Origin of the sequence: Roseburia sp. MSJ-14 (genome assembly GCF_018918225.1) — a bacterium.
Classification (GTDB): Bacteria; Bacillota; Clostridia; order Lachnospirales; family Lachnospiraceae; genus Petralouisia.
Map to the genome: position 1 here is coordinate 1 of NZ_JAHLQD010000019.1, position 183,759 is coordinate 183,759.

Here is a 183,759-nt window from a genome sequence, read left to right on the forward strand (position 1 = left end):
CTTTGGTATGAAAACTATATGGTACTGGCATTTCCAGCGAACATGTGATAAACTTTGATTGTCCATTAAGGACCGCCTCCTTTGTTTTGAGATTGGCTTGCGATACCTTTCTCATTGTAGCACAGGAGGCTTTTTATCGTTATCCTACACGCTACTGCTTACTCCATTCACCCCAGCATAGCTGGGGGATTAGGTTTTTCATTTAAAAAATTCCACAAACTCTGTATAGCCTTCTTTGGTAAGCTGCTCTTTTTGGAACTTCTTATTCTTATTCATGCGTACCACTAATACCTGTACACCATTCTTTCTTTCTTCCTGTGCCTGTCCGATTACATCACAAAGCTTCTCTCCCGGATATCCTTTTTCGATTAAGTAAGCCTTCTTCTGTGCCTGTCCCGGAATCTGGAAACCACTTTCTAAAAGTAACAACACAATTCGCTCAAATCCAATGGAAAATCCACAAGCCGGAACGTCTTTTCCGGTAAAGTTTCCAATCATCTTGTCGTAACGTCCACCGCCACCGCAGCTTCCACCAAACTCCGGCATAGCAATTTCAAAAATTGTTCCGGTATAATAAGACATTCCACGAACCAATGTAGGATCAAATACCAGCTCAAAATCAGCGGTTTTCGTAGCAGTTACACTTGTTACTATTTCCTGTAAATTCTGTTCTACTTCTGGTTCTAAGAATCCTTCTAACTCTTTTGCTAAGTATGCAATTCCATCTTCTGCATCTTCTACTCCCTTAAATAAATCAAGGTATTTATCAATAGATTCCTTAGCAAATCCTTCTTTTTCCAACTCTTCTGCCACGCCCTCTATTCCGATTTTATCCATCTTGTCTAAAATAATAAATACGGTATCATAAGATTCTTCTGAAAATCCACTATAAGCTGCCATTGCTTTCAGAATTCTTCTCTCATTGATACGAATTTGAAAATTTTTGAAGCCTAACTTTCCAAGTGTGGTTGTAGTTGCAAGAATCAATTCAATTTCTGCTAAATTACTTGGTTCCCCTAAAATATCGATGTCACACTGCATAAACTGACGATAACGTCCTCTCTGTGGACGATCTGCACGCCATACATTTCCCATCTGTAATGCCTTAAAAGGAGAAGGTAAGTTATTTGCATTGTTAGAATAAAATCTTGACAATGGAAGTGTTAAATCATAACGCATTCCAAAATCTACTACATCTGCTTCTTCCTTCGCAGTCTCTAAATTTAACTTTTCTCCTCTTTTTAATACTTTAAAAATAAGCTTTTCATTTTCTCCACCTTGTTTACTGCTTAAGTTTGAGATATTTTCCATACAAGGTGTCTCAATCTGTGTAAAGCCAAAACTACGATATGTTTCTTTGATTACACTCATTACATAATCTCTTATTTGCATTTCCTCCGGTAAAATATCCTTCATTCCATTTACCGGCTTTTTTGCTAATGCCATAACTTTTCCTCCACTTTCTAATTTCATGTATAGCTTTTTCATCTATGTTATTTCATATATACTATCTTCATTACACTATCTTATTGTAATTTTTCATATACGTTATTTTATACATGCCTTTATTTCATATACAAGGCAAAACTTTCACGTTTTCTTTCAATCATTTCATCAATACGCTCTAAATAATTTTTGATGTCTTTTACGTTTTCTACACGTTCAATCCGTTTTCCATGGTCAAATACATACTTTGTGGATGCACCTGCACCAAGTGCCATTATAGACTGTTTTTCTTCCATAATCAAGATATTATAAATTCCTGCTTTTCCGGGCTTAGCATATCCCACATTTTCAAAATTACCAGCCATATTTTTCTGTCGATAAAGGTAATACGGTTCCATTCCCATTGTTTTCGCATATTGCGCCGTTAAATCTATGGTTTCCCAGCTATTATAAATATGCATATCTGCGTGTTCATCCCGGAACATACGAAGTCTTGCTGCACGTTTAATTGCAAGGGAATGTACTGTCAGGTTATCCGGATCTAACTCTTTTATTTTCTCCATAGTATTTTTTACATCTGAAAGCTGTTCCTCCGGAAGCCCCACAATTAAATCCATATTAATATTGTCAAATCCTAACTTTCTTGCCAACTGAAAGCTCTCAATGGTTTGCTGTACTGTATGATGTCTGCCGATAAAGTCCAATGTTTCCTGCTTCATGGTCTGTGGATTAATGGAAATCCTTGAAATATCATGTTTTCTAAGTACTGCCAGCTTTTCTTCTGTAATGCTGTCCGGTCTCCCTGCTTCTACGGTATATTCCAAAACTCCCGAAAAGTCAAAACTTTCTTCTACCTTTGTCAGCAATCTGTCCAACTGCTGGGCTGTCAGTGTAGTTGGCGTTCCCCCTCCAATATAAATGGTATTTAATACCCTGTCTTTACACGCCTCAGCGGTAAAATCAATTTCCTTTTCTAACGCATCTAAGTATGCATCTGCCTGATTCTTCCATATTCCAATAGGAAAAGAAGAAAAAGAACAATACAAACAGATACTTGGACAAAATGGAATTCCTATATAAAGACTATATCCCTTTTCGTAATCTATTTTCTTTAAAAGTTCTAATTCCCTTTTTGCAATATCAATGCTCAGGCTCGTCTTTTCCTCTGATGCATAATACGTTTCTTTCATATATTGATGTATCTCAGCTTCTGTTTTTCCTTCTTCTAGCATTGCCATGGGAATCTTGGTCGGACGAATTCCGGTTAATGTTCCCCATGGTAACTCTTTTTTAGTATATTTTACAAGCATTTGATACAAGGTCTGTTTTAATTTATTTTTCGTTTCTTTTCGATTAGAAAAGTCAACTAGAACCTCCGCCTGCGCCTGTTGTTTCTTTTCTCCTGCTTCGATTTTCCAAATTTCAAAGTGGATTTTATCTGTAGACTCCTGTGATTGTTCTTTTTCCTGAGCAGGTACAGCTTTTTCATTGCTACCTGCATAAATATAAGAAACCTCCATTTGAAACAGAGGTGTTCTTTCTTCTTCTAATTCTTTTATTTTTTCTGTATCTGCAAATACTTTTACATCCTCTTTATCATAAAATGCTTTTACCAGAGAATGAATATCGTACTCAAAATTTGCTTCACTTAACTGAACGGTTATCATAAAACTTCTCTTTTCCTAAAACTTCTATACAAATGGGTTGTACATCTTTTCTGTTCCTATGGTAGTCTGAGACATATGTCCCGGATATACTCTTACATCCTCTGGTAGACACAAAAGTTTTTCACGAACAGAACGAATTAAGCCGGACGCACTCCCTCCCGGAAAATCTGTTCTTCCAACTGATTCGCAAAACAGCGTATCTCCGCTAAATAAGATCTTCTGTTCTTCAAAATAGTAACAACAGCCTCCCGGTGTATGTCCCGGTGTAAACAATACTTTTATCTTGCATCCGATTAATTCTAATACTTCATCATCCTTCAAAAATACATCTGCGTGAAATACCTTTGGCGTTCCAAATGCCCCTGTCAGATTAATACGGGCATCTGCAAGTGTTTCTTTTTCTGCCTCATGGACATAGATTTTTATGCCATATTTTTTTGCAAGCTCTTCTGCTGCACTGGCATGGTCTAAATGTCCATGTGTTAATAAAATAGCCACCGGCTTTAACTGCTCCTTGTCGATATTGGTAGCAAGCATAGGTGCATTATCGCCCGGATCTACAATTAACATTTCCTTTGTATCTGCATTTGTCACAAAATAGCAATTTGTTCCAAAATCACTTACTACATAACTTTTTACTTTTATTTCTGCCATGCATTAACCTCTTGTTCTTTCTATATCAATGACACTTTCTACCTGACGAATTTTTTCTACCAATGAATTTAATTCTTCTTTTCCCTTGGTTCCAAATGCCAGCGTTATGGTTGCAATTCCCTGTTTACTTGTGGAAGAATGGATTGCATTAATATCAATCTGGCGTTCTGTAAATATCTTTGTAATATCTACCAAAAGTCCGGTACGGTTGTTTCCATATATCTTAATTTCTGCCATGTAACGGCTATTCTGACCTTCCGTTGTCTGCCACTCAGCTTCAATGAGTCGTGCTCTATCCATATCGGAAAGATTAATAATATTAATACAATCTGTTCTGTGAATGGAAATTCCTCGTCCTCTGGTAACAAATCCAACAATTTCGTCTCCCGGCACAGGTGCACAACAACGAGAAAAACGAACTGCCATATCATCAATTCCCTTGACCACAATTCCGCTCTTTGACTTGCCACGTTTTCCCTTTTGATTTCCTTCTGCCGGTCCTGCTACAGCACTTCCACTACCTACATTTTCCAGAATATCTTCATCTGTGACTTCCTTCTTATGGTCTAACTGGTAGTATTCCAACATTTTATTGATAATCTGACCTTCTTTTAATCCTCCGTGTCCTATGGCAGCCAATGCAGATTCCCAATCACGGAATCCATATTTTCGCATAATACGGCTTTGATACTTCGGTTGATTTAATTCCGGCCAATTAATTCCCTTTGATTTACAATACTGGGTAATAACTTCTTTTCCCTTGGAAATATTTTCTTCCTTAAATTCACTGCGGAACCACTGGTTAATCTTATTTTTTGCCTGAGTACTTTTTACAATATTTAACCAGTCTCTGCTTGGTCCCTTGGAGTTCTGGGAAGTTAATATCTCAACTCTGTCACCATTTTGAATTACATAGTCGATATTTACCAACTTACCATTTACCTTGGCACCAATCATTTTATTACCAACTGCGGAATGAATGCTATACGCAAAGTCAATGGGATTAGACCCATTTGGCAGATTCTTTACATCTCCGGATGGAGTAAAGCAAAATACAGTGTCCGAGAACAAGTCCAAATCACTTTTCAAAAGGCTCATAAATTCCTTGTTATCTGACATATCACGCTGCCATTCCAATATCTGACGCAGCCAGCTTAACTTTTCTTCTTCTGACTTTGTGGTAGAAACCACACCACCGTTATTGGCTGCTTCCTTATACTTCCAATGGGCAGCAATACCATATTCCGCGGTACGATGCATCTCTACCGTACGAATCTGTATTTCAAATGGCTGTCCGGTTGGTCCAATCAAAGTAGTATGAAGTGACTGGTACATGTTTGGCTTTGGCATAGCAATATAATCCTTGAAACGCCCCGGAATCGGCTTATACATTTCATGGATCACACCTAATGCCGCATAACAGTCCTTTACAGAATTTACGATAATACGAATCGCAAATAAATCATATATCTGGTCGATGGTCTTATCCTGATTTACCATTTTCTTGTAAATACTGAAAAAGTGTTTTGCACGACCATCTATTTTTGCTTCAATTCCCGCTCTTTCAATATGCTGTTTTACTTCCTCTACTAAACGTTCAATATATTCTTCTCGTACATTTTTACGAATAGCAACTTTTTCCACCAAGTCATAATATGCCTCAGGCTCTAAATATTTTAAAGACAAATCGTCTAATTCAATCTTAATTTTAGAAATACCAAGACGCTGTGCAATCGGCGCATAAATATCCATCGTCTCTCTTGCCTTTTCTTTTTGCTTTTCCGGCTTCATATACTTCAGAGTACGCATATTATGCAGACGGTCTGCCAATTTAATTAAAATAACACGAATATCTTTTGCCATGGCAAGAAACATTTTACGAAGATTTTCTGCCTGTACTTCTACCTTGTCCGCATCATAAGATAACTGTCCTAACTTGGTAACTCCATCTACCAAAAGTGCCACTTCTTCGCCAAATTCTGCTGCTATTTCTTCCTCGGTCATTACAGTATCTTCGACTACATCATGGAGAATACCTGCTACAATTGTCTCCTTATCCAGCTCTAATTCAGCCAGAATAATGGCAACACAAAGAGGATGAATAATATACGCTTCACCTGATTTTCGCACCTGTCCTTTATGGGCATCATCTGCTGTCTTATATGCTTTTTCAATCAAAGAAATATCCGCTGAGGGATGATATTTCTTTACACTTGCAATCAACTCATTATATAAACTCTCAGGACTTACAAACTCCTTTGTTGGTTTAATATGTTCTGTCTGCATTGCAATTTCTTCTTGTTCTTCTAACTGAATCTTATTCTTGTCTTCCATCTGCACTTCTCCATCGCACTTTCTCGTCTTACTCTATGGTTTTTCTTATTAATACTAAATTATAAGTAATTTTGTCTAAAATTGCAATGTTTTCGTGTATCTTTGCATTGTCTTTTCCTGAATCTCTACTTCTTCCTTCCATGTAAAATCCAGCTTTTCTACCACATGCACGGATTTTACATTCTCCTTTTGTATGAGACAATTTATCATTTCAAATTCGGTTGCTTCTGCTGCGTACTGCAAAATCCCATCACACACTTCGGTTGCATAGCCCTGATTTTGGTAGTTTTTTCCTATCATATATCCCATTTCCAAAGCCGGTTCTCCATGTAAGTCTATATTGTTGAGCCCTGCTCTTCCTATTATTTTTCCTGTTTCTTTTTCTATTACAAGCCACATGCCATAACCATAAAAACGATACATATTGTTAATGTAAGCTTTGGTATATTCTTCCTCTTTTTCCCTGTCTTCATACAAACCTTCCATATATTGTGTGATTTCAGGGTCTTGATATAAACGATATAAATCATCTAAATCCTCCAGTGTCATCTCACGAAGAAAGCATCGGTCGGTTTCAATGACTGTCCATGGAATCCCATGTTGTCTTTGATATATTCGTTCCAAAAAGAAAAAATCTACCTCGTCAAATCCTTCTACCAACACTTCTGCCTGAAATAATTCCTGTTTTCCACAAACAGGATTGAGATATCCAATGCTTGCAACGTTCATATTCTGTATGATTCCCAATGTTTTATCTGTGGCTGCTATCATCAAACAATTTTCTTCCTTTAAATTATGTAGTTCTAAAATCACCTTTAGCTTTTCCGGCGTATCTGCCTGAAACATATCTATGTTTATAATTTGTACATTATACCGATATAAACCATCTAACAATTCCGTAAGCCCGTCTTCCATTACAAACCGCTCTATATCCTCTTCTTTTGCAATATTTAGCTCTTGTAAAGAAATAATCAGTCCCGAAAGTTCCATTTTTTCATCCCTTCATTTTCCACTTATATACTATAAAAAGTACCCTTTACGAGTTTCTCAAATTATAACCAGCGGGTTTATTTCTGTCAACATACCCCTATATTTTTTATAAATGCATAAAAAAAATCAATTAGTTTTTATTGATTTTATTACCTATTTATGTATAATATTTTAATAAGGGAAGTAGAGATACTTCAATTTTATTGCATGGATATCGTAAACACCTGTATTTTCAGGTGATTATCATATTTACAATTATAAGGAAAAGAGGTTAAATGTAAGATGGCAAAAATCGATTTAAGCAAGTATGGCATTTCTGGAACTACTGAAGTTGTGTACAACCCTTCTTATGAAATGTTATTCGAAGAAGAAACAAAACCTGAATTAGAAGGCTTTGAAAAAGGACAAGTAAGTGAATTAGGTGCAGTTAATGTAATGACTGGTATCTACACTGGTCGTTCACCTAAAGACAAATTTATCGTTGTAGACGAAAATTCAAAAAATACTGTATGGTGGACTTCTGATGAATACAAAAACGACAACCATCCTGCTACTCAGGAAGCTTGGAAGGCAGTAAAAGACATCGCAATTAAAGAACTTTCTAATAAGAGACTTTTCGTTGTAGATGCTTTCTGCGGTGCAAACAAAGATACTCGTATGGCAATCCGTTTTATCGTTGAAGTAGCATGGCAGGCTCACTTTGTTACAAATATGTTCATCAAACCTACCGAAGAAGAACTTAAAGATTTTGAGCCAGATTTCGTTGTTTACAATGCTTCCAAAGCAAAAGTTGAAAACTACAAAGAATTAGGTTTGAACTCTGAAACTGCTGTAATGTTCAACATTACAAGCAAAGAACAGGTTATCGTTAATACATGGTACGGCGGAGAAATGAAGAAAGGTATGTTCTCTATGATGAACTACTTCTTACCATTAAAGGGTATGGCTTCTATGCACTGCTCTGCAAACACAGATTTAAATGGCGAGAACACAGCTATCTTCTTCGGACTTTCCGGAACAGGTAAAACAACACTTTCTACTGATCCAAAGCGTCTCTTAATCGGTGATGATGAACACGGTTGGGATGACAACGGTGTATTTAACTTTGAAGGTGGATGCTACGCAAAAGTTATCAATCTGGACAAAGATTCTGAACCAGATATCTACAATGCAATCAAACGCAATGCACTTCTTGAAAATGTATCTTTAGATGCAAACGGAAAGATTGATTTTGCTGATAAGAGCGTAACAGAAAATACTCGTGTATCTTATCCAATCGATCACATTAAAAACATTGTTCGTCCAATTTCCTCTGCACCAGCAGCTAAGAACGTAATCTTCTTGTCCGCAGATGCATTCGGTGTATTACCACCTGTATCTATTCTGACACCAGAACAGACACAGTACTACTTCTTATCTGGATTCACAGCAAAACTTGCCGGTACAGAACGTGGTATCACAGAACCTACACCAACTTTCTCTGCATGCTTCGGTCAGGCATTCTTGGAATTACATCCTACAAAATATGCAGAAGAACTTGTTAAGAAAATGCAAAAGAGCGGTGCTAAGGCATACTTAGTAAATACCGGATGGAACGGAACCGGAAAACGTATCTCCATCAAAGATACTCGTGGTATCATCGATGCTATCTTAAATGGTAATATCTTAAACGCACCTACAAAGAAAATTCCATTCTTCAACTTTGAAGTTCCTACTGAACTTACAGGTGTAGATACTAATATCCTTGATCCTAGAGATACATATGCAGATGCTTCTGAATGGGAAACAAAGGCAAAAGACTTAGCTGACAGATTCATCAAGAACTTTGCAAAATATGAAGGAAATGAAGCAGGAAAAGCTTTAGTTTCTGCTGGTCCTCAGAAATAATTCTGATATTGATATTTCAGAAAGTATTTACAAAAAGGAGTTGCAATTATGCAACTCCTTTTTAGTACTCTTTTCCTAATATTCAAGTTCTTATTTGCTATTTTACTAATAATATGTTACACTTTTTCTTGTACTTAAATATTCAGTTATAGAAAGGAGTTAGTTATTATGGAGTATAACAACCAGAACAACTACAATACAACACCGTCATATAACTATGACGCTGACACAAACACACAGCAACAACAAGGATTAAAAGCTATTTTATGTGAAGAGGTAGTTCTTAAATCTTTCCTTTTCATGGTAGGTGCACTGTTAATTACAGCATGTGCTGCATTAACAATTTCACCATATGCTGCACTTCGCTTACTTAGTGGCGGTTCTTTTTATGTTATTGTCGCAGCAGAACTTGGTATTGTAATCGCATCTAACTTTGCATTACGCAAAAATAATGCTATCTTAGCCGGTATATTATTTACCGCCTATTCCTATTTGACAGGTGTAACACTTTCCATTATTTTCATGGTATACACCACAGCTTCTATTGTTACTATTTTCTTAACAACCGCAGCTATTTTTGCTATTATGGCAGTATATGGACTTGTTACAAAAACAGATTTGTCCAGAGTGGGAAATATTTTACTCATGGCATTAATCGGTATTATTATTATCAGCTTTGTAAATATCTTTCTCTTACATAGCAGTATGCTTGATACCGCAATCAGTGCCATCGGCGTTTTAATCTTCGTTGGTTTAACTGCTTACGATACACAGAAAATCAAGCGTATGGTTGCTGTTTCTAACAGCCAGAATGTGAATTCCTTAGCTCTCTTTGGTGCTTTTGAATTATACCTTGACTTTATCAATCTATTCTTAAAATTGTTAAGTCTGCTTGGTAAGAGAAAATAAAAATAAGAATAAGAATAACGAATAAGCCCTCATATGAGAAACGTTTACTTAACCTTTCTCATATGAGGGTTCTTTTTATATAAATGCGATTTCTTCCACACAAAAAACACTTTTGCACCTTTCCCATATGAGGGTTCTTTTTATATCTTTAATCTTCTATGCCAACAGAGAATATTCCTCCATATTCCATATCTGGTCCACCACATCCTGATAAAATTCCGGTTCATGGCACACCAACAAAATAGCTCCCTTATACTCCTTGAGTGCTCGTTTCAACTCCTCTTTTGCATCCACATCCAAGTGGTTCGTTGGCTCGTCTAACAATAACACATTTGTCTCCACATTTAACAGCTTGCATAACCTTACTTTCGCCTGCTCACCTCCGCTTAACACCTTGACTTTACTCTCAATATGCTTTGTAGTAAGTCCGCACTTTGCCAAGGCTGAACGCACTTCATATTGATTATAGGATGGGAAAGTCTCCCAAATCTCTTCAATACAACTATTTTCACTAGCTGGCATTTCCTGTTCAAAATATCCCGGATATAAATAGTCTCCTAATTGTGCCTTTCCCGATAATGCCGGAATAATTCCAAGAACACTCTTTAAAAACGTGGACTTTCCAATTCCATTGGTTCCTACAATCGCAATCTTCTCTCCCCGTTCCATTCGCAGATTCATTGGCTTTGACAATGGTCTGTCCTTTTCATATCCAATCACAAGATCCGTAGTTTCAAAAATAACCTTTCCGGCAGCTCGTGCATTTTTAAAGAAAAACTCCGGTTTTGGACGTTCTGCTGCTAATTCGATTACATCCATTTTATCTAATTTCTTCTGTCTGGACATTGCCATATTTCTGGTTGCTACTCTTGCCTTATTTCGTGCTACGAAATCTTTCAAATCTTCGATTTCTTTCTGCTGTTTTCGATAAGCTGCTTCCATTTGTGCTTTTTTCATGGCATACACTTCCTGGAACTTATCATAGTCTCCTACATAACGAGTCAACTCCTGATTTTCCATATGATAAATAATATTTACCACACTGTTTAAAAATGGAATATCATGAGAAATCAAAATAAACGCATTCTCGTAATCCAGCAAATAACGTTTTAACCACTCAATATGATTTTCATCTAAATAGTTGGTAGGCTCGTCCAATAACAAAATATCCGGCTTTTCTAATAATAATTTTGCCAATAGAACTTTGGTTCTTTGTCCACCACTTAACTCCGTGACATCTGTATCAAGTCCCAAGTCCATTACTCCTAAGGCTCTTGCAACTTCTTCCACCTTGGTATCTATAATATAAAAATCATGTTGCTCTAACAGTTCCTGCATGGTTCCTGTTTCTTCTAATAAACGATTCATCTCCTCCTCGTCTACTTCACCCATTTTCGCAAACATACTGTTCATTTCCGCTTCCATATCATATAAGAAAGAAAAGGCACTGTGCAAAACATCTCCAATGGTCATTCCCTTTTCCAATACCGTATGCTGGTCTAAATATCCCGCACGAACATTTTTTGCCCACTCTACTTTTCCTTCATCCGGTTGCAGCTTTCCTGTTACAATATTCATAAAGGTAGATTTTCCTTCTCCGTTGGCTCCTACTAAGCCAATATGCTCTCCCTTTAACAATCGAAAGGATACATCATTAAAAATCGCTCTGTCTCCAAATCCATGGGTTAAATTTTTAACATCTAAAATCATATTGTTTCCTCATTTTCATCCTTATTGTTATGCTCTTTATTGTACAGGGTATCCGGTTTCTTTTCAACCATTGATTTATTTCCTTCACTATATATAAGTTTTTGAAATTTTTCTTGCATTTTTAATTATTTATGTTTTTTTAATTATTTATATTTTTTCTGCAATAGCTACACTTTGGGACTTTACTGTGAAAAATTATGTTTTTTGTTTGTTTATTATTGAAAAAAGATTTACACAAGTATATAATTGGATAGAGAAAAGAATAAGTTTGGGATTTTGCAATGTAATGTCCTCCTAGCGCATACGCGCTGGGAGCTTCTGATACTAGTCTATTCCATTGCAAAACCCCCACTAAATCAAGGAGCACATTATGGATCAATTAATCATACCAAAGAATTATCATTCAGAATTGGACTTACATGACACACAGATTGCCATTAAGACCGTAAAAGACTTTTTCCAAAACCTGCTTTCTTTACGTTTAAACTTACAGCGTGTATCTGCTCCACTGTTTGTTGACCCGGAATCTGGTTTAAATGACAACTTAAACGGCGTTGAACGCCCAGTTACTTTTGGCATTAAAGAACAAAATGAAAAGCCGGCTGAAATTGTTCATTCTTTAGCCAAATGGAAACGTTATGCATTGAAAAAATATGGTTTTTCCATGGGTGAAGGACTTTACACCGACATGAACGCTATCCGTCGTGATGAAGACACGGATAATACCCATTCTATTTTTGTAGACCAGTGGGATTGGGAAAAAATCATTTCCAAAAAAGATAGAAACTTAGACTACTTAAAAGAAACCGTTCGTACTGTATACAAGGTTTTACGCAAAACGGAAAAGTATATGGCTATCCAATACGACTACATAGAGGAAATTCTTCCACACGATATTTTCTTTGTTACTACACAGGAATTGGAAGATATGTTCCCTGATTATACCCCAAAAGAACGTGAATACTATATTACTCAGGCAAAGGGTGCCGTATGTATTTTACAGATTGGTGACACTTTAGAATCAGGTGAGCCTCACGATGGTCGTGCTCCAGACTATGATGATTGGACTTTAAATGCAGATATTGTTGTATACTATCCACTTCTTGACATAGCTTTGGAACTCTCTTCTATGGGAATCCGTGTAGATAAAAAAGCACTGCTTAGTCAGTTAGATAAGGCTGGTTGCCCGGAACGCGCAGAGCTTCCATTCCAGAAGGCAGTTATCAAAGAAGAGTTGCCTTATACCATCGGTGGTGGAATTGGACAATCCCGTATCTGTATGTTCTTCCTTCGTAAGGCACATATCGGTGAAGTTCAGTCTTCCCTGTGGCCGGAGGACGTTGTAAAAGAAGCTGAGGCAAACGGAATTCAACTATTATAATTATTTTTACATAAGGAACAAAACAGAGAAGCAAATCATTTCTGATTTGCTTCTCTGTTTTTCTTTTATTTACGCAAGTTTCTCATAGTTTTACATGTTCTTTTATGGCACCATTATTCTGAAATCAGCACTCGCGGTTGCACTTTCTTTATTTCCCCCGCTTTCCAATAAGAGAATAAGAAAAACACCACTGTCATCATTCCAATTGGTACAAGTACAGACATCCATACTATTTCTGTCTCTATATGACTGATTCCTACATAAGAAAGTAACCATGCGAAACACTGATTCATTAATAAAAGCGTTAAAATCACTCCTAACCCACTTCCCAGCAAGGATACTATCATAAAGCGCAGTGCAAACTGTAATCGCAAGTTTCTGGCTGTAAAGCCCATTGCCTTATAAATGCCGTAGTCTTGGCGTTCCTTTGCAAATATCTTTCCACATACCAGTGAGATTACCACTAGTGCAAAGATAATTGCTATCATATATACCAGTACAGATAATGCCTTCACTGCCGAAACGATACTAGACATCTCATTAAAGCCTCTTTCTGCCGTTACCATTAATTTTGTGCCATAGACTTCATTTAATTTTTCGGCAATCTCCTTTGCCTTTTCTCCATTTTTCAGGCAATATGCCTCTCCTAAACTTTGGCTTCCAATACGAAGATACCCCGCTTTACTCATAGCAAAATTACTTCCCATATCATTGGCACACTGATAAATACCGGAAATTATATATTCCTCACTTTTGTCATTTGCTGCAATCGTTACTGTATCCCCTATTTGGAGATTTAAATCTTTTGCAACAAACTCTGTTATCAATATTTCATTATCATATCGGCAAGTTCTACCTTGTAAAACACTTCCAATTTCTTCCGGGGCTTCACAAACAAAACACATCATCTGACATCCGTCCATCATAAGATAAACGTTCTGAATCTGATATTTTTTCTCTATCTTAGAATAACTTTGTATGGTATTTTCTACCTCCCCTTGTATTTCCTCATTATAACAGTGCACCCACAGGTCATATTCTGTTGCATCAAATATACGAGAAAATTCACTACCATCTTCTCCCATCCAGTTGTCCATATGTCCCATCATAATCATGAAAAATACCAATAAGCCTGTAATCACTCCTACGCTGATATATTTCTTTCCGTTAGAGGTCAATTGGCGAAATGCCAGCCAGAAGGATATTCCTTTTTTTCTAATAGGTAATTCCACACGGCTGGAAAAATAAATATCCTCTTTTCCACCACAAATTGCCCTTACCGGAGTAATCTCTTTCAATTTTCGCAACTTTAACCAAATAAACAACATAAGAAATACCAAAACTCCTGCCAGTGCCATAACACAAGCGCCAAGTGCCAGGTGATTTGGCGTAAGTATTCCTACTACAGGCGTTGTAATCTGATTTACTATTCTTATTACAGGAATTGCAACAGGTATACCAAGAACTGCTCCTGCCAAGGCTCCCAACAAATATTGCAACATTAATATTATTTTTAATTTTCCTTGTGTAACTCCTACTGCTTTTAAAATACCCAGGTTTGCATATTCCATTTCAATGCTGCTACCAATACTGTGATTCATAATAATTAACGTAATAATCAACAATAGTGCAATAAATACCAAAAGACTTCCACTAAAAATACGAACCAGAATCAGCATATATCCCATTGCCTGACTTGTACCCATACTAATCCATGCATAGCCGCTTACCCCTGTATCTTTATTTAGCTCCTGTTGAAATTTTAAATAACTTAAATTACTGCTTTTTTTCTGAAAAATGTTTAGCACCATTCCTTCACTTATGGAATCTGCGCTTCCCTCCTGAATACTTTTTTGCATACTTTTCATATCATCATCACTGACAAGTACGGTTTTTATCCCCATCATACTGCTTCCCATAAAAGGATCTTCAAAAAATCCTTTTACGGTGTAATTTTCTGTATGCTTCATAAGCTTAACCGTTATAGTATCTCCTACCTTACAGTGATAAGAAGTACTGTAACAAATTGGCACATACAGCTCCCCTGCTTTTAATGCTTTTGGATTCTCGATATATCCGGTTCCGTTTTCATTAAAAATACGAAATTTCAGTTTTTCCGGCTGATATTGTTCTAACATCACACTGTTTCCATTGCTCTTACCATTAATTTCTTTAAAGTTTGCACAAATTGCCGGAATTACCTGTACCTTTTCCACCTGGTTATGTTCCTGTACCTTCTGTATCAACTCTTTTCCTTCTTCTTGCCCCATATTATCCATCATTACCAACATATCCCCAAACCCAACATATTTTAATGCTTCTTCATCACTTTTTTGGGAATTGATGCTTACCGTTAATACTGCTGTCATAGACAAGGATACAATGAACATCAAAATGAAAATTCCAATAAAACTACTTTTCTGGTGACGTATATTTGCCTTTAAAATCGTAATAATATCCATGTTGCCACCTCCTACCATTCCATAGAAGCAAGCCATGCATTAATCTGTGTCTCTCGATTTCTGGCTTCTTCCGGTGTATATGGTGGCAACTTCATTTCTCCTCCTATTTTTCCGTCTTCTAAGTATAGCAGGCGGTCTGCTCGAAGTGCTGCCCGCACATCATGGGTTACCATTAAAATACTCTGCCCTTCTCGATTCATTTCGGTCATTAAATCCAATACATCTTCTGTATTCTTTCGATTTAATGCTCCGGTAGGTTCATCTGCAAACAGTAATCCCGGTTCTGCAATGACTGCTCTTGCAATAGCTGCCCTTTGCGCTTCTCCACCGGACACCTGTGCTGGAAGCCTGTCCTTGGCGTGCAATACATTTACCTTTTCTAATAACTGCAATGCACGTTCCTTCACTTCTCCTGCATTCTTCTTTTTATTCATAAAACCTGGGACTGTTACATTTTCCATTAATGTCAGATTGCTGACTAAATGAATCTGCTGGAATACAAAGCCAAATTCCTCTGTTCGAAAGCGGGACATCTCCTTTTCCCCACATCCGCTGATTCTCTTTCCCTTGTAAAAAATTTCTCCCGCCGTAATACTGTCCATTCCACTAATACTATATAGCAAAGTGGACTTTCCGGCACCGGAAGCTCCCATGATTACGGTAAAGTCTCCCTGATATAAATCAAATGACACATGATTCAATATGTGATTCTGTTCTCCGTTATTTGCAAAGCTCTTGCACACATCCTTTGCGGATAATAAAATTTCACTCATTTTCTTCCTCCATCTTACCTTGATGGTTACAGTGTATCAAAATAAATATTAAGAAGTCTTTAAGAACAAAATCACTTCTAATCCATCACTACCGTTTTTTAACTCTACCTTTCCATCCATTTGTTCCATAATGTAGGACACAATATAAAGTCCCAGTCCTGCCCCCGGCTGATTTTCTATATTTTTTCCACGATAAAATTTTTCAAAAACAAATGGCACATCCTCTGGTGGAATTCCTTTTCCGCCATCTTTTACATGTATCTGGCATTGATTTTCTTCTTGTTCTATCCACAAACGTATTGGAGTTCCCGGTGCATATTTTCGGGCATTTGTGATAAGGTTCTCCAACACCTGTCCCAGACGTTTTCGGTCTGCCCAGATATTAATTTGAGAAATTTCTCCTATCATCTGTATTTTTTCAGTCTCCGATGTGATTTTCTCCTGTTGCCCCATTCCTTCTAACACTTCTTTTAAAAACGGTTTTAATGCTATCTCTTCTGATGTAATTTGTAACTTCTCTAAATCAGATAGGGAATGAAGGAATAAATCGTTGGTAAGTTTTGTTACTTCATCACACTTTTTCATAATAACAGACAGGTAACGATTTCTCCGCTCCGGTGACCTATCCATGTTTGCTTCTAACCCTTCTGCATAAGCACGAATAGACGCAATTGGTGTTTTTATGTCATGAGATAAAGTTGCTATCACCGTCTTATTATTTTCAATTGCCTCCTTCTCACAGGCTCGAGCCTTTATAATTTCTCGGCGCATATGGTCAAATGCCCAGGTAAATGCACCAAACAGATTGGTTCTGTGATAAGGAAGTTCTACCTCCAGATTTCCCTTTGCAATTTCCGTTGCATACTTTTCCAATTCCTCAAATGGGCGTAACATTACTATATAAAGATAAATACATACGCAGGCAATAAAAAGCGCACAAATTCCAAATATCTGAAGAACCATTTTCTGTTCTTCTTCCTTTTGTCCTTCCCCTTCCATCTGTCGCAAGTTTTCCTGCATATTGGAAATTTGTTCTTTTGCCGGACTTTTTCCATCTATTTCCGTCAATTTCTCAATTTCATTAAGTTCTAATATCTGCTCCCGATAAGAATGATTTTCTTCTCTATCCTGGATTTTCACAAAATATAATCCGGTAATACTTGCTAATATAACAAGAAAAACAGCCGCAATACACGCTGTTTTCCTCTTTACGCTCTTTCTCATTCTGCCATACCTCCCACTAGCATGTAACCAATGCCCCAAACAGTCTTTATATATTTGGGATTAGATGGATTCTCTTCTAATTTTTCCCGCAACCATCGAATATGTACTGCTACTGTAGATAATTCCACCTCGCTAAAGGTTCCCCAAACTTCCTGTAATAAGGTCTCTTTTTCCATACTTTCATTCATATGGGCTGCAAGACACACTAATAGATCAAATTCTTTTAAAGAAAGTTGCACCTTGTTCCCATTTCTGGTCACACTCCTGCTTTCTGTTAAAATGCAAATCTCTCTATTTTCTCCCAAATAATAGTTTTTCCCTTCTTCTTGAAATCCATAGGTACGTCGCATAAGGGAATTAATTCTGGACAACATTTCCTTCAGGGAGTATGGCTTTGCCAAATAATCATCTGCCCCTAAGTCAAGTCCTGTCACCTTATCATCTTCACTAGTTCTAGCACTTGCAAAAATAATGGGAATTGTGGAAATCTTACGCAATTCCTGACAAACTTCAAATCCACTGCTTTGGGGCAAATTAATATCCAGCAAAATAAGATGGTAGCTATTTGCTGCCATCTCTTCATATGCCTGTTCTGCTGACAGTGCAAGCGTTGTCTCATAGCCATAGTCCTCTAACATATCCTGCACTATCATAGATAAATCTTTATCATCATCCACGATTAAAATTTTTCTTTTCATTTGTTCTCCGCACTAACGAGCTGCAATCACATCGCTCATTTCGTATCTTCCCGCCGGCTTTCCTGCAAGGAACTTTGCAGCCTCTACAGCACCCTTTGCAAATACTGCCTTAGAGTATGCTGTATGCTTAAATTCAATCACTTCGTCTGTTCCTGCAAAAATTACTTCATGCTCTCCTACAATATTTCCACCTCTGACAGCCTGAATACCGATTTCATACTTGTCACGTTTCTTTCTTTCCTGACTTCTGTCATACTTGTAATTATATGCATTATCAAGAGCTTCATTGATGGAATCTGCAAGGGCAAGCGCTGTTCCACTTGGAGCATCCAACTTCTGATTATGGTGTTTTTCTACGATTTCCATATCAAATCCTGCCGGAGCTAAAATCTTAGCAGCCTTTTGAAGTAAATCCATTAACATATTGATTCCCAATGACATATTTGCAGATTTTAAAACTGCTACTTTCTTACTTGTTTCTTCTACCTTTTGCAACTGTTCTTCTGTAAGTCCTGTGGTACAAAGAACTACCGGAATTTGTTTTTCTATACTATATGCTAACAAATCATCTACTGCCGGTGCTGCTGCAAAATCTACAATTACATCTGCTTCTACATTGCACTCTCCGATTTTTGCAAATACCGGATAATCATTTTTCAATCCGGTATATGGATCGATTCCTGCTACAATTTCAATATTTTCGTCTTCCTTACAAATCCCTGTAATAACTTGTCCCATTTTGCCGTTACATCCGTGCATTATCATTCTTACCATGATGTTTCCTCCTAAATCTCTTATGTACAACTTGAGCTGTCCGGACTCCGAACAGCTCTGTAATAATTATTTTTATGCTAATTTGATACCAAACTCCTGCATTGCCTTAGCAAGTCTCTTTACATTTTCCGGTTCCATTTCAGTTAATGGGGAACGTAAAGGTCCCACTTTCCATCCCATCAGATTCATAGCTGCTTTTACCGGAATTGGGTTTACCTCACAAAACAGTGCCTCTACTAATGGAATTGCCTTAATCTGCATTTCTAATGCCTCTTTATGATTTCCATTTAAGTAGTTCATTACCATATCATGTGTGAACTTTGGTGCAACATTGGATAATACGGAAATTACTCCAATACCACCACAAGAAAGTAATGGAATTACCTGACCGTCTTCTCCGGAATAAAGATCAATATCTCCCTGAGTCAGTTCCATAACTTTAAGACTGTATGCTATATCACCAACTGCATCTTTCATTGCAATAATATTGTCTACATCTTTTACCAGGGTTGCTGCTGTTTCTGCTGCAATTTTACATCCCGTTCTGCTTGGAACATTATATAAAATCATTGGCAAATCTACGCTTTTTGCAATCTGGGTATAATGATTAATTAATCCTTTTTGAGTTGCTTTATTATAATATGGAGTTACCACCAACAATCCATCTGCGCCTGCATCCTGAGCTTCTTTTGATAACTCAATTGCTGTCTTTGTACAGTTGGAACCTGTTCCCGCAATGACAGGAATTCTTTTCTTTGCAAAAGATACTGCTGCACGAATCGCCTCTAAATGTTCTTCTACCGTAAGTGTAGATGCTTCTCCGGTTGTTCCTGTAATAATGATACTGTCTGTACCATTCTGAATCTGGTCCTCAATAATCTCTCCCAGTTTATCAAAATCTACTTCTAAATTTCTCTTCATTGGTGTAATAATAGCAACACCGGCGCCTTTAAAAAGTGCCATTTTTCTTCCTCCTTTTATAAAGAACTCATCCTGCACGGAGTGCTCCTATATCACAGGAATTTCCTATGACATTAAAAAGCCGACTCGCGACAGTCGGCTTAAAGATTTTAATACATGTGGAACTTCTCCACACTTTGTACATAAATCCTCGATAGCGCCCCATCTGCCTCTTCAACACGATGACAGTCATACAATTCTTCATCATATGCCCAAGAATAATTCCAACAGGAAAATCATTCTTTCGGCGTTCTTCCCTTTCCATTATCTTCTTCTGTGCCTGCCACATCCGATAACTTACTTATGAATCACGCAACCTCTATCTTGTATAATATTTTCATTTAAAAGTAATATAGCATTTTCCTTATGCAAAGTCAATACATTTGCCTACTCTTCGCTTTGAATCTTATAGATTTTGCCAACATATTTCCGAAGTGCATCACTCATGACTCTTCCGGTAAACATAATCTCTGTATCTTCAGACCTTGCACTCATCAGGCTTTCCAATTCTTCTTCGGAAATCATCTGATTATCCAACAAGCCTAAAAATTCATCTAAAATCAAAAGATTACATTCTCCTGTCACCAAAACCTTCTTTGCAAAGTTAAATCCATTTCGGATATTCATACTTTCTTCCTGTCTTTCCTCTTCGGACAGTTCTGTAAAGTTTTTTTCGGAACGGGCAAAGCTGAATAACTTTATTTCCGGCTCCAGCCTTCTTAAAAATTCCAGCTCTTCTTCTTTCTTTCCCTTCAGGAACTGAATAATAATTACGTTCTTTCCCTGACTTGCACACTGTATTGCGTATCCTATTGCTGCTGTAGTCTTTCCTTTTCCATCGCCGCAATAAACAGTAACTTTTTCCTCATACATGCCTTTTTCCTCTTTCTTTTTCGAAACTTCTAATTTCAAAAAGCTATCCAGATTTTTTTAAGATACCACACTCCTTTGGAAAATGCAAACTTTTATTAATAAACGCAAGGAAAATTGGTGTAATATTAATCTATTTACTCTATATACTCTACTTTACTTACTGATATTTCATAAGCAATCCGATGCTCTGCTTCTGTTTCTGAAAGCTTTTTTACATACTCTCTGCTCTGAATTCTTCCGTAAACCTGCACATGCCCGCCAACTTCAAAGGTAGACGCAAATCGTGCATTTCTTCCCCAACAGATACATGGTATGTAATCAGACTTTCCATAGGAACGATTGACTGCGATTAACAAGTCTGCGATTTCCCGTCCTAATGGTGTTTTTCGATAAATTGGAGGTTTACAAATATATCCATCTAAGAAAATCTGATTACTTCTTTCTCCTTCTGGAATTTCTGATACAAATTCCAGCTCTCTTGCAAAGACTGACAATACTAAACGATTCTTTTTTTCCTCATGACGGTTATAAGAACGGAACTGTCCATCTACTCTGATACACTGACCTATATAAGATTGCTGTGTATCAATGAGTCGCTCTGAAACCATCACCGGTATCGTATCTGCATAATTACTAAGACGATTTACGGATACTTCTATCATATAGAATCCTTCTCCGTACACTTGATGACTGTACTGAAAGTCTGAAATGATTTCTCCTGTTACTGTTACTTGGTTGTTTTCAAAAATTTTATCTGCCATGAATGATTAATCCCCTTTCGTATATCGATGGCATATCGATGAAGTATAAATTTTTCTAAAGAATACCATCCGGTTCTTAAAAATATTCGCAGTTCGTGTCGATAGTATTTGCACTTTACGAATTAACATTTTTAGGCTAAAATAGGGTACATATAAAATGATAGAAAAGAGGTTCCTATTTATGGCACAAAATCCAATTGTTACATTTGAAATGGAAAATGGCGATATTATGAAAGCCGAATTATATCCAGAAGTTGCACCAAATACCGTAAATAACTTTATCAGCCTGATAAGCAAAGGCTATTATGACGGTTTAATCTTTCACCGCGTAATTCGTGGATTTATGATTCAAGGTGGCTGCCCGGATGGTACTGGTATGGGTGGTCCTGGTTACAGCATTAAGGGCGAATTTTCCAGCAACGGATTTGCAAATGATTTAAAACATACTCCTGGCGTTTTATCTATGGCGCGCACTATGGCTCCAAACTCTGCCGGTTCTCAGTTCTTTATCATGCATCAGAACTCTCCTCATTTAGACGGAGACTATGCTGCTTTCGGACAAATTGTTGAAGGTATGGATGTTGTAAATAAGATTGCTGAAACAGCTACTGACTATTCCGATCGTCCAATGGAACCACAGGTAATAAAAAAAGTTACTGTTGAAACCTTTGGCGAATCTTATCCGGAACCAGAAACCTGTTAATTTTTTAACACTCTAAGAAATTCCGTGTTTCTATTCCTGCCAGTTGCATGATAAGCTGTGTACTTCTTGTAAGTTCTTGCTCAAATTCTAAGCCACACTTACCTTGCAGCTGGCTTTTTACATACCCGGAAGCCCTTCCTTTCATTCCTGCTGCTTGCAGATGCACATTATATGGAATGGCTCCTATATTTTTTTCGTCAACCCGATAGATTCGCTCTAAATTTTCTCTGGTATACACGGACTCTTCAAAATAATTTCCCACCAGGAAAAACACTTCTCCCTGAAATCGCATACGTTTCCGGTAATACTCCCCGATAGTTTCTTCCTCCTGATGCATATTCATTACACAAACATCTGCCTGTTCTAACATTTTTATAGAAAAATCATCTTTTCTACATCCGCAATCAATAAATACCACATCAAAACAGTTTTCCATTTTTTGCTCAATCAGTTCCATTTTTTGAAATACTTCTTCCTTATCCCACCATTTTCCATATTGCTTCTTTCCTGCCGGCAGACAATATAGACGTTTTGGTACCACCTGTTTCATCTGTTGCTTTATATAATCATCTGTAAATTCTTCCGTTTCACTCTTACGAAGCAGTAAATCCAACCCACTTGCAACATAGTAATTACTTTCTTCGGCTACCATACATGGTTGTCTCCATATGTCTTTTGTATTTTCTGAAAATTGAAACTGATTTTCTAAGTCCTGATCCTCATATCCTCCTGCCAATACTGCTATGGAAACAGGATAAAGCATTGCTGCTGCACAGGCTATCGCTGCCATGTTAAAGGTACTTCCAGCCTGTTCCTTTTCACTCCAAAATACAATTTTCATTTACGTTTTTCTCCTCTCGTTTCCTTTCTTACCTATTTTCTGTAATTGTATATAGTTGAGAGGGATTTTCTTATTCCTGGTTTTATCCTGATTTTGGAATTTCTCACTGATTTCGTGAAGATAAATACAAAAAAGATGTTCTCATCATACTTAACTTCCCGCTAAATGTAAATATTATTTTTGCATTTTATAAAAATTTTAGATTCTTACTACTAAAGTTTCATATCCTTGTCGACGTAACTGCGTCTGCAAATTTGTTGCTGCGTCTAATGTTGGCTCTCTTCCTACTACTACCGCAAAATATGGTTCTTCTCTTCTTACAGTTACGGTATACCCCATTTCTTCCAATTCTTCCTGTAAATACTCTGCATTGGAACGATACCGAAACAATCCTACCTGAACGCCATACTGTCTTGCCTGTGGTGCAAGGGGAATGGATTCCTCAATCCCACGCACAATTGCATCTGCCATCTCATTAAACTGCTCATCAAAAATACGATTATCTGCATCATTATTAATAAATCCAAGTTCTAACAACACTGCCGGCATATTGGTTCTTCGAAGCACTACCAATCCGGGACGTTCTACCACACCTAAGTCCTTGAACCCGAGAGCTACCAGCTGTTCCATAATATTCTCTCCGATTTGAGCGGCTCTGGTATTATCTGAATAAACCAGTGCCTGTGCGCCGCTATAAGTATTTGGAACCTCACCGGAATTTCGATGAAAGGAAAAGAAATAATCTGCTCCTGCATTGTTCGCTTTCTGCGCTTTCTGAAATGGGGTATCATATACATCTGTAGTCCTTGTATACAATACATTATATCCTGCATCTTCCAGTCTTTCCCCTACTGCCAATCCAATTTTCAGATTGTCATCCTTTTCCTTTCTTCCCTTATAAGTGGCTCCATTATCCATTCCGCCATGTCCACTATCAATCATAATTGTCGGTGCCATGATTCCTCCATGCTTTTTCTTTTATCATATGAATTCTTAGAAATAAATGTTCCTGTTGTGAGCATTTCCTAAGTTCGGTGTTTGAGGTTTTTCCTTCTTCTGGCATACCCATTCGTTCTTTTATGCTACTGTAAGAAGAACACAAAGTGTTCAACATATGAAATGAGATTTTTGTATTCAGCCTCTACTATACGAAGGGAAAAACCGAGTTTCGAATTAGGAAAATTAATATCATTTATTCAAATGCAATATTTAGCCATGCTAAAAAGTGTGTCCGATTTTGCCCATTCAAGTCTGAATAAAATCAGAAATAAAAATATTCAATTTCCCATAAGCATTTATTTCCAAAGTTTCCATTGACAAATTCGGATTGCTACCTTATAGTATGAATATAATTATTTTGATTATCAAACTATTTTAGGATGGAATTACATATGAGATTAAAAATTATTGGTACTGGAAGCTATCTTCCAGAAAAAATTGCAACAAATGACCATATGGCACAACTGGTAGAAACCAATGATGAATGGATTAGTACTCGTACCGGAATCAAACAACGTCACTTAGTTTCTTCTCTAGAGGAAAACACTACTTATATGGCAATTCAGGCTGCCAAAAAAGCACTTGCAGATTCTGGATTACAGGCGGAAGATATTGATGTTATTTTGGTAGCAACTGTTTCTAGCGACTATGTTACTCCCAGTACTGCATGCATGGTGCAAAAAGAGCTTGGTGCTTCCCATGCCGTTTCTTTCGACATTAACGCTGCCTGCGCCGGCTTTTTGTTTGGTCTTAACACCGTAGATGCCTATTTTCGGTGTGGAGTATATCAGACAGCTCTTATCATCGGTGTGGAAACACTTTCTAAAATTGTAGACTGGTCAGACCGTTCTACCTGCGTACTCTTTGGTGACGGTGCCGGTGCTGTTATAGCAAAAGCAGACGAATCCGGTATGATTGCCTGTCTGCAAGGCTCTGACGGAACTCATGCGGAAGTATTATCCTGTAAGGCTCGTAGTAATAACAATCCTTACATTTCTACCGATAAAAATCTGGACTATGTTTTTATGAATGGACAGGAAGTGTTTAAATTTGCTGTCAGAAAAGTTCCTGAATGTTTAAACCTTTTATTGGAACAAGCAAATTTAACCTTAGAGGATGTGGATTATTATTTGCTTCATCAGGCAAATTACCGTATTTTAACCTCTATTGCCAAAAAGTTACATCTTCCAATGGATAAGTTTCCTTCTAATGTGGATCGTTGCGGAAATACTTCAGCTGCCAGCATTCCGATTTTGTTAGATGAGCTGAATCATGAAGGTGTTTTAAAGGAAGGTTCTATTTTATTCCTTTCCGGCTTTGGTGCCGGACTTACCTGGGGTGCTGCTCTTTTAAAATGGTAATTTAATTTGATTGCTATTTCTCTGTTTAACGTGTATACTATGGGTAATGAGCCTATAGGTTCTGCATACTACACAGGAGGAATAATATGAGTAACTATATCATTTCAACCGATAACACTACCGACCTTCCAAAGGAATATATTGAGGAACATCAGCTTCCTTTGCTATATATGCCATGTATTTTGAATGGAGAAACTTTTGATGCCGAACATGAACTTCCGATAAAGGATTTCTATCAGGCAATCCGTGATGGTGCATTACCTACAACTGCGCAAGTCAACCCGACAGTTGCCAAAAATGCATTTTTAAAACTAATGGAAACCCACGATTGTGATATTTTGCATCTTGCTTTTTCTTCTGGCTTAAGCGGTACTTACAATAGTTGCCGTCTGGCTGCTGAGGAATTAGAAGAAGAAAATGCTCCCCATAAAGTAATCGTCATTGATACTTTATGTGCTTCTATGGGAGAGGGACTTTTGGTACACAAGGCTTTGGAAAATCAAAAGAATGGCATGTCCTTAGAAGATAATGCAAAATGGGTAGAAGAACATAAATTAAATCTGGTACATGTTTTCACCGTTGATGACTTGAATCACCTTTACCGCGGTGGTAGAGTCTCTAAGACAGCTGCCGTTGTAGGAACTATGATAAGCCTAAAACCGATTCTTCATGTAGATGATGAAGGACATTTAATTCCTATTGCAAAGTCTCGCGGTAGAAAGAAATCTTTGCAGGCTTTGTTAGATTACATGGACAGTCATATGGGTAGCTATCGTGATAAAAACGATATTGTCTTTATCAGTCACAGTGATGCTTTAGAAGACGCACAGTTTATTGCATCTGAAGTAGAAAAACGTTTTGGAATTTCTAAGTCTCTCATTAATTATATCGGACCTACCATCGGCGCACACACGGGTGTAGGTACTGTAACATTATTCTTTATGGGTGATGAACGATAAACCAATGAACAATACACAAAATGAGCGATAACAAAACTGTTATCGCTCGTTCTTTATTTACGCAAATAGCAATGACGCCAGTAGCAATGAAAATCCTGCGTTTCTTATCGTTTCCTAATAAATATCTTCTGAATCAAAAATCGATTCAAACACTTCCTCTGTCATCAACTTATGTTTTTCATTCACATATCCCATTTTTTCTAACTGTGCAATGGTGTTCTTACATGCCTTTGTTAAAATAATTCCGGTATATTCCACTGTCCTTCCGTCTGCAATATCCCAGGTTGTAGTTGCATCCATTCCGTACTGCAAAAGATGTGCTCCCTTAGGTGGCGTATAACAAATTGTCAGCGTATTTACATAAGTATTTTTTACACGTTCTTTTTCTCCATATGGATAAATGCAATATGCACCTGACGCTACATCCTGTTTGAAAGCCTCTAACAGTTCTTGTGCATCCTCTGTAGAAATATCTATACTTTGAAAGTTACATTCATCATCTACCCAATCAAAACAACTACCGCTTTGAAGTTCTATATTTCCATACTGCTCGGTAAAATAGTATGTCATATAATCCTCATAATTTGCTTCCTGTTCCTGCAATTCCTTTACCGCAGAGCCTTTTTCCTTTACATAGTAATCGTCTATTGGCAGATTATAACTCCAGGTCTGCTTTTTCCCTTTTTTCGTAATATACGTCATATCTACCATCAGATAGTTGCATTCATTTTTTCCATAGTATTTTCTAAAATACTGCTGATATTCATCCTTCGATGCTATTATGTTTTTTTGCAATTTAATATTTTCTTTTATCTTTTCCGGTTCTGTGATATAACGCTGGTAGCTTCCCTGTACATACACTTCTGCCACATCTTCTGCTTTTGGCAACTGTTTTTCCAACTGAAATACATCCGTTTCTAAACTTCCCAGGAATAAAATCATTAACACTACAAGTATTCCGCTTTGTGCCACCAATCCCTTATTAAAAATCTTAAACTGCTTTTCAATAATCATTTCGATTCCAAAGAATGACAGTACTCCTACTCCAATCCAACACCCCAGTAATACCGGAAATGCCTTTCCCATTAACACCTTTTCGGTAAAAAATGTTGTCTGCACAAGCTCTCCTGTCAATCCTGCGCACAGAATCGCTCCAAACCATCTTACCACCGGTTTTATCCAAGAAATCACTATCATATCTCCTGCACATTCCAGCTGTCTTTTTCGATAAATGATAAGGGCTACTACTGCAAATATTACTCCTGCCAAAACATACCATTTTAAACAGGACATTCCCTCTATGGTTGGCAACTTCAGTCCTGCACCTTCCGGATAGACTACTCCCACTTTTTCTCTAAAATATTCAAATGGAACCAAGCCTAAACCATAGACCTCATTATTTCCGGCAAATCCATAAATCAATGCCTGTCGCACCATATTCCAAATGCTCCAGATTCCCTTGTACATATAATTGATCAATACAAAATACGCCGGTGCTGCCACTATATTTCCTGTGAGCATAACGCAAAAAACGCCCAGACTATATGCAAAAAATGTCTCTCCTGTTACAATTCCAAGCCACTGCAACAAGTACTCCAAATGATTAATTCCGTTTCCAAACCAAATAAATACAGTAATCAGGAAAGAAACTAACTGGGGAACCAACATAAACAAAATACCGGATAAATAGTTTGTCACAAATAACTCTTCCCTACGCACAGGTAATGCATGAATCATATTTACGCTTCTGCTTGTATACAAGTAGGAAAATACAGCAACCGCACTGGAAATGGAAAAAATGAAAATCACCCATGCATTCATGGACAAATCAAATCCTTCTAAGGCATTGATTACCTTCATATAACTTTGTTCCGTAGCCGTTAATCCTGCCCCATTATAATTTCTTAAATTAAAATAGGAATAAATAGGCATACTCCAAATACAAAGTATACTGTACAACACCCAAATAGGCCAAAAATGCGTTATATTTTTCCGAAATATTGTCCGATTAAAAAAGGATATCTTTGACCGCATAATCTGCTCCTCCCATTTCATATATAAAAATTTCCTCCAATGTTAATGGGAGTACATCTATAAATAATGGTTTCATTTTTTCTAATTCTACTTTTGCCTGCTCCGGATTTCCCTTCACAATTAAAGTATATACCCTTCCGGTATTACTCATATGCATAACTTCAAAATTCTCCGGTAACACCGGCATTCCCTGCTCAAACGCTACCTGAACCTTTGATACATTTCCCTGCAATTCACATAAGGAATGTTCCAGAATCACCTGTCCCTGATTCATGATTCCCACATAGTTACAGACATCTTCTAATTCACGCAAATTGTGGGATGAAATGAGAACCGTCATTTCTTTTGCTACTACTTCACTCAAAATCAAACTCCACATTTGTCTGCGCATTACCGGGTCCAGTCCATCTACCGGTTCATCCAATACCAGTAATTCCGGACCGGCACACAAGGCTAACCACAATGCCACTTGTTTTTGCATTCCTTTTGACAATTTTCGAATATGTCGCTTTACATCAATATTGGGAAAAAACTCTCTTAACCGTTCAAACAACTTTTCATTAAAATTTGGATAAATTCCCGCATAGAACCGCTTCATTTCCAAGGTGTCTGCCTGCATAAAATAAAACAATTCATCCGGAATATATGCCATTTTACTCTTTACCGTATTATTTTCATATACAGGTTCTCCTGCCACACAAACTGTTCCCGCATCCGGTCGATATACTCCTGTAATATGGCGTATCAGTGTAGATTTTCCTGCCCCGTTTGGCCCTACCAGACCATAGATAGAACCCTTGGGCACATGCATATTCGTTCCGTTCAAAGCACTGCAATCGTCAAATTTTTTCCATAAATTCTCTATTTGTACCACGCTGTTTTGCTCCTCTTTCTTCTCTTGCAATCATATCATATTTAAATCTATCGGCATTACTTCTAAATTATACAAACTTCCGTATAATTTCTCATAATCCCGCACTCGTTCTTCCATATGGTTTAATACTTCTTTGGTAAATTCCTGTGTTTCCCCGGTAATAAAATCAGCATTTAACCATTTTGCGTTTTTCTGAGCTTCTCGAAGCCCTATAGCACCAATGGTAGAAAAGTGTTGTTGAAAATCTCCAAGATATCGTTTGGTATATGGATATAACCCTTCTTCTAATAACCTTGTAATCACATCACGCTTGATTTTTAATGCCCGTGCCGCTATATCCATCATTTCATCCAGCCGATAATAGAACTCTTCCTCGTCTTGAGAAACATATGCCATTTTAGGTATATTGATATTCACAATGCCTATGGAACCTGTATTTTCATCCGTACCAAAACTTTCTTTCGACTTTTCTCTTACCTGCCGTAAGTTAATGCGCAGTCTGGCACACATGGGCTGCACGTCACCAAACTCCATGTCCTCTTGAATATCCTGCACCTGCTCTTCCATCATTATCTCTAAGAAAGCGCGATTTATCATATCCATTTCTGGTTTACATTCCTGATAGGTGAAGTCCAGTTCCTTGCCCCCTACCATGGCAGGAAGCTGTGCGAAATCCTCCGGTACTGCCCAATCCAAAATTATATTGGAAAATGACAACTGCGTTCCCCAGCCTTTCATTCGATTTGCTTCACGGATAAAGGATTCTATGCAGGTTTTCACCTGTGTATAGGTTAGTTCGTCCTTTTTTACAAAAGGGGCAAGATAGGTATCAAAGGAAAACAGAGCCTGAGGGCCTGACCATTCATTCTGCATAATTTTCAAAAACCTGATTATCTGGCTGAAAAGTGCCGGTAAATGTCTTGTAGGAGCAAACGTATTCTTGGGGTTGTCTCCCACAATTCCCTCCTGCACCAGTTTTCTTAAAGACCATCCGGTACAATAACCGGTCAGCCTAGACAGGTCATGAATATAAATCTCCTTATTGCAATGCGCCTGCACAATCTCATCATCGTAAATTTCCGATAACCAGTAATCTGCTGCAATCTTACCTGCATTGCTTAAAATCAGCCCTCCCACAGAATACATCAAGGCAGACTGTTCACTTTCCCAGCCTTCTGCCAACTTTCCATAACTCATGTTTTCCCACCTCTTTTCCTTGCCACCGCTCACATATCACTAATATTTTTATTATAGCAGACTTTCCTTCTATTTCATACTGTTTTCCAAATTCCGATATAATTCTACCGGTACAAATGCTTTTACATAAATGCCATCATCACGGTATTCTTCTTCCAAAAGCTCGCCATACTTACGAATAATGGTAAGCTGCCCACCCTCACTATAGGGAAAAGTTCCTTCCAAAAGCTTTTTATCTTCTCTTAGGATTTCCTCTAAGGTCTCTTTAAACTTTGGCAGCCCTTCTCCGGTTCTTGCAGAAATCCGCAAAGTCTTATCTGCCTTAAAGTCATGCAAAATCTCCGGTTCTTCCACCTTATCCAATTTATTGAATAAGGTAATCACCTTCTTATCTTTTACACCAAGCATTTCCAATGTTTCGTATACAGTATGCATCTGTTTATCTTTCTGCGGATTGGAGGCATCCACCACATGAATAATCATATCTGCATATTTCGCTTCTTCCAGCGTACTTTTAAATGCTTCTACCAAATGATGTGGTAATTTTCGTATAAATCCAACGGTATCTGTCAGCAATATCTCCTGTCCACTGTCTAACTTCAAACTTCGCGTAGTTGGGTCTAGGGTTGCAAATAATTTATCTTCTTCTAATACCTGGGCATTGGTTAATGTATTAAGTAATGTAGACTTTCCTGCATTGGTATATCCTACAATTGCCGCCACTTTTGTCTGATTACGGCTTCTCTGTCCTCTGGTAACTTCTCTGTGTTTTCGCACCTCTGCCAATTCACGATTTAACTGAGCAATGCGGGTCTTAATAAGACGTCTGTCCATCTCCAGTTTCTTTTCTCCCGGTCCTCTGGTTCCGATTCCACCGCCCAGTCGTGAAAGGGAAATTCCTAAGCCTGTCAATCTGCTAAGTCGGTATTTGAGCTGTGCCAGTTCTACCTGAATCTTACCTTCACTGGTGGATGCCCGTGCCGCAAAAATATCCAAAATAATCAATGTTCGATCCATAACTTTGGTATCTAACACATCTTCGATATTTCGTATCTGCGCCGGTGTCAATTCATCATCGCAGACAATTCCAGTTGCTTCAAATTCCTCTATCATTTGTCGTAATTCCTGTAACTTTCCGGTTCCCACATAAGTTCCCGGATGTATGGACTCTCTGCTTTGAATGGCAGTTCCCACTACCTGAGCACCTGCTGTTTTAACTAATTCTGCCAATTCTAATAAAGAATCTTCTGTGTCATCTCCATCATTTAAACTAACACCTACCAAAATTACTTTTTCTTCTATATCTTCTATTTTAATTGGTTCTTTCATAAATTTACGCCTTTCTTTTCTGTTTATTTATTCTGCTTATTCATTTTACTTACTCACTTTACTTACTCATTTTGCTGTTCATTTTATAAACGCACAATGTTTGTTTTTACTTTTTCCACAAAGGTTTTATCATGTTCCACCAGAATCATTGTGGGGCGATATTTCATTATCAGTTCCCCTAATTGTATTCTGGAAAAAATATCAATAAAATTAAGGGGTTCATCCCAAATATATACATGTGCATGGTCGCATAAGCTTCGTGCCAGCAGTACTTTTTTCTTCTGACCTTCCGAAAAATCTTCCATTCGTTTCTCAAAGTGTCCTCTGGCAAAGTCCATTTTTCGCAAAAATTGCTTAAATAATGTTTCATCCACCTTTTCTGCTACAATATAGTCTTGCAATTTTCCATGTAAATGGGAGGTATCCTGTGAAACATAGGAAATCTTAAGTCCGCTTGCTACTTCCAGCAATCCTGTACTTTTTAGTGGTTCTTTCCCGGTGGAAATTTCTTCTTGTTCTCTCAATTGTTTATCGGCTGCTTCTAATATTGCCTTAAGCACAGTAGACTTTCCACATCCATTTTTTCCTTCTAATACCAGACACTCTCCCTGTCGCAACTGAAAAGATATCTTTGACTGCACTTCTTCTTCCCCATAATATAAGGCAAGATTCTTTGCTTCTATCAGCAAATCCTTATGATGCTTTTCTTGTACCAGTCGAATATTTTCCCTGGTTTCCACATTTTTTAACAGTTTTGATTTTTCTTCCAGCTCCTTTTCTCTTCGGTGTTCCATGTTTTTTCTGCGTCTTTGCATTCGTCTGGACTTTTCACCCACATACGCTCTGGTATCAATGGATTTTTCATACTTCAATGACTTCTTTCCTATTTTGGTGGACTCCACTTCATCTGCCCAATTTTCTGCCTGTCTTGCCGCTACGGTGAGTCTTCGAATGTCTTTCTTTAATCTTTCGTTTTCTGCCAATTCAAAGGCATCCTGACGTTCTTTATTTTCCCACCAACTTGAAAAATTACCAGCCACAATTTCAATATTATTTTTATTGATGGACAGCACATGGTCAATACACCCATCTAAAAACGTCCGGTCATGGGATACTAAAATAAATCCTTTTTTCCGTTTTAAATAAGCGCAGACAATCGCTCTGGCTTCCATATCCAAATGGTTGGTGGGTTCATCAATTAGCAGAAAATGATTTTCCTTTAAAAATAATACCGCTAACAATACCTTTGTCTGTTCTCCATAACTTAAGGTATCAAAAGGACGAAACCACACATCTTCACTTCCTTGCAAATACGACCATTCTCTGCACAGTTCCCAGAACTCATATTGGGGATATATTTCTTCTACCACCTCTATGGTCTGTTTCGTTTTATCTTTTACTTCGTACGGAAAATAATCAAACGCTACACTTTTGGAAATAGTTCCCCGATATTCATATTTTTCCAAAAGCAAGTTCAAAAATGTGGTTTTTCCTCTTCCATTTCTTCCGATAAATCCTAACTTCCAATCTGTGTCAATCTGAAAAGACACATCCTCAAAAATATTTTCATAACTTCCTTCGTAATAAAATGTCAAATGACTTACATCTATTCTAGACATATCCATCACACTCCTTTATGATGGCTGCCCCGTATTTCGACATACGTTCTGTTCTATTTTTATCCTTTTTCATTTTATTGCACAACTTTGCCAAGTGTACTTCCTTAGCAGAGCGTTTTGTATGCACTGAAACGCAATTTCCTATTGCATGCAAAAAGAGATGTAAGAACTTCTTACATCTCTTTATTACTTCGTGATAAAAGATATTAGAATTTCCTGTCAAACGGGGCATACCAATGTACTCCAACAAAGAGGGCATACTACTGCACTCTCCGTCATTGATATGCTTCTTTTATTCGTTTTATTAACAGGAAATAATAATCATCTTTTCACGCACCTTTCTTTACTTAACTAGGTTTATCATATGCTTTTTGGTATCATATGTCAAGATTTTTTATTAGATACACTTTTTACGCATTCAAAGAATCAATAAAACGATCAAATGCTTTCTGACCTTCTTCTGTTCTCTTATAAACGCCTGCATGCTCTAATACCTTGCTAAATACCAGACCGATTTCCTTATGGAGAATCTCCATTACATTTTCTTTTGTCACTTTATCATACTTTGGCAAAAACTCTTCTACCCAGTCTGCATGTTTTTCGATGGTTTCGTCTGCACGAATATCCTTACCGTTTACCATAGCATCTGCTAAGGTTTCCATTTCACCCTTTAATCTTGCCGGAAGTACTGCTAATCCCATAACTTCGATTAGTCCAATGTTTTCCTTTTTGATATGATGAAGTTCTGCATGTGGATGATATACGCCCAGAGGATGTTCCGTGGTAGTAATATTATTACGCAATACCAAATCCAGTTCGTATTTGTCACCACGTTTTCTGGCAATCGGTGTAATGGTATTGTGAGGCTCTCCGTCGGTTTCTGCGAAAATGAACGCTGCCTCATCGGTATAACCACGCCATGCATTTAAAATGACATCCGCTAATGCAATGATGCGTTCTGTATCCTCTCCGGAAAGTCTGATAACTGACATTGGCCATTTTACAATTCCAGCCTGAATATCTTCAAATCCCTTTACGTTAAATTCGCGTTCTACCGGAGTCTTTGCCATGGCAAACTCATAGCTACCTCCCTGAAAATGGTCATGACTTAAAATAGAGCCACCTACGATTGGAAGGTCTGCATTAGAACCTACAATGTAATGCGGGAATTGTTTTACAAAATCAAATAATTTGCAGAATGTACCATGCTCTATTTTCATTGGTATATGCTTTGAATTAAACACAATACAGTGCTCATTATAATATACATATGGAGAATACTGGAATCCCCACTTACTGCCTTGAATTGTCACCGGAATAATACGATGATTCTGTCTTGCAGGATGATTGATTCTTCCTGCATATCCCTCGTTTTCCATGCATAACAGGCATTTTGGATAACCGCTTTGTTTTGCATTTTTTGCCGCTGCAATTGCCTTGGGATCTTTCTCCGGCTTAGATAAGTTAATGGTAATATCAATTTCTCCATATTCTGTCTCAGCCTTCCATTTTACATCTCTTGCAATACGATAACGGCGAATATAATCACTGTCCTGACTTAATTTGTAATACCAGTCAGTAGCTGCTTTTGCACCTTTATTATGATAAATATCCCAAAACTTTTCAATGACTTCGCTTGGTCTTGGCATTAACTGTGCCATTAGTTTTGTATCAAATAAATCTCGATACACAACCCCATTTTCTTCTAATACGCCTGTTTCATAAGCATAATCCAATAACTCTTTTAATACTGGTTCTAATTCTATGTTTTTATATTCTTCTTGTGGTTCTTCGTATTCTTCTAACTTTAATACTTCCAATAAACGATTCGTTGTAAAAATTCTATCTTCCTCTGAAATCAAATGATTTTCCAAGCCATAACATACCAACTTTTTAATTGCTTCATATACCATTTTAATCTCCGTCCCTTCTATACACTATATCACTTTTATTCCACCAACCGGTCTGACTTTTAATACATGGCAAGCCCCTTTGCCAAATACACTGTCTAACATTTCACGATAGTTCTCTACAAAATCATCCGCTACAAATGCCTGAATGGTTCCTGCAAATCCACCACCATGCACACGACTTACGCCATGATTTCCCAAAATAGTCTCACTGACTGCAAGACCAATGGAAACTCCTTGATTTTGTACATCTTTGTTGGTGTACACGTTTTGCAAATAATTAAAGGAAGAATTTCCGGATGCTTTTACTGTTTTTAAAAATTCTGCAAAATCTCCGCGTTTCAATGCATTTACTTCTTGTTCTACCCTCTTATCTTCTTCAAAGAAGTGAAGGGAACGAAGTACTGCACGGTCTCCACATGCCTGTTGCAATTTTGCAATATTTTGATAAAACTCTTTTTCATCTACTTCACGCAAAAACTCTTTTCCAAAGAAATTCGCAACTTTTTTCATTTCTTGCGGAATCAATGCATAATCATCCGTCAAATCTGCATGAGATCCCTTGGTGTCGGTAATACAAAGGCTATGATGATATGCCCCAAAATCTACATCTACTTTTTCTACAATCGGGTTCTTCGGGTCAGCAAAATCAATATGTATCAATCCACCTACAGAACATGCCATCTGATCCATCAGTCCACATGGTTTTCCAAAGAATACATTTTCTGCATATTGTGCCACCTGAGCAATCTCAACCGGACTAATTTTCATGTCGTTGTAAAGCCCTGAAATGATGGTTCCCACTAATGTTTCAAAGGCCGCAGAGCTGGACATTCCTGCACCATTTAGCACATCGCTGGTCACATATGCCTGAAATCCACCGATGTTATGTCCATTTTGTTTTAAACTATATGCCATTCCCCGAATGATTCCAACGGAAGTTCCTTCTTCTTCCTTACGCTCCTCCAAGTCAGATAAGTCTACACTTATCTTCTCATATCCTTCTGACAGCAATTCAATCACTGCTTCAGAAGTTTTTCTTACAACTGCAATTGCATCTAAGTTAATAGATGCTGCCAACACTTCTCCGTGCTGATGGTCCGTATGATTTCCCCCAACTTCGCTTCTGCCCGGTGCACTATAAATTTCTGCTTCACCCGCTCCATATAACTCTTCAAATTTTAAAATTGCCTTCTCATAACGTTCCTTCTGATAGGAAATCACCTTATCGTCTACATATATGTCTGTTAACCTTTTATCCTGCTGTCCCGCAGTGATTTCTCCCAATAACACCTTTGTCTCCTGCATCTTTAGCCCCACCCTTTCCTTTTATTATTTGATGACCTTATTATATCTTACATTTAGTAAACAGTCAATATTTTTAGTAAAATTTTACGTTGTTTTTACTACTTCTTTCTTTTCTCTGTTTTTACTTAAAACATATCTGTTTTCACTTTTTTCTCTCTACAAAAAATTTAGTAAATTTACTAAATTTTTCTTTTCTTTTTTCTTTGTTTTTGCTATACTTTATTTAGATTGAATTTTATGGAGGATACCAAATGGCTACCATTAAGGATATTGCACAAGCCGCCGGTGTTTCTTCTGCTACCGTTTCTCGTATTTTAAATAATGACAGCACTTTGAATGTAGCACCTGAAACACGCCAAAAGGTTTTAGATACGGCAAATGCTTTAAATTATAAGAAAAAATCAAGAGTCTCTAATCGTTCTGCCTATACTCTGGGAATTGTTCAATGGTTTTCCCCACAGCAGGAATTAGAGGATAATTACTATTTACTGATTCGTCAGGGAATTGAAGACTTTTGCATGCAAAACTGCATTCACGTTGTCCGCACTTATAAAGCTGATGTGAACTATATGGATGCTTTAAAATCTGTAGATGCTTTGGTCTGTGTCGGAAAGTTCAGTGCCGGTGAAATCAAGCATTTCCGGGAATTAACAAGCAGTATTATTTTTCTGGACATGCCTGTAAATGATACCTCTGTTTCTACTATCACCCTGGATTTTGAACACGCAGTAACTACCGGTATGGATTATCTTACTTCTCTTGGACATACTAAAATCGGTTTTTTGGGCGGAAAAGAATATCTGGCTGACCGTCAGCTCTTTCCTGACATGCGTAAAAAATTATTTGTAAAATATTGCAAAAATCATGATATTACTTACGAACCTTATGTACTGGAAGATGCTTTCACTACGGAATCCGGTTACCAAATGATGACTCAATTAATAAAAACAGGCGATTTGCCAACTGCAGTTGTGGCATCTAGCGATCCTATTGCAATTGGAGCTTTGCGCGCCCTTAATGATAATGGCATAAAGGTACCGGAAGATATTTCTCTTATGGGATTTGACGACACCAGTCTTTCTTCTTTTACCTCGCCACCTTTAACTACTATTCATGCACCGGCTTATGATATGGGAAACTTTGGTGCTAATATTGTATTTAATATCCTAAAACTACATCCAGCCACTGCCATGAAGATTCAACTTCCTTGCCAGTTGGTAAAACGTCAGTCTTGTAAAGAGCTGGATTTCTAAGTCGAAACTGATAGAAAAAGGTGCACACTGCATCAATCGAGTATCTTGTGATGTTCGATTGGTACAATGCGCACCTTTTCTTTATCTGGTCTGTAAAAATACAAATTCCCGCTGTGCCTGTGCATCCTCCGGATAATCCTGTACATAAGCTGCCATTTTTTCTCTGGCAGATGCAAAATCTTTTAACTGTTCATAGGCAATAATTTCATATTTTTGAAGCTCCTGCTTATTAATCACATTATCGGTTGCAAGTGCCTTCTGGAAGAACTCCAACGCCCGCTGATAATTGCCCATTTCCATTTGCATTTTTCCTAAGGTAGTAAGTGCCTCTGAATCGGAGCCGTTACGAGCAGAATAACTCTCATATAAAGCCTGTGCCTGAGAGGTGTTTCCCTGTGCATCATATACCTCTGCCATATAAAGCAACGCTTTCATATCTTCCTTATTGATTGCCTTATCCAATTCTTTTCTGGCGCTTTCATAATCACCTTTCAACAAATAGATATGTCCACGTTCCCGATAATCTTCGGCATTTTCTCCACCTTGTTTCAACGCTTTGTCTAAAATCTTTCCGGCTTCTTCTGTATCTCCTACGCCATTCAGATTTTCATAAATAGAAACATACAGCTCGTAATCACCGGAATTTAGCTCCAATGCCTTATCAAAATCCTTTTTTGCCTTTGCGGTGTCTCCTTCTTTCAGATAAATACACCCACGCAGATAATAGGGATTTCCATTTTTCTTATCATAATTCATCAATGCCTGATATGTCTCTATGGCACCATCTATATCACCGCTTTTATACTGAGCAGCAGCCTTATAGTAACAGATATCAATCTCTAAATCTCCCACTACTGCAAGGGATTGATCCAGTGCTTTTTGAAATGATTTTACTGCACCTTCATAATCGCCTTCTTCCATTTTAGTGATTCCTGCCTTACGATATTCTTTTTCTTTTTTTAGGGATTCTTCACTCTTACATCCGGCTAATACAGACATTCCAAGTACCAGTAACATTATCCCTAAGACAAATTTTTGTTTTTTTCTATTCTTCCGGTTCTTCATATCCTTGCTCTACTTTCTCTTTTTTCTGTGGCAACTGTGCCAAAATAATTGCACAAAACATCAACACGCAACCTGCCACTTCTCTTTTACTTAACTGTTGATGTAACACAACCAATCCTGCTAATACAGAAATCACAGATTCCATACTTAAGATTAAGGATGCTACCGTCGGATTGATTCCTTTTTGTCCCACAATTTGTAACGTATATGCTACTCCGCAGGACAATACACCACCATACAATATGGGTTGCCATGCCGATAATATCTGTGTCATCTGTGGTTTTTCAACAAGAAACATAGGAATTGCCGATAATATTCCACATACCAAAAACTGTATACAGGACATTTTCACACCATCCACATATTCCGTAAAATAATCAATCACTAAAATATGAATTGCAAATAAAAATGCACATATGAGTACCAGCATGTCACCTTTTCCCACAGAAAACTCTTTTGTTATGCACAAAAAATACAATCCTGCCAACGCCAATCCAACACCAATCCAGACAAACGGTGTACATTTCTTTTTTAAAAACAATCCTAAAACGGGCACAATAATAATATAAAATGCCGTAATAAATCCTGCCTTACCTACCGTAGTATAGGCAATTCCCATCTGTTGAAAATTACTTCCCAGACACAAACAGATTCCACATAAAATTCCGCCTAACAACAACTGTTTTTTATCTTTCGGACTTTCTTTCTTTTTAGAATCAGAAGGAGCAACCCTTCTCAAAAACCAAATGCATGGAATGAGAACAGCTCCTCCTATCAAACTTCTCACACAGTTATAGGTAAATGGCCCTAAATATTCATTTCCTACACTCTGTGCTACAAAGGCAGTACCCCAGATAAATGCTGTCAAGAACAACAGTATGGTATTTCTTATCTGTAACTTACTCATAAAACTACTTTTGTACTCCTGCTACTCCATTTCAACCGTTACTTTATCTAAATGCCAAATATCATCTACATATTCCTGAATGGTTCGGTCAGAAGTAAACTTACCGGAATGAGCCACATTTAACATTGCCATCTTTGCCCAACGTTTTTCATCGCGATATGCTTCTTCTACCCGCTCCTGCGCCTGTGCATAAGAACGGAAATCCTTCAGGATAAAGTATGTATCTGCATACTGTGTTTCCTGTGTATTTAACAGGGAATTGTATAACGGTCTAAACAACTCAGAATCATTACCGGAATAAAATCCGTTAATCAACTGCATTAATACCTGACGAATTTCCTGATCATTGTTAAATATCTGCATTGGGTCATAGTCTCTTTTTGCTTCATGCTCGATAACTTCCTGAGCACTCATACCAAAAATAAACTCATTTTCTTCCCCTGCTTCTTCTACAATCTCAACATTTGCGCCATCCATGGTTCCAAGTGTTACTGCTCCGTTTAACATAAACTTCATGTTTCCGGTTCCGGATGCTTCCTTACTTGCAGTAGAAATCTGTTCTGACACATCTGCGGCTGCAAAAATCCACTCTGCATTAGATACTTTATAATCTTCAATAAATACCACTTTTATTTTTCCATTGATACTTCTGTCGTTGTTGATTACTTCCGCTACATTGTTAATCAGCTTAATGGTAAGTTTTGCATTTCGATAACCGGCTGCTGCTTTTGCACCGAAAATAAATGTTCTTGGATAAAAATCCATATCCGGATGTTCTTTTATCTTGTTATACAAATACATAACATGCAGAATATTTAACAACTGACGTTTGTATTCATGAAGTCTTTTTACCTGTACATCAAAGATAGAACGTGGATTTACTTCGATTCCATTATGCTTCAAAATATAATCTGCCAAACGCAGCTTATTCTGATACTTGATATTCATAAATTCCTGCTGCGCTTTTTCATCCTCTGCATAAATTGCTAATTTTTCGATGTGTGGTAAATTTGTAACCCATTCGTTTCCGATTTTATCATTAATCCAATCTGCCAATAACGGATTACCGTGATATAAGAATCTTCGTTGTGTAATACCATTAGTTTTATTATTGAATTTTTCCGGGAACATCTCATAGAACTCATGCAATTCACGTTCTTTTAAAATTTCTGTATGAAGTCTGGCTACACCATTGACGGAATATCCTGCTGCAATAGCAAGATTTGCCATACGCACCTGTCCATCATAGATAATTGCCATCTTCTGTACCTTTCCGTCATCCCCCGGAAAACGCTTCTGAATGTCTAAAATAAATCTGCGGTTTATTTCTTCTACAATCTGGTAAATTCTCGGTAACAATCGTGAAAAAATTTCAATCGGCCATTTTTCCAAAGCTTCTGACATAATGGTATGGTTGGTATATGCACAGGTCTTTCCTGTAATCTCCCATGCCTCATCCCATTCCATGCCTTCTTCATCCAGCAAAATACGCATCAGTTCTGCTACTGCCACTGTAGGATGTGTATCATTCATCTGAATTGCAACCTTTTCCGGTAATTTACGCAAATCCGGATGATCCTTCTTATATCGTGCTATAGCACGCTGCACACTGGCTGAAACAAAGAAGTACTGCTGTTTTAAACGCAATTCTTTTCCCGCAATGTGATTATCATTTGGATATAATACTTCCACCAGATTCTTGGCAAGATTTTCCTGCTCTACTGCTTTTTTGTAATCTCCTTTATCAAAGGAATTCAGTTCAAAGCACTGTACCGGCTCTGCATCCCAAATCATCAAAGTATTTACCATATTATTGTTATATCCGATGATTGGCATATCGTAAGGAACTGCCTTTACCGACTGGTATCCATCATGGATAAATTTTACTTTTCCCTGTTCATTCATTTCTGAACGCACATATCCGCCGAATTTTACTTCATAGGTATGTTCCGGACGACGCAGTTCAAATGGATATCCATCCTGTAACCAGTTATCCGGTTCCTCAATCTGATATCCATCCTGTATCTTTTGACGGAACATTCCATAGCGGTAACGAATACCACATCCGTATGCAGGATATCCTAATGTAGCTAAGGACTCCATAAAACATGCTGCCAGTCTTCCCAATCCACCATTTCCAAGTGCCGGATCCGGCTCCTCATCTTCAATGGCATTAATATCAAATCCGATTTCTTTTAGTGCCTCACTAACTTCTTTATAAGCGGTCAGATTAATCAGGTTGTTTCCCAATGCTCTTCCCATAAGGAATTCCATAGACATATAATAAAGAATCTTTGGATCTTCTTTTTCAAAAGTCTTCTGTGTTGCAAGCCACTGGTCGATAATAACATCTTTTACCGTATATGCAACTGCCTGATATACTTCCTGTACCGATGCTTCCTCTAATGTCTTTCGATATAGATTCTTTACATTTCCCTTGACTTCTCGTATAAACTGCTCTTTTTCAAACATTCTGTTTTCCATAATACCCTCTCTCCTGTCTTGTGTAATGACACTTTTAGAAAAAGGAGAGTAGTCACCGATAAAAAGTGTTACTCTCCTTTTTAGTTTATTGTATTTTCTCTACGCCAAGTGTTACTTTCTCACCGTTGATATTCCATTCTTTTTCATATCCGGTTACTGCACCTGCGGTAATCTTCTCACCCAGTACCTCTGACTGAATCTGTGCTCCGAACTTTTCAAAGATTTGACTGATTTTATCGCCTGCCTGATAAGAAATGGCAATTTTATCCATTACTTCAAATCCTGCTTCTTTACGCATTGTCTGAATCTTACTAATCAATTCACGCACAAATCCTTCCTCTAATAACTCTTCTGTCAGGTTGGTATCTAATACAACAGTTACTTCATTGTCACCTTCAGTTACATAACCTTCTTGCTGAGTCATGGTAATCAATAAATCCTCTTCACATAATACAACTTCTTCACTCACGCTGTCAAGTGTCAGACTACCCTTTGCCTTCAATTCTGCCATAGCCTTATTTCCGTCAAGCTCTGCTAATGCTTTCTGAATCTGACCTAAGAACTTACCGTATTTTGGTCCTACGGTACGCAACTGTGGCTTAAAGGTATAATCTGTAAAGCTGCTTACGTCATCTGTAAAGGTTACTTTCTTTACATTTAACTCTTCTTCGATAATCTCACAGAAGAACTTGGATAACTGATACGGAGCCTTTACAAACATGTTTCCGATTGGCTGACGGTTTTTGATATTTGCTGCATTTCTGCATGCACGACCCATTACTACAATTTTCAGAACAGCATCCATATTTTTCTCTAATTCTTTATCTACAAATGCTTCGTCTGCCACTGGGAAGTCACATAAATGAATACTTTCCGGTGCATCCTTATCAATGCTGCGAACCAGGTTTTGATAAATTTCCTCAGTTAAAAACGGAACCATTGGTGCTGCTGTTTTGCATACGGTTACTAATGCAGTATACAATGTCATGTATGCGTTGATTTTATCCTGTTCCATTCCCTTTGCCCAGAAACGTTCACGACATCTTCTGACATACCAGTTACTCATATCATCTACGAAATCCTGTAATGCTCTTGCTGCTTCTGGAATCTTATAACTTCCAAGATTGTTATCTACTTCTGTAATTAAGGTGTTTAACTTAGATAACAGCCATTTATCCATTACGGATAATTTATCATATTCCAAAGTATACTTTGTAGCATCAAATTCATCTATATTCGCATACAGTACAAAGAATGCATAAGTGTTCCACAAAGTACCCATGAACTTACGCTGTCCTTCCTGTACTGCCTTGCCATGGAAACGGTTTGGTAACCATGGTGCAGAGTTAATATAGAAGTACCAGCGAATTGCATCTGCGCCATAAGTCTGCAATGCATCAAATGGATCTACTGCATTTCCCTTGGACTTACTCATCTTCTGTCCATTTTCATCCTGAACGTGTCCTAATACAATAACGTTCTGGTAAGGTGCTTTATTAAATAACAAGGTTGACTCTGCCAACAGGGAATAGAACCATCCACGGGTCTGATCCACTGCCTCTGAAATAAACTGTGCAGGGAACTGTTTTTCAAATACTTCCTTATTTTCAAATGGATAATGATGCTGTGCAAATGGCATTGCTCCTGAATCGAACCAGCAGTCAATTACTTCCGGTACACGATGCATCTGCTTTCCACATTTTGGACACTTAATAGTAACTGCATCAATATAAGGACGGTGTAACTCTATTTCATCCGGGCAATTGTCAGACATCTCTTTTAATTCTGCAATACTTCCTACAGAATGCATATGTCCACATTCACATTCCCAGATATTAAGTGGTGTTCCCCAGTAACGGTTACGGGAAATTCCCCAGTCCTGTACATTCTGTAACCAGTCTCCGAAACGTCCTTTTCCGATACTTTCCGGAATCCAGTTAATAGTATTATTATTGCGAATCAAATCCTCTTTTACTTCTGTCATCTTAATAAACCAGGATTCTCTTGCGTAATAGATGAGTGGTGTATCACATCTCCAGCAATGTGGATACTCATGTTCAAACTTAGGTGCATCAAATAACAACTTCTGATCTTCTAAGTCCTGCAATACCATTGGGTCTGCTTTCTTACAAAATACGCCTGCATATGGAGTTTCTTCTGTTAATTCACCTTTTCCATTTACAAACTGAACGAAAGGTAATTCATACTTTCTTCCAACCTTAGAATCGTCTTCACCAAATGCCGGTGCAATGTGTACAATACCAGTACCATCTGTCATGGTTACATAACTGTCACAGGTTACAAAATGTGCTTTTTTATGCTGTTTCGCTGCTGCATCTGCGGCACACTGGAATAATGGTTCATATTCCTTGTATTCCAAATCTGTTCCTTTGAATGTTTCTAATACTTCATATGCCTTTTCACCAGCTTCTTTTTGTTCCTTACTTAATAAAGAACCAAGTACCTTATCCAGTAAAGCTTCTGCCATATAATAAGTATATCCATCGATTGCTTTTACTTTACAGTAAGTCTCATCCGGATTTACACAAAGTGCCAGGTTAGATGGTAAGGTCCATGGTGTTGTGGTCCATGCTAAGAAGTATGCATCTTCACCCTTTACTTTAAAGCGCACGATAGCAGAACGCTCTTTGACTGTCTTATATCCCTGTGCAACTTCCTGTGCAGACAATGGTGTTCCACAACGAGGGCAATATGGTACAATCTTAAATCCTTTGTATAATAACTTTTTATCCCAGATTTCTTTTAATGCCCACCATTCGGACTCGATAAAGTTATTGTCATAAGTAACGTAAGGGTTTTCCATGTCTGCCCAGAATCCAACAGTACCGGAAAAATCTTCCCACATCCCTTTGTATTTCCAAACGCTTTCCTTACATTTTTTGATAAATGGTTCTACACCATATTCTTCAATCTGTTCTTTTCCGTCCAGACCTAACATTTTTTCTACTTCCAATTCTACCGGAAGTCCGTGGGTATCCCATCCTGCTTTACGAGGAACCATTTTGCCCTTCATGGTTTGGTATCTTGGAATCATATCCTTAATAACACGAGTTAATACATGTCCGATATGTGGCTTTCCATTTGCTGTTGGCGGTCCATCATAGAAGGTGTAAGTTTCTCCTTCTTTTCGGTTTTCCATACTTTTCTTAAAAATATCATTCTCTTTCCAAAATTCTTCTACCTGTTTTTCTCTTTCTACAAAGTTTAAATTGGTATCGACTTTGTTATACATACTCTGTATGTGCTCCTTTCCTATTGCATTATATAAAAGAATCCGCTTGTCGGGCTCTTTCGCGCCCGAGCGGTGTCGTTTACGACAATTTCCTATTGCATAAAAAAAACTCTGCCCTGTAAAAGGACAAAGCTTATAAATGCATTGTTACCACCTGTTACATTGTACTTAAGGTCACCCTTGCATACACGATTCCCATAACGGAGGAATTTCCGTCCGTACCTACTTGTGCCATATGGCAGGTTCAGCCGGCAACTTGGAAGTGATGTTCCGATATTCTCTACTAGTACCGGTTTCCACCCTCCCGGCTCTCTGAAACGTTTGATAACAGGAACCTTATCTGTTCCTGAATACCGTACTGTCTTCGTCATCGTCTTTTCAAAAATCTTTTTACATTATAAAACCTGCAATATCTCTTGTCAAGACATTGCAGGCTGTTTTTAAAAGTGTATTTTACACTCCACTATAATACTGATTTAATATTCTATCATAATATCCACTATTAATAGCCCACAATCCGATTAGAATTAAGGCTACAAATATAAGCACTCCTACTGCTCCACACACAATTCCTGCAATAGCCATTCCCTTGCTCTCATTTTTTACAATTTGAACAATTCCAAGTACAATCGCTACGATACCACAAACCGGTGCTGCATATGTCAAAATCGGAAGTCCTACATATGTGCTGCATATCAGTACGATAGATAAAATTCCGCAAACCATAGATGCGATTCCAAGTCCAGTTCCCTGTCCCTTTCCGGAACCATAATTCTGTTCCCAGGACGGCTGATTTCCATTTGCGTAAGAATATTGATTGTTTGGTTGCTGATAGTTTGTCTGCTGATTATTCGGTTGCTGATTTCCATAAGAATAATTTGGGTTCTGCTGCCCCTCATTTATCTGCTGGTCATTGTTATCAAAAGTATTGTTAACATCACTCATGATATATCCTCCTCAATTATAGTATAGTAAAAATTATATCAGACACTTTTTTACTTTACAAGTCAAAATTTAGGATTCCACTTTATTATCTATAAAAATAAATAAAGCAAAATCGCAACATTTTTCCCTATTTTATGCAGAAAAACCTTGCCAAATCACTATTTTGTGGTAAAATACAAAGGTCGGTCACTTCCCTATTATAAAGTGGCTGTAAAAAATTAAGGATACTATTGGTTTTCCCGAATCATTTTACGGGATAGATGGAAGAAAGAAGGATTATTTTATGAAAATGAAACGAGAGGACATTCGTAACATTGCCATTATCGCCCACGTTGACCATGGTAAAACTACTCTGGTAGACGAATTATTGAAGCAAAGTGGTGTGTTCCGTGCCAATCAGGAAGTACAGGAACGTGTTATGGACTCCAATGATATTGAACGTGAAAGAGGTATTACTATCCTTTCCAAAAACACTGCCATTACTTATAAGGATGTAAAAATCAATATTATTGATACTCCCGGACATGCAGACTTCGGTGGTGAAGTAGAGCGTGTACTGAAAATGGTAAACGGTGTTGTTTTGGTAGTAGATGCTTTTGAAGGTGTTATGCCACAGACCAAATTCGTTTTGATGAAGGCTCTCTCTTTAGACTTGCCTGTTATTGTATGTATTAACAAAATCGACCGTCCGGAAGCACGTCCTGACGAAGTAATCGATGAAGTATTAGAGTTATTTATGGATTTGGATGCTTCTGACGAACAGCTTGACTGTCCATTTATTTATGCTTCTGCAAGAGATGGATATGCCATGAAGAGTTTAGATGATGAACCGGACAACATGGTTCCATTATTTGAAACCATTCTTGACTATATTCCTGCACCGGAAGGTGACCCGGATGCCAGCACACAGGTTTTAATCAGTACCATTGACTACAATGAATATGTAGGACGTATCGGTGTTGGTAAAGTAGACAATGGTGTATTGAAGGTAAATCAAGAAGCTATTGTAGTAAACCATCACGAGCCAGACAAACAACAGAAGGTGCGTATCAGCAAGCTTTATGAATATGATGGATTAAACAAGGTTGATGTTACAGAAGCAAAGATTGGTTCTATCGTAGCAATCTCCGGTATTGCAGACATTCACATTGGTGATACTATCTGCTCCCCAGAGAATCCGGTAGCAATTCCTTTCCAAAAGATTTCCGAACCTACCATTTCCATGAACTTCATTGTAAATGATAGCCCGCTTGCCGGACAGGAAGGAAAATTTGTTACTTCCCGTCATTTGCGTGACAGATTATTCCGTGAATTAAATACAGATGTTTCTCTTCGTGTAGAAGAAACCGACAGCCCGGATAGCTATAAAGTTTCCGGTCGTGGAGAACTTCACTTATCTGTATTAATTGAAAATATGCGTCGTGAAGGTTATGAATTTGCAGTAAGTAAAGCTGAAGTTTTATACCATACAGATGAAAATGGCAAAAAATTAGAGCCTATGGAAATTGCTTATGTAGATGTTCCGGATGAATTTACCGGAAGTGTTATTGAAAAGTTAAGCCAGCGAAAAGGAAGCCTTTTAAACATGGGACCTATCGCAGGTGGATACACCAGATTAGAGTTCAACATTCCTTCCCGTGGATTAATCGGTTATCGTAGCGAATTTATGACTGATACCAAGGGAAATGGTATCATCAATACTATTTTCAACGGCTATGAGCCATACAAAGGCGAAATTGCTTACCGTAAGACCGGTTCTCTGATTGCTTTTGAAAGCGGCGAATCTGTAACATACGGTCTGTTCAGTGCTCAGGAACGTGGTACTCTCTTTATCGGACCTGGTGCAAAAGTATATGCCGGTATGGTTATCGGACAAAGCTCCAGAGCAGAAGACATTGAGTTAAATGTATGTAAGAAAAAACATTTAACCAATACCCGTTCTTCCAGTGCAGATGAAGCTCTGACCCTGACTCCACCTAAGATTTTAAGTTTGGAACAGGCATTGGAATTCATCGAAACAGACGAACTCTTAGAGGTTACACCGGAAAGTCTTCGTATCAGAAAGAGAATCTTAGATCCTACCCTTAGAAAAAGAGCCGGATTTAAAAAACAATAAGTTTTGCATTTTAAAAGGCGGTACCTGTTCTTCCCAACAGATACCGCCTTCTTTTATAAATCATTTTTACGATTTTCTTGCTTTTAAACGATTTATCATTAATGTAAATGCAAATATCGTTACTGCAAATGCAAGCATTACCAGCCAATTTCGATAAATATCTCCTGCCTCTGATAAACTTTTTATTTTCCAGATGTTATTATTAGAGTTTACATACCAATATGATGGAACAAACTTCGCAACCTTTTGCATTCCCTGGTTCATTAAGTCTATGGGTACAAATACGCCTCCTAAGAAACTAAATGCCAAACCTATAACATTGGCAACCATGTTAAGTTGGGCATCATCCTTTGCCTGTCTTCCTGCCAAAAATGCAATGCTTAAGCACACCAGCATAAATGCTAATGCATTTCCCATGCTTAAAAAGCCGCGTATACTTTTCATATAACCCGGATAAATTATCCATGCTACCAACATAAATATGCCATACTCCAGTAACATGATTCCCGCACTTCCCAAAATCATTTGGATATTTCGTTTAAAAAAACTCATAGCCGAGCAACGATTTCTGGCATCCAGATTTTTTTCATTAAATACCATTAAAACGCTACTAAGGCTTACTACCATTATACATAGGAAAATATATGGTATATAGTCAAAATAATATGCAGCAGCAGGTTTTTCCTCCCCATCCTCTACATTCAGGAAATTCACCTTGCTTTCTTTACTCATCGTATCTAATGATTTTTTTGCCGCTTCTTCCGCTTCATATCCACTATCAACATACATACCAAGATTTTCTAAAAATTCATCAATTTCCATTTTTGCCAAATATGCAGTATTATTTCCCGGAACCATCGTTCCATCCAATACTCCCTCTCGCTGCCCTGCTAAAAACTTTTCTGTAAAGTCTTCGGGAATAATCAAAACATATTGGATATTTCGATAATACATGGCATCCAGAAGTTTTTCCCGCTCCTTTGGAATCTCTTTTATATCATTTTTCTTTTCCAAATATGATACCAGGGCTTCTCCTAATTCACCTTTATCCCGGTTATCCACTCCAATTTCCATACAAACCTGTGAAAAGTCAGATGTATCATCTTTTTGTCCATTAAAGGAAAACATAAAGGTCAATGCTAAATAAATTATCATATAGACTATCATTGCAGTCTTATTTTTATTTAAAATCTTAAAAAACGCCTTAAATACTTGCATAACGTTCCCTCCTTACCATAAGATAAGAACCAATGCACAATATCACTGTAATTGCTAACAGCCCTAACATACACTGATTATATCTGGTATATGTGTCGTAAATATTTAAACTATACATTGCCTTTACAATCAGCGATGCCGGATTAATACGATTTATTACCGGTGCATAAGTTTCCACTAACTGATACATTCCACTTGCCATAAGTCCTGCCAAAAAGCATTCAATCATGGTAACTCCAATACATAAACCTTCTCTTACACTTTCTTTTATTTTTCCAATACTTCCAACAAATACCCCAGTCATAACACCTATGGCACTTCCAATTAGTATCATCAATAAAATTCTTACAGTTTCATCCCCTAAATTTACCTTTAAGGCATATTTTAAATACATAGCTCCAAATACCGTACAGAAGAATTGCGCTGTAATTTTTGCACAGATATCTGCCAATAAAATCACAAATCGATTGGTACTTGCCACAACTCTTCTTGCTCCAAGAGCGGATAAATTTGCTTTAAATGCTACTGCACAGTTCACACCGGAAAAGCAGCCATAAAGACAGTTCATAGCAATCAATGCATAGAAAAAATCTGACATCATATCCATATTTCGATTTGTAATGCTGTTTTCTTTCAAATAATTCCACTGTTTTGCAATATTGCCAGCTACTATTTGGAGATTTTCCGGATGCTCTGCTGCAATTTCAGAAAATGCTCCTACGGTCTTTTCATATTGTTCCTGAACACTTTTTAAAATACTCTGATCCATTCCTTCTTCTGTTACGGTAAGCGTGATACTGCTTCCATTCCAGAAAATCCCCTTTACTTCTTCCTCACGCAACAACTTCTTTGCTTCTTCTCCAGAAACTTTCTGCACTTTTACTAACTGATTTTCTTCTTCTAATTCCGTCAATAATGTTTCGAATTCCTGTTGTGATTGTTCCTCTTCCACATAAGCCACCGGTATCTGTTGAAACATAAATTCCCGTTCATTCATATCTCCAAAGCTGACTTTAAAAAGAGTTCCCAGTATAATCGGAAATAAAATATTCCAAAACATCAGATATTTTTCTCTTGCACACCGCTTTAACCCATATCCATATGCTCTAAAAAACATTCTGCTGCACCTCCTAGCCTTCTGCCAAATCCCGCAGTTCTTTTCCTGTAATTTCCAAAAATACATCATTTAAGGTTGGAAGTTCTGTGTAAACACGTCCAAAACTGATTTCTTTCTGCTGGAAATAGTCCAAAATACGCACCAGATTATGTTTTCCACCACTGCATCGTATTTCTAACATTCCCTTGTCATATGTTAGCTGATATACATGTTGCAAAGACTGAATCTCTTCTAATTGCTCCGGTGTTAATTCCATCACTTCCATATGAATCTTCTCTCCGGTCTTAATCATTGCCTTTAATTCTTCCTTCGTTCCAGAAGCAACACAGCGACCTTTATCCAAAATAGCAATTCTGCTGCAAATCTGCTCTACCTCTTCCATATAATGGGAAGTATAGATAATTGTTGCTCCTTCCCTGTTTAACTTCTGTATTCCCTCTAAAATACGATTTCGGCTTTGGGGGTCTACTGCTACTGTAGGCTCATCTAAAATAATCAATTTAGGTTTATGTGCGATGCCACAGGCAATGTTCAAACGTCTCAACAATCCTCCGGAAAGTTTTTTAGGTAAAAACTTACGAAAATCCTCTAACCCCGCAAATGTAATTGCCTCTTCCACACATTTTTTACGTTCTGCCTTATCTTTGATATAAAGTCCGCAAAAATAATCAATATTTTCCTGTACAGTCAATTCCTCAAATACTGCTACATTTTGAAGCACTACTCCAATCTGTTGCTTGATGCGGTAACTGTCCGGTTGAATCTCTTCTCCAAATACCTTTACACTACCTTTGTCAAAATTCAACAACGCCAGAATGCAACTAATGGCTGTTGTTTTTCCGCTTCCGTTTGGTCCTAACAGTCCAAAAATTTCTCCTTTTTCTACCGTAAGATTCAAATGATCCAATGCCACCAGTTCTTTATATCTTTTTACCAGATTTTCTATTTCCACAACTTTTTCTGCCATGGTACTCCTCCTTTTTTTCCTTTTGATAGTATCATCTTAGCAAATGAATTTATTTTCTCCTAGTGTGTTCTGTCATTTTTCAATGTGACAAATGTCATATTCTGTATTATACTATAACTAAAAGTTTGAACGGAGGACTTCTATGCGCGTTTTTATGGATAAGTTAGCACTCCTCATCAGTTGCTTTCTTTTTCAACTCTATTATTATAAAAATCTCGGTACCATGCATGTATTGGCATTGCTTGCTGCTCTTACTTTTATTTGTCTTTGTACTTACTGCAATCCGGATTTGTTATCTATACAAGACTTTTCCCCACACTTTCGTTATTTAGAAATCGGACTTTGTCTTTTCTTTTTGGTACCGGCTCTCACCGTGCCACTGTTTACCTGCTTTTTGCCACTATTGTTTTATGAATTGACACTTCCACAGATATGGTGTTTGATTCCTGCGGGAATTGTTGTGTTTCTCCTATCCGATTTTCATACACTTTCCTTTTCTTTACTGCTTTTTCTTTTGATGTTACTTGCCTTTTGGCTCAAGCAAAAAACAGTGAACCTTTTGCAGTTGGAACAGGAATTCAAACGCCTGCGTGATACCTCTACGGAATATAATTTGTTACTGCGTGAAAAAAATCAAGAGCTTTTAAAGCAACAGGATTATGAAATTCATGTGGCAACCTTAAAGGAACGAAACCGTATTGCAAGAGAAATCCACGATAATGTAGGACATATACTTTCTCGCTCTATTTTACAATCCGGTGCTCTTATTGCCATCAATAAAGATCCTGTTCTAAAAGAACCTCTTTCGGCACTAAAGGACACCTTATCTCTTGCTATGAATTCTATCCGGGAATCTGTTCATGATTTGCATGATGACTCGGTAGATTTAAAGTCTACTTTGCAAACTATGCTGAAAGACTTTTCTGACTATGAGATACATTTAGAATATGACATGGGAGCGTTAGTTCCCAAAAACATTAAATACTGCTTTATTGCCATTGCAAAAGAAGCTCTTTCTAATGTTACCAAGCACAGTAATGCTACACGCATTACAATTACTGTTCGTGAACACCCAAGCCTCTATCAATTAATTATACAAGATAATGGTACAGATATTCGGATTTCTGATTCCGGAATCGGGTTGGAAAATATGAAAGAACGTATTGAGCAGCTTCATGGGCGCATAGAATTTACAACGGAACAAGGATTTCGTATCTTTATTTCTGTTCCGAAACACACACACTAATTTGGGAGGTTGTTATGAAAATTGTAATTGTAGATGACGATAATCTCGTTTCTTTATCTTTAAAAACTATCTTAGAAGCATCCGGAAAGGTTACCGTAGCTGAAATAGGCAAAAACGGACAGGAGGCAATTTCTCTATACGAAAAGCATCTTCCGGACGTTTTATTAATGGATATTCGCATGGACACCATGACAGGTCTTGAAGCTGCAGAAGCAATTCTCAGAAAACACCCCGATGCTAAAATCCTATTTCTCACCACCTTTTCGGATGATGAATACATTGTCCGCGCCTTACGTCTGGGTGCCAAGGGATACATACTAAAACAAGACTTTGAAAGTCTCCTGCCTGCACTCACTTCTGTTCTTAATGGGCAAAGTGTATTTGGAAGTGAAGTGGTTGGAAAGCTCCCCGGCTTTTTGGATAAAACCAATCGCTTTGACTATTCTGCCTTTGATATTACTGCAAAGGAAATGGAATTAATTGAATTGATTGCAGATGGGCTTAGCAATAAAGAAATTGCAGAACGATTATTTTTAAGTGAAGGAACTGTGCGTAACTACTTAAGCTCTGTTTTGGAAAAACTGGAATTAAGAGATCGAACACAATTGGCAGTATTCTATTATAAGAACTTGAAGTAAAAACATTTTGGTTTCCTATATATAATCAAAAATCCCTTGTATTGCATCTGTTATGTTAATGATATCTGGCATTGATATTTTACCAATTTTTGAAAATCCTCGCACATTTAGATCTAATAATGCGAGTTTTTCACATTGAACATAACCTTTTATCCATTCTGTTTCAATGATTATATGAAGTGCTCCCGGTTCCCCACCGGCAAAAATAGGACACCCAATAATTTCTCCCGTTTGATTGAAAAAATCCTTACTTACCACAAGTACCAAATGTTTTACTTTTTCTATCTTTATAATATCTCCCGGATGCAATACTTCTTTCACTCCCAAACCTCTCTTCCTACTGCTTCTCCCCAATCATATTCGCCATCCAATTCTAATTTTCCATTAAATTCAGCAGTTCTTTCCTCCAAGGTTTTATGTCTAAACGGCTTCACTAACGTAATCATACCATTTGCCACCTTTACATCAAGCACATCATCAATGGAAATATTTGCTTCCTGCAAAATATCTTTTGAAATACGAATTCCCTGACTATTTCCCCATGCTTTCACTTGTGCCTGCATAAAAATTCCTCCTTCTCTTTGTATATACATAGTATATACTTTTGCATATAAAAAATCAATGTAGTTTTTAAATTCTGCTAAGAACTCTATCTTTGGTTTCATAAAAAGAGACTGTAAACACATATTCTGTGTTACAATCCCTTTTCAGATTCTTATATTTTCTATTTTCTTACAGATTCTTGATTCTTTCAATTGCTGCTACGGTGTTCTCATAAGTACCGAATGCAGTCAGTCTGAAATATCCTTCTCCATGTGGTCCAAATCCGGAACCTGGTGTTCCTACGATATTTGCATTCTCTAATAAGTAATCAAAGAACTCCCAAGATGTCATCTTGTCCGGTGTCTTTAACCAGATATAAGGTGCATTTACACCACCAAATACAGTAAATCCTGCATTCTGAAGTCCTGTTTTAATCGTTGCTGCATTCTTCATATAGTAAGCAACTTGTTCTTTTAACTGTGCTTTTCCTTCTGGAGAATAAGTTGCTTCTCCTGCTCTTTGCACGATATAAGGTGCTCCGTTGAACTTGGTTCCATGACGACGTGCCCACATAGCATTTAAGGAAGCATCTCCGCATTTTAAGTCCTTTGGAACAACGGTATATCCAAGACGTACTCCGGTAAATCCGGCATTCTTAGAATAACTCTTTAACTCGATTGCACAAGTTCTTGCACCTTCACATTCGTAAATAGAATGGGCTACATTACTTTCTGAAATATATGCTTCATATGCTGCATCGTAAAGGATAATTGCTCCTACTTTATTTGCATAATCTACCCATTCCTGTAACTGTGCTTTTGTGATTGTAGTTCCGGTAGGGTTATTTGGCAGACACAGATAAATCAAATCCGGTGTTTCCTTTGGAAATTCCGGTACAAAATTATTTTCCATGGTACATGGCATATAAATTACATTGCTCCATGTCTCTGTGTTGGTATCATATACACCGGTTCTTCCTGCCATTACGTTAGAATCTACATATACAGGGTAAACAGGATCACAAACTGCAATTTTATTGTCTATGGCGAAGATTTCCTGAATATTTGCAGAATCACTCTTTGCTCCATCAGAAACAAAAATTTCATCTGCTGAAATATCACATCCTCTGGACTTATAATCATTTTCTACAATTGCATTTCTTAAGAATTCATATCCTAAGTCCGGTGCATATCCATGGAATGTTTCAGCATGTCCCATTTCATCTACTGCTTTATGCATTGCTTCGATTACTGCCGGTGCGATTGGCTGTGTTACATCACCAATTCCCAAACGAATAATATTCTTATCTGGATTTGCTTCTGTAAAAGCACTTACTTTTTTTGCAATGGTACTAAATAAATAGCTACCTGGCAACTTCTGATAATTGTCGTTAATTTTATACATCTTGCTCCTCTTTCTGCCTCTTGGCTGTTTATTTTACTCTATTCCTTCCGGCAATGTAATAATACCGTCAAATACGGTTGTTGCCGGTCCGGTCATATAAACCGGCGCATCACTGCCATTCCACTGTATTTTCAGGTCACCACCTAACAGTTTTACGGTAACCTCTTTTTGAACCAAACCATTTAAAATGGCTGCTACGGCAGTCGCACAGGCTCCGGTTCCACATGCAAGGGTTTCTCCGCTTCCGCGTTCCCATACACGCATTCTTAATGTGTTTTCATCTAATACATTTACAAACTCTGTGTTAATTCTTTTGGGAAAACGTTTGTGATTTTCAAAATCCGGTCCCATTGATTCTAAGTCCAGTTCCCGTACATCCTCTTCCATAAAAATAACACAGTGTGGATTTCCCATAGATACACCATTCATCTGATAAGTCTTTCCTTTTACTTCTAATGGCACATCAATGGCACGTTCTCCCTCTGCTACTACCGGAATCTTCTCTGGTACCAACTCCGGAGAGCCCATGTTTACCTTTACCAAGGCAACCTTTCCGTTTTCAATAGTTAAGTCCAAATGCTTGATTCCCGCAAGTGTTTCTACGCTGATATTGGTTTTATCCGTAAGTCCGTAATCGTACACATACTTCGCCACACAACGGATTCCATTTCCACACATTTCTCCCTGAGAACCATCTGCATTATACATATCCATTTGAAAATCTGCCACCTTGGATGGCTTTATCAATATCAATCCGTCTGAGCCAACTCCAAAATGTCTGTCACTTACATACTTTGAAACTGCTGATGGATCTTTTATTGTCTCATTAAAACAATTTACATAGACATAATCATTTCCAATTCCATGCATTTTTGTAAACTTCACGCAATCACCTTCCCTTCTTTTTCTGCTCTTCAACTAAGCATACTTAAAATCATTTGCGCTGTATCTGTTAGTCCCGTTCCGCTATCCATACTTGTCTTTTGCATATAACGATGGGCTTCTTCTTCTGTCATATTATTTCTTATCATCAACAATTCTTTGGCTTGTTGAATCAATTGTTTTTCTTCCTGGCTCCGCTCTTTTGGAACTGCTTTGCGCTTCTTACGCTGCCGTTCCATAGCATATACCATCATTTCCATTGTACTTACTAATTCGTGTACCTTAAGCGGCATAGACAGACACATAACATCTTCTATTTCTCTTTCTTCACACAAATTTGGTGATGCCACCATCAGCATTTGAAAATGTGGCGGCAAATATTCATGTAATTCCGTATATATCATGTCCTGCAGGCGATACCCGCATACAACAATACCATCCCCCAGCATATCGGCATTTTGTAAAACCTGAGCACCTGTTACACATACTGAACCAACCTGAAATCCGCTTTTTATCAGAATGTTTTTTATGCTTTTCCCATTTTCGATTTTCGGGAATGCTACTATTACGTTTATCAAGACAATTCCTCCATGGAATTATATTTTGTAAAGATACTCATTGATTTCCCAGTCAGTAATCTGCTGACGGTATGCTGCCCACTCTTCTCGTTTGGCTTCGGCATACTTTTTAGAAACATGATCTCCTAATATTCCCTGAATAAATTCATCTTTTTCCATTTCTTCGATTGCTTCATTCAAATCTGACGGAAGTGCCTCAATATGCAATGCTTCCATCTCTTCTTCTGTCATATCGAAAATATTACCGTTTACTGCTTCCGGAGGCATAATCTTATTTTTGATTCCGTCTAATCCTGCGGAAAGGCATACTGCCAATGCAAGATATGGATTTGCTGCTGAGTCCGGACTACGCAGCTCTACTCGTGTTCCCTCACCTCTTGCTGCCGGAATACGGATTAACGGACTTCTATTGGTACCTGACCATGCAATATGCACCGGTGCTTCAAATCCCGGTATCAAACGTTTATAGGAATTTATCAGTGGATTGGTGATTGCTGTCATACCCTTCATATGTTTCATAATTCCGCCAATGAAGTAATATGCTTCTTTACTTAATCCCAGTTCATCTGATGGGTCTGCAAAAATATTTTTTCCATCCTTAGAAACAGAAATATTGATATGCATCCCGGAACCATTGATTTCCTGTTTTGGCTTTGGCATAAAGCTTGCAAACAATCCAAAACGTTTTGCAATGGTCTTTACTGCCAGCTTAAATGTCATAATATTATCTGCGGTGTGCAGTGCCTCATCATATTTAAAATCTATCTCATGCTGAGCCGGAGCCGCTTCATGATGAGATGCTTCTATTTCAAATCCCATGTCTTCCAGTGTCAATACCATATCACGTCTGGCATTCTCGCCCAAATCCACCGGACCCAAATCAAAATATCCTGCACGTTCATGAGAAATTGTAGTAGGTCTTCCTTCATCATCTGTATGAAACAGGAAAAACTCACATTCCGGACCTACGTTGAACTGGTATCCCAGTTCTGCCGCCTGAGCAACTGTTTTTCTTAAAATATATCTTGGGTCACCCTCGAAAGGTTTTCCGTCCGGACGATAAATGTCACAAATAATTCTTGCAACCTTTCCCTGCTGTGGACGCCATGGAAAAATTACAAAAGTATCTAAATCCGGATATAAATACATATCCGATTCTTCTATTCTTACAAATCCTTCTATGGATGAACCATCAAACATACATTGATTATTTAATGCTTTTTCTAACTGACTCTTTGTGATTGCTACATTTTTCAATGTACCAAACATATCGGTAAATTGAAGTCGAATAAATTCTACATCTTCGTCTTCTACCATCTGTATGATGTCCTGCTTCGTATACTTACTCATGACGTAACACTCCTTTTCTTTCTTCTGTTTCTGATAATAGCAGTGGTTGTATTGTTTGTCAAATTACTTTCCGCAAAGTGATAATACTTTCTCAAATTTCATTTTCCCTCCAAATAAATCAAGGGCACTTCCAACGGTTACATTCAGGTTATTTTTCCCTAACTCCTTCAACTCCCGCAGGTCTTCCATAGATCCTACTCCTCCTGCATAAGTAATGGGAATCTTGCTCCAGCCTCCAAGCAATATCGCCAGTTCTTTTTCAATTCCGGCGGCTTTTCCTTCTACATCTACCGCATGCACCAAAAACTCATCTGCATACTGAGATAATCGCTCTAACAATTCTATTGTAACCTTTTCATCTGTAAACTTCTGCCACCGGTCAGTTACAATGTAATAACCGTCTTCCCGCTTGCGACAGCTTAAATCCAGTACCAAATGCTCTTTTCCTGGCACCTGCACCAGTTTTTCCAGATTCTCATAATTAATATTTCCGTCTTTAAATACATAGGACGTAACAATCACATGGCTGGCACCTGCCTCTAAAAATTCTGCGGCATTCTCTGCTGTGATTCCGCCCCCGATTTGCATGCCCCCCGGATATGCCTGCAAAGCATTCAACGCCTGCTTTCTGGTCTCATTATAATATTCGCTCCCCTTTGGATTTAGAAGTATAATATGTCCTCCCTTTATGCCATGCTTTTGGTATAATTTTGCAAAAAAGGCTGCATCCTGTTCCGATACAAAATTTTCTTCTGCCTGATTTCCTTCATCTTTGAGGCTTCCACCTACAATTTGTTTTACTTTTCCATTATGAATATCTATGCATGGTCGAAATTCCATTTTTTACTCCTTTTTTCCTGATGCCTATTGTTTCCTTATTAAAATACCACATTTGAAAAAAAATGAAAATATAAAATCTCTTTTCTATTTGAATATTTTATCATTATTTGCATATCATAAGTAATTCTTTACTTATTTAGTAGTAAAAACGATAAATATTTTCGTCTCTAAATGCCAATGAGTCATTGACAGTTTGTTTACTTTTTGTTAAAATCGAGGGAATAACAGCATTAACAATTATAAAGAAAGTGAGGAAAAAAAATGGGTAAAATTATCGGCGAAGGAATTACATTTGACGATGTCTTATTAGTTCCTGCATACTCAGAAGTTACACCGAATATGGTAGACCTTTCTACCAATTTAACAAAGAAAATCAAGTTAAATATTCCTATGATGAGTGCCAGCATGGACACAGTTACAGAACACAGAATGGCAATTGCAATGGCACGTCAGGGTGGTATTGGAATTATTCATAAAAATATGTCCATCGAGGCACAGGCTGAGGAAGTTGATAAGGTAAAACGTTCTGAAAATGGCGTTATCACAGATCCATTTTCCCTTTCTCCGGAACATACATTACAGGATGCCGATGATTTAATGGGCAAATTCCGTATCTCCGGTGTGCCAATTACCGAAAACGGAAAATTAGTCGGCATTATTACAAACCGTGACCTGAAGTTTGAGGAAGATTACTCTAAGCAAATTAAGGAATGCATGACTTCCGAAGGACTGGTAACTGCAAAAGAAGGAATTACTTTAGAAGACGCAAAGAGAATTCTTGCAAAAGCAAGAGTTGAAAAATTACCAATCGTAGATGATAACTTTAATTTAAAGGGATTAATTACCATCAAAGATATTGAAAAACAGATTAAATATCCACAGTCCGCAAAGGATGCACAGGGAAGACTTCTCTGTGGTGCCGGTGTTGGTATTACTGCGAACATGATGGAACGTGTAGATGCTTTAGTAAAGGCAAAAGTTGACGTTATCGTTGTTGACTCTGCACATGGACATTCTAAGAACATCTTAGAAGCTGTAAAGAAAATCAAAGCAACTTATCCTGATTTACAGGTAATCGCAGGAAACATTGCTACCGGTGCTGCTACTAAGGCATTAATCGAAGCCGGTGCAGACGCAGTAAAGGTTGGTATCGGACCTGGATCTATCTGTACTACCCGTATCGTTGCAGGTATCGGTGTTCCACAGATTTCTGCAATTATGGATTGTTACTCCGTTGCTCAGGAATACGGTATTCCTATTATCGCTGACGGTGGTATCAAATACTCTGGAGATATGACAAAGGCAATCGCTGCCGGTGCTAACGTATGTATGATGGGAAGCATCTTTGCAGGATGTGACGAAAGCCCGGGAACTTTTGAATTATACCAGGGAAGAAAATACAAAGTATATCGTGGTATGGGATCTCTTGCAGCTATGGAAAATGGTTCTAAAGACCGTTATTTCCAGCAGGATGCAAAGAAATTAGTACCTGAAGGTGTAGAAGGTCGTGTTGCTTACAAGGGAAGCGTAGAAGATACTGTATTCCAGTTAATCGGTGGTCTTCGTTCCGGTATGGGTTACTGTGGTGCTCCTACCATAGAAGCATTAAAGGAAAACGGACAGTTTGTTAAGATTTCCGCTGCTTCTTTAAAGGAAAGTCATCCACATGATATTCATATCACCAAAGAAGCTCCAAACTACAGCATTGACGAATAATTTAAGATTATGATATGCAAAGCATTTTTAATGCAATAGGACGCAATTTCCTATTGCAAAAAAGGGGTTGTCCAAATAGGACAATCCCCTTTTTTGCAAGTAGCAATGAAAATACTGTGCTTGCACAGGCATTTGAAAACCCAGCATTGTTTTCTTTATGGATTTACTCTGTTATTGTTATTCATAGTGTCATTATTTTCATTTCCATTGGTACCGTTTTCTGTACCATTTGTCACATTGTTGTTGCTGTTTCCATTTTCATTGGTAATATCATTCAGCCCATTTTCCACATCGTTTCCAATATCTTCTACGCCATCAATAATATCGTTTCCTACATCATTTACCACGCCGTTATTGTTTTCTCTGTTTCCGTTATTATTGTTTCCGTTTTTACTGTTTCTGTCATTTTCTGTTCCGTTATTATCCGTTGTGTTGGTATCCGTTCCATTTGTATTTGTTCCATTGGAATTGTTATTATCCTCGGTAACATTGTTGTCATCCGCAGTATTATTTCCACATGCAGTTGTGGCTGTCAACACCAACACCATTGTAGATAATGCCAGAAGCTTTTTAAACTGTTTCATAATAAAATCTCCTTTTTTATAATTTTTTCTCTATTAATATGAACTCTTTCACCATTATTTATGCATTATTACATTTTTTTCTTTTATTTTTTCATTTTAGGCTGAAATACAAGACTTGCCAAATATGCAAATACCAATGCGGCTGAAATCCCCACTGCACTGGCTGTAAAACCACCCATGAAAATTCCGATAAATCCATCGGAATCTACTGCCTTTTGCACTCCCTTCCAAAGGACATTACCAAATCCCAAGAGTGGTACGCTTGCACCTGCTCCTGCATATTTCTGAAACGGCTCATATAATTGAATCGCTCCTAATACTGCCCCGGTACACACCAGTAATACCATAATTCTTCCTGGCAACAGCTTTGTTTTTTCCATTAAAATTTGAACCAACGCACATATTAATCCGCCAACCCAAAATGCATTAATATAATCCATATTTTTCCCTCCTAAATACAATGAGACTTCGTTTCATGCGTTTCTCCTAACCTGCATATTCTATAACTACACCATGTGCAATTCCCGGCACACTTTGTCCCTCGTTAAAACTTACCGTAGACAACAATGCTCCCGTAGGTACAAATAACACACGTTTATACGTTCCCTTTTGTAATTTCGGCAAAATAAGCGCACTTAACGTAACTGCCGAGCAACCACATCCGCTACCTCCCGCATTGGTATTTTGCGTTTCACTGTCAAAAATCTCAATTCCACAATCCATATGAACTCCGGATATATCAAATCCTTTTTCTTTTAATAAATCAATGAGTATTTCCTGCCCTACTTTTCCTAAATCTCCGGTAATAATTTTGTCATAATCCTCCGGTGTTCTCTGAAAGTCCACAAAATTCTGATAAATCGTATCACAAGCAGCCGGTGCCATTGCCGCTCCCATATTCATCGAATCCTTGACTCCATAATCTACGATTTTTCCTGTGGTAATTCCGGTAATTCGCATATGACTTCGTTTCGTTCCAAGTACAAAGGCACCACTTCCTGTAACCGTCCAGGTAGCTGATAAGGGTCTTTGATTGGCATATTCCAAGGGAAAGCGAAATTGCTTTTCTGCGCTGGCAAAATGGCTGGATGTGACTGCTATTACCTGTTCTCCGTATCCGGCTGCCACTGCCATAGCAGCTAAAGATAAAGACTCTCCTGCGGTAGAACAAGCTCCATATAAGCCAAATACCGGAATATTTAACTCCATGATTCCGAAGGTGGTGGCAATATTTTGTCCCAGCAAATCTCCGCCAAAAATATAACGAATATCTTCTTTTTTTAAATCTGCCTTACCAAGTGCCAATGTTACTGCTTCTTTTTGCAAAGTACTTTCTGCTTCTTCCCATGTCTCTTCTCCGAACTTGTCATCCTCGCCCACCACATCAAACAGTTTTCCCAACGGTCCCTCTCCTTCTTTGGAACCTACAATACTTGCACTGCTTTGTATATACGGTGCATGGTCAAACTGGATGCTTTGTGTTCCAATCATCTGTGACATAATCATTCCTCCTGATTCTCATATTCTTTCCATAGTCTTTGCAAAAATCAAAATTTTATGTCATTTATAACTAATTTCAGCTCCGCGAGGTACGCTTCCTTAGCGGAGCGTTTTTAATGTAATAGGACGCAATTTCCTCTTACATTAAAAAGCTCACAGAAATGTATGTTTCATTTCTGTGAGCTTCCTGTTTTCTTTTATATTCACTTATCCCAATGGCAATACCGGCGGTCTTTTTGAATCTATAATGTCTGCTGCATTGAACAAATCCGATAAATTATTTTCTTTTCCAATGGCATTCTGATAGAGACGATATCCATCGATATTTCTTCTGGTCTGACGTACATAATTATCTCTAATCTGTACACCATACTCTCTGGAGTCAACATTGCAGAAGAAATTATATCCCTGAGATTTCAAATACTGAAACTTGGGATTATTCTGATCATAATCATTCCAGTCACCTAAGTCTTCTCCATGGGCAAAAATAATTACATCTGTATTTCCTACCAATGGTTCTACATTTTCTTTCCAACGAGTGGTATCTGCCTGTAACTGTTCCAGAGAAATGGATGCTACTTTTAAATGTCCCCAGGTATGGCTGGCAAAAGACCATCCTTCTGCCTTCATGGCATCGGCTACTTTCTTCGCTTCGCTACGTTCCTGATCCAGATTAAATTCCGGATGATTTTCTAACCATTTTACCTTATCCTTGTACAAGTCTGCCGGGCGCGTCTGGTAGCTAATATCTGTACGATATCCTAAGATTCCGTTGTATCCGGTCAGTGCTATGGTTCCTCTTGCTCCATGATATGCTCCATCCGGATGTTCTTCCATAAATTTGTCCAATAATGGAACTACATCATAATCTCCTACAACCGTGGTTCCGTCTGCCTGTATGTATTCACACTTTGGTTTTCCATTTTCATCTAATACAATCTTAGATGCAAATCCGTAGTTCTCATAACAATGATAATAAGACAAATCATCAATAGATAATACATATGCCTTTTTCCCCGGTGGGAGTAAAATTGTTCCCGGCGAAAAATGAACTACTCCATTCTCGTCTACTGTTTCTTGCGCAATATCGTGTAAATTTACCAACACATATCCTTCATCATACATTGCCTGTGTAATCTTATTAAATTCATCTATCGTAGTCATCCATTGGTTGTTTCCCTTTGCCTGATGATCACTGTCTTGATTTGCAAAGGCACGATCCGGATCCACTACCAGAGAATGATAGAATATATGTGTAACTTCTTCTACGTTAATCGGTACACACGCTGCTTTCTGCTCATTATAGCTTGCTATGGCATCTGTCAGCTCTGTATAATTCTCATATCCGTCATAGGATTGCAGCAATGCAACAGCACTATCATAATCATATCCGGCGGCTATTTGATTCGCCTGTGCCAAAAGTTGCTGTCGCTGGTTTTCTTTCTCCTTGGTATTATCCTCTTTTTTCTTTGGATTTGCTGCTGTTTCTACAGTATTGGTATTCTTTGTATTTTCTTTCTTTCCTGTTGTACAACTTTTTATTATTAAGCTCGTTCCAATAACGGCTAAAACTACTAAAATCATACATGCAATTTTTATCTGTCGTTCCCTCTGCTGTCTCTTTCGTCTTCTTTTATAATTCCTTTTTTCTTCCACGATTCCTTCTCCTACTCATTCCTTTTCTCTACTATCATACTATGAACGTTTCAGAAAAGCAATCACTCTTTTGGGAATACTTTCTTAAGAAAACTTAAGAATTTATGCAAATTCTTCCACTTGTTTTTTTCCTAATACCTTTTCTAATTTTCTTATCACATAACAATATGCCGGTATGAGGAATAAGTCTGCAAATATCCATGCCATCGGACTTGCAAAACAAGCTGCCGCATAGCCAAAAACCGGAACAAATCCAAGTGCCACAATACTTCTTGCAAACATTTCTGCCACCCCTGCTAAAATAGCAAGGCGACTAAATCCCAGCCCTTGAATGGTAAATCTTACGATATTTACCAATGCAAGCGGAAAATAAAAAGCACTATTTACAGCAAGGAATAATCCTGCATTTTTCAATATTTCTGTTTCCCCTGCATCCAAAAACAACATAGAAATGTCGCTGCCAAATAACACCAATACCACGCATGCAATAATGGCATAAATCAATCCTAATAGACAACAGGACTTCATTCCTTTCGATACACGATTCAATTTTCCCGCTCCTACATTCTGCCCTGCATAAGTTGCCATTGTAGAGCCCATAGCATCAAATGGACAACAGAAAAACATACTTACCTTACTTCCTGCCGTAACTGCCGCTACGGACATAGAGCCTAACGTATTTACAGCCGTCTGCAAAATTACACTTCCAATGGCAGTAATGGAATATTGTAGTCCCATGGGAATTCCCATATTACACAAAGTTCCTACACAATCTCTTTCAAGTTTCCATTCGTCCCTGGTTATTTTTAAAATCTCAAATCGCTTCATCATATAGAGCAAACATCCCACTCCTGAGATTCCCTGTGAAATTACAGTAGCCCATGCTGCACCTGCAACTCCCATACGAAATACCAGAATCATCACTAAATCCAGTATAATATTTAATACGGAAGAAATAATCAAAAACACCAGTGGACTTTTGCTATCTCCCAGGGAACGAATAATTGCAGAAGTTAAGTTGTACAGATAGATTACCGGTATTCCCAGAAAAATAACAAAAATGTAACTATATGCCCCATCGATAATGTCAGTTGGTGTATTCATCCATTGCAGAATCTGACGGCATAATATACATACTGTTACCGTTGTTACTGCCGCAAATGCAACGGAAAGCCAGACACTATTCGCCACAAACTTTCGTAATGAATGATAATCACCTGCACCAAATTTCTGTGCTACCGGAATTGCAAACCCATTGCAGACACCCATACAAAAACCAATAATCATAAAGTTAATAGAACCTGTGGTTCCTACCGCTGCCAGTGCATGCACTCCCAGAAACTTTCCTACAATCATGGTATCCATCATATTATAAAATTGCTGAAACAGCATTCCGAAAAATAGTGGTATACAAAATTGCAAAATCAGCTTCATAGGAGACCCCACTGTCATGTCCTTTGTTGCACTTTTTGCCATATTGTTCAACCTCTCTCCCTTTCTATTTCTTTTGTATCTTTTGCCACTATATGAAATCTTTTTTCAAAAGTCAAGAGAGAATTTTACATGATTTTGTATTTTTTTCAGGCATAATACTGTGCCTGGGCATTCCACAGTTTTGCATAATTCCCATTTGCTTTTAATAACTGTTCGTGACTTCCCCTTTCCACAATCTGTCCCTGCCAAAATACCATAATATCGTCGCAAAAACGACAACTGCTCATACGATGTGAGATATAAATACTGGTTTTATCTTCTACCATTTCATCAAACCGTTTATAAATCTCATATTCGCTGATGGGGTCTAATGCCGCTGTTGGTTCATCTAAAATTACAAATGGTGCATCCTTATAAAGTGCCCGTGCAATTGCAACTTTTTGTGCCTCCCCTCCACTTAATTCCACACCGTCTTCTTCGTAATGATACAGCGGTGTTTCCAATCCTTTAGGCATCTTTTGTATTACTTCTTTTACTCCTGCCTTTTCCACACAATTCCATGCCTTTTCTTTGGCTACTGCTTCACCAACTGCTACATTTTCTCCGATTGGAAAAGAAAATAAGCTATAATCCTGAAATACCACACCGAAAATACTAAGGTACTCGTCATAATCATACTTTCGAATATCTACACCATTTAACGTAATATAGCCTTCTGTAGGATCATACAAACGACACAGCAATTTAATAAATGTGGTTTTTCCTGCACCGTTTTCCCCTACAACTGCCATCTTTCCTTTTAATTTAAGTTTACAACTCACATGTTTTAGAATCATTTCTTCCGTTCCCGGATAGGAAAAACTTACATCATGGAATTCTAATTCATATTCGTGATCAATTCGCTTTTCTATTGGAATACTTCCTGTCTCCCGTAAGTTAGGCAGCTGTAAAAATTCTAAGATTTCTTTCATATCCAAACTAATCTGCCTGATTTTGGGTTCTAATTCTAAAACTTGTGATACATTCTCCCCAAACTGTACCAATGCTCCTGCATATCGTGCAAAAGCTCCCACACTGATAGCTCCTGCCAGAACTTTTATACTTACCAGCAAATAAGAAAAAATACGAAAAAGACTTCCGGTTCCTCCTTGTAATACCTTTTGTCGCAAATACCAATTCACCATGTTTTCAAAAAAGTTTCGATTTTCTTTGTCTAATGAATCTAGATTTCTTATAATCATAGGTTCCATATCAAACAAACGAATTACTTTTGCTGTTTCGTATTTTGCCAATACTTTTTCCATCACATACATTAATTTTTGTTCTACCCTTGGATGTCCCTCCTGCATATTTTGGAACTCCAGGTTCAGCTTTCCCATGACACTGCTTAAGATTACACCAATCCCCAGAATTACCATTACAAAGAGCAACAAAGACACCGGTACCTGACTAAAGAATCTTAATGTCTGACTTCCCTTATTGGGTGCTGAACAGCACAATATGATAACTAACACCACAGAAGTTGCAACATTTAAAACTGCGGTAAATTCTTCCTGATAATAGGTAACTAACGTTGACAAATCTCCCTGGAATCTGGCACGCAATTCATAATTTGTAAGTTTTCCCATTTTTTTTGCATCTTCCATTGACTCATAATCTAATTTTAGCACTTTTTCTCTTAGCATCTGCTTAAAGGAAAGACTCAGCTTTACATTTCTTTCTTTTTGTGCCATAGCAAGTCTTGCCCTTCCGATGCCCAACAGGAAATTAGTTCCTACCAGGATACCTGCCAATACCATTCCTTTTTGATACTGTTCTCGCAACAATGTATCAATGATTTCAGAAGAAAGAAATAATCCCAAATAAATTTGCAATACCCCAGCAATACTAAGTAACATTCCAATGGGAAGTACCGAACGGTCTAGTCTCCATGCAATTTTTAAACACGCTATCCCATACTCATGATAGGAAAAGGATGTTTTCCATTTTTCTTTGATTTTTCTCATGCCAATACCTCCTCTTCCTGATAATAATGTGCCTGTACCTGAAACATTTCGGCATATGCCCCCTGCTGTTTCATAAGACTTTCGTGGCTTCCTTCTTCCACAATCCGTCCATCCTGCAAAAATAAAATTCTATCGCAAAATCTCGTAGAGCTTAATCGATGGGAAATAAAAATGCTCATTTTATCCTTGGTAAAGGAATAATATTTTTCATACATCCTGCTCTCTGCAATAGGATCCAGTGCTGCTGTAGGCTCGTCTAATATTACAATCGGAGCATTGCGGTAAAGTGCTCTTGCCAACATAAGCTTTTGCATCTCACCGCCGGATAAAAGGACTCCTTTCCGGCTCAATTCTTTTCCCAATACTGTTTCCAGTCCTTTCGGCATTCTTTCTACTCGTTCCATTAACCCTGCCTGTTTCAAACACGTTATCATTCTGTCCTTTTCCTGTTCTTCCGGCACCTGACAAGTCACATTATCTGCCAACGAAAAAGCAAAGGAAAAAACTTCCTGAAATACTACTGAAAATTCTTCAAAATAATGTTCTTTCGGTATGGTAGTAACATCCACACCATCCATATAAATTTTGCCTTTTTGCGGCTGATACAAACCACAGATTAATTTAATCAGCGTACTTTTTCCTGCACCATTCATACCTACCAATGCTATTTTTTCCTGAGGGGATATAGTAAGGCTCACATCATCAATGGAAGGTTCTTCTTTTCCCGGATATGTAAAACTTACATGCTCTAAACGTATCTCATGCTTACTGCCTGATGCAATCTTTCCTGTTTTTCCTGTGGTATCTTCCATTCCAAATTCAATAAAATCTCGGTAATTATCCATAATGGGCTTATTTTCCATCATGGTTCTGATACTTTCAAATATCTGCTCCATCCATCCGGAAAATCCTGCCACCACACCAAGATACAGTAAAAGCTCCGGCAATGTTATATTTCCATGCATCATCTGAAGAATAAAATATCCATATGCCACACCATCTCTTATCCCTGCAAATAATAGCTGGCAGATATCCACACCAAAATATCCAATTCGAGCTTTATGCACAAAATACATGATTTCGCCCTGAAGTTTCTTCATGGAATTTATAAACCAATCAGAAGCATGATACATATGTATGTCTTTTTCGTTTTTCACATTTGTAATTTCTTCGCATAAATAGCTATACTTTTTCCACTTCTTATTTTCCTCTTCTAAGATTCTTGTATGCCGTTTTGCATTTTTTCCTGTCAAAAAGCACATAACCAATGCTGTTACAAAAAGATACACCAAAAGATAGATATTCTGACTTCCGACCAATGTTCCGTACAATACTAAACCAATTACATTTTTTAACAATATGGGAATATTCCGAAGCACCGGTTCCATTCCATCCTCATTTCCGCTCCAGATATTCCTACGGGCTGCCTCCTGTTTCTTTTGCCCCTCTACGCTCTCCATTGCCTGATAATCCATAGTCAGACAATGCTTAGCGAATTCTCTGGAAAAGCTTACACGATATAAGAAAAATTTTCCATATATCTTCTCCATTCCTAAGCTTTCTCCCATTTCCACCACTTGAAGTAAGAGTACATAGCCTAAAATAATCGTCAACGCTTTTCCTGCCTTCTCAATGGTAAGCCATTTTACTGCCGCACTGGCAAACGCCATTCCCAAAAAGGAATTTAGTACACTGCATACAATATACAAAATTGCAACCGGATATATCATATATCCTTCATATTTATGAAAATATCCCATAAAGTATCGGATATGATTCCACAAGGAATAGGTCTTTTTTTCCATTTTTGTTCCTCCTGTTTCCTTCCTGTGTCTCTTTTTTGTTTCTTACCTATATAATAATGCAGGAACTCCCACTTGTGGAAATTCCTGCACGAAATGTCGTTTTTTTACACGGATTGCACTTTTTTTAACGGCAATGTTACTTCTGCGGCAAAAATACCCGGCTCATTTTGTAAATTCAAGTAACCCTGATATTTATCCACCAACAATTTTACACGCCGCATTCCAAATCCATGCTCACCTATTTTATTTGTAATATAACTCTGCTCATTAAAATCTAATTCTTCCTTCGCGGAATTTTGTATGGATAGGTAAAGCTGGCCTCCGTTTACTATGCCATATATACGCAAAAATCGCTCTTCTCTTGGAATTTTATCGCATGCCTCTAGGGCATTTTCTAAAAGATTCCCCAATATTACACATAAATCTACATCTGCTATCTCTAACTGTTCCGGCATCTGTACCTTGCAATTTACTGCAATGCCTTTATGTTCTGCAAGGGTCAGTTTGCTATTTAAAATTGCATCCATCATAAGATTTCCTGACTTTATATAGGTATCTACCCGCTCTAAATCCTGCTCTAATTCATCTAAATATTGCTTTGCCTCTTCCCATTCTTCTAATGCCATCTGCGCCTTTATAACCTGAATATGATTATGATAATCATGCCGCCAGCCACGCATATTCATGTAAATATTTTTTATTTCATCATATTGTTGCAGTAATACGTTTTGCTGAAAATCTACGGTCTGTATTTCATAACTTTTCTGATAACTGACTAATGCCGTCTCTAACATCAAAAAAATCAAAATAGCTACTGCAAAAAATATTCCCTGCATACTTGGCTGTTTCCATATCATCCAGGATATGCAACCGTAAATTCCTGCTGTGAGCACTGCCGATATCCAGTTTAAATATCCACGATATCCTGCCAATAGTAAAAAGCTTATCCACAAGATAATGTTTGCTACTATAAATTCTTCTCCGCTTTTTATCCGAACATTAAAAAATTCTAATATCAATATAAGACCGCCAAACCCCACAGCCCTTTTCCAAATATGCCGAAATGCCTCTTCTCCATAAAACAGTAAATAAAAAAGAAGTATTCCTGTGATGAGTCCCCAGCCGATTTCCGGTAAACGCAGCCACGAAAATATCCCCAGAATACTTCCTGTTATTCCTACTAAAACGATAAATTTTGTTTTTCCTTTTTCAATCGGTTCTAATTGATAACAATAATAAAGATATAATACCAAACATCCGATTTGAAATATCAGGTTACTCATTCAGACTTTGCTCCATTTCTCTCCGATAATATGCCAAATAGGTCTGATTTACCATTGCCCACTTTCCTCTGGCAATCGGCAGCTTTTCATGGTTATATAACTCTACTTCTTTACGGGATATACGAAGAATTTGAGCAGTGGATACCAAATAGGAACGATGAATTTTACAAAAGGCTTCCTCTCTTACCATTTCTAAAATTATCTGCTCCATCTCCTGCATTCCTTTTTTACTGCGAATCGTACCTACTTCTGTTTTTATAAGGGTATCATGCCCTTCGCTTTCTAAATACAGAATCTCTTTTATCGGAACCCGCACTATTCCGCCTGCTTCTTCCACCAGCAGTACCGGAGATTTCTTTCCGCTTCGTTCTACGGCTCTGTCTAATGCAGTCCAAAGCTTTTCTTCCTTAACAGGCTTCATTAAATAGGTTACGGGTTCCACCTCATATCCTTCTAGCGCATACTGTGGATTCCCCGTAACAAAAATAATCTGTATACCATCCTGCCCTTCCCGAAGCTTTTTAGCCATCTCCATTCCATTCATTCCCGGCATTTCAATATCTAACAATAATATATCTATATCACCTTGTTCTTCCCACTGAAACAGAAAATGCTCCGCTCGTTGGTATTGATATACTTCTGCTATTTCATTCTTATTTTTTGCCCATGCTTTCACATAGGACTCCATCAGTTTTAACTGCGATATTTCATCATCACAGATTGCAACCTTCATGAGCAATTCCATCCATTTCTGCCTGTTTTATATGTTTTTCATAAAATACGTCATATGGGCAAGGCTTTCCAAAGAAATATCCTTGAATATAATCCGGTCCCAAATGATTGATTTTATTTAATTCTTCGTCCGTCTCGATTCCTTCTATACATATGCGCAGCTCAATACTATGAATCATCTGTATGATATGCTCCAGTAAACCATGCTCATATTCATTCCGCAATGCTTTCACAGTAAATGAGCGATCTATCTTAATGATATTTGGATTCAGGTCATAGAGATAATGGAAGTTAGAATATCCGGTTCCAAAATCATCTAATGCAAGAGCAATTCCTGCCTCTTTTAACCCTGCACACAGTTTACGGAAATTAGCATCTGACTCTAAAAATCCGCTTTCTGTCAATTCGATAATCAACTTATGCGGGTCTAACTGATATTTTTCCACCATTTTGATAATATCTTTTAAAACATTGCTCTTTTTCACCTGAACATAAGACAGATTGACACTTACGCGAAAATCGGGTATATACTTATGAATTTCACTACACTTGGCACAAGCCTGTTCTAACACCCATTTTCCTACCGGTATAATAAGCCCCGTTTCTTCTAACAGTGGGATAAACTCTGCCGGAGATAAAAATCCTGTCTGTTCCGACTGAAATCGCAGTAATGTTTCTGCACTTGCCAGCTTTCCTGTTTCCGCATTTACGATTGGCTGAAAATATACCTCAAATCCCTGACAATCATTATAAATTGCATATCGTAAGCTACGCAATAATTCTTTTTTTCGCAAGAACTCCTGATAGTCCTTTTCTTCAAACACATATACCTGATTTTTTCCTCTTCGCTTCGCCTCATTTAATGCAAATTCGGATAATTTCATGGCAGATAAAAAGGACTGTTCCTGTATCTGATTACAATTTAATATGCCCCCTGAAATGGTATAAACTGCTTCATAGCGATTTTGTTCAATAAATTCTTCGATTTTTTGACAAATCTTTTTATACTGTTTCTGGGCACTCTTAATGCTGTTTCCCTGAAAATCCACAATTGCAAACTCATCGGCAACTACACGATAAAGTTTCTGCTCCGGTAACATAACTGCTTCTATACATTCTGCCGTCTTTTTTAAGATAATATCACCATATTCGATACCCTTATTTTCATTAATTTCTTTAAAGTTATCAATTCCAAGACGAAGAATATAACCATTTCGTACTTCCATATCTGCCTCATGCAAATACGCTTTCAGACTGGACTCTCCTAACAATCCACTGGTATTATCAGCCTTTTGTTTTGCACCTATCTCATTGATACATCCTACTAAAAACTCCGGTTTTCCTTCGCTGTCTTTAATAACTCTGCCTCGACAATTAATCCATATTGGTTTCCCTTCCGGGTCTTTCCAACGATACTGAAGATTATGAAAATCTTTTTTCCCTGATATTACCTGCTGCAAATCCTCTAATATCAAATCAATATCATCTTCATACACGAACGCCCGATGTCCTTCTACTACATTATGAAATCGATTTGATGATATTTGAAACCGTTCCAAAGCTCCGGGTGATATTTCATAAAAATCCTCTTTTATATCATATATATACAGATAATCATCCATACATGGATTTAATACCTCTATAAATTTGCAAAACTTACTCCAATTTGTAGCATGCGAATTTTCTGCCATCCTTCTCCTCCTTTTGCCTTCTAAAACAACCCACCATTTTCATTATAGATGTTTGTTTTCAGAAATGTCAATAAGAAGGTACTCGCTTTTTGAGGATTCTTGTCACTTTACCTCTTAATGATACCATTTTCCCCCTACTTTTAAATAACCATCTGTCCACACTTCTACTTCAATTGTAGTATCGCCCTCTACAATGTAAGAATTTTGTTTCTCTCCCTCTGTTGGAGCTTCTGCTTCTGTTGCGTTTTTTAAAAGTTCATATAAACTCTGCTGCTGGTCTTGTGATACTTCATTGCCATCTTCATCATGAATCACAGCTCCTTGTTTTATCTGTGCTAAAACATCTCCAAGTTCTGACTCTTCTTGCGTACTATTTCCACGAATTTCGCCCTCTGCTACCGTACTGTTTTCAGAAGTTTCTCCTTTCTGTTCTTCGGATTCCTGCTTTCCTGCCTGAAGTCCTGTCTGGAATTCTACTTTTTCCCCTTTTCCTTCTGAATCTACACTCTGATTACGCCACACTGCACTTCCAAGGCCAACACATAGCACAAAAGATGCTGCTATTGCTACATATTTTATCATCGGGATTGGAGTTTTCTTTTTTTCTTCTTGCACTGCCATCTGTTTTAACTGCTGTACAAAGTGTTCATCCGGCTTAACTTTTTCAGACTCTTCTACATAATCTTCAAAAAATTTCTTTTCATCCCACATTATGCATCTGCCTCCATCATTTCTTTTAATTTTTCACGTCCACGATGTAAATAGGAACGCACTGTTGCCGGCTTGGTCTTCATAACCTGCGCGATTTGTTCTGTTGAAAGTTCTTCATAATAAAACAAATCTATGGCAATTCTATATTTTTCCGGCAAACGACTTACATATTCATATGCATATCCTGTCTCCGTTTCCGGAGTTGCCACCTCTTTGATATTCTCCATACCCTCGGTACGTTTATTCCATGCCAAAGTCAGTATGGATTTTCCTCGATTCACGGCTACTGTTAACAGCCATGCTTTTAAATGTTCTTCATCATTAAAGGTATGCCCCTTTTTTACATAAGTTATTAAGCGAAGGAATGTATCCTGTACTACTTCTTCTGCATTTTCCTTATGCTGCATTCGAGACATTGCCAGGCGAAAAAGCATCTCACTATATTGTTCAATTACTTCTTCTGCCTGGTATCTTCTTGTTCCACATATTATTTCCACTATATTCTCCCATCTGTCAATTCTAATTTATTCTTTCATTCTGACACCTAATAAGGATAATGGAAATTTGTGGTATTTGCAATATAATTTTGCAAATCGAATCACTCTTTTTATTCTGTTGCAATGATAATTCCTACTACTCTACCAAACTGCACATAACTTACTTGTTCTACATCTGCCTCATTTACAACCTGCTGTACTAATTCTTCTAATGCATCGGTACTTAAGCTCTCTTCCATTCGAACTGACGTATTTCCATCTTTTTTCAATCCGTCAATTAAAACTTTCTTAGCTTGTTCTGTATCCTCTGCAGCTAAACCATTGACTGTATAATACTCATATTTCATATCATCTGCTTTATACTCGCCGGCATAATCATCCAATATACATACATCACTTTCTTTTAATATTTCTGTTGCTACTTCATCTGATATGTTAAACAGTGCATTTGCTGCTACTTCTTTATCATTATTGGTTACATCTAATGTATACCATTTTCCATTTAACAAGACCCTGTTCCATTCATGTCCACCACCTTCTAAAGTACCTACTACCATAATAGATTGAAGTCCTGCCTCGTTTGCAACTAAGTGAAAAGCTTCTGCATAAGATTCACATACTCCAAAGTTTTCTACTAAGATTCCATAAGGAGTAAAGGAATTTGGATATTTTTCTACTGCTTCATCACCAATAGAACCATCTTCCGCTTCATAATTCATAACATCATAATTATATTCTGCATTGTCACATAAATATTGATTAATTGCCTGCTCTTTTTCATAATCACTCATGCCATCCTGAATAATTTCACCTGCAACATCTTTTGCCTTTTTCAAACATTCCTGCTGCATATTTTGAGTTTCTTCTTTGGTTTGTGCATATTCTACCACTAATTCATTCTTATCATAGTCATATTCAAGGTTATTTATAATTCCACATAACGGATTTTGTCTATACGCCTCGATAAATGCATCTCCCAATTTTTCGGAATCGGAAGCTTCTTTAAATCCATCCAATGAAATTGTTTCATTTTGGGCAAGAAAGTTCAATGCAAGCCATTCACTTAAGGAACTATTGGCATAAACAGTTTTGGCAACATTTTCAGGTAATTCAACTCCTGCCACATTCACTGTCTCGCCACCCACATCGTCTCCGGACTCGTCCTCTACATCGGTATCATCATTAATGTTTTCTTCGTCCACATCTGCATCATCGTCTCCGTACTCGTCCTCCGGTGTTTCCTGACTATCAGGTACAAATGGAATATCTATATTCTCATTGGCACTTCCTGTTCTTCCTGCCAATTCGTCTCCCCTTTGTATCAGATTTTTTGTCTGTGCCATAAATGTATCATAATCTACTCCTGTCAATCTTACCCGGTACATGGCAATTGGAAGATTTTTAATGCTTGCATCTACTGCAATGGTTCCATCGTCATATAATGTTGCTGTTCCTCCCCGATATTCAATTACATATTTTCCAATAGAACCATCCATCATTTCTATATCTACATATGCCGGTAATGCTAACGCATCTGTTCCTGTATAGTCCGTCTGAAAATCCCAACTCTGTGAAATCGGAATCTGATTTGCAATTTCTTGCGGGTCGCATTCATTACTCATACCGGAATGTTTCCCATCATTTGTTTTGGCTACCACGAAAAAACTATCTCCTGAATCCAGAAAATGATTCATTGTCATCTGAGTATCCACATCAATTTCCGTATCTCTATATTCTTCTTTAAACTCTTCTTCATATTTTTTTACATGTGCAAAGTCTGCATTAGAGCATTCCAAATTTTCTGTTGTTACTGCAAGAGATGCATAATCTAATCCCTTATCATACTCATATACCTCATAGTAATCTGCGCCATCTACCTTAGACCAAGACAATTTATAATAGCCGTCTCCCCCTACGGACTGCTTCATTGTGGGCGTATTTAACTCCTGCGCGATAGAGAATACCGTAACAATTGGTTTATCTAATTCTTTTCCTGTTTTCGTATCCATATACTGAACCAGCCAGAACTTACTTCTACTTCCCCATGTTCCATCTGTTCTACTATCTTCCTCATTTTCATAACTAAATACTAAACTCGGTGAAATTGTAATCTTATCATCATCATAGTTGTCTTCAATCTTAATATTTACCGTATTTTGAAAATTACTGTCGCTGTATACCTTAAATCCCTCATACTCCTCTGACTTAAAAAAAGCCTCTCCTACATCATAGGTAAATACATGATTTTTTTCCAGGTTATACATTGGGTCGGTGTATTCATACTTTTCCTGGTCTTCATACTTTGCCTTTAATTCTATGATAGAATTAAGTTCTGACATATCATCTTCCTGACTATTTCCTGCCAGATTTCCCACCTCTATATTTTTTTTACCGGTACCGGTCTTCGATGTATCTGTACTTGTTCCACATCCTACTAACATGGTTACGCAAAGTCCACATACCATCAATCGTTTCATTACATTTTTCATACTTATGCTTCCTCTTTTTCTTCTTATTTTTATCGTTTCTATTTCAAATACTTCCCTTTTATTTAAAACAACTTTTTAAAACTCAAAGAATCCTCGTATTTCATCAAAATCGGCTTTCTGACCGCTTCTTCCGTCTGTTTCCACCGTTAACATATGATCATCTCCCACTTCACACATTGCTTTTACGGTTTCATAACCTACATGTCCATTATACTCATCATACTCATATGCAATATGTTTATAATAAACGGTGTGTCCGTTGATTTCTTCTGTCATTACCTCTGATTCTGTTCCGGTAGCATAATAAGGAATTGTCAAATCAGAATCGCAAAATTCCTCGTCTACATCCAATAATCTGTCGGAAAACATAACAAACACGGTTTCTTTTCCATCCTCGCGCTCAAAAGCACATCCTCCCTGGTCATCAGCATCCTGTATATACCAATCATATCCTTCCGGAACATTTAATGTGATACTCTTTCCTTCATAACTTGTTACTTCTACCTGACCTAATCTTTTGGTAAATTCCTGTGTTTCCTCAGTATCATTTGTTTCTTCGGCTTCTCCTACCTTTTTCTCACTTACCTGCTTTACATTTTTTTCTATATTTCCCTTTGCTTCTTTCTTTTCTACATGTTCCTGTTTGGTAACTGTATGTTGTCCTGCTTCCTTCTTTTCATTTCCACAAGCTGTTACACTTGTAATTACAGTTAATGCTAACATCATTCCAATTAATTTTCTCTTCATAATTCATTGTCTCCTACTATTTAAACTTATTTTATTTCGTTTACAGTAAAGACTGGCGCCACCCTTATTACTTAACTCTTACATTTATAACACTTTTGGTTTCACACAAATGTTGCAAAAAAATAAAAAAAATTTCCTATTGCATAAAAAAAGCCGGAAACACAAGGCTTCCCGCTCTTTTTATCAAAACCATCCAAAACATTTTCCTATCCAATAAATGAAACCTAATACCCAGCTTGTAAATATTCCATACAGTATTACCGGGCCCGCAATGGTAAAAATCTTGCATCCGATTCCGAATACCTGTCCTTCTTTTTGAAACTCAATTGCCGGTGCCGCTACGGAATTGGCAAATCCGGTAATAGGAACTAATGCGCCTGCGCCACCCCAGTTTGCCAAGGATGGATATATATTGCATCCGGTAAGAATGACACTAAGCAGTATCAGTATCATACTGCACCACCCGCCTGCCACTTCTTGTTCCAGTCCAAACCGATTCATTGCCATATTCAAAATAAACTGTCCTATCACACAAATAATTCCACCCATAACAAATGCTTTTGCCATATTTTTCGGTAAGGAATGGGTAGGGGTTACCTGCTTTACATATTCATTATATTGCTGATTCTTTTTTTCTTTTTGCTTCATGGTTTCCTGTGCCATATGATTTTCTCACTTTCTCTGTCAAAATTTTTGCATATGATTCATATAAAAATATAAAGAACCAAAGGTTTTTCCCATTGCCATAAAAAACAACATCCATCCAAGTCCTTCTTTAATCCGCAGCCTTCGAAACATAATGGGAAATGAGTTTAAAATCTCTGCCAATGCCACTGCCAAACAGCCGGTGAATACTCCTGCTGACACACCAAACAGTACTAAAAGCGGTACTCCCAGCGGCACTTTCCATTGAAACAGCGAGAATAGATTTCCGAAGGTTCCTCCCAGTAAAATAATCGTTTCATAAATAAGTACTTCTTTTACCGTTCTGGTCTTTCCTATCATTCTTGGAATTACCCCTACCGATATGATAAATGCAAACACGCCTGCGGATACCGCAAAGCCGGATGCCAGCCCTACCAATCCCAAAAATAATTCTTTAATCCACATCATTACTTGTTCCTTTTCTTCCACAGTTTTCAATAAAGGTGGTATCAATATCTTTTTCATAAGTGCGCATTTCCACCTGAAGCGGCGTTGGGTCATGGGTAATCTTCTTTCTTCCTATATGGTTAAAAAATATAAGAATACCTAAGGATAATCCAATGGCATAGCTTATTTCCAGAACGGTAAAACCATTGGAAGATTTGCCCATCACCTGCTGATAAAAGTCTAAAAACACTTCTCCCACGCCCACATCGTTATTGAATGTCATAATGGTAAATGCGGAACCAAAAAAGGTAAAAATACATAAAATAGCAACTTTTAAGTACTGTATCCACTTTACTTCCTGTTGTGGCTCGTATTCAATAATGAAATCTTTTTCTCCCATATTTTGAATATCTACATTAGAATATTCTTTTCCGATAAGTTCAATTATCTTTAAAATAGAAAAAACTTGGCTCTGCCTTTTCTTTTTATCCTGATTTGCCGGTGTATGAAATTGATATACTTTTAATGTTTTTAATTTATTTACCAGCTCCCGATTGGTAGAGGTAAGCTTTGCAATGTCCTTTAACACCACAGAGGGTTCTTTTACCAACACATTCTGTTCAATTTTTATATATAATGTATCTGAATTAGATGCCATATTCCAACCACTCCTGCTTCTTTACTAAGGTTCCTTCTGTAACTTCTGTTTCATTTTTTGCATATTCCACATAATAGAAAATGCCTCCTATAATGGTGAGTATCACCACGGATAGAAGGCATAATCGATAAATTTTGGTATGGCTCATTTACTCACTTCCTTTTCCTTCTTTGAAAGTAGTATGCCATGCTTTTTTTCATTTATACATTTATTCTAATGGTTTTATAGTTTTTTTCGCATAGATAATAAAATTTTTTTCTCCATACGACTTACCTGCACCTGACTGATTCCCAGCTTTTCTGCCACTTGCATCTGTGTACATTCTTCAAAATAACGCATCTGAATGAGTTGACGTTCTTCCTCTTTTAATTCCTTTAATAACTGTTCCAGTAACATGTGGTTAATGAGCACTTCATGGCTGTCTTTTTCCTGTGGTAATCGGTCTGCCAGGCAGGTTTCTTTTCCGTTTTCCGGTGCATATGTCTTATAAATAGACTCTACTTCTCCGTTTGCTTCAAGTGCCATAACAATTTCCGTTCTTTCCATTCCTGTCTCGTCCGATAATTCCTGCAATGTAATATCTCGTCCTCGTTCCGCCTGCAAACGCTCTCTCGCCTGTTTTATTTTGGCTCCGTTTTCTTTGATACTCCTGCTTACTTTAATTAACCCGTCATCTCGTAAAAAACGCTTGATTTCTCCGGTTATCATAGGAACTGCATAGGTAGAAAATTTTACTTCAAAGGAAGTATCGAATTTATCAATGGCTTTCATGAGCCCAATACTTCCAATCTGAAATAAATCTTCTAATTCATAACCTCGATTGTTAAATCTCCGAACAATACTCCAGATTAGTCCCATATTTTCTTTTACCATTGTATCTCTTGCCGCTTTATCTCCGTCATGTGCCAGTTCCAGCAGTTTTTTTACTTTTTCATCTTTCGTCCGTACTTGCTCTGGCTTTTCTATCAGCAGCTCCACTCCTTCACCCCTATCCTATGGTTTTTCTCATCGTTACGCAAGTGCCTTCTCCCACTTTCGATACTACCTCCAGCTCATCCATAAATGCCTCCATAAATGCAAATCCCATGCCGGAACGTTCCAACTCCGGCTTGGTGGTAAACAATGGCTCCCTCGCCTGTTCTACATTACGAATTCCCCTTCCACTATCGGTAATGGCGATTTCTACTTGATTTCCTTCTATCTTACATTGAATCCAAATGCTGCCTTCCTGTTGTTCATATCCATGAATAATACAATTAGTTACCGCCTCACTCACTGCGGTCTTAATATCCGCAAGCTCGTCCACCGTTGGATTTAATACCGCAATAAATGCCCCCACTGCTACTCTGGCAAATCCTTCGTTTTCAGATATTGCCTGAAATTCCATCTTCATCTCACTTTTTAAATATTCCATATAATCCTCCTTGTGTTCCCTCTATTAATCGATTTCTATAATTTTCATTAAGCCGGATATCTTAAAAATACGTTGTATCTGCTGATTTAAGTGAATTGCCTTCACATAACCTCCGGAAAACCGAACATTTTTGCATCTTCCAATAATCACACCGATTCCAGAGCTATCCATAAACTGTGTATCCGAAAAATCAAATATTAGATTTCGTACCGGATATTTTACCAGTAATCCATCTGCCTCCTCTTTTAAGAATTCTGCCTGATGATGATCCAATTCCCTTGGCATTTTTAAAATCAAACATCCATATTCTCTTTCATACTTATGTTCCATCTTTTTCTTCCTTTCTTATGATATAAAAAGACGCCATGAATTCTTATTCATGACGTCTTTTGTAAGTTTCTGTTCTTATTGTTATTCTTGTGGTGTCGTGGTATCTCCCATCTCGTCTAAGTAAGACTGTGATGTTCTTGCCCGCTCTGTTTTCGGATGAAGTTCTACCACTCTTTGATAGTACTTCTTGGCATTTTCTGTATCTTCCAGCTTTCGATAGGACTGTGCCAGATAGTAAATGGCATTACCATCATCATAATCTTCATCCATCTGCACAACCTTTTCTAATTCGGTTACTGCTTCTTCATAATTATAACTATTGTAAGCACTGGAACCCTTTTCGTATACACTTGCCAAATACTGTTCGTTTACTTTTCCATTCACTTCATTATAAACAGTCTTGGCACTCTCGGATAATAGCTCCGGATTGATTTCTGCCAGCATATTTCCTGCACTCTCAATATCATTCTGGGTATAAGCGTGATATCCTGCCAACAGCTTATCATACATATCTGTTACCTGTTGTGCTGATTCCTGCTTCTGATTTAAGTCTGTAATCTGATTATTCAAATCATCAATCTGACTTTCTAACTTCTTAATCTCCTGATTCTTAGTGGTCAGGTTGTTGTTTGCCTCTACTTCTGATTTTTTTGCATCTGAGGTTGCGTTCTGTCGTATTCCCGGCATGATTAAGAATAATGCAATTGCTACACCAATTGCCATACCGATGACAATATTAATAATTGTCATAATTCCTGAATTATCTTTGAAGTTTGCCGGCTGAATAATAGTCTCATTCCCACTTTGGTATGCAATCTGTTCCTCTTTTTCTTTGCGGCTGTTTTTCTGAGACGGCTGTTCTCCATGCAACTGCAAATTTACTTCCTTTAAATAACGTAAGGTAAGTGTATTATTTGCATCAATTCTTCCTGCTGCACGAAGTTCCTTCTTCGCCTGTTCATATCTGCCCTCTTGCATATAAAGCAGTGCTAACAACTGATGTCCTTTTATTAAATTAGGATTTAAGGAAAGGACTTTCTTCAACTGTATAATAGCTAAATCCTGACTATCCTGTTTGCAATACAGCAATGCCTGGTTATATTTCTTAATCGTCTGATTAATGGTATTCAGTTTCGCCCGATTGGATTGGATTGACTCTAAATATTGCTCTGCAATATTATCCTCCGGCTGAAGGCTTCTACTAATTACCCACTCGCTTAAGGCATCCACTGTTTCGCCCATCTCAAAATATACTAATCCCAATAAATTTCTTGCCTGTGTATTGGCTTTATAAAAACGCAGACTTTTTCGCAGACACTCTGCTGCTCCTGATAAGTCTCGTACCTTTGCTTTCTCTAGTCCAATGTTATATAACGTATTGGATATACGAATAATTTTATTATAAGAATCCATCTTTACCTTCCTCACCGTCTTGTCTATCTTTGTTCTCTTGCTTCTTTCATAATTTCCTGCATAATATCTGTCATATCGGTAAGGTCTCTATCATATATGGCATCCTCAGCCTCTTCTACTTCAAGGCTTGGTTTAAACTTTTTCAATTCTTCTTCAAAATTAATCATCTTTCATTCCTCCTGCGATCTTTTCTAATTCTCCAACGAGATACAAGGACCCTGCACAGAACAACTTCTGTCCCTTTTTCTTCACTTTCGTTGCTTCTGCGAAAGCCTTTTCTACCTGATCTATTTCTGTTATCTTTATTCTCTGATTCATCGCCTGTGCTTCCTGTTCAAACACCTGCTTTAAAGTTGCTGCCGGAATCCCTCTGGCATCGGAAATCCTAGTTACAAAAATCTGCTCCCACTTTCCGTCTGTTAATAATTCTCTTATAGCTTTCACATAATTCTTTTCCTGAACCATGGAAAAAAGCAATATAGACGGAGTTGTTGCAATTTTATTTACTGCCTGTAAAAAGCACCGAATACCATCTGCATTATGGGCTCCGTCAAAATATATGTCTTCTCGGACTTCCTGCATTCTTCCCTTCCATTGTACCGTACGCATTCCTTCTCGGATTGCTTCCCGGGAAATTTGCTCTGTCTCTCCAAGATAATTTGCTGCCATTAATGCTACTGCTGCATTCTGCGCCTGATATGGAGCACCAAATGGGATTTCCACTTCAGTAACATCATACCGAGATTCATAAGAAAAATCAATCTTTTTCCCGGTGTTTAATAAAATTTTAATTTTCTCTAAATATACCGGAAACATTCTGCAATGCAACTGCTTTCCACGTTCTTCAATCACCTGTGCTGCTTCTATATTAGAGACATCATATACCACCGGAACCTGTTCTTTTAGTATACCTGCTTTTTCCCCTGCAATTTCAGCAATGGTATTTCCTAAAATTTCGGTATGTTCCAGACTGATAGAGGTAATAATAGTAAGTAACGGATGTTCTACCACATTGGTTGCATCCAGTCTTCCACCTAATCCCGTCTCTAACACGGCGTATTTCACATTTCGCTTTTGAAAAATCACCATTCCAACTGCAAACAAATATTCAAAATAGGATGGATGGGAAATTCCCTCTTTTTCCATCTCCTCCACTACTGACTGTACTTGTTCTACTGCCTGCACAAATTCTTCCTGAGTGCATTGTTCTCCATCTATCACAAAACGTTCTTCAATATCTACTAAATGGGGCGATGTAAATAACCCGGTACTTTTACCACTCTTTTTTAAAATATTGGCAAGGCAGGCACAAACGCTCCCCTTCCCATTACTTCCTGCTACATGTATTACTTTAAACTGATTTTGCGGATTTCCCAAGCGTTCCAAAAATGCCTTGGTATGTGACAAAGGATGTTTGGTTGTAAACTTTGGGATTCCTGCTATATAATCTATTATTTCTTCATATGTTTTCATAAAAAAATCACCACTTTCCATTATAATAAAGTGGTGATTTTATGCAAGCACATTTTGTATTGTTTTTTCGACATTTTCTTAAGATTCTAACTGACACATTACTATTTTATCCGGATTCTTTACAAACTCCAATCGTTCCTGCTCTTCTTTTACACTGATTCGTAAGTCATCCATTTCCACCCAGACTCCCGGATATACCTTTCCTTTTACGGAAATACTTCCGCCTTTTGCCCGTTGAATCTGATTTTCCAGTTTTTCAAGTTCTGCCGTATCGTTGGCAAGTAATGCACTGTCCCGAATCTTCACTCGCAACAATTCCGTTCTTCGAGGGTCATTCTTTACATCATTCAGTATTTTTAACCCTTCTTCGATTTTATATAAATTTTCCTGTTCTACCTCTATTTTGCTTCGTAAGATAGTGATACGTCTCATAACATTTGCATCATTTCCGATACGAACCTTTGTCTTTACTTCTCCGTCACTACCGATTGTCTGAACAGAAATGCTTTCAATTGCCCACACTTCTCCGCCTACAATACTTGCCTTTCTGCCATCCAAAATAATACTTCCACCACAAGAAACCTTGCAATTTAAAAATACATCTGCCTGTATGGAACCGTTTGCATGCACCTTGGTATACTCAAAGAACTTTGCTGTAATGTTTCCCCGGCTGGTAACACTTGCCCGGGACGCTCCCATTACACCACTTCTTAATACCACATCTTTACCGGCTTCTATCTGTGCACCCTCCACAATGCCATCAATGGTAATCGTTCCGGTGGCCTTAATGCTTACTCCAGAACATACTCCACCATGAATAATTACATCGCCTCTAAAATCAATATTTCCCACAGATAAATCTACGTCACCGCTTATCTCATATACCGGAAGTATGGTGATTCTTCCGTTCATCATCTCTATTTTTCCGTCAATCACCGCTGTATAAGTACTTCCATCCTCGGAACGTTCAAATCCTCTGCCTCGTAAAGGTACCTGATCTCTACCACGTTTTGCAAGGATTATCTTTCCTTTTACATTCATACCATCCTGCCCCTGATATGCTTTATGGTATTCTGCTATTACCTGACCTTTTTCCACTGTTTCTACCATTTTGATACTCCAGTAATCTACCGTTCCATCTGGTCGTATCTTAGGCTTTTTGCTAAAATCAAGATTAAATTTATAGTCATAATAGCCATCTGTACCATCCTGTGACTGACTTCCTTCGGCAATGAGAATTTCACGATCACATAGTTGTTTTTCCAGAAGCTCTTTCAAATTCTCTTCTATGATTCCAAAATTTACTCCCTTTTGCTTTAAAAACAGTTGTACCGTCTCCATATCTTTATAATTGTCCATTAACTCATACGGTATATATAGAAAGGCCTGCATTTCGTCATCACTAATTCTGACCCGTGGTTCTTTTGATGCTGCCATTTTTTTCCCTCCTATCACGTTTATTTGCAAAATAAGGCTATATATATTTTATATTAACAATTTTAGAACCTTTTTTCAATCTTTTTGTAAGATTTTGGTGTTTTTTGTCGAATATATTTTCTTTTATATGTTTTTTAGAAAAAAAGAGACTGTCTGTGATTTTCACACAACAGCCTCTTCCGTTTTACTTATAAAATTATTTCATCTGCGCCAGACGTTCTTCTACCTGCGCCATCATCTGTTCGTATTTTGCAAGTTTTTCTTTTTCTTCCTGTACTTTTGCTTCCGGTGCTTTGCTTAAGAACTTCTCATTGGAAAGCATTCCCTTAGAACGTGCTAATTCCTTGGTTAATTTATCTTTTTCCTTTAACAGACGTTCTTTTTCTTTTTCAAAGTCTACCAAATCTTCTAATGGTAAGTATACTACTGCACCCGGAATTACAACGGATACTGCGTCTTCTCCAATTCCATTTTTATCTGCCTGTACTTTCACTTCACTGGCACTTGCAAGCATACTGTAAGCACTCTTCATTGTTTCAAAAGTTTCTTGCAGGTTCTTATCTTCTGTTACGATAAAGACCTTTGCCTTTCTGCTTGGTGGAACTTCCATAGCAGTTCTGGTATTACGGATTCCTTTTACCAAATCCTTTACATGTTCTACTGCCACTTCCTCTTCCGGGAAATTCCATTCTTCGGTATACTCCGGCCACTGAGATAACATAATGGTTTCTTCTTCATCCTGAAGTGTACAGAAAATTTCTTCTGTAATAAATGGCATATATGGATGCAACAGCTTTAAGCCCTGAATCAATACCGTCTTTAATGTCCACATTGCAACTTTTGCAGATTCCGGATTTTCTTCTTTTTTGAAGGTTCTGGTCTTTGCAATTTCAATATACCAGTCACAGAATTCGTCCCAGATAAAGTCATATACTTTCTGAACGGCAATTCCAAGTTCAAATTTATCCATGTTTTCGGTTACATCTTTTGCCAATGTATTTACACGAGATAAAATCCACTTATCTTCCGGTGCTAACTTATCAAAGGATGGTTTTGTTAACTTCTCATCTCCAATATTCATCATAATGAATCGGGATGCATTCCATACCTTATTTGCAAAGTTACGAGAAGACTCTACACGCTCCCAGTAGAAACGCATATCATTTCCCGGTGCATTTCCTGTAATCAAGGTAAGTCTTAATGCATCTGCACCATACTTGTCAATTACCTCTAATGGGTCAATTCCATTTCCCAGAGACTTACTCATCTTACGTCCTTCTGAGTCACGCACTAATCCATGGAATAATACGGTATGGAATGGTGCTTCTCCCATCTGCTCGTATCCTGAGAAAATCATACGGATTACCCAGAAGAAAATAATATCATATCCGGTAACTAATACATCGTTTGGATAGAAATAATCTAAGTCTTCTGTTTTATCCGGCCAACCCAAAGTAGAAAATGGCCACAATGCGGAAGAAAACCAGGTATCCAAGGTATCCGGGTCTTGTGTCATATGAGTGCATCCACATTTTGGACACTTACCCGGATTTTCTCTTGCTACTACAAATTCTCCACAGTCATCACAATAATATGCCGGGATTCTGTGTCCCCACCAAAGCTGTCTGGAGATACACCAGTCACGGATATTGTCTGTCCAGTTAAAGTAAGTCTTATCCATACGTTCTGGAAGTAACTTGATTTCTCCGTTTTTTACTGCCTCTACTGCTGGTTTGATTAGCTCATCCATTTTTACAAACCACTGTTGTTTAATCATTGGTTCTACCGTTGTCTTACAACGATCATGAGTTCCTACGTTATGTGTATGTGGTACTACTTTTACTAATAAGCCCTGTTCTTCCAGCTCTTTTACCATAAGTTTTCTTGCTTCATAACGATCCATACCTTCGTATTTTCCACCATTTTTATTGATGGTTGCATCGTCATTTAATACATTGATTTCCGGAAGATTATGACGTTTTCCAACCTCAAAGTCGTTCGGGTCATGTGCCGGTGTAATCTTAACACATCCGGTTCCAAAATCCTTATCTACATAAGCATCAGCTACTACCGGAATTTCTCTTCCTACCAATGGTAAAATCAATGTTTTTCCTACGATATCTTTATATCTTTCATCATCCGGATTTACAGCTACTGCGGTATCACCTAATAAAGTTTCCGGTCTGGTAGTTGCGATTTCTACAAATCTTCCTTCTTCTCCTTTTACCGGATAATTGATGTGCCAGAAAAATCCATCCTGTTCTTCATGTTCTACCTCTGCATCGGAAATGGATGTTTTACATACCGGACACCAGTTAACGATACGAGAACCTTTGTAAATATATCCTTTTTCATATAATTTAATAAATACTTCCTGAACTGCTTTTGAACATCCCTCGTCCATGGTAAAACGTTCTCTGTCCCAGTCTGCTGAGGAACCCATTTTACGAAGCTGTTTTACAATACGTCCGCCGTATTCTTCTTTCCATTCCCATGCTTTTTTCAGGAAACCTTCTCTTCCAAGGTCTGCTTTATCAATTCCCTGTTCTTTTAAGGACTGGATTACTTTTACTTCTGTCGCAATAGAAGCGTGGTCTGTTCCCGGCTGCCACAATGCATTGTAACCCTGCATTCTCTTATAGCGGATTAAAATATCCTGCATGGTATTATCCAGTGCATGTCCCATGTGAAGCTGTCCTGTAATATTTGGTGGAGGCATCACAATGGTAAATGGTTTTTTACTTCTATCTACTTCTGCGTGAAAATATTTATTTTCTTCCCATTTCTGGTAAAGACGATCTTCTATGTCTTTTGGATCATAGGTCTTTGCAAGTTCTTTGCTCATGTTTTTTCTCCTTTTCTTTTACAAATCTTTCCTCAAATACTTCTTTCAATCGAGTGAGCTTGTCGGACTCTTTTGCGCCCGAGCGGTGTCGTTTCCGACTAAATTCTTCTCCGCGAGGTGCGTCTCTTTAGCGGAGCGTTTTTATATCATATGAAAATCATATACTTTCGTATTTTAATGCATCGAGTGTTTCATATGATATAAAAAATGCCCTTTACTGAAAACTCAGTAAAGGGCGAAAATCCGCGGTACCACCTTTATTCACATTACAAATATCATAATGCATCTCTCATATCCTGTAACGGGGATAACTCGTGAAAACCTACTTCGTCAAAAACTTCCACGGTTCAGTCCTCCGGTTCAAAAGCTACCTTCTACAATTCCTTCTTCAAGCGACCTTCCAGCCGATGAATCGCTCTCTCTTTCAAGGGTAATTGTGTACTCCTCTTTCTCACTACCTTTTAAATATATTTTATATATTAAGAGTTAAGTTTGGAATTGTCAAGGTTTTCTTGTGTATATTCATCTATCTTTTATAAATATTTCTTATACGTATTCTTGTATTGTTTCATAATCCCCACTTGCTATTAACCTGCCTTGCTTAATAAATAAAATTTCATCAAATTGTCGTAAATATTCCTCCTCAATATCGTGAGTTACCATTATAACTGTTTTATTAGAATCCATTATCTTACTGGTTATATTTCGAGTCATTTTATAATCAACCCCCGCAAACGGTTCATCTAATATACAAATATCTGCATTTTCAACGTATAATCTTAAAAATCCTATTATCTTTTTTTCGCCGCCGCTTAATAAATTACAATTTTCTATTTTCCTAACGCTACTTCTATTTCTGATATTATCTGGCAGTAAATTGATATCATATGCCCCAAACAAAGAAACATTATTTTCAAAGTTATCACTAAATATTATATCTTTTTGTCCAAAATAACCAACTATATTTGACTTATCATAATTCTTCACATCTAATCCATCGATAAGTATTTGTCCCTTATCAACATTAATTTTTTGCATTATTGCTTTAATTATCGTTGATTTTCCAGATCCACTATGTCCGATAATTGCATATTTTTTTCCTTTTTTAAAAGAAAAACTAAAATCTTTTAAACTAAAATCTTTGTAATTTACAACAATATTATTACAAGTTATTTCTTCCTTAAAGTTATACAACAAGGTTTTCTTATCCTCATTATGTCCTTCTAAATATGCACATACCTTTTCTCTTATATTTTTAGTAGAATTAATAGCATCAATATCATACAAAAAAGATTCTAATGGTCCTACAAAACATTCCACATATGCAAGCGCTGATGTTGCAGTTCCCAATGTTATATTCCCTTTTATAAATAAATATCCTATAATGCCAAATATAATAATATGAACAATATTAATTGCTCCTCCGCTCAAAGAAAGAGAAAGACACTTTCGTCTTCCATAATTCATTCTCATACCACTAGTTTTGTTTAATTCACTATCATGATGTTTAACAACAGCATCTCGCGTCCTTACAGATAAAATAGCATGATTTTCATACAATTCCTTAACTAATTCTACATACTTTCCCATCTGTCTCAAATATTTATTTCTACTATCTGATAACTTACCTGCCATTATCTTAGGAACAAATACAACAACTATTGATTGTATAAGAAGTACAATTCCAATTTTATAATCAATCATAATAAAAATTACTACACTATATATTATAACCATTAAAATAGACTTAACTATATCTAAGGCTGGTGTCAAGTAATCCTGTTCAAGTGTTGTAATATCATTTCCTTGTAATGAAATATATTCTCCCACACTTTTTTTCGAAAATTCATTATTTTCCATTTTTGAAATAACGCTAAAAAAGTCTCTTTTTAATTTATTTTCAAATTCTATTGCTGTTCTCCATACATACCTCTCTGAAATATAACTGGCCACTTCACTAATAGCAATTACAACAATGTATGCTCCAACTAAAAAGAGCACAAATTTTAAACCATACACCTTAGCTTTATCAAATAGTAATTTCTGCAAATATGGTACTATTGCTGTAGTAAGCACATATAAAAAATAAAACACTATTTGCAATATAATATATTTTCTGACGTATTTCATATATTTTTTCATATTTTCACCTTTAATCGTAAATTTCGCTTCTTATATTTGCTAATTCACACTCAATATTCTTTCTATTATTTAAAATAATTCCATTATCATCAAAATTTGTTAACGGACATCTATGACAATATTTTCTATTATTACATTTTTCACATTCATCTAAATCTTTCCATTTAATATTTTGAATACTATTCAATTTACTTGAATTATTCCATATATCAAATATATCACTATCAAATATATTACCAACAACATATTGATATTTTATGCAAGGTTTTACATTGCCTTTACTATCAATAACAATTGAATTTCTGCATTCCGAACAAAGTAGCTCATTTAAATTAGGCAAAACAAATTTTTTTTCTTTTAATCCATCTAATACCTTTAAAACTTGTTTAAATTCATCTTTACCTAATCTACATTCATTTTGCCAAAATTTTCTCTTAACCTGTGGTACAATATCATAATCTATCCTATAGTTATATCCATCCTCAATTGCGAATTTATACACATCTATAAAATTCTTATAATTATCCTTCAAAATACATGTTTTAATTTCAACACTAATGTTCGATTCTTTTAACATATTCAGATTAAATAGAGCCTTTCTTAACGAACCTTTAGTCCTTGTGATTTCATCATGTATTTTTTCTTCCATCGAAAAAATTGTACTAGAAAAAGAATTTATATTATAACCTACTAACTTATTAACAATTGTTTGATTTAGTAACGAAGCATTAGAAAATAAATTTAATTTAAATCCCATACTCCGGGCTTTTTCTATTATATCAAATATATCCTTTCTTGTAAAAATTTCTCCACCAGTTAGCGTTAATTGGTATACTCCTAATTTTCTTAGTTGTATAAAAATATCATATATTTTTTCTGTAGGCAGAATACTTTCTTCTCTTCCTTCTAAATAACAATGTTTACATTTCCAGTTACATTTATTAGTAATTTCTATAATTGCATTTCTCATATATCTTTTTTCTATACTTATATCTTCAATTTTCTTAAACATAATAACTATCCCTCTCAAACAATAAAGGCACAAGATAATTATCTTGTGCCTTTATCATATACACAAACATTTTATGTACATCAAATATCATTATTTTATACAACACTTACTAATTAAAATGGTAAATTAACATGTGTTGAACTACCACTACATCTACATTGTGGTTCTACAACAGTTCCCCCCTTTTTCTCTTTTTTCTTTGTTACAACTGGTTTTTCATACTTCTTCATATAAGCATCCTCCTTTTAATATTTTATATCTAATATCAGCATGTTGACATGCTAATCTAGATTTTCTCATTACATCCCCTTCTTCAAGCTGGGATATTCCTGGACATTTCAAACAAAATCCTTTTTTCTTACACCCTTTGCAAGAACTCATATCACCTAATTTTAAATTTCTTATATATTTTAATTCAGCTGAATCATTCCAAATTTCTTCAACTGTATTTTCATATATGTTCCCACATGATTTTGCAAAGGTATCACATGGATATACATCACCTTTACAATTAATAAATAATGAACTCCTTAATCTATTACAAACATAATCTTCATCAGATAATTGATTTTTCTTTAACAAACCAAGACTCTTATCCTTAAAAACATTTGTTAATTGCCCCCCATTTAGCCTTAATTTTAAATTTGATTTATTGCCATCATTCTTTTGCGTAACAATTGTTGACAATATATAATCGATTTTTCTTTCTTTACAAAATTCCTGTATATTTTTATAACAATTAAAATTTTTTTTCATAAGTACAGTTTTTATCTCTACATTAATCCCATATGCAATTAATAATTCTATATTTTGAATTATTTTTTTTAGGCTTCCTTCTATCCCCATAATTTGATCATTTATACTCTCATCCAAAGAAAAAACTGTACATGATATTTTATTTATGAATAATTCTCTTAATTCTTTAATAGAATTCTCATCAAGTAATGTAATATTAGAAAATAATGTAACATTAAATCCCATTTGTCGTGCCTTTTTTATTATACTGAAAATATCTTTTCTACAAAATATTTCCCCTCCTGTAAAAGATAAATCATACACTCCTATTTTTCTTAATTGATATAGTAAATTAATTATTTTATCATAACTCAATCCTATGTTATCATGATTCGGAATATAACAATGTTCACATCTTAAATTACATGTGGAATTAACCTCAATTCTCACCTCAAATAATTTTTCTCTTTCAGCTAAATAATTTGTAATATATGCTAAACTCATTTTTTCTTTACACATTTACTACTACATCCTCATCTATTAATTCTTTTATAAACTCCTCAGTATCTTCGAATACTACATCATATTCCGTTTCATATTCAATGCTAATTTTCTTTACAGTCTGTTGAAACGAATTTTCATCTAAAACAAGGCTTTCCCAAATTCTTTTGGACACCCCTTCAAAATAGAACCATTTAGAACTTCTATGATTAAATATATATACTAAATCTAAATCTGGTTCAATCTGCCAAGATATACTTTTAGAACATCTAATGTTTCCAAACATTTTTCAACTCTCCTCATACAAAATTTATAAACCTCTATAAATACTATTTACAAATACACACTATCCATTACAATAATGTTACCATTATAAAACTCCGTTATATATTTCTCCTTTTCACCAATATTCACTTTACAAAGCACTATCTGTATCAGCGTTTATTGATTTTTATTTTAAACTCTAACGCATAAAAATAACATGACGTTTTCGGAAAATTATCTTTCCCAAAACGTCATGTTATTTTTTCTTTTCCTCCCTTATAATCAGCTACATTGAAACTTAACACAAATGAACACCGGAAGGAGAACTTACTTATGATGAAAACACTCACAAAAAGACTTTTAACACTTATGTTTACCGGATATTTACTTTTATGTCCAATTATAACTGCTCAAACAGCTAACAATAATCCAGCAGTTTCATCCCCATTAGATAATATGGACGAAACATTTCTTCTTTGTCACTGATACCACTTCTTATTTGTATCAATTTGTATCAAATTTTTTTTCATAATATTCTTTACATATTTTATGATTACTCTTATTTTCAAACAAATCTGTTAAGTAAAAGACTTTGATATATAAATTGTCATAGTCTTTTTTCTTTTCCGGCATCCATCTTTCTAAATTCCACGCAACTAAATTCACACACTCCGCAAGCATCTGTCCATCTTGATTTTTTATAGTTTCTCTAATACACTCTTCTACCAATTGCATACTTTTCTCATATTCTTTAATATCAGAATAAATAACAGCTAATTTTTTTTTCAAAACTCCAATTTCATACCATGATGAAACACTTTTTCTTGCATCATTTTTTAACACTTTTTCAATAACTTCAATTGCACCTGAATAATCTTTGCTATTTTTCAGATAATCCAGAACTATATTTTGAATAATTTCTATTTCCGTTTTTGTATAAAAACGCTCTATTTTTTCGTCACTTGGTATAGTATATTGTAATACTTTTTTTAATTCATCTTTCCCCTGGCTTAACTCTAAAACGCCTTCTGCCTTTTTCACAATAATCTCCATAAAATCAATATACTGCCGATTCTGCACTTCGCTCATATCTAAATGTCCTTCTAATTTCTTTAATAGTACCTTGGCTTCTTCAGTTTTTCCATCAATAATAGCTAATCTTTGTTCCGACATTAAAAGAAAATCACTATAATCATCTGTAACTATCTGACCCCAATAATACCCCACATTTATTTCTAACTTTTCTGCTAATTTTAGATAATTCTTTTTGCTCGCTGCTCTTTTTCCACTTTCAATTCTTGAATACGTCTCAACTGCACAAACTCCTTCACTTAATTCTTCCTGCGTTAATCTTTTTTGTTTTCTTCCTGTTGCCAAATATTCATTCATCAGACATATTCGTTCATTCCCACTATACCAATTTTCCAGTCGAAATTCTGTTGATGCACCGTATTGCTCCATAATACTCACTAATGCTTCTCTTTGTTTTTCATAAATTCTTGCTGTTTCATCCCCTCTTTTCTTCAAATCACAAATTAAAAGTCGTAATACTTCTGGCATATCATAAATTTCCCGTGTACTTTTTAATAACTTTAAGGCTTGTTTTTCTTTCCATATTCGTTCCTCTACTGACATTTCTTCATTCAATAACAATATTTCTGTGCACACAAGGCGAGAATATACCTTTACCTTCTCAAATATATCATCTATTTTTTTCTCTACATATCTTTCTAATTTTTCAAATACCCCTTTTATCTCCTTATTTCTTACTAATTGGGTTTTCTTTTTCCCATACAAATACAGCAAAATTAAATTAAATTCATCTGAACTAATTAAACTTTCTCCATCCCATTCCTCAATTGAAGGAATGGTATATGTAATTGCCTTCGTTATACATTCGTAAAATTTTGAAACATTGTTTTTGCCCTTAAGTGCAATAACTGCATCTAAATATGCATTGTATTGTTCCTGTAATATTTCATTAATTATTACATTTCTTTCTTCACTCTCTTTACGTAGCCTCTTCACTTCTTCCCACTTCTGCTCTCCTATTGCGTCAGATACTTTCTTCTTCCACTCGTAATATTCTGCATCTCGTCTAGAAAGCATAATATTAACTCTGTCTGCTGATTTTCCAAGACGCTGTAACAAAGTATAAAATAATAGGCTATCTACTACATTTTTTCCCGATTCATACTTCGACAATGCCGATACCGAACAAAGCCCATAGCACAACTCTTCCTGTGTAACTCCCAATGTAGTTCTAACATTATATATTATCTGCCCACTTTTTATCCTTTTCATCGGAAACATCTCCTCGCCTTCTATATTGCACCTGTTTTTATCATATCTACATGAAAAAAAATTGTCAATAACACCATATAACCAAAAAGAGACTACTACTCACTCAAAAGTAATAGTCTCTTTCCTCTCTTAAATCTTAATTCAACAACTTTATCATATTTTCATAGGCAACTTCTTTGGCTTTCTCACTATCTACTCTTGCATAGATTCCCTGATAAGTAATATAAGTGGCATACCCCATCACCTGTGATATGATTGCAGTCTGTATTTTATAGTAGTCTGTTTCCTGAATCAGATTTTCTTTTCTTGCCAGCTTTGCAACCTTTTCTACCAGTTGTTTTACAATGCCAAAACACTCTTCATGTTTTTTCATTTCCGTTAACATTTCACCACCATTGGTAGTATCCTCATGCAGTATCTTTATAATGACTGCAAATCCTCGGTACTTTCCAAACACGGAATCCATCAGTGCAAATCCGGTCATGATAATCTCCCGGAAACTACGCTCACTCTCTATCAGTTCTGCAATCATTTTTACATGCTTTTTTCCTTCATATTCCAATGCCCCGGCAATAATCTCTTCTTTGGTAGAAAAATATTCATACGCAGTTCCTTTTCCAATGCCTGCCTTTGCCGTAATTTCTGATACCGTAAGGCTGTTTAATCCTTTTCCGGAAGCAAATAACTCCAACACAGCTTCAAACATTGCCTTTACTTTTGGCGGATATTCCTCTGCCCAAAATTCTTTTTCATAACTTTCCACAAAACTTTCCATTAGATTTCTTCCTCTACCATACTCTTATTACTATAAAACAGGTCATAGATACACGGCACTACAATAAGTGTCATCAGTGTTCCATATATCATACCACCAATTGTTACTACCGCCATTGGTCTTGACATATCAGAACCCATATCATGTCCAAAAGCTGTGGTTGACATAGCAAGGATTGTGGTCATTGCCGTCATAAGTATCGGACGAAGACGTGTTTTTCCTGCGGTAATAATAGCTTCTTTTTTCTCCATTCCGCCTCGGCGAAGCTGGTTGATATAATCTACCATTACGATACCGTTATTTACAATAACACCTACCAGCATAATAAATCCAATCATTGCAATAATACTGATTTCATTATTGGTAAAGAATAATGCCAAAAATCCTCCGGTCAATGCTAGTGGAATGGTAAACAATATGATAAACGGTGCTTTTATGGATTGGAACTGTGCCACCATAATCAAGTAAATAAATGCAATCGCAAGCACTAACATTAACATCAACTGTTCCATTGCTTCATTAATATTTTCATCTTCTCCCTGCATTTCAATAGAATATCCATCCGGGCACTGATATTTAGCTAATGCATCTTTTACATCACTTCCTACCAATCCTACGTTATATCCATCTGCAATAGAAGCCTTTACACTAATATAACGTTCCTGTCCTTCTCTGCTAATGGTACTTAATCCTTCTGTTTCTTCAAAATCTGCCACATCACTCAGCGGTATTTGAGACTCTTCTCCTGTCTCCTTATCTGTATAGGAAAAGGTGAGATTTTTCAGTGTTTCAATACTTGCATTTTTCTGCTCTACCGATTCTAAATAAACATCATAATCTTTGATATCTGTTGATATGGTTGCATCTGCCTTGGTATCTTCCATCTGGGCATACACTAACTGATAAATCTGTGCCACCGTCATTCCATATTTTGCTGCTTTTTCCTTGTCTACGGTAATGCGAAATTCCGGTGTGGTTTCCTCTACCCCATCCGATACTTCTGTGGTTCCTTTTACGCCCTTAACAATTTCCGCTACTTCTTTTGCCGTTTTTTGCAAGGTATCCAGATCTCTACCTTTAATCTGAATCGATAATCCTTCTCCCATTAACGAAGTCATATCCATAGAAGATGCATTGGCAGTAATTTCACCATCCATATCTTTCGTCATATCCATTATCATAGCAGCAATTTCTTCATTACTGTTCTTTTTATCATCCTTTAAAATCAAATACAAGGTAACATCGTTTCCACTACTTCCGCTCAATGACAGGGTGGTTCCTCCACCTGCCATGGCACCAATAGATTCCACATCATCAATGGTCTGTATCTTTTCTGTTACTTTATCTGCTAACTCACAACTTTCTGCAAAGTCTGCATCCTTTGGTGGTGTTACGGTTACTGTCATCTGTGTACTTTCCATATCCGGGAAAAATGCAGTTCCCTTTGACATGGATGCAAATGCGCTCACTACCAATAACACTACCATTGCAAGTAAGACTAATGGTTTTACATGCAATAACTTTTCTAATAATGCACCATATACATTCTGAAACTTCTCAAACCAAGGATGTTTGATATCCTTGGTTTTTGTCAGCATTTTAGAGCCCATCATCGGCACAAAGGTAAGGGCTACGATAAGACTGGCAACTAATGCATAAGTAATGGTAAGTCCCATATCCACAAACAACTGTCTGGTGATTCCTTCTGTAAATACGATTGGTGCAAATACACAAACAGTTGTCAAAGTAGATGCTGCGATTGCCCCACTTACCTGTTTTGCTCCTTCAACTGCGGCCTTTTTCGCCGGTACACCTTCGTTACGCATACGATAAATATTTTCGATTACTACAATGGAGTTATCCACCAGCATACCAATTCCAAGTGCCAATCCCGATAAGGAAATCATATTTAAGGTTACGCCACTAAAATACATGAGTACAATAGCGAAAATAACAGAAATCGGAATAGATACTGCAATTACCAATGTTGGTTTTATATCTTTTAAAAACAGCACCAGTATAATAACTGCCAAAACCGCTCCGTAAATCATATTATTCATTACGGAATCTACAATCATGTCGATATAAATACCCTGATCCATCAACACAGATACATGGAGGTCTTTATTGGTTTTCTGTAAAGATTCTATTTTATCATATACACGGTCTGTTACATCTCCGGTGGAATATCCGGTCTGCTTTTCAATTGAGAGCATAACGCCGGGGTTTCCATCTACTTTTGCATAGGAATCTGCGGAATCATCTACCACTTCAATGTCCGCCACATCAGATAAATGTATGGTATCTACGCCTTCCATTCCTAAATCCATTAATACCATACTTTTCAGTGCATCTACACTATCTACTGCATCTCCTACACGCACCATATACTGAACACCGTCTTCATTGATATATCCTGCCGGCATGGAAAAATTCTGTGCTGTCAGGATTCCGCTTAAGGTATCCATGGTAAGAATCGTATTCAAATCTGCTGCTTCATACGCACTGTCCTTTTTCTCTTCAAATTCCTGCTTTGCCTGTGCTAACTTCTGTTCGCCATTTATCAACTGGGCAGATGCATTCCCCATCTCTAAAATCCCGGATATTTCACTGGAATTAATCGTAGAAAGTGCATCGCTTAATGATACTTTTCCTGCCTGAATATTATTAAGAGCTGTCTGAATCGTTGCAATCCCACCATTTACTTCTATCAGGCTCTGTTGTGCCTGTGCAAGGGTCTGGGTAATATAAGAAAGCATTTCTTCATAGGAATCTCCATTTGTAGTTCCGGTTCCAGTCTCCGGTAACATCCCTTCCGGAAGTTGTCCTAAAAGTCCTTGTATATTCCCCTGCAACTGTGCTAACTGATTTTGTATTTCTGTGGTATCTTGTCCACTCTGTTCTAACTCAGCCAGACTATTTTGAAGCTGATTTCTGGTATTTATCATATCCTGTATCTGTTGCTGAATTGACTGCAATACCGGAATTCCGCTTTCCAAAAGGCTCTTGGTATTTTGTAACTCTGAAAGCTTCGCTTTTAATTCTGCCTCTGTCTGATACAACTCAAGCTGTTTTTGAGTAATCTGTGTCTTTGCATCATTAAGCTGTCCTGTCATAGCATCCTGACCACTTGCAAGCTTATCTTTTCCGCTGTCTATTTCTCCTTGCGCAGAATCCATTTCTTCTTGGGCTTCCGAAAACTTGGCATCTAATGCAGCTGTAATTTTTGCATTAATTGCATCAATCTTTTCCTGATTTAACGTGACCTGAATAGATTCTTCTGCCGTTCCGGTTGCAGATACAGAGGCAACACCTTCTACACTTTTTAATTCCGTAATTAACTCATCATTGGTATAATCACTTAACTCAAGTGTATCCATTCCTTCTACATCCACTGTTGCAATCATAATTGGCATCATATCCGGATTGATTTTCATAATAATCGGATTGCCTACGGTATCCGGCCAATAACCCTTAATCTGATCCAGACTTTCTCGCATTTCCACGGTAATGGAATCCATGTTGGCAGTCTGCTCAAATTCCAAAATCACCATGGACATATTATTTGAAGAACGTGATGTAATATTTTTAATATTGGATGTACTAGCCATAGCACTCTCTACCGGCTCTGTCACCACACTCTCCACTTGTTCCGGACTCGCTCCGGCGTAACTTGTAATTACAATTGCATATGGCATATTCATACTTGGTAACAGATCCGTGCTCATCTTACTTAGTGACACAAATCCCAGAATAATGACTAATACAATTCCCACGATTACGGTATAAGGTTTCTTTACACTGAATCTTGACATCCACTTTCCTCCTTAATTTTCTATAAATTGTTTCCCGACCGACCAGTCAGTTTTCTTTATTATAAACATATTTTTTGTCAAAAATCAAGCTATTGCGCGGAGCGTTTTTAATGTAATAGGACGCAATTTCCAATTGCACAAAAAAGGAGCTGTTTCCAGCTCCTTTTCACGCGCGTATTCATTACTTCTTATATATACGGTACAATGTTTCTTATATTTTTCATTCTCTTCGCAAGTAACAAAATAACAAATGGTGTCAATGTAATTGGTACAACATCGGCAATACCAATCCATAAAATACAATATACATATCCCAATCCTGTGAAATAGGAAAGTGAAATACTGGTAGTAAGAATCATCAATACTCCAAATAAAATACTCCAGAATAAACTTACTCCTATAAACTTTCCTTTTCCTTTCTCAATTAATCCTAAAACATCTTTTTTTCCTGCCTGTAAATGTATCAGTGCCGGAAGTGCTGCTGATAATCCTACTGTAATTCCATCTGTCAATGGGGAATGTAATGGAATAAAGTTTCCAGAAAGTAATGCCCATACAACAGTTCCGATATATCCTGAGAAAAATCCTGTTACTGGTCCAAATAAATATCCAATAGCTACCGGAATAAATGCAAACGTACGGAAATGAACTGCACCCGGAATCAACGGAATCGGACATAGATATGCCCATAAAACACCTGTCAAAACACCAAATACAACAAAAAATACAATATTTACAAATGATAACTTTTTCTTCATAATGTTTCCTCCTCTGTTAAAAAGAAATTTATGTAATTATTTCTGATAAATATAATATATAAGCCCTTTTGTACGCGCATCAAAAAAGCTTTTATAATCTTCTATACTGCAATATAAAATTGCATATGCAAAACTACGGTAATGGCGATTGCTACTGCATTTGCCAAAATAAAATATGCGTCATATTTACTTGCTTTTATTTTCTTATATGCAGTTCTATGTACCGAAAAATTCAACTGGTAATAATGCATTGCCAATGAAATTGATTGTCCCTTACTTATAACTCGAAACAGCAATGGCAGTGAAAATGTAACATAGTTTTTAATTTTTGTTGTCCAGCTACACTCTTCTATCTCCAAGCCTCTTGAACTTTGCGCCTCCATAATTGCCTTAAGCTCTGTAATAATCATTGGAATAATCTGAAATACCAATCCGATTCCAAAAGCAAGTGCATAAGAGATTTTCCATTTCTGTAAGCCCAAAATAATTTCACTGAAATTCGTGGTAAGCAACACGGTATAAAAAGATGCTATCATCAAAAATATTCTGAGAGAATATACCAGACCTTTGTATATGTCATACCAGTCAAAACAAAATAAAATTTTCTGACCTCCTATAAAAGGAATCATGGCTTCATAAAAAACAGGACCATTTCCTGCTTGTGGTCGTTCAAATAATCCTAAAATAAACCATAAAAGGAATATGAAAATTAAAAGTACTTTCAATTTTTGAAATAATATAAAAATGTATTTTTGAATTTTACATACGTTCCACATTCCAACAAAAAACACTAATAAAAATAAAAGTGCTACTCCTGACTTCACCAAACTGGTAAGTATCGCCATCACAATAAAAAAGACGAACTTTGTTCTCGGGTCCAGCTTATGAAGCAGGGAATCTCCATCTACATATTTTAAATAATCCATATTCTTTCCCTCCTTTTACTCATTCCGTTGCTCTAATACTTTTCTCATAAAATCGTCAACCTGAAATACAACTTCATCCAATCCCAACTTTTTGGATAACTGTACCACCGGTGGCAACATAATATTGATTTTCTCAAAAATATCTTCCCGTTCTACCAGTTTTTCCTTGGTTCCCTCAAATAACTTTTCCCCTTTATTTAAAATAACTGCGTAGTCTGATACCCGAAATACTAACGGAATTTCATGACTTATCATAATAATTGTTTTTCCCGCTGCCTTTAAATCTGCAATCATTTTCTCTAAATCTTCTATTAGGAATCCGTCCATTCCCAATGTTGGCTCATCTAATATAATTACGTCTGCACTGGAAAACAAGACTGACAAAATGGTAAGCATATGTTTCTTTCCCATGGACAAGTTCAATGGAAACGTCTCACGTTCTTTTTCCAAATGATAGTGTTCTAAAACTTCTGTAATATGTTCCTCTGAAAATGGCACCTCCTGCATACGCGCACAAAAGGTCAGTTCTTTTTCTACGGTTTCTTCAAACAGCATATGTTCCGGATGTTGAAATACCAGAATAATATTTTTTGAAATCTGTGCTACTGTCTTTCCTAATATAGAAGCTCCTTTATACAGCACTTCTCCGCTCGTTGGTTTATGTAATCCATTCAGATGTCTTACAAACGTGGTCTTACCGGAACCGTTTTGTCCTAAAATAGCAATTACTTTTCCCTTTGGAAGTTGTGCATCTACATGATCTAATGCGGTAAATCCGTCATTAAATTGCTTTACCAATTGTTGCACTGTAATAATTGGCTCCATTTCCTCTTGTAACGCTTCCTTTTGAAGAATTTCTTTTTTCTTCACTTTTCCCTGTAATTGTGCGAATGCCTCATCTACGGTATAGAATAAATCTATATCCTGAAACTGCTTAGATAACCCCCGGTACAACTCTACTTCCTGTGGAAGAATTACGCCTAGTTTTTCCTGAAGTTCAAAGTTTTTGAAAAATTCATCTCTGCTTCCATCAAAAACTACCTCTCCTTCTAAAAGTCCGATAACATGATCGACAATTCCTGCTGACCATACCAGATTATTATCTACGAGAACCGTTGTATTTCCACTGTTGCTAAGTTGCCCTAAAATATCCTGCACCATCTTTTTTCCATTGGGGTCTAAGGAACTTACCGGCTCGTCCATAATCAAAATATCCGGTTTCATAGCCAATACAGATGCAATACATACCGATTGTCGTTGTCCACCGGACAGATTATCTACGCTTCTTTTTCGTAAATACTGTAAATTCAGAAGATCTAAGACATATTCCATCCGCTCTACAATTTCTTCCTGTGGCATCCCTATATTTTCCAGTCCAAATGCAATGGCATCCTCCACGCCATATCCAAATAACTGGTTTTCCGGATTCTGACTGACGACACTGACAAACGTATCTTTTGGAACATCAAAACTTCCTTCTAATTCTCCGTTATTAATAAGCTTTGGTATTACCTGACTAAATATCTGCACTAAAGTTGATTTACCGCAGCCGCTTGGTCCTACAATTGCCGTTACTTTTCCTTTTTCAATGGAAAAACTTACATTTTTGAGAACTTCTTCTCCATCCTTTGTATATTTATAGCTAATATTGTTTACTCTATAATCCATTGGCCTTTCTCCTTCCTATATACAGAGAACAAGGGTGTTTTCTCCATATTCTTTCTTTCAAAACACCCTTGTTTCTCCCATTCCTTCTATAAATATCTTATAGTATTCTATTGCTTCCTCTATCTGTGATATCTCTATCTTTTCGTCAGTTGTATGACATTCCTTAGGATCTCCCGGGCCAAAAATGACAAACGGAACAGAAATATTTTTAAGTACAATGGAGGCATCTGTAAAAAAACGTACTGCACTACATTCAAGTGCTTTTTTCTCCTTTTCAGCCGACTGTAACAGACTTTCTATAAAACTACTTTCTCTTTTCATTTCAATCGCCGGTCGGTCTGTTAATACTTCCACACTTACTGACAATCCCTCTTTTTCAGCCATTTGGTTTTTGCAAATATGTTCTGCCAATTCCAGTAGTTCTCCATGTCTCTGACAATTTTCCTCTAGTCGTGGCACTGTGCGGATATCCAGATAAAATTCTGCCCTTTCCGGTATCATATTGATTTTTACTCCACCGGAAAGTTTCGTCAGGGAACAGCTTTCTTTTCCCAATAGAGGATGACTGTAACTTTTTTTCTCCCATTCCCTTTGAAATTTCTCCACGATTTGGATTCCCTCTTCTAATGCATTTACACCAAGACTACTCATAGACGCATGACACCCTATGCCATTTACGGAAAATTTCAACCACAAAGTTCCCATTTCTCCTAATCCCAGAGTATTCCCTGTAGGCTCACATACAAACAAAGCCTTTATCTGTTTCACCTCAGTTTGTTTGCAAAGCTCTGCTATTCCCTTTCCCTGTGCTTCCTCATCCGCAGTAAACATAAAGAGTATTCCATAAGGAGGTTTTTCGTTTTTTTCCCGATAATATCGGTAAAGTAACAGCATGGCTGCTACTCCGCCTTTCATATCTGTGGCTCCTCTTCCATACACAATGTTGCCTGCTCTTTCGGTTGCAAATGGGTCATGCTGCCATTCTGCTCTGTCACCTGCCGGAACTGTATCTAAATGTCCCGCAAACCCAATATACTCTTCCCGCTGTCCTTCTAACCACACCAACAGACAACTTCTGCCTGTTTCTATCGGCACTTTTTTATACCGCGGTTTCCAAGGCTCTAACCATTCTAATATGTTATCTACAAGAACTTCTTCTCTTCCCGGCGGATTTTCGGTATTGGTTTTTATTAACATTTCTAACAGGCTGTAAATATCCTCTTCCATGTCATTTTTTCCTTTATTAATAGCCAAATTTCAACAATTCTGTTACGATCTCACCCAGTTTTTCCACTGCGTACTGCAACATTTTTTCGCCCTTTTCGCCGGTGGCTTTACTTGGTGTTCCGATTACACCGCTTTCGGTTACATCTCGTGTTTTCCATCCCATATTTACCGGACCATAAAGAGACACATACTCATTATCTTCAAACATCTTATCCGGTGTTTCATCCACTAATCTGGACATATCTACTGTCTGTGGTGCCAATGCAAGCATTAAAGAAGTTTCCAGTTCACAAGCATGAAATACACCATATGGGCTTTCTGATTCTTTTTCTGTCTTTAATAATTCCTGCCAGAAAGAGGTAAACCACCAGTCAAATACATACACATCAATGCCATATTTGATTCTTAAGTCTCTGGAAATCAGGTTTAACAGGTCTGTATTTCCACCATGACTATTCGTCAAAAGCAGACGCTTAAATCCACTTTTTACAATACAATCTGTAAGTTCATCAATCATGTCATACAAGGTTTTGGCTGTATAAGTCATGGTACCTGCAAATCCCATATGCTCATTACTTTTTCCTACAAACAACTGAGGTCCGATAATGACATTCTTTCCCGGGAACTCTTTTTCCTTTGCAAATTTTTCAAGCAATCCCTCCAGAATAATACTGTCTGTTCCTACCGGAAGGTGATGTCCATGCTGCTCTATTGCTGAAATCGGAAGCATTACCAGCGACTCCTCTTTGTTTAATTTCTCCATATCTTCACTAATTATATTTTTCCAAAAAGCAACCATTTTTCTCTCTCCTATCTTCTATTAACTTCTAATCTTCTGCTAACTGTAATTCCAAGGGTGTTACTTTCATTCCATTTACGGGAACAAAATCCTGCGAACAGGTGGTACATGCACATACACAATCCTCTAAGGCAACCAAACGTACATAATCTCCTGGCTTTGAAAGCGGGTCTTTAATAGTGTAATCACCATACTCGTTCATTTCATTATTCATAAACCAGTTAATTGGATCCGGTAAATGTTCTCGGTCTATGGGATAGTCTTTCAATGCCTCTAATAAATTGTCATGGCAGTTTGGATGATTTTCCACTCCAAAGTCTACCTTATAACGATAGTAATCACATGCCGGGAAAAAGAAGTCATGCTTTCCTACGGTATCCTCTGCAAACTGCATCAGACCTCTTCTATAATTGCTATAAAGCATATCTCCGATGCGCAAACGAATACTGGACAAGGAAGATCTCATATGTACCGGTGATACATGCTCACTATAATCGTGCATGTTGTAACAAACGAAATCTCCTACCTGCTTTCCTTCGATATCTACAATATAAAGAGATTCTCCTTTATGAACTTCAATACTTCTCGCCGAATATGGTGGGATTAAAATTTTTTTCTTTATTCTCATATAATGCCTCCATTTTCATATGAAAGAGTTTTACTCCATCAAAATTGCAATTGCTCTGATGGGCGCACCGCTTCCACCACGAATCTTTAATGGCAGTCCCACATACATAAAACGCTTTCCTGCCACTTCTTTTAGATTGCATAGATTCTCTGTATTTAACATCCGATATTTCTGACAGATGAGATGCCCGGAATATTTCATATCATCCGGTCGGTCAATGGAAGGAGTGTCTACACCAATATTTTTTACCCCTTTTCTACCTAGCCATTCTGTACCGGAAATATCTAATCCGGTATAATCTGTCTGCCACTTGTCTGTACCGTAATTTCTATCATAATGTCCTGTGTAAAGTAATACGATATCGTCTTTTTTTACATACTGACCGCTTTTTCTTTCGGCTTCTTCCAACACTCTGTCTGTGATAAACTCTGTTTCTCTCACATGACTAACATCCAGACACACTGCCTGTCCGATAAAATAATCCAGTGGTGTTTTTTCTATGGTAGCTCCATGTGGGTCAGATTCATAAAGGGCATCTGTATGAGTAGGACCATGTTCGTTAATCAACAAATTATTGGTGGCAAACATAAAACCACACTTTTTTAAACTTTCCTCATGAGTGGCATTGGGAAAAATTAAGGTCTGTTGATGCATGGGGAACACCGACATTCCCTGAAAAATTTCCTGGGTTAAATCTACCATTCTGATGTCCATTTGCGTTCGCTCCTTTCCACCGTTTCAAGCACCGTGCCTTTTTCAACATCTATCAGTCCATAATCGGTTAATTTCCATGTCGGACTTGTTACTAAGGTCAGGAAAGATAAATGCATAAATGGGTCATGAATTTTACATCCCATTTCCGTTTCTGCTGCTGTGGAAATCATATCAAGCCGCTCTGCAAGTTCTTCTGCTGTCATTTCATCACTCATTAAGCCTGCCACTTTTAAAGGTAAATCTCCTACTATTTTTTTCTCTTTAATTAAGGCAATTCCGCCTTCCATTGCACATACACGATTTGCCGCCATTTCCATATCTTCATAATTTGTCCCCACCACCAGAAGATTGTGGGTATCATGTCCGATACTTTGCGCAATGGCACCTGCCTTTAATCCGAATCCCCGTACAAAGGTTTTTCCAATTCGCTGACTTTTTCCATGTCTTTCAATCACAATAAATGGTAATAAATCTTTTCCGATATCCGGTTGTAAAATTCCATCTTTGGCTTCTACATTTTCTCTGATACATTCTGTAAGATTCTGATCTTCTATCACCTGAATTCCTCTTACCATCTCACTGTGATTTTCTGTATGAATCTGAAATGCTTCTTTTTTTATCTTGCCGCACTTCATACTATGTTTTACGGAATCCGGATATGGATAGTGGGGAATGTCTATGCACAATTTTCCGCCTTGTGCCACTACTTTTCCTTTTACTAATACCGTTTCTACTTTCATACGATTTAAGTCAGATAAGACACAGATATCTGCTGCTTTTCCGGGTGCTATTACACCAATGTCTTTTCTTCCGTAATGTCTCGCAGGGTTAATGGTTGCCATCTGTATGGCTTCTACCGGGTCGATTCCCTGTGCAATGGTTTTTGCAATCACGCTGTTCATATGACCACTTTCTAATAAATCTCTTGCTGACATATCATCCGTTGCAAGAACTAACTTACCGGAATCTATTCCTTCCTCTTTTACGGTACGAATACATTCTGCCATGTTCTTTTGAGTAGAACCTTCTCGCATAAACACAGTAACTCCGTTTCTTACCTTTTCCAAACATTCTTCTTTGGTCGTTGTTTCATGACAGGAAGTCTCACCACCGCACACCAATATATGTGCCGCTAAATCTTTTCCAAATAATCCCGGTGCATTTCCTTCTATGGTTTTGTGATAACTCTGTGCCATTGCGGAGGATACCAGTAAGTCATCAATCACTTCTTCTGCATGTTCATAAACACTTCTGGTATTACTAAATCCTTGCATTTCTCCCAAACCTGCTACATTATCTTCTTCCAATAGCTTTTTCAAGAAACGGCTGTCTATTTCCTGCCCCGGTGTTTCTAATCCGGGAACATCCGGAACTAACGCCGGAACAGTAAACAAAATTCGATTTGGAAGATATGTTGCCTCTTTCAACATTGCCTCAATTCCTTCCAATCCAGAAACATTGGCTATTTCATGGGGGTCTGCAAATAAAGTTGTTGTTCCTCCCAGTAAAGAAAGTTTGGAAAATTCCGTGCAGGTCAACATAGAACTTTCAAAATGCATATGAGCATCTATAAATCCCGGAGAAATATACTTTCCTCTGACATCAATTACTTTTGTTTTCTCACCTTTTACTTCTTTACAATCACCTACCAAAAGTATATATTCATTTTTTATCGCCACATCTGCCTGATAGATTTCTCTGGTCAATACATTTATCAAAAATCCGCCTTCTAATATTACATCTGCGCATCCTTGTTTTCCCATTAGAATATCTATCATTTTTCGATATTGTATTGGCTTTTTTTCTTGCAGATCATTCATACTATGACTCCTTTTCGCTTATCTCTTACTCTTCGCTTTCATAAGCTACTGCTTTCCATAACAATCGATTCTATCTACGATTGCAACAATTGCTGCATCTACCGGAGCTTCTGAATTTCTCATTGCACGACTGGCAACTGAGCCACAAGCATACAATACTGTTTCACCAACTCCGGCACCTACGGTATCTACTGCTACCAGTTCTTCTCCCATGTTTTTTCCTTTGGCAGAAATTGGCTGCGTAATCATCAGCTTCGTTCCCGTAAGATATTCATCTTTTCTCGTGGCCACAATCTGACCTGTCACAACTCCTAGTTTCATACATTTTCCCTTCTATTGATATTCCACACAGATTTTCTTTTCTCTGATATAATCTGCTGCCAATGGTGTAAAATAAGCACCCTTTGGAATGATTACTCTGCTGTCCCAGGCAACAACATCTTCCATGGTATACATATGATGTTTCTCATTGTTGGCTGCGCTTTCCCAAATTCCCGTATTTTTCCCTGGATTCTCCTGTTCTTTTTCCACACCGCCAAACATTTTTTCTAATTCCTGTTTTCTCAGAAATTGTATCCGATACATGTCACAGATTTTTTTCTTTTTCTCCTGCAATCTCTGCACCGGTTCCGGCAAAAAAGCGGATTCTTTCCACGGATTTTCTTCCCATAAATATACCTGCATCCGATTGGTAAAACACAATGTAAGTAATTTTACTTCTGGTTCTTCCAGTAATCCGTTTTCCAGTGAATCTATTATTTTTGGGGGCATTCCCGCAAGCAAAACAAACTCAATTTCCTCTAATACTCTTTCCGGAAGATTCGTACTCCAGCCTTCCTGTTCTAACATTCCTTGAGAAGTTCCTGCTTCTTCTGGTATCATACAGATTCTCAATGGATACTTTCTTTTTAATTTTTCTAGAAAAAATAACATTCGAACATCTTCTGCCATTTTGGAACAACATAGCACAAGGATTCGGCTACTTTTGTTATCATTTCCTCTTTCTTTCATGCTTTACGCTTCCTCTACAACCGCTGCACTTAAAATGGTACGTTCTACCTCAGTATGTGGTCTTGGAATTACATGAACAGAAACCACTTCGCCTACTCTTCTTGCTGCATTTGCTCCTGCGTCTGTAGCTGCCTTTACCGCACCTACATCTCCTCTGATCATAACAGTTACCAGACCAAAGCCGATTTTTTCATACCCTGTAATTTCTACATTTGCTGCCTTTACCATGGCATCTGCTGCTTCAATTGCTCCAACTAATCCTTTTGTTTCTACTAATCCTAATGCTTCTTTCATCTTAAACTCCTTTCAGAACTTTTTGTTCTTCATCTATTTTTTCTATTACTGTTTTTCTTAAAGCTGTTACTAAATCTTATTGTGATACATTCCCTGTCTCACCTTATTGTCTAAATTCGGAATAACATTGCTTGCAACTACTTTTCCGACCTCCTGTGCTGCCTGTGTTCCTGCTTCGATTGCTGCTTTTACTGCTGCAACCTCTCCTCGTAAAAAGATTGTTACACCAAGGGAGCCACCACTTCCAATTGTGTTTTCAATCCGTAAAATTTCTACTGCGGCTGCCTTTAAAGCTGCATCTGCTGCCATCACGGCAGTTCCGTATCCAAATGTCTCTATAAATCCCATTGCATTTTCCTGCATTTCCTACACCTCCTTTGCATGTAGTCTTATCCAACGCAAATCTTCCTCTAACATATCTGTGCTTTGGGCTGTTCCAAACTTCACCTTACTTTCCGGTTCTGTATCTACACAATAAAAAGCACTTTGTTGCCTGGGCTGTACTCCTACTCCCCTTTTATTTCGTTGATAATTTGGGCGATAAATGGTCTGATTCTGTGTGTTTTGCTGATTCTGTGTCTGAATCGGCTCTGTTTCTCTGCCTGTTCCTATAATATGTTCCACTACAGACTTTACAAATTCATCCATTTCTATTTCCCTCCTTTTTTCCACAAATATGTTTCTAATTCCGGATGAGGATTGGGAATTACAAAGGAACTGATAATGTCACCCCCAACTCTGCCGGCTGCCTCTACTCCAGCCTCTACTGCCGAAGTTACCGCTGCAACTTCCCCGGTAGTTAAAAGGGTTACATGTCCTCCCCCGGGCACCTTTACTTCCTTTACGTCAATTTGTGCATCCTTACACATAGCATCTGCTGCTTCTACCGCAGCTGTATAACCTCTGGTTTCTATAACTCCAAGTGCCATCTGCTATCTCTCCTTTCCTCAATGTATTCCTTTAAGTCTATCTTTTCCTCTCCAATTACATGAGTCCGTTCAAACCGTTTATCTCCTATGGGCTTTGTAGCATCTATTCCCATTTTATCGGTTGTGTTCTTCAGATGATGGGAGGCTTCTAAGGGCGAGCCCAGGGCTGCCGGTATGATAAAAATATCACTGGCTGCCTGCGTTCTTGTTGTGATTGCCCACTCTACTTCCTCTGCATCAAAAATATCTACATCTTCATCCACTACCGTGACATATTTTAAGTCCTTATCTGATGCAAACGCTGAAAGTGCAGCCTGCTTTCCGTCACCTTCCTGCTCCTTCTTTATTTGTACTACTGCATGATAACGACCTGCGCCACCCATAGTCAGATGCACATTTCTCACTCCCGGTACCGTCATTTGAATGGTATTAAAAAGATTCACTTCTCTGCTAATTGCCATAGGCAGTTTTTCTTCACATCCTGATGGAAAAAATGTATGCCACAGAGGATTTTTTTGCATTGTAATACAGGAAAACTCGCAAAGGGGAAGTTCCTTTACTTCGCCATAGTAATATGCCATTTCACCAAAAGGACCTTCTTTTTCCTTTTTCCATGGATAAACCTTTCCTTCCAGTACCACTTGTGCATCACTTAACACTTCTAAGTCTATGGTTTTGCATTTTACTGTCTCTAATGATTTTGACAATAACGCTCCTGAAACTTCTAACTTATCTGCATTGTATAAATGGGTACTTATCTGCGAACCTAAAACAACTGCCGGAACTAATCCAAACATGACTGCTATTTCCATTGGCTCTTTTCTTGCCTCATAATATGCAAACTGCTCCTGCATTTCTCTGGAAGTAATCAAAACGGTCATCTGATTTTTTCCCTTGTACCACATACGGCGAATGGATGTATAATACTTGCTTCCGTCGATGCTTTTTGCCACCATCATTCCTGAAATAATAAACTTTCCATTATCCTTTTCATAATGTCGCAATACCGGGAAATAGTCTTCTAAGGAAAAGGGAGCCATATGTACTTCCTGCTGGCACTTTCCTTCTGTTACATGTGTAACCGGAATTGGATGTGCAATGGCAGCTGCCAAATGTTTTCTTAACTTATCTTCTGTCATTCCCATGGACTGCGCTAACAGCTTACGATTACCACCTAAACCGGTTACTACCTTACATGGGTATTGGTCCACCTGATGGAAAAGTAATGGAATTTGACCCTTTGTTTTTTTCATTACTGCCATCATTTCACTATCGGCTGAGACTTTTCTGGTAATATGTGAAAGTAAGCCCTGTTGTTCATATTGCATTGTCAACTCTTTAAAATCTGATGTTACTTCCATCTTACCGCCTCCTTTGCTTCAATTCCCAGTCGATCCAGGACTCTATAAGTAATGCTTTCCACTAATTCCCATATCTTGGTAGGCTTATGATAAAATCCCGGACTGGCAGGCATAATGATTCCACCTGCTTTTCCTAATTTCAGCATATTTTCCATTGCAATAATGCTATATGGTGTTTCTCTTACCACCATAATCAACTTTTTTCCTTCCTTCAAAGCCACAGATGCACTTCGTGCCAACAGGGTATCTCCCATTCCATTTGCAATCTGTCCAAGAGAGTTCATGGAACATGGAATTACCACCATTGCATCTACCTGATAGGAACCGCTGGCTATGGGAGCAAATAAATCATCATTGTCATATACGGCTCCATATTTTTCTATTTCCTCTCGGGTAATTCCACATTCATAATTCATTACTTTTTCTCCCATCTGTGTCATAACAATTGCAAGTTCTATGCCTTTTTTATGCAACAGACGTATGAGAGAATATCCATAAATACTGCCACTGGCTCCTGTGATTCCAACTACAACTTTCATTTCAAGTCCCCTTTCACGAATTTATGAACTTTTTTCTTCTGTAGCAAGAATTACCACTGTAACCGCGGTACGAATATCCGCATCATAATCTCGTAACATTCCTGCTACATGCAGTCCCATTTTTTCTTCTAATTCCTTATGGAACATTCTTTTAAATTCGGAAAACAGAGCCTGGTCTACGGATTGTTTTAACAATGCATAATTCTCTTCTAAGATTTGCAATGCATGAACTCTGTTATGACGTGTCCGGAAAATAATCATATCTTCCATACAGGATACCTTTAACTCAGTAACACCATATCCGTATATTTCTTTATTTACTGCATTGTACAGTTTGAATAATTCCCGTTTGTATTCCGTATTGTTGTTTTCCATCTTTTACACCATCTGCCTTATAGCTCTTCCTTTAATATTTCTTCACTTGTTACAACTTTTCCTAACACATAACGAATGTGTTCCAGTGCCGCTGCATTTTGCTGTGGAGTAGTTCCTGCCACACAGTCTTTTGGTACATATACAAAGTAACCATATTGCTGTGCATCGGTTGCTGTTATTCTGACACAAACATCCGTGGCAGCCCCTGTAATAATCAAAGTATCTACCTTAAGACTATCTAAAAGCAGTTTCAAATCTGTCTGGAAAAATCCACTGTATCTTCTCTTTTTTATTACATGATCCCGTTCTGTTGGAGTTAATTCTTCAATAATCTTTGCTCCTTCGGAACCCTCCAGGCAATGAACCGGTTCATCTCCATCCAGTTCTCTTCCAAAATCAATCATGGAAGCCCGGTGCTCCTCCTGTGTATAAATAACAGGTATCTGCTTTTCATGACAAAACTGAATCAACTTTTTTACATTTTTTATCATATCCGCATCACATTTACATGGAATGGCTGCATGTTCGCCCACAAAGTCATTTTGTAAATCAATAATAAGCAGTGCCGCATGTTCTAACTTCATATGTTTTCCTCCTTCACGCAAAAAAAGGCATCGTATTCCAGTGAATTACGACGCCTTTGTCTTGATTATTCCATATTCATATAACAAAAAAAGATTATTATAATAGCGTAAATACCTATACCTTAGTACAATATCTGCTATCATAATAATCTTTAAATTAATGTATACACCAATTTAACTATCACTAATTATAAAATATTTTGCTAGAAAACAATATATAAATATATTATTCTCTATCGCGTTTCTATTATAGGCACAGGTTTTTTGTTTTGTCAAGTTAATTTTTTATTTCTTACACTTCCGGTTCTGTGGTAAACAAAGGTAGCTCTCCTAAGAAATATATATCATTCCTTTTTGCTGCATCACCTTCTGCCAAAATTGCCACCTTGCTTTTAATATCTCCTCCGGCTCTCGTTACCAGCTTTTCGATTGCTTTTAACGATTCTCCTGTGGAAATCACATCATCCACGATGCAGATTCTTTTCCCCTTTAATTTCTGTGCATCTGCTTCGTCTAAATAAAGATGCTGACATCCCCTGCTGGTAATAGATTGAACAATTTCACATAATGGATCGTTCATATATGTTTTTACACTCTTACGAATAACTATATATTCGTTCATTCCAATCTGCCTTGATATCTCAAATGCCAAAGGAATTCCTTTAGCTTCTGCTGTAACAATATAATCTATATCTTTTATTTTTTTTACCAACTCCTTTGCAGCAACATGTACCAATTCTACGTCACCTAAAATAACAAAGCTTGCAATTGATGTATCATCATCAATACGAACAATTGGTAACTCTCTTTTCAGTCCACAAAGATTTAATTCGTATGTATTCATTTTTCTTCCTTTCTGTAAAACTTTAACTGCTTTGTTCTATCATAGGAATTTCATGTACTTTCATACATCCTGGTACTTCCTATGATAGAACAAAGAGTCCGCTTGTCGGTCTCTTTCGCGCCCGAGCGGTGTCGTTTACGACTAATTTCTTCTCCGCGAGGAGTGCTTCCTTAGCGGAGCGTTTTTTATACAATAGGACGCAATTTCCTATTGTATAAAAAAAGACATGACAATACTCTCTTTTGACTGCATTGTCACATCTTTTCGCTATTATAATTTACCTTTTCTACGAATATTCGTTGGAATTATAGTATGATTTTTTATTTCTGTCAATATCATCTAAGCACAATCTCTATTATGCATCTATGCATTACAGCTATATACCAGCTCTTTCTGGTAATTTTCTTCATATATTTTTTTCCAAAGTTCAAAGTTCTTTTTCCGCATCTCTTCTACATTGGTTGCTCTTGATTTACTCGGGTCCGGATAAATCGGTTCTCCAATATGAATGGTATATTCCTGTACATAGAATCCGTCTTCTCCAAGAATGTCACTATCCTCCATGGTAATAAAGCAAGGAAGAACCGGTACATTATTTCTTGCGGCAAAGGTATAAGCTCCTTTTTTCAATGGTTTTGGCTTACGGTAATTCCACCACATACTTTGCTCCGGATAAATCAATACGAAATGTCCCTTTTGCAATACTGTGTCCATGGAACGCATGAATTTTTCCATGGTTTTGATATTCGAGCTCAGTGGCATCGTATTGCAGTTTCGCATCAGCATACCGTAAAATCCCGGGAAATTGGTGTAATTACCTTCTCGAATTACACGATAGAACTTTCTGCGTTTATGTCCGGAACTTTCATATGCAATCTGCATTGCAAAGCTGTCAAAAGCATTAAAATGGTTACAAGTAATTACAGCTCCACTATTCAGATTTTGAAAATGCTCTAATCCTTTGATTTCTTTGATAATTAATTGCTTATTATCAATCAAATTATTCATAAACTTTCTTGCCACAGTATAAGTAAGCTTGGTCTTTATCTTGCTTTTTACTTTTTTTCTTAAATAATCAATTTCCTCCGGCTTTAATTCCCGTGTAGGCGGATCTTCTTCCACGTCCTCATCAAATCTTCCTTCACGCTCTAACTTTGCGATTTTCTCTAATACTACCAAACGGTCTTTTGACTTCAACTGACCGCGTTTTAACAAATTCAAATAATTATTTTCTTTGGCGATTTCATCCTTGGCAGTCTGAAGTAATCGGTCACAGGATGCTGCATCTTCCTTGCGCTGTTCCTGGGTATAATTGGCAAGCACCTCCTGAATCTCTTCATATACTGCTGTCTTTTTGGCATATTTCCAAAACTGCTCTGCATATCTGGAATCTTCGTAGTGCCATGGCTTGGAAACCATAATATAGTGAATCATTTTAAATTCACTTTCCGGATAAGCAATGTCACCAAATACTTCTGTATTCCATGGTTGCTCTAACCACAATACTTTATCCTTACAGATAAGATTCAAGTAATCTTCATCCTGTGTTACTACAAAGTTATAGGTATGAAGCAAATCCACAAATTGATCTAACACATGATTCTCACGGAACTGCTCACAATTAATCAATAACAATCCTGCATTAAAATAGTGATATCTGTCAATTCCTAACACTTTCTCTACATACTCACCATATACATTTTCCTGAATCATTACCTGTTCATTGGCTGCGCCAACATAATTGTCCTTTAAATCATGGAAATACAATTCTGAAATGTCTCCCGGTACAACGGTATCGCTATCGATATAAATTGCTTTTTCATATTCCGGGAACATCTCTGCAATAAACATTCTAAAATAAGTTGTTTTAGAATAATAGTCACGAAGAGGCAATTTATCACTAATGGAAGTAAGATAGTCTGTTACGTCTTCAAAACGTATGGTAAAATTATCGTTTTCCATATCTTTCACTGCCTTTTTCATTTCATCACAGATATTGGTATTTAAAATATGTATTACATATTGATAATCCTTGGATGCATTATCCATAATAGAACGCATGGATACCATTGTATATTTTACAAAATTGTCATCGCATGCAAAAAATATTGGTATTATATTATTACGTCTCATTTGTAATCTCCTACATTATTTGTTCGTTTTCAAACTTCTTCTTTAAATAAATATATTCATACAAAATATCATCAAACACATAGTAATGAAAAATTCTATGTATTTCGCTTACCTTCCACTGCTTTACATTGGCTGTATGCGGATATGGAAGATAAAACAAACGCTTTGAGAAATGTCTTACTACTGTGTGCTTATGTAAAAACTTCTGATCATTAAAACGTTGTGGTAACATCTTCTTTTTGGTAGTGCTCCGATATACTGCACTTTGGTCGGCAAATACCAGTTTCTTTTCCTTAATCAAATCCCTCGCCTTTGCCAATAATCCTGTTTTTCGTATTTCTTTCATATTTAACAGCAATACGCCGGCATTAATATAGTTGGGATTGATTAAATATTTTCCATAATGATCTCTTGCTGCTGCATACTCATACCCGGAAATATCTATATTATATAGAAGGGTAATATCTCGATTAAATAAAATATCCACATCTAAATACAGCAACTTATCCGGCATCCCTTCTACAATATCCGCAAATAAACGGAGTAATGTATACGGAGAACAATATGCCTGTTCATTGGGACAACCGCCAAATTCTCTTTCGTACAATTCGGTCACATCTACTGGAATTACTTCATTTTTTGAATCATACTTTTTCGCAATCTCATTTAAAAATGCAATCTGTGCTTCACTCACCGCCTGATATTCCGGTTTTATTCTGGTCACATCCATGGTATATACAAAAAACCGAAACGGCTCCTTGGTCTGTGTTCTTTTAAGGATGGACAACATACAGCTAAGTATTCCGTCAAACACACCTGCATTTCCGGAAAAAAGTATATTAATCATCTCTTGATTCCCTTTTCTCTTCTATTTTTATATATTTTATAATCTCCATATTGTTACGCTTTGCTCGCTCTTTCATACATTGATATACCTGATTGCGCAATTCCTGCTTCTGCTCCTTGGCAGTCTTGTCCGAATCTGCATAAAAAGGTCCATCTATATAGGTAACAATTTGAGGATTTTTAGAAAACCGCCTCTTTTGATAAGTATTCGTCAAGGAAAATACCGGTACTTTATACTGTACCGGATAATGAAACGATGTATCTTTAAAAGGTCTGATATCTGTATAAAACGGCCAGATATGCGCCTCCGGATAAATCATAATCGCCTGTTCTTCCTGCATTAGTTCTTTCATGGCATCCATAAAATTCTTATATGCCTTTCTCTCATCCGGTAGTGGCAATGCCCCAAGATATGGTGTAATCTTTCCCAATACCGGCATAGATACATTATTTGGATGTACAATTACCGAAATCTTTCTTGGAAAACTAACCATGGTTGGTATTAGTGCATCTGCCATAAAATGCGTATGATTACCATATAGATAAAATGCCTTATGGCGTACTTGACGAAGTGCTTTTTTATTTACTATTTTATGATGAAAATGAAGCTTCATGTACAAAAATGCCAATGGCGTAGCTAACACGCGATAAAAGAAAATATGTAGCAATCTGCCTACGATTCCCTTTCGCAAATAACGATAGTTTCCATCAATCTGCTTTGTAACAATATTATCACCTGCAAATTCATCATTTAATTCATCACGATAATAAATTACTTTTTCTTTTCTCTCCATAACATCCCCTTTTTGAAACACTTGTATTCTATCACCATACAAAGTCGGTGTCAACTACGTTATGTAGTTTTCATCTCTACGTCATGTGTTTTATTTTTTCATCATGTAGAAATGCCACTACTATCATACCATAAACTCCCCTTTCTGAAAACAAAAAATTATGGTTGCCCCGGTATTTGAATTCTTTTCAAATACGCAAAGCAACCATTTTCTATTCCATATCTTCTTTTATATTCTTATTCCTAATTTCTGTAATATTTCTGTCTTTATTGCCATTCTTGCAGTTTTTAGCGGATCTACCACCTGACTGATTTCCAGATTTGCATACAATCCACATAAAAATCCCGCATCATAAAAATCAAGACTACTGTGAGCTGCTACAAAATCCACTAATTTTTCCATTGCAAGGGATAATGCTGCATCTGTTTCTTGTGCCGTTGCAACGGATGCAAATTTTCCTTCACATGCTACAAATGGAATATCCATTTTCAAATCCTTTCGCAAGGAAATCTCTATTTCTGCTTCTCCTGCTACCTCTAATCCGGTATAAAAGGATTCTCCATCTCCCTGCACTGCATGAAAATCTCCCATAGACAAAAGTCCACCTTCTACCTGTACCGGAAGATACAATGTGGCACCTTCCTTAATATAGCGCGTATCCATATTTCCTCCATGATTTCCCGGTATCATAGCAAGCGGTTTTCCCTCTTTTGGTGCTACTCCAATTACTCCTATCATGGGTTCAATGGGAAGCTCTACCCCGGGAGCCACCTGTACGCTTTTCTTAGAAATATCATAAATTCTGGTGCGCGGTTCTTCTACCCGATGTCCGATTACTCCTTCATTTGGAATACATAACGCACACCCACTATTTGCACATTCTATCTTCTTAATTTTAATTTCTAATACATCCCCCGGCATTGCTCCCTCAAAGAAAACAGGTCCTGTAATAGGATTCATAATGGAATAATCTAATCCATCCATGACATCTTCTGACTTGGTAATCTGTCCCGAAAATGCATCCTGTGTTTCAAATATCAGGTTTGCGGGAAGTGCACACTTTTCTGCCGGTTGATTATTTTTATCAAAACAATATGTTACCTTTTCTTTTCCGATACGCATTTTTTTCTCCTGTTTTTTCTCTATTTTCTTTATACACGAAGCAAAGGGAAGGTCATACAATGAGGTCCGCCCCCTGCCTTTAAAATCTCTGTAATATCAAGTTCAATTACATTCATTCCCTTTTTTGCTAATTGTTCATTTACCCTCTGATTCTGCTTCAAAGACATAACACGCTTATTGCCTAATGCCTGTAAATTGCAGCCATGTGCAAAAATTGCCTCTTCCGGTACAGAAATGATTTCAATTTCCATTTCTTCGATACGTTTTAAGAATTCCTCCGGCATTCCTTCCTTATATGCAACTGCCAGGTAGTCGTCTACCAAATTAAAACACATATCTAAATGAAGATACTCCCGTTTTAACGGAACCGGAATTATCTCATATCCCAATGGTTCTACCTGCTGTTTCATTTCCAGATATCCCTCTTCATTGGTACGGTCAGCCATTCCAAGGGCAATGGTATGTTCATTTAAGAACATAAAATCTCCACCTTCAAAAAGACCGTTTTTTATTTCTGCCACCATAGGCACACCCAGTTCTTCCATTCTCTTTTTATAGTCATCATGCTCCTGATAGCGCAATGGAAGTTTAAAGTTTCCTAAAATATATCCCTCTTTTATACAACCGCCAAAATCTCTTGCAAATACAGAATTTGGTCTTCCTTCATTGGAATCCAAAAATGCTACCTCTACCCCATTGTTACGATATGCCTCTACAAATGCTTCATGTTCCTTTCGCATTTTTTCTATATCCAATTCATAATCCCACTTTTTCGCAATCTCGTTGATTTTCGCTGCCTTTAAATAATCTGGTTTGGATACCAGCACCTTTTTTAATACCCCTGTTCCATTTTTTACAAACATATCTTTTCCTCACTTTCCAAAAAATGTTCCACTGTTTTTATAATTAACTTGGGCAATGTTTCAAAAGAATAGGGCATATATACCCGTTCTGTCCATTTATGTGCATCTTTTCCATAAACGCCATAATTTACCGCCGGAATATTTAACTTTTTGATTTCCTTTAATGGTACAGGATAAAGCTTATGATATGCCGGAAAATTCGATAATAACAATTCCACGCCTGACATCTTATCATCAATTTTTAAATAACTGCTATCAGAAAGACTTGGGAAAAACTGCAATATCTTATATCCATCCCCCGCTATTTTTCTAATGGTCTCGTAGAGTTTTCGTTCTTCTTCTACTTCCTGTTTCAATGTATTGTGCGGACAATACGGTGCTGCAAAATAAAGTACCATAACCGGTCGCTTTTCTCCTAATGCTTCTAACAAATAGCGAATGATAGCAACTGGAATTTCACGCTTATCCGTTCCTTTTTCTTCCTCTTGCTTCGTCAGTTCTTCGATGTCCTCTATTACCCTGTTTTTCTCTATTTCTGACTTTTTTTCTGTTACAGCCTGATAAAGTTCTTCATAGGTATAAACTTTCTTATGGTAATGAATCTCTTTTCCTGCTGTTTTGGAAATTTTACAATACTTTGTATATTGCTCATTCATATTATTTTCCATCTCTGCAAAAACTTCTTCTCCCGCTTGTTTAAGCTTTGCCACAATGGATTCCATGGAAGCGTTGTGCACAAAATAGTTAAAATACACCAACGCACTAAATGCAGTCTGCACATTATAAAAATCTTTTAAATCTTTTAATTTCAACACACTTGGCGGTAAAGTGGATTCTCCTTCATATACGTCACAAAATTCTGTATTCAAACTAATTCTTTCTGCCAGTTTTGCAGCTGCTACAGAGGCATCGAATCCTTCAAAGCACTGTCCCACATGGGTTTCTTTTCCTTGCACATAAAAACATGGCAACAGTTTTCCCACTGCTCCGGTATACAAATAGTGATTGGTGTCTCCTTCGTATAGCGGACAAGTATAATCATTATTAATTGCCAATATATAATGAAGATTTTCTTTTTCCTGCAATTCCTCCAGCACTTTTCTCCCTTCAATAATGCCAGTATGTAAATTTTCTTCTACCGGATTGACGGATAATAAAATATTGCCGGACAGTTCTTCCACATGTTTGGAAAAATATTTTAACAGCACCATAAAAACTGCTACTCCACTTTTCATGTCGCAGGCTCCTCTGCCGCACATCCAGTCATCACTTTCTAAGTCTCTCCTTACTTCCTCCTGCAACTCCATGGCAAGCATTTTTTCTTTCAACTCTTTGGGATTCCATGCATATGCCTTAAGTCCGCCATAATCCTCTATTCCTACTGTATCCATATGTCCATGAAAAATAATCGTTTCCTCTGTATGATTTTTCTCTCCCTTTATCAAAGCAAACACATTTCTACGATTCAGAGTGTCTTTCTCTAACGGTTGTACGATAACCTGATTTGGATGTTCTTTAAAATACGGAATTTCCCGTAGATATCCTTCAATAAAAAGTGCTACTTCTTTTTCTCCAAAGGTACCATTTACACTACCAACAGATATCAACTGTTCTGTCAGCGTCTTCATTTCTTCCGCCATATGTGTCATTTTTCCATCACCCTTTCTAATACGGTTGGATTTGCCAAAAACTGAATTTTTTCATATTCTCCCTGAAAAAAGAAAATAATATTTTCACAGGTAATTCGCTGTAACTCCTGCATGGAAGTCTCTGAATAAAATGCTGCATGGGGAGTCAGTATTACATTTTCTCTTCCCAGCAATGGATTTCCTTCCAGTTCTGGGGTTTCGCTCTTTAATACATCCAGAGCGGCTCCCCGTATTTTTCCTGTGTCCAGCGCATGAACCAATACCTCCTCAGACACTGCACTTCCCCTTCCTACGTTGAGAAAAAATGGTTTTTGTTTCATTTTTTCAAATTCCGTCCAGGAAAAGTAAAGTTCATTTTCTTTGGTTTGATTCATATGGTTGGTAATTACATCTGCATGGGCAAGGGCATATTCCTTATCTACCAAAGTAATCCCTAACTTTTCTGCTTCTTCCTTTGGAAAATATAAATCTACTCCTATTACTTTCATATCGAATGCCTGCGCCCGCTTTGCCACTGCTCTTCCAATTCTTCCAAGTCCAAAAACCGCAAGGGTCTTTCCTGCCATACGCTGATTTGGACCTGCCGATTGATAAGACCAGATATGCTCCTGTTCCACTTTTTCCATATAGGTCTTTAAATTACGAAACAATGCGCTCATTAAAGCAAGTGTATGCTCCGCCACCTCGTTGGTGCAATATTCCAACACCGGACAGACTGCAATGTTGTACTTTTCCGCTGCTTTCATGTCCACAATTCCATATCCGGTTGCATTAATTCCTATGCATCTGAGCTTTTCACATTTGGAAAGCACAGACTCACCTAACGGTAAAAATGCTGTCAGCAGTGCATCTGCATCCCTTACATGTTCCAAAAATTCTGACTCATTTCTATATGGATATATTTCAATATCACTTTCTTGTATGGGAAGCTGATGGAGGAACAACTCTTTTTCATATGCCAGATTTCGATTTAATTCTTCCGGATAATCGCTAATTAGTATTTTCATCTCTATGCCGCCGCCTTTTGTAAAATATCTCTGGTTGCTGCTACCACTGCCTCCATCTCTTCTCTGGTTCCAATGGTAATTCTAAGATAATTATCGATTCTCTCCTGGGGAAAATATCTTGTAAGAATTCCTGCATTTTTCAATTTTTCCTGATACTCCTTGGCATGCATCACAGAGTGATGTACAAAAATAAAATTGGTATGAGACTCTAATACTTCAAAGCCCAGCTTTCGAAGTTCCTCACTCAAATACGCTCTTTCTTCTATAATCATGGCTGCACATTCTTCATAATAAGCACTATCCTTCATGGCTGCGGTTCCAACGGCAATAGAAAAATCACTTAAACTAAATGGATTAAAGGAATATTTCATTCCATTTAAATCCTTAATGAGTTCTTTATCTGCTATACAATATCCAATGTGTGCACCTGCTAAATTTCTTGATTTTGACATGGTATGCACTACAATGAGATTCTTATATTTTTTTGTCAAAGGAATACAAGTCTCATTTCCATAATCCACATATGCTTCATCGATAATTACCAGTCTGTTTTCATCCGATGCAACCATTCGCTCTATTTCAGAAACAGGCAACACATATCCGGTAGGTGCATTGGGATTTGCAAGGATGATATGTCTGCCACTTGCAATAAAGGCATCTACATCTACCGTAAAATCTTCCTTCAAAGGAATTGCTGTTCCGTCAATTCCAAATGATTTTGCAAATACCTTGTAAAATCCATAACTGATATCCGGATATGCTATCTTAGAATGTTCATCAAAAAAGGCAAGGAAAATCATTCCAAGTACTTCGTCTGAACCATTTCCGGCAAATACTTCATCCGCAGTTACCTCATATTTTTCTGCGATTGCATTACGAAGCTCTAAGGCATCCGGATCCGCATAGAATCCAAGTCGCTTCATTCGTCCACTTCTTAACACTTCATATACCCTTGGTGATGGAAGCATGGATGTTTCATTGGCATTTAATTTTATGTATTCCCTATCTTTTGGCTGTTCCCCCGGCACATAGGGCTCCAGATTCTTATATTTTTCACATAAAAATTTACTCATTGCACTTTCCTTTCTATACAAAAAGGCACCTAGATATACGAATAACCGTATAACTAAGCGCCTTTGCTCTACCATATTTACTTATTGAGTATAATCGCACATCCTTCTCCTTTCAACCGTCTTTTTATTTACTTTTCTACAAAAAAATGCTACTATTTTTTTAGTTTTTACATTTTTTATGTATTTTTTTATAATTATTTGAGAATCATGCATAAAAATACGTTTTTTAGGAGGATACCATGATACCAGTAACCGAACTACTCTCTATGACTCTGTTTGATGATTTCCAATTATTAGCAGGAGAAAGTGGACTTTCCAATCAGGTGGGAAACATCGTTATTTTAGAATACGAAAGCTACAACAAAAACTATGACGTTTTCAGCAAAGGAGACTTTGTTCTTACCTCGCTGTTTTTTGCCAAAGATGATTCCTCTCTAATCGGAGAGGCTTTGTTACCGCTTATGCGCCGTCAAGTTTCTGCAATCGCTATCAAAACTGTCTTTTATCATGAACTGCCTGAAACGATATACCACATGGCGGACAAGTTCCACATTCCGATTTTTTTCTTCCAACATGCTTATATGGAAGATTTGATTGTTGGCACCAATGAATTGTTAAAGTCAAAACTGCAATACCTTATGCTTGAGGAAAAACTAAAGGAAGTAATAGAAACTGCCCCGGCACCACATACCAATAAGGAAACTGCCCACGAAATAAATCCTGCGTTTTCAGACAAACTGACCGCGGCATATCTGATTCCAAACGGTTCTTCTGGTTCCGCAGCTATTTCTTCCTATTTTCATCGTTTATTGTATAAACGTTACCAACCTACCGGAATCTTTCCTTACTCTTATGTAAAATACAAAGACGGTATGTTTTTAATTCTTTCTCCGGAAGAAGATGTGGACATTGCCTCACAAATATTTGGGCTACTAAAAACCATTGACTTAAATCCGGAACAATTTACCATAGGCATTGCGGATACCCCATTGCCACAAGAGCAATTCACCGATTTACTGACCCGTGCCTTGGACACCGGTTTGGTTTGCTGTCACAAAAAGGAACCTCTGATGTGTTACTCCCAGCTTGGCACCTGGCAATTTCTGGCTCCCTTATGTCGTAATAAGGATGTAATGACAAACTGTCTATCACAAATTGAAATTTTAAAGCGTTACGATACCCGCTATACCTCTAACCTTTTTACAACGCTTCAAATCTATATTGACTCCAAAGGCGAGATTGCAAAGACAGCTCAAAAACTGTTTCAGCATCCCAATACCATACGATATCGTCTTCGGAAAATAAGCAGCCTTTTGAACTGTTCTTTTGAAGAATTATATAGTCATGCTTTTGTCCTGATATCACTTTACCAATTGAGCGCGGCAGAGCAGACTTTTAACAAATAGTATATTTTTTTCAATAAAAAAAAATGTTCCAAAAAAAAAACAAAAAAACCCCATCTGTTCTTCTTTTTGTACACGCTATCCGTTGAAAAAATTTTGAAACGTGGTAAATTATAAATAGACTATAAAATACATTTATTTATATTAGGAGGAATTTGTTATGAATATGCAAGGCTTTGGCATGATGATTGATAAACTAAAAAAGAGCCCGAAAAAAATTGTTTTTACAGAAGGATCTGATCCTAGAATCTTAGAAGCAGCTTCTCGTCTTTTAGCAGCAAACTTTTTAACTCCTATCCTGATTGGTAATCCTGAAAAGGTAGACGCTGCTGCTGAAGAATTCGGTTACAATATCCGCGGTGCTCAAATCATTGACCCTGAAAACTATGACAGAATGGAGGAAATGGTAAACTTATTCTGTGAACTTCGTAAGAGCAAAAATGTACAGCCGGATGAAGCTCGTAAAATTTTAAAACAGGGTAACTACTTCGGAACCATGTTAGTAAAAATGGGTGTTGCCGATTCTTTATTAGGTGGTGCTACTTATTCAACCGCTGATACCGTTCGTCCTGCTTTACAGTTAATTAAAACAAAACCGGGTCACAATATTGTATCTTCTTGCTTTATCCTGGTACGTCCTTCCGCTACCGGTGAAAATGAAGTTTTAGCAATGGGGGACTGCGCAATTAACATTAAGCCAAACGAAGACGAACTTGCTGAAATCGCAGTTGGTGCGGCAGAGTGTGGTAAAATCTTTGGCATTGATCCAAAGGTTGCTTTCTTAAGCTATTCTACACTTGGTTCCGGAAAGGGTGAAGATGTTGATAAAATGCGTAATGCTGCTGCAAAAGCAAAAGCATTAAGACCTGACCTTCCAATTGAAGGAGAATTACAGTTTGATGCTGCCGTATCTCCTCGTGTTGCAAAAACAAAGTGTCCTGGTAATGAAGTAGCCGGTCATGCAAATGTATTTATCTTCCCAGATATCAATGCCGGTAACATCGGATACAAAATTGCGCAGCGTCTTGGTAACTTTGATGCATATGGTCCAATCCTTTTAGGATTAAATGCTCCAATCAACGACTTATCTCGTGGATGCAATGCAGAAGAGGTTTACTCTATGGCAATCATTACTGCTGCATTAGTAGAAGACTAATAAATTATTAGTAATGGAAGCATCAGATAGATTCTCTTCTCTAATCTATCTGATGCTTCCACTTTTTCATCCTCTTTACGCTTTCTTATTTTCCATATTCTTCTTTTACAAATCGTTCTAAAGCTTCAAAACTTCTTATTACCTTTTCCGTATCAATACAATAGGACATTCTGAAATATCCCGGTACACCAAAACTGTCACTTGGTACTAAAATCAAATTGTAATCTCTTGCTTTTCTACAAAAGGCATTGGCATCTTCTTCTAATGCTTTTGGGAAAATATAAAATGTTCCGCCCGGTCTTACTACGGTAAATCCCAGTTTTACCAATTCATCGTAAATAAGATTCATGTTTTTCTCATAAACAGACAAATCACTGGTCTTATCTAACACCTCTGCTACTGCAAGCTGAACGCTGGATGCGGGACAGTTATGTCCAATTCCTCGGCTAATCTGTCCACACATAACCGCTATGATATCTGCATCTGTTGCCTTTGGATTTACTGCCACATAACCAATACGTTCTCCCGGAAGACTGAGACTCTTGGAAAAAGAATAACAAGACAATGAATTATCATAATACTTACTTGGATATACACTCTTCTTTCCGTCAAACACGATTTCACGATATGGTTCGTCACTGATAAGGAAAATATCGTGCCCGTATTCCTTCTGCTTTTCTTCCATAATCTTAGCCAATCTTTGAATGGTTTCTTCTGAATAAGCGATACCGGAAGGATTATTCGGGGTATTGATTAACACTGCCTGCACTTTTTCATTCATCATTTCTTCAAATGCTTCAAAGTTAATCTGGAAATCCTCTGTGTTAGCCGGAACTACCTTGAGAATTGCTCCGGTTTTTCCTACATATTCACGATACTCCGGGAAAAATGGTGCGAATGTAATTACCTCATCTCCCGGCTGTGTCACACAACGCAATGCATGTGCAATCGCACCTGCTGCACCACTTGTCATAAAAATGTGTTTGGTTTCATAATCCAGTCCAAATCTTTGCTTCAAACTTGCTGCCACCTTTGTGCGCACAGAAGTATTTCCAAGAGACGGGCTATAACCATGTAAATCAGAAGAGCTTTCTGTTTTCAATAATTGAAGCATTGTCTGGGTATATGCCTCATGTACCGGAACACTTGGATTGCCAAGACTATAATCAAATACATTTTCATACCCTATCTTTTTTCCAAGTTCTGTTGCAAACTCTGATTGTTGTCTGATAATGGATTTTCCATTTAACATTTCCTTATAAATCTGATTAATCATTTCTGTTCTTTCCTCCTGCAATTCTTTCTATATTTTAAACATTCTTTTGAACTATGACTCTTCTCCATTCCAAATGCTTCCTACCTTCGTTAGTGCTCGCGGTAGTGCATCACGTCCATTCTTCCATGGTTCTTCCTTATATCGATAGTCATTTTTCCGAATAAACCACTCCAAATCGTCTCTTACTCGCTTATAATTATTTAAAAAGCTTTGATTCAAGGTAGTTAAAAAAGTTTCTAGATACTTCTTATTCAAATACCGTGGTGCCTGTTGAAACAGCACTTTATAATGATTGATACAAAATCCCTTTGCTTCTGTAAACTGCTTGCGAAAATCTTCTTCTCTTTCATATAAATAAAAAATCGTCATCAGATAACTTTGAAAGGTTTGATTGATATAACCACACACAAAACATTCTTTTTCCATTTTTTCAATATAATCCGTTATTGGATGAGACGGTATTTCTTTCTTTTTAAACATAGAATTAGGTTGTGGAAGAGATGCCTTGGAAACCTGTTCTAGTTCTTTGATTGTTCTGTCCATGTGGGTTTTCAACATCATAGCAAGCCCCAGTTTATTGTTATATTCATACAACATCTTCAGGTGCTTCTGGCAAAAGCCTTCTTTGTCACTTTGTGTTCGAATATCCTCTTCCATATAACTGGCACCAGGACCAATGGTATAGTTAATGGCATTTTCTTCTAACTTACGATACATTTCACAAACCGGACATTCACAATCCTTAGCAAATGCATCCTGAATGGGAATGGTATATAACTTTTCCTTCATCCTTTTTCACCCCTTCCACCGTGTTTAAAACTATTTTATCACAAACTTTTTATTATGAGGATAAAAAGATGGATTTTTACGTTAAAAACTATAAAAAGCCTTGCATTTTTACTGCAAGGCTTTTCTTAAAACTCAAAGATTTTATAGATACATAGTAATAAATCATGTAATTCAATAAACTTTTTTCGTTGAGTCTCTTACTTTTAAAGATGGAATGGTGATATAAGACTGCACATGAAGATTCGGTTTCTTTATTTTCATGAGAATATACTTTCCCGTTTGGAATCCCATATCATACACATCAATATTCACTACCGTCAACATTGGTTTTAAAATTCGTGAAAAGGGATAATCATCAAATGTCAACACCCCCATTTGCTGAGGTATTTGAATATTCTTATCATGCAAAGCATTGACGCATCCGTAAGCAATATAATTATTTGCACAAATAATTGCATCTGGCCGTTGTTGCTGGAACAACACTTCTTCCATCATCGCATAGCCACTATCACATACAGAATCTCCCTGTTGCACATACCCCCCTGGCACTAATACATCATGTTCACTCAACACAGACAATACGCCATTTAAACGGTGCATGGATATCTTGTCCTCTTCTCTTCCTCCAATAAAAGCAAGTGACTGATAACCACATTCCAAAAGATATTTTGCTGCCATCTCTCCTGCCAAACGATTATCAATATCAATCCAGCAAAAATGATTTTGAAAATCCGGCATCCCAATTACAATATGTGGTATCTTATATTCTTCCACCAACATGTCTAATTCTTTTGATATAACGGAAGCATGAATGACCAATCCATCTGCCAGTTTTGTATCTACCACATATTTTACATAATCGATAGCATCTCTTTTGGAAAGACTTTTTATCCCAAGCGCATATTCCTTCTCTGAAAGCGCCGCTTCCAATCCTGCCATAATTTCAAACATATGAGGATTGGAAAAGCCTGCATCTCTTCCTAATGAAGTGACAAAAATCACACTTCTCGTAGACTGCCTTACAAAATTACGAGCTCTCATATTTGGATGATAATTTAATTCTTTCATTGCCCATTCTACCCGCTTTATAGTTTCCTTTGAAATAGAATAGGAACCATTCATTACCTTAGATACCGTTGCTGTAGAGGTCTCTGCAAGTTTTGCCACATCTTTTATTGTTGCAGCCATAACCTTTCTCCCTTCTTTTCACGTTAGTTACTTCCTATCCGTTTCGTTCTATTAAAAATCCTTTTGGCATTAACCACTCTTGTTTTTTCCCTTTTTGCCACAGAATCTCTCCTCCTAAACACCACTGTGAGATATCCTGTTTTTCTTCTTCCATATTTAGGAAAATGCGAATCTTTTCTCCTTCCTGTTCTCGTTCATACACATAAAGCCTGCTTCCTTTCTCTGCAAGAACAGTCCGATAGCTTCCCTGCCGCAACACTTTTTCACTTCTTCTAAGGGAAATTGCAGTTTTGAAAAAGGAAAATAACGCATCTCTCTCTTTCCACTTCATAGGATGTCGATACTCTTCTTCCAAAATTCCTTCTATTCCCTGTTCATCTCCGTAAAATACCGATGGCATTCCCGGAAAAGTCATTTGAAAAAGGACTGCTAATTGATAACGTTCCCTGTCTCCACCACAAAGTGAAAGGAAACGACTCACATCATGACTATCCAATAAATTCAACTGCGCATATACCGTCTGACTTCTGTAACGCATACGCATATTGGTAATTCTTCCATCAAACTGGGCTGCATCAATAGAAGCGTTTCCAAAAAATCTTCTACAGTGTTTCCGAAAATCATAATTCATAGTAGAATCAAATATAGTTCCATCTAGCCAATGAGATGCGGTTTCCCAAACTTCACCTATTAAGATAGCATCTTTTTTCACCGACTTTGCGGTCTGTGCAAAGGCTCTCCAAAAATGGTCATTTACCTCACTTGCCACATCTAAACGCCATCCATCAATGTTAAACTCTTCTAACCAGTATCTGCATACCTTACAAAAATAGTTTTCCACTTCAGGATTCTGCGTATTTAATTTGGGCATCATACGTTCATATCCAAAACACTCATAATTAGGGTACGTTTCCGGGTTCTGTGGACGCACTACCGGATATTCTAAGTGATAAAACCAGTCTTTGTATTTTGAATTTTCTCCTTTTTCTACCACATCTTCAAAGGCTTTAAAATACCATCCACAGTGATTAAATACCCCATCTATAATAACCCGTATTCCATGATTATGAAATACATTTACCATATTTTTAAATTCTTCATTTGTTCCAAAACATGGATCTATATGAAAATAATCCAGCAAATCATATTTGTGATATTCTCCCGCCACAAAAATTGGATTAATATAAATGGCATTGACCCCAAGTTCTTCTAAATATGCTACATTTTCTGTAATGCCCTGAATCGTTCCACCAAGCTTTCCACGAATTTTTCTTCCCTCGAACTCTTTTTCCACACTTTGTTGGCTAATATAATTTTTTCCAGTTGCAAAACTATCCGGAAAAATATTATAAATAATAGTATCTTTTGCCCACTCTGGAGGGCTTACAATATCTGCCCGGTGATTAAACGGCAACTGATAGTACTCTGAACGGTCATCTACATTTTCTGTATGAAATTCATCACCATAATAAAGAATTGTCTCTTTTTCGTCTTCCAATCTAAAATAGTAACATAATCTCTTATACGGTTTTTCCAACTGTACCTCATAATAATCAAACAACTCACTCTGCGCCACTACTTGCATTGCTACTTCTGTAAAAATTACAGGTGTCAATCTGCATGCTCTATCGCCATAATACAATATACAGCGTTTTAAATCATTTTTTCCCACTCTCAAACGAATTGTCACATGTTCCTCGTCCGTTCCAAATGCATCTTGAGACATTGGTATATGTAATACTGCACTTTTATTCATTTTCTCACATCCTCACCTTTCTTTCTCAGCCCTTTACACCACCAGATGTAAGACCCGTCTGCATGTTCTTTTGAAGTGCAAAAAATATTAAAAGAATAGGAATTGATACTACCATAGAGGCTGCTGCAAAAATTGGCCAACTTCCGCTCATTTCTGTTGCCTGTAAGGAATAAAGTCCTGCTGCCAAGGTATAAGTATCGCTTCCGGTCATAAAGTTTATTGCAAAAATGTATTCATTCCACACATAAATCAATACCATCATAGCAGTTACTGCTATTGTTGGTTTTGCAAGAGGCAATACAATTCTCGTTACCAACTGTATATTAGAAGCACCATCAATGCGTGCTGCTTCCTCAATTTCTACCGGAATGGTATCAAAATATCCCTTCATATTCCAAAGTGCAAATACAGCCATTGTTCCAGTATATACGATTACCAGACCTGCTCTGGTATTTAGCAGTCCCATAGGGGTTAGCAAACGATACAATGCCGTCATAGACAACAAGGATGGGAATGCATATAACAAAATTAATAACTGCAATATGATTTTTCTTCCAGGAAAATTTTTTCTGGAAAAAACATACGCTGCCGGTATACCAGTTCCAAGAGAAATAAACACCGTTATAATAGCAAGAATCAAACTATTTTTCAGCCAATGAAGTACCGGTTCATCCATAAACACTGCACGATAATTATCCAATGTAAATTTTTTCGGAATAAAAGAAAAGTCTGAACTCAAAAGGCTATTTTCAGCATTTAAAGAAACTGATACTGCATACAAAATCGGAACTAATACAATAAAACAAAGCACTATCAGACCTACATTTGCTGTCAAAAGCCCTATTTTTTCTCTTCTCTTTTTCTTTGATGCCCTTCTCATTGTCGTTCCTCCTTTGGCTTTATATTGGTTATCACAGAAAAAGCAATCAATATTACAAAAATAATAATTGAAATTGCAGAGCTATATCCATAATTATTGGTAATAAATGCTTTTTCATAGGCATAGGTCAGAATTGTATGGATATCTGCACCGGTCTTAGCTCCTACCTGCTGTGTCAACAAATAAATAACATCAAACTGCTTAAATGTAGTAAAGGTTGTAATTACTACAGATGGCGCAATAATTGGTTTAATCAATGGTATAGTGATATAGAATGTTCTTTTCAACCAGCTTGCACCATCTAACAATGCACTTTCGTAATAACTTTTGTCTACACTTTGAAGTGCTCCATCTATAATCGTAATCATAAATGGCAGTGCAAGCCAAAGATTTACTACGGTACAGCTTAGAAATGCAGAAACATTTCCTCCTAACCATCTTACCGGTTGGATTCCAAACTTCTCCAGCCATTGATTTAATAATCCAAATTGAGAATTAAACATTCCTGTCTTCCATAACAATATGGATACATATCCTGGCATCGCCCATGGAAAAATCAAAAGTGTTCGATAAATGTTTCGAAGTCTTAAGCCTTTTAAATTTAATAAACTTGCCACTAAAAAGGCAATTACCAGCTGTAATATCATATTAATAATTGTCCACAATACCGTTAAAAGTAGTGCAGTTAAAAATCCATTATCAAATACCAACAATGCATCTTTATAGTTTTCCAATCCAATGATTTCGTAATTATTCCAATGATATACATTCATATTAGTTAAAGAAATATAACCTGTATATAAAATCGGAAAAATAACAATTAATAAAATCAATATCAAGGATGGCGCTGACCAGAGGTAGGAAAATACTACCTCTGACCATTTCTTTTTTCTGTTATTCAAAGTTCCGTCACCTTCCAGTCTATTTCATATTTTCAATAAGCTGTTCCGCTTCCTTTTGCGCCTTTTTGGCACTTTCGTTAATATCCTTACCACTCATATTTACATCCGTTAAAAGATTTCCCGTTACTGTCCACATTACATCCATCTCTGGTATATTTGGCATAGGTACTGCATTTTCTGCGGTTTCTTTCATTGCCATTACTACGTCATCACTGGTGACCTCTTCCATCTCATAGCATTTCTCATTTGCCGGTGCACATCCACTTGCCTGGGCCAGTTTCACTCCAATATCCGGTTCCATTAATTGTCGCAGCACTTTTTCTACTGCCTCACTCTTATTCTCTGCTGCATATTTTAATACCTGAATTCCCTGAACTCCTGTATATGGTGAAATTGGATTACCTGTTTCATCAATTATCGGCATTGCTGCTACTCCCACATCCATACCACTTTCTTTTACAGTAGGAATCAGCCACGGTCCTGCAATAGTTGCATGTGCCTTCCCTTCATTGAATAAGGTATTCACTGTAGCATACTCTGTCTCTCCCGGCATCAGGTCAACAAACTTCTTATGATATTTCAATGCCTGTATAGTTTCATCACAATCCAGCCCCGGCTCTCCATCTGCATTAATAAGATAACCACCGAATCCGTATATCCATCCCGCTGCATAATATGGGGTGCTATGCTGTTCTACAAATCCATAATGTCCCCCCTGCGTGTTTTCTTTCATATAAGCGTATAGTTCTTCTGTGGTTTTTGGTACCTCTTCATCTGTCATATAAAGACGATTGTACATAAACAACAATGTTTCGTAATAGATTGGAAGTTGATAAATATCTCCCTTATAGGTTGCCGCTTCCAGTGTCATATCCATATAGTCATTCAATTCTTCTTTTGGAATAATGTCTGTAATTGGTGCGAGGATTCCCATTTCCGCATAAACACCAATTTTATCGTGAGCAAAAAAGTACATATCCGGTGCAGCCTTTGGGTCATTTCCAACTACCTTTAATGCCTCTGTCAAATCACTCTTTTTCTCCAGCACTACATGTACTTCCGGTTCTAATTTTTCCAATTCTTCCTGAAGTGCTTCTGCCACGGCATCTTCTTTATCATGCCAAATAGTAATTGTTGTTACATCATCCTTTTTCTCCTGCTTACCACTTTTTCCGCATCCACTAAGCATCCCCACTGTCATTCCTACACACAGCAATACTGCAAGCATTTTCTTCATCTTTGTTCCTCCTCGCATCTGATTAATTCCCGGTTTTAACTAATTTTCTTTCTTTTTCTTTACGATTACTATGCCTGTAACTACCACGGCTACAGCCGCCACAGCAACAATAATCCAAACTATTGTCATATCATTTTTCTTTTCTGTGGTCTCGTCATTTTTCTTATTTTCAACCTTTGTTTCTGCTTTTTGCTGTTCTACCTGTGGTTCTTCATAATACACTTCTGCCTCTTCCGGACCTTTTACAACTAACCACACATCTTTTCCCGTTTCAATGGAAATATCTGAGGTCTGAACACTTCCATCGTTTCCATTTACAATCAGTGAATTCACCCAACCCGGAATTTCTTTTTTTAGCCAACCGTTTTTGTCCTCTTCTAATGGTTCACCCGGCCATGTACTAAACACATTTGTTCCATCCGGTGCTGACCATGCCCACAGATTTGGTTCCTTCCAATCTGTCGGAGCCATAACTCTTACCTTAATAGTTCCAATTTCTTTTTGTTCTGGATTATCATAGGTAAAATCAAAACTGCCGTTTTCTTCAACAGTAATCCAGATTTCTGCTGCATCCACAGACAAATCTTCCGTCTGAACTTCTCCATTGTTAGCATTTACAATCAAAGAATTCACCCAAGTTGGAACTTCCATGTCATACCAACCGTCTTCTCCCTCTGTCATAGGTTCACCCGGCCATGCATCATATACATTGGTTCCGTCCGGTGCTGACCATGCCCACAGATTTGGTTCTTTCCAACTATCCGCTACTTTTGCATGTACTGTAAAAGTTTCCACATATTCTGGTATCTCGCCTGTGGTCTGCTGCTCATAGGAAATTGCTACTTCTTTTTCTGAGGCAACTGTAATCCATGTATTTTTACCTTCCAATATCTGTTCCTCTGTTTGGATATTTCCCTCATTACCATTAATAATTACATGGTTAGCCCAACTTGGAACCCAAGCATAATACCAACCTTCATTACTACTATCTGCTTTCATTGTTTCACCCGGCCACGCTTCAAAGGCATTATTTCCATCCTCATCCCATGCCCAGATACAAGGTTCTTTCCAATCCTGCGGAACCTGTGTATAAATAATTGTCATATCCTCTGCTGGTGCAGCCTTTACTGGCATTTGAAATACTACCATCATCATCACTATCATTGACAATAGCATTGACATCTTTTGAACTATTTTCCTCATAAATTCCTTCCTCCTTTTTCATTCTGACATCACCAGCAATTGCGCGCTTTTGCTTTTGATAAGATGATTATATGGCATATTACAAACTACGGTCAATTTGAATTTGCGTAAACGTTTTCCCTTATTTTCAATAAAATTCTCATTTTATCTGATTGTATTTTTGTACACTTTTCATATATTTTTTATGCTTTCGCATTGAAAACACAAATTTTTGTGTATTTCTTACGAAACTTTTTCCTTGTTTTTTTCAGTTAGCGAAACTATCTAAACCGTATTTTGGGCTTCTTCCGGCTATTCACAACTATGAGAAACACGCTTTGCAAGTTCCTCAAATTATCGTGGTGTCATCTATGACTAAAAAAATAGCGTAACAGCTCAAAACTGCTACGCTATTAATTCTGATTCTATTTTTATCCCTTTACACTTCCTAAAGCAACACCTTGAACGATATGCTTTGACAAGATTAAGTATACGATGATAACAGGGAAGATTGAGAATGCAATCATTACATATACCTGACCCATGTCAAACTTCAACCAGTCTGCTGCACGCAACTGTGCAATCAGAATTGGAAGTGTTTTCTTCTTATCATCATGTAAAATCAATGCAGGTGTAAAGTAATTGTTCCAGCTACTTACAAATGTAAATATTGCCTGTACTGCAATTGCCGGTTTCATTAACGGCAATACAATGGCATTGAAGGTATGGAACTCTCCTGCTCCGTCAATACGGGCAGCTTCTATCAATGACAGTGGAAGAGAACTTTCCATGTACTGCTTAATATAGAAGAATACTACCGGGGAAGCAATGGTTGGTACAATAAGTGGAATCAAGGAATCTTCTAATCCCATATTAGATACCAACTTAACGAATCCAAGAGCTGTTACCTGTGTTGGAATCATCATAATCATTAAAATAAATGGATAAATGTACTTTTTCAGTTTAAACTCATATGCGTGAATTGCATATGCCGTCATAGTTGAAAAGTATACACACAATACTGCACTACAGGATGACACGATAATACTGTTAAGCATACCGGACCATATTGGCAATGTACCGTTTACTAAGTTCTTCCAGTTTGTCAGCAAATGTGAGCTTGGAATAAGTGTAAATCCTTTTTGTAATTCTCCATTGGATCTGGTGGCATTGATGAATAACACATAAAACCAGAACAAACAGAAGAATGAAACAACAATAAGGACAATATAGGCAATCAGTCTTCTTGCATGAATACTCATGCCTTTTTGTTTCTTTTGATTTTCCATAATAATTACCCCCTTCTCTTATCATTACCAGTTACCTTAAATACTAAGAAACTTAAGATTGCACTGATAATAAACAGAATTACAGATAATGCACCTGCCATACCATAGTTCTTGCTGTACAAATGTTTATTCAGGAACATAATCAGGGTCATAGTAGAACGCATTGGATCACCGGTTCCGTTTGTCAAAATCTGTGGAACATCAAATAACTGTAAGCCACCCAGTAAGGATGTAATCATTACATATACCAGAATTGGGCGAAGTAACGGTAAGGTAATCTTAAAGAATACCTGTGTAGATGTTGCTCCATCCACTTCTGCTGCCTCGAACAGTGATGTATCAATTCCCATCATACCTGCCATTAACAGGATGGTGGTATTACCGAACCACATCAGGCAGTTCATAAGTGCGATTAATCCTCTGGCACTTCCTGCATTAGAAAGGAATTTATACGGGGTATCAATGAATCCAATCTGCATCAACATAGAGTTGATTGGACCATTATCGGAAAACAATGTAAAGAATAACATTGCAAATGCAGATGCCATAATCAGGTTTGGCAAATACATAACTGTTTTAAAGAATCTGGAACCCCTTAATTTTAATTGTACATCCGAAAACCATGCTCCCAATAACAAGGATAAGAAAATCTGTGGAATAAAACACATAATCCACATAATCATGGTATTTTTCGCATATATCCAAACATCTCCGCCTTCAAATAACTTTTTATAATTTTCTAAACCTACAAAATTCGGACCTACCTGAAGCAAGCCTGTCATATAATTTTCAAAAAAACTGTTGTAAATCGTTGTAACCAATGGTATCAACTGAAATACTACAAAGACTACCATAAATGGAATCAAAAAGATATAACCCCACTTATTATATCTGACTGCTTTCGCATTCTTCTTCATATCTTAAACCTCCTTTTCCTTTGGCTTTTGGTACAGTGTTCACAGCATATCTTCACACCAGGTTCGGCAGAGCTGCTGTCAGCACTGTACCCGTTGCTGGAAAAAACTTCCGTTCTCGGAACTCTCCATTGATAGAAAAAGCCATGCCTGCCTCTCTACTTGCCTGACAGGCATGGTTTCTCTTGCATTACTGTTTACTTTATTTTACCTTTTGCCATAAGATTGACTTCAAGCTCTTAGTAAGACAAGTTTGGATACTTCTCTACTACTGCTTTGTAGAACTGATCCAATGCCTCTTCCTTTGTTGCATTTCCTTCGAAGTAATTCTTCATTGCGTTCTGGAATTCTTCGTTACATCCCTGGTCATATGCAGAAAGGTTGCTTAAGTCGAGGGTTTCAACACCTGCACAATAGATGCTAAGTGGGTTCTGTCCACCTAAAACTTTGCTGGAGTAGCTGGTATCAGCTGCCATATTTTCCATTGCAGGTTTGTTGTTTACGAAGTCATCATCGTCTTTTACGATTTCAGTCATAACATCTTCTTTGCATGTCATCTGATACATAATATCTTTTACAAGACTTGCATTATCTGTTCCTTCTGCTGCACAAATCCATGTTCCGCCCCAGAAGAAACCCTGTGGTCCTTCGGTAGCACCCCAGCCGCCTTCATATCCGATACTTCCTTCGGTATCAGCAGCCATACTGAAGTTTACAAGCCAAGCAGGTCCAAAGTAGCAGAATACTTTTCCTTCTGGATAGAAACCTTTCTTCCAGTCATCGCTCCACAGTTCATAAGTTCCTGTTTCACCTGCATCTACTAACTTCTTAGAATCATCTACCCATTTCATGATATTATCATCAATGTTGATTTTGTCATCTTCTACCCATTTAGAAGTTACATTGTTAGAATATACACGATAGCTGTCATTTACAGAAGACATAACGGAATATCCTTTTTCTTTCATTGCTTTTGCTGTTTCATCAAAAGCAGTCCAATCTTTTACATGTTCCTGAACCTGTGCAGGATCATCTGTTCCGAAAACTTCTTTTGCTGCTTCACGGTTATAGAATAATGCACCTGGGCAGCCCTGCCATGAAACACCTTTTAATACTCCGTTAGAATCGGTAACAATATCTTTTGTATACTGATACTGATTTGCCAAATCTGCATCTGTAAGTCCAAGATCTTTTACTGGCATTGTATAATCAGTGTCAACATATTTTAATGCATAGTCAGCTTCTACTAAGAAGATATCAATCTTATCGTCTGCTGCTGCATCTTTTTGTTTTAATAATGTTGCATCCAAATTATTCTGATATGCATTGTCATCGTTTGGTGTAATGTTCCATTTTACAGTAACATCACCGATTTTTCCGGTGGTTGCATCCACTTCTTCATAACTTGGATAATGATCTTTAATACGAGACTTAAATTCTTCGTTCCAGCAGTAAATGTTTAAGACTTTTCCTTCGTCGCTACTACTGGTGTCACCGCCTGTACTCTCCTCCTTCTTTGTATTGTTTGTGTTTGTGTTTTTGCTGTTGTTTGAGCCACAACCTACCAGCATAGTTGCTACCATACTGATACATAATAATGCACTTACCACTTTCTTTTTCATTGTAAATCCTCCTCCTTAAGATAATAATGAAAAATATTATTGTTTGGGTACTTCTCCTACAGATTCTCCTATAAGAAGTTCTCCATCTATAACAACTCTTTCTATAAGAGCCGTTTTCGGTTTTTCAATCTGGGCGATCAGGTGATCCGCAGCTTCTTTTCCAATCTTCGCTGTATTCTGATGAATCGTTGTAAGTCTTGGCCGTAACATCTGCGAAATCTTTGTTCCGTCATACCCTGCTACTGAGATATCCTCCGGTATTCGTAATCCCCTGCTGTTGATTACATTTAATCCGCCAATCAAAGATGTGTCATCCGGATAGATAATACAAGTCGGTCTTTCTTTTAATTCTAATAATTTTTTCGTATGTTCCGCGGTTGCCTTTGTTTCCAAATAATTGGCTTCTCGCACATACGCCTCCGGTACTTCTATTTGAAGTTCTTCCATCATTCGATAGAAACTTGCTAAACGTTCCTTGGTAACAAAGGAATAATCCTGCCCATGAATATAAGCAATTTTCCGATGTCCCTTTCCGTATATATAGCGTACCAGTTCTTCCATCCCATTTACATTATTTGAACTTACTGCTGTGCAATTCTGATGAAGGTAATCAATAGTAACTACCGGTATTCGATTATTATTCATCAATTGCTGCACCCCAGGATTATTAAAATCCACGCATACAATAACCACTCCGTCAAAATTACGATAACGACTATGTTCTAAATACGACATCTGTCGTTTTTCTGAATGAGTATTGATAAAGGTGATGTCATATCCCTGACTCTCTGCTTCCACCATAATTCCATCCAACACTCCGGAAAAATACTCATGTGTCAAACCGCTTCTGGCATCATCCTGAAACAGTACTCCAATATTGTAAGAACGTTTTGTCTTTAAAGCTCTGGCTGCTGAATTAGGTAAATATCCCATTTCTTTTGCCACTTTCTTAATTCTTGCTTTTGTCTCTTCTCCAATATCTTTTTGGTTGTTCAGTGCCTTACTTACTGTTGCTGCTGACACTCCGCATTTCTGAGCTATATCTTTTAACGAAACCATAGCGTACTCTCCTTTATTTCATCCAAACGAATTACTTAATCGTTTTCGTACTTTTACTATATGCTCATTTTGGTAAAAAATCAACTGTTTTTTTACTTTTTCCACACTTTTCACATTTATTTCTATTTGTTTTTGTGCACTTTTACAACTACCATTTTACATCTCTTCCTTATATTAAATACAACCGAAAACTATGCTTCTTTTCCTCCCTTTAAGCATTTTGTATAGATTCTCCCGGCTTTTTTGTTTAAACCGCTGATTTTACCATTTTTCAGCGGTTTCTCATTGATTTTTCATTTTTTATGCCCTATACTCAAACCATAAATCCAATTTGCTTAATCGTTTTCGCAATAATTAGAATTTTTGCAACAATTATGATATTCGGAACATTATTAACAATATATAAAATAATATATGGAGGATTTTATTATGAAATTCGGATACTTTGATGATACCAGAAAAGAATATGTCATCACTTCCCCAAAGACACCATTGCCATGGATTAACTACCTTGGAAGCGAAAGTTTCTTCTCTTTAGTTTCCAATACTTGTGGTGGTTACAGTTTCTATAAGGATGCAAAGCTTCTTCGTTTAACCAGATATCGTTACAACAATGTACCTTATGACAGCAATGGACATTACTACTATATTAAGGATGGCGATACCATTTGGAATCCAGGTTGGATGCCTAGCAAGACAGAACTTGATACATACTGCTGTCGCCATGGCCTTGGATATTCTGTTTTTGAAGCAAGCAAAAACGGACTTTCCGCTGTATTAACAGACTTTGTTCCGGTTGGAGCTTCTTGTGAAGTAAACAAACTGACTCTTACAAATATGTCCAAAGGCTTAAAAGAAATTGATTTATTCTCTTATGTAGAATTTTGCTTATGGAATGCTATGGACGATATGACAAACTTCCAGCGTAACTTTAGTACCGGCGAAGTAGAAGTTCACGGTTCTGAAATCTATCATAAGACAGAATACAGAGAACGTAGAAATCATTACGCTGTTTTTGCGGTAAATGCTCCGATTGACGGATTCGATACCGATCGTGATACCTTCCTTGGTGCTTATGGCGAAAACTCTGCACCTGCCGTAGTTGTAAACGGAAAATCCGGTGACTCTGTTGCAAGTGGCTGGGCTCCTGTTGGTTCTCACCATTTAAAGATTACTTTACAGCCGGGAGAATCCAGAGACTTGATTTTCGTTCTTGGCTATGTAGAAAACAAACCGGAAGAAAAATGGGTGGGATTAAACCAGATTAACCGTGCACCTGCATTAGCATTATTAGAAAAATTCAATACGGTTGAAAAGGCAGATGCTGCTTTAGCGGAATTAGCTTCTTATTGGGAAAATTTACTTTCTCATTTCAGTGTTTCTTCTGAAGAAAAGAAGCTTGACCGCATGGTAAATATCTGGCACCAGTATCAGTGTATGGTTACCTTTAATATGTCCCGTTCTGCTTCTTACTTTGAATCCGGTATTGGCCGTGGTATGGGATTCCGTGATTCCTGTCAGGACTTACTTGGTTTCGTACATCTGATTCCGGACCGTGCAAGAGAAAGAATCCTTGATATTGCTGCAACTCAGTTTGAAGACGGTAGCGCATATCACCAGTATCAGCCATTAACCAAAAAGGGAAATGCTGATATCGGAAGTGGATTTAATGATGACCCACTGTGGCTTATTGCAGCAACTGCTACTTATATCAAGGAAACCGGAGACTACACTATCTTAGATGAACGTACTCCTTATGACAATGATGATTCTAAAGCAACTGACTTTATGGAACATCTGCGCCGTTCCTTCTTATATACCGTTACACATCTTGGGTCACATAAACTTCCATTGATTGGTCGTGCAGACTGGAACGATTGTTTGAACCTGAACTGTTTCTCGGAAGAACCGGGTGAATCCTTCCAGACCTTCGGTCCTTCCGAAGGACCTGTCGCAGAGTCTATTTTCATTGCAGGTATGTTTGTTCGCTATGGTAAAGATTACGTTACAATCTGCCGTCATCGCGGACTGGAAGAAGAAGCTGTGGAAGCCGAAAAAGCAATTGCAGCTATGGAAAAAGCTGTTATTGAAGCCGGCTGGGATGGCGAATGGTTCATGCGTGCTTATGATGCACATGGCGATAAAGTAGGTTCTAAAGACTGTGAAGAAGGTAAAATCTTCATTGAGCCTCAGGGCTTCTGTGTTATGGCTGAAATCGGTAAAGACCAGGGACTTTGCCAGAAGTCTATGGAATCTGTAGAAAAATATCTGGATACAAAATACGGTATCGTATTGTTACAGCCATGCTATACAAAATACCATGTAGAGCTTGGAGAAATCACCTCTTATCCAGGTGGATATAAGGAAAATGCAGGTATCTTCTGCCACAACAATCCATGGATTTCTATTGCTGAAACTGTGATTGGACGTGGTGACCGTGCTTGGCAGGTATACACCAGAACCTGTCCTGCTTATCTGGAAGAAATCAGTGAGGTTCACCGCACTGAGCCTTATGTATACTCTCAGATGATTGCCGGAAAAGATGCACCAAACTTTGGTGAAGCAAAGAATAGCTGGTTAACCGGTACTGCTGCATGGACATTTTTAAATGTTTCTCAGTTTATTTTAGGTATTCGTCCTGACTATGACGGACTGATGATTGACCCTTGTATTCCAAAGAACTTAAAGGGCTTTGAAGTAGCTCGTACTTTCCGCGGAATTGATTATCATATTGAAGTATTAAATCCGGAACATGTAGAAAAAGGCATTGCTAAGCTCATTGTAGATGGCAAAGAAGTTTCCGGAAATACAATTCCATTCGACAGCAACATGGTTGGAAAATCCGTTCATGTAACAGCTGTTATGGGATAATTTAACATAGGCTTTTCATATTTACCCTTTTATAAAGAGGGAGCACTTTTCCTATCTAAGTGCTCCCTCCTTTTTATTCCCTCTCTCTATAACTTGCAAACATTTTCCGGTTTTCCTTCTAAGTAAGCATATACATTATCAAATACAATTTTTGCTCTCCGCTTCATTGATTCTTCGGAGATAAATGCCTGATGCGGGGTCAATAATGTATTTTTTGCATGAAGCAATGGGTATTCACCCGGAAGTGGTGGTTCCATATCAAATACATCCACACAGGCAAATCCTAACCTATCCTCATTTAAGGCTTCTGCAAGTGCCTCATTATCCACAATCGGTCCTCTTGCACAGTTTACAAAAATGGCATCTTTTTTCATCAGTGCCAGTCTGTCCTTTGAAATAAATCCTCTTGTAGCGTCATTTAACGGAAGATTCAGTGAAACAATATCGCTATCAGAAAGCACTTCTTCTAAAGACTTGTATTCTATTCCAAGTGCTTTTGCCTCTTCTGATTCACTTCGGTTATATGCAATTACCTTTGCGCCAAATGCTAAAAACAATTTTGCTGTCATAAGACCAATTCTACCCAGCCCTATAATTCCAACGGTTCTTCCGCATATTTCTTTTCCGCCAATTCCAGCACTGGTTCCGCCACTTCTTACAACACTGTCTGCTTTCACTACGTTTCTCAATGCATCAATGGTCATTCCCAGCACCAGTTCTGCTACGGTCTGGTTGGAATATCCTGCTGCATTGCAAATCATAACTCCTTTTTCCTTACACTTTGCAACACCAATATGGTCAATTCCGGTAAATGCAACTGACAACATCTTTAATGCATCTGCACTTTCCACTACCTCTGCGGGATACGGGTTATTTGCAATCATTACAATATCGCAACCCTCACTTCTTTTTTTCAGCTCTTGAACATCTGTTGTCTTTGTATCGTAGTAAACAAATTCATGTCCTTTTTCTTTAAACCCTTTTGCAAGCTCGTCAATTACTTCCTTTGTAACACCTATTGGCTCCAATAAACTAATTTTCATTTTTTCTTCTCCTTTTCTTATTCTTCATTCATCATGTCACAGATAGTTTCAAACACTATCTGGGTTGCTTTGGCTAAATCTGCATAGCTGCTATATTCCTGCGGGCAATGACTTCTTCCATCCTTGCTTGGCACAAATACCATAACGGTATCCACCTTATCCGCAAATACCATTGCGTCATGTGCTGCCCCACTTGTCATTTCCCTGTATTGATACTGATGCTTTTCACATTTTTCTTTCAGCATATCTATCAATCTTTGGTTCATATAAACCGGTTTCTGTCGAAGTTTTGTATCAAACTTATAACTTGCACCTACCTTATCGGTATGATATTCTAATAAATCTACGGCTTTCTCTTTCATATTTTCTATGGAAATATCCTTGGGAGAACGAATATCCATGGTAAACTCACACTTCGAAGCTATTACATTCATTGCATTGGGATATGCTCTGATAAATCCACAGGTAGCTACCGAGCCATTTTGCTCCTCTAATGCAAATTCATCTAACTTTGAAATGGTTTTAGATGCAATTTCAATGGCATCCTTACGCATATGCATGGGCGTTGTTCCGGCATGATCTGCCCGACCTTCTACGGTAACCATGCAACGAAGCAGTCCCACGATACAGTTTACAATTCCTATTTCCTGCTTTGTGGTATCAAGCACAGGTCCCTGTTCAATATGTATTTCAAAAAACGCTCGAATGTTTTCTAAATTCAGTTTTAATTCTTCTATTTTATCTGGATCAGAGCCCCATTTTATCATCCACTCTCGAATACTGATACCGTTTTCATCCGTCAGATTTGTAATGTAATCCTGGTCAATCTGTCCCGTCAATGCTTTACTTCCAAGACATCCTGACCCAAACATCATCCCTTCTTCATCATTAAAGGCTACAATCTCCAACGCATATTTTCGCTTTTTTCCACTTCGTTTCATGAAATCCGCTACTTGGATAGCACAAACAACACCTGCGATTCCATCATATTCTCCCCCTTCTTTTACCGTGTCATAATGAGAACCCATCATAATCACCTGACTATCCGGCTCTTCTGCCGGAAGAAATCCCCTGACATTTCCCACCATATCAATGTAAGCTTCTAACCCTGCCTGTTCCATTTCTTTTTTTAAATATTCTGCTGCTTTTCTTGCTTCCTCTGAAAACGGCAGTCTGGTTACACCTTTGCCATTCGCTATGGTACATGTCTTTAAATATTCCAATCTTCTTTTTATATCTTCTTTTGCTTTTAACATCATATCCATAGATTCACACTCCATTACTTTGCACGTTTCAAATATGTTCCATATCCTTTTTTGCCTGTAATTTCTCCGTCTTTGTAAACAATATTGCCCCGTACAATGGTCATGGTTGCCCAACCTTTTAATTCTATTCCAAGGTAAGGAGACCATTTACACTTTGATTTTAAATCAGTAGAGGAAAGAGCCTTCTTCAAATTCAAATCTACAATTGTAAAATCTGCATCTGTTCCAATTGCCATACTTCCCTTTTGAGGATATAATCCATATATTTTAGAGGTATGATAGCTGGTCATCTTCACCAACTGATTCAACGTAATTTTTCCTTCGTTGACCGCATTTAAAAATACAGCAAGACTGCTTTCTACGCCTGGAATACCATTTGGTGCTTTAAAGATATCCTCTTCTCCCGCCTTTTTTTCTTCCAATGTATACGGAGAATGGTCACTTCCAATATAATCCACATAGCCCTTTTTTATCAGTTCCCACATTTCCTTTTGGTTGGCTTTATCATGCATAACCGGTGAAAATTTAAGATACGGGCCTTTTTCCACCATATCCTCCACCGTAAACTGAAACAGATGTGGTGCCGATTCTGCCCATACTTTTACCCCGCGCTCTTTTGCTTCATGGATAATTCTAAGCCCTTTGGCTGTACTTACATGCAAAATTACACCCTCTGCTCCTGTGATTTCAAGATAATAAACTGCTCTTTGAATCGCTTCTATCTCAGCCTCGGCAGGATGTGTCATATTATAGGCAACCCCATCTTTTCTTCCTGTTGCTTTTACTTTTTCCTCCATTGCCTTTAACATACCGTCATTCTCAGCATGAATAATGGCAACTGCACCGATTTGTGCAACCTTTTCCAAGACTTTTATCATTGCCTCATCCTGTACAAACGGAAACTCTGCTACGGAAAAGCACATAAACATTTTGATTGCTGTTGCTCCTGTCTTTTTCCATAAATCAGGTAATAACTCTATATTCTCAGAAGTGGCTCCCACATGAATGGCATAATCCACATACGCATTTCCCTCGTAACTGTCTTCTTTTACCTTCAATGCCTCAAAGGTTGTGGTTGGTGGGTTATCCAGCGGATGGGAAATTACAGTTGTCACGCCTCCTGCTGCTGCCGCCATTGTTCCATGCATAAAGTCTTCACGCTCTGTAAATCCCGGATCCTGAAAATGAATATGGGGATCAATTACACCCGGTAAAATATACTTTCCAGCCACATCTACTATCTTTTCAGCCTCCATTCCCAAAGCATCCTGCCCAATAAATGCAATTTTTCCATTTTTTACTCCGATAACACCTGAAAATGTTTCATCCGTTGTGACGATTTTTCCATTCGTCAGTAATAAATCCATTTTTTCCATAGAATGCATCCTTTCAAAATGGGGAGTTATAAAACTCCCCAGCTACTTTAATATTCTTCTTTTGCTGTATAACTATCCGGTGTTACTTTTCTTAAAATACTAAAATCATGATAATCTGCAAATGGAACACTCTGACCTCCCGGAAGGATATTTTCTTCCACCATAAAGTCCTCTAATGCAATGGCTGTATCCACATAGGAATCATCTACCCCATAAGCATACACATTTTCATCCATAATTTTTGCTGTATCTTCTTCTGACATTCCGATATGCTCTGCACAAATCTTAACTGCCTCATCACGATTATTATTAATGAAATCTGTTGCCTTTTGAATTGCTAATAACATATGCGCTGTTGTATTTGGATTCTCTGCTGCCCAATCATCATTTGCGTTAATGGTAGCATACATATTACACCAAAGTACATCTCCCTCTGCTCCCGGAATATAAGACTTTGTACCACTGCAAAGAAGTGTTGCATTACATTCTTCCTGTGCCTTTGTCACCCATGGTTCCGGAACTGCCATAATATCTATTTGTCCCTGTGAAAGTGCTGATAACTGATCCGGAAACTGAAGTGTTGTGATATTAAAACTTTCCGGGTCTAAATCAAGTTCTTTACACATATTGCGAAAAGTTACATACTGTGTAGAACCGGAAACCATTCCCATCGTTAATCCCTCTAGGTCTTTTGCTGATTTAATCTTAATTCCGTCTCTTAAAAGAAGGCACTGTGTTCCACCCATATTACAGGTCGGTGCTATTACCTTACACTTTGCTCCGTTTAACACCCAGGTAGGAGTTGAATAATTATTCGCGCATGCAATCTTTGCTTCTCCATTTGCCATAATTGCTGCAATTTCCGGCACATTCGCCATATAAACACACTCTACATTCAAACCTTCTTCTTTAAAATATCCCTGATTTTCTGCAATCATCATCGCTGCTGAAATCTGAAGGTCATTTACACCATAAAGTGTAACATCCGTTGTTTCCGGCTCTCCTACTTCACCATTTTCTATGGACACTGTGTTTCCCGATGCATTTGCTGTTGTTCCTGTTTTAGAATTCTTACTACCGCTTCCACACCCTGCGAGAAGTGTTACTGCCAATGTCACTGCTACAAATAATCTTGCTTTTTTCATAATGTTTCCTCCTTCATTTTCCTGATTACTTACTAAAAAGTTCTCCCCAGCCTCTTACCAAAGCCGGATTTATGCCTACCATTTTCATTGCGTCCCAAACGACGGTGTTAATGGTGTCATATACTGTAATTCCATACTTTTCTTCCATTGCTGGAACACTCCACATTGCCGGAAGATTTGTACAAACAACACTGATTCCATCTGCCTTATCTTTACATACCTCTTGAAACATTTCCTGTATTTTTTCCTGAGATACAAGAGCAAAGGAACGATTTACAAATTGCCCTAAGCATACGGAATTTATTACCTTAATTCCGCTTTTTTCATACTCTTTTATCAGCAACTCATTGATATCCTCTGTGTAGGGCGTAATCAAATGAATGGTTTTTACGTCATACTGCTGAAAGGCTTTTAACTGTGATAACATACTGGTAGTAGCCGGAATACCTGTTTCTTTTTCAATCTCTGCACACAGCTTTCTGTCTACATCAAATCCTAACCAACCACCGGAAGTACCATTCCACGCAATCACATCTACATCTGCATCTGCAAGAAGTTTTGACGCTTCCAGCATCGGTGCTGTATCAAACTGTGATAATGCATCTTCTTCCAATGAAATTTTAGTCACACGAAATCTCCCGTAGTGCATCGTTACCATTTCTTCCAATCCGCACACCATGCTAGAACAAATGGGTTCTAATGTGGTATTGGACGATGGTGTCAACATCCCGATTTTCTTTTGCTCTTTTTCATCAAATAACACTTTTTTCATAAATATTCCTCCTCTAAAATATATACATCCATTTCTTTTCCAAATCAGGATTGGATTTTAACCATTTCAGTTCTGCAATTCTTCTTGCATCACGCATTACTTCTTTTTCTTCTATGGCTAAAACTTTTCCCTGTTCTACAACAATTTTTCCATCTACAATAACTGTTTCCACATCATTCCCCAGTCCCAGATGAACTAAGTTTCCAACCACATTCGTACATGGTGTCATATGCAAATTGTCATAATCTATTATCACAATATCTGCAAGTTTTCCCTCTTCCAGACTTCCAAGTTTTTCTTCCATGTGCAATGCTTTCGCTCCGTTTAGTGTTGCCATCGTCAGGATTTCCTCCGGTTTTGGTTCTACTACACAGTGGTTTCGAATTCTTCCGGCAACCAATGCCATACGCATATTTTCAATCATATTGGCAGCTCCATTATCTGTTGCAATGGTAACATTTATCCCTTTTTCCTTTATCTTTTTAATATCTGCAATTGCACCGGCTTTGGCATTTCCTTCCGGAATATGTACAATGTTGCCCCCTGCTTTTCCCAGCTCACAAATATCTTTTTCCTGCAAAAACACTCCATGTGCTGCCAGCAAACGATCATTTAAAAGCCCACATTCCTGCATAAGTTTTGTAGAGGAAACTCCATATACCTCCTTGACTCTGTCAAGCTCCTGCTGGCTCTGTGCCAGATGTGTAGTAATAGGTACTTCATGCTTTTGTGCCATGTCTGCAATCCGAAGTAACAGTTCTTTACTGCATGTATCCGGAGCATGGGGACCCAGGCAGGGAGTTATCAGTCCATTCTTGTCCGGGTATTTTTCAAACAATTCCATATTTTTTTCAAATAGTTCATTTCCCAGCGTTTCGTCTTTTTCGTATACTCCTGATGCAAGTTTTCCAAAAACCATATCATGCACACGCTCACTCACTACCGCTCTAATCCCCAAAGTTTCAAAAGCTCTCGCATTTGCTTTACTATGTGCATAATTATCTCCAATCAGTGTAGAACCAAATCGAAGTGCTGTAGCTGCTCCCAACAAACTGAACACATAACTTTCTTCCTCACTTAAATCATCCCCTTGCGGTACAAGCGCTGTATAAGAAGGTGCTCTTCCCAAATCCTCTGCTACTCCTCTTACAATGGATTGTGCGGTATGGATATGGGTATTTACAAATCCCGGAAAAATTGCTTTTCCTTTACAGGATATCTTACTTATCTCGCTATCCTTATACTTTTCTAAAATCGTATTCTTATCACCTATCTGCTTAATTTTATTTTCCTCTATAACAAGTGCTGCATTTTTATAAATATTGCGTTCAGAATCCATCGTTACTATGATTCCATCGTATAATATCATCATTCTTACACCACCCTACTCTATAGCATCCATTCCTGATTTCTTCCATTTCAAAACTTTTTTCTCTATGAAACAAATAATCTGTTTTATAACGGTATAAATCAATGCAATCAATGCTAGAGATAAAAACATATCTGATACCAAAAACCAGTTTCTTGCGTTTACAATAATGTAACCAAGTCCGGTGCTTGCTCCCATCATTTCTGCTACAATCAGGGCTGAAAATGTAAGTCCCAGACAAACTTTCATTCCATTTAAAACAAACGGCATTGCTGATGGTACCAATACTCTGAAAAATACTTGTCCTTCGCTTGCTCCAAGACTTCTTGCAGAACGAATCAAAAGCGGATCCACACTTCTTACGCCCTGAACTACATAGCCAATCATAGGAAGAAGTGTTGTATAGGTTATCAATGTAATCTTAGACATTTCTCCTATACCAAACCAAATAATAAACAATGGACAAAATGCATACGGAGGAATACTTCCAAAAATACCCAGCAGCGGATCTAACACATCATTTAGAACTCGTATCCTTGCCATGAAATATCCAAGTACAACTGCAATGGAAATACCAAGAAAATATCCTTTTAAAATACGAATCATACTTGCTGATATATGTTCTAAAAGTGTTCCGTCTTTTATATATTTCAGCATTGTGTTAAAAACATCGATTGGTCCGGGTAAAAATACGGGATTTATTACCTGAGCCGTTGCATTATAAAAACAAAACAATTGCCATACTATAAGAAATGCTAAAATCGAAATACCTCTTACCAACATACTGTTGTAATTTCTTTTCTTTTTCATCGCAAATACCTCCTACTTGTTATCATCCTGAATAAACTCTTTAAAGAAGTTCACATACTCTAAAAACTTTGGATTTTCCACTGTACGTTCCTCTCGTTTTACGTCAATTCCGGTATCCGTGAGTACATGTCCCTCACCCATAACGATTACACGATCCGCTAATATTACAGCCTCCTCTATGCTATGTGTAATAAATACCACTGTTGATTTATTATTTTTCCAGATACCGAGTAATTCCTTTTGCATATTTGCTCTGGTAAATTCATCCAATGCAGAAAAGGGTTCATCCATCAATAGGATATCTGCCTCATTTGCAAATGCTCTTGCAATTCCTACTCGCTGTTTCATACCTCCTGAAAGTTGATCCGGATAAGATTTCCGAAACTCCTCCAACCCAATCATGGAAATATATTTATCTACAATTTCTTTAATCTCATCCTTATTCTTTCTTGCCACTTTCGGACCAAATCCAATATTCTGTTCCACGGTATACCATGGAAACAATGCGTGCTCCTGAAATACTACTCCTCGCTCTCTGGAAGGTCCTGTGATTTTTGTTTTTCCTTCGTTTACAAGTATCTCTCCTTCATCGGGTTTAATATAACCTGCTATAAGATTTAACAATGTGCTTTTCCCGCAGCCACTATGACCTAATACACATATAAACTCATTTGCGTATATTTTTAAATTTAAATCATCAATTACTTTCTTCTCTACCACATCTTTTTTTCTTTTTCCCTTAGAGGTATCTTCATAATGTTTTGACAGATTTTTTATTTCAATTTTTACATATGCCATATACATTCTCTCCTTTCTGGTTTTCACATGTACTTTCACACTTTCATGTAACATGGTATTTCTTATGGTATAAAAAAAATGCATGACTTTTCTTAGTCATACATCTTTGTATACATACTTTCGCTATTTTGTTTCAGAAGGTGTTGTTTCTTGTTTGCCTTGCTGTTAATGCTATTTTATTGCCTTTCATTTTTTTTGTAAATTGTGCAAATATCTTATTATTTTTATTGTTTTTCCTGCACAATCTACTCTTTTCTCCTTTATTTTTCTTCTGTTTCTTCTGCTTTTTCTTTAAAATAAGGCTTTTTTACAATTGTGCATTTAAACAATTTACACTTTTTTCCCGCTATGACAATATAAAGGCATCGAAAAACACTATCTATATTAAAGGAGGAACACAACGATGTCAAAAGATATACTTATTACAGGTTATGAACCATTTGGAGGCGATACCACCAATCCTTCCTTAGAACTGGCACAGGCATTAAACGGCTGCCGTTATAAAGATTATACCTTTCAATTCGCAAAAATTCCAGTAAATCGTCATGAATGTATTTCAACTATGGAAAAAGCCATTAATTGTTTTGATCCTGAAATTGTAATTTGCACAGGATTAGCCTATGGAAGAGCTTCTATTTCTATTGAACGAGTGGCTATTAATGTGGCAGATTTTCCCTGGCCTGATAGTGCAGGCTACCTTGCATTAAATGAAACCATTGATGCAGAAGGTCCTGCGGCTTATTTTTCTACACTTCCAATCCGAAACATTATGCAGTCTCTCCATGCAGAAGGCGTTCCTGCCTATATTTCCAATTCTGCCGGAACCTATTGCTGCAACCTGCTTATGTACGGAACATTGAATTACATTGCCAAACATCATTTAAATATAAAAGCCGGGATGATGCATGTACCTTATACCCCTGATATGATAGCCGGAAAAGATCCGTTTATGCCTTCGATGTCTTTAGACACTATGATTAAAGCCGTCAAAACTGCCGCTGTTACAGCCATCGAAAGCCCAGAGGATAAAGCCATTATTTGTGGTTTTGCACAATAATATTTTGTTTTTCCGCTATTTTTGTTATGATATACTGTGTGTATGCACAATTTTATAATTAATTACGGAGGTAATGCCATGAAACTCAGTCAAGAACTTGCGCAGTATATTATTGATTATACTTCTAAAATCATTGATTACAATATTAATATTATGGATTCCAATGCAGTTATTATTGCTTCTAACGATTCTACCCGAATCGGCGAAACACATATGGGGGCACGAAAGGTACTTGTAACCGGTGAACCATATACCATTGATAAGGAAGAAGCAAAAAAATATCCAAATGTAATTCCCGGCATTTCGCTCCCCATTCATTTTAAAGACAACATTATCGGTGTCATCGGAGTTGGTGCCGGAGAGCAGGCTGCTACTATCGGAAAAATGATTCAAAGCACCACCGAACTTTTAATTGAGCAATTTCACTTAAAGGAAACCCTGAATGCAGAGACACAGGTTCGAAATGAATTTCTTACCCATTTATTGACAGAGTCCTGGTTCAATAATGAATCCTATTTTCATCATCAGCTTAAGCTCCACCATTTTAACCTAAATCAATCTTATCTGGTGATAACTGCAGAACTTTTTAATTGTACTTTTGAAAATAATTTTTCCAACAACTATGAATCAGAAATTGTACATTACGAAAAAAGTATCTCTACTCTTTTGGAAAATATTGCATATAAATTAAATTATCTTCATATCAATCTGGTTTATATTCCCAATGCAATTACCTTTCTGGTTCCATACACTTCCACTCCGGATGGGGATAAAAATCATTTTATGGACAAATTTGTTACGAATCTGGATTTTGTCCTGTCGCAGACCTTCGATTTTGGCTATCGAATTGGAATCGGCGGTTTTGCCGAAGATATGACTCAAATTCACTACCGCTATAAATGTGCCAATTCGGCTTTAAAAATTCCGAAAGCTTTGCAGCGTGACACTAAGATTTCTTCCTTTACGGATGTATACTTTGAACACTTGCTTTTTAATCTCTCTCAAAAGCAGCGTTCTCGCTATTGGGAATCTATTATCGGCAAACTGTTAAAAGAAGATAATGGAAAAAGCATGTATTTAGAGACTCTGGAAATTTTTTTTCAAAATGACCAAAGTATTACCAAGACTTCTGCGGCACTTTTCATTCACAGAAATACCCTGCTTTTCCGCTTAAATCGTATCGGAGAAATTACCGGATTTTATCCACAACACTTAAAAGATGCTATAAATCTTTACACCGCCCTTACACTTTATAAACTTTATCAATTTGAAACTTCTTCTATCAGTGATGACATAGAAAATCAAAAGGAGATACTTTTATGAAATTAAAAGAAATTGAAACAAAAGAAATTCTGATAAACCCTTTTTCCATGATTGAAGACGACTGGTTCCTTATTACTTCCGCAATCAATGGAAAAGTAAATACGATGACTGCCGCCAGTGGTGCTCTTGGACATATGTTCCGAAAAAACGTTGCCTACATTAATGTACGTCCCGAAAGATATACCCATGACTTTATCGAAGCATCCCAAATTCTGTCTCTTTCCTTTTTTGATAACACCCAAAAAAACAAGGAAATTCTAGGCTATCTCGGACGCACTTCCGGAAGAGAGGAAGATAAAATTACCAAAAGTGGTCTCACCCTTTCCTACTATGAGGAAATTCCTTACTTTGAGGAAGCCCATACCGTATTTCTTTGCCGCTGTCTATTTCGCCAACCTTATACTTCAAAAGGATTCTTAGATAAAAATGTAGAAGATTATTACTATCCTAAGCGTGATTACCACGATATGTATGTCTGCGAGATTCTAAAGACCCTGATACGCTCAAATCCAAAATGAGAAACTCACAAAGTGTGTTTCTCATAGTTTTCATAGCTTAAGAACCGTATACAGTATAGCAAACTTTACCGTCGCAACTACTACAAAGAAGTAGTTTTGGCATTACGCCAGGATAATTTTTCCTCTGTAAGATAAGTATTTAAAAGTGACAACAGCACTTCATAATCCTCTTTCGACAAATCGTTTTTTTTCAGAAGTATCATTTGATTATCAATTCTTTTTAAATAAACATATTCCTTAAATATCCCCCAGCATTTAAATGCCTCCCATTTGTTTAAACCGCAGCCAACTTCTGATGTTACAGTAACACCATCAAGGTCAAAACTGTATTCACGCATTCCTGATTTTAACTTACCATCTGTCTTGTTTTGCAATTTTTTGTAAATAAAATCTTGATAAAAAGTGGCACCACCTAGCGTTACCCATGCCAAAAATATTATAAATACCAGTCCAAGCAATGAATATCCGAATGCATCCTCTAAAAAACAAACCACTGTACAGATAGCCATAACAATTGCCATAATGACACTGAATATCCTAACATATTTCCTTTTCTTCACATTCTTAGGATTAGCCATCATAATCTCTCTTAATGCAGATACTTCTTCTTGACCTATTTCTAGTTTTGCTTTAATCATTTTTTTATTTCCTCCATCATTCTTTAAGCAAACGCCCATTGTCATTCCATTCGCCATACATAATGCCCGCCTCGGTGTTATCCAAAAGCTTTTGTAAGCGACTTTGGAACAGTTCCGGTTGCTTTTTCTTAATCTGAATTGTATCAATTCTCACACGCTGATAGAGTGGTGGAAAACTCAAAAATTTTTTCCAGACTTCTGCATTAGCTTGCAGTGCACTTAAAATATCTTTATCAATTACAAATCCCTTCTCTGACATATCTGGCAACACAGCACGACCAGCGTCTGTCATTCGTCCTAATCTCTCCATTCTACGACAGCGTTCTTTGTTTAGTTCAGACCATACACTATTTTTCCCTCTAGGTGCTAATCTTTGTGCAGTTATGCCATTATCCATTTTCTTTGTGGTACTATCAATCCAACCAAAGCACATTGCTTCTTCCACTGCATCTATATACCAAAAAGTCCCATTATCCACCGGGCGTCCACGCTTTACAACTACCCAACATTCATCTTCTTTGTTATAATTTTCCGAAAGCCATTGTCATAACTCGTCACGATTTTTAGCTTGTAATAAATTCTTAAAATCCATTTCTACTATCCTCTCAATTCTGATTAAGATTTCACCTGTTCTAAGGAATTTAATAATTATTATATCTTATTATCAAATTTCTCACAATCTCTTGAAAAAACTAAGTTTGTAACAAGTAATATTTGCTTACTGCGTTCTTGCATCACTTACAACTTCGTATGCAACATACTCATAATCAAATTCATATCCAAGCTTTTCTGCCAATCGGACAGAATTCATATTTTGAGCATCCCAGCTTGGATAGAGTCCTTCCTCCAAACAACTTAGTATAAGAGCAGAACATGCAATAGTTGCTAAGTGTTTTCTCCGCTCCTCCTCTACAGTGTCTACCTCTATCTCAATTCCCTCATTATATCTGGTATAAGAAGAGGCTCCGGCAACTATCTCACCAGCTTTTAGTATTACCATACCTTTTCCCATCTTCAAATATTGCTCCTTATTTTCAAAAGAAGAGACAAAATCTACTGTAACAGGATTCTTTAAACACTTATCATATATATCAGAATCAATCTTTGCTAATTCATATCCTGTGGGAAGTTCTTTTATTTTCCTTTTTAGTGCTTCTTTATCAAATCTCGTATCCTTTTTAATCGCGTATCTAATGACCCGTTTGGCATTTTGAAAACATTCTTCCATCAACTTTGCCCAATCCTCATTCTGTGGCACCATGATAATAAAACCATCCGGTTTGCTTTCAACAAGTTCTCTGTCCGGTTCTCCAGCATAAAAGCAAAAACATCCAACAAATGCAAATGCTGACTTAGGATTTTCTAAATCCGTAACATAAATATGTCCCATTACATTTTGAAGACACGAATAAATTAATGTTTCATGCCAATCTTCAAAAATAGCATTAACTTTTGCAAGATTCTTTAATTCATATAGCAATTATATCGCCTCCTTCAGAAATACATATGCGATAACAAATCCCGATTGTGTAATTACATAATTTAAGGATTTCATTAGCTGTTATATTTTATTAATAAATTCCCTGATAACCCTTATAAACACTAACTTTTCTGTAAGTGAGCTATCCTTTATGTATTCCCTTGTGTTATATTGTTTTACAAGGCTTTGTGAACCCTCATAAGGGCAAAAATAAAGGAAAGAAAATCACATAACAAATTATAACACAATATAAATGGACTGTGTGAACTGAATGAAATGCTTTTTAGATTTTACCGAAAAGAGGATTGACTGTGCAAAGGCAGAGGAATGGCTAAAGACTACACCTAATTCAGAGTGTGCGCTAAATGCCCTTGCAATAGGCAACCCTGTGGAGTATGCTCGTCTTTACCTTGACGGGACTATGCAGATATGTATAGATGCGGAGGATTCGTTGGAACTATGGCAAATAATTCTCAAGTTATTGCGGCAGTCGCCAAGGTCTCGTGCAAGCACGGACTTTGGCTCGTTGCTTCGCGTAAATTCAAAACAAGCACCAAATGATTTATAATATCATTTGGTGCTTGTTTTATAGATTTCGTCCTTGATACTGTATTGTTACTACATAAACTGTTTTGCATGGTTCATTAATGCGGAAAATGGCAATATAATTATCAATCAGTAACTGACGATAGCCTTTTCCGGCATATCTGCCTTCGTTACGCTCTTGATGGGACTGTGGAAATGTATCTAGGCTTAAAATAGACTTCTTAATTCTGTCTACCTGTCCTTTGGCATTCGCAGGAGCCAATTTCTCATTTGCAATATATTCGTAAATGTGGTCTAATTCACGGATTGCTCTGGGGTTGACTTTTACCTTGTATTTATCCAAAATGTTTTTTCTCCAATTCTGCAAAAACTTTTTCTGCGTCAACTGCTTCTGCACCGTTAGCAATTTCTTGCTCGGATTCGAAGATTGCTTGGTCGATACGATTCATCCTTGCAAATTTATCGTATAATTCACTACTCATCACAACCAAATCGCTATATCCGTTTTTAGTAATAAAAATAGGCTCCTGTTCCTTGTGTGCGATATTAGAAATCTCGGTTGTATTGCGTAAATCCTTAATAGGCATAATAAGTGGCATGATATTCACCCCTTTCTTTGATATAATTATAGCATAATTATGTCCGCGAAGGCAATATAAAATGATTATGTTGTCAATCCCGTCTATCACTGGCAATTGGATTTATTGCTGATGGAAAAATATTGCATTGTGAGAATTTGATTTTCTATAGGACGAAACAAAATTAATAGTAGGAAAGTTTTTCATACTAAATATATTGCAAGTAAATTTTGCACCATCAGATGATAGGAATATTGTTTGATGGTGCTTTTATTATATTTACAAGGAGGAAAAGGATATGGAGTTGAAATTAGCTAAGAAATCCGACACAGAAAAAGTATATGCACTTGTACAGGACACTATCAAAGTGGTCTATCCAAAGTACTACTTGAAAGAAATTGTAGATATGTTTTGTGAATTTCACAGCCGTGAAAATATTATAAAGGATATTGAAGCTGGAAATACATACATTTTTCTTTATCGCGACCTTTTGTGGCTGCTGTTTACGGTGCCGGAGAAGAAGGCGTTGCCGCTTATATTGAAAAGCTTGGAAACGAATTAAAAGACACCATGACAATGTGTGGTGCCTTTTCTCTCAAAGATATTACTTCCGATATGATTTTTAATTCATAATAACTGTAAAAAAATTCTTCATGGAAAACAGGGATTCTTTTGCCAGCATTTTCTCCATGGTATTTAGATTAAAGTCCGAATGTTCCAGTTCTCTGGAATATTGGTAACAAATCTCTACCATTTGTGGCAAAGTCAACTGTTTTCCATTTTTTATCCAATGTGCCATCATCCATTCACGAAGATACAGCGTACTTAATACTGCCATTTTCATTTTGCTATAAGCATCTTCATCGTATACTGCTCCGCCAAAGTAGGTAAATACAAAGTACACCATTAACTTTTCTAAGATAATCGGATAATTTAAAATGTGTTCACGGAACAGTTGAAATTGTGACTGATACCAAATATTTCCCCTCTCGTAAAGTGTCCTTCTGGCTTCCCTTACCCTCTTTGGAAATTTGGCATTTAACACTTCCATTCGATTCCAGGCTTCCATCATTTCATCCATAAGAAGAATTTTTTCTTTTCCCTTATTCCGATAACCTTCCAATCGTTTCATCAAATGCTGGGTATTATGTGGTGCCTGATACTTTTCAATTAACTCATCAATCTCAAAAATCTCCTGATTCCGGATGCGTCTTTGCATGTCGTGCGTAAATCCAAGTGCTATACCGATTCTGTATTCAATGGAATATGCGCGGTTTTGCAATAATTCTAACAGAAAACTTCTTGCATCCATCAATTTATCAAACAGAAAAAAGTCAAATTCTTCGTAAGTTTCTTCCGGACTTTCTTTTTCTTTATCGATAAACGTTATCTTTTCCGAACTTCCTAATATAATTTGTGCCACTTCCGGACATGACATAGAAAGAGAAATTTCTCGAATATTTTCAAACTCTTCAATATGTCTTGGATAACGTCTGCAAGTAGTACAAAATGCCTCTTCTCCAAGATTGGTATAAATATCACACAAGTTTTGATTATTTAAAAATGCACATCTTTTGCCGTGCTGGCGAAAAGACTTATCCTGCCAATCAATCTCTTGTCTCAGTCGATTTCCAAATGTACCTTTCACCCTGCTGTATCGATACAATGTATTATTATCTATTCCTATCCCCCATCCTGCACAACAGGTGTCAATACACTTATCTGCTGTACAGGAAAATTTTTTATAATAATCTGGGTATGTTATCTGCATATTACTCTATTTCACCGGATATCTTTTTAAGTAACGGTTCTGTCTGTTCCATCATATTAGAGATATCTTCGTATATAAATCCTTTCTGTGTCATAAGGCTCTTTAATCCATTGATATTTTCCATAACCTGCGCATAGTGATTTTCATATGTCTGCATGTCTCTCTGAAGAGAATCAACCTGTCCGCTACACTGGTCTACTACTTCATTAATTCCTCTATGTACATCTTTTACTCCGGATACGGACTCATTGATTTCATTAAATATACCTTCAGTATTATTCATCTGTTCTTTGGAAGTATTCAACGCCTCTTTTACTCCCTCCAAAGATCTGGTAAGGCTTTCGGAACTTATTTGCAGTCCTTCCATACTTTTATTTACATCGCCTACTAACTCTTTGATACCGATGGATAACTTGGTTACTTCATCTGCAACTACTGCAAATCCTTTTCCATGCTCTCCGGCTCTTGCTGCTTCAATGGATGCGTTTAATGCCAATAAATTTGTCTGATTTGCTACTCCAACAATATTCATCATAGTTGCCTTGATTTCATCAAATCGTTTTTGGAATTCGTCATAAATCTTTCCGATTTCTTCAAACTGAACTTCTACTTTTGCTGAACTCTCCTTTAAATCCTGAATATCCTGCAATGCATCACTTGACACTTCCGTAACATTCTGAATAACACCGTTAAATTCTCCTGATATTTCTCCGATTTTTGCAAACTCTTTTTGGAAATTATCAACGGATTCACTAATCTTCGCATTGTTTTCAATTACTTCGTTATAAGACTCACGAACATTGTCAATTTCCTTTACTGTTTTTGCTTCTTCTTCAACTAATGCTTCTTTTTTATCCATTACGAACTTGCTTAAGTATGACATGGATTTTAAATATTCATTTATATTTTCCTTTTTTCCAATGGAAGATTCCCTTGTTACTTCCTGTATCTCTTCTGTTTTTTTCTTTCCAAACATGATAGTCCTCCTATTCAAATACCGCACAAACCATAGTCTGATTTACATGCTGATTATTGCATTGTTCTCCACCGCCAACAACTCCCATATGATTTCCAAGGGATGCCATATCCTTGGCATATGTTGCAAAATACCCTTCTCCATCATAAAGTAAGTATCGATAAATACAGTCAATTGACACTACTAACGAAATATGATTCATGTCGCTTTGAATCTTGTTTCTTGTCTCCTGTTCTATCTGCTGATATTCGCCTAATTCCAGAAAATAGATACAATCGTTTTTATTAATGCGCTTATAATTTACTAATGTTCCATTTGGCTCCATGCCCATCATGGATGAAATGAACACTTCATCCCCTACGGCACGTCCCATTGGATTTTTCAGTACGTTATCAACGATTTTATCCTTGGAAATTCCAAGTTCCTGACTATAAACTTCCGCTGCCGGTTTTCCATCCAATTCAATCAATGCCTTTTTGGAAGTATTTACCCTGGTAGCAAAGTGTGAGATATTAGAAGCCTGTTTCTTATAAATATTTTCCTTATAAACTCTTACTTTTCCGGTTGTATTCTTAATAAGTGCATACACACATGCATTTTCATAGATTCTTCCGTTATATGCTACAACAGATGCCTTTCCTTCCGGTGCTCCGAATGCTGTTCCGCCTGCCAACTGAATTCCCTTTTTTTCAAAACAGGAGGTAAAGGTTGTTACCAGCTTTTCTTCTTCTCCTGTGCAGTATTCCAGACATACGGTATCTCCATGTCCCGGCGAAACTGCTGAAATATCTTTTTCCAATTTTCCTATGGATGCAACAGGACATTCACTGATGTTCTCAATTACACCACATCTTACCTTGGCATCTGAAAATAATCCTAAAACAGATACATTATTATCCCCCACCTGTCCATTTACAAGTTTGGTTCCTATGGTTCCAATGGATGGTGTATTAGGATATTGCTTTTTCAGTAAATCTGCCACTTCGCCTACGATATCATAGGGTGCAATAAAAATAATTGCCTCCGGTGACTCTAATCCTCGTGTTGCTTCTTGTACTGCATTTTTTGCATTCCCTGTTCCTTGTCCTATAAATGACCGCATATCGTTATTTCCTCCTTGTTTCCGCTTTCGAATTCCATTTCTTAATATGCTTTGATTATTTTTCATTATAAAAATAATATCGTCATATTTCAATACTATTTTAACTATTTTTTAACCATTTTTCAGTGACTTTCTAAGGATTTTTCAATGATTTTTTGGGAACATAGACATTCTAAAAAGAATACCATAAAGAAACAATATATTCGGTGAAATACCATGTTAGAATTTATTTTAGAAATCTTATTGCTGGTTACCGCAATCTCTATAGATGCTTTTGCCGCGGGATTTGCTTATGGTGTCAGTCGAACACGAATTCCGCTTTCTTCTCTTTGTATTCTTACCTCTATTTCCAGTCTGATACTGGCGGTTTCGTTGCTTACCGGAAACCTTTTAACCGGATTACTCACACCTAGACAAACCTGCACTATCAGCTTTTTAGTACTACTGCTTCTTGGCATTACCAAGCTTTTTGACCATTCCTGCTGTGACCATGCGGACAAGGCTGATAAAGACCGGGACAAATTTCTCTCCCCTGGAGAATCACTTTCTCTTGGATTTGCACTTTCCATTGACAGTGCGGCAGCGGGAATTGGTGCGGCTCTTCCGCCTTTTTCCATTCCTGCTGCAATTATTGCTTCTTTTCTCATGGGGATTCTCGCCATTCTTACCGGCAGTTTCCTTGGGAAAAAGCTCTCCTGCCATACACAAAAAAATATTTGCTGGGTTAGTGGTGCTCTTTTGATACTTTTAGCTTTTTTGAAACTCTTTTGAACTTAATCTGGAAAGCAACACCAATACTTCATGTGCTAAAAGGGGCATTGCCGCCAATCCTAAAAGTTTGCCCCACTCTGTCCCTGACAAAGCACATGTGCCGAATGCATTTACAAAATACGGAATTTCTGTCACCATCAACTGTAATCCGATTCCAATTACAAATGCCAGTATCATCAATTTATTTTTCAGATGATTCATGGCAAATACAGAACACTCTACATTGCGCATTCCTATGGCATGAAATAACTGTGACATTCCAAGTACGGTAAAGGCATAAGTCTGACATCTGCTCAGCATCTCTTGATTCGCAAACAAGGTTCGAAGATTTTCCAATGAAAACTCCATGTTCTGTGAAAGCATCATTTGTATTGGCAAATGCAAAAATGCTACGGTACTGATCATTGCAATCAGGATACCATAAAATATGGTGCAGCTTAAGCCGCCACCTGCAAATAAACTTTCTGTTTTTGACCGGGGAGGACGATTCATATCATTTCGATTGTCTTCCTCGTCCACTCCTAACGCCAGTGCCGGGAGAGAATCTGTAATCAAGTTAATCCACAAAATATGGCTTGGCTTTAACGGTGCTGCAAGTCCAAGTGCTACCGCTGCAAGCATGGTAATGATTTCTCCAAAGTTCGAAGATAACAAAAACAGTACTGATTTTTTGATGTTCTCGTAAATACTTCTTCCCTGAGCGATTGCCTTGGTAATCGTAGCAAAATTATCATCGGTAAGCACTATATCTGCTGCATTTTTCGCAACATCTGTTCCCGCCATTCCCATGGCAATTCCCACATCTGCCGACTTTAGAGATGGTGCATCGTTGACCCCGTCCCCTGTCATAGCAACAATTTCTCCTAATTCTTTAAATCCTGAAACAATGCGTACTTTATGCTCCGGTGACACATGGGCAAATACTCTGACCTTTGGAAGTCTTTGTTGAAGTGCCTTGGGATTTAACCTTTCTAGTTCTTCCCCTGTCATGCACTGTTCCGGATTTTTGGCAATGCCAAGTTCTTTGGCAATGGCTAACGCGGTATCTTTTCTGTCTCCTGTAATCATAATGGTTCTAACCCCGGCATGCCGAAATTCTTCCACTGCTTTTCCTGCTTCTGGTCGCACCGGGTCTGCCATTCCTGCCATTCCAAGAAAAATCAGCTCGTTTTCCTTTAATTGGGTTACGCCGGTACGCATTCCCAATGCCAATACACGAAGTGCATCCCTTGTAAATTCTTTTAATGTACTTTGTATCTTTTCCCGATGAGCCTGGCTCATAGGCAGGTCTTTTCCGTCAATTCGAATATAACTGCAACGCTCTAAAATTTCATCCGGAGAACCTTTGGTATAAGACAGTTTTTTCGCTCCTTCCTGATGAAGGGTTGACATCATTTTTCTACCGGAATCAAAGGCGATTTCATCTACTCGCGGCATTTGCTGTTCTAAGCGTTCTCGCACAATTCCAAATGCTGCACCCATGTCCAGTAGTGCTAATTCTGTGGGGTCACCCATACGGGTTCCGTCCTGTAAAGATGCGTCGTTACACAACATAAATCCGTATATAAAATCTCTGTCTTCCGACTCTTTTAACGCATCTGTATCACAAACTCTGCCGTTGGTATAACAGCGTGTCACTGTCATTCGATTCTGTGTCAAGGTTCCCGTCTTATCAGAACATACCACACTGACACATCCGAGGGTTTCCACACTAGGTAAACGCTTTACAATGGTATTTACTTTTACCATACGAGAGACACTCAATGCCAATACCATAGTAACAATAGCCGGTAAGCCTTCCGGTACTGCCGCTACTGCAAGAGAAATTGCAGTAATTAACATTTCCATAATGTCTCTCTTTTGTAATACTGCAATTCCAAACAGTAGCACACACAAAACTACAGAAACACCACTTAATACTTTTCCTAAATCTGCTAATCTTTTTTGCAAAGGAGTGGTTTCTACCGGTGCATTTTGTATCATTCTTGCAATCTTTCCGATTTCCGTATCCATGCCAATAGCGGTTACAACACCTTCACCTCTGCCATATGTAACATTTGTAGACATATATGCCCTATTGTTTTTTCTGGTATCTTTGATGACCGGAAGGGATTCTCCGGTAAGGGCTGCCTCTTCTATTTTCAGATTTACCGCAGATGTCAGCTGTAAATCTGCCGGCACTTGTCGCCCTGCTTCTAAACACACAATATCTCCCGGTATTAAATCTGCCGCCGGTATTTCCTGCATATGTCCTGACCGTTTCACTACTGCCTTTGGACTTGTCATTTCTTTTAGAGCTTCTAAGGCTTTCTGTGCCTTTCCTTCCTGAATCACTCCGATTACTGCATTTACCAAAATGACTGCCAGAATAATCATCATATCACTAAATTCTTGCAGTAGCATGGATATGGCTGCCGCTACAAATAATATAAAAATCAGGGGATCATTGAGCTGTTCTAAAAAACAGGCAAACGGGGACTTGTGTTGTTCATCCTCTAACACATTTTTCCCTCGCATCACTTCTCCATTGCTTTTTTTGCTTTCTGTCATAACTTCCTCCATCGTCCTATTGTTGTCCTTATGTTTCTATGAATATGAGGACAGGCAGGAAATTATACCTGCATCTCTATATTTTCTCACAATAATTTTTCTATTTCATAAACTATAACAAACACGCTTGATTCTGTTGGATAGAAAGGAATCTTATGGTTATTTATACGGTTCGCTCCGGTGATACAATTGACAATATTGCTATACGCTATCAGGTTTCTGCCGAAGACATTGCCTATGCCAATCAGATTCCATATCCTTATGCCCTTGCTGTTGGCAGTTCACTATTGCTGCCTGATGCTTCCTATACACTTACTGAAGAAGATATTCTGATCGTTTCCACTAACCGTTTTGCTTATTCCGGCGGCTATGCTTATCCTTTTATCAGTCCTTGGGTATTAGAACAGACTTTGCCTTATCTTTCCGACCTTTTTATTTTCTCTTATGGGTTTACTACGGAAGGCACCTTGATTCCTCCTGCCTTAGACGACACCTTTATGATTACCCTTGCAAAAAATTATGGCGTTGCTCCCATTTTGACGCTAACTCCTTTCGGACCGAATGGTCAATTCAGTAACTATCTGATTACCAGAGTAATCAATAACGAAGAATCCAAGGCTCAATTAATCTCTTCTCTTGTGTCAGAAGTAACGGAACGTGAATTTGAAGGTGTGGATATTGACTTTGAATATATTCTTTCGGAAGACCGCATCGCTTTTGCCCGATTCGTCTCTGAGGTAAGAACTGCTATCAATGAACTTGGCTATCCTGTTTCCGTGGCTCTTGCGCCAAAAACTTCTGATACTCAGGTTGGTCTGCTTTATGAAGGAAAAGACTATGCACTCTTAGGCGAAGCTGCGGACTATGTACTGTTAATGACTTACGAATGGGGCTATACCTACGGGCCTGCCATGGCTGTTGCTCCTTTGAATAAAGTTCGGGAAGTGGTGGAATATGCCCTTACCAAGATTCCTGCTGAAAAAATCAATCTTGGAATTCCTAATTACGGCTATGACTGGACACTTCCTTATGTAAAGGGTACCTCTAAGGCGCGAACTATTGGAAATATCGAGGCCGTACAACTTGCCATTTCACAAGGTGTTTCCATTCAGTTTGATGAAGTTGCACAATCTCCCTTTTTTACCTATGTGCAAAATGGTCTGACCCATGAAGTATGGTTTGAAGATGCCCGCAGTATTTATGGAAAATTCGGTTTAGTACAGGAATATAGTTTGCGTGGAATGAGTTATTGGCAAATTATGCGCCTGTTTCGTGCAAATTTGCTATTACAAGAAGAATTTTTCTCCCATAACCTATCTAATTTGTAGTTACAAAACGCTCATTTTATGTTATAGTAAAGTAAAATATAGAGCAAGGAGATATTGATATGGTAGAGAAAACATTAGCACTTGTAAAACCAGACGGGGTAGAAGCAAATCATGTAGGGGAAATTCTTGATATGTACGAAAAAGCCGGATTAAAAATCAAGGCTCTTAAAATGATTAAGATTAATAAAGAGTTTGCTCGTCAACACTATATTGACTTAAAGGATAAGCCTTTTTATCAGGAATTGGTCGATTTCATTTCCAGAAGTCCTTTGGTTGCCATGATTTTAGAGGGCGAGAACGCTGTAAATACAGTAAGACATGTAAACGGCGCAACAGATCCTACTGAAGCCGCTGAAGGAACTATCCGTTATAAATATGGTCACGGAAAAACAGATAATACTGTTCACGGTTCTGATTCTGTAGAGCATGCCAAAAGAGAAATTTCCATGTGGTTTCCGGAATTTTTGGATTCCTATTTGGATGACTAATGATAATAGAAGAATACTTTTTCTTTAACTATGAGAAACTCGCAAAGCGTGTTTCTCATAGTTTTTATAAGAATGAAATTTTCAAAAACAAACGCATCCTTTGTATAACGTATTTTAATTTAACCAATGAATTTGTTCTTCCTGAATCAAAGGATACCGCACTAATTCTTTTCCATCCAGATTTTCCCGGTGCATGTCTACTGCTGTTATCTGTTGATTTTCATAGGTTGTATAATAATAAATCCCTTTATCTGCGTTACAGCAGGAGGTATAAATGGTAATTTCATATTTTCCTTCTGCTACCTCACAACATCCTCTTTGCTGTTCCACTGAACCTAAGATATGGAAAAACTGGGAAACGCTTTCTGTCTCAGAATCTCCGGAAACAGAATTTAATTTTGTAAATGCTACTCGAGCGAAACGTGATGCTGAGGACAAATCTCCAGGCAGTCCTAATGCTCCCATTCCCCGACTATAGGTCTTTAACGAAATTTTATCTGAAAACTGATTCTCCGGTTGCTTTGGAGAAAGCTGCATATAATTATTTAACAGAAACATCTGCATTTCAAAAGGTGGATTATTGGTTAAAACACCTACGGAATTATCATATATATGCAAACCGTCTGCCATACACTCTACGGTAATTGCCTCATCCTTATCTGCAATCATCCAATGCAACTGTGCTGCCGGCAACTGTTGGCTAAAAGGTGTCCCTACCAGATTCATTTTTTCTAAAAGTTCCCGTACTTCTTTCATGGAAGCGCACTGTCCCAATATCCATGGAATAAATTCATACTGGGCTACATTTTCTCTTCCCTCTTCCACCTCCTGATACACCGCATTTCCCACAAAGTTAAGTCCTGCCATGCCAATACCTTTTTCATTAATGGCATCGTAATAAAGGGGATAATTTCCTGCTACATGTGCCATACCGATAATGGCATAATGTGTATCAATTTTTCCCATATGCCGAAAATCAAAAGGATAATTTCGAGGTGTGACGGTGACTTCATCTCCATAAGAAAATTCATAATCTAAGGTTCTTCCCATATAAAAATCTTTTGTTTTATAAGTTGCTGCTGTACACATATGCATTCCTTCCTTTCCTTTTGATATTTTTATTATATCCTGTCAAGCCATTCTATACTCTTCTCTTTAAACTAACCACTCTTCCATCTTACTATGCATCTGATCTGGAATATGCATTTTTCATCTGGTCGCTTAACTCAAAAAGTACTTTATCTAAGGTATCTAATGCTTTTTTCTTCAGCATATCTGCGATTTCCTGATTTGCCTTCTTTTTTAATTCCATTTGCTTGTTCTTATCGGTTTCTTTTTCCAAAAGTGCGTCATATCGGTTAATGACTTCATGTCCTTTGGACATCACATACTCCTGATAACGTTCAATGTGAAATACGGACTTTCGATAAGATGCATCTGCCATAGCTGCAATCATACGACTTGCCCAATAAAAATTGTCGGTAGATACCTGACCTGTTGTATTGGAAAGATACTCCGGTACTTCCTCTACATCTGCGTAAAATGGCACTAATACATTAAATGCATTGGAGGCAAACGCAACCCACTCAACGGTGTTATAATTCTGTTCCAAGTCCGGTCTCATCTGGATAACAGATAAAAAGTCATTTCGATTAATGCCGATGGAACGATAGGCGCCCCGCAAAGACTTATCTCCGTATGAAGCATATGGATCATATGGGGTTCCCTGATAATGAGAAGATAAGACATATTTTACATCTTCTACTGTCACTTTCTTTTCCGGTACCATGCACCATGGCAAATCATCGGAACATGGTGTATAGTCTGCTGTTTCACCATCCCATACTTTTGTATGAGGATTCAGGTAACGCTCCATAAACCATGCACGAGGTGTATTGTATACATGATCTGCGTCATCATGACTTCCAAAAGCATCTCGTGGATTTAAAACACCATCTAATGACAAATCCAAGTGATATTTTTCAATAAACTCACGCATATCTTTTGAGCACATATACTCTTTTTGCTCTGAAAGCGCATCTTCCAGGTCAAACTTATCGATTCCTAACTGGTTTGGCATAACCACATACACATCATCCGGAACCTTTCTGGCAATCCAATGATGTCCACCAATGGTCTCTAACCACCAGATTTCGTTTACGTCCTGAAATGCGATTCCGTTCATTTCATATGTACCATACTTCTCCAACAAATTTCCTAATCTCTGTACCCCTTCTCTGGCACTTCGGATATATGGAAGTACAATATAAACAATATCTTCTTCTCCGATTCCTCCAGCAATTTCCTCTTTTCCCTCTTCTGCCGACTGATATACCACCAATGGGTCTGCCCCTAATACGCGGGGATTGGAGGTAATTGTCTCTGTTGCTGTCATGGCAACATGTGCTTCATTCACACCACTTGCAGCCCAGATGCCTTCTCCTTTTACCGCATTTGGCATTGCCGTATATCGCATTGGATTATCAGGAAGTTCTATCTCTACATGAGAAAGAACGGATTTATATTTTTTCGGCTGTTCCTCCGGAGAAACTACCACCATTTTCTTCGGAGTAAAATGTCCGGAACCGGAATCATCATTTCTCGCAATCATCGTAGAGCCATCATAAGATGCATTTTTTCCAACAAGTATTGTAGTACAAGCCATATCTATTTCTCCTTTCGTATACTTTCTTCTTTTTGTATTCTTTTCAAATAGTAACATATTTTTACATTTTTCTCTAGTCGTAATAGTAATGGTAATGGATAAATCTTCCAAAAATTTCTTGCATAATTTCAATACTTGTGTCATGATAGAACAGATTGAGAAAAATTATACGGGAGAAAAATGAAAATGGAAGAATTTAAAAAAAATTTATTAAAAATTTGTGGAAAAAACATCGTTGCTCCAATTATTTTCTTGGGAATAGGTGTACTTTTCCTTGTTATCGGCCTCATACCGGAATGGACCACTTATAAGTCATTTGATCCACAGTCCGATGGCTATGCAACGCTGGATGTTACTTATGTTATGGGACCGTTTGCAGAACTTGTCAATGATAACAAATCAGACACCGAATTTTATATCGCAGAAGATTCTGATGGCTATTGGAACATTATTGCTACCAAAAAGGGAACTTCTTTGCCGGTTTATGGGGTAGATGTCCAGGATGATGACCTCAACACTTTAACCGGTCAGACTATCCGTGGTGAAAGTACCCTCATACCTTATGAGGCTTCACGCTATCTGGTAGACTATCTTTCTGATGCCGGATTGGATATCACCACCTCAAATTACAGCGAATATTTTGGAGATTACTACTTAGACACCACACATCCTGCCAACGAAAACAGTATTTATTTATATATTGTTGCTGCTGCATTTGCTTTTATCAGTATCCTCATCTTCACAACAGGCAACAACAAAAAGAAAGCTGTAAAGAAAAAAATTTCTACTTTAGAACAAACCGGTGAGTTTCAGCAGATTTATTCTGACTTTTCAGTCAGTCCGTCTATTTTTTCATCTAATATGAAACTTGCTGTTTCGAATCATTTCATATTGGATTTTAATGATAAAAAAGACGGTTTTTCCGTTATGCCTTTAAATACTATTACCAATGTATTTAAATGTAATATGGTAAATGGGGAGCCGACAACCGATACCTATATTGCCTTAGAAACTGCAGATGGAACACGTTCGCTGCTTTCTGCTCGTAAAAACAAAGATTTGGATAAGATAATTGCACAGTTAAAAGCAAATATTAATCAAGGAGGTATTACAACATGGTAATTGTATATGGAACAAGAACTCTATTTAAACGCGAAGGCATTGTTGACACATTTGTTTGTCCTAACTGCCAGCATAATGTTATGCACACTCTTTGCAGACAGTTAAATCAGGCAACACTTTTCTATATTCCTATCTTCAGTCACCAGCAGCAACGCGGCATTATGTGTGAAAGCTGTGGCATGATTACACCACTTAATGCCAAGGAATATAAGGAACGAAAAAAAGATGCTAAAATGCTCCAGAAAAACTAAAGTAAGCATTTTTTATACAATAGGATGCAATTTTCTATTGCAAAAAGAACTCGGAGTCCTCATAAAAGGGGCATCCGAGTTCTTTTTGATTTACGCGAGTTTCTCATAGTTATTTAACTTTCGCTACTTTCATTCCTATTTTGCTGCTGCCGGATTAATCTTTTTGGTCTTAATATCGTCCTGAAGCATTGCAAGGAACTCTTCCATGGAAACGGTAGTTGTCTTCTGTTCTCCATGTAATCTGTAACTTACAGTTCTGTCGTTCATTTCGTTCTTACCAAGTACTAACAGATAAGGAACCTTTGCCATCTGTGCTTCTCTCAAACGATAGCCAAGTTTTTCATTTCTTTCGTCAATTTCAACACGAATTCCATTTTCTTCTAAGTAAGAATATACTTCGTGAGAATAAGCATTTAATTCCTCATCTTCGTTCTTTACCGGAAGAATGGTTGTCTGAACTGGTGCAAGCCAAAGTGGAAGATTTCCCTTTGTTTCCTCCAAAATGTATGCCATGAAACGGTCTAAGGAACCAAGAATTGCTCTGTGAAGAACTACCGGTGTCTTCTTTGTTCCATCACTGTCAATATATGTCAGGTTGAATTTTGCAGGTAAGCAGAAGTCTAACTGACAGGTGGAAAGTGTATATTCATTACCGATTGCAGGTTTTACATTTACATCAAGTTTTGGTCCGTAGAATGCTGCTTCACCGATTTCCTCTGTGTATTCGATTCCGATGTCATCCAAAACTTTTCTTAATGCATTTTCTGCATTGTTCCACATCTCATCATCATCATGGTATTTTACCTTATCTTCCGGATCTCTTAAGGAGAGTACGCAACGATAATCTGTGATATTAAAGTCTTTATATGTTTCAAAAATAAGCTCTACTACTTTGGAAAATTCAGATTCAATCTGTTCCGGTGTAACGAATAAATGGGCATCGTTCTGGCAGAAATGTCTTCCTCTTTCAATACCCTTTAATGTACCACTTGCTTCAAAACGGAAGTCGTGTGCAATTTCACCGATACGAATTGGCAAATCCTTGTAGGAATGCATTCTGTTTGCATAAATCATCATATGGTGCGGGCAGTTCATAGGACGAAGTACAAAGGATTCTCCCTCTACTTCCATTGCAGGGAACATATTGTCCTTATAGTGATCCCAGTGACCGGATGTCTTGTACAGATTTACCGTACCAACACATGGCGTCATTACATGGAAATAACCACGTTTTCTTTCTTTTTCCTTGATATAGTTCTCAAGTTCCTGCCATACGGTATATCCTTTAGGAAGGAACATCGGAAGTCCACGTCCAACTAAATCATCAGACATAAATAACTGCATTTCTTTTCCGATTTTTCTATGGTCACGCTCTTTTGCTTCTTCTAAAAGTTTTAAATGATCTTCTAATTCTTCTGCTGTTGGGAAACATACACCATAGATTCTTTGCATTACATGGTTATTAGCATCGCCCTTCCAGTATACACCGGAATGTTTTACTAATTTAAAATATTTACAAAGCTTTGTGTTATCTACATGAGGTCCGCGACAAAGGTCTGTAAAATCTCCCTGATCATATACAGAAATATTTCCATCTTCTAAGTTGCTGATTAAATCTAATTTGTATTCATCATCCTTGAATAATTCCAATGCTTCTGCCTTGGAAATCTCACGTCTGTAAATTTTCTTTCCTTCTTTACAAACCTTTTTCATCTCTTTTTCGATAGCGGCAATTGCTTCGTCATTAATTACGGCATCTCCAAGATCCATATCATAATAAAAACCTTCCTTTACCACAGGTCCAACCCAGAACTTTGCATTTGGGTATAAGTGTTTTACAGCCTGTGCCATGACATGTGCGCAGGAATGGTTCAAAGTATTCAGTCTTTCATCTGCTTTAAAATCTACCATTTTTGTATCTCCTTTCATATTAAAGGTGTCTCAGAACTTACCAGCCTAATGTTTATAAAATACTTATAATATAAAAACCCCTTATACAAACAGTTTGCTTGTATAAGGGGCGAATATACTAACTATCCGCGGTTCCACCCTACTTATTTCCATGGGGAAATCACTCTTTTGATGATAACGGAATCACCGGACCGGATTAGGGCCGCTCAGAGGTGGTCTTCCTGAAGTTCTTATTCTAAGATACTCACACCAATTGTATCTCTCTCTGGAGAACATCTCTTCAGTACTCTTCTCTTCAACACGCTTGTTTTATTGTATTTCAAAATCTCGCAACTGTCAAGTCCCAGCTTGGCATATTTTTATACCATTCCCAGTACAAGTCCGATAACCCGAACTACCAAAGCTGCCACCCACGCAATAACGCATTGCCATAAGACTACTGCAACTGCCCACTTTCCACCAAGTTCACGCTTTACAGACGCAATGGCAGCAACACAAGGAGTATAGAGCAAACTAAATACTAATAAAGATGCTGCTCCCAGTGGAGAAAGTACCGTTGCGATACCACCACCAAATAAAACTTCCAGCGTGGAAACAACACTTTCTTTTGCCATAAATCCACTAATCAGTGATGTACAAATACGCCAATCTCCCAATCCTAATGGTGCAAATATCGGAACCAACAGACTAGAAACTGCTGCAAGAATACTGTCTGCTGAATCTTTTACCATGTTCAGATGCAGGTCAAAGCTCTGAAAGAACCAAACTACAATGGTTGCTATCAGAATTACCGAAAATGCTTTTTGTAAAAAGTCTTTTGCTTTTTCCCAAAGTAACTGTGCAACATTTTTTGCTCCCGGCAAACGATAATTCGGCAATTCCATAACAAACGGAACCGGTTCTCCCTTAAATAATGTTCCCTTGTACAAAAAGGCTACCAAGATTCCAACAACGATTCCCAATAAGTAAAGTCCTGCCATAATGAATCCACCACGCTTCGGGAAAAATACACTAACAAAGAATGCATATATCGGAAGCTTTGCGGTACAACTCATAAACGGAGTTAATAAAATGGTCATTTTACGGTCACGCTCGCTGGTAAGGGTTCTGGTTGCCATAACTGCCGGAACGGTACACCCAAATCCAATCAACATCGGAACAATACTTCGTCCGGAAAGTCCGATTTTTCGTAGTAATTTATCCATTACGAATGCAACACGAGCAATATATCCACTGTCTTCCATAAGTGACAGGAAAAAGAACAAGGTTACAATAATCGGTAAAAAGCTAAGGACACTTCCTACTCCGGTAAAAATACCATCAATTACAAGGCTGTGTACTGCGCTATTGACATTTGCCGCTGTTAATGCCTTATCGGTTATCTCTGATAACTTGTCAATTCCCAATTCTAAAACGCCTTGCATCCACGCTCCTATTACATTAAAGGTCAGATAAAATACCAATACCATAATTCCGATAAAGCATGGAATTGCCGTATATTTTCCAGTAAGTACCTTATCAATCTTCTCGCTACGGACACGTTCTCTGCTTTCTTTTGGCTTTACAACAGTCTGTTCACACAAACGCTCAATAAAATCAAAACGCATATCTGCAATGGCTGCACTTCTGTCTAACTCTCGCTCTGATTCCATCTGTTGCACAATATGTTCTAACATTTCCATCTCATTTTGATCCAGTTTTAACTGCTTCAAAATCAAATGGTCGCCCTCTATCACCTTTGTAGCTGCAAAACGAACCGGAATTTTTGCCTTTTCTGCATGATCTTCAATCAAATGAATGACTGCATGAATGCAACGATGTACTGCACCATTATGATCTTGCTTATCACAAAAGTCCTGTCTCAATGGACATTCCTGATATTTTGCAATATGTAATGCATGACGTACTAATTCATCTACACCTTCATTTTTTGCCGCAGAAATTGGAATTACCGGAACTCCCAGCAATGCCTCCATGGCATTTACATCAATTGCTCCCTGGTTTCCAATTACTTCATCCATCATGTTTAACGCCACTACCATAGGAATATCCATTTCCATCAGCTGCATGGTAAGATATAAGTTTCGCTCGATGTTGGTGGCATCTACAATATTAATAATGGCTTTTGGTTTCTCGTTTAACACAAAGTTTCTTGAAACAATTTCTTCGCTACTGTATGGAGACATAGAATAAATTCCAGGTAAATCCGTAACATTGGTATTTGGATAGCCCTTAATCGTTCCATCCTTACGATCTACGGTTACACCCGGAAAATTTCCAACATGCTGGTTTGCTCCTGTCAACTGGTTGAACAAGGTTGTCTTACCACAGTTCTGATTTCCTACCAGCGCATACGTCAATGTTGTTCCTTCCGGCAACGGATTTTCATTTTCTTTGGAATGATACTTTCCTTCTTCTCCTAATCCCGGATGTGCTGAATTTTTGATATACTCACTTCCCTGATGGCTCCGGCTTCGCTGATGAATCGGTTCTATTTCAATTTGATCTGCTTCTGCTAATCTAAGAGTCAGCTCATACCCATGAATCTGAAGCTCCATCGGATCTCCCATAGGTGCAAGTTTCACCACTGTTACCTCTGCCCCCGGAATCATTCCCATATCTAAAAAGTGTTGTCGTAATGCTCCTTCGCCACCCACTTTTTTTATAGCTGCACTTTTTCCGATTTCCAGTTCTTTTAACGTCATACTAAATATTCTTCCTTTTCTCTTTGCTTTTTCATTGGTGATTGCAGTACTTACCTCTGCAACGATTTTTTTACATTTTCTCCTATTTTACCACATTTTTTTATTTTGTATATTACTATATTGGAAATGAACCAAATCTACATTTTATTTTCAAAAAAATCCTGTCACCCCTACCACACTAGACACTTGTTACACTGTTCCTATTGTCTAAAGCTGTAATTCTGCTTTACCCATTTAATTTGTACAGAAAGATTTGCTTCATCATCCTTTGGTTGATTATCTATGGTATTTACTACTTTACGAAACTTCTTTTCTAATTCATCATGATGAGGCTCGTCATAATTTATCTTCTTATTCTTATTTCGGTTAGTAGAAATAACTGCTGCAATTCCCCCTGTGGGTACAACGCCTAATCTTGCCAATTCCATCTTAGAACAATGATGTGGCACATGCATAAAATCTATGTTTCTCTTTAATATATCCGGCATAGATTGATATGGCACATCTCCTGCCAACAATACATCTCCCAAGTTATTATTTTTGTCATATATTTGTATAATAAGACCTTCCCTGTTTTTTCTATTAATTCTAGTTGTGGTATTTCCATCTCCCAGCCATAGTTTCATTTCTGCATTTTTTCTGCAAGGAATCGTTGCAATCAATTTGTTCGTCTGTTCTCTGTCCACAAGACATAAATTGCCCAATACCCATAAATAATGTGCCAGTCGAATGGCATTTGTAGATGCTTTTTTGTCCTTACCGGATACCAAGTGAGGAGCTATCCACTTTTTACAAAATATATTCTGTTTTGCATATGCGCAGCCTATGATATGATCTAAATCCCAATGGGACAAAATTACACAACTTGGTCTTAACTGCCGTATTGACCTGACTGCTTTCAAATATTTAGAATTATTATAACTGGGAAATGAACGGTAATTATATCCTATATCATACAAAATCCTATGTTTTGCACCTCTTATATAATCTGCATTTCCATGTCCGATATTATAAATATCAATGGTATTGGGGAAATCCTTACTCCATGCATCATCTAATATTTTTTGAATTTCTTTACTGTCGGTTTTGGGGAATTTGTACGGATCATATGTATTATTTATTTTATCTAATACTTCTTTTTTCATTGCTTTATTCTGAAATACCAGTAATTTTCCTTCTATACAATTGATAGGACTTGCACTGGTTTCCAATGTCCCTTGTAATAAAATTCCTTCTTCGACAACTGTTTCTTCATTATTTATAAATTTTGCTTCGTGCCAGCTTTCTTCCAAAGCATAGATACTTTTTAATTTATTTTCTCTGATTGGTACGATAAAACTAACAAAATATGGTCTATACCTATTTAAAAGTTCCTCTCTTCCTTCTACTCTGAAAGTCTCTATATCATACGATAATATCTCGTCTGAGAGTATGGACATGCGTACATATTGTGTGCCACTTCCTTCTATCTCTTCTAATGTATTTTGCTCCACATTTATGTAAATATTTGCTCCGTTTTTAATGTTGTCAAAAATAGTATGACATTTTTTCCTGTGAGAAGCGAGTTCTTTTCCATAGGTTTTCTCGTATTTTCTAGTTTGGAAAGGCATGGTTCTGTATATTTGTTCTGGTTGTATTTTCATATGTTGGTTTCCTTTTGTTTATCTAAATTCTCTTTGCTATCTCAATTGCAATATATAATTTATCCATGTTATGGTTTGCATTTGCAAGCCCTGAAACATCATAAACTGCTTGGTCAAGTATATCACCCGTAACAAGAAAATCATATAAATCCCAGCCATAAAAATCACATACCGCCTGTACTCCTGCTAGTTCCATTTCGACAGCAATACAGCCTTCTGCCTTTCTTGCTTCCATCTTGGCTTTTGTTTCTCGATATATTGCATCCGTTGTCCAAACCTTCCCCTCCACACTTGGAAGGTTTAATTCATTCAATATTGTTTTCACAATTTCTGAATTCTTGATTTTTATATAATCTGCCGGTGCAGCGTAATGATAGCTCAAGCCTTCGTCTCGATAACTTTCTGTTGGAATAACAAACTTTCCCTTTGTCGCATTGCTATCCAAAGAACCTGCTGAACCAAACATAATAAATTTACTTGCACCTGTAAGCCAATTTACATCAATCACGTCATTTCCAGCCAATGCCGAACCAATATGGCTTAAATACCCTGCAATTTTCATTCCATCTATTTCAAAAACATATACCGTGGTAATTCCATTGCAACATCTTATAAATCCTGCTTCCTCATGCACATATGTTTCAAGCATATATGCAAATATCTTCTCGGAAAACACAATAATGCACTTATCACATAAATGCTTTTGCTCTCCATAAAAATCTTTTGGTCCAAATAAAACCTCTGATTTTTCAAATGCATCTGTTATCATTTTAATCAACCTCCTTATTACTCTAATGCAGTTTTTACATAATCAACCAATGTCATCTTTTCATTAAATTTCCTATTGAAAAAAATCGCACCAAACATTCAGCGTCTAGTGCGATAATTCCAAATTAAGATGCAATATATATTAAACACATCACTTACATTCTGGTTATATGCACTAGACCAAAAGACCTATCGACCATAAACTAATGCACTAACCTTGCCAAGTTTATAGCTGAGTACGTCTATAATACATGTACATATAACGTCTTAAATGTAAGTTCTGATTCATTTGCATGCTCTCCTTGTAATTTTGTCAATTAGCATACCACCTATAATTTCTCATGTCAATGAAATCTTTTCAATCATCAGATGATGAAAAAATGCAATATCCTTATATCCATCCATATCAGACACACGCATCTCAATCTCCACCATTTTATCCTGCCAATCCACATCCTTGTGAATCTCTTGATTCTGCTGCATATCCCAAAATGTTCTCATACCAAGCGTCTTCGTAATTGTAAGTTCCGGACACCATTTTTCGATATCAGAATCTTCATAGTAATGAATCGCTCCATACTTAGAAGTCATTCCATCATTACCATTAAGTAAGCTATTCGCGTGTTCAAAATCATTTAGAAGCACAACCATCTGCATAACTCTTCCTGCTCGATTATGTTTCATAATAGAAATCTTTCCATTTATCTTCAGAATCCGCGCAAACTCCTTAACAATATCTTCTCTATCCTTTGCATACTCTAAAACATTGTGGCAAATAATCATGTCAAATGTCTCATCCGCAAATTTGCGCAATTCATCTGTACTTCCGACAATTTGCGTATACTGATTATCTGACCATCTTTCCTTTACACTTTCTTCATCCGGTTCAATAGCTGTTACATCGTTATTTTCTGCCAGATAATTTGCTGTTACTCCAATACCACTACCAAAATCAAGTATCTTCTTGTCATGAATATCCCCTAATTGTCTCCATGCAATTCTTTTCATCAAACATTCCCATGGTTGTAAATCTGTCACTTTTCTACGCACTATACTCTCTCCATTTCATCTTGTATTTTCACAAATCCATACTTCTCATAATGGTTGTCCCATAACTGTTGCTTCTACCGCAATACGCTTACCTATTCTATACCATTATCAACAATCTTGCAAATCGCTCCACCACCAATTACAAACTCAATCTTTCCCTTAGCTTTGTTTCCAAGCCTATCATATAGCCTGCCGGCACTCATTGACTCTCCCTTTACCGTATATGGACTATTTGCCACATATCCAACTTTGCCAAGACCCTTTATCTTAACCTGTATTGCCTCTTTGTCATACTCATTGTCTGGCTCCTTTACCAATTTCACCTTCATTCCTTTTTCCATAAATCTATTACCAAAATAATAATTGCATCCTGTTATTGTAAAATACATCTCGTCCATAATTACTTCCTCCTTTTTCAATCAAACAATTTATGACATAATAAATAGCATCGTAATCCTCTGTATCCCTTTTCTCTACCACTCCTCCCCAAATTCATCCATTGCATCATCTACGCCCTCTGCATAATCACTGTCGTTATCGTATCTATCATAATCATAGTCCCCATCCATATAGATATCATCATATCCATCATCATAAGAATTATATGTGTTGTTTTTCTTGGAATTGCTTGTTCCATAATCATTTTCCTTTGCAGTGTCACTATAACTATTCGTCGTACTACTAAAACTTTCTGACGAACTGCTACTTGGTGAACTAACCGTTGATGACTGACTTTCAGAAAATGTTCCGCTATATGTGGAAGATTTCCTCTCATACGGCTTATGGAGATAGCAATAACTGCTTCCTGATTCCTGCTTTCTATCACATCCACCCTTGATACATTTAGGTTCTGATTCAAATGCTCCTGAAATCAATCCGATAAAATAAAATACACCTATCACCACAAGAACTAATACAAATTTTTCACCTGCTGAATTCTTTTCCATATAAATCGCCCTCCTTATCACTACTACTTAGCCACTGTTATAATCATCCAGATTAAAATCCTACATCGATTATTTCAAATTCAAAAAATAGAGCCATCTTAAGAAGTTCTGTTGCTTCTTAGGATGACTCTATTATGCCAAAGTACGAGTCCATAAATTCCGACTCGTACATCGAATATTTGTTCTGTTATTTTTCATATTGTTGAGATAATCTCCGTATTTCTTTTTTTACTTCTTCCACCAGGCTCTCCGGACCTATAATCTTTGCACCATCTCCCAATGCCATAATCCAATGAATGAAATGACTGCTTGCTGCAACTTTTACAACTACTCTGAAATGTTCGTCATCTACTTTGAGCATTCGTACATCTTTACCAAAGCGGTCAATCATAACTCCCGCTAATTCATTTACGCACAAGATTTCTACATTCTGCTCTTCTCCATCAAACATGTTGAACATCTTCTTTGCATAAGCAGCCATATCTACTTCCTTGAATTTATTTCTGCCCTCACGTCTTGTGGATTCCACTTTGATTTTGAGCATCTTATCCACGCGGTAATGCTTGATTCTATCCGCTCCGGAATCGTAACCTACCAGGTAATAATTCTCATCGTCCCATGACAATCCCCATGGACTAATAATATACCTTTCTCCATTCTTGCGCAGTTCCGGCTCCTTCTTACTATTCCATTGAAAATACTGAAAGGAAATTTTAAGATTCTGGGAAATCGCATTATGAATGGCATCTACGTTTTCCATGATATCTTTATTCATTGTCTTTACACGACCAGATACATAAACCTGACGCTGTAGCATGGAAGCTTCCTGCTTACTTGCCAAGTGTTCTATCTTCTTAATAAGTTCGTTGGATTTTTCTTCTGTAATAAACTTCGCTGACGCAGCAGAATCCACCAAAAGTTTCAACTCTGCCAGTTCAAACTCACGGTTAATCACCTGATAATGATAGGTTTTTCCATATTGTGTCTTCTTTATCTTAATTCCAAAATCATCTAATTGGGCAATATCATCATACAAGCTCTTTCGTTCTGCTGTCACATTATTTGCAGCTAATTTGTCGATAATTTCCTGCAAAGTAATATCATGATTAGCATCCGTATTATCTAATAAAATCTTTGCTAAATACAGTATCTTAAGTTTCTGATTACTCCTCGGACCACGTCTTTGCTTTTCAACTCGTTCACCAGACATAAAAACACCTCCAGTATTTTGATATCTTGATTATACCAAAAATACTGAAGGTAGAGTAGTCTTTAATGTCAGTAGCACTTTGTGTTGATTAAGAAAACTTCTAGCTCCACTGTATCACCCCTATGGCTTTTGGGTATGATAACAAATTACAAATCTCTGATCATAATCATAGACTGCATTCTTCTCAATAGGTTTATTACTCTTCTTCGTAGTTATCTAACACGTACTGTAACATCTCCAATGCAACCTCTTTCTTAGCCCGTTTCTTTGATGATGATTCAGTATCAAATATCGCATCCATTTCGTCAATATGACATTCAGCATGCCAAATAGGATTTCCATCTTCATCATGTGATTCCGTATATTCATACTTTGGAATACTGAAATATCCGCGACGAGCAAGTATCTCAAGCTGATTTATTGCCATTTCAATAGATGGCTCATCTATTTCATCACGAATCGTAAATAATAAATCATGCTCTACCAAATAATCATATGCAGCCTTGCAAGCTATCTTACGAGCTTCATTTTTAGATAATCCATAAGCTTTAAATCTCGGAAGATCGTTTCTTATGGACATTTCACATGAATGATTAGCATTCGCAGGATAATACCGACCTTGCGGGACAACCTCGATTACTTCGGAGTTACTTTGAATATATAAGCTATAGTGTTCATTCTTATACCTGAAATAAGGAATACATCCAAAAGATTCATCCCACATGTATATTAGCCTTACATAGTCCACTTCTTCTCCATTATCTACAATCGAATCTGGTCGAAGCATTATCTCTGCCACATTTTGTATAATATCATAATCATAATTGCTATCGAGAGCAACGGCGCCAAGTATCGCTTCAAACAAATCCTCTTTAACAGATGGTTGCTCCACCATATTTTGCTCTATATCGCCCTTACCCATGATAAGAAACTCTGTAAAGCCCAGTTCATCAATACGCATTGCAAGCGTCTTTTTTTCTACCAGCTTTTGTTTAATTCTAGTAAGCTCGCCTTCGGTCTTTTCACTATGAAACTCTTTTGGTTCTTGTGGCACTCTGAATCCTGCCGGAATCTTGTCCTGAACATGAAGATCATTTCCATACTTCGTAGTTAGATATCGCATAACGGCTGCACTTAGAACTGTGTCGCCAACAAACTCTAAAACCTCATTGTTCTCACCACCGTTCTCAGAAGAATATGATTTTCTTACAAATGCCTGCCTTAACAACAATGAGTTCTTAAACTCATATCCAATTTGATTCTGCACCACTGTTTCAAAATACTTTTTCTTGTCCATAAAATAAAAAACTCCTTTCAACAATTAAATGTGAAAGGGGCATAATAATCTAACACAAAATAGACTACTCGTGAGATAGTAATCGTCTGTATCAGACATGGATCTTAAATTTTCTTCTCTATTTTCATGTATTTACTAAAGCACACTTGCATATACAGAAATAAATCGCGTACAAATAGAACACAAAATTTAAAAAGCATCACGCCCCAATTTTCAGTTACATGGTTATTTTATCACAAACACAGAAACTCTACCACACATTTTATTTTCATACAAAGTAATTCTCCACTTCTGGTCCAATGGACCAAAAGTTAAAATCCTCTCCAATCGTTCCTCATAAGTTGACTGCAGGGATCCGTGGCTGTGCAAAAGGGCACAAGAAAGTGTCTTCGACACTCTCAACTCCCCTGCCCCTCAATCATGAGGGGAAAGGGGTTTTCCTTTGTCTTTCTTTATTGTAAAATTCTATTATGAATATATTACAATCCATCTTT

General features: G+C 37.4%; 163 protein-coding genes, 1 pseudogene, 1 riboswitch and 2 other annotated features. Of the genes and pseudogenes, 25 read left to right on the forward strand and 139 right to left on the reverse strand.

Going from position 1 to position 183,759, the window contains the following annotated elements:
• Positions 1-198 precede the first annotated feature (198 nt).
• From hisS to KQI83_RS07660, 5 genes are all read right to left on the reverse strand, one after another.
• Positions 199-1,446 carry a histidine--tRNA ligase gene (gene hisS / locus KQI83_RS07640; RefSeq protein ID WP_216556280.1) on the reverse strand — a complete coding sequence of 416 codons (1,248 nt, stop codon included), beginning with the start codon at positions 1,444-1,446 and terminating at the stop codon, positions 199-201.
• A 119-nt stretch (positions 1,447-1,565) separates the two neighbouring features.
• Entirely contained in the window at positions 1,566-3,113 is a 1,548-nt protein-coding gene (hemZ, locus tag KQI83_RS07645) for a coproporphyrinogen dehydrogenase HemZ (RefSeq protein ID WP_216556283.1), read from the reverse strand.
• Positions 3,114-3,137: 24 nt separating this feature from the next.
• Positions 3,138-3,767: an MBL fold metallo-hydrolase gene (locus KQI83_RS07650; protein ID WP_216556286.1), complete on the reverse strand. Its 630-nt coding sequence runs from the start codon at positions 3,765-3,767 to the stop codon at positions 3,138-3,140.
• Positions 3,768-3,770: 3 nt separating this feature from the next.
• Positions 3,771-6,101, reverse strand: a complete 2,331-nt coding sequence (locus KQI83_RS07655; RefSeq protein WP_216556289.1) for a RelA/SpoT family protein — start codon at positions 6,099-6,101, stop codon at positions 3,771-3,773.
• 75 nt (positions 6,102-6,176) lie between these two features.
• The gene (locus KQI83_RS07660; RefSeq protein ID WP_216556293.1) at positions 6,177-7,091 is read right to left on the reverse strand and encodes a GNAT family N-acetyltransferase; all 915 of its coding nucleotides are present in this window, start codon (positions 7,089-7,091) and stop codon (positions 6,177-6,179) included.
• Positions 7,092-7,373: 282 nt separating this feature from the next.
• Between KQI83_RS07660 and pckA the strand changes: the two genes are divergently transcribed.
• Together pckA and KQI83_RS07670 are read left to right on the forward strand one after the other, a co-directional pair.
• A complete protein-coding gene (gene pckA / locus KQI83_RS07665) occupies positions 7,374-8,978 on the forward strand; it encodes a phosphoenolpyruvate carboxykinase (ATP) (RefSeq protein ID WP_216556296.1) in 1,605 nt (534 codons plus the stop codon).
• Between the two features lie 168 nt (positions 8,979-9,146).
• Positions 9,147-9,887, forward strand: coding sequence for a Bax inhibitor-1/YccA family protein (locus KQI83_RS07670; protein WP_216556298.1), 741 nt, complete (start codon positions 9,147-9,149; stop codon positions 9,885-9,887).
• A gap of 156 nt (positions 9,888-10,043) precedes the next feature.
• Here KQI83_RS07670 and KQI83_RS07675 read toward each other — a convergent pair whose 3' ends face one another.
• Positions 10,044-11,597, reverse strand: a complete 1,554-nt coding sequence (locus KQI83_RS07675) for an ABC-F family ATP-binding cassette domain-containing protein (RefSeq protein ID WP_216556301.1) — start codon at positions 11,595-11,597, stop codon at positions 10,044-10,046.
• A gap of 370 nt (positions 11,598-11,967) precedes the next feature.
• Between KQI83_RS07675 and asnA the strand changes: the two genes are divergently transcribed.
• Positions 11,968-12,978: an aspartate--ammonia ligase gene (asnA, locus tag KQI83_RS07680; protein WP_216556303.1), complete on the forward strand. Its 1,011-nt coding sequence runs from the start codon at positions 11,968-11,970 to the stop codon at positions 12,976-12,978.
• A gap of 113 nt (positions 12,979-13,091) precedes the next feature.
• Here the strand turns inward: asnA and KQI83_RS07685 are convergent, their stop codons facing one another.
• From KQI83_RS07685 to KQI83_RS07725, 8 genes are all read right to left on the reverse strand, one after another.
• Positions 13,092-15,440 (reverse strand): ABC transporter permease, encoded by a 2,349-nt coding sequence (locus KQI83_RS07685; protein WP_216556306.1) that lies wholly within the window; start codon positions 15,438-15,440, stop codon positions 13,092-13,094.
• A gap of 11 nt (positions 15,441-15,451) precedes the next feature.
• Entirely contained in the window at positions 15,452-16,213 is a 762-nt protein-coding gene (locus tag KQI83_RS07690; RefSeq protein WP_216556309.1) for an ABC transporter ATP-binding protein, read from the reverse strand.
• A 48-nt stretch (positions 16,214-16,261) separates the two neighbouring features.
• On the reverse strand, positions 16,262-17,437 hold the full coding sequence (locus KQI83_RS07695; RefSeq protein ID WP_216556312.1) for a HAMP domain-containing sensor histidine kinase: 1,176 nt from the start codon (positions 17,435-17,437) through the stop codon (positions 16,262-16,264).
• The gene (locus KQI83_RS07700) at positions 17,434-18,135 is read right to left on the reverse strand and encodes a response regulator transcription factor (protein ID WP_216556315.1); all 702 of its coding nucleotides are present in this window, start codon (positions 18,133-18,135) and stop codon (positions 17,434-17,436) included. The genes KQI83_RS07695 and KQI83_RS07700 overlap by 4 nt, the downstream gene beginning before the upstream one ends.
• Before the next feature lie 12 nt (positions 18,136-18,147).
• Complete coding sequence (gene dapB, locus KQI83_RS07705) at positions 18,148-18,909, reverse strand: 4-hydroxy-tetrahydrodipicolinate reductase (RefSeq protein ID WP_216556318.1); 762 nt, start codon at positions 18,907-18,909, stop codon at positions 18,148-18,150.
• Between the two features lie 72 nt (positions 18,910-18,981).
• A complete protein-coding gene (gene dapA / locus KQI83_RS07710; RefSeq protein WP_216556320.1) occupies positions 18,982-19,872 on the reverse strand; it encodes a 4-hydroxy-tetrahydrodipicolinate synthase in 891 nt (296 codons plus the stop codon).
• 144 nt (positions 19,873-20,016) lie between these two features.
• Positions 20,017-20,199: riboswitch (Lysine riboswitch) on the reverse strand.
• Positions 20,200-20,256: 57 nt separating this feature from the next.
• Positions 20,257-20,742 carry a cob(I)yrinic acid a,c-diamide adenosyltransferase gene (locus tag KQI83_RS07720; protein WP_216556325.1) on the reverse strand — a complete coding sequence of 162 codons (486 nt, stop codon included), beginning with the start codon at positions 20,740-20,742 and terminating at the stop codon, positions 20,257-20,259.
• 134 nt (positions 20,743-20,876) lie between these two features.
• Positions 20,877-21,503, reverse strand: coding sequence for a single-stranded DNA-binding protein (locus KQI83_RS07725; protein WP_216556328.1), 627 nt, complete (start codon positions 21,501-21,503; stop codon positions 20,877-20,879).
• Positions 21,504-21,684: 181 nt separating this feature from the next.
• Between KQI83_RS07725 and KQI83_RS07730 the strand changes: the two genes are divergently transcribed.
• Positions 21,685-22,206, forward strand: coding sequence for a peptidylprolyl isomerase (locus KQI83_RS07730; protein WP_216556608.1), 522 nt, complete (start codon positions 21,685-21,687; stop codon positions 22,204-22,206).
• A gap of 4 nt (positions 22,207-22,210) precedes the next feature.
• On the opposite strand, the gene KQI83_RS07735 is transcribed toward KQI83_RS07730, so the two are convergent.
• Positions 22,211-23,047 carry a hypothetical protein gene (locus KQI83_RS07735; protein WP_216556331.1) on the reverse strand — a complete coding sequence of 279 codons (837 nt, stop codon included), beginning with the start codon at positions 23,045-23,047 and terminating at the stop codon, positions 22,211-22,213.
• 198 nt (positions 23,048-23,245) lie between these two features.
• Positions 23,246-24,004, reverse strand: coding sequence for an N-acetylmuramoyl-L-alanine amidase (locus tag KQI83_RS07740; RefSeq protein ID WP_216556334.1), 759 nt, complete (start codon positions 24,002-24,004; stop codon positions 23,246-23,248).
• A 434-nt stretch (positions 24,005-24,438) separates the two neighbouring features.
• On the opposite strand from KQI83_RS07740, the gene KQI83_RS07745 reads away from it, so the two are divergent.
• Positions 24,439-25,407 (forward strand): beta-ketoacyl-ACP synthase III, encoded by a 969-nt coding sequence (locus tag KQI83_RS07745; protein ID WP_216556336.1) that lies wholly within the window; start codon positions 24,439-24,441, stop codon positions 25,405-25,407.
• An 86-nt stretch (positions 25,408-25,493) separates the two neighbouring features.
• On the forward strand, positions 25,494-26,366 hold the full coding sequence (locus KQI83_RS07750; protein WP_216556338.1) for a DegV family protein: 873 nt from the start codon (positions 25,494-25,496) through the stop codon (positions 26,364-26,366).
• 114 nt (positions 26,367-26,480) lie between these two features.
• On the opposite strand, the gene KQI83_RS07755 is transcribed toward KQI83_RS07750, so the two are convergent.
• From KQI83_RS07755 to KQI83_RS07785, 7 genes are all read right to left on the reverse strand, one after another.
• Positions 26,481-28,298, reverse strand: coding sequence for a hypothetical protein (locus KQI83_RS07755; protein WP_216556340.1), 1,818 nt, complete (start codon positions 28,296-28,298; stop codon positions 26,481-26,483).
• A 76-nt stretch (positions 28,299-28,374) separates the two neighbouring features.
• Positions 28,375-29,274 (reverse strand): ABC transporter ATP-binding protein, encoded by a 900-nt coding sequence (locus tag KQI83_RS07760; protein WP_216556342.1) that lies wholly within the window; start codon positions 29,272-29,274, stop codon positions 28,375-28,377.
• A 30-nt stretch (positions 29,275-29,304) separates the two neighbouring features.
• Positions 29,305-30,471, reverse strand: coding sequence for an anaerobic ribonucleoside-triphosphate reductase (nrdD, locus tag KQI83_RS07765; RefSeq protein WP_216556343.1), 1,167 nt, complete (start codon positions 30,469-30,471; stop codon positions 29,305-29,307).
• A 69-nt stretch (positions 30,472-30,540) separates the two neighbouring features.
• On the reverse strand, positions 30,541-31,800 hold the full coding sequence (hflX, locus tag KQI83_RS07770; protein ID WP_216556345.1) for a GTPase HflX: 1,260 nt from the start codon (positions 31,798-31,800) through the stop codon (positions 30,541-30,543).
• An 83-nt stretch (positions 31,801-31,883) separates the two neighbouring features.
• Positions 31,884-33,419, reverse strand: coding sequence for a ribosomal protection-like ABC-F family protein (gene abc-f, locus KQI83_RS07775; RefSeq protein ID WP_216556347.1), 1,536 nt, complete (start codon positions 33,417-33,419; stop codon positions 31,884-31,886).
• Positions 33,420-33,829: 410 nt separating this feature from the next.
• Positions 33,830-35,332, reverse strand: coding sequence for a UDP-glucose--hexose-1-phosphate uridylyltransferase (galT, locus tag KQI83_RS07780; protein ID WP_216556349.1), 1,503 nt, complete (start codon positions 35,330-35,332; stop codon positions 33,830-33,832).
• A 24-nt stretch (positions 35,333-35,356) separates the two neighbouring features.
• Positions 35,357-36,637: a galactokinase gene (locus KQI83_RS07785; protein ID WP_216556351.1), complete on the reverse strand. Its 1,281-nt coding sequence runs from the start codon at positions 36,635-36,637 to the stop codon at positions 35,357-35,359.
• A gap of 251 nt (positions 36,638-36,888) precedes the next feature.
• Here KQI83_RS07785 and KQI83_RS07790 point away from each other — a divergent pair, with 251 nt between their 5' ends.
• Entirely contained in the window at positions 36,889-37,890 is a 1,002-nt protein-coding gene (locus KQI83_RS07790) for a LacI family DNA-binding transcriptional regulator (protein WP_216556353.1), read from the forward strand.
• 81 nt (positions 37,891-37,971) lie between these two features.
• Here KQI83_RS07790 and KQI83_RS07795 read toward each other — a convergent pair whose 3' ends face one another.
• The 6 genes from KQI83_RS07795 to KQI83_RS07820 form a co-directional block, all read right to left on the reverse strand.
• Positions 37,972-38,955 (reverse strand): tetratricopeptide repeat protein, encoded by a 984-nt coding sequence (locus tag KQI83_RS07795; protein WP_216556355.1) that lies wholly within the window; start codon positions 38,953-38,955, stop codon positions 37,972-37,974.
• Positions 38,936-39,862 (reverse strand): DMT family transporter, encoded by a 927-nt coding sequence (locus KQI83_RS07800; RefSeq protein WP_216556357.1) that lies wholly within the window; start codon positions 39,860-39,862, stop codon positions 38,936-38,938. Before KQI83_RS07800 ends, KQI83_RS07795 begins: the two co-directional genes overlap by 20 nt.
• Before the next feature lie 21 nt (positions 39,863-39,883).
• Entirely contained in the window at positions 39,884-42,346 is a 2,463-nt protein-coding gene (locus tag KQI83_RS07805) for a glycogen/starch/alpha-glucan phosphorylase (protein ID WP_216556359.1), read from the reverse strand.
• Positions 42,347-42,431: 85 nt separating this feature from the next.
• Positions 42,432-45,599 (reverse strand): isoleucine--tRNA ligase, encoded by a 3,168-nt coding sequence (gene ileS / locus KQI83_RS07810; protein WP_216556361.1) that lies wholly within the window; start codon positions 45,597-45,599, stop codon positions 42,432-42,434.
• Positions 45,600-45,691: 92 nt separating this feature from the next.
• Positions 45,692-45,970 carry a hypothetical protein gene (locus tag KQI83_RS07815; protein WP_216556363.1) on the reverse strand — a complete coding sequence of 93 codons (279 nt, stop codon included), beginning with the start codon at positions 45,968-45,970 and terminating at the stop codon, positions 45,692-45,694.
• A gap of 82 nt (positions 45,971-46,052) precedes the next feature.
• On the reverse strand, positions 46,053-46,544 hold the full coding sequence (locus tag KQI83_RS07820; RefSeq protein WP_216556365.1) for a DUF4190 domain-containing protein: 492 nt from the start codon (positions 46,542-46,544) through the stop codon (positions 46,053-46,055).
• A 283-nt stretch (positions 46,545-46,827) separates the two neighbouring features.
• On the opposite strand from KQI83_RS07820, the gene typA reads away from it, so the two are divergent.
• The gene (typA, locus tag KQI83_RS07825) at positions 46,828-48,660 is read left to right on the forward strand and encodes a translational GTPase TypA (protein ID WP_216556367.1); all 1,833 of its coding nucleotides are present in this window, start codon (positions 46,828-46,830) and stop codon (positions 48,658-48,660) included.
• Between the two features lie 66 nt (positions 48,661-48,726).
• On the opposite strand, the gene KQI83_RS07830 is transcribed toward typA, so the two are convergent.
• The 3 genes from KQI83_RS07830 to KQI83_RS07840 are packed head-to-tail and all read right to left on the reverse strand — an operon-like array spanning position 48,727 to position 51,962.
• On the reverse strand, positions 48,727-49,878 hold the full coding sequence (locus tag KQI83_RS07830; RefSeq protein ID WP_216556369.1) for an ABC transporter permease: 1,152 nt from the start codon (positions 49,876-49,878) through the stop codon (positions 48,727-48,729).
• A complete protein-coding gene (locus KQI83_RS07835; protein ID WP_216556371.1) occupies positions 49,865-50,995 on the reverse strand; it encodes an ABC transporter permease in 1,131 nt (376 codons plus the stop codon). Before KQI83_RS07835 ends, KQI83_RS07830 begins: the two co-directional genes overlap by 14 nt.
• A gap of 13 nt (positions 50,996-51,008) precedes the next feature.
• A complete protein-coding gene (locus tag KQI83_RS07840) occupies positions 51,009-51,962 on the reverse strand; it encodes an ABC transporter ATP-binding protein (RefSeq protein ID WP_216556373.1) in 954 nt (317 codons plus the stop codon).
• A gap of 142 nt (positions 51,963-52,104) precedes the next feature.
• Here KQI83_RS07840 and KQI83_RS07845 point away from each other — a divergent pair, with 142 nt between their 5' ends.
• The gene (locus tag KQI83_RS07845) at positions 52,105-53,208 is read left to right on the forward strand and encodes a sensor histidine kinase (RefSeq protein ID WP_216556375.1); all 1,104 of its coding nucleotides are present in this window, start codon (positions 52,105-52,107) and stop codon (positions 53,206-53,208) included.
• 14 nt (positions 53,209-53,222) lie between these two features.
• On the forward strand, positions 53,223-53,846 hold the full coding sequence (locus KQI83_RS07850) for a response regulator transcription factor (protein WP_216556377.1): 624 nt from the start codon (positions 53,223-53,225) through the stop codon (positions 53,844-53,846).
• 15 nt (positions 53,847-53,861) lie between these two features.
• Here the strand turns inward: KQI83_RS07850 and KQI83_RS07855 are convergent, their stop codons facing one another.
• From KQI83_RS07855 to hisA, 7 genes are all read right to left on the reverse strand, one after another.
• Positions 53,862-54,167, reverse strand: a complete 306-nt coding sequence (locus tag KQI83_RS07855) for a type II toxin-antitoxin system PemK/MazF family toxin (RefSeq protein ID WP_216556379.1) — start codon at positions 54,165-54,167, stop codon at positions 53,862-53,864.
• The gene (locus KQI83_RS07860; RefSeq protein ID WP_216556381.1) at positions 54,164-54,409 is read right to left on the reverse strand and encodes an AbrB/MazE/SpoVT family DNA-binding domain-containing protein; all 246 of its coding nucleotides are present in this window, start codon (positions 54,407-54,409) and stop codon (positions 54,164-54,166) included. Before KQI83_RS07860 ends, KQI83_RS07855 begins: the two co-directional genes overlap by 4 nt.
• A 169-nt stretch (positions 54,410-54,578) precedes the next feature.
• The gene (locus KQI83_RS07865) at positions 54,579-55,793 is read right to left on the reverse strand and encodes an LL-diaminopimelate aminotransferase (protein ID WP_216556383.1); all 1,215 of its coding nucleotides are present in this window, start codon (positions 55,791-55,793) and stop codon (positions 54,579-54,581) included.
• 33 nt (positions 55,794-55,826) lie between these two features.
• Complete coding sequence (gene dapF / locus KQI83_RS07870; RefSeq protein WP_216556387.1) at positions 55,827-56,678, reverse strand: diaminopimelate epimerase; 852 nt, start codon at positions 56,676-56,678, stop codon at positions 55,827-55,829.
• 29 nt (positions 56,679-56,707) lie between these two features.
• Positions 56,708-57,253: an ANTAR domain-containing response regulator gene (locus tag KQI83_RS07875; RefSeq protein ID WP_216556389.1), complete on the reverse strand. Its 546-nt coding sequence runs from the start codon at positions 57,251-57,253 to the stop codon at positions 56,708-56,710.
• 18 nt (positions 57,254-57,271) lie between these two features.
• Positions 57,272-58,603, reverse strand: a complete 1,332-nt coding sequence (glnA, locus tag KQI83_RS07880) for a type I glutamate--ammonia ligase (RefSeq protein WP_216556391.1) — start codon at positions 58,601-58,603, stop codon at positions 57,272-57,274.
• A 63-nt stretch (positions 58,604-58,666) separates the two neighbouring features.
• Positions 58,667-59,443, reverse strand: coding sequence for a phosphoribosylformimino-5-aminoimidazole carboxamide ribotide isomerase (gene hisA, locus KQI83_RS07885; RefSeq protein WP_216556393.1), 777 nt, complete (start codon positions 59,441-59,443; stop codon positions 58,667-58,669).
• 261 nt (positions 59,444-59,704) lie between these two features.
• Here hisA and guaB point away from each other — a divergent pair, with 261 nt between their 5' ends.
• Entirely contained in the window at positions 59,705-61,159 is a 1,455-nt protein-coding gene (gene guaB, locus KQI83_RS07890; protein ID WP_216556395.1) for an IMP dehydrogenase, read from the forward strand.
• Positions 61,160-61,314: 155 nt separating this feature from the next.
• On the opposite strand, the gene KQI83_RS07895 is transcribed toward guaB, so the two are convergent.
• From KQI83_RS07895 to hisC, 60 genes are all read right to left on the reverse strand, one after another.
• Positions 61,315-61,743, reverse strand: coding sequence for a hypothetical protein (locus KQI83_RS07895; protein ID WP_216556397.1), 429 nt, complete (start codon positions 61,741-61,743; stop codon positions 61,315-61,317).
• An 83-nt stretch (positions 61,744-61,826) separates the two neighbouring features.
• The gene (locus tag KQI83_RS07900; RefSeq protein ID WP_216556399.1) at positions 61,827-62,183 is read right to left on the reverse strand and encodes a SpoVA/SpoVAEb family sporulation membrane protein; all 357 of its coding nucleotides are present in this window, start codon (positions 62,181-62,183) and stop codon (positions 61,827-61,829) included.
• Between the two features lie 46 nt (positions 62,184-62,229).
• Complete coding sequence (gene spoVAD / locus KQI83_RS07905) at positions 62,230-63,243, reverse strand: stage V sporulation protein AD (protein ID WP_216556401.1); 1,014 nt, start codon at positions 63,241-63,243, stop codon at positions 62,230-62,232.
• A gap of 207 nt (positions 63,244-63,450) precedes the next feature.
• Positions 63,451-64,899, reverse strand: a complete 1,449-nt coding sequence (locus KQI83_RS07910; protein ID WP_330622332.1) for a polysaccharide deacetylase family protein — start codon at positions 64,897-64,899, stop codon at positions 63,451-63,453.
• A gap of 102 nt (positions 64,900-65,001) precedes the next feature.
• Entirely contained in the window at positions 65,002-66,375 is a 1,374-nt protein-coding gene (locus KQI83_RS07915; RefSeq protein ID WP_216556403.1) for an MATE family efflux transporter, read from the reverse strand.
• Positions 66,376-66,479: 104 nt separating this feature from the next.
• Complete coding sequence (locus tag KQI83_RS07920; RefSeq protein ID WP_216556405.1) at positions 66,480-68,339, reverse strand: ABC transporter ATP-binding protein; 1,860 nt, start codon at positions 68,337-68,339, stop codon at positions 66,480-66,482.
• The gene (locus KQI83_RS07925) at positions 68,336-70,144 is read right to left on the reverse strand and encodes an ABC transporter ATP-binding protein (RefSeq protein WP_216556409.1); all 1,809 of its coding nucleotides are present in this window, start codon (positions 70,142-70,144) and stop codon (positions 68,336-68,338) included. The genes KQI83_RS07920 and KQI83_RS07925 overlap by 4 nt, the downstream gene beginning before the upstream one ends.
• 104 nt (positions 70,145-70,248) lie before the next feature.
• Positions 70,249-71,427, reverse strand: coding sequence for a sensor histidine kinase (locus KQI83_RS07930; protein WP_216556411.1), 1,179 nt, complete (start codon positions 71,425-71,427; stop codon positions 70,249-70,251).
• Complete coding sequence (locus KQI83_RS07935) at positions 71,420-72,160, reverse strand: LytR/AlgR family response regulator transcription factor (RefSeq protein ID WP_216556413.1); 741 nt, start codon at positions 72,158-72,160, stop codon at positions 71,420-71,422. Before KQI83_RS07935 ends, KQI83_RS07930 begins: the two co-directional genes overlap by 8 nt.
• Entirely contained in the window at positions 72,141-73,850 is a 1,710-nt protein-coding gene (locus KQI83_RS07940) for a bifunctional diguanylate cyclase/phosphodiesterase (protein ID WP_216556415.1), read from the reverse strand. The genes KQI83_RS07935 and KQI83_RS07940 overlap by 20 nt, the downstream gene beginning before the upstream one ends.
• Before the next feature lie 114 nt (positions 73,851-73,964).
• Entirely contained in the window at positions 73,965-74,561 is a 597-nt protein-coding gene (locus tag KQI83_RS07945; protein WP_216556418.1) for a hypothetical protein, read from the reverse strand.
• Positions 74,561-75,058 (reverse strand): RNA polymerase sigma factor, encoded by a 498-nt coding sequence (locus KQI83_RS07950; RefSeq protein WP_216556420.1) that lies wholly within the window; start codon positions 75,056-75,058, stop codon positions 74,561-74,563. The genes KQI83_RS07945 and KQI83_RS07950 overlap by 1 nt, the downstream gene beginning before the upstream one ends.
• A gap of 110 nt (positions 75,059-75,168) precedes the next feature.
• A complete protein-coding gene (locus KQI83_RS07955) occupies positions 75,169-77,547 on the reverse strand; it encodes a transglutaminase domain-containing protein (RefSeq protein ID WP_216556422.1) in 2,379 nt (792 codons plus the stop codon).
• A gap of 75 nt (positions 77,548-77,622) precedes the next feature.
• Positions 77,623-78,294 carry a hypothetical protein gene (locus tag KQI83_RS07960; protein WP_216556424.1) on the reverse strand — a complete coding sequence of 224 codons (672 nt, stop codon included), beginning with the start codon at positions 78,292-78,294 and terminating at the stop codon, positions 77,623-77,625.
• Positions 78,295-78,477: 183 nt separating this feature from the next.
• A complete protein-coding gene (locus KQI83_RS07965; RefSeq protein ID WP_216556426.1) occupies positions 78,478-78,957 on the reverse strand; it encodes a SpoVA/SpoVAEb family sporulation membrane protein in 480 nt (159 codons plus the stop codon).
• A gap of 21 nt (positions 78,958-78,978) precedes the next feature.
• Positions 78,979-79,407 (reverse strand): stage V sporulation protein AB, encoded by a 429-nt coding sequence (locus KQI83_RS07970; RefSeq protein WP_253295551.1) that lies wholly within the window; start codon positions 79,405-79,407, stop codon positions 78,979-78,981.
• On the reverse strand, positions 79,394-80,044 hold the full coding sequence (locus tag KQI83_RS07975; protein WP_216556428.1) for a stage V sporulation protein AA: 651 nt from the start codon (positions 80,042-80,044) through the stop codon (positions 79,394-79,396). Before KQI83_RS07975 ends, KQI83_RS07970 begins: the two co-directional genes overlap by 14 nt.
• Positions 80,034-80,192 carry a hypothetical protein gene (locus tag KQI83_RS07980; protein WP_216556430.1) on the reverse strand — a complete coding sequence of 53 codons (159 nt, stop codon included), beginning with the start codon at positions 80,190-80,192 and terminating at the stop codon, positions 80,034-80,036. The genes KQI83_RS07975 and KQI83_RS07980 overlap by 11 nt, the downstream gene beginning before the upstream one ends.
• A gap of 74 nt (positions 80,193-80,266) precedes the next feature.
• Entirely contained in the window at positions 80,267-81,022 is a 756-nt protein-coding gene (locus tag KQI83_RS07985; protein WP_330622333.1) for a SigF/SigG family RNA polymerase sporulation sigma factor, read from the reverse strand.
• Between the two features lie 10 nt (positions 81,023-81,032).
• Positions 81,033-81,458, reverse strand: a complete 426-nt coding sequence (gene spoIIAB / locus KQI83_RS07990; RefSeq protein ID WP_216556432.1) for an anti-sigma F factor — start codon at positions 81,456-81,458, stop codon at positions 81,033-81,035.
• A 24-nt stretch (positions 81,459-81,482) separates the two neighbouring features.
• Complete coding sequence (locus KQI83_RS07995; RefSeq protein WP_216556434.1) at positions 81,483-81,788, reverse strand: STAS domain-containing protein; 306 nt, start codon at positions 81,786-81,788, stop codon at positions 81,483-81,485.
• A gap of 81 nt (positions 81,789-81,869) precedes the next feature.
• A complete protein-coding gene (locus KQI83_RS08000) occupies positions 81,870-83,201 on the reverse strand; it encodes a tetratricopeptide repeat protein (protein ID WP_216556436.1) in 1,332 nt (443 codons plus the stop codon).
• Positions 83,202-83,224: 23 nt separating this feature from the next.
• On the reverse strand, positions 83,225-83,368 hold the full coding sequence (locus KQI83_RS08005; protein ID WP_216556438.1) for a hypothetical protein: 144 nt from the start codon (positions 83,366-83,368) through the stop codon (positions 83,225-83,227).
• A complete protein-coding gene (locus KQI83_RS08010) occupies positions 83,361-84,674 on the reverse strand; it encodes a bifunctional folylpolyglutamate synthase/dihydrofolate synthase (protein ID WP_216556440.1) in 1,314 nt (437 codons plus the stop codon). Before KQI83_RS08010 ends, KQI83_RS08005 begins: the two co-directional genes overlap by 8 nt.
• Positions 84,675-84,752: 78 nt before the next feature.
• Positions 84,753-86,111, reverse strand: a complete 1,359-nt coding sequence (locus KQI83_RS08015; RefSeq protein WP_216556442.1) for a DUF342 domain-containing protein — start codon at positions 86,109-86,111, stop codon at positions 84,753-84,755.
• A gap of 196 nt (positions 86,112-86,307) precedes the next feature.
• Positions 86,308-88,956: a valine--tRNA ligase gene (locus KQI83_RS08020; RefSeq protein WP_216556445.1), complete on the reverse strand. Its 2,649-nt coding sequence runs from the start codon at positions 88,954-88,956 to the stop codon at positions 86,308-86,310.
• 228 nt (positions 88,957-89,184) lie between these two features.
• Positions 89,185-89,420: a binding site (T-box leader), on the reverse strand.
• An 82-nt stretch (positions 89,421-89,502) separates the two neighbouring features.
• On the reverse strand, positions 89,503-91,098 hold the full coding sequence (locus KQI83_RS08025; RefSeq protein ID WP_216556447.1) for an ATP-binding cassette domain-containing protein: 1,596 nt from the start codon (positions 91,096-91,098) through the stop codon (positions 89,503-89,505).
• 10 nt (positions 91,099-91,108) lie between these two features.
• Entirely contained in the window at positions 91,109-92,110 is a 1,002-nt protein-coding gene (locus tag KQI83_RS08030) for a radical SAM/SPASM domain-containing protein (protein WP_216556449.1), read from the reverse strand.
• Between the two features lie 216 nt (positions 92,111-92,326).
• Entirely contained in the window at positions 92,327-93,364 is a 1,038-nt protein-coding gene (locus tag KQI83_RS08035) for a radical SAM/SPASM domain-containing protein (RefSeq protein ID WP_216556451.1), read from the reverse strand.
• Positions 93,357-93,632 (reverse strand): PqqD family protein, encoded by a 276-nt coding sequence (locus tag KQI83_RS08040; RefSeq protein WP_216556453.1) that lies wholly within the window; start codon positions 93,630-93,632, stop codon positions 93,357-93,359. The genes KQI83_RS08035 and KQI83_RS08040 overlap by 8 nt, the downstream gene beginning before the upstream one ends.
• A 482-nt stretch (positions 93,633-94,114) precedes the next feature.
• A complete protein-coding gene (locus tag KQI83_RS08045; protein ID WP_216556455.1) occupies positions 94,115-95,914 on the reverse strand; it encodes a helix-turn-helix domain-containing protein in 1,800 nt (599 codons plus the stop codon).
• Between the two features lie 136 nt (positions 95,915-96,050).
• Positions 96,051-96,689, reverse strand: coding sequence for a TetR/AcrR family transcriptional regulator (locus KQI83_RS08050; RefSeq protein ID WP_216556457.1), 639 nt, complete (start codon positions 96,687-96,689; stop codon positions 96,051-96,053).
• Positions 96,689-100,504: an efflux RND transporter permease subunit gene (locus KQI83_RS08055; protein WP_216556459.1), complete on the reverse strand. Its 3,816-nt coding sequence runs from the start codon at positions 100,502-100,504 to the stop codon at positions 96,689-96,691. Before KQI83_RS08055 ends, KQI83_RS08050 begins: the two co-directional genes overlap by 1 nt.
• Before the next feature lie 188 nt (positions 100,505-100,692).
• A complete protein-coding gene (locus KQI83_RS08060; RefSeq protein WP_216556461.1) occupies positions 100,693-101,262 on the reverse strand; it encodes an aminotriazole resistance protein in 570 nt (189 codons plus the stop codon).
• Between the two features lie 101 nt (positions 101,263-101,363).
• Complete coding sequence (locus tag KQI83_RS08065) at positions 101,364-102,188, reverse strand: energy-coupling factor transporter transmembrane component T family protein (RefSeq protein ID WP_216556463.1); 825 nt, start codon at positions 102,186-102,188, stop codon at positions 101,364-101,366.
• 15 nt (positions 102,189-102,203) lie between these two features.
• On the reverse strand, positions 102,204-103,856 hold the full coding sequence (locus KQI83_RS08070) for an ABC transporter ATP-binding protein (protein ID WP_216556465.1): 1,653 nt from the start codon (positions 103,854-103,856) through the stop codon (positions 102,204-102,206).
• A gap of 57 nt (positions 103,857-103,913) precedes the next feature.
• Entirely contained in the window at positions 103,914-105,083 is a 1,170-nt protein-coding gene (locus KQI83_RS08075) for a M20 family metallopeptidase (protein WP_216556467.1), read from the reverse strand.
• A 16-nt stretch (positions 105,084-105,099) separates the two neighbouring features.
• Positions 105,100-105,882: a creatininase family protein gene (locus KQI83_RS08080; RefSeq protein WP_216556469.1), complete on the reverse strand. Its 783-nt coding sequence runs from the start codon at positions 105,880-105,882 to the stop codon at positions 105,100-105,102.
• A 28-nt stretch (positions 105,883-105,910) separates the two neighbouring features.
• Positions 105,911-106,510 carry a DUF1989 domain-containing protein gene (locus KQI83_RS08085; protein ID WP_216556471.1) on the reverse strand — a complete coding sequence of 200 codons (600 nt, stop codon included), beginning with the start codon at positions 106,508-106,510 and terminating at the stop codon, positions 105,911-105,913.
• A 30-nt stretch (positions 106,511-106,540) separates the two neighbouring features.
• Positions 106,541-107,224: a cyclase family protein gene (locus tag KQI83_RS08090; RefSeq protein WP_216556473.1), complete on the reverse strand. Its 684-nt coding sequence runs from the start codon at positions 107,222-107,224 to the stop codon at positions 106,541-106,543.
• Positions 107,206-109,044 (reverse strand): adenine deaminase, encoded by a 1,839-nt coding sequence (gene ade / locus KQI83_RS08095; protein WP_216556475.1) that lies wholly within the window; start codon positions 109,042-109,044, stop codon positions 107,206-107,208. The genes KQI83_RS08090 and ade overlap by 19 nt, the downstream gene beginning before the upstream one ends.
• Before the next feature lie 45 nt (positions 109,045-109,089).
• Entirely contained in the window at positions 109,090-109,365 is a 276-nt protein-coding gene (locus KQI83_RS08100) for a EutN/CcmL family microcompartment protein (protein WP_216556477.1), read from the reverse strand.
• A gap of 12 nt (positions 109,366-109,377) precedes the next feature.
• Positions 109,378-110,055, reverse strand: coding sequence for a hypothetical protein (locus tag KQI83_RS08105; protein ID WP_216556479.1), 678 nt, complete (start codon positions 110,053-110,055; stop codon positions 109,378-109,380).
• A 3-nt stretch (positions 110,056-110,058) separates the two neighbouring features.
• A complete protein-coding gene (locus KQI83_RS08110) occupies positions 110,059-110,349 on the reverse strand; it encodes a BMC domain-containing protein (RefSeq protein WP_216556481.1) in 291 nt (96 codons plus the stop codon).
• Positions 110,350-110,418: 69 nt separating this feature from the next.
• Positions 110,419-110,712, reverse strand: coding sequence for a BMC domain-containing protein (locus KQI83_RS08115; protein ID WP_216556483.1), 294 nt, complete (start codon positions 110,710-110,712; stop codon positions 110,419-110,421).
• Positions 110,713-110,715: 3 nt separating this feature from the next.
• Positions 110,716-110,997 (reverse strand): hypothetical protein, encoded by a 282-nt coding sequence (locus tag KQI83_RS08120; protein ID WP_216556485.1) that lies wholly within the window; start codon positions 110,995-110,997, stop codon positions 110,716-110,718.
• A 2-nt stretch (positions 110,998-110,999) separates the two neighbouring features.
• The gene (locus KQI83_RS08125; RefSeq protein ID WP_216556487.1) at positions 111,000-111,278 is read right to left on the reverse strand and encodes a BMC domain-containing protein; all 279 of its coding nucleotides are present in this window, start codon (positions 111,276-111,278) and stop codon (positions 111,000-111,002) included.
• A complete protein-coding gene (locus tag KQI83_RS08130) occupies positions 111,260-112,639 on the reverse strand; it encodes a UbiD family decarboxylase (RefSeq protein WP_216556489.1) in 1,380 nt (459 codons plus the stop codon). Before KQI83_RS08130 ends, KQI83_RS08125 begins: the two co-directional genes overlap by 19 nt.
• Positions 112,630-113,178, reverse strand: a complete 549-nt coding sequence (locus KQI83_RS08135) for a UbiX family flavin prenyltransferase (protein ID WP_216556491.1) — start codon at positions 113,176-113,178, stop codon at positions 112,630-112,632. Before KQI83_RS08135 ends, KQI83_RS08130 begins: the two co-directional genes overlap by 10 nt.
• Positions 113,179-113,199: 21 nt before the next feature.
• Positions 113,200-113,553, reverse strand: a complete 354-nt coding sequence (locus KQI83_RS08140) for a Na-translocating system protein MpsC family protein (RefSeq protein WP_216556493.1) — start codon at positions 113,551-113,553, stop codon at positions 113,200-113,202.
• A 17-nt stretch (positions 113,554-113,570) separates the two neighbouring features.
• Entirely contained in the window at positions 113,571-114,137 is a 567-nt protein-coding gene (locus KQI83_RS08145) for a cysteine hydrolase family protein (protein WP_216556495.1), read from the reverse strand.
• Positions 114,138-114,429: 292 nt separating this feature from the next.
• Positions 114,430-114,981, reverse strand: a complete 552-nt coding sequence (locus tag KQI83_RS08150; protein WP_216556497.1) for a phosphoribosyltransferase family protein — start codon at positions 114,979-114,981, stop codon at positions 114,430-114,432.
• 363 nt (positions 114,982-115,344) lie between these two features.
• Positions 115,345-117,114 (reverse strand): glycosyltransferase, encoded by a 1,770-nt coding sequence (locus KQI83_RS08155; protein WP_216556499.1) that lies wholly within the window; start codon positions 117,112-117,114, stop codon positions 115,345-115,347.
• 10 nt (positions 117,115-117,124) lie between these two features.
• On the reverse strand, positions 117,125-117,961 hold the full coding sequence (locus tag KQI83_RS08160; RefSeq protein ID WP_216556501.1) for a glycosyltransferase: 837 nt from the start codon (positions 117,959-117,961) through the stop codon (positions 117,125-117,127).
• Positions 117,954-118,754 carry a lysophospholipid acyltransferase family protein gene (locus KQI83_RS08165; protein WP_216556502.1) on the reverse strand — a complete coding sequence of 267 codons (801 nt, stop codon included), beginning with the start codon at positions 118,752-118,754 and terminating at the stop codon, positions 117,954-117,956. Before KQI83_RS08165 ends, KQI83_RS08160 begins: the two co-directional genes overlap by 8 nt.
• 228 nt (positions 118,755-118,982) lie before the next feature.
• Positions 118,983-119,876 (reverse strand): acetamidase/formamidase family protein, encoded by an 894-nt coding sequence (locus KQI83_RS08170; RefSeq protein WP_216556504.1) that lies wholly within the window; start codon positions 119,874-119,876, stop codon positions 118,983-118,985.
• A 29-nt stretch (positions 119,877-119,905) separates the two neighbouring features.
• Positions 119,906-120,739, reverse strand: coding sequence for a dimethylarginine dimethylaminohydrolase family protein (locus tag KQI83_RS08175; RefSeq protein ID WP_216556506.1), 834 nt, complete (start codon positions 120,737-120,739; stop codon positions 119,906-119,908).
• Positions 120,730-122,379, reverse strand: a complete 1,650-nt coding sequence (locus KQI83_RS08180; protein ID WP_216556508.1) for a M20/M25/M40 family metallo-hydrolase — start codon at positions 122,377-122,379, stop codon at positions 120,730-120,732. Before KQI83_RS08180 ends, KQI83_RS08175 begins: the two co-directional genes overlap by 10 nt.
• Before the next feature lie 5 nt (positions 122,380-122,384).
• Positions 122,385-123,395, reverse strand: a complete 1,011-nt coding sequence (locus KQI83_RS08185; protein WP_216556510.1) for an NAD(P)-dependent oxidoreductase — start codon at positions 123,393-123,395, stop codon at positions 122,385-122,387.
• Positions 123,396-123,397: 2 nt separating this feature from the next.
• Positions 123,398-124,468, reverse strand: coding sequence for a histidinol-phosphate transaminase (gene hisC, locus KQI83_RS08190; protein WP_216556512.1), 1,071 nt, complete (start codon positions 124,466-124,468; stop codon positions 123,398-123,400).
• Between the two features lie 239 nt (positions 124,469-124,707).
• Between hisC and KQI83_RS08195 the strand changes: the two genes are divergently transcribed.
• On the forward strand, positions 124,708-125,874 hold the full coding sequence (locus KQI83_RS08195) for a PucR family transcriptional regulator (RefSeq protein ID WP_216556514.1): 1,167 nt from the start codon (positions 124,708-124,710) through the stop codon (positions 125,872-125,874).
• A gap of 163 nt (positions 125,875-126,037) precedes the next feature.
• Positions 126,038-127,027 carry a phosphate acetyltransferase gene (gene pta, locus KQI83_RS08200; protein WP_216556616.1) on the forward strand — a complete coding sequence of 330 codons (990 nt, stop codon included), beginning with the start codon at positions 126,038-126,040 and terminating at the stop codon, positions 127,025-127,027.
• 85 nt (positions 127,028-127,112) lie between these two features.
• Here the strand turns inward: pta and KQI83_RS08205 are convergent, their stop codons facing one another.
• From KQI83_RS08205 to KQI83_RS08260, 12 genes are all read right to left on the reverse strand, one after another.
• A complete protein-coding gene (locus KQI83_RS08205; RefSeq protein WP_216556515.1) occupies positions 127,113-128,303 on the reverse strand; it encodes a pyridoxal phosphate-dependent aminotransferase in 1,191 nt (396 codons plus the stop codon).
• A gap of 51 nt (positions 128,304-128,354) precedes the next feature.
• Entirely contained in the window at positions 128,355-129,092 is a 738-nt protein-coding gene (locus KQI83_RS08210; protein WP_216556517.1) for a DUF6062 family protein, read from the reverse strand.
• A 171-nt stretch (positions 129,093-129,263) separates the two neighbouring features.
• Positions 129,264-130,280: a LacI family DNA-binding transcriptional regulator gene (locus KQI83_RS08215; RefSeq protein ID WP_216556519.1), complete on the reverse strand. Its 1,017-nt coding sequence runs from the start codon at positions 130,278-130,280 to the stop codon at positions 129,264-129,266.
• A gap of 34 nt (positions 130,281-130,314) precedes the next feature.
• Entirely contained in the window at positions 130,315-132,036 is a 1,722-nt protein-coding gene (locus tag KQI83_RS08220) for a glycoside hydrolase family 13 protein (RefSeq protein ID WP_216556520.1), read from the reverse strand.
• A gap of 25 nt (positions 132,037-132,061) precedes the next feature.
• Entirely contained in the window at positions 132,062-132,916 is an 855-nt protein-coding gene (locus KQI83_RS08225; RefSeq protein WP_216556523.1) for a sugar ABC transporter permease, read from the reverse strand.
• Positions 132,913-133,818, reverse strand: a complete 906-nt coding sequence (locus tag KQI83_RS08230) for a carbohydrate ABC transporter permease (protein ID WP_216556526.1) — start codon at positions 133,816-133,818, stop codon at positions 132,913-132,915. Before KQI83_RS08230 ends, KQI83_RS08225 begins: the two co-directional genes overlap by 4 nt.
• A gap of 19 nt (positions 133,819-133,837) precedes the next feature.
• Entirely contained in the window at positions 133,838-135,055 is a 1,218-nt protein-coding gene (locus KQI83_RS08235; protein ID WP_216556528.1) for an extracellular solute-binding protein, read from the reverse strand.
• A gap of 39 nt (positions 135,056-135,094) precedes the next feature.
• Positions 135,095-136,258, reverse strand: a complete 1,164-nt coding sequence (locus KQI83_RS08240; protein WP_216556530.1) for a starch-binding protein — start codon at positions 136,256-136,258, stop codon at positions 135,095-135,097.
• A 410-nt stretch (positions 136,259-136,668) separates the two neighbouring features.
• The gene (locus tag KQI83_RS08245) at positions 136,669-137,526 is read right to left on the reverse strand and encodes a carbohydrate ABC transporter permease (protein ID WP_216556532.1); all 858 of its coding nucleotides are present in this window, start codon (positions 137,524-137,526) and stop codon (positions 136,669-136,671) included.
• 5 nt (positions 137,527-137,531) lie between these two features.
• Positions 137,532-138,443, reverse strand: a complete 912-nt coding sequence (locus KQI83_RS08250) for a carbohydrate ABC transporter permease (protein WP_216556534.1) — start codon at positions 138,441-138,443, stop codon at positions 137,532-137,534.
• A gap of 236 nt (positions 138,444-138,679) precedes the next feature.
• Positions 138,680-140,062: an ABC transporter substrate-binding protein gene (locus KQI83_RS08255; protein WP_216556536.1), complete on the reverse strand. Its 1,383-nt coding sequence runs from the start codon at positions 140,060-140,062 to the stop codon at positions 138,680-138,682.
• 36 nt (positions 140,063-140,098) lie between these two features.
• A complete protein-coding gene (locus KQI83_RS08260) occupies positions 140,099-141,121 on the reverse strand; it encodes a LacI family DNA-binding transcriptional regulator (protein ID WP_216556538.1) in 1,023 nt (340 codons plus the stop codon).
• A gap of 429 nt (positions 141,122-141,550) precedes the next feature.
• On the opposite strand from KQI83_RS08260, the gene KQI83_RS08265 reads away from it, so the two are divergent.
• Positions 141,551-143,992, forward strand: coding sequence for a GH36-type glycosyl hydrolase domain-containing protein (locus KQI83_RS08265; protein WP_216556540.1), 2,442 nt, complete (start codon positions 141,551-141,553; stop codon positions 143,990-143,992).
• A gap of 86 nt (positions 143,993-144,078) precedes the next feature.
• Here KQI83_RS08265 and KQI83_RS08270 read toward each other — a convergent pair whose 3' ends face one another.
• Genes KQI83_RS08270 through KQI83_RS08305 form a run of 8 tightly spaced genes read right to left on the reverse strand, consistent with a single transcriptional unit; the run spans position 144,079 to position 152,570 of the window.
• Positions 144,079-145,035, reverse strand: coding sequence for a 2-hydroxyacid dehydrogenase (locus KQI83_RS08270; protein WP_216556542.1), 957 nt, complete (start codon positions 145,033-145,035; stop codon positions 144,079-144,081).
• Positions 145,036-145,052: 17 nt separating this feature from the next.
• The gene (locus tag KQI83_RS08275; RefSeq protein WP_216556544.1) at positions 145,053-146,300 is read right to left on the reverse strand and encodes a M20 family metallo-hydrolase; all 1,248 of its coding nucleotides are present in this window, start codon (positions 146,298-146,300) and stop codon (positions 145,053-145,055) included.
• Positions 146,301-146,314: 14 nt separating this feature from the next.
• Complete coding sequence (locus KQI83_RS08280; RefSeq protein WP_216556546.1) at positions 146,315-147,676, reverse strand: dihydroorotase; 1,362 nt, start codon at positions 147,674-147,676, stop codon at positions 146,315-146,317.
• A gap of 47 nt (positions 147,677-147,723) precedes the next feature.
• Positions 147,724-148,821: an ABC transporter substrate-binding protein gene (locus tag KQI83_RS08285; RefSeq protein ID WP_216556548.1), complete on the reverse strand. Its 1,098-nt coding sequence runs from the start codon at positions 148,819-148,821 to the stop codon at positions 147,724-147,726.
• 25 nt (positions 148,822-148,846) lie between these two features.
• Positions 148,847-149,593, reverse strand: coding sequence for a maleate cis-trans isomerase family protein (locus KQI83_RS08290; protein WP_216556549.1), 747 nt, complete (start codon positions 149,591-149,593; stop codon positions 148,847-148,849).
• 13 nt (positions 149,594-149,606) lie between these two features.
• The gene (locus KQI83_RS08295; protein ID WP_216556551.1) at positions 149,607-150,965 is read right to left on the reverse strand and encodes an amidohydrolase family protein; all 1,359 of its coding nucleotides are present in this window, start codon (positions 150,963-150,965) and stop codon (positions 149,607-149,609) included.
• Between the two features lie 12 nt (positions 150,966-150,977).
• Complete coding sequence (locus KQI83_RS08300; RefSeq protein WP_216556553.1) at positions 150,978-151,772, reverse strand: ABC transporter permease; 795 nt, start codon at positions 151,770-151,772, stop codon at positions 150,978-150,980.
• A gap of 12 nt (positions 151,773-151,784) precedes the next feature.
• Complete coding sequence (locus tag KQI83_RS08305) at positions 151,785-152,570, reverse strand: ABC transporter ATP-binding protein (protein WP_216556555.1); 786 nt, start codon at positions 152,568-152,570, stop codon at positions 151,785-151,787.
• A 403-nt stretch (positions 152,571-152,973) separates the two neighbouring features.
• On the opposite strand from KQI83_RS08305, the gene pcp reads away from it, so the two are divergent.
• From pcp to KQI83_RS08320, 3 genes are all read left to right on the forward strand, one after another.
• Entirely contained in the window at positions 152,974-153,627 is a 654-nt protein-coding gene (gene pcp, locus KQI83_RS08310; protein WP_216556557.1) for a pyroglutamyl-peptidase I, read from the forward strand.
• 78 nt (positions 153,628-153,705) lie between these two features.
• Positions 153,706-154,950, forward strand: a complete 1,245-nt coding sequence (locus tag KQI83_RS08315) for a CdaR family transcriptional regulator (RefSeq protein WP_216556559.1) — start codon at positions 153,706-153,708, stop codon at positions 154,948-154,950.
• Positions 154,947-155,468, forward strand: a complete 522-nt coding sequence (locus KQI83_RS08320) for a flavin reductase (protein WP_216556561.1) — start codon at positions 154,947-154,949, stop codon at positions 155,466-155,468. Before KQI83_RS08315 ends, KQI83_RS08320 begins: the two co-directional genes overlap by 4 nt.
• Positions 155,469-155,548: 80 nt before the next feature.
• On the opposite strand, the gene KQI83_RS08325 is transcribed toward KQI83_RS08320, so the two are convergent.
• The 3 genes from KQI83_RS08325 to KQI83_RS08335 all read right to left on the reverse strand — a co-directional run bounded on the left by KQI83_RS08325 (position 155,549) and on the right by KQI83_RS08335 (position 157,586).
• Positions 155,549-156,163 (reverse strand): YcxB family protein, encoded by a 615-nt coding sequence (locus KQI83_RS08325; protein ID WP_216556563.1) that lies wholly within the window; start codon positions 156,161-156,163, stop codon positions 155,549-155,551.
• Positions 156,123-156,584, reverse strand: coding sequence for a YdeI/OmpD-associated family protein (locus KQI83_RS17075; RefSeq protein ID WP_330622335.1), 462 nt, complete (start codon positions 156,582-156,584; stop codon positions 156,123-156,125). The genes KQI83_RS08325 and KQI83_RS17075 overlap by 41 nt, the downstream gene beginning before the upstream one ends.
• 240 nt (positions 156,585-156,824) lie before the next feature.
• Positions 156,825-157,586 carry a GNAT family N-acetyltransferase gene (locus tag KQI83_RS08335; RefSeq protein ID WP_216556565.1) on the reverse strand — a complete coding sequence of 254 codons (762 nt, stop codon included), beginning with the start codon at positions 157,584-157,586 and terminating at the stop codon, positions 156,825-156,827.
• 271 nt (positions 157,587-157,857) lie between these two features.
• Here KQI83_RS08335 and KQI83_RS16735 point away from each other — a divergent pair.
• Positions 157,858-158,049, forward strand: a pseudogene (locus KQI83_RS16735) (DUF6061 family protein); the annotation flags it as partial.
• Between the two features lie 123 nt (positions 158,050-158,172).
• On the opposite strand, the gene KQI83_RS08340 reads toward KQI83_RS16735, so the two are convergent.
• The gene (locus KQI83_RS08340) at positions 158,173-158,475 is read right to left on the reverse strand and encodes a type II toxin-antitoxin system RelE/ParE family toxin (protein WP_216556567.1); all 303 of its coding nucleotides are present in this window, start codon (positions 158,473-158,475) and stop codon (positions 158,173-158,175) included.
• The gene (locus KQI83_RS08345) at positions 158,468-158,731 is read right to left on the reverse strand and encodes a type II toxin-antitoxin system prevent-host-death family antitoxin (RefSeq protein ID WP_021983544.1); all 264 of its coding nucleotides are present in this window, start codon (positions 158,729-158,731) and stop codon (positions 158,468-158,470) included. Before KQI83_RS08345 ends, KQI83_RS08340 begins: the two co-directional genes overlap by 8 nt.
• Before the next feature lie 277 nt (positions 158,732-159,008).
• Between KQI83_RS08345 and KQI83_RS17310 the strand changes: the two genes are divergently transcribed.
• Positions 159,009-159,272, forward strand: a complete 264-nt coding sequence (locus KQI83_RS17310; protein WP_330622336.1) for a hypothetical protein — start codon at positions 159,009-159,011, stop codon at positions 159,270-159,272.
• Complete coding sequence (locus KQI83_RS17315; RefSeq protein ID WP_442969781.1) at positions 159,248-159,343, forward strand: hypothetical protein; 96 nt, start codon at positions 159,248-159,250, stop codon at positions 159,341-159,343. Before KQI83_RS17310 ends, KQI83_RS17315 begins: the two co-directional genes overlap by 25 nt.
• Here KQI83_RS17315 and fliB read toward each other — a convergent pair.
• The 3 genes from fliB to KQI83_RS08365 are packed head-to-tail and all read right to left on the reverse strand — an operon-like array spanning position 159,333 to position 162,559.
• Positions 159,333-160,481: a flagellin lysine-N-methylase gene (fliB, locus tag KQI83_RS08355; RefSeq protein ID WP_216556569.1), complete on the reverse strand. Its 1,149-nt coding sequence runs from the start codon at positions 160,479-160,481 to the stop codon at positions 159,333-159,335. The genes KQI83_RS17315 and fliB overlap by 11 nt on opposite strands.
• Before the next feature lies 1 nt (position 160,482).
• Positions 160,483-161,457 (reverse strand): methyl-accepting chemotaxis protein, encoded by a 975-nt coding sequence (locus tag KQI83_RS08360; RefSeq protein ID WP_216556571.1) that lies wholly within the window; start codon positions 161,455-161,457, stop codon positions 160,483-160,485.
• A 10-nt stretch (positions 161,458-161,467) separates the two neighbouring features.
• A complete protein-coding gene (locus tag KQI83_RS08365; protein WP_216556573.1) occupies positions 161,468-162,559 on the reverse strand; it encodes an FIST signal transduction protein in 1,092 nt (363 codons plus the stop codon).
• Positions 162,560-162,775: 216 nt separating this feature from the next.
• Here KQI83_RS08365 and KQI83_RS08370 point away from each other — a divergent pair, with 216 nt between their 5' ends.
• The gene (locus KQI83_RS08370; protein WP_216556575.1) at positions 162,776-163,330 is read left to right on the forward strand and encodes a manganese efflux pump; all 555 of its coding nucleotides are present in this window, start codon (positions 162,776-162,778) and stop codon (positions 163,328-163,330) included.
• On the opposite strand, the gene KQI83_RS08375 is transcribed toward KQI83_RS08370, so the two are convergent.
• Positions 163,307-165,880: a cation-translocating P-type ATPase gene (locus tag KQI83_RS08375; RefSeq protein WP_253295552.1), complete on the reverse strand. Its 2,574-nt coding sequence runs from the start codon at positions 165,878-165,880 to the stop codon at positions 163,307-163,309. The two genes, KQI83_RS08370 and KQI83_RS08375, sit on opposite strands and share 24 nt — an antisense overlap.
• A 155-nt stretch (positions 165,881-166,035) precedes the next feature.
• On the opposite strand from KQI83_RS08375, the gene KQI83_RS08380 reads away from it, so the two are divergent.
• A complete protein-coding gene (locus KQI83_RS08380; RefSeq protein ID WP_216556579.1) occupies positions 166,036-167,208 on the forward strand; it encodes a glycosyl hydrolase family 18 protein in 1,173 nt (390 codons plus the stop codon).
• Positions 167,209-167,267: 59 nt separating this feature from the next.
• Entirely contained in the window at positions 167,268-167,696 is a 429-nt protein-coding gene (gene ndk, locus KQI83_RS08385; protein ID WP_216556581.1) for a nucleoside-diphosphate kinase, read from the forward strand.
• Between the two features lie 114 nt (positions 167,697-167,810).
• Here ndk and bsh read toward each other — a convergent pair whose 3' ends face one another.
• Together bsh and KQI83_RS08395 are read right to left on the reverse strand one after the other, a co-directional pair.
• Positions 167,811-168,785, reverse strand: a complete 975-nt coding sequence (bsh, locus tag KQI83_RS08390; protein WP_216556583.1) for a choloylglycine hydrolase — start codon at positions 168,783-168,785, stop codon at positions 167,811-167,813.
• Between the two features lie 91 nt (positions 168,786-168,876).
• Entirely contained in the window at positions 168,877-170,361 is a 1,485-nt protein-coding gene (locus KQI83_RS08395; RefSeq protein ID WP_216556585.1) for a C69 family dipeptidase, read from the reverse strand.
• 186 nt (positions 170,362-170,547) lie between these two features.
• Here KQI83_RS08395 and KQI83_RS08400 point away from each other — a divergent pair, with 186 nt between their 5' ends.
• Both KQI83_RS08400 and KQI83_RS08405 read left to right on the forward strand, forming a co-directional pair.
• Positions 170,548-171,483 carry a DUF6709 family protein gene (locus KQI83_RS08400; RefSeq protein WP_216556587.1) on the forward strand — a complete coding sequence of 312 codons (936 nt, stop codon included), beginning with the start codon at positions 170,548-170,550 and terminating at the stop codon, positions 171,481-171,483.
• On the forward strand, positions 171,477-171,734 hold the full coding sequence (locus tag KQI83_RS08405; protein ID WP_216556589.1) for a zinc-ribbon domain-containing protein: 258 nt from the start codon (positions 171,477-171,479) through the stop codon (positions 171,732-171,734). Before KQI83_RS08400 ends, KQI83_RS08405 begins: the two co-directional genes overlap by 7 nt.
• A 135-nt stretch (positions 171,735-171,869) precedes the next feature.
• Here KQI83_RS08405 and thrS read toward each other — a convergent pair whose 3' ends face one another.
• From thrS to KQI83_RS08450, 9 genes are all read right to left on the reverse strand, one after another.
• Positions 171,870-173,645, reverse strand: coding sequence for a threonine--tRNA ligase (thrS, locus tag KQI83_RS08410; RefSeq protein WP_216556591.1), 1,776 nt, complete (start codon positions 173,643-173,645; stop codon positions 171,870-171,872).
• Positions 173,646-173,747: 102 nt separating this feature from the next.
• Positions 173,748-173,953: a binding site (T-box leader), on the reverse strand.
• A gap of 51 nt (positions 173,954-174,004) precedes the next feature.
• Positions 174,005-176,350: a ferrous iron transport protein B gene (gene feoB / locus KQI83_RS08415; RefSeq protein ID WP_216556593.1), complete on the reverse strand. Its 2,346-nt coding sequence runs from the start codon at positions 176,348-176,350 to the stop codon at positions 174,005-174,007.
• Between the two features lie 200 nt (positions 176,351-176,550).
• The gene (locus KQI83_RS08420) at positions 176,551-177,993 is read right to left on the reverse strand and encodes a hypothetical protein (protein ID WP_216556595.1); all 1,443 of its coding nucleotides are present in this window, start codon (positions 177,991-177,993) and stop codon (positions 176,551-176,553) included.
• Positions 177,994-178,015: 22 nt separating this feature from the next.
• Positions 178,016-178,762 (reverse strand): nucleoside phosphorylase, encoded by a 747-nt coding sequence (locus KQI83_RS08425; RefSeq protein WP_216556597.1) that lies wholly within the window; start codon positions 178,760-178,762, stop codon positions 178,016-178,018.
• Positions 178,763-179,100: 338 nt separating this feature from the next.
• Entirely contained in the window at positions 179,101-179,811 is a 711-nt protein-coding gene (locus KQI83_RS08430; protein WP_330622337.1) for a class I SAM-dependent methyltransferase, read from the reverse strand.
• 92 nt (positions 179,812-179,903) lie between these two features.
• A complete protein-coding gene (locus tag KQI83_RS08435) occupies positions 179,904-180,209 on the reverse strand; it encodes an HIRAN domain-containing protein (protein WP_216556599.1) in 306 nt (101 codons plus the stop codon).
• Between the two features lie 75 nt (positions 180,210-180,284).
• Positions 180,285-180,758 carry a hypothetical protein gene (locus tag KQI83_RS08440; RefSeq protein ID WP_216556601.1) on the reverse strand — a complete coding sequence of 158 codons (474 nt, stop codon included), beginning with the start codon at positions 180,756-180,758 and terminating at the stop codon, positions 180,285-180,287.
• A gap of 187 nt (positions 180,759-180,945) precedes the next feature.
• Positions 180,946-181,968 (reverse strand): helix-turn-helix transcriptional regulator, encoded by a 1,023-nt coding sequence (locus KQI83_RS08445; protein WP_216556603.1) that lies wholly within the window; start codon positions 181,966-181,968, stop codon positions 180,946-180,948.
• Positions 181,969-182,164: 196 nt separating this feature from the next.
• Positions 182,165-183,265 carry a ribonuclease III domain-containing protein gene (locus tag KQI83_RS08450; protein ID WP_216556606.1) on the reverse strand — a complete coding sequence of 367 codons (1,101 nt, stop codon included), beginning with the start codon at positions 183,263-183,265 and terminating at the stop codon, positions 182,165-182,167.
• Positions 183,266-183,759 lie beyond the last annotated feature (494 nt).

Bases quoted from the DNA above. Each gene is read 5' to 3' on its own strand.
- hisS (WP_216556280.1), bottom strand. From the start codon at position 1,446: ATGGCATTAGCAAAAAAGCCGGTAAATGGAATGAAGGATATTTTACCG.
- hemZ (WP_216556283.1), bottom strand. From the start codon at position 3,113: ATGATAACCGTTCAGTTAAGTGAAGCAAATTTTGAGTACGATATTCAT.
- KQI83_RS07650 (WP_216556286.1), bottom strand. From the start codon at position 3,767: ATGGCAGAAATAAAAGTAAAAAGTTATGTAGTAAGTGATTTTGGAACA.
- KQI83_RS07655 (WP_216556289.1), bottom strand. From the start codon at position 6,101: ATGGAAGACAAGAATAAGATTCAGTTAGAAGAACAAGAAGAAATTGCA.
- KQI83_RS07660 (WP_216556293.1), bottom strand. From the start codon at position 7,091: ATGGAACTTTCGGGACTGATTATTTCTTTACAAGAGCTAAATATTGCA.
- pckA (WP_216556296.1), top strand. From the start codon at position 7,374: ATGGCAAAAATCGATTTAAGCAAGTATGGCATTTCTGGAACTACTGAA.
- KQI83_RS07670 (WP_216556298.1), top strand. From the start codon at position 9,147: ATGGAGTATAACAACCAGAACAACTACAATACAACACCGTCATATAAC.
- KQI83_RS07675 (WP_216556301.1), bottom strand. From the start codon at position 11,597: ATGATTTTAGATGTTAAAAATTTAACCCATGGATTTGGAGACAGAGCG.
- asnA (WP_216556303.1), top strand. From the start codon at position 11,968: ATGGATCAATTAATCATACCAAAGAATTATCATTCAGAATTGGACTTA.
- KQI83_RS07685 (WP_216556306.1), bottom strand. From the start codon at position 15,440: ATGGATATTATTACGATTTTAAAGGCAAATATACGTCACCAGAAAAGT.
- KQI83_RS07690 (WP_216556309.1), bottom strand. From the start codon at position 16,213: ATGAGTGAAATTTTATTATCCGCAAAGGATGTGTGCAAGAGCTTTGCA.
- KQI83_RS07695 (WP_216556312.1), bottom strand. From the start codon at position 17,437: ATGAGAAAGAGCGTAAAGAGGAAAACAGCGTGTATTGCGGCTGTTTTT.
- KQI83_RS07700 (WP_216556315.1), bottom strand. From the start codon at position 18,135: ATGAAAAGAAAAATTTTAATCGTGGATGATGATAAAGATTTATCTATG.
- dapB (WP_216556318.1), bottom strand. From the start codon at position 18,909: ATGGTAAGAATGATAATGCACGGATGTAACGGCAAAATGGGACAAGTT.
- dapA (WP_216556320.1), bottom strand. From the start codon at position 19,872: ATGGCACTTTTTAAAGGCGCCGGTGTTGCTATTATTACACCAATGAAG.
- KQI83_RS07720 (WP_216556325.1), bottom strand. From the start codon at position 20,742: ATGTATGAGGAAAAAGTTACTGTTTATTGCGGCGATGGAAAAGGAAAG.
- KQI83_RS07725 (WP_216556328.1), bottom strand. From the start codon at position 21,503: ATGGCAGATAAAATTTTTGAAAACAACCAAGTAACAGTAACAGGAGAA.
- KQI83_RS07730 (WP_216556608.1), top strand. From the start codon at position 21,685: ATGGCACAAAATCCAATTGTTACATTTGAAATGGAAAATGGCGATATT.
- KQI83_RS07735 (WP_216556331.1), bottom strand. From the start codon at position 23,047: ATGAAAATTGTATTTTGGAGTGAAAAGGAACAGGCTGGAAGTACCTTT.
- KQI83_RS07740 (WP_216556334.1), bottom strand. From the start codon at position 24,004: ATGGCACCGACAATTATGATTGATAGTGGACATGGCGGAATGGATAAT.
- KQI83_RS07745 (WP_216556336.1), top strand. From the start codon at position 24,439: ATGAGATTAAAAATTATTGGTACTGGAAGCTATCTTCCAGAAAAAATT.
- KQI83_RS07750 (WP_216556338.1), top strand. From the start codon at position 25,494: ATGAGTAACTATATCATTTCAACCGATAACACTACCGACCTTCCAAAG.
- KQI83_RS07755 (WP_216556340.1), bottom strand. From the start codon at position 28,298: ATGCCTATTTATTCCTATTTTAATTTAAGAAATTATAATGGGGCAGGA.
- nrdD (WP_216556343.1), bottom strand. From the start codon at position 30,471: ATGAGTTATGGAAAGTTGGCAGAAGGCTGGGAAAGTGAACAGTCTGCC.
- hflX (WP_216556345.1), bottom strand. From the start codon at position 31,800: ATGAAAGAACCAATTAAAATAGAAGATATAGAAGAAAAAGTAATTTTG.
- abc-f (WP_216556347.1), bottom strand. From the start codon at position 33,419: ATGTCTAGAATAGATGTAAGTCATTTGACATTTTATTACGAAGGAAGT.
- galT (WP_216556349.1), bottom strand. From the start codon at position 35,332: ATGGTATATGAAGCAATTAAAAAGTTGGTATGTTATGGCTTGGAAAAT.
- KQI83_RS07785 (WP_216556351.1), bottom strand. From the start codon at position 36,637: ATGCAGGAGACAAAGGTGTTATTGGGAGAAATCACTGCGGGACAGCAG.
- KQI83_RS07790 (WP_216556353.1), top strand. From the start codon at position 36,889: ATGGCTACCATTAAGGATATTGCACAAGCCGCCGGTGTTTCTTCTGCT.
- KQI83_RS07795 (WP_216556355.1), bottom strand. From the start codon at position 38,955: ATGAAGAACCGGAAGAATAGAAAAAAACAAAAATTTGTCTTAGGGATA.
- KQI83_RS07800 (WP_216556357.1), bottom strand. From the start codon at position 39,862: ATGAGTAAGTTACAGATAAGAAATACCATACTGTTGTTCTTGACAGCA.
- KQI83_RS07805 (WP_216556359.1), bottom strand. From the start codon at position 42,346: ATGGAAAACAGAATGTTTGAAAAAGAGCAGTTTATACGAGAAGTCAAG.
- ileS (WP_216556361.1), bottom strand. From the start codon at position 45,599: ATGTATAACAAAGTCGATACCAATTTAAACTTTGTAGAAAGAGAAAAA.
- KQI83_RS07815 (WP_216556363.1), bottom strand. From the start codon at position 45,970: ATGACGAAGACAGTACGGTATTCAGGAACAGATAAGGTTCCTGTTATC.
- KQI83_RS07820 (WP_216556365.1), bottom strand. From the start codon at position 46,544: ATGAGTGATGTTAACAATACTTTTGATAACAATGACCAGCAGATAAAT.
- typA (WP_216556367.1), top strand. From the start codon at position 46,828: ATGAAAATGAAACGAGAGGACATTCGTAACATTGCCATTATCGCCCAC.
- KQI83_RS07830 (WP_216556369.1), bottom strand. From the start codon at position 49,878: ATGCAAGTATTTAAGGCGTTTTTTAAGATTTTAAATAAAAATAAGACT.
- KQI83_RS07835 (WP_216556371.1), bottom strand. From the start codon at position 50,995: ATGTTTTTTAGAGCATATGGATATGGGTTAAAGCGGTGTGCAAGAGAA.
- KQI83_RS07840 (WP_216556373.1), bottom strand. From the start codon at position 51,962: ATGGCAGAAAAAGTTGTGGAAATAGAAAATCTGGTAAAAAGATATAAA.
- KQI83_RS07845 (WP_216556375.1), top strand. From the start codon at position 52,105: ATGCGCGTTTTTATGGATAAGTTAGCACTCCTCATCAGTTGCTTTCTT.
- KQI83_RS07850 (WP_216556377.1), top strand. From the start codon at position 53,223: ATGAAAATTGTAATTGTAGATGACGATAATCTCGTTTCTTTATCTTTA.
- KQI83_RS07860 (WP_216556381.1), bottom strand. From the start codon at position 54,409: ATGCAGGCACAAGTGAAAGCATGGGGAAATAGTCAGGGAATTCGTATT.
- KQI83_RS07865 (WP_216556383.1), bottom strand. From the start codon at position 55,793: ATGTATAAAATTAACGACAATTATCAGAAGTTGCCAGGTAGCTATTTA.
- glnA (WP_216556391.1), bottom strand. From the start codon at position 58,603: ATGAGTAAGTATACGAAGCAGGACATCATACAGATGGTAGAAGACGAA.
- hisA (WP_216556393.1), bottom strand. From the start codon at position 59,443: ATGGAATTTCGACCATGCATAGATATTCATAATGGAAAAGTAAAACAA.
- guaB (WP_216556395.1), top strand. From the start codon at position 59,705: ATGGGTAAAATTATCGGCGAAGGAATTACATTTGACGATGTCTTATTA.
- KQI83_RS07895 (WP_216556397.1), bottom strand. From the start codon at position 61,743: ATGAAACAGTTTAAAAAGCTTCTGGCATTATCTACAATGGTGTTGGTG.
- KQI83_RS07900 (WP_216556399.1), bottom strand. From the start codon at position 62,183: ATGGATTATATTAATGCATTTTGGGTTGGCGGATTAATATGTGCGTTG.
- spoVAD (WP_216556401.1), bottom strand. From the start codon at position 63,243: ATGTCACAGATGATTGGAACACAAAGCATCCAGTTTGACCATGCACCG.
- KQI83_RS07915 (WP_216556403.1), bottom strand. From the start codon at position 66,375: ATGGCAAAAAGTGCAACAAAGGACATGACAGTGGGGTCTCCTATGAAG.
- KQI83_RS07920 (WP_216556405.1), bottom strand. From the start codon at position 68,339: ATGAGAAAAATCAAAGAAAAATGGAAAACATCCTTTTCCTATCATGAG.
- KQI83_RS07925 (WP_216556409.1), bottom strand. From the start codon at position 70,144: ATGGAAAAAAAGACCTATTCCTTGTGGAATCATATCCGATACTTTATG.
- KQI83_RS07930 (WP_216556411.1), bottom strand. From the start codon at position 71,427: ATGAGTAACCTGATATTTCAAATCGGATGTTTGGTATTATATCTTTAT.
- KQI83_RS07935 (WP_216556413.1), bottom strand. From the start codon at position 72,160: ATGAAGGTTGCAATCTGTGATGATGAAATATCGCAGTTAAAACTGATG.
- KQI83_RS07940 (WP_216556415.1), bottom strand. From the start codon at position 73,850: ATGGCAGAAAATTCGCATGCTACAAATTGGAGTAAGTTTTGCAAATTT.
- KQI83_RS07945 (WP_216556418.1), bottom strand. From the start codon at position 74,561: ATGTGGGATGAAAAGAAATTTTTTGAAGATTATGTAGAAGAGTCTGAA.
- KQI83_RS07955 (WP_216556422.1), bottom strand. From the start codon at position 77,547: ATGAAAAATGTAATGAAACGATTGATGGTATGTGGACTTTGCGTAACC.
- KQI83_RS07960 (WP_216556424.1), bottom strand. From the start codon at position 78,294: ATGAAGAGAAAATTAATTGGAATGATGTTAGCATTAACTGTAATTACA.
- KQI83_RS07965 (WP_216556426.1), bottom strand. From the start codon at position 78,957: ATGGCACAGGAAACCATGAAGCAAAAAGAAAAAAAGAATCAGCAATAT.
- KQI83_RS07970 (WP_253295551.1), bottom strand. From the start codon at position 79,407: ATGATGTGGATTAAAGAATTATTTTTGGGATTGGTAGGGCTGGCATCC.
- KQI83_RS07975 (WP_216556428.1), bottom strand. From the start codon at position 80,044: ATGGCATCTAATTCAGATACATTATATATAAAAATTGAACAGAATGTG.
- KQI83_RS07980 (WP_216556430.1), bottom strand. From the start codon at position 80,192: ATGAGCCATACCAAAATTTATCGATTATGCCTTCTATCCGTGGTGATA.
- spoIIAB (WP_216556432.1), bottom strand. From the start codon at position 81,458: ATGGAATATTTAAAAAGTGAGATGAAGATGGAATTTCAGGCAATATCT.
- KQI83_RS07995 (WP_216556434.1), bottom strand. From the start codon at position 81,788: ATGGAACATAAGTATGAAAGAGAATATGGATGTTTGATTTTAAAAATG.
- KQI83_RS08000 (WP_216556436.1), bottom strand. From the start codon at position 83,201: ATGGATTCTTATAATAAAATTATTCGTATATCCAATACGTTATATAAC.
- KQI83_RS08005 (WP_216556438.1), bottom strand. From the start codon at position 83,368: ATGATTAATTTTGAAGAAGAATTGAAAAAGTTTAAACCAAGCCTTGAA.
- KQI83_RS08010 (WP_216556440.1), bottom strand. From the start codon at position 84,674: ATGAAAACATATGAAGAAATAATAGATTATATAGCAGGAATCCCAAAG.
- KQI83_RS08015 (WP_216556442.1), bottom strand. From the start codon at position 86,111: ATGGCAGCATCAAAAGAACCACGGGTCAGAATTAGTGATGACGAAATG.
- KQI83_RS08020 (WP_216556445.1), bottom strand. From the start codon at position 88,956: ATGAGCAAAGAACTTGCAAAGACCTATGATCCAAAAGACATAGAAGAT.
- KQI83_RS08025 (WP_216556447.1), bottom strand. From the start codon at position 91,098: ATGAAAAAATATATGAAATACGTCAGAAAATATATTATATTGCAAATA.
- KQI83_RS08030 (WP_216556449.1), bottom strand. From the start codon at position 92,110: ATGTTTAAGAAAATTGAAGATATAAGTATAGAAAAAAGATATATGAGA.
- KQI83_RS08035 (WP_216556451.1), bottom strand. From the start codon at position 93,364: ATGTGTAAAGAAAAAATGAGTTTAGCATATATTACAAATTATTTAGCT.
- KQI83_RS08040 (WP_216556453.1), bottom strand. From the start codon at position 93,632: ATGTTTGGAAACATTAGATGTTCTAAAAGTATATCTTGGCAGATTGAA.
- KQI83_RS08045 (WP_216556455.1), bottom strand. From the start codon at position 95,914: ATGAAAAGGATAAAAAGTGGGCAGATAATATATAATGTTAGAACTACA.
- KQI83_RS08050 (WP_216556457.1), bottom strand. From the start codon at position 96,689: ATGGAAAGTTTTGTGGAAAGTTATGAAAAAGAATTTTGGGCAGAGGAA.
- KQI83_RS08055 (WP_216556459.1), bottom strand. From the start codon at position 100,504: ATGTCAAGATTCAGTGTAAAGAAACCTTATACCGTAATCGTGGGAATT.
- KQI83_RS08060 (WP_216556461.1), bottom strand. From the start codon at position 101,262: ATGAAGAAAAAGTTATCATTTGTAAATATTGTATTTTTTGTTGTATTT.
- KQI83_RS08065 (WP_216556463.1), bottom strand. From the start codon at position 102,188: ATGGATTATTTAAAATATGTAGATGGAGATTCCCTGCTTCATAAGCTG.
- KQI83_RS08070 (WP_216556465.1), bottom strand. From the start codon at position 103,856: ATGGATTATAGAGTAAACAATATTAGCTATAAATATACAAAGGATGGA.
- KQI83_RS08075 (WP_216556467.1), bottom strand. From the start codon at position 105,083: ATGGAAGAGGATATTTACAGCCTGTTAGAAATGTTAATAAAAACCAAT.
- KQI83_RS08080 (WP_216556469.1), bottom strand. From the start codon at position 105,882: ATGGTTGCTTTTTGGAAAAATATAATTAGTGAAGATATGGAGAAATTA.
- KQI83_RS08085 (WP_216556471.1), bottom strand. From the start codon at position 106,510: ATGAGAATAAAGAAAAAAATTTTAATCCCACCATATTCGGCGAGAAGT.
- KQI83_RS08090 (WP_216556473.1), bottom strand. From the start codon at position 107,224: ATGGACATCAGAATGGTAGATTTAACCCAGGAAATTTTTCAGGGAATG.
- ade (WP_216556475.1), bottom strand. From the start codon at position 109,044: ATGAATGATCTGCAAGAAAAAAAGCCAATACAATATCGAAAAATGATA.
- KQI83_RS08100 (WP_216556477.1), bottom strand. From the start codon at position 109,365: ATGAAACTAGGAGTTGTGACAGGTCAGATTGTGGCCACGAGAAAAGAT.
- KQI83_RS08105 (WP_216556479.1), bottom strand. From the start codon at position 110,055: ATGAAAGAAAGAGGAAATGATAACAAAAGTAGCCGAATCCTTGTGCTA.
- KQI83_RS08110 (WP_216556481.1), bottom strand. From the start codon at position 110,349: ATGAAAGAAGCATTAGGATTAGTAGAAACAAAAGGATTAGTTGGAGCA.
- KQI83_RS08115 (WP_216556483.1), bottom strand. From the start codon at position 110,712: ATGCAGGAAAATGCAATGGGATTTATAGAGACATTTGGATACGGAACT.
- KQI83_RS08120 (WP_216556485.1), bottom strand. From the start codon at position 110,997: ATGGATGAATTTGTAAAGTCTGTAGTGGAACATATTATAGGAACAGGC.
- KQI83_RS08125 (WP_216556487.1), bottom strand. From the start codon at position 111,278: ATGGCACTTGGAGTTATAGAAACCAGAGGTTATACAGCTGCGGTAGAA.
- KQI83_RS08130 (WP_216556489.1), bottom strand. From the start codon at position 112,639: ATGGAAGTAACATCAGATTTTAAAGAGTTGACAATGCAATATGAACAA.
- KQI83_RS08135 (WP_216556491.1), bottom strand. From the start codon at position 113,178: ATGAAAGTTGTAGTTGGAATCACAGGAGCCAGTGGCAGTATTTATGGA.
- KQI83_RS08140 (WP_216556493.1), bottom strand. From the start codon at position 113,553: ATGGAAAACAACAATACGGAATACAAACGGGAATTATTCAAACTGTAC.
- KQI83_RS08145 (WP_216556495.1), bottom strand. From the start codon at position 114,137: ATGAAGTTAGAACATGCGGCACTGCTTATTATTGATTTACAAAATGAC.
- KQI83_RS08150 (WP_216556497.1), bottom strand. From the start codon at position 114,981: ATGAATACATACGAATTAAATCTTTGTGGACTGAAAAGAGAGTTACCA.
- KQI83_RS08155 (WP_216556499.1), bottom strand. From the start codon at position 117,114: ATGAGACGTAATAATATAATACCAATATTTTTTGCATGCGATGACAAT.
- KQI83_RS08160 (WP_216556501.1), bottom strand. From the start codon at position 117,961: ATGATTAATATACTTTTTTCCGGAAATGCAGGTGTGTTTGACGGAATA.
- KQI83_RS08165 (WP_216556502.1), bottom strand. From the start codon at position 118,754: ATGGAGAGAAAAGAAAAAGTAATTTATTATCGTGATGAATTAAATGAT.
- KQI83_RS08170 (WP_216556504.1), bottom strand. From the start codon at position 119,876: ATGCGTATCGGAAAAGAAAAGGTAACATATTGTTTTGATAAAAATAAT.
- KQI83_RS08175 (WP_216556506.1), bottom strand. From the start codon at position 120,739: ATGTTTGTAAAAAATGGAACAGGGGTATTAAAAAAGGTGCTGGTATCC.
- KQI83_RS08180 (WP_216556508.1), bottom strand. From the start codon at position 122,379: ATGGCGGAAGAAATGAAGACGCTGACAGAACAGTTGATATCTGTTGGT.
- KQI83_RS08185 (WP_216556510.1), bottom strand. From the start codon at position 123,395: ATGAAAATACTAATTAGCGATTATCCGGAAGAATTAAATCGAAATCTG.
- hisC (WP_216556512.1), bottom strand. From the start codon at position 124,468: ATGAGTAAATTTTTATGTGAAAAATATAAGAATCTGGAGCCCTATGTG.
- KQI83_RS08195 (WP_216556514.1), top strand. From the start codon at position 124,708: ATGATACCAGTAACCGAACTACTCTCTATGACTCTGTTTGATGATTTC.
- pta (WP_216556616.1), top strand. From the start codon at position 126,038: ATGCAAGGCTTTGGCATGATGATTGATAAACTAAAAAAGAGCCCGAAA.
- KQI83_RS08205 (WP_216556515.1), bottom strand. From the start codon at position 128,303: ATGATTAATCAGATTTATAAGGAAATGTTAAATGGAAAATCCATTATC.
- KQI83_RS08210 (WP_216556517.1), bottom strand. From the start codon at position 129,092: ATGAAGGAAAAGTTATATACCATTCCCATTCAGGATGCATTTGCTAAG.
- KQI83_RS08215 (WP_216556519.1), bottom strand. From the start codon at position 130,280: ATGGCTGCAACAATAAAAGATGTGGCAAAACTTGCAGAGACCTCTACA.
- KQI83_RS08220 (WP_216556520.1), bottom strand. From the start codon at position 132,036: ATGAATAAAAGTGCAGTATTACATATACCAATGTCTCAAGATGCATTT.
- KQI83_RS08225 (WP_216556523.1), bottom strand. From the start codon at position 132,916: ATGAGAAGGGCATCAAAGAAAAAGAGAAGAGAAAAAATAGGGCTTTTG.
- KQI83_RS08235 (WP_216556528.1), bottom strand. From the start codon at position 135,055: ATGAAGAAAATGCTTGCAGTATTGCTGTGTGTAGGAATGACAGTGGGG.
- KQI83_RS08240 (WP_216556530.1), bottom strand. From the start codon at position 136,258: ATGAGGAAAATAGTTCAAAAGATGTCAATGCTATTGTCAATGATAGTG.
- KQI83_RS08245 (WP_216556532.1), bottom strand. From the start codon at position 137,526: ATGGAAAATCAAAAGAAACAAAAAGGCATGAGTATTCATGCAAGAAGA.
- KQI83_RS08250 (WP_216556534.1), bottom strand. From the start codon at position 138,443: ATGAAGAAGAATGCGAAAGCAGTCAGATATAATAAGTGGGGTTATATC.
- KQI83_RS08255 (WP_216556536.1), bottom strand. From the start codon at position 140,062: ATGAAAAAGAAAGTGGTAAGTGCATTATTATGTATCAGTATGGTAGCA.
- KQI83_RS08260 (WP_216556538.1), bottom strand. From the start codon at position 141,121: ATGGTTTCGTTAAAAGATATAGCTCAGAAATGCGGAGTGTCAGCAGCA.
- KQI83_RS08265 (WP_216556540.1), top strand. From the start codon at position 141,551: ATGAAATTCGGATACTTTGATGATACCAGAAAAGAATATGTCATCACT.
- KQI83_RS08270 (WP_216556542.1), bottom strand. From the start codon at position 145,035: ATGAAAATTAGTTTATTGGAGCCAATAGGTGTTACAAAGGAAGTAATT.
- KQI83_RS08275 (WP_216556544.1), bottom strand. From the start codon at position 146,300: ATGGATATGATGTTAAAAGCAAAAGAAGATATAAAAAGAAGATTGGAA.
- KQI83_RS08280 (WP_216556546.1), bottom strand. From the start codon at position 147,676: ATGGAAAAAATGGATTTATTACTGACGAATGGAAAAATCGTCACAACG.
- KQI83_RS08285 (WP_216556548.1), bottom strand. From the start codon at position 148,821: ATGAAAAAAGCAAGATTATTTGTAGCAGTGACATTGGCAGTAACACTT.
- KQI83_RS08290 (WP_216556549.1), bottom strand. From the start codon at position 149,593: ATGAAAAAAGTGTTATTTGATGAAAAAGAGCAAAAGAAAATCGGGATG.
- KQI83_RS08295 (WP_216556551.1), bottom strand. From the start codon at position 150,965: ATGATGATATTATACGATGGAATCATAGTAACGATGGATTCTGAACGC.
- KQI83_RS08300 (WP_216556553.1), bottom strand. From the start codon at position 151,772: ATGAAAAAGAAAAGAAATTACAACAGTATGTTGGTAAGAGGTATTTCG.
- KQI83_RS08305 (WP_216556555.1), bottom strand. From the start codon at position 152,570: ATGGCATATGTAAAAATTGAAATAAAAAATCTGTCAAAACATTATGAA.
- pcp (WP_216556557.1), top strand. From the start codon at position 152,974: ATGTCAAAAGATATACTTATTACAGGTTATGAACCATTTGGAGGCGAT.
- KQI83_RS08315 (WP_216556559.1), top strand. From the start codon at position 153,706: ATGAAACTCAGTCAAGAACTTGCGCAGTATATTATTGATTATACTTCT.
- KQI83_RS08320 (WP_216556561.1), top strand. From the start codon at position 154,947: ATGAAATTAAAAGAAATTGAAACAAAAGAAATTCTGATAAACCCTTTT.
- KQI83_RS08325 (WP_216556563.1), bottom strand. From the start codon at position 156,163: ATGGCGAATGGAATGACAATGGGCGTTTGCTTAAAGAATGATGGAGGA.
- KQI83_RS08345 (WP_021983544.1), bottom strand. From the start codon at position 158,731: ATGCCACTTATTATGCCTATTAAGGATTTACGCAATACAACCGAGATT.
- KQI83_RS17310 (WP_330622336.1), top strand. From the start codon at position 159,009: ATGGAGTTGAAATTAGCTAAGAAATCCGACACAGAAAAAGTATATGCA.
- fliB (WP_216556569.1), bottom strand. From the start codon at position 160,481: ATGCAGATAACATACCCAGATTATTATAAAAAATTTTCCTGTACAGCA.
- KQI83_RS08360 (WP_216556571.1), bottom strand. From the start codon at position 161,457: ATGTTTGGAAAGAAAAAAACAGAAGAGATACAGGAAGTAACAAGGGAA.
- KQI83_RS08365 (WP_216556573.1), bottom strand. From the start codon at position 162,559: ATGCGGTCATTTATAGGACAAGGAACAGGGAATGCAAAAAATGCAGTA.
- KQI83_RS08370 (WP_216556575.1), top strand. From the start codon at position 162,776: ATGTTAGAATTTATTTTAGAAATCTTATTGCTGGTTACCGCAATCTCT.
- KQI83_RS08375 (WP_253295552.1), bottom strand. From the start codon at position 165,880: ATGACAGAAAGCAAAAAAAGCAATGGAGAAGTGATGCGAGGGAAAAAT.
- KQI83_RS08380 (WP_216556579.1), top strand. From the start codon at position 166,036: ATGGTTATTTATACGGTTCGCTCCGGTGATACAATTGACAATATTGCT.
- ndk (WP_216556581.1), top strand. From the start codon at position 167,268: ATGGTAGAGAAAACATTAGCACTTGTAAAACCAGACGGGGTAGAAGCA.
- bsh (WP_216556583.1), bottom strand. From the start codon at position 168,785: ATGTGTACAGCAGCAACTTATAAAACAAAAGATTTTTATATGGGAAGA.
- KQI83_RS08395 (WP_216556585.1), bottom strand. From the start codon at position 170,361: ATGGCTTGTACTACAATACTTGTTGGAAAAAATGCATCTTATGATGGC.
- KQI83_RS08400 (WP_216556587.1), top strand. From the start codon at position 170,548: ATGGAAGAATTTAAAAAAAATTTATTAAAAATTTGTGGAAAAAACATC.
- KQI83_RS08405 (WP_216556589.1), top strand. From the start codon at position 171,477: ATGGTAATTGTATATGGAACAAGAACTCTATTTAAACGCGAAGGCATT.
- thrS (WP_216556591.1), bottom strand. From the start codon at position 173,645: ATGGTAGATTTTAAAGCAGATGAAAGACTGAATACTTTGAACCATTCC.
- feoB (WP_216556593.1), bottom strand. From the start codon at position 176,350: ATGACGTTAAAAGAACTGGAAATCGGAAAAAGTGCAGCTATAAAAAAA.
- KQI83_RS08420 (WP_216556595.1), bottom strand. From the start codon at position 177,993: ATGAAAATACAACCAGAACAAATATACAGAACCATGCCTTTCCAAACT.
- KQI83_RS08425 (WP_216556597.1), bottom strand. From the start codon at position 178,762: ATGATAACAGATGCATTTGAAAAATCAGAGGTTTTATTTGGACCAAAA.
- KQI83_RS08435 (WP_216556599.1), bottom strand. From the start codon at position 180,209: ATGGACGAGATGTATTTTACAATAACAGGATGCAATTATTATTTTGGT.
- KQI83_RS08440 (WP_216556601.1), bottom strand. From the start codon at position 180,758: ATGGAAAAGAATTCAGCAGGTGAAAAATTTGTATTAGTTCTTGTGGTG.
- KQI83_RS08445 (WP_216556603.1), bottom strand. From the start codon at position 181,968: ATGTCTGGTGAACGAGTTGAAAAGCAAAGACGTGGTCCGAGGAGTAAT.
- KQI83_RS08450 (WP_216556606.1), bottom strand. From the start codon at position 183,265: ATGGACAAGAAAAAGTATTTTGAAACAGTGGTGCAGAATCAAATTGGA.